The organism is Alcaligenes pakistanensis, from assembly GCF_014652815.1.
Taxonomy (GTDB): domain Bacteria; phylum Pseudomonadota; class Gammaproteobacteria; order Burkholderiales; family Burkholderiaceae_B; genus Alcaligenes; species Alcaligenes pakistanensis.
The window spans coordinates 79,429-310,114 of record NZ_BMZN01000003.1 but is presented as its reverse complement, the minus strand read 5'-3'; the positions used below and the strand labels follow the sequence as shown (position 1 = coordinate 310,114).

206 protein-coding genes, 2 tRNA genes and 1 riboswitch (1 of these 209 cut by a window edge) are annotated in these 230,686 nt (G+C 55.9%); of the genes, 119 read left to right on the top strand and 89 right to left on the bottom strand.

Annotated elements, in window-relative coordinates; all coding sequences use genetic code 11:
* The 5 genes from IE156_RS10720 to IE156_RS10700 all read right to left on the bottom strand — a co-directional run.
* Positions 1-547, bottom strand: partial view of a TolC family outer membrane protein gene (locus IE156_RS10720; RefSeq protein WP_189392527.1) — the start only. The gene continues 776 nt to the left of window position 1, outside the view; the window shows 547 of its 1,323 coding nt (coding positions 1-547); it begins with the start codon at positions 545-547; the stop codon falls past the left edge of the window.
* Positions 548-562: 15 nt separating this feature from the next.
* Positions 563-1,243, bottom strand: coding sequence for a protein-L-isoaspartate O-methyltransferase family protein (locus IE156_RS10715; RefSeq protein WP_189392526.1), 681 nt, complete (start codon positions 1,241-1,243; stop codon positions 563-565).
* Positions 1,244-1,317: 74 nt separating this feature from the next.
* Positions 1,318-2,013: a 5'-methylthioadenosine/adenosylhomocysteine nucleosidase gene (locus IE156_RS10710; protein WP_189392525.1), complete on the bottom strand. Its 696-nt coding sequence runs from the start codon at positions 2,011-2,013 to the stop codon at positions 1,318-1,320.
* A gap of 40 nt (positions 2,014-2,053) precedes the next feature.
* On the bottom strand, positions 2,054-2,872 hold the full coding sequence (thiD, locus tag IE156_RS10705; RefSeq protein WP_189392524.1) for a bifunctional hydroxymethylpyrimidine kinase/phosphomethylpyrimidine kinase: 819 nt from the start codon (positions 2,870-2,872) through the stop codon (positions 2,054-2,056).
* A 7-nt stretch (positions 2,873-2,879) separates the two neighbouring features.
* Positions 2,880-3,686 carry a thiazole synthase gene (locus tag IE156_RS10700; protein WP_189392919.1) on the bottom strand — a complete coding sequence of 269 codons (807 nt, stop codon included), beginning with the start codon at positions 3,684-3,686 and terminating at the stop codon, positions 2,880-2,882.
* Positions 3,687-4,367: 681 nt separating this feature from the next.
* Between IE156_RS10700 and IE156_RS10695 the strand changes: the two genes are divergently transcribed.
* The 11 genes from IE156_RS10695 (at position 4,368) to IE156_RS10645 (ending at position 15,080) form a co-directional block, all read left to right on the top strand.
* A complete protein-coding gene (locus tag IE156_RS10695; RefSeq protein ID WP_189392523.1) occupies positions 4,368-4,715 on the top strand; it encodes a hypothetical protein in 348 nt (115 codons plus the stop codon).
* On the top strand, positions 4,687-5,166 hold the full coding sequence (locus IE156_RS10690) for a hypothetical protein (RefSeq protein WP_229841228.1): 480 nt from the start codon (positions 4,687-4,689) through the stop codon (positions 5,164-5,166). The genes IE156_RS10695 and IE156_RS10690 overlap by 29 nt, the downstream gene beginning before the upstream one ends.
* Positions 5,163-6,101: a CorA family divalent cation transporter gene (locus IE156_RS10685; RefSeq protein ID WP_189392522.1), complete on the top strand. Its 939-nt coding sequence runs from the start codon at positions 5,163-5,165 to the stop codon at positions 6,099-6,101. Before IE156_RS10690 ends, IE156_RS10685 begins: the two co-directional genes overlap by 4 nt.
* A 64-nt stretch (positions 6,102-6,165) precedes the next feature.
* Positions 6,166-6,465, top strand: coding sequence for a hypothetical protein (locus IE156_RS10680; RefSeq protein ID WP_189392521.1), 300 nt, complete (start codon positions 6,166-6,168; stop codon positions 6,463-6,465).
* 3 nt (positions 6,466-6,468) lie between these two features.
* On the top strand, positions 6,469-7,422 hold the full coding sequence (locus IE156_RS10675) for a magnesium transporter CorA family protein (RefSeq protein WP_189392520.1): 954 nt from the start codon (positions 6,469-6,471) through the stop codon (positions 7,420-7,422).
* A complete protein-coding gene (locus tag IE156_RS10670) occupies positions 7,419-8,321 on the top strand; it encodes a CorA family divalent cation transporter (RefSeq protein ID WP_189392519.1) in 903 nt (300 codons plus the stop codon). The genes IE156_RS10675 and IE156_RS10670 overlap by 4 nt, the downstream gene beginning before the upstream one ends.
* Before the next feature lie 79 nt (positions 8,322-8,400).
* Positions 8,401-10,116 carry a porin gene (locus tag IE156_RS10665; RefSeq protein WP_189392518.1) on the top strand — a complete coding sequence of 572 codons (1,716 nt, stop codon included), beginning with the start codon at positions 8,401-8,403 and terminating at the stop codon, positions 10,114-10,116.
* Between the two features lie 389 nt (positions 10,117-10,505).
* Positions 10,506-10,823, top strand: coding sequence for a hypothetical protein (locus IE156_RS10660; protein WP_189392517.1), 318 nt, complete (start codon positions 10,506-10,508; stop codon positions 10,821-10,823).
* Between the two features lie 257 nt (positions 10,824-11,080).
* Positions 11,081-11,608, top strand: a complete 528-nt coding sequence (locus tag IE156_RS10655) for a sigma-70 family RNA polymerase sigma factor (RefSeq protein WP_229841227.1) — start codon at positions 11,081-11,083, stop codon at positions 11,606-11,608.
* A gap of 8 nt (positions 11,609-11,616) precedes the next feature.
* Positions 11,617-12,594 carry a FecR family protein gene (locus tag IE156_RS10650; protein ID WP_189392516.1) on the top strand — a complete coding sequence of 326 codons (978 nt, stop codon included), beginning with the start codon at positions 11,617-11,619 and terminating at the stop codon, positions 12,592-12,594.
* A gap of 62 nt (positions 12,595-12,656) precedes the next feature.
* Complete coding sequence (locus IE156_RS10645) at positions 12,657-15,080, top strand: TonB-dependent siderophore receptor (protein WP_229841226.1); 2,424 nt, start codon at positions 12,657-12,659, stop codon at positions 15,078-15,080.
* A gap of 18 nt (positions 15,081-15,098) precedes the next feature.
* On the opposite strand, the gene IE156_RS10640 is transcribed toward IE156_RS10645, so the two are convergent.
* Positions 15,099-16,019: an ABC transporter substrate-binding protein gene (locus tag IE156_RS10640; protein WP_229841225.1), complete on the bottom strand. Its 921-nt coding sequence runs from the start codon at positions 16,017-16,019 to the stop codon at positions 15,099-15,101.
* Positions 16,020-16,197: 178 nt separating this feature from the next.
* On the bottom strand, positions 16,198-18,045 hold the full coding sequence (locus tag IE156_RS10635; protein WP_189392515.1) for a TonB-dependent receptor domain-containing protein: 1,848 nt from the start codon (positions 18,043-18,045) through the stop codon (positions 16,198-16,200).
* 69 nt (positions 18,046-18,114) lie between these two features.
* Positions 18,115-18,280, bottom strand: a riboswitch (cobalamin riboswitch).
* A 142-nt stretch (positions 18,281-18,422) separates the two neighbouring features.
* Between IE156_RS10635 and metH the strand changes: the two genes are divergently transcribed.
* Both metH and IE156_RS10625 read left to right on the top strand, forming a co-directional pair.
* Positions 18,423-22,196: a methionine synthase gene (gene metH, locus IE156_RS10630; protein ID WP_189392514.1), complete on the top strand. Its 3,774-nt coding sequence runs from the start codon at positions 18,423-18,425 to the stop codon at positions 22,194-22,196.
* A 1-nt stretch (position 22,197) separates the two neighbouring features.
* Positions 22,198-23,049 carry a helix-turn-helix transcriptional regulator gene (locus tag IE156_RS10625; RefSeq protein WP_189392513.1) on the top strand — a complete coding sequence of 284 codons (852 nt, stop codon included), beginning with the start codon at positions 22,198-22,200 and terminating at the stop codon, positions 23,047-23,049.
* Between the two features lie 91 nt (positions 23,050-23,140).
* Here IE156_RS10625 and IE156_RS10620 read toward each other — a convergent pair whose 3' ends face one another.
* Positions 23,141-24,601 (bottom strand): DHA2 family efflux MFS transporter permease subunit, encoded by a 1,461-nt coding sequence (locus IE156_RS10620; protein WP_229841218.1) that lies wholly within the window; start codon positions 24,599-24,601, stop codon positions 23,141-23,143.
* Between the two features lie 76 nt (positions 24,602-24,677).
* Between IE156_RS10620 and IE156_RS10615 the strand changes: the two genes are divergently transcribed.
* The 4 genes from IE156_RS10615 to IE156_RS10600 all read left to right on the top strand — a co-directional run bounded on the left by IE156_RS10615 (position 24,678) and on the right by IE156_RS10600 (position 27,571).
* Positions 24,678-24,869, top strand: coding sequence for a DUF3460 family protein (locus tag IE156_RS10615; protein WP_189392512.1), 192 nt, complete (start codon positions 24,678-24,680; stop codon positions 24,867-24,869).
* Between the two features lie 45 nt (positions 24,870-24,914).
* The gene (locus tag IE156_RS10610; protein WP_189392913.1) at positions 24,915-25,757 is read left to right on the top strand and encodes a segregation and condensation protein A; all 843 of its coding nucleotides are present in this window, start codon (positions 24,915-24,917) and stop codon (positions 25,755-25,757) included.
* 11 nt (positions 25,758-25,768) lie between these two features.
* A complete protein-coding gene (panC, locus tag IE156_RS10605) occupies positions 25,769-26,617 on the top strand; it encodes a pantoate--beta-alanine ligase (protein ID WP_189392511.1) in 849 nt (282 codons plus the stop codon).
* A gap of 678 nt (positions 26,618-27,295) precedes the next feature.
* Positions 27,296-27,571, top strand: a complete 276-nt coding sequence (locus IE156_RS10600; RefSeq protein ID WP_189392510.1) for a response regulator transcription factor — start codon at positions 27,296-27,298, stop codon at positions 27,569-27,571.
* Position 27,572: 1 nt separating this feature from the next.
* Here the strand turns inward: IE156_RS10600 and IE156_RS10595 are convergent, their stop codons facing one another.
* Positions 27,573-28,211 carry a hypothetical protein gene (locus tag IE156_RS10595; protein ID WP_189392509.1) on the bottom strand — a complete coding sequence of 213 codons (639 nt, stop codon included), beginning with the start codon at positions 28,209-28,211 and terminating at the stop codon, positions 27,573-27,575.
* A 136-nt stretch (positions 28,212-28,347) separates the two neighbouring features.
* On the opposite strand from IE156_RS10595, the gene coaE reads away from it, so the two are divergent.
* The 6 genes from coaE (at position 28,348) to IE156_RS10565 (ending at position 38,952) form a co-directional block, all read left to right on the top strand.
* Positions 28,348-28,950, top strand: a complete 603-nt coding sequence (gene coaE / locus IE156_RS10590) for a dephospho-CoA kinase (protein WP_189392508.1) — start codon at positions 28,348-28,350, stop codon at positions 28,948-28,950.
* Positions 28,951-29,000: 50 nt separating this feature from the next.
* Positions 29,001-29,756, top strand: a complete 756-nt coding sequence (gene zapD, locus IE156_RS10585) for a cell division protein ZapD (RefSeq protein WP_268248108.1) — start codon at positions 29,001-29,003, stop codon at positions 29,754-29,756.
* A 353-nt stretch (positions 29,757-30,109) separates the two neighbouring features.
* Complete coding sequence (locus IE156_RS10580) at positions 30,110-31,249, top strand: efflux RND transporter periplasmic adaptor subunit (protein WP_229841217.1); 1,140 nt, start codon at positions 30,110-30,112, stop codon at positions 31,247-31,249.
* A 3-nt stretch (positions 31,250-31,252) separates the two neighbouring features.
* Positions 31,253-34,339 carry a multidrug efflux RND transporter permease subunit gene (locus IE156_RS10575; protein ID WP_308430474.1) on the top strand — a complete coding sequence of 1,029 codons (3,087 nt, stop codon included), beginning with the start codon at positions 31,253-31,255 and terminating at the stop codon, positions 34,337-34,339.
* Positions 34,336-37,440: an efflux RND transporter permease subunit gene (locus IE156_RS10570; protein WP_189392505.1), complete on the top strand. Its 3,105-nt coding sequence runs from the start codon at positions 34,336-34,338 to the stop codon at positions 37,438-37,440. Before IE156_RS10575 ends, IE156_RS10570 begins: the two co-directional genes overlap by 4 nt.
* 6 nt (positions 37,441-37,446) lie before the next feature.
* A complete protein-coding gene (locus IE156_RS10565; protein ID WP_189392504.1) occupies positions 37,447-38,952 on the top strand; it encodes an efflux transporter outer membrane subunit in 1,506 nt (501 codons plus the stop codon).
* 165 nt (positions 38,953-39,117) lie between these two features.
* Here IE156_RS10565 and IE156_RS10560 read toward each other — a convergent pair whose 3' ends face one another.
* The 3 genes from IE156_RS10560 to IE156_RS10550 are packed head-to-tail and all read right to left on the bottom strand — an operon-like array spanning position 39,118 to position 41,700.
* Positions 39,118-39,843, bottom strand: a complete 726-nt coding sequence (locus IE156_RS10560; protein ID WP_189392503.1) for a spermine/spermidine synthase domain-containing protein — start codon at positions 39,841-39,843, stop codon at positions 39,118-39,120.
* Complete coding sequence (locus IE156_RS10555) at positions 39,840-40,841, bottom strand: Nudix family hydrolase (protein WP_189392502.1); 1,002 nt, start codon at positions 40,839-40,841, stop codon at positions 39,840-39,842. Before IE156_RS10555 ends, IE156_RS10560 begins: the two co-directional genes overlap by 4 nt.
* Positions 40,834-41,700 carry an ATP-binding protein gene (locus IE156_RS10550; protein WP_189392501.1) on the bottom strand — a complete coding sequence of 289 codons (867 nt, stop codon included), beginning with the start codon at positions 41,698-41,700 and terminating at the stop codon, positions 40,834-40,836. The genes IE156_RS10555 and IE156_RS10550 overlap by 8 nt, the downstream gene beginning before the upstream one ends.
* 173 nt (positions 41,701-41,873) lie before the next feature.
* Here IE156_RS10550 and ispB point away from each other — a divergent pair, with 173 nt between their 5' ends.
* The 3 genes from ispB (at position 41,874) to IE156_RS10535 (ending at position 45,356) form a co-directional block, all read left to right on the top strand.
* Positions 41,874-42,839 carry an octaprenyl diphosphate synthase gene (gene ispB / locus IE156_RS10545; protein ID WP_189392500.1) on the top strand — a complete coding sequence of 322 codons (966 nt, stop codon included), beginning with the start codon at positions 41,874-41,876 and terminating at the stop codon, positions 42,837-42,839.
* A 255-nt stretch (positions 42,840-43,094) separates the two neighbouring features.
* A complete protein-coding gene (gene gltS, locus IE156_RS10540; RefSeq protein ID WP_189392499.1) occupies positions 43,095-44,315 on the top strand; it encodes a sodium/glutamate symporter in 1,221 nt (406 codons plus the stop codon).
* 237 nt (positions 44,316-44,552) lie between these two features.
* Positions 44,553-45,356 (top strand): formylglycine-generating enzyme family protein, encoded by an 804-nt coding sequence (locus IE156_RS10535; protein WP_189392498.1) that lies wholly within the window; start codon positions 44,553-44,555, stop codon positions 45,354-45,356.
* Between the two features lie 8 nt (positions 45,357-45,364).
* Here the strand turns inward: IE156_RS10535 and IE156_RS10530 are convergent, their stop codons facing one another.
* Both IE156_RS10530 and norR read right to left on the bottom strand, forming a co-directional pair.
* Positions 45,365-46,063 (bottom strand): Crp/Fnr family transcriptional regulator, encoded by a 699-nt coding sequence (locus IE156_RS10530; protein WP_189392497.1) that lies wholly within the window; start codon positions 46,061-46,063, stop codon positions 45,365-45,367.
* Positions 46,056-47,597 (bottom strand): nitric oxide reductase transcriptional regulator NorR, encoded by a 1,542-nt coding sequence (gene norR, locus IE156_RS10525; RefSeq protein WP_189392496.1) that lies wholly within the window; start codon positions 47,595-47,597, stop codon positions 46,056-46,058. The genes IE156_RS10530 and norR overlap by 8 nt, the downstream gene beginning before the upstream one ends.
* 287 nt (positions 47,598-47,884) lie before the next feature.
* Between norR and IE156_RS10520 the strand changes: the two genes are divergently transcribed.
* The 4 genes from IE156_RS10520 to IE156_RS10505 all read left to right on the top strand — a co-directional run bounded on the left by IE156_RS10520 (position 47,885) and on the right by IE156_RS10505 (position 52,319).
* Positions 47,885-48,166, top strand: coding sequence for a hypothetical protein (locus tag IE156_RS10520; protein ID WP_189392495.1), 282 nt, complete (start codon positions 47,885-47,887; stop codon positions 48,164-48,166).
* A complete protein-coding gene (locus tag IE156_RS10515) occupies positions 48,159-50,438 on the top strand; it encodes a nitric-oxide reductase large subunit (protein ID WP_189392494.1) in 2,280 nt (759 codons plus the stop codon). The genes IE156_RS10520 and IE156_RS10515 overlap by 8 nt, the downstream gene beginning before the upstream one ends.
* Positions 50,439-50,644: 206 nt before the next feature.
* Entirely contained in the window at positions 50,645-51,790 is a 1,146-nt protein-coding gene (gene nirK, locus IE156_RS10510; RefSeq protein ID WP_189392493.1) for a copper-containing nitrite reductase, read from the top strand.
* Between the two features lie 199 nt (positions 51,791-51,989).
* Entirely contained in the window at positions 51,990-52,319 is a 330-nt protein-coding gene (locus IE156_RS10505; protein ID WP_189392492.1) for a c-type cytochrome, read from the top strand.
* A gap of 24 nt (positions 52,320-52,343) precedes the next feature.
* Here IE156_RS10505 and IE156_RS10500 read toward each other — a convergent pair whose 3' ends face one another.
* From IE156_RS10500 to IE156_RS10490, 3 genes are all read right to left on the bottom strand, one after another.
* Positions 52,344-53,138, bottom strand: a complete 795-nt coding sequence (locus IE156_RS10500; RefSeq protein ID WP_189392491.1) for an exodeoxyribonuclease III — start codon at positions 53,136-53,138, stop codon at positions 52,344-52,346.
* A 72-nt stretch (positions 53,139-53,210) separates the two neighbouring features.
* A complete protein-coding gene (locus tag IE156_RS10495; protein ID WP_189392490.1) occupies positions 53,211-54,020 on the bottom strand; it encodes a DODA-type extradiol aromatic ring-opening family dioxygenase in 810 nt (269 codons plus the stop codon).
* Between the two features lie 57 nt (positions 54,021-54,077).
* Positions 54,078-54,479 carry a DoxX family protein gene (locus tag IE156_RS10490; RefSeq protein WP_189392489.1) on the bottom strand — a complete coding sequence of 134 codons (402 nt, stop codon included), beginning with the start codon at positions 54,477-54,479 and terminating at the stop codon, positions 54,078-54,080.
* 219 nt (positions 54,480-54,698) lie between these two features.
* Here IE156_RS10490 and IE156_RS10485 point away from each other — a divergent pair, with 219 nt between their 5' ends.
* Together IE156_RS10485 and pyrE are read left to right on the top strand one after the other, a co-directional pair.
* Positions 54,699-55,589 carry a LysR family transcriptional regulator gene (locus IE156_RS10485; protein ID WP_189392488.1) on the top strand — a complete coding sequence of 297 codons (891 nt, stop codon included), beginning with the start codon at positions 54,699-54,701 and terminating at the stop codon, positions 55,587-55,589.
* 53 nt (positions 55,590-55,642) lie between these two features.
* Complete coding sequence (gene pyrE, locus IE156_RS10480; protein WP_189392487.1) at positions 55,643-56,317, top strand: orotate phosphoribosyltransferase; 675 nt, start codon at positions 55,643-55,645, stop codon at positions 56,315-56,317.
* A 79-nt stretch (positions 56,318-56,396) separates the two neighbouring features.
* Here the strand turns inward: pyrE and gatB are convergent, their stop codons facing one another.
* From gatB to gatC, 3 genes are read right to left on the bottom strand one after another with little or no spacing between them, the layout of a single operon-like run.
* On the bottom strand, positions 56,397-57,854 hold the full coding sequence (gene gatB, locus IE156_RS10475) for an Asp-tRNA(Asn)/Glu-tRNA(Gln) amidotransferase subunit GatB (RefSeq protein WP_189392486.1): 1,458 nt from the start codon (positions 57,852-57,854) through the stop codon (positions 56,397-56,399).
* Positions 57,854-59,374 (bottom strand): Asp-tRNA(Asn)/Glu-tRNA(Gln) amidotransferase subunit GatA, encoded by a 1,521-nt coding sequence (gene gatA, locus IE156_RS10470; RefSeq protein ID WP_189392485.1) that lies wholly within the window; start codon positions 59,372-59,374, stop codon positions 57,854-57,856. Before gatA ends, gatB begins: the two co-directional genes overlap by 1 nt.
* Before the next feature lie 9 nt (positions 59,375-59,383).
* Positions 59,384-59,692: an Asp-tRNA(Asn)/Glu-tRNA(Gln) amidotransferase subunit GatC gene (gene gatC / locus IE156_RS10465; RefSeq protein ID WP_189392484.1), complete on the bottom strand. Its 309-nt coding sequence runs from the start codon at positions 59,690-59,692 to the stop codon at positions 59,384-59,386.
* Between the two features lie 271 nt (positions 59,693-59,963).
* Between gatC and IE156_RS10460 the strand changes: the two genes are divergently transcribed.
* The 5 genes from IE156_RS10460 (at position 59,964) to rodA (ending at position 65,529) form a co-directional block, all read left to right on the top strand.
* Entirely contained in the window at positions 59,964-61,007 is a 1,044-nt protein-coding gene (locus IE156_RS10460; RefSeq protein WP_189392483.1) for a rod shape-determining protein, read from the top strand.
* A gap of 62 nt (positions 61,008-61,069) precedes the next feature.
* Positions 61,070-61,951: a rod shape-determining protein MreC gene (mreC, locus tag IE156_RS10455; RefSeq protein ID WP_189392482.1), complete on the top strand. Its 882-nt coding sequence runs from the start codon at positions 61,070-61,072 to the stop codon at positions 61,949-61,951.
* Positions 61,935-62,516 (top strand): rod shape-determining protein MreD, encoded by a 582-nt coding sequence (gene mreD, locus IE156_RS10450; protein ID WP_189392481.1) that lies wholly within the window; start codon positions 61,935-61,937, stop codon positions 62,514-62,516. The genes mreC and mreD overlap by 17 nt, the downstream gene beginning before the upstream one ends.
* A gap of 14 nt (positions 62,517-62,530) precedes the next feature.
* Positions 62,531-64,390, top strand: a complete 1,860-nt coding sequence (gene mrdA / locus IE156_RS10445; RefSeq protein ID WP_189392480.1) for a penicillin-binding protein 2 — start codon at positions 62,531-62,533, stop codon at positions 64,388-64,390.
* Positions 64,387-65,529 carry a rod shape-determining protein RodA gene (rodA, locus tag IE156_RS10440; protein ID WP_189392479.1) on the top strand — a complete coding sequence of 381 codons (1,143 nt, stop codon included), beginning with the start codon at positions 64,387-64,389 and terminating at the stop codon, positions 65,527-65,529. Before mrdA ends, rodA begins: the two co-directional genes overlap by 4 nt.
* A gap of 51 nt (positions 65,530-65,580) precedes the next feature.
* Here the strand turns inward: rodA and mutY are convergent, their stop codons facing one another.
* Genes mutY through IE156_RS10425 form a run of 3 tightly spaced genes read right to left on the bottom strand, consistent with a single transcriptional unit; the run spans position 65,581 to position 68,248 of the window.
* Positions 65,581-66,672, bottom strand: coding sequence for an A/G-specific adenine glycosylase (gene mutY / locus IE156_RS10435; RefSeq protein ID WP_189392478.1), 1,092 nt, complete (start codon positions 66,670-66,672; stop codon positions 65,581-65,583).
* Positions 66,672-67,580: a cell division protein FtsX gene (locus IE156_RS10430; protein ID WP_189392477.1), complete on the bottom strand. Its 909-nt coding sequence runs from the start codon at positions 67,578-67,580 to the stop codon at positions 66,672-66,674. Before IE156_RS10430 ends, mutY begins: the two co-directional genes overlap by 1 nt.
* Complete coding sequence (locus IE156_RS10425; RefSeq protein ID WP_189392476.1) at positions 67,577-68,248, bottom strand: cell division ATP-binding protein FtsE; 672 nt, start codon at positions 68,246-68,248, stop codon at positions 67,577-67,579. The genes IE156_RS10430 and IE156_RS10425 overlap by 4 nt, the downstream gene beginning before the upstream one ends.
* 220 nt (positions 68,249-68,468) lie before the next feature.
* Here IE156_RS10425 and IE156_RS10420 point away from each other — a divergent pair, with 220 nt between their 5' ends.
* From IE156_RS10420 to IE156_RS18640, 6 genes are all read left to right on the top strand, one after another.
* Complete coding sequence (locus tag IE156_RS10420; protein WP_189392475.1) at positions 68,469-69,485, top strand: amino acid ABC transporter substrate-binding protein; 1,017 nt, start codon at positions 68,469-68,471, stop codon at positions 69,483-69,485.
* Between the two features lie 98 nt (positions 69,486-69,583).
* Positions 69,584-70,768: an amino acid ABC transporter permease gene (locus IE156_RS10415; protein WP_189392474.1), complete on the top strand. Its 1,185-nt coding sequence runs from the start codon at positions 69,584-69,586 to the stop codon at positions 70,766-70,768.
* The gene (locus IE156_RS10410; RefSeq protein ID WP_189392473.1) at positions 70,769-71,863 is read left to right on the top strand and encodes an amino acid ABC transporter permease; all 1,095 of its coding nucleotides are present in this window, start codon (positions 70,769-70,771) and stop codon (positions 71,861-71,863) included.
* A gap of 60 nt (positions 71,864-71,923) precedes the next feature.
* Positions 71,924-72,661, top strand: a complete 738-nt coding sequence (locus IE156_RS10405; RefSeq protein ID WP_189392472.1) for an amino acid ABC transporter ATP-binding protein — start codon at positions 71,924-71,926, stop codon at positions 72,659-72,661.
* A 69-nt stretch (positions 72,662-72,730) separates the two neighbouring features.
* Positions 72,731-73,720, top strand: coding sequence for a Bug family tripartite tricarboxylate transporter substrate binding protein (locus IE156_RS10400; protein ID WP_189392471.1), 990 nt, complete (start codon positions 72,731-72,733; stop codon positions 73,718-73,720).
* Positions 73,721-73,901: 181 nt separating this feature from the next.
* On the top strand, positions 73,902-74,564 hold the full coding sequence (locus IE156_RS18640; protein WP_472238527.1) for a YiaD family glycine zipper/OmpA-like lipoprotein: 663 nt from the start codon (positions 73,902-73,904) through the stop codon (positions 74,562-74,564).
* A gap of 447 nt (positions 74,565-75,011) precedes the next feature.
* Here the strand turns inward: IE156_RS18640 and thiC are convergent, their stop codons facing one another.
* The 3 genes from thiC to IE156_RS10380 form a co-directional block, all read right to left on the bottom strand.
* A complete protein-coding gene (gene thiC / locus IE156_RS10390; RefSeq protein ID WP_189392470.1) occupies positions 75,012-76,928 on the bottom strand; it encodes a phosphomethylpyrimidine synthase ThiC in 1,917 nt (638 codons plus the stop codon).
* Between the two features lie 189 nt (positions 76,929-77,117).
* The gene (locus tag IE156_RS10385; RefSeq protein WP_189392469.1) at positions 77,118-77,495 is read right to left on the bottom strand and encodes a helix-turn-helix domain-containing protein; all 378 of its coding nucleotides are present in this window, start codon (positions 77,493-77,495) and stop codon (positions 77,118-77,120) included.
* A gap of 203 nt (positions 77,496-77,698) precedes the next feature.
* Complete coding sequence (locus IE156_RS10380) at positions 77,699-78,073, bottom strand: helix-turn-helix domain-containing protein (protein WP_189392468.1); 375 nt, start codon at positions 78,071-78,073, stop codon at positions 77,699-77,701.
* A gap of 112 nt (positions 78,074-78,185) precedes the next feature.
* On the opposite strand from IE156_RS10380, the gene IE156_RS10375 reads away from it, so the two are divergent.
* Positions 78,186-78,962 carry a response regulator transcription factor gene (locus tag IE156_RS10375; RefSeq protein WP_189392467.1) on the top strand — a complete coding sequence of 259 codons (777 nt, stop codon included), beginning with the start codon at positions 78,186-78,188 and terminating at the stop codon, positions 78,960-78,962.
* A 73-nt stretch (positions 78,963-79,035) separates the two neighbouring features.
* Here the strand turns inward: IE156_RS10375 and IE156_RS10370 are convergent, their stop codons facing one another.
* The 5 genes from IE156_RS10370 to rplU all read right to left on the bottom strand — a co-directional run bounded on the left by IE156_RS10370 (position 79,036) and on the right by rplU (position 83,708).
* A complete protein-coding gene (locus IE156_RS10370; protein ID WP_189392466.1) occupies positions 79,036-80,289 on the bottom strand; it encodes a D-amino acid dehydrogenase in 1,254 nt (417 codons plus the stop codon).
* A 129-nt stretch (positions 80,290-80,418) separates the two neighbouring features.
* Positions 80,419-81,576, bottom strand: a complete 1,158-nt coding sequence (gene proB / locus IE156_RS10365; RefSeq protein ID WP_189392465.1) for a glutamate 5-kinase — start codon at positions 81,574-81,576, stop codon at positions 80,419-80,421.
* Positions 81,577-81,707: 131 nt separating this feature from the next.
* Positions 81,708-82,796 (bottom strand): GTPase ObgE, encoded by a 1,089-nt coding sequence (obgE, locus tag IE156_RS10360; RefSeq protein WP_189392464.1) that lies wholly within the window; start codon positions 82,794-82,796, stop codon positions 81,708-81,710.
* A 286-nt stretch (positions 82,797-83,082) separates the two neighbouring features.
* Positions 83,083-83,343, bottom strand: a complete 261-nt coding sequence (gene rpmA / locus IE156_RS10355; protein ID WP_009460566.1) for a 50S ribosomal protein L27 — start codon at positions 83,341-83,343, stop codon at positions 83,083-83,085.
* Positions 83,344-83,396: 53 nt separating this feature from the next.
* Positions 83,397-83,708, bottom strand: a complete 312-nt coding sequence (gene rplU, locus IE156_RS10350; RefSeq protein ID WP_189392463.1) for a 50S ribosomal protein L21 — start codon at positions 83,706-83,708, stop codon at positions 83,397-83,399.
* 394 nt (positions 83,709-84,102) lie between these two features.
* Here rplU and IE156_RS10345 point away from each other — a divergent pair, with 394 nt between their 5' ends.
* The gene (locus IE156_RS10345) at positions 84,103-84,306 is read left to right on the top strand and encodes a CsbD family protein (RefSeq protein ID WP_189392462.1); all 204 of its coding nucleotides are present in this window, start codon (positions 84,103-84,105) and stop codon (positions 84,304-84,306) included.
* A 107-nt stretch (positions 84,307-84,413) separates the two neighbouring features.
* A complete protein-coding gene (locus tag IE156_RS10340) occupies positions 84,414-84,575 on the top strand; it encodes a DUF1328 domain-containing protein (protein WP_189392461.1) in 162 nt (53 codons plus the stop codon).
* 70 nt (positions 84,576-84,645) lie between these two features.
* Here IE156_RS10340 and argJ read toward each other — a convergent pair whose 3' ends face one another.
* Complete coding sequence (argJ, locus tag IE156_RS10335; RefSeq protein ID WP_189392460.1) at positions 84,646-85,872, bottom strand: bifunctional glutamate N-acetyltransferase/amino-acid acetyltransferase ArgJ; 1,227 nt, start codon at positions 85,870-85,872, stop codon at positions 84,646-84,648.
* Positions 85,873-85,966: 94 nt separating this feature from the next.
* The gene (locus IE156_RS10330; protein ID WP_189392459.1) at positions 85,967-86,497 is read right to left on the bottom strand and encodes a MarR family winged helix-turn-helix transcriptional regulator; all 531 of its coding nucleotides are present in this window, start codon (positions 86,495-86,497) and stop codon (positions 85,967-85,969) included.
* 733 nt (positions 86,498-87,230) lie between these two features.
* On the opposite strand from IE156_RS10330, the gene IE156_RS10325 reads away from it, so the two are divergent.
* On the top strand, positions 87,231-88,880 hold the full coding sequence (locus IE156_RS10325; protein WP_189392458.1) for an AMP-binding protein: 1,650 nt from the start codon (positions 87,231-87,233) through the stop codon (positions 88,878-88,880).
* Between the two features lie 55 nt (positions 88,881-88,935).
* On the opposite strand, the gene hemL is transcribed toward IE156_RS10325, so the two are convergent.
* The 3 genes from hemL to thiD (IE156_RS10310) all read right to left on the bottom strand — a co-directional run bounded on the left by hemL (position 88,936) and on the right by thiD (IE156_RS10310) (position 91,752).
* Positions 88,936-90,219: a glutamate-1-semialdehyde 2,1-aminomutase gene (gene hemL, locus IE156_RS10320; protein ID WP_189392457.1), complete on the bottom strand. Its 1,284-nt coding sequence runs from the start codon at positions 90,217-90,219 to the stop codon at positions 88,936-88,938.
* 62 nt (positions 90,220-90,281) lie between these two features.
* A complete protein-coding gene (thiE, locus tag IE156_RS10315; RefSeq protein WP_189392456.1) occupies positions 90,282-90,950 on the bottom strand; it encodes a thiamine phosphate synthase in 669 nt (222 codons plus the stop codon).
* Complete coding sequence (gene thiD / locus IE156_RS10310; RefSeq protein WP_229841209.1) at positions 90,943-91,752, bottom strand: bifunctional hydroxymethylpyrimidine kinase/phosphomethylpyrimidine kinase; 810 nt, start codon at positions 91,750-91,752, stop codon at positions 90,943-90,945. Before thiD (IE156_RS10310) ends, thiE begins: the two co-directional genes overlap by 8 nt.
* Positions 91,753-91,892: 140 nt before the next feature.
* Here thiD (IE156_RS10310) and IE156_RS10305 point away from each other — a divergent pair, with 140 nt between their 5' ends.
* From IE156_RS10305 to IE156_RS10290, 4 genes are read left to right on the top strand one after another with little or no spacing between them, the layout of a single operon-like run.
* Entirely contained in the window at positions 91,893-92,057 is a 165-nt protein-coding gene (locus IE156_RS10305) for a rubredoxin (RefSeq protein WP_189392454.1), read from the top strand.
* 43 nt (positions 92,058-92,100) lie between these two features.
* Positions 92,101-92,691: a YqgE/AlgH family protein gene (locus IE156_RS10300; RefSeq protein WP_189392453.1), complete on the top strand. Its 591-nt coding sequence runs from the start codon at positions 92,101-92,103 to the stop codon at positions 92,689-92,691.
* A complete protein-coding gene (gene ruvX / locus IE156_RS10295; RefSeq protein ID WP_189392452.1) occupies positions 92,684-93,115 on the top strand; it encodes a Holliday junction resolvase RuvX in 432 nt (143 codons plus the stop codon). The genes IE156_RS10300 and ruvX overlap by 8 nt, the downstream gene beginning before the upstream one ends.
* Before the next feature lie 26 nt (positions 93,116-93,141).
* Complete coding sequence (locus IE156_RS10290) at positions 93,142-93,903, top strand: lysophospholipid acyltransferase family protein (RefSeq protein ID WP_373296527.1); 762 nt, start codon at positions 93,142-93,144, stop codon at positions 93,901-93,903.
* 4 nt (positions 93,904-93,907) lie between these two features.
* Here IE156_RS10290 and IE156_RS10285 read toward each other — a convergent pair whose 3' ends face one another.
* From IE156_RS10285 to mpl, 8 genes are all read right to left on the bottom strand, one after another.
* Positions 93,908-94,744: a symmetrical bis(5'-nucleosyl)-tetraphosphatase gene (locus IE156_RS10285; protein ID WP_189392450.1), complete on the bottom strand. Its 837-nt coding sequence runs from the start codon at positions 94,742-94,744 to the stop codon at positions 93,908-93,910.
* Between the two features lie 3 nt (positions 94,745-94,747).
* Complete coding sequence (lptG, locus tag IE156_RS10280) at positions 94,748-95,908, bottom strand: LPS export ABC transporter permease LptG (RefSeq protein WP_189392449.1); 1,161 nt, start codon at positions 95,906-95,908, stop codon at positions 94,748-94,750.
* 53 nt (positions 95,909-95,961) lie between these two features.
* The gene (gene mtgA / locus IE156_RS10275) at positions 95,962-96,681 is read right to left on the bottom strand and encodes a monofunctional biosynthetic peptidoglycan transglycosylase (protein WP_189392448.1); all 720 of its coding nucleotides are present in this window, start codon (positions 96,679-96,681) and stop codon (positions 95,962-95,964) included.
* Position 96,682: 1 nt separating this feature from the next.
* Positions 96,683-97,534, bottom strand: coding sequence for a shikimate dehydrogenase (aroE, locus tag IE156_RS10270; protein ID WP_189392447.1), 852 nt, complete (start codon positions 97,532-97,534; stop codon positions 96,683-96,685).
* A gap of 106 nt (positions 97,535-97,640) precedes the next feature.
* Complete coding sequence (locus IE156_RS10265) at positions 97,641-98,510, bottom strand: TonB family protein (protein WP_189392446.1); 870 nt, start codon at positions 98,508-98,510, stop codon at positions 97,641-97,643.
* Positions 98,511-98,515: 5 nt separating this feature from the next.
* Positions 98,516-100,405, bottom strand: coding sequence for a ribonuclease catalytic domain-containing protein (locus tag IE156_RS10260; protein WP_189392445.1), 1,890 nt, complete (start codon positions 100,403-100,405; stop codon positions 98,516-98,518).
* Positions 100,406-100,446: 41 nt separating this feature from the next.
* Positions 100,447-101,034 carry a YqiA/YcfP family alpha/beta fold hydrolase gene (locus IE156_RS10255; protein WP_189392444.1) on the bottom strand — a complete coding sequence of 196 codons (588 nt, stop codon included), beginning with the start codon at positions 101,032-101,034 and terminating at the stop codon, positions 100,447-100,449.
* Between the two features lie 28 nt (positions 101,035-101,062).
* Complete coding sequence (mpl, locus tag IE156_RS10250) at positions 101,063-102,427, bottom strand: UDP-N-acetylmuramate:L-alanyl-gamma-D-glutamyl-meso-diaminopimelate ligase (protein WP_189392443.1); 1,365 nt, start codon at positions 102,425-102,427, stop codon at positions 101,063-101,065.
* Between the two features lie 108 nt (positions 102,428-102,535).
* Here mpl and IE156_RS10245 point away from each other — a divergent pair, with 108 nt between their 5' ends.
* From IE156_RS10245 to IE156_RS10210, 8 genes are all read left to right on the top strand, one after another.
* Entirely contained in the window at positions 102,536-103,033 is a 498-nt protein-coding gene (locus IE156_RS10245; protein ID WP_189392442.1) for a TlpA family protein disulfide reductase, read from the top strand.
* A 161-nt stretch (positions 103,034-103,194) separates the two neighbouring features.
* A complete protein-coding gene (gene aroQ, locus IE156_RS10240; protein WP_189392441.1) occupies positions 103,195-103,629 on the top strand; it encodes a type II 3-dehydroquinate dehydratase in 435 nt (144 codons plus the stop codon).
* Between the two features lie 85 nt (positions 103,630-103,714).
* Entirely contained in the window at positions 103,715-104,161 is a 447-nt protein-coding gene (gene accB / locus IE156_RS10235) for an acetyl-CoA carboxylase biotin carboxyl carrier protein (protein ID WP_189392440.1), read from the top strand.
* A gap of 4 nt (positions 104,162-104,165) precedes the next feature.
* The gene (gene accC / locus IE156_RS10230) at positions 104,166-105,515 is read left to right on the top strand and encodes an acetyl-CoA carboxylase biotin carboxylase subunit (protein WP_189392439.1); all 1,350 of its coding nucleotides are present in this window, start codon (positions 104,166-104,168) and stop codon (positions 105,513-105,515) included.
* A 95-nt stretch (positions 105,516-105,610) separates the two neighbouring features.
* Positions 105,611-106,531: a 50S ribosomal protein L11 methyltransferase gene (prmA, locus tag IE156_RS10225; protein ID WP_189392438.1), complete on the top strand. Its 921-nt coding sequence runs from the start codon at positions 105,611-105,613 to the stop codon at positions 106,529-106,531.
* A 24-nt stretch (positions 106,532-106,555) separates the two neighbouring features.
* Entirely contained in the window at positions 106,556-107,827 is a 1,272-nt protein-coding gene (locus IE156_RS10220; protein WP_189392910.1) for a zinc-ribbon and DUF3426 domain-containing protein, read from the top strand.
* Positions 107,828-107,835: 8 nt separating this feature from the next.
* Positions 107,836-108,777 carry a carbohydrate kinase family protein gene (locus IE156_RS10215; protein ID WP_189392437.1) on the top strand — a complete coding sequence of 314 codons (942 nt, stop codon included), beginning with the start codon at positions 107,836-107,838 and terminating at the stop codon, positions 108,775-108,777.
* Positions 108,778-108,834: 57 nt separating this feature from the next.
* Positions 108,835-109,326, top strand: coding sequence for an outer membrane lipoprotein (locus tag IE156_RS10210; RefSeq protein ID WP_189392436.1), 492 nt, complete (start codon positions 108,835-108,837; stop codon positions 109,324-109,326).
* A 55-nt stretch (positions 109,327-109,381) separates the two neighbouring features.
* Here the strand turns inward: IE156_RS10210 and ada are convergent, their stop codons facing one another.
* From ada to IE156_RS10190, 4 genes are all read right to left on the bottom strand, one after another.
* Positions 109,382-111,112, bottom strand: coding sequence for a bifunctional DNA-binding transcriptional regulator/O6-methylguanine-DNA methyltransferase Ada (gene ada / locus IE156_RS18535; RefSeq protein WP_189392435.1), 1,731 nt, complete (start codon positions 111,110-111,112; stop codon positions 109,382-109,384).
* A gap of 167 nt (positions 111,113-111,279) precedes the next feature.
* On the bottom strand, positions 111,280-111,843 hold the full coding sequence (locus tag IE156_RS10200; RefSeq protein WP_189392434.1) for a YggT family protein: 564 nt from the start codon (positions 111,841-111,843) through the stop codon (positions 111,280-111,282).
* A 115-nt stretch (positions 111,844-111,958) separates the two neighbouring features.
* Positions 111,959-112,903 (bottom strand): histone, encoded by a 945-nt coding sequence (locus IE156_RS10195; protein WP_229841207.1) that lies wholly within the window; start codon positions 112,901-112,903, stop codon positions 111,959-111,961.
* 461 nt (positions 112,904-113,364) lie between these two features.
* On the bottom strand, positions 113,365-116,823 hold the full coding sequence (locus IE156_RS10190) for an indolepyruvate ferredoxin oxidoreductase family protein (RefSeq protein WP_189392432.1): 3,459 nt from the start codon (positions 116,821-116,823) through the stop codon (positions 113,365-113,367).
* Between the two features lie 112 nt (positions 116,824-116,935).
* Between IE156_RS10190 and IE156_RS10185 the strand changes: the two genes are divergently transcribed.
* The 3 genes from IE156_RS10185 (at position 116,936) to IE156_RS10175 (ending at position 118,630) form a co-directional block, all read left to right on the top strand.
* Entirely contained in the window at positions 116,936-117,394 is a 459-nt protein-coding gene (locus IE156_RS10185; protein ID WP_009460635.1) for an Lrp/AsnC family transcriptional regulator, read from the top strand.
* A gap of 99 nt (positions 117,395-117,493) precedes the next feature.
* Complete coding sequence (locus IE156_RS10180) at positions 117,494-118,006, top strand: hypothetical protein (RefSeq protein WP_189392431.1); 513 nt, start codon at positions 117,494-117,496, stop codon at positions 118,004-118,006.
* A gap of 75 nt (positions 118,007-118,081) precedes the next feature.
* Entirely contained in the window at positions 118,082-118,630 is a 549-nt protein-coding gene (locus IE156_RS10175; RefSeq protein ID WP_189392430.1) for a YaeQ family protein, read from the top strand.
* A 125-nt stretch (positions 118,631-118,755) separates the two neighbouring features.
* Here the strand turns inward: IE156_RS10175 and gltX are convergent, their stop codons facing one another.
* The 5 genes from gltX to IE156_RS10150 form a co-directional block, all read right to left on the bottom strand.
* Complete coding sequence (gene gltX / locus IE156_RS10170; RefSeq protein ID WP_189392429.1) at positions 118,756-120,165, bottom strand: glutamate--tRNA ligase; 1,410 nt, start codon at positions 120,163-120,165, stop codon at positions 118,756-118,758.
* Positions 120,166-120,269: 104 nt separating this feature from the next.
* Positions 120,270-120,911 (bottom strand): response regulator transcription factor, encoded by a 642-nt coding sequence (locus tag IE156_RS10165; RefSeq protein ID WP_189392428.1) that lies wholly within the window; start codon positions 120,909-120,911, stop codon positions 120,270-120,272.
* Positions 120,908-121,987, bottom strand: coding sequence for a sensor histidine kinase (locus tag IE156_RS10160; RefSeq protein ID WP_229841206.1), 1,080 nt, complete (start codon positions 121,985-121,987; stop codon positions 120,908-120,910). Before IE156_RS10160 ends, IE156_RS10165 begins: the two co-directional genes overlap by 4 nt.
* A 133-nt stretch (positions 121,988-122,120) precedes the next feature.
* Entirely contained in the window at positions 122,121-124,823 is a 2,703-nt protein-coding gene (gene mgtA, locus IE156_RS10155; RefSeq protein ID WP_189392427.1) for a magnesium-translocating P-type ATPase, read from the bottom strand.
* 135 nt (positions 124,824-124,958) lie between these two features.
* The gene (locus IE156_RS10150; protein WP_189392426.1) at positions 124,959-125,174 is read right to left on the bottom strand and encodes a hypothetical protein; all 216 of its coding nucleotides are present in this window, start codon (positions 125,172-125,174) and stop codon (positions 124,959-124,961) included.
* Positions 125,175-125,564: 390 nt separating this feature from the next.
* Here IE156_RS10150 and IE156_RS10145 point away from each other — a divergent pair, with 390 nt between their 5' ends.
* Together IE156_RS10145 and IE156_RS10140 are read left to right on the top strand one after the other, a co-directional pair.
* Positions 125,565-128,036 carry a bifunctional acetate--CoA ligase family protein/GNAT family N-acetyltransferase gene (locus IE156_RS10145; protein WP_189392425.1) on the top strand — a complete coding sequence of 824 codons (2,472 nt, stop codon included), beginning with the start codon at positions 125,565-125,567 and terminating at the stop codon, positions 128,034-128,036.
* A 208-nt stretch (positions 128,037-128,244) separates the two neighbouring features.
* Positions 128,245-130,320 (top strand): CocE/NonD family hydrolase, encoded by a 2,076-nt coding sequence (locus IE156_RS10140; RefSeq protein ID WP_189392424.1) that lies wholly within the window; start codon positions 128,245-128,247, stop codon positions 130,318-130,320.
* Positions 130,321-130,406: 86 nt separating this feature from the next.
* On the opposite strand, the gene IE156_RS10135 is transcribed toward IE156_RS10140, so the two are convergent.
* Together IE156_RS10135 and yjgA are read right to left on the bottom strand one after the other, a co-directional pair.
* On the bottom strand, positions 130,407-131,075 hold the full coding sequence (locus IE156_RS10135; RefSeq protein WP_189392423.1) for an alpha/beta hydrolase: 669 nt from the start codon (positions 131,073-131,075) through the stop codon (positions 130,407-130,409).
* Entirely contained in the window at positions 131,072-131,626 is a 555-nt protein-coding gene (gene yjgA / locus IE156_RS10130; RefSeq protein WP_189392422.1) for a ribosome biogenesis factor YjgA, read from the bottom strand. Before yjgA ends, IE156_RS10135 begins: the two co-directional genes overlap by 4 nt.
* Positions 131,627-131,693: 67 nt before the next feature.
* On the opposite strand from yjgA, the gene pmbA reads away from it, so the two are divergent.
* From pmbA to erpA, 7 genes are all read left to right on the top strand, one after another.
* Entirely contained in the window at positions 131,694-133,061 is a 1,368-nt protein-coding gene (pmbA, locus tag IE156_RS10125; RefSeq protein WP_189392421.1) for a metalloprotease PmbA, read from the top strand.
* Positions 133,062-133,273: 212 nt separating this feature from the next.
* The gene (locus tag IE156_RS10120) at positions 133,274-134,377 is read left to right on the top strand and encodes a TRAP transporter substrate-binding protein (RefSeq protein ID WP_189392420.1); all 1,104 of its coding nucleotides are present in this window, start codon (positions 133,274-133,276) and stop codon (positions 134,375-134,377) included.
* Between the two features lie 420 nt (positions 134,378-134,797).
* Positions 134,798-135,226: a 50S ribosomal protein L13 gene (rplM, locus tag IE156_RS10115; protein ID WP_094197715.1), complete on the top strand. Its 429-nt coding sequence runs from the start codon at positions 134,798-134,800 to the stop codon at positions 135,224-135,226.
* Positions 135,227-135,235: 9 nt separating this feature from the next.
* The gene (gene rpsI, locus IE156_RS10110) at positions 135,236-135,628 is read left to right on the top strand and encodes a 30S ribosomal protein S9 (RefSeq protein WP_189392419.1); all 393 of its coding nucleotides are present in this window, start codon (positions 135,236-135,238) and stop codon (positions 135,626-135,628) included.
* Between the two features lie 159 nt (positions 135,629-135,787).
* Positions 135,788-136,852 carry an N-acetyl-gamma-glutamyl-phosphate reductase gene (gene argC, locus IE156_RS10105; protein WP_189392418.1) on the top strand — a complete coding sequence of 355 codons (1,065 nt, stop codon included), beginning with the start codon at positions 135,788-135,790 and terminating at the stop codon, positions 136,850-136,852.
* A gap of 35 nt (positions 136,853-136,887) precedes the next feature.
* Positions 136,888-137,625 (top strand): DUF6776 family protein, encoded by a 738-nt coding sequence (locus tag IE156_RS10100; RefSeq protein ID WP_189392417.1) that lies wholly within the window; start codon positions 136,888-136,890, stop codon positions 137,623-137,625.
* Between the two features lie 82 nt (positions 137,626-137,707).
* Positions 137,708-138,076 carry an iron-sulfur cluster insertion protein ErpA gene (gene erpA, locus IE156_RS10095; RefSeq protein WP_189392416.1) on the top strand — a complete coding sequence of 123 codons (369 nt, stop codon included), beginning with the start codon at positions 137,708-137,710 and terminating at the stop codon, positions 138,074-138,076.
* Between the two features lie 302 nt (positions 138,077-138,378).
* Here erpA and IE156_RS10090 read toward each other — a convergent pair whose 3' ends face one another.
* Both IE156_RS10090 and IE156_RS10085 read right to left on the bottom strand, forming a co-directional pair.
* Positions 138,379-139,476 (bottom strand): anhydro-N-acetylmuramic acid kinase, encoded by a 1,098-nt coding sequence (locus IE156_RS10090; RefSeq protein ID WP_189392415.1) that lies wholly within the window; start codon positions 139,474-139,476, stop codon positions 138,379-138,381.
* A 4-nt stretch (positions 139,477-139,480) separates the two neighbouring features.
* Positions 139,481-140,848 (bottom strand): M23 family metallopeptidase, encoded by a 1,368-nt coding sequence (locus IE156_RS10085; RefSeq protein WP_189392414.1) that lies wholly within the window; start codon positions 140,846-140,848, stop codon positions 139,481-139,483.
* Between the two features lie 242 nt (positions 140,849-141,090).
* On the opposite strand from IE156_RS10085, the gene tyrS reads away from it, so the two are divergent.
* The 6 genes from tyrS to IE156_RS10055 all read left to right on the top strand — a co-directional run bounded on the left by tyrS (position 141,091) and on the right by IE156_RS10055 (position 146,295).
* Positions 141,091-142,317, top strand: a complete 1,227-nt coding sequence (tyrS, locus tag IE156_RS10080; protein ID WP_189392413.1) for a tyrosine--tRNA ligase — start codon at positions 141,091-141,093, stop codon at positions 142,315-142,317.
* 19 nt (positions 142,318-142,336) lie between these two features.
* A complete protein-coding gene (locus tag IE156_RS10075; RefSeq protein ID WP_189392412.1) occupies positions 142,337-142,972 on the top strand; it encodes a YbhB/YbcL family Raf kinase inhibitor-like protein in 636 nt (211 codons plus the stop codon).
* 183 nt (positions 142,973-143,155) lie between these two features.
* Positions 143,156-144,403, top strand: coding sequence for a serine hydroxymethyltransferase (glyA, locus tag IE156_RS10070; RefSeq protein WP_189392411.1), 1,248 nt, complete (start codon positions 143,156-143,158; stop codon positions 144,401-144,403).
* 36 nt (positions 144,404-144,439) lie between these two features.
* Entirely contained in the window at positions 144,440-144,901 is a 462-nt protein-coding gene (gene nrdR / locus IE156_RS10065) for a transcriptional regulator NrdR (RefSeq protein ID WP_189392410.1), read from the top strand.
* A gap of 5 nt (positions 144,902-144,906) precedes the next feature.
* A complete protein-coding gene (ribD, locus tag IE156_RS10060) occupies positions 144,907-146,055 on the top strand; it encodes a bifunctional diaminohydroxyphosphoribosylaminopyrimidine deaminase/5-amino-6-(5-phosphoribosylamino)uracil reductase RibD (RefSeq protein WP_189392409.1) in 1,149 nt (382 codons plus the stop codon).
* A gap of 149 nt (positions 146,056-146,204) precedes the next feature.
* A tRNA-Ser gene (locus IE156_RS10055) sits at positions 146,205-146,295 on the top strand.
* Between the two features lie 102 nt (positions 146,296-146,397).
* Here IE156_RS10055 and IE156_RS10050 read toward each other — a convergent pair.
* The 8 genes from IE156_RS10050 to IE156_RS10015 all read right to left on the bottom strand — a co-directional run bounded on the left by IE156_RS10050 (position 146,398) and on the right by IE156_RS10015 (position 153,055).
* Positions 146,398-146,808: a YgiW/YdeI family stress tolerance OB fold protein gene (locus tag IE156_RS10050; RefSeq protein WP_189392408.1), complete on the bottom strand. Its 411-nt coding sequence runs from the start codon at positions 146,806-146,808 to the stop codon at positions 146,398-146,400.
* Positions 146,809-146,896: 88 nt separating this feature from the next.
* Positions 146,897-148,288 carry an ATP-binding protein gene (locus IE156_RS10045; protein ID WP_189392407.1) on the bottom strand — a complete coding sequence of 464 codons (1,392 nt, stop codon included), beginning with the start codon at positions 148,286-148,288 and terminating at the stop codon, positions 146,897-146,899.
* The gene (locus IE156_RS10040) at positions 148,285-148,953 is read right to left on the bottom strand and encodes a response regulator transcription factor (RefSeq protein WP_189392406.1); all 669 of its coding nucleotides are present in this window, start codon (positions 148,951-148,953) and stop codon (positions 148,285-148,287) included. The genes IE156_RS10045 and IE156_RS10040 overlap by 4 nt, the downstream gene beginning before the upstream one ends.
* A gap of 149 nt (positions 148,954-149,102) precedes the next feature.
* Complete coding sequence (gene arsH, locus IE156_RS10035) at positions 149,103-149,837, bottom strand: arsenical resistance protein ArsH (protein WP_189392405.1); 735 nt, start codon at positions 149,835-149,837, stop codon at positions 149,103-149,105.
* Complete coding sequence (gene arsC, locus IE156_RS10030) at positions 149,806-150,237, bottom strand: arsenate reductase (glutaredoxin) (RefSeq protein ID WP_189392404.1); 432 nt, start codon at positions 150,235-150,237, stop codon at positions 149,806-149,808. The genes arsH and arsC overlap by 32 nt, the downstream gene beginning before the upstream one ends.
* Positions 150,238-150,261: 24 nt before the next feature.
* Positions 150,262-151,551 carry an arsenic transporter gene (locus tag IE156_RS10025; RefSeq protein ID WP_189392403.1) on the bottom strand — a complete coding sequence of 430 codons (1,290 nt, stop codon included), beginning with the start codon at positions 151,549-151,551 and terminating at the stop codon, positions 150,262-150,264.
* Positions 151,552-151,648: 97 nt separating this feature from the next.
* On the bottom strand, positions 151,649-151,972 hold the full coding sequence (locus IE156_RS10020; RefSeq protein WP_189392402.1) for an ArsR/SmtB family transcription factor: 324 nt from the start codon (positions 151,970-151,972) through the stop codon (positions 151,649-151,651).
* Between the two features lie 225 nt (positions 151,973-152,197).
* Positions 152,198-153,055 (bottom strand): LysR substrate-binding domain-containing protein, encoded by an 858-nt coding sequence (locus tag IE156_RS10015; RefSeq protein WP_189392401.1) that lies wholly within the window; start codon positions 153,053-153,055, stop codon positions 152,198-152,200.
* A gap of 314 nt (positions 153,056-153,369) precedes the next feature.
* Between IE156_RS10015 and IE156_RS10010 the strand changes: the two genes are divergently transcribed.
* Positions 153,370-153,987, top strand: coding sequence for a LysE family translocator (locus IE156_RS10010; protein WP_189392400.1), 618 nt, complete (start codon positions 153,370-153,372; stop codon positions 153,985-153,987).
* A 542-nt stretch (positions 153,988-154,529) separates the two neighbouring features.
* Positions 154,530-154,943 carry a hypothetical protein gene (locus IE156_RS10005; protein WP_189392399.1) on the top strand — a complete coding sequence of 138 codons (414 nt, stop codon included), beginning with the start codon at positions 154,530-154,532 and terminating at the stop codon, positions 154,941-154,943.
* Positions 154,944-155,173: 230 nt separating this feature from the next.
* On the opposite strand, the gene IE156_RS10000 is transcribed toward IE156_RS10005, so the two are convergent.
* Positions 155,174-156,823, bottom strand: coding sequence for a long-chain-fatty-acid--CoA ligase (locus IE156_RS10000; protein ID WP_189392398.1), 1,650 nt, complete (start codon positions 156,821-156,823; stop codon positions 155,174-155,176).
* A 142-nt stretch (positions 156,824-156,965) separates the two neighbouring features.
* On the bottom strand, positions 156,966-157,850 hold the full coding sequence (locus IE156_RS09995; protein ID WP_189392397.1) for a LysR substrate-binding domain-containing protein: 885 nt from the start codon (positions 157,848-157,850) through the stop codon (positions 156,966-156,968).
* 152 nt (positions 157,851-158,002) lie between these two features.
* Here IE156_RS09995 and phnD point away from each other — a divergent pair, with 152 nt between their 5' ends.
* The 5 genes from phnD (at position 158,003) to phnX (ending at position 162,518) form a co-directional block, all read left to right on the top strand.
* A complete protein-coding gene (phnD, locus tag IE156_RS09990) occupies positions 158,003-158,854 on the top strand; it encodes a phosphonate ABC transporter substrate-binding protein (protein ID WP_189392908.1) in 852 nt (283 codons plus the stop codon).
* Positions 158,851-159,672 (top strand): phosphonate ABC transporter ATP-binding protein, encoded by an 822-nt coding sequence (gene phnC, locus IE156_RS09985; RefSeq protein ID WP_189392396.1) that lies wholly within the window; start codon positions 158,851-158,853, stop codon positions 159,670-159,672. The genes phnD and phnC overlap by 4 nt, the downstream gene beginning before the upstream one ends.
* 59 nt (positions 159,673-159,731) lie before the next feature.
* Complete coding sequence (gene phnE, locus IE156_RS09980) at positions 159,732-160,490, top strand: phosphonate ABC transporter, permease protein PhnE (RefSeq protein WP_229841270.1); 759 nt, start codon at positions 159,732-159,734, stop codon at positions 160,488-160,490.
* Between the two features lie 26 nt (positions 160,491-160,516).
* Positions 160,517-161,629: an iron-containing alcohol dehydrogenase PsrA gene (psrA, locus tag IE156_RS09975; RefSeq protein ID WP_189392394.1), complete on the top strand. Its 1,113-nt coding sequence runs from the start codon at positions 160,517-160,519 to the stop codon at positions 161,627-161,629.
* A gap of 79 nt (positions 161,630-161,708) precedes the next feature.
* Positions 161,709-162,518 (top strand): phosphonoacetaldehyde hydrolase, encoded by an 810-nt coding sequence (gene phnX, locus IE156_RS09970; RefSeq protein WP_229841201.1) that lies wholly within the window; start codon positions 161,709-161,711, stop codon positions 162,516-162,518.
* Between the two features lie 60 nt (positions 162,519-162,578).
* Here phnX and IE156_RS09965 read toward each other — a convergent pair whose 3' ends face one another.
* The 5 genes from IE156_RS09965 to IE156_RS09945 form a co-directional block, all read right to left on the bottom strand.
* Positions 162,579-163,469 (bottom strand): LysR substrate-binding domain-containing protein, encoded by an 891-nt coding sequence (locus tag IE156_RS09965; RefSeq protein ID WP_189392392.1) that lies wholly within the window; start codon positions 163,467-163,469, stop codon positions 162,579-162,581.
* 58 nt (positions 163,470-163,527) lie between these two features.
* Positions 163,528-165,675 carry a phosphocholine-specific phospholipase C gene (locus IE156_RS09960; protein WP_189392391.1) on the bottom strand — a complete coding sequence of 716 codons (2,148 nt, stop codon included), beginning with the start codon at positions 165,673-165,675 and terminating at the stop codon, positions 163,528-163,530.
* 72 nt (positions 165,676-165,747) lie between these two features.
* Positions 165,748-165,990 carry a hypothetical protein gene (locus IE156_RS09955; RefSeq protein WP_189392390.1) on the bottom strand — a complete coding sequence of 81 codons (243 nt, stop codon included), beginning with the start codon at positions 165,988-165,990 and terminating at the stop codon, positions 165,748-165,750.
* A gap of 11 nt (positions 165,991-166,001) precedes the next feature.
* The gene (locus IE156_RS09950) at positions 166,002-168,263 is read right to left on the bottom strand and encodes an alkaline phosphatase family protein (protein ID WP_189392389.1); all 2,262 of its coding nucleotides are present in this window, start codon (positions 168,261-168,263) and stop codon (positions 166,002-166,004) included.
* 81 nt (positions 168,264-168,344) lie between these two features.
* On the bottom strand, positions 168,345-169,292 hold the full coding sequence (locus tag IE156_RS09945; protein WP_189392388.1) for a LysR family transcriptional regulator: 948 nt from the start codon (positions 169,290-169,292) through the stop codon (positions 168,345-168,347).
* Positions 169,293-169,479: 187 nt separating this feature from the next.
* Here IE156_RS09945 and IE156_RS09940 point away from each other — a divergent pair, with 187 nt between their 5' ends.
* From IE156_RS09940 to IE156_RS09930, 3 genes are all read left to right on the top strand, one after another.
* Positions 169,480-170,580, top strand: a complete 1,101-nt coding sequence (locus IE156_RS09940; RefSeq protein ID WP_189392387.1) for an alkene reductase — start codon at positions 169,480-169,482, stop codon at positions 170,578-170,580.
* A 41-nt stretch (positions 170,581-170,621) separates the two neighbouring features.
* Positions 170,622-171,644, top strand: coding sequence for a zinc-binding alcohol dehydrogenase family protein (locus tag IE156_RS09935; protein WP_189392386.1), 1,023 nt, complete (start codon positions 170,622-170,624; stop codon positions 171,642-171,644).
* A 193-nt stretch (positions 171,645-171,837) separates the two neighbouring features.
* Entirely contained in the window at positions 171,838-175,164 is a 3,327-nt protein-coding gene (locus tag IE156_RS09930) for an autotransporter outer membrane beta-barrel domain-containing protein (protein ID WP_189392385.1), read from the top strand.
* A 152-nt stretch (positions 175,165-175,316) separates the two neighbouring features.
* On the opposite strand, the gene IE156_RS09925 is transcribed toward IE156_RS09930, so the two are convergent.
* On the bottom strand, positions 175,317-175,844 hold the full coding sequence (locus IE156_RS09925) for a DUF2478 domain-containing protein (protein WP_189392384.1): 528 nt from the start codon (positions 175,842-175,844) through the stop codon (positions 175,317-175,319).
* A gap of 287 nt (positions 175,845-176,131) precedes the next feature.
* Here IE156_RS09925 and IE156_RS09920 point away from each other — a divergent pair, with 287 nt between their 5' ends.
* Positions 176,132-176,881 (top strand): IclR family transcriptional regulator, encoded by a 750-nt coding sequence (locus IE156_RS09920; RefSeq protein ID WP_189392383.1) that lies wholly within the window; start codon positions 176,132-176,134, stop codon positions 176,879-176,881.
* A gap of 112 nt (positions 176,882-176,993) precedes the next feature.
* Here IE156_RS09920 and IE156_RS09915 read toward each other — a convergent pair whose 3' ends face one another.
* From IE156_RS09915 to acuI, 3 genes are read right to left on the bottom strand one after another with little or no spacing between them, the layout of a single operon-like run.
* The gene (locus IE156_RS09915; protein WP_189392382.1) at positions 176,994-177,746 is read right to left on the bottom strand and encodes an enoyl-CoA hydratase/isomerase family protein; all 753 of its coding nucleotides are present in this window, start codon (positions 177,744-177,746) and stop codon (positions 176,994-176,996) included.
* The gene (locus IE156_RS09910; protein WP_189392381.1) at positions 177,743-178,894 is read right to left on the bottom strand and encodes a CaiB/BaiF CoA transferase family protein; all 1,152 of its coding nucleotides are present in this window, start codon (positions 178,892-178,894) and stop codon (positions 177,743-177,745) included. The genes IE156_RS09915 and IE156_RS09910 overlap by 4 nt, the downstream gene beginning before the upstream one ends.
* Positions 178,895-178,939: 45 nt before the next feature.
* On the bottom strand, positions 178,940-179,926 hold the full coding sequence (gene acuI / locus IE156_RS09905; RefSeq protein ID WP_189392380.1) for an acrylyl-CoA reductase (NADPH): 987 nt from the start codon (positions 179,924-179,926) through the stop codon (positions 178,940-178,942).
* 341 nt (positions 179,927-180,267) lie between these two features.
* Between acuI and IE156_RS09900 the strand changes: the two genes are divergently transcribed.
* From IE156_RS09900 to IE156_RS09885, 4 genes are read left to right on the top strand one after another with little or no spacing between them, the layout of a single operon-like run.
* Positions 180,268-181,266 carry a Bug family tripartite tricarboxylate transporter substrate binding protein gene (locus tag IE156_RS09900; protein ID WP_189392379.1) on the top strand — a complete coding sequence of 333 codons (999 nt, stop codon included), beginning with the start codon at positions 180,268-180,270 and terminating at the stop codon, positions 181,264-181,266.
* Between the two features lie 34 nt (positions 181,267-181,300).
* Positions 181,301-183,403: an acetate--CoA ligase family protein gene (locus IE156_RS09895; RefSeq protein ID WP_189392378.1), complete on the top strand. Its 2,103-nt coding sequence runs from the start codon at positions 181,301-181,303 to the stop codon at positions 183,401-183,403.
* Between the two features lie 43 nt (positions 183,404-183,446).
* Entirely contained in the window at positions 183,447-184,199 is a 753-nt protein-coding gene (locus tag IE156_RS09890) for an enoyl-CoA hydratase/isomerase family protein (protein WP_189392377.1), read from the top strand.
* A gap of 55 nt (positions 184,200-184,254) precedes the next feature.
* On the top strand, positions 184,255-184,821 hold the full coding sequence (locus IE156_RS09885; protein WP_189392376.1) for a cysteine dioxygenase family protein: 567 nt from the start codon (positions 184,255-184,257) through the stop codon (positions 184,819-184,821).
* Between the two features lie 21 nt (positions 184,822-184,842).
* Here the strand turns inward: IE156_RS09885 and IE156_RS09880 are convergent, their stop codons facing one another.
* Positions 184,843-185,328 (bottom strand): YbaK/EbsC family protein, encoded by a 486-nt coding sequence (locus IE156_RS09880; protein WP_189392375.1) that lies wholly within the window; start codon positions 185,326-185,328, stop codon positions 184,843-184,845.
* A gap of 116 nt (positions 185,329-185,444) precedes the next feature.
* Here IE156_RS09880 and IE156_RS09875 point away from each other — a divergent pair, with 116 nt between their 5' ends.
* A complete protein-coding gene (locus tag IE156_RS09875; RefSeq protein ID WP_189392374.1) occupies positions 185,445-185,864 on the top strand; it encodes a DUF411 domain-containing protein in 420 nt (139 codons plus the stop codon).
* Between the two features lie 116 nt (positions 185,865-185,980).
* The gene (locus IE156_RS09870; RefSeq protein ID WP_189392373.1) at positions 185,981-186,364 is read left to right on the top strand and encodes a DUF4168 domain-containing protein; all 384 of its coding nucleotides are present in this window, start codon (positions 185,981-185,983) and stop codon (positions 186,362-186,364) included.
* Positions 186,365-186,492: 128 nt separating this feature from the next.
* Here IE156_RS09870 and IE156_RS09865 read toward each other — a convergent pair whose 3' ends face one another.
* Positions 186,493-187,608 carry a metal-dependent hydrolase gene (locus tag IE156_RS09865; protein WP_189392372.1) on the bottom strand — a complete coding sequence of 372 codons (1,116 nt, stop codon included), beginning with the start codon at positions 187,606-187,608 and terminating at the stop codon, positions 186,493-186,495.
* A 213-nt stretch (positions 187,609-187,821) separates the two neighbouring features.
* On the opposite strand from IE156_RS09865, the gene trhO reads away from it, so the two are divergent.
* Positions 187,822-188,829 (top strand): oxygen-dependent tRNA uridine(34) hydroxylase TrhO, encoded by a 1,008-nt coding sequence (gene trhO / locus IE156_RS09860; protein WP_189392371.1) that lies wholly within the window; start codon positions 187,822-187,824, stop codon positions 188,827-188,829.
* Between the two features lie 148 nt (positions 188,830-188,977).
* Complete coding sequence (locus IE156_RS09855) at positions 188,978-189,661, top strand: glutathione S-transferase (protein ID WP_189392370.1); 684 nt, start codon at positions 188,978-188,980, stop codon at positions 189,659-189,661.
* Positions 189,662-189,934: 273 nt separating this feature from the next.
* Here the strand turns inward: IE156_RS09855 and IE156_RS09850 are convergent, their stop codons facing one another.
* Positions 189,935-191,326 carry a dicarboxylate/amino acid:cation symporter gene (locus IE156_RS09850; protein WP_189392369.1) on the bottom strand — a complete coding sequence of 464 codons (1,392 nt, stop codon included), beginning with the start codon at positions 191,324-191,326 and terminating at the stop codon, positions 189,935-189,937.
* Between the two features lie 266 nt (positions 191,327-191,592).
* Here IE156_RS09850 and IE156_RS18490 point away from each other — a divergent pair, with 266 nt between their 5' ends.
* Complete coding sequence (locus IE156_RS18490; protein WP_268248107.1) at positions 191,593-193,449, top strand: sensor histidine kinase; 1,857 nt, start codon at positions 191,593-191,595, stop codon at positions 193,447-193,449.
* Between the two features lie 2 nt (positions 193,450-193,451).
* Positions 193,452-194,792 (top strand): sigma-54-dependent transcriptional regulator, encoded by a 1,341-nt coding sequence (locus tag IE156_RS09840; RefSeq protein ID WP_189392367.1) that lies wholly within the window; start codon positions 193,452-193,454, stop codon positions 194,790-194,792.
* An 82-nt stretch (positions 194,793-194,874) separates the two neighbouring features.
* Here the strand turns inward: IE156_RS09840 and fabI are convergent, their stop codons facing one another.
* Genes fabI through gloB form a run of 3 tightly spaced genes read right to left on the bottom strand, consistent with a single transcriptional unit; the run spans position 194,875 to position 197,923 of the window.
* Entirely contained in the window at positions 194,875-195,660 is a 786-nt protein-coding gene (gene fabI, locus IE156_RS09835; RefSeq protein WP_189392366.1) for an enoyl-ACP reductase FabI, read from the bottom strand.
* Positions 195,661-195,693: 33 nt separating this feature from the next.
* Positions 195,694-197,103, bottom strand: coding sequence for a transglycosylase SLT domain-containing protein (locus IE156_RS09830; RefSeq protein WP_189392365.1), 1,410 nt, complete (start codon positions 197,101-197,103; stop codon positions 195,694-195,696).
* Between the two features lie 10 nt (positions 197,104-197,113).
* A complete protein-coding gene (gene gloB, locus IE156_RS09825; RefSeq protein WP_373296526.1) occupies positions 197,114-197,923 on the bottom strand; it encodes a hydroxyacylglutathione hydrolase in 810 nt (269 codons plus the stop codon).
* A gap of 23 nt (positions 197,924-197,946) precedes the next feature.
* Between gloB and IE156_RS09820 the strand changes: the two genes are divergently transcribed.
* From IE156_RS09820 to IE156_RS09775, 10 genes are all read left to right on the top strand, one after another.
* Entirely contained in the window at positions 197,947-198,708 is a 762-nt protein-coding gene (locus IE156_RS09820) for a class I SAM-dependent methyltransferase (protein WP_189392363.1), read from the top strand.
* On the top strand, positions 198,705-199,157 hold the full coding sequence (gene rnhA, locus IE156_RS09815; RefSeq protein ID WP_189392362.1) for a ribonuclease HI: 453 nt from the start codon (positions 198,705-198,707) through the stop codon (positions 199,155-199,157). Before IE156_RS09820 ends, rnhA begins: the two co-directional genes overlap by 4 nt.
* A gap of 70 nt (positions 199,158-199,227) precedes the next feature.
* On the top strand, positions 199,228-200,274 hold the full coding sequence (locus tag IE156_RS09810; RefSeq protein WP_189392361.1) for an efflux RND transporter periplasmic adaptor subunit: 1,047 nt from the start codon (positions 199,228-199,230) through the stop codon (positions 200,272-200,274).
* Positions 200,275-200,283: 9 nt separating this feature from the next.
* Positions 200,284-203,361: an efflux RND transporter permease subunit gene (locus tag IE156_RS09805; RefSeq protein WP_189392360.1), complete on the top strand. Its 3,078-nt coding sequence runs from the start codon at positions 200,284-200,286 to the stop codon at positions 203,359-203,361.
* Positions 203,362-203,451: 90 nt separating this feature from the next.
* Positions 203,452-204,180: a DNA polymerase III subunit epsilon gene (gene dnaQ / locus IE156_RS09800; RefSeq protein WP_189392359.1), complete on the top strand. Its 729-nt coding sequence runs from the start codon at positions 203,452-203,454 to the stop codon at positions 204,178-204,180.
* Positions 204,181-204,359: 179 nt separating this feature from the next.
* The gene (locus IE156_RS09795) at positions 204,360-205,322 is read left to right on the top strand and encodes a Bug family tripartite tricarboxylate transporter substrate binding protein (RefSeq protein ID WP_189392358.1); all 963 of its coding nucleotides are present in this window, start codon (positions 204,360-204,362) and stop codon (positions 205,320-205,322) included.
* Between the two features lie 76 nt (positions 205,323-205,398).
* Complete coding sequence (locus IE156_RS09790; protein WP_189392357.1) at positions 205,399-206,661, top strand: acyl-CoA dehydrogenase family protein; 1,263 nt, start codon at positions 205,399-205,401, stop codon at positions 206,659-206,661.
* A gap of 76 nt (positions 206,662-206,737) precedes the next feature.
* A complete protein-coding gene (locus IE156_RS09785) occupies positions 206,738-208,027 on the top strand; it encodes a CaiB/BaiF CoA transferase family protein (protein ID WP_189392356.1) in 1,290 nt (429 codons plus the stop codon).
* An 89-nt stretch (positions 208,028-208,116) separates the two neighbouring features.
* A complete protein-coding gene (locus IE156_RS09780) occupies positions 208,117-208,764 on the top strand; it encodes an IclR family transcriptional regulator (protein WP_229841199.1) in 648 nt (215 codons plus the stop codon).
* Positions 208,765-208,832: 68 nt separating this feature from the next.
* Positions 208,833-208,907 (top strand) — tRNA-Val (locus tag IE156_RS09775).
* A 28-nt stretch (positions 208,908-208,935) separates the two neighbouring features.
* On the opposite strand, the gene IE156_RS09770 is transcribed toward IE156_RS09775, so the two are convergent.
* Positions 208,936-209,916, bottom strand: coding sequence for a Bug family tripartite tricarboxylate transporter substrate binding protein (locus IE156_RS09770; protein WP_189392355.1), 981 nt, complete (start codon positions 209,914-209,916; stop codon positions 208,936-208,938).
* A gap of 29 nt (positions 209,917-209,945) precedes the next feature.
* The gene (locus IE156_RS09765; protein WP_189392354.1) at positions 209,946-211,433 is read right to left on the bottom strand and encodes a chlorohydrolase family protein; all 1,488 of its coding nucleotides are present in this window, start codon (positions 211,431-211,433) and stop codon (positions 209,946-209,948) included.
* A gap of 117 nt (positions 211,434-211,550) precedes the next feature.
* Between IE156_RS09765 and IE156_RS09760 the strand changes: the two genes are divergently transcribed.
* Positions 211,551-212,462 carry a LysR family transcriptional regulator gene (locus IE156_RS09760; RefSeq protein ID WP_189392353.1) on the top strand — a complete coding sequence of 304 codons (912 nt, stop codon included), beginning with the start codon at positions 211,551-211,553 and terminating at the stop codon, positions 212,460-212,462.
* 7 nt (positions 212,463-212,469) lie between these two features.
* On the opposite strand, the gene IE156_RS09755 is transcribed toward IE156_RS09760, so the two are convergent.
* Positions 212,470-213,783 carry a short-chain fatty acid transporter gene (locus IE156_RS09755; protein ID WP_189392352.1) on the bottom strand — a complete coding sequence of 438 codons (1,314 nt, stop codon included), beginning with the start codon at positions 213,781-213,783 and terminating at the stop codon, positions 212,470-212,472.
* Between the two features lie 363 nt (positions 213,784-214,146).
* Between IE156_RS09755 and IE156_RS09750 the strand changes: the two genes are divergently transcribed.
* The 4 genes from IE156_RS09750 to IE156_RS09735 are packed head-to-tail and all read left to right on the top strand — an operon-like array spanning position 214,147 to position 219,093.
* The gene (locus IE156_RS09750; protein ID WP_229841198.1) at positions 214,147-216,198 is read left to right on the top strand and encodes a TonB-dependent receptor plug domain-containing protein; all 2,052 of its coding nucleotides are present in this window, start codon (positions 214,147-214,149) and stop codon (positions 216,196-216,198) included.
* Positions 216,199-216,236: 38 nt separating this feature from the next.
* Complete coding sequence (locus tag IE156_RS09745; protein ID WP_189392351.1) at positions 216,237-217,316, top strand: ABC transporter substrate-binding protein; 1,080 nt, start codon at positions 216,237-216,239, stop codon at positions 217,314-217,316.
* Positions 217,313-218,329, top strand: coding sequence for a FecCD family ABC transporter permease (locus IE156_RS09740; RefSeq protein ID WP_189392350.1), 1,017 nt, complete (start codon positions 217,313-217,315; stop codon positions 218,327-218,329). The genes IE156_RS09745 and IE156_RS09740 overlap by 4 nt, the downstream gene beginning before the upstream one ends.
* On the top strand, positions 218,326-219,093 hold the full coding sequence (locus tag IE156_RS09735) for an ABC transporter ATP-binding protein (RefSeq protein ID WP_189392349.1): 768 nt from the start codon (positions 218,326-218,328) through the stop codon (positions 219,091-219,093). The genes IE156_RS09740 and IE156_RS09735 overlap by 4 nt, the downstream gene beginning before the upstream one ends.
* A gap of 17 nt (positions 219,094-219,110) precedes the next feature.
* Here the strand turns inward: IE156_RS09735 and IE156_RS09730 are convergent, their stop codons facing one another.
* Entirely contained in the window at positions 219,111-219,671 is a 561-nt protein-coding gene (locus IE156_RS09730; RefSeq protein ID WP_189392348.1) for a MarR family winged helix-turn-helix transcriptional regulator, read from the bottom strand.
* A 290-nt stretch (positions 219,672-219,961) separates the two neighbouring features.
* Here IE156_RS09730 and IE156_RS09725 point away from each other — a divergent pair, with 290 nt between their 5' ends.
* The 4 genes from IE156_RS09725 to IE156_RS09710 all read left to right on the top strand — a co-directional run bounded on the left by IE156_RS09725 (position 219,962) and on the right by IE156_RS09710 (position 223,504).
* Positions 219,962-220,933, top strand: coding sequence for an amidohydrolase family protein (locus tag IE156_RS09725; RefSeq protein ID WP_189392347.1), 972 nt, complete (start codon positions 219,962-219,964; stop codon positions 220,931-220,933).
* Between the two features lie 2 nt (positions 220,934-220,935).
* Positions 220,936-221,760, top strand: a complete 825-nt coding sequence (locus IE156_RS09720; protein ID WP_189392346.1) for an alpha/beta fold hydrolase — start codon at positions 220,936-220,938, stop codon at positions 221,758-221,760.
* Positions 221,761-221,841: 81 nt separating this feature from the next.
* Positions 221,842-222,894 carry a 2,5-dihydroxypyridine 5,6-dioxygenase NicX family protein gene (locus tag IE156_RS09715; RefSeq protein ID WP_189392345.1) on the top strand — a complete coding sequence of 351 codons (1,053 nt, stop codon included), beginning with the start codon at positions 221,842-221,844 and terminating at the stop codon, positions 222,892-222,894.
* A gap of 34 nt (positions 222,895-222,928) precedes the next feature.
* On the top strand, positions 222,929-223,504 hold the full coding sequence (locus IE156_RS09710) for an N-carbamoylsarcosine amidohydrolase (RefSeq protein ID WP_373296525.1): 576 nt from the start codon (positions 222,929-222,931) through the stop codon (positions 223,502-223,504).
* Positions 223,505-223,723: 219 nt separating this feature from the next.
* Here IE156_RS09710 and IE156_RS09705 read toward each other — a convergent pair whose 3' ends face one another.
* Positions 223,724-227,026 carry an autotransporter outer membrane beta-barrel domain-containing protein gene (locus tag IE156_RS09705; protein ID WP_189392343.1) on the bottom strand — a complete coding sequence of 1,101 codons (3,303 nt, stop codon included), beginning with the start codon at positions 227,024-227,026 and terminating at the stop codon, positions 223,724-223,726.
* A gap of 676 nt (positions 227,027-227,702) precedes the next feature.
* Here IE156_RS09705 and IE156_RS09700 point away from each other — a divergent pair.
* Positions 227,703-228,305 carry a nucleotidyltransferase family protein gene (locus IE156_RS09700; protein ID WP_189392342.1) on the top strand — a complete coding sequence of 201 codons (603 nt, stop codon included), beginning with the start codon at positions 227,703-227,705 and terminating at the stop codon, positions 228,303-228,305.
* 6 nt (positions 228,306-228,311) lie between these two features.
* Here the strand turns inward: IE156_RS09700 and IE156_RS09695 are convergent, their stop codons facing one another.
* Both IE156_RS09695 and IE156_RS09690 read right to left on the bottom strand, forming a co-directional pair.
* Positions 228,312-229,052 carry a flagellar brake protein gene (locus tag IE156_RS09695; RefSeq protein ID WP_189392341.1) on the bottom strand — a complete coding sequence of 247 codons (741 nt, stop codon included), beginning with the start codon at positions 229,050-229,052 and terminating at the stop codon, positions 228,312-228,314.
* A gap of 113 nt (positions 229,053-229,165) precedes the next feature.
* The gene (locus IE156_RS09690) at positions 229,166-230,086 is read right to left on the bottom strand and encodes a delta(1)-pyrroline-2-carboxylate reductase family protein (protein WP_189392340.1); all 921 of its coding nucleotides are present in this window, start codon (positions 230,084-230,086) and stop codon (positions 229,166-229,168) included.
* Between the two features lie 223 nt (positions 230,087-230,309).
* Here IE156_RS09690 and IE156_RS09685 point away from each other — a divergent pair.
* The coding region (locus tag IE156_RS09685) for a YidB family protein (protein ID WP_189392339.1) at positions 230,310-230,686 on the top strand (377 nt) is incomplete at its 3' end.

Genomic DNA, 230,686 nt, shown 5'->3' with positions numbered 1-230,686 from the left:
GCGACTTGGCTTCGTAGGTGTCGGTAATCGTGGTGCCGCCCAGCTGAAAGTTCTGGTCGGCTGCACGCAATTGTTCGTCAATCGCGGCTTGCTGGGCTTTCAGGGTGGACAGTGTGTCCTGAGCCGCGAGCACATCAAAATAGCTTTGGCTGACGCGTAGCATCAGATCCTGCCGGTCCAGCGTGAGCTGAATATCGGCACCCTGCGCCAATAGCTGAGCACGCTCGTAACGGGCCCAGGCATTGCGGTTGTAAACGGGTTGGCTTAACGTCAAAGTCCAGGCGGCACGGTCGCTGGACTGCTGATTGGACAGCTTGCTGGTTTGACGGCGCTCTTGCAGTTCGGTAGTACCGATAGCGCTTATTTGCGGCAGCAACTGCGCCCGGCTTTGGGGCACTTGTTCCTGATCTGCCTGATGGGCAGCCTGGGCAGCGCCGAATTGCGGTTCATGTGCCAAGGCCTGGTTCCAGGCCTGCAGCAAATCTTGCGACTGAGCCGTGCTGCTTAAAGCAAGCAGCGAGAGCAGCGCCAGACGCAAGGAAGTCATAAACCGCATAGATGTTTAAAAACGGAATTGAGAGACGGCTGTGCCGCGCAATGGTTTGATCCAGGTGTCGAACAGGGGCGTGGTCTCAAAGCTGGCAGCGCTGGTGCGCGTAATACGCACGGCGGTCATGACCGGGTTTTGACCGACCACTACCACCAGACGGCCCCCAATACAGAGCTGGTACTTCAGGGCATCAGGGATGGTGGGCACGGAACCGGTCACCAAAATGGCGTCGTATTCGGTGGTACCCCAGCCTGCGTGGGCATCGCCCACTTCAACTTTGACGTTGCGCACATTGTTGCGCTGCAGGTTTTCCTGGGCAAAAGCGGCCAGTTTGCTGTCAATTTCGATAGATGTGACTTGTTGGGCCAGATGACCCAGCAACGCGGCCTGATAGCCCGAGCCGGTACCAATTTCCAGGACGCCGTCGCTAGGTTGCAGCAGCAGCTCTTGAGCCAGACGAGCCTCAACTTTGGGCGAGAGCATGGTCTCGTGCGTGTTCACGGCATTGATGATCAGTGGCAGCTCGGTGTCCGAAAAGGCCGACGAGCGCAACGACGAGGGAACAAAGCGTTCACGCTGGACCGCGACCAAGGCTTGCAGCACGTTTTCGTCGGAGACGTTCCAGGGGCGGATTTGTTGTTCCACCATGTAGTAACGGGCACGTTCGAGTTCAGACAGCGCGATATGGTTCATAGCTTCCAGAAAACTAAAGGCTTGGCAAAGAGCCGATTATAAGCCAGCGCATCAACAAAGAGGCGCGCTTGGACTTAGCAGGACGGCACCATCGCGTGTAGCAAGGTGCTGGCGTTATTGACGGCGATGGGCAAAAAGGTATCAAAATCCATGTGTGCGTCGTGGTTGGCATTGTCTGAAATACTGCGTATGCAGACAAACGGCACGGTATTGAGATAGCACACCTGGGCAATGGCGCCACTTTCCATTTCGCAGGCTAAGGCGGTAAAGGTGGCGCTTAACCACTGTATTTTATCGTTACAAGCGATAAATTGGTCGCCGGTAACAATTCGGCCGGTATGGACCTGATGGCCTTCGATCTGCTGAGCCGCCGTTTGGGCAATGGCCAGCAAGGCCGGATCAGCCGGAAAGTCAAAGGTGTCCAGACGGAAAACCTGGCCGGGCGGTAAGCCCAGGGCCTTGAGTTCCACATCATGCTGGACCAGCGTGTCGGCAATGACAATATCGCCGGGACGGATGCTGGGTTCGACTGCTCCGGCAATACCAATATTGATGACGCTGCCTACGGAAAATTCCGAGATCAGCATCTGGGTGCAGGCGGCGGCATTGACCTTGCCCACGCCGCAGACCACCGCAACCACCGCTTTACCCAGATAGGTGCCGCAGTGAAAATCCATGCCAGCGCGCTGGGTAGTCTGGGGCTCTTGCAAGCGCTCCAGCACAATCTCCAGCTCTTCGCGCATGGCGACAATAATTCCAAGTGTAGGCATAAGACTGGGGCCTTTATCCGGCCCGATCAAACGGCTCGTATCAAGACGATGGCCACAGTTTATAGAAGTGATGCACGGGGCCGTGTCCGCTACCCACTGTCAGCTCGTCGGAACGGGCTATGGCTTCGTATAGGTATTTTTTGGCGGCCAGGGCGGCATCGGGCACATTGTCGTATTGAGGCAGCAAAGCAGCCAGTGCAGCCGACAAGGTGCAGCCGGTGCCATGTGTATTGGCAGTATCAATACGCTTGGCTGGCATTTCGATCATCTTGTCGCCATCGTGCAGCAAGTCGATGCAGTCCGAACCGGGCAGGTGGCCGCCTTTCAGGAATACCCAGCGCTGATCGTTGTGATTCATCAGGCGACGCAGACGCTCGGCTGCCTGGCGCATTTCCTTGACCGTTTCTACTGGGCGGGCATCTAGCAAGACACCGGCCTCGGGCAGATTGGGCGTGATCATGGTGCATTGGGGCACCAGTTGCTCACGCAAAGCATGAACGGCAGACTTTTCCAGCAGATGGTCACCACTTTTGGCGATCATGACTGGGTCCAGCACCAGGTGCTTGGGTTTGAAATGAGCCATGCGTTCAGCCACCACGGTCGTGACCGCCTCCTGGCCCAACATGCCGATCTTGACGCCATCAATGCGCACATCGGCAAACAGGGTATCAATTTGCTGGCGCACAAAGTCGGCAGGAACCGGGCTGATGCCGGTGACACCTTGGGTGTTTTGTGCCGTCAACGCGGCAATGACAGCGGTGGCATAAGCACCCAGGGCGCTCATGGCTTTGACGTCAGCCAGAATACCGGCGCCGCCGGAGGGGTCAACTCCGGCAATGGTCAGCGTGTTGGGAATCATGTCTCGTTCAGGTACGGGAGTGAATCAGCCCTTCAGTGGGCGAACTGGGGTCGGCATCGTAGTATTTGCGGGGTACGCGGCCAGCCAGATAGGCTTGACGACCAGCTTGTACCGCCAGGTTCATGGCACTGGCCATCAGCACGGGCTGACGGGCACCGGCGATTGCGGTGTTCATCAGCACGCCATCGCAACCTAGTTCCATGGCAATGGCTGCATCCGAAGCGGTACCAACACCGGCATCCACCAGTACAGGCACTTTACTTTGGTCAATGATCAGACGCAGGTTCCAAGGGTTGATGATGCCCATGCCAGAACCGATCAGGGAGGCCAAAGGCATGATGGCCACACAGCCCATCTCTTCGAGCATACGGGCCTGGATAGGATCGTCGGCGCAATACACCATGACATCAAAACCCTCATCCACCAGAGTTTTGGCCGCTTTCAGGGTTTCGGGCATATTGGGGAACAGGTTGCCGGAGTCGCCCAGCACTTCCAGTTTGACCAGCTTGTGGCCGTCCAGCAGCTCGCGTGCCAGGCGTAAGGTGCGCACCGCGTCGTCAGCGGTGTAGCAGCCCGCCGTATTGGGCAGCAGCGTGTATTTGGAAGGCGGCAGGTAATCGAGCAGATTGGGCTCATTGGCGTTTTGGCCGATATTGGTGCGGCGAATAGCCACAGTCACAATCTCAGCGCCACTAGCCTCAATGGCCTGACGGGTTTCGTCAAAATCTTTGTATTTTCCGGTGCCTACCAATAGCCGGGATTGGTAGCTGGTGCCGGCCAGAATAAAGGGGTCGTTGTTCACTGTTTGGGTCATGGTGGTGCTACGTAACACATCCGCGTCTGGGGCGGATAAAGAGTTGGTTTTTTGCTGGGCAAACACTGCAAGAATAATCCATTTGGCCGGTACTCGCAGGAAAACCCGTATGGCAGCTTGGCCGGGCAGGGCTTTGATCCAGGCAGAGCAGGGCGGGAGCCTGAGGTGCAGGGCCAAATCAAGGGTGTAAGAAGCGTATGTATACCTTGGCATATGCACCTTATGTTTAAGGTCATGCCCAGGGCCCTAATGCCTGCTGGCCCTGTCACCGCTCCGATGCGAGAATTCTGTTGTTCCCCAAGAACGAGACTTGTCTTGGGAAATCCGTAGATTTCATGCGCGCTTTCTGTTTCATCGGTCGGACTCAAACCCCAGGTACTTAGTATCTGCAGCCTGAGTCCGATTGGCTAAGGTTCAAGGCCTGATTGCCAGAAGCAGATTGGACGTTCATGGCTGATGCCGGGGCCCATTCAGGACCGCTGCGCAGACAGCCGATATTTTTAATTGTTAGAGGAGCACGTTCTTGGGCCCTGACCCTGAATCTGAAAGACGCACGCCAGCGTCCTGCCCAGCGTTTCATGTCCGCATGAAGCCCCACTGCGAATTGAGCACCGGCTCCAGGTTCCTCACGGTCTAAAACGTGTGGGGTACTTCTGTGGCCGCGTGCCTCAGGAGAATCTCATGCTGTTTTCTTACTCCCGTCCCCACGATGGCCTGCAACGCGCTTTGCGTTTGGCTGTCGCTACTTACCGTCCGGTGGCCGTGTGTGACTTGTTAGCTTCGCACGGCACCTTGGCCTTTGCCAAAGCCTTGCCCAATCTCTCGGCTCGTGTCCGTGCCGATGTCCTGGCCATGCTTCCCGAGTCCGATCGCAACCAAGTTCATACGGCAATGAACACGGGTGTCCGTGTGGGCCATTTGGGTCGCCGCCAGAACTACGCTCCCACTCCCAGTCTGTTCACCTTGTTCCCGCATCGCTACGGCACGCAGGACTGGTTGCGTGAATATCGCCAGCCCCAGCGCTCCTGAGCGCCGGACGCTGACGCCTTTTCTGTTCAACCCCACCACAACTAGCCAGCCCATGCGGGGGTCGTATCGTCATGGGCGACTGGTTTGGTTCTTATCAACCCAAAAGAGTGCTATGCCGCAAACCATTCCCTCTTCCTTGAGCAGCAAACCCTATCAAGACAACTCGCTTGCCGCCCAGGTCTGGACCCGTTCGGCGCGTCGCCCACCCGCCGCACCTTTAAAGGGCCGCAAGCGCTGGTCCCGCTACGAGCGTTTGTCTTTTTCCATGCTGCTCTCTTCGTGGGGCATTTTGATTGTGGTGGTGAGCTGGCTGTTTTTCAGCAACTCGCACCTGGAAACCCGGACCAGTTCCACCTCCGGCTCGCATTCCAGCTTTTACATGGGGACTTCGGCGCAGTCGGCCGATGAAGCCACTCCCCAAGAGACTCGTTCTGATGGAGATCAACAATGACGGACCACGGTAAAACGCCGCCGCTTTTTGGCAATGACGGCCAGCCGAACAACTGGATGCGTGTCAGCATTCACGCCGCCGAGCAAATCAGTGGCTTACGCAAAAAGCTGGGAGTGGAAATTCCGCAGACCTTGCAAAACAGCCCGACTCAGGAAGGGTCATTCAGCTTTGTGCCTGTGACCTTTTTGAGTGTAGAAAAAGGCCAGAAAAAAGCCAGCCGTGTGGTGTTCATCCTAAGCCGCCAAACCTTGGTGTCGATTGAACCTGATCCTAGCCCCCGGCCGCTGGCACAGGCGCTACAGCGCTTGCAGCGCGATGGCCGCGAGAACGATGCTTTTGAAAGCTTCGCCGTCATTTTGCAGTCCATCAACGATGCGGCTGATGAGCTGCTGGATTCCTTAAGCCACGACTTGGGCAAGGTGCTGACCCAGACCAATGCCGTGCTTAACAGTTTGGAAACCAAGGACCGGGATTTCGGGGTGAGCGATGTGGTGTCCACCCAGATGGACCTGAGCGAAGTGGAAGAGCTGCTGTCTGACTGTTTGGAAAGCCAGCTGCAATTGGCCATGGCTGCCCGTCATGCTCTGGCGCGTTTGCCCGCTGATCAGGAAAAGCTCAAGCCCGTGTTTCATACCTTGATCGAGGATATCGAGGCGGTGGAAAAGCAGGTGAATTTCATACACGACCGCGTCCGCCTTTTGCAGACTACCAACAATATGGCGCTGAACGTGAAGCAGAACCAGATTGTGAAAGTGTTCTCGGTGGTGACTGCCGTATTCCTGCCCGCCATGCTGATTTCCACCTACTACAGCATGAACTTTGCCTATATGCCGATTCTGCAATGGGAGCACGCGGAAATGGTGGGGATTATTTCCACCGCCTTGTTCTCCATGCTGCCACTGATCTATGTGAAACACCGGGGCTGGCTGCGCTAGAACGCACCTGGGCGAGCATCGTGCTCGCTGCCTCTGACAATTAAATGAATGGGAAGAATTTCGTATGTTGAACACATTGAAAAGCAGCACCGAGGTGGCAACGGCAGGTTCGGACAAGCTGCGTGGCCTGGTCTGGAATGAAGACTTGAGCTTGCAGTCGGACTCCAATGCAGCGGTGCAGCAGCGTCGTCAGGCCATTGATCGGGCCCGTGCCAGTCGCCCACGTACCGCACATATCGAACGTGAAATCATGATTGCGGTGGTGGTGCTGTACATCCTGATTCTGGGCAGTTTTGCGGGTCTGCATTTGTATGGTCATTACATGGTTTCCCCGGAAGCCGAACAGGTACAAAGCGAGGACTAAGCCATGACTGATAAAAAACAGGGGGGCGCGGTGGTGTCCAGCCTGAGCGACAAGCGCGGGCAGAAAACCGCCTGGCTGCAACTGTCGGCCAGCCGTCACGACGAACTGGCCGCATCGCAAAGCAAGCTGGGCCTGGATCTGACGATTCAACGGGGCCGGGCGGCGGCAGAAGAAGCCGGCTTTATCCTGATTCCCGTGGAAATGGTGATACGCCAAGGCCAGCAGTACCGCGAAACCAGCCTCTTGTTTGCACTGGGCAAAGATCGTTTGATCAGTGTTGAGCAGGACGTGCAGGTGGATACGCTGGCGCGCGTTAGTCAGCAATTGAATGCCTTGGTGGATGCGGGGCAAGCAATACCTAGCCCAGCCTCAATTTTGTTCATGATTTTGCAAGCGCTGAACGATCAGGCTCGTGCCACGATTTCTGATGTTGCCTCGCGTCTGGATGAGCGTAGCGATACGGTGGCGGCGGCCAGTGGTGGCTTTGATACCTCGGGGCGTCAGGCGGGGGTGGCCGATATTGCCAGTACCGCTATCGGTCTGGGTGAAGCCGAAGAGCTGGTAGCCAAAACCGTGGAAGGGCAGTTGATGCTGGCACGGGCTGGCCGTTGGCTGCGTCGTACTCCCGGTGGCGAAAGTGCCGAGAATCTGTCCATGTTGCTTTCGGACATTCACAGCTTGCGTCGTTATGCCCGTTTCCAGCACGACAAAATTCGCAACCTGCAGCAGTCCTTGATGACCACGCTGGATTTGAAGCAAAACCAGGTCATCAAAGTTTTTACGGTGGTGACGGCCGTGTTCTTGCCGCCCACCTTGATTGCTGCTTTCTACGGACAGAACTTTGCGAATATGCCCGAGCTGGAAATTGTGGGTGGCGAGTGGCTGGTGATGGGAATGACCGCTATTTTTGCCCTGGCTCCTTTGGCGTATGTGAAGCGTAAAGGGTGGATGCGATGACGGCCCGTTTCAAGGATATGGCTTCCTGGCGGCGTTTGCAGGCTAACGACCGTCAGGCACTGGAGGACTTGGGCAAGCTGTATCGGGTGGATCTGGTACCGCAAACCCAGGCCAGTTTGGGTATGAGTACGCGGATTCGCTGTGTGCGCCTGAAGGATGACCAGGTGCAGGTGTCCGATCTGATCTGGTGCCTGGGGGACGATACCCAAGCGTTGTACACCGTGGAAACCGGCCATCGCCTGCTGCGTCCGGGCCAAGCGCTGGAACGCTTGAGCGCCCAGGAAATGTCCTTGAGTAGTTCGCACGCTTTGGCCTTGACACTGCTCTATCAATTGTTGGCACAAACGTCCCAGGTGCTGGACCGTATTGATCAAGGTTTGAGCGTCTCTACCTTGTCCCTACGCGGCTTTCTGTCCAATGTAGGCACGGATTACTCGCGGGGTGCCGAAGACATGATTGATCTGGACAGCCATATGGCGACCTTGCACAAGCCCCTGTCCTACGTCATGCATTCGATTGATGATCTGGAGCAGGCGGCACAACGCTTGCGTCGCTTGGTCTACCAGTCACAAAGCATGGCCTTAAGCCGGGTGGACGAACTGATTGCCGCCATTGAAGGCATGCAGCGCCGTGCGCACTTTGCCATCGAGCGCCAGCGTTTCCACTGGCGTGCAGCCGGTGAATCCGTAGCCATGAGCGACCTGAACGTGACCAAAGTCTTTACGGTGTTGTGGGCCTTGCTGGTGCCCGGCACCGCCCTGATCAACTGGTACGGCCAGAACTTCCATGTCATGCCCGAGTTATCTTGGGAAGGCACGATGTGGGTGCAGTTGGTCACTGTTCTGGCTTTGACGGCGGTGCCGATATGGACAATCAAAAAATCGGGCGCATTGCGTTGAGAGAGAACGCTGTGTGTTGGCCAGGTAGTGCAACACGCAGGCTGTTTGTTGAAGAATTCATTGAGCGATAGAGGTACCCATGAACGCAAGCCAGTTTTTCCATCCCGATCATGCCAGCGTGGCACATCAAAGCCCGGTGCGTCTGGTGCGTCGAGCTCACTGTGCACTGAGCTACTACGCCACCCGCAATGTGCCACAGGTACTGCAAGCCTTAAATACCCAGCGCCATGGGCTGGCTTTTGATGAAGTGCTGCGCCGTTTGATTCAGAACGGCCCTAATCAACCCCGAGCTCTGCGCTCCAGCCCCAGCGATCTGGTCCAGTTGACCCAGACCTTGAGAAGACAAACGTGTCAGGTGCGCCGCGATTTGACTATGTACGATCTGGCGCGCGACCACCAATCCCGTGTACCAGCCCGTATGCTGGTGCCGGGCGATATGGTGCTCTTGTCGGCGGGCGATTATGTGCCCGCTGATTTGCGCCTGATTAACCAGGATCATCTGATTTTGAATCGCGCTATTTTGCAATCCGCTCCTGATACCTGCGCCATGGGCGATCGGGTTGTAGCAGGGACCGCACAAGGTGTTGTTGTGGCAACCGGCAATAAAACCTTGCTGGGAATCTTGTTGCGTGAGCCAGCCCCTGTCGCTTCCGGCTGGCGTCGTGTGTTGGAGTTCAGTCCCTTTCAATTGAGTAAAACGGCTGCTTGGGCGGCCGGTGTGGCGGTGCTTGGTATGGTTGGCTTATTGATGCCCAGCCACAGTCATGCCGAAACGTCGGTACAGCTGTACGGCACCTTGGATGCGGGTTTGGGCTGGACGCGCATTAGCGGTGAGGGCTCACAGCGCGAGGTATTAAGCGGTGGGCAGACCGACTCTTTATGGGGTATTCGCGGTCAGGAAGATTTAGGTGATGGCCTTCGTGCCACCTTCAACCTGGAAAGCGGTATTGATCTGGCTACCGGCAAGGCCGAGGAGTCCGACCGCCTGTTCAACTACCAAGCCTGGTTAGGGCTGGGCAGTGACCATTGGGGCGAGCTGCGCTTTGGACGGCAGTACACCGTCGGTCAGGAGTTTGTTTCTGCCGTAGAAGTAGGCTCCTGGAAGGACTTTGGGATGGGAGCCTTGATGCGCGCTTCGGACAACTACCAGATTTCCAATCAGTTCAGCTGGCGCAGTCCGGAATGGGAGGGCGTGCAGCTAGGAGCCAGTTATAGCGCCGACGTGGGCGAACAAGGTTTGGGCGGTGCACGCAGCAAACTCTATAGCGTAGCCCTGCGGTATGAGGAAGGCCCCTGGTTGCTGGGTGCCAGCTATGAAAGCTTGAGCCGGGTAGAGTCCAATCGTCCCTCCGCCTGGCAGTTAGGGGCCAGTTATGACTTTGATGTGGTCCGTGTTGCCGCAGGCTGGAGCCGTCAGAGTAATGGTTTTGTGGGTTTGAATGGCGATGATGGTCCAGCGCATCTGGAAGACAAAGGCCTGGAAGGTTTGGGCCCTGTCGAGTTCATTCAAGGTGGCCGTCTGGATACCTGGTATGTAGGAACTGCCATTCCCGTCGGTAAGGGCGAGTTTCAGCTGCAGTGGTCCTTGGGCCGTCCGAATTGGACCTGGGAGGACACTGACGAGCGGGCGCGTCGTATTCAGGTGATGTCCGTGGGTTATGTACATGCCTTGTCGCCCCGTACCAGCGTCTATGCTTTTGCTGCCCAAGGGCGTCGCTTTGATATGGAAACGGCGGCTAGTGCCAGCGAGCCGCGTAGCAGTCGTGTTGCCTTTGGTCTGACGCACCATTTTTAAATAAAGCGCTGCTTTTCTGCACTTGGGCTGGCTGCGCATCATGCCTTCGTGCAGGGCGCAAACAAGGGGATAGGTTCCTTGGGATGAACGACCCATTGACCTATCCTTAAGTATAAATTTGATGTCGATAAGGTGATGGAAGGTGTGCCAATGCCTGGCAGACAAGCCCTTACCCAGATGCGAAAATATCGTTGGTGCAAAAACCGTTGCACCCTCTTTTTTAACTACTCACGTTTAAAAGTAAATGGACCCTGATCCTTCTTTATGGCTTCGTTCCTGTAAAGGGCAAGCCTCCTTAATGACCAGTCAATTGGACGCTGGACCACAAAGCGGGCTCCTCTAAAGAGGTAAGCACTCTTTCTGGGCCCCCGTGTCCGAAGGAGAATGCTATGTTCCGCCTCAACCTGTTCCGTTCCGCACCACACAACAACGCTTTGCAAGAATCTCTGCGTCAGGCCGCTTCCCGCCAGCGTCAGGGCTACCTGCTGGAGCTGCTGCATACCCACGGTGCCCGCGAGTACGCTTACGCACTGAATGACCTGTCCGGTCGCACCATTGAAAATGCGCTGTCCACGCTGCCTACTATCGAGCGTAGCCAAGTGCTCAAGCATCTGTCCCGTCGTGCCAAAGCCCGCCTGAACGATGCGGAAGGCTTTCGTAGCCAACCCACCCATGCGGTTCTGACCCTGCCTTCTTTCATGATGTAAGGGCCTTCTTGCAGCGGCGTGCATGCTGCTGTCACTATCACTGCATGAATGTCATCACAGGCACAGCTTTTCTGCTGTGCCTGCTTATCTTGATTCCAATCTGAATCTATCCCCGCTTATAAGGATTGCTAGCCCTTGCTGGGCTAAGTGTCGTTTTGTGAAGCTATCTGTCGTGGCGAGACGACGCTTGCCGCAGGTACATTCAGCCTCCCCACATTTTCATGTCATAATTTTGGAATGAGAATGATTATTGATTAGTGTCTTTTGGGTATATGGACTCTTCGGCAGCACCCTTCGCGATGGGAGGTTTCTATCAGGATCACCGTGGCTGGTTGCTACGGTGGCTGCGTGCGCGCTTGCATTGCAGCTCTACGGCTGAAGATCTGGTTCAAGACACCTTCGTTCGTCTGCTGCTGGCTCCTGCAGCGCTGACGACGATGCGCCATCCCCGCGCGTTTCTGGCAACAACCGCTAGACGGCTGTTGATTGATCGCAGTCGGCGGCTGGCCGTAGAACAAACGTATTTAGAGGCTCTGGCCGCGACTGTGGGCGAAGGGGCTCAGGCGCCCTCGGCGGAGCAGTGTGCACAAACCCTGGAAGCGCTGGCCTTATTGGCCCAAGCCTTGGATGAGTTGCCCGCTCGAGCTCGCATGGCGTTTTTAAGTTGCTATCTGGATGGTGAAACCCAGGCTGTCGTGGCCCAGCGCTTGGGCGTTAGCGAACGTACAGTTCGCAACGATCTGGTGCAGGCCCTGCTTCATATCCAGGCTTTGGTTCCGGCTTAATTACTCCCATGCCTACCGACAAAATAGAGCAGCAGGCCGCTCAATGGGTCGTGCTCTTGTCAGACCCAGGACAGTTCACCGAACAGGCCCAGGCTGAGTTCATAGCTTGGCGTGCTCAAGATCCGCGTCACGAGGCAGCGGCCGCACGCATGGAAGGGGTGCTGGGGACGGTGAAAAACCTGGCAGCTCAGGCTAATGCAGCACCCGGGCGCTGTGCTTTGGAGGCCGGGCTGTCCGCAAGACGCACACTCTTAAGTAACTGGCGGCAGGGCATACGGCTCTTGCTCTGGGCAATGGTGTTTATCTTGCCGATTCTGGCTTTTGTACTGCCTTGGTCGAATCAGTCTGTGCACACTGCTGCCGGCCAGTGGCGCACGGTGGTGCTGGAAGATGGCTCCCATCTAGAACTGGCTGGCGCATCCCACGTGAAGATTCTGTATAGCGAACACTACCGGGACATTGAGTTGCTGGCAGGGCAGGTGCGTGTGGTGGTTGCCAAACAGCCTGACCGTCCTTTGCGTGTCCTTAGCCGACAGGCCGTATCCCAGGCCCTGGGAACCGAGTTCATTGTGCAAGAGCAGCCTCAGGGCACCGTCTTGACGGTACTGTCTTCACGCGTGCTGACGTACTCACGCGCTCAGGGGCCTCAGCAGGGGCGTGAGTTGGCAGCGGGTGATCAAGTTCAGATTGATGCACAAGGCTTGGGGGTGAATCGCCAGACCGATGTGAACAGTACCAAACGTAATTGGGATGAACGGCAGCTGGTTCTGGAACATGTTCCTTTGGCGCAGGCGCTGGAGCAAATCACCCGTCAATATCCCGGCAAGACACAGATCAATATCCAAGGTATGGAAGGTCGGGTAGTTAGCGCCGTTTTGCCTGCGGATCAGCCCCTGTCGGCTTTGGCCTTGTTAGCGGATCTGTATCCTGGCCTGCAGGTGCAGGATAGCCGTAGCGAAGGGCTGAGGATTAAATTCAGGTTTTGATTGCCGCTTTTTCGGGCTCGTGCGTCTTCATGGGGTAGACCTTGCCAAGAAGGAGAGATTTCATGGTCCCGAAGAATGCGCCGCCTTTGGCGCTTGTGAAGACGTCGTTTATGCCCACCACATACCGCCGCCTGCTCGGCCTGGCTGTTATGGGTGCACTGATGCTGAATGCGGCCCCGGTGTCGGCCCAGACCACGCAAGCTTATTCTCTGGAAGCCGGTGATCTGGCCAGCCGTTTGAGCCAGTTTGCTCAGCAGGCCGGTGTAGCGCTGGTGATGGATCCTTCCCGACTACAAGGTCTGAGCGCACCGCGTTTGCAGGGCCAGTATTCGGTGCAGGACGGTTTTTCCGCTTTGTTGGCCGGGCAGCCGTTCCAGGTGCAAAGCCGGGATCAGGGCTATGTGCTCGTCTCCTTGTCGAAGGATGAGCCCTTGGCCGATGAGGTGGGTGTGCAATCTCTGTCTCGCATTGAAGTGCGCCGTAATGCCCTGGGCGATATTACAGAAGGCTCAGGCACGTATGCGGCAGGCACAATTGCGACCGCCACCCGTTTGCGCCTGACTCCACGCCAGACTCCGCAAGCCATCAGCGTGACTACACGTAAGAAGATGGACGACTTCAACCTGACCAGTATTGACGATGTGGTGCGTCACACGCCTGGGGTCAGCATCATTACCTACGACAGCGAACGCACGGCCTACGAGGCGCGTGGCTTCGACATCAAGAACTTCCAGTACGACGGCATTCCCACTTTGCGGGATTCGCCCTATTCAGCCGGTAACACGCTGAGCGATATGGCGATTTACGACCGAGTTGAAGTGCTGAAAGGTGCCTCCGGCCTGCTGACTGGCAGTGGGAACCCTGGCGCGACCATCAATATGATCCGTAAAAAACCCACGGAAGAGTTTCAAGGACACGCTGTTGCCGGCGCAGGCACCTGGGACAACTACCGGGGTGAAGTGGATTTCTCGGGCCCCTTGAATGAAACGGGCTCCATACGTGGCCGCATGGTGGGGGCCTATCAGGACAAGAAAAGCCAGCTGGATCATTACCAGCGTCAGACCTTGGTGCTCTACGGTATTGTGGAAGCCGACCTGACGCCGGATACCCGCCTGACCTTGGGGGCGGACCTGCAGGATAACGACCCCAAAGGCTCGACCTGGGGCGGCATCCCAATTTATGACGCGCAGGGTAATTTCAATGATATGGACCGTTCTTTTAATAACGGTGCACGTTGGAGTCGATGGAATCAGTACACCCGCTCTGCTTTCGCTACTCTGGAACACGAGTTCGATAACGGCTGGATGGCCAAGGTGCAGCTGAATCATCTGATCAATGGCTATGACTCTGAACTGGCCGCTGTAGCGGGTGGTAACCCAGACCCATTGACCGGCAAAGGGACCTCCTTATGGTCAGGTCGCTACGTGGGTAAAACAGTATCCAATACCGCGGATTTCTACGCGACTGGCCCTTTTGAGCTGTTTGGGCGTGAGCATGAGCTGGTTGTTGGGGGCGGGGTGTCCCGCCGTCGCTGGACCAATTCGTCGTATGGCGAAACCAGCAATACGGACGTCCCCAATTACTACGAATGGGATGGTCGCTGGCCGCGCATGAACTGGGAGCACCTGGGTGATGACCGCGAGGTGACACGGGAAAATGGTGTGTACGTCAGCACCCGCCTGAACCTGCGCGACGACCTCAAGCTGCTGTTGGGCACACGTTACGCCAACTACAACAAGCTGGAGATGCGTGAAAATGGCGTGTGGGTGCCATATGTAGGCGCGGTCTATGACCTGAACGATAACTTCTCGGTTTACGCCAGCTACACTAATATCTTCCAGCCCCAAGACCTACAGGATGAGAGCGGCCGTACGCTGGACCCCTTGCGAGGCGATAACTACGAGGTGGGTGTTAAAGGTGAGTTCCTGGGAGGCCGTCTGACATCCAGTCTGGCTTACTTCCAACTGCGTCAGGATAACTTCGGCAAAGAAACAGGGGGACGTACTCCGTCTGGCGGCTTTGCTTACGAGGCGACTCAAGGTGTACGTACCCACGGGATGGAGCTAGAGGTGGCGGGTCAACTGACCCCGCAATGGCAAATGCACGCAGGCTACGCCTACAAACTGTCGCGCCGCGATGGTGAGAAGGTGTCCACCTTATCACCCGAGCACCAGTTCAATATCTACACCACCTATGACTTTCAGGGTGATCTGAATGGTCTGACGCTGGGCGGTGGCGCACGCTGGCAAAGCAAGACCTGGGGCGATGTCAGCCGACCCGGCTCTTCGGGCAAAGTGCAGCACACGGTCTCGGGATATTGGCTGGTGGATGCCATGGCGCGTTATCGTTTCAACAAGAATTTGTCGGCGACCTTTACCGTCAATAACCTGTTTGATAAGCGCTACTACTCCATGTTCTCCTGGTACAGCACCTACACCTGGGGCGAACCGCGCAACATGATGCTGGCGGTAAGGTATCAGTTCTAAATCCCGATTCAGGGCCGTTTAGGAAACCTGGGCTCGATAGCGATCCAGCTGTTCGCAGAGTTCGCGAGTTGCCTCTATCAGCCTGGGACCGGGGCGGTACAGCGCATCGGGGTTCAAGTTCAGCAAAGCATGGGGGCTTAGGCCCAGGTGCTTTTCCCAGAACAGATGGCGGGCACGTAATTGGGCCGGATCGCGGTACGCCATGATGACGACCTGGGGGCGCTTGTGCAGCACATCTTCCAGACTGATAGTGGGGGCGACCGCAGCGTGGCGGGCGTAGATGTTTTGTGCCTTACAGGTGCTCAGGACATCTTGAATTAAAGGATCACGCGCCAAGGTGTACAGGGGCTCGGCGCCTATCTCCAGAAATACGCTGACAGTCTCACCCAAACGGCTGTTCTGGCGCAGGGCAGCAATCTGATTGTCCAGTAACTCTGCTATCGGTACGGCCACATCAGACGTGTCCAGGCTGTCTCCTGCCAGACGGACAAAGGCAGGAATATCGTCCAGTTTCTGAGGGGCCGCAAAGATCAGGCTGATATGGGTTTGCTGCAGCTGACGCTGCAATTCAGGTCCAATCTGATTCGCTTGCCAAACCCAGACTTGGTCGGGTTTCAGCTCCAGTAGCTTTTCGGGGTTCACGCGTAAGGCATCACCAACACGAGGCAGATCCTTGGCAGCGGGGGGATAGTCGCTGGAACTGTCCACGGCGATCAGATGATCCTGGGCACCGGCAGCGAACAGAATTTCAGTGATGTGCGGGGCCAGACTGATGGCGCGGGGCGGGATGGTGGCTGGTGTGGGTGTTGCTTGCAGCCCCTCTGGCGCACTTTGAGATGCTGGTGTTGTTTGTGTGTTTTGCTGCGCCTGCGTTATGGGCTGTGATTGCGCCTGGGTTTGTCGTTGGCTCTGCTCCTGCGCGTGTGCAAGTATGGGCAATCCTAAAACCAAGAGTAACAGGCAGAGCACGCTCCATAAGCACAACCCGCCCAAGGCCGGGCGCTCTGGATGCTGAAGACGATACGTCGCAGGCAAAGGGGACATCATGCGCCTTTAAGTAAATGGCGCGGCTCTTGAACAGAACCGCGCCAGAATCAAGCAAAGCTGATTTTACTGCTTACATGCGCCAGGCAAAGTTCAGGAACAAGCTGGAGCCTGTATTGTTGTAACCACGGGCCAGGGTGTAGTCCTTGTCCAGTACGTTGTTCCAGCGCAGTTGAGCCTCCAGGCTGGACGTCAGCGGATAGCTGGCGGTCAGGTTCAACAGGCCGTAGCTGCCCAGGCGTTGTTCATTCTTGGCATCTTCAAAGCGATGGGATGCAAACTGGTATTCAGCACCCGTTTTCAGCGCACCAAACTGATGTTCCACAGCCACTTTGTAGTTTTGCTTGGCACGACGTATCAATTGCTTGTCGGTGTTTTTATCCTTTGGGTTAGCAAAGTCGGCACTGGCAGTTAGCGTGGTGTCGCCCAGTTGCTTCATGGCCGTCAAGGTCAGACCTGTGATACGCGCTTTCTCGGTATTGGTCGTCGTGCATTCAAAGCTGGCGTCACACGCGTACGGGTTGATCATGTCGCGAATACGGTTCTGGTAGACCACCAGACCCAGCTCGCTTGTCTCGTCCGTGTAGCGGATATGACCTTCCACGTTGCGGGATTTCTCAGGGTTCAGATCAGGGTTGCCCTGGAAGCCCCAGCTATAGGGCGAATACAGGTCGGCAAAAGTCGGTGCCCGAAAGCCCGTATTGGCAGCGACACCCACCGTCCAGTTTTGAGTGATGTCCAGGTCGTAGCCCAGGCCACCCGTCACTTTATTGCCGTAACCGCTGATATTGTCGTTACGTACGCTGGCTTGCAGGTGGTGCTGCTCGTTGAGGTCGCCACGGTAGATCAGGGCGAAGGCATTGGTATTGCGCTTATCGTCCGTGTGCACGGTGGTGTGCGTCATGCGCTCTTCCAGACGCTCGGCCAACAAGGACACCGTATGGCCTTGGGCAAACGTCAGGTCGTTTTGCCAGCTGTATTGACGCTGCAAGGTGGAGTAGCGAGCGTTAAAGGCGCGGTTTTCTACCGTTTCTTTGCTCAGCGAAGCATTCAGGCGGCTGGTCCACAGTTCAGACAGTTTATTGGTACTGGTCAGGCCATAGGCCTGCTGACGTGTCTGGGTGCTGGGGCCACGCAGATTTGAGGCACCATTGTCAAATTGGCCGTCGATATAGCTGTTTATGGCGCTTAGGCCCAGGTGTTGCCCTTGTGCCCATTCATAACCCAGTGAGCCGTTGAGACCATGCTGGGTATAGCCGTCTTTATCAGGGTTATAGGAACCCGAAAGAGGATTGGTGGCATTGAAGCCATCGCTGCTGCCGTAGCTAGAGGCCAGGCTGTAGTCCCAACCTTGGGCGGCACCCGAAAAACCAGCACTGGTCTTGAAAGTATCTTGCGAACCCAAACCGATATTGCCCCAAGCGCTCAAGGCACGTTCACCGCCACCTTTTTTGGTGATGATATTCACCACACCACCAATCGCGTCGGAGCCGTACAGGCTGCTGCCCGCGCCGCGCACAATTTCAATGCGCTCGATCAGGGCGGGATCAATGGCTTGCCAGTTTACCGAACCACTGGTGGAGCTGTTGATACGCATGCCGTCGATCATGACGCGAGTGTGCTGCGGGTTAGTGCCGCGCAGGTAAACGCCTGTTGTCGTTTGTGGGCCACCGTTGCTGTAGATCTCGATACCAGGCTGCCGTTGCAAAATTTCAGCCACGCTGCTTTGACCCGCTTTTTGCAGGGTTTCCTGATTAATCACGGTAACGTCACCCACCACATTTTTCAGTGGCTGCGCCATGCGGCTGGGGGTCACAACAATTTGATCCAACTTGGCGATAGGGGCAGTTTGGGCCGTGGCGATGAAAGGCAGGGCGCCCGCCAGGGCGACCATCAAAGGTCTGATGGACAGTAGAGTCATGGAGATTCCTGTGTGGTGTGCGTCCCCGCACACCGATAAGCGAATCCGCCCGTGATCGGACGGCAATGAATTCAGGTCGAGAAGCAGGCTGGTGTCGGGCTTTGCGCGAAGCGCAGGTACCGTTGCGGGGGCAGCACGTTTGGCTGTTCGGGTTTGAACAGATCACGTTTCCCATTTGACTTTCCCAGGCCCAACTGTGCGTGGACCGGAAAGCACCTCTTTCCGAGCGGAAAATGTTACATGCCGCTGGGGCAAAGGTTAAGTGTTTAGGGCGGATTTCCTGTACAAAGCGCTACAATTGTGGCGCCAATCCACCATTCTCGCGGCTGTTGCCGCCAGATGCCGTCAACGTCCCGTTTCGTGTTACGGAGCTTTTAGTGTCCTATCCTGCTTTGCCTTACCCGATCTCTGCCTACACCCGTGGTGCGGAATTTGCTCGCCGCCTGGGTCAGCAAATTCTGATTCTGGACGGTGCGATGGGCACCATGATTCAACGCTACAAGCTGGGTGAAGCCGATTTCCGGGGTGAGCGTTTTGCGGATCATCACAAGGATGTGAAGGGCAATAACGAATTGCTGTCGTTGGTGCGTCCGGACGTTATCCGTGAAATCCACGAGCAATACCTGGCCGCTGGGGCGGATGCCATCAGCACCAACACCTTTGGGGCGACGGATATTGCCCAGGGTGACTACGATTTGCTGGGTATCAGCTACGAACTGAACTTGGCGTCTGCCCGTCTGGCCTGTCAGGCGCGAGACGCCTTCAGCACACCCGAATGGCCCCGTTTCGTGGTGGGGGCGTTGGGGCCGCAGCCCAAAACAGCGTCTATTTCACCGGATGTGAATGACCCGGCTGCTCGTAACGTCACGTTTGAACAGTTGCGCGTGGCCTATACCGAACAGGCGCATGCTTTGCTGGATGGGGGCGTGGATATTCTGTTGATCGAAACCGTATTCGATACGCTTAATGCCAAAGCAGCGGTATTCGCATTGGAATCGGTTTTTGACGAGCGTGGCGAGCGTGTGCCCGTCATGGTGTCGGGTACGGTCACCGATGCTTCCGGTCGAATTCTGTCCGGCCAGACCGTGGAAGCCTTCTGGAACTCCATGCGTCATGCTCGTCCGATCACGATTGGCCTGAACTGCGCTTTGGGCGCTGCTTTGATGCGCCCCTATGTGGCCGAGCTCTCCAAACTGTGCGATACCTATGTCTGTGTCTACCCCAACGCAGGTTTGCCCAATCCCATGGCCGAGACCGGCTTTGATGAAACCCCCGCCGATACCTCCAGCCTGTTGCAGGAATTTACGCAAGCTGGTTTGGTCAATATGGTGGGCGGCTGCTGTGGCACGACGCCTGACCACATTGCGGCCATTGCCGAGCTATGCCGCAAACTGCCTGCCCGTGTCGTCCCCGAGATTCCAGTCAAAACCCGTTTGTCGGGCTTGGAGCCATTGAATATCGACGAAGACACCCTGTTTGTGAACGTGGGTGAACGCACCAACGTTACGGGCAGTAAAGCCTTTTTGCGCTTGATCCAGCAGGAAAATTACGAAGAAGCCTTGTCGGTGGCCCGTCAGCAAGTGGAAAACGGTGCGCAGATCATCGACATCAATATGGATGAGGGCATGCTGGATTCAGCCGCCTGTATGCACCGCTTCCTGAACATGATCGCCTCTGAACCGGACATTGCCCGCGTACCCATCATGATCGACAGTTCCAAGTGGGATGTCATCGAAACGGGTTTGCGTTGCGTGCAAGGCAAGGCCATCGTCAACTCTATTTCCATGAAGGAAGGTATTGAGCCTTTCCTGGAACACGCCCGCCTGTGCCGTAAATACGGTGCGGCCGTGGTGGTGATGGCCTTTGATGAACAAGGTCAGGCTGATAGTTACGAGCGCCGGGTAGAGATTTGCGAGCGCGCCTACCGCCTGTTGGTAGACGAAGTAGGCTTCCCGCCTGAAGACATTATTTTTGACCCTAACGTGTTTGCCGTGGCAACCGGCATGGACGAGCACGCCACTTACGGTCTGGACTTCATCCGTGGCGCAGGCTGGATTCACAAGAATCTGCCGCATGCCCGTTTGTCGGGTGGTATTTCCAACGTCAGCTTCTCCTTCCGTGGCAATGAGGCCATGCGCGAGGCCATTCACACCGTCTTCCTGTACTACGCCATCCAGGAAGGCTTGACCATGGGTATTGTGAATGCCGGTCAGTTGGGTGTGTACGCCAATATCGAGCCGCATTTGCGCGATTTGATTGAAGACGTGGTCCTGAACCGGGCCGAGCCCAAGGGTAAAACCGATCCGGCTGACGAGCGCACGCCGACTGAGCGTCTGGTTGAAATGGCCGAGAGCGTGAAAGGCTCCGGGGCCAAGAAAGAGGAAGACCTGGGCTGGCGTGAAACCACGGTCGAGCAGCGTCTGATTCACTCTTTGGTTCACGGTATTACTGGCTTTATTGTTGAAGACACTGAAGAAGTTCGGCAGAAAATTGATGCCCAGGGTGGACGCCCCATCAGCGTGATTGAAGGTCCCTTGATGGACGGCATGAACGTAGTGGGCGATCTGTTTGGTCAGGGCAAGATGTTCCTGCCGCAAGTGGTGAAGTCTGCTCGCGTGATGAAACAGGCCGTGGCCCACTTGATTCCCTTCATCGAAGAAGAAAAGCGCCAGATTGAGGCGGCGGGTGGCGATGTACGCTCCAAAGGCCGCATGGTCATTGCCACGGTAAAAGGTGACGTACACGACATCGGCAAAAACATTGTGTCCGTGGTGATGCAGTGCAATAACTTTGAAGTGGTCAATATGGGCGTGATGGTGCCGTGTGCCGAGATTCTGGCCAAGGCCAAGGAAGTGAACGCCGATATTGTGGGCTTGTCTGGTTTGATCACACCCAGCCTGGAAGAAATGGCTTATGTAGCCTCGGAAATGCAGCGCGATCCGTACTTCCGCGAGCGCAATATCCCCTTGATGATTGGTGGCGCAACCACCAGCCGAGTGCATACCGCCGTTAAAATCGCTCCGCATTATGACGGCCCGGTTATTTACACACCGGATGCCAGTCGTTGTGTAGGGGTGGCGACCCAATTGATGTCGGACAATGTTGAGGGTTTTCTAAGCGAAGTGCGCGAAGAGTACGAACAGGTGCGCCAGCGCCATGCCAATCGTAAAGCCACACCACTGATTTCCCTGGAAAAGGCCCGTCAAGATAAGCCCGCCATCGACTGGTCCACTTACGTGCCACCACGTCCCAAGTTTATTGGTCGCCGTACCTTCAAGAACTACGATTTGGCAGACATCGCTCAGTTTATTGACTGGACACCGTTCTTCCAGACCTGGAGCCTGTTTGGTAAATACCCAGCCATTCTGGAAGACAAGGTCGTCGGCGAACAGGCCACGACTTTGTTTGCCGAAGGGCAGGCCATGTTGAAGAAGGTTATCGAAGGGCGTTGGTTGACGGCTAATGGCGTTATTGGCTTTTATCCGGCCAATACCGTCAACGGCGAAGACATCGAGGTCTACTCAGACGAATCACGCAGCGAAGTCTTGTTCACCTGGCGCAACCTGCGTCAACAAGGCGTTAAACGTGAAGGGGTGGACAGCAAGAGCTTGGCCGACTACATCGCTCCCAAAGAAAGTGGCGTGGCCGATTACATCGGCATGTTTGCGGTGACGGGCGGGATTGGCGTAGACAAATTGTCCGAGCGCTTCCAGGCCGCAGGCGATGATTACTCAGACTTGATGATCAAAGCACTAGGGGACCGTTTCGCAGAAGGTTTTGCAGAGTGTTTGCACGCCCGCGTTCGTACAGACTTGTGGGGCTATGTAACCGACGAGCGTTTGTCCAACGAAGAGCTGATCGACGAGAAATACCAAGGTATTCGCCCTGCGCCCGGCTACCCGGCTTGTCCGGAGCACGTGGTCAAACACGACATGTTCCGTGTCTTGCAGTGTGAAGACATTGATATGTTCATCACCGACAGCTACGCCATGATTCCGGCCTCCAGCGTCTCGGGTTTCTACCTCAGTCACCCGCAGTCCAAGTACTTCAACGTAGGCAATATCGGCGAGGATCAATTGCAGGACTACATCCAACGCAGCGGCCGCACGGAAGAAGACGTACGGCGCACCTTGTCGGGCGTCTTGGCTTGATATGAGTACAAGCGGGCAGACAGGAACTCACCCAGGGGGCGCCGAGAGCGCCTCTCAAACCCGGCGTCAGGCTTTAGGACGTTTCCTGCGTCATGCGCGGGAGCGTATCCGGCCTGTAGATCTGGGTTTGGCCCCTGGCGTGCGTCGACGCACCCCTGGCCTGCGCCGTGAAGAAGTTGCCCAGCTGTGCGACATCAGCACCACCTGGTACACCTGGATCGAGCAGGGGCGCGATGTCACCGTCTCCCCAACAGTATGTGCTCGCCTGGCCACCGTCCTGAAGCTGGCCCGAGCCGAGCGTCACTACCTGTTTGAACTGGCAGACTGCGCTGACCCCGAGCATTGGCAGGGCGATATCCAGCCCTTGCCCCAAGGTTTGAGTGCATGCGTGGACAGCATCCTGGCTCCGGCCTATATCCTGGATCGAAGCTGGAACGTCCTGGCGCGCAACGAAGCCTTGCTGAGTCTGTTTGATGGCTGGCCGGATCGCAGCGAGCAGCCCAACCTGTTGCGCTACATTTTCCTGGACCCAGCTGCCCGAGATCTGGTCGTGGATTGGGAACAGCGCGCCAGCCGCGTTGTGGCAGAGTTCCGGGCCGATGTAGGCGCCCATGCGGATGAGCCTGATCTGCAGGCATTGATTCAGGAATTAAGTCAGCACAGCCAGGTCTTTGCGTTTTGGTGGGGAAGACAGACGGTGGTGGAGCGGGAGGGGGGCTTGCGGGATTTTCGGCATCCCAAGGAAGGCGTCAGGCGCTTTCAGCAATTTACCTTCCGTCTGGCGATACGACCTGATTGCAAGTTAGTTATGCTTTTGAACGATCAGCTGCCACCGCAGGATGCGGTGGCTTAAGAAAGCTTGGTTTGTGGATGATGTTTTAGTCGTACTGGGTTGAACACCAAATCTCATTGTCTGCCTTGCTGGCAGACTTTATTGGGCGATGTCAGCGCGTGGCTTTTCGGGTTTTGCTTGGAGCCTGCTGTAACGATTCACCATCACTCGCTGATAAGCGGGCAAACGAGAAACTGGATATCGCCGTAATCGCACCCAAAATCAGAAAGGCCCAGATCGTATCTTGTGTTGCCACGCTGGTTGCGCCGCGCAGGGACATGCTGACATTCAAGCTGACTGCCGCACATGCCACCCCTAAACTAATGGCCAGTTGCTGAGCCATGGCGGCAAAGCTGCTGGCCTGGCTCATGGCCTCGGACTCCAGGTCTGCATAGGTCAGGGCATTGACTGCCGTGAACTGCAGGGAGCGGAAGAAACCGCCGGCAGTCAGCACAGCCATCATCAGCCACATGGGGGTGGTGACCTGGAACATAGCGCACAGGGCGATGAACAAGCCCGTCAGCCAAGCGTTGACGATCAAAACTTTGCGAAAACCGTAACGCCGGATAATGGGCGGGGCCACCAATTTCATGCCCAGGGCACCAATGGCGCCTGTAAAGGTGATCAGGCCGGCGGCCAAAGCACTCATGCCAAAGTTGGTTTGCAGCATGATCGCTAACAGGAAAGGTGCGGCCCCCAGAGAAAAGCGGCACAAATTACCACCTAACACTGAAATGGCGAAGGTTTTGGTACGCAGCAAGGACAAATCAATAATGGGGTAGGCCACCTGGCGGGCGTGCCAGATGTACCACAAACCCGCCATCAGGCCTGCCAGGGTCAGCCAGCCCAAGTTGGCCCAACTTATGGTGCCGTGGCCTATGTTCTCGAAACTGGTGACCAGGGTGGCCAGACAGACAGCACTTAACAAAAAGCCCAGCCAGTCCAAAGGGGGGCGCTCTGTGGGGTAGTCCTCGCGTATATAGCGCAGCACCAAGGCGATGCCCAGTATGCCTACAGGGATATTGATCAGGAAAATCCAGTGCCAGCTGGCATACGTGACTAAAAAACCACCCACGGGAGGGCCGATGATGGGGCCCAGTAAAGCGGGGAGTGTTAGCACTGCCATGGCACTTAAAAGCTGATCTTTAGGGACGCGCCGCAGCAAAATGATGCGTCCCACCGGCACCATCATGGCTCCCGCCATGCCTTGTATCACGCGGGAAATGACTAGTTGGGGTAGGGTCTGGGACAGGGCGCATGCAACAGAACTGGCGGTAAAGAGTAGAATGGCGGCCAGGAACACTTTGCGCGCACCAAATCGGTCTGCAGCCCATCCACTGATCGGAACGAATACGGCCACGGCCAGCAGGTAGCTGGTAATGATGGTATTCATGCGAATGACGCTGGTATCCAGTGATAGCGCCATGGTGGGCAGGGCAGTGGCAACAACCGTAGAGTCCAGCATTTGCATAAATAATGCACACCCCACAATGTAGGGAATAATGCGTATGGCTCGACGCTCTTGAGGGGACATGGTCGCCGGTTTGGCGGCTTCGGTCTGTTCAGATGCCATGCGGCGAACTCTCTGGTGTGCGGTGCAGTAAACTCAAACTTTTCTGTTATCCAATTTATTTAGGCGTACAGGTATTATGGCAAAGAATTTCGAATCCGAAATTACCCAGTTTCTTAAACAGTATAAAGATCAGAATGCGGATACCGAAGCACGGCAGCGTGAAGGCCGCTATCGTCTGTGGGACAAGCAGGTTGATCAGGAACTGCAAGATGGTTACAAGGCGGCTCGCACGCCTCAAAAACCCTACGTGTACTACGAAAATAACTAAATCTGTACACCTGAGCCTGTGACTGAGATTGCACAGCACGCTGTTGTGGATACGCCAGCTCCTCAGCCCGAGGATGTGCTGGCGCGTCTTTATGGTGAGCCGCTGTTTGCGATCCCTCAGGATCTGTATATCCCTCCCGATGCGCTTGAAGTTTTTCTGGATGCCTTTGAGGGCCCGCTGGATCTGTTGCTGTATTTGATTCGCAAGCAAAATTTCAATGTGCTGGATATTCCGATGGCCCAGGTCACGGGGCAGTATCTGGCGTATGTGGAACAGATTCGGACTACTAATCTAGAGTTGGCGGGCGAGTACCTTTTGATGGCGGCTCTGCTGATCGAGATTAAATCGCGCATGCTGTTGCCGGTGCGTCGTGCAGATACGGGCGAGGAAGTCGATGACCCGCGCGCGGAGTTGGTGCGTCGTCTGCTGGAGTACGAACGCATGAAGGATGGTGCACGTCGTCTGGACGAGCTGCCTTTGATGGGGCGCGATTATCTGCTGGCCAATGCCCAGGCTGAACTGGTGATCGAGGCTATCCCGCCTGAGGTGAATGCAGATGATTTGCGCGAGGCTTGGCTGGGTATCTTGAAGCGGGCCAAGCTCAATGCCAGCCACAAGATTACGCGTGAGCAGTTGTCGGTACGCGATCACATGAGCCAGATTTTGCGACGTTTGCAGCATGTGCGCTTTATGGAGTTCACGGAGCTGTTCAATGAACGTCTGGATCAAGGTGATTCAGCGGCGGTGCTTGTCGTGCATTTTCTGGCCATGCTGGAATTGGCACGAGAGTCACTGCTTGAAATTACACAGGCTGAGCCCTACGCTCCTATTTATTTGCGCCTGACTTATATTCGAGCGCAGGCCGATGGGCCTGATCTTATTCCGTAGCGGAGAATTTTTTGAAAGTCGTTCATAACATCCAAGAACTGCGCGATCAGCTCCAGGGCCAGACACGCGTGGCATTTGTACCAACCATGGGGAATTTGCATCGAGCCCATCTGGACTTGATGAAGCTGGCTCGTCAGCATGGCGATCCGGTGGTGGCCAGTATTTTTGTGAATCGTCTGCAGTTTGGCCCTAACGAGGATTTTGATCGTTATCCACGTACTTTGCAGGATGATGCGGCAAAGATGGAGCAAGAGCGCGATGTGTATGTCTTGTTTGCTCCCTCGGAGCGCGAGATGTATCCCGAGCCACAGAGTTTCCGTGTCAGCCCGCCGGATCATTTGGGTCGTATTCTGGAAGGTCACTTCCGTCCCGACTTTTTTGAGGGTGTGTGTACGGTGGTGCTCAAGCTGTTTTCCTGTGTGCAGCCTAAGGTTGCGGTGTTCGGGAAGAAGGATTATCAGCAGTTGATGGTGGTGCGTCAGATGGTGCGCCAGTTTCAGTTGCCGGTGGAAGTTTTGGCGCATGAGACGGTGCGTGAAGAGGACGGTTTAGCTATGTCTTCGCGGAATCGTTATTTGAGCCCCGAAGAACGGGCTCAGGCACCGCAGATTTATTATGCGCTGCAAGAGATGAATGAGCGCTTGCAAGAAGGTCAAAGCCGCGAGGAGATTGAGGCTTATGCGACTAAGAAAATGAGCGATCTGGGCTGGAAGGTGGACTATATGGCGTTGCGCCGTCAATCGGATTTGCTGGAACCGACTGAGGAACAGATTCAGGCTGGGGAGCCTTTGGTGGCTTTGGCAGCTGCTAAGTTGGGCGCGACCCGTTTGATCGATAATCTGGAAATGGTTAAAGCCTGATTTCTGGTGTGATTTGGTGAGAAAAGCACAGTTTTTACTGTGCTTTTTTTATGTCTGGGTGGAGGGGGTGTTGTCTGTCTGTTTGTTTTTTCTGGATCTGGGCGCTTGAATCCCAGCGATGGACTCGGTAATACGCCACTCTGGCGCGCTGCTCGGGTGGCCGGCTGAGCACTTGCCGGTGCTGTGCCCCGGTGCCCTTGTCGGGAGATAGCGTAGGGCGCATCCTGAACTCACCCGGTACTTGGTCCCCCGGACCAAGTACAAGCGTCGGGCTCAAACAGCAGGATGCTTGCATCCCTCCGTTATCTCCCGCCCGCGGCAAGTACTCTGAATCGCCCAGCCACCCGAGCAGCGCGCCAGAGTGACTCATAGCCATGTGATGCCATGGTTGATGGTTTTTTGTGAATCGGGTTTTGAATGTGAGGCCGGTCGGCTCCGGGTTTGATCGAGGTTGTTGTTGTTCGCGGTGGTGGCGTCTGTCTCTGTCGTCAATTTGGCGGGTGAAATGGCTGTTTTTTTGGGTGTCAAAAACAGAATTCCTATATTAGTCCCGTGACAAAAACATCCTGCCTAAGTTAACAGTCCTGCGGTCTCTGCCTAAAATGACAAACTCTGTCTATGGTTAACTCTTCACATCGCAGGCGGCCTGTTCGCCTGGTACTGTTACATGAGACTGACATGGTATTGAATGGTCACCTTCCCGCCTCTGTGCTTTTTGAAAGCCTGACTCCTCGCGAGCGCGATGTGTTGTCTTATATCGCTTGTGGCAAAGCGAATAAGGTCATTGCGGCTGAATTGGAGATTTCCCAGCGTACGGTGGAGGCGCATCGGGCACGTGTGTTTCAGAAGCTACGCGTGCGTAATGCTGTTGAACTGGCTCGCTTTGTGTTCAGCGAGCCAGGTTTGCGTGATGTACTGCCGCCCAGTTTGTTGGGTGGGCTGTTTGTACCTTAGCTTAGCGGCAGGCCGGAGTTGCTTGTCCGTCCAGCTCGCTGACCGGGTCGATGTCGGCTTGACGGGTTAGGTGGCTTTCCAGGGTGGGCCGCTGCTGGTTGAAAGTGTGGATGCGCAAGACGTTGTTGTTCACAAAGCTCAGGTCAGCCAGGGTGGCGTCGTTATTGGTCAACAGGGCAATGCGGGTGGGTTGGGTGCCGATGGGTACCCAGCAACCACTCATGCGATGTTCTTCGCCAGCAGCCAGCGGCGAGGCGCGCAGGCGCCATTGGCCGGCGGGTGCCAGGGTGACGCTGATTTTATAGGGCTCGCAAGCACCGCCTTGAGGAGGGCAGGACAAGGTGCCCAGAAAGGTTTTGGGCTCGGCCAGTTCGGCAACGTTGCGGTCTGCCAGTGCAGCAGGCTGTTCGGCACGTGCGGGTGTGATGGCGTGCAGGCCTTCCTGGTTGCCAAAGCCCAGATTGATTTGCGATGGGGCACGGGCAGTGCCGCTGCCTTGCGCTTGGCGCAGGGCGTCTTTCTGCGTGGAATCACGCCCCTCGTTGGGGGTTGGCTGAACGGGTGCCTGGGCACAAGCGGCCAGCAAAACAAGTGACAGCAGACTAAGAGTGCGCAGAGGGGAAATCGTGGTGAAAGACATGGCGAGCTTCCGTGGACTGGTGATAGCTGTGAATTCTACGCTAGACCAGAGGCGGCAGGACAATATCAGGTCTATCCCAGGGTAGGAGGATTGGCGCGGGTACGTTACAGTTTTGTTTTTTATCCGTGGATTGCGCATGCTGACGATTGGGCTGACCGGTGGAATTGGTTCGGGCAAAAGCAAAGTGGCTGATTTTTTTGCCTCTTGGGGAGCGGCCGTGGTGGACACGGATGTGATCGCACATGAGCTGACTGCCCCGGGTGGCTTGGCTATTGAGCCTATTCGCGACGCGTTTGGTGCGCAGGCACTGGCTGCGGATGGAGCTATGGATCGGGACTGGATGCGCGCCTGCGTGTTTGCAGACCCCAAGGCCCGCCATCGTCTGGAAGCGATCATTCACCCCCTGATTTGGAACGTAACAAAAGCACAGACCTTAGAAGCGCAAGGATGTTATCTTGTTGTGGTTGTACCCTTGCTGGTGGAGTCAGGACGATGGCGCGACCGTGTGGACCGGATCTGCGTTGTAGATTGTGATGAAGCGACCCAGATCGCGCGTGTTCAGCAACGCAGCGGGCTGGCAGTGGCCACAATTGAACGTATCATGGCGGCACAGGCGCAGCGTCAGCAGCGCTTGGCCGTGGCCGATGATGTTGTTCTGAATGATGGGCAGACTACCTTGCCCCTGTTGCAAGAACGAGCGCGGATCGTGCACCAGAACTGGTGTACTTTGACCGCCTGACAGCGCGACGTGTCTGACCCCCAGTCGACAAATAAAGGTTTATTAAACGCGTGACTCTATACGAATACCCCTGCAATGAGCGTGTCCGGGCTTTACTGAGAGTCGAATACTTGTTCGATAGGCTGTTTCATTTTTCAGCCAACCAGGATGCGTACTCGCATCAGATTGCTGTAGCGACCCTATTTGATTTGCTGGATATCGCAGATCGAACTGACTTGCGTTCTGCTGTCTTACAGGACCTGGAGCGCCAACGTGTGGCGCTGGCTGCGTTGCGCGAGCATCCTGGCGTTCAGTTGCAGGCAGTGGACCAGATGATCGAGCAGATTGTGCGCGCTGCCGCTGACTTGTCGGGCCAAGGGCGCGTGGGACAAGGCTTGCGTGACAATGAATGGCTGACCAGCTTGCGGGGTAGGGTGGCGGTGCCTGGTGGTACCTCCCAGGTGGACATGCCGTCGTATTATTCTTGGCAACAACGTTCTGACGCTGACCGTGCGCAGGATTTGCGCCGCTGGTCTGAGTCCTTTCTACCTCTGTATCAGGGCTTGGCCCTGATCCTGCGCCTGCTGCGCCAGTCTGGCGATTTGGCCGATCAGTTGGCTCGCGACGGTTCCTATCAAGAAATGCTGGCAGGCAAGACCTTCCAGTTGCTGCGGGTGTGGGTGGATGCCGGTGCGTGTATCTACCCGGAAATGAGCGCTAACCGCTATGTCATCTGGATACGCTTTGTGCAGCAGGACAATCAATTGAAACCGCAGCCCGTTACTGTGGATATTCCCTTTCGGCTGGCTCGTTGCAACTTCGGCTGATAAGGCTGTTCATATAAGGTTCAGACAGCCACTTTTATACTTGCTGTGCCAGCTTGGTCTAGCGTGTGCTGCGGTTTTGTCAGCACTTGTCGCTTCTTTATCGTTTGACAACCTGTGCGGTTCTATTTTGGCTGCATAATGCGTGTCGCCGCCGCGATAGGTAGTGCTTAAACGCTTATTTAGACCGTGCGTAGAGACAATTAAGTTTTAGCCGGGGAGTATTCATGTCGGAGTTGAACGCAGGCAGGGGTCGGCGGTCCCGATCTTTCTATGTCTGGGTGATGGTAGGACTGCTGCTTACGGCAGGCCTCGTTTATTACGCCCTGTCTTCCCCCACGCCAACGGCCAGCCCTATGCGCGGACCACGCGGCATGATGGGGGCGACGAAAGTCCCGGTTCAGGTGGCCACGGTGCAACAAGGTTTGATTGATCAAACCTTGAATGCCATTGCCACGGTTAAACCCTTGCAGACGGTTGCGATTCGCGGCGAAGTCGATGGTGTGCTGGAACGAGTCCATTTCAAGGACGGTCAGCGCGTTAAAGCGGGCGACTTGCTGGCTGAGATTGATCCGCGCACCTATCAGGTGCAATTGGATCAGGCACGCGGGCAATTAGCGCAGAATCAGGCCCAGTTGAAAGGGGCGCAGCAGGAGCTGGCGCGTCACCGTGTGCTGTTCCAGCAGAACTCAATTGCTCGCCAAGCCTTGGAGACCAAGGAAACAGCGGTTCAGCAATTGCAAGCTCAGATTAAAGCCAATCAAGCTGAAGTTGCCCGTGCACAGGTACAGCTGGACCGTACTCGTATCACCGCACCTTTGGATGGTCGCTTGGGGTTGCGCAAGCTGGATCAGGGCAACCTGGTGTCTGCGGCAAATACGGATGGGATAGTCATCATTACCCAGGTCGACCCGATCGGTGTGGAGTTCTCCCTGCCGCAAAACCAATTGAGCAATTTGCTGGGAGCCATGCGGCAGAACGAGTCGCCTTTGCGTGTGTCGCTAATCGACAGCACAGGCCAGCTTTTGTCGGATAAGGGGCGTTTGCAGGCTCTGGATAACCAGATTGATATCGGCACCGGTACCTTAAAGGTGAAGGCTGAATTCGATAATGCGGACGAAACTTTGTTTGCCAATCAGTTCGTGAATTCACGCGTTTTTTTGGGTCAGGAGCAAGGCTTGCTGATTCCGTCACATGCTGTACAACGCGGTTCGGTGGGCACTTATGTGTACACCCTGGATACCGAGGACAAGGTTCATATTCAGGTAGTGGAACTGGGTACCGCCACGCTGGAATCCACACTGATTAAAACCGGCCTGAAAGAGGGCGATCGTGTGGTGGTGGAAGGCACAGACCGTTTGCGTGAAGGCTCGGAGGTAGAGGTGATGCAGAAAGACGGCCAGGCCCAGGAAAAAGTGGCCACGCCGGATGCTGCCAAGCCAGAACCGGGCAAGCGCACGGGTGAGGGCCGCCGTCCACGTCCTGCAAGCGAGTAAGCCGTGAGCATGTCGCGCCTTTTTATCCTGCGCCCGGTGGCTACCACCCTGGCGATGGTAGCTTTGCTGGTGTCCGGTTTGCTGGCCTACCGCATGTTGCCTGTAGCGGCTTTGCCGCAGGTGGACTACCCCACGATTCAGGTCGTGACTTTGTATCCTGGTGCCAGCCCTGATGTGGTGGCGGCCTTGATTACATCGCCGCTGGAGCGGCGCTTTGGCAGTATGTCCGGCCTGTCACAGATGATTTCGTCCAGCTCGGGCGGGGCATCGCGTATTACGCTGCAGTTTGATTTGGGTCTGCCGCTGGATGTGGCCGAGCAAGAGGTGCAGGCGGCGATTAATGCGGCCTCCAGTATGCTGCCCAATGATTTACCTGCGCCGCCTATCTATAACAAGGTCAACCCGGCTGATACCCCCGTCATCTCCCTGGCGGTCACTTCTCCGAATATGCCCTTGCACGAGGTGCGCGACCTGATTGATGTGCGTGTGGCGCAGAAACTCTCGCAAGTGACGGGCGTGGGTCTGGTCAGTATTGCCGGGGGCCAGGAGCCTGCGGTGCGTATCCAGGCCAATCCCAATGCCTTGGCCGTGCGTAATCTGACTTTGAGTCACCTGCGGCAAGCCGTTGTAGCCGCCAACGTGAACCAGCCTAAAGGGAATCTGGACGGGCCACAGCGCTCTACCAGCATCAGCGCCAACGAGCAGTTGAAAACGGTCGAGGATTACGAGAATCTGATCGTCAGCTACAAGGACGGTGCAGCCGTGCGCCTGGGTGAGCTGGCAACCGTAGTGCGCGATGCACAGGATGTGCGCCAAGCCGCCTGGATGGGCACCGTACCCGCCATCCTGCTTAATATCCAGCGCCAGCCAGGGGCTAACGTTATCGATGTGGTGGACCAGATCCAAAATCTGCTGCCCGAGATTCGTCGTTCCTTACCGGTGGGGGTGGATGTTGAAGTTGCCACCGACCGTACCCAGACGATCCGGGACTCGGTCGATCATGTACAAAAGGAAATGCTGCTGGCTATTGTGCTGGTGGTGCTGGTGACCTTCGTATTTCTGCGTACCTGGACGGCCACCCTGATCCCCAGCATCGTGGTGCCCATTTCCTTGATCGCCACCTTCGCCATCATGCTGATGTGGGGTTTCAGCATTAATAACCTGACCTTGATGGCCCTGACAGTGGCCACTGGCTTTGTGGTTGACGATGCGATTGTGATGATTGAAAACATCGCCCGCTACATTGAAAAAGGCGAGTCCGCCTTGCAGGCCTCATTGAAGGGCGCGGCGCAGATTGGTTTCACTTTGCTGTCGCTCACGATCTCCCTGATCGCCGTGCTGATTCCTTTGCTGTTCATGAGCGATGTGATTGGACGTTTGTTCCGCGAATTCGCCATCACCCTGGCCGTTGCCATTTTGCTGTCCCTGTTTATCTCGCTGACGCTCACCCCCATGATGTGCGCGCGCATGCTTAAGCCTGAAAGTGAGCGCAAGCATGGTCGTTTCACCACCTGGCTGGGCGATCAGATGGATCGCATTATTGCCGCCTACGATCGCGGTCTGATTGTGGTGCTGCGCCATCAGACTTTGACTTTATGGGTCGCGCTGGGAACGGTGGTCCTGACGGGGCTGTTGTATGTCATGGTCCCCAAAGGTTTTTTCCCCCAGCAAGATACCGGCCTGATTCAAGCCATTACCCAAGGGCCGCAAACCGCTTCATTCCGTGCGATGGGGAATTTGCAGCAGCAAGCGGTGGCGATTGTGCTGGAAGACCCGGATGTTGAAACCGTTACCTCTTTTATTGGCGTGGACGGCACCAATGCCACGCTGAATAATGGTCGCCTGCAAATTGCCTTGAAACCCATCGGCTCGGGGCGGGCAGGGGCCAATGAAATTATGTCCAGGCTGGACGAACGCCTGAAGGACATTCCAGGCCTGTCCGTGTACCAGCAGTCCATTCAGGAACTGACGGTAGATGACCAGATCAGCCGCAATGTGTACCAGATGGCCTTGTCTGATCCGGAGACAGATGTACTGGTCACCTGGATGCCGCGCTGGCTGGATGCGGTCAATACCTTGCCGCAGATTAAAGATGCTTCCATGAGCCTGCAAAACGATGGTTTGCAAGTGCTATTGGATATTGATCGGGACGCAGCGGCACGTGTCGGTGTCACCAAAGCCAATATTGACGATGCGCTTTACGATGCCTTCGGTCAGCGTTTGATCTCCACCATTTACACTCAGTCCGCCCAGTATCGCGTGGTGCTGGAGGTGCAGGATGCCTATCGCCAGGGCCCGCAAGATCTTGAAAATATCCATGTGATGACGGCCGCAGGTACGCCTGTGCCGATTACCTCACTGGCACGTATTCAGCTGGTACCGACAACGCTCTCGGTGGAGCGGCTAGGGCAGTTTCCGTCTGTGAACGTCTCGTTTGACTTGGCCGATGGTTATTCCCTGTCGGACGCGATTGAGGCCATTGAAACGGTACCGGACCAGATCGGCATGCCCACGTCGGTCGATACCCGTTATCTGGGGGCTGCCAAGGCCTTCCATGCCTCCTTGTCCAGCACGCTGTGGTTGATGCTGGCGGCCGTGCTGACCATGTACATTGTGTTGGGCATTTTGTACGAAAGCTATATTCACCCCGTCACGATTCTGTCTACGTTACCCTCGGCCGCGATCGGAGCATTAGTGGCGCTGTTAGTGGCCGGGCGAGATCTGGATATGGTGGGGGTGATCGGGATCATCCTATTGATCGGCATTGTGAAAAAGAATGCCATCATGATGATCGACTTCGCCCTTGAAGCGCAGCGCGAACAAGGCATGAGCCCGCAAGAGGCGATTCATCAAGCGGCGTTGCTGCGTTTCCGGCCTATCCTGATGACGACTTTGGCGGCCTTGTTCAGTGCCATTCCATTGATGCTGGCCACCGGCTCTGGCGCAGAGTTACGCCAACCTTTGGGTCTGGTCATGGTGGGTGGACTGCTGGCCAGTCAGGTACTGACCCTGTTCACGACACCCGTGATCTATCTGTTTTTTGATCGCTTCACCCGTCGTGGCGCCAAGTCGGTGCGTGAGTCGTCATGAAACGTTTGTTAGGGTTGTTTATCTACCGGCCAGTGGGCTCCAGCCTGCTGGCGCTGGCTATGGTTCTGGTGGGCGCTTTAGCCATGCGTCTCTTGCCCGTGGCGTCTTTGCCGGAAATGGATTTCCCGGTGATCGCGATCTCGGCCAACTTGCCCGGTGCCAGCCCTGAAACGATGGCCTCCAGCGTGGCAACCCCACTGGAACAGGCCTTAGGCTCTATTGCAGGCGTGTCCGAGATGAGCTCTCGCAGCAGCGAGGGCTCCACGCAGATCATGCTGGTCTTTGAACTGGACCGAAACATTGAAGGGGCGGCCCGCGATGTACAGGCGGCCATCAATCAGGCCCGGCCCATGTTGCCCTCGGGTATGTCCAGTGTGCCCACCTATGAAAAGGTCAACCCTTCGTCCATGCCCATCATGGTGCTGGCGTTGACCTCGCAGACAGCCAATAAGGCCCAGCTCTTTGATATGGCCAGCGGCATTGTGCAGCAAAAACTGGCACAGATTCCGGGTGTGGGCTCGGTAGATGTCGGCGGCGGCTCCTTGCCAGCGGTTCGAGTGGGCTTGAATCCCAAGGCCTTGGCCTCCGCGGGGATTGCGCTGGACGATGTGCGTTCAGTCATCAACAACGCCAATACGTTGCGGCCGAATGGTTATCTGGAAAGCGAACAGGGCCAATGGCAGATCAACTCAGGCAAGCAATACAATCAGGCCCAGTTTTTTGATCCTCTGGTGCTCAAGAACGAGAACGGGCAGATTATTCGTTTGGGTGATGTCGCCAAGGTCGAGGATTCAGTCGAGAATATTCACAGCCTGGGCTATTGGAATAACCAGGAAGCGGTCTTGCTGATTGTGCGTCGCCAGGCGGGCGCCAATATCATCGAAACCGTGAATACCATCCGTGACCGCCTGCCCAATATTGAAGAAATGCTGCCTAGCCAGGCGCAACTGACGGTGGCGCAGGATCGCACGCCCAGCATCCGGGCAACCCTGGAGGAGGCTCAGCTGACTTTGGTGATTGCCGTGGCGCTGGTCGTCCTGGTGGTCTTGCTGTTCCTGCGTAATTGGCGTGCTGCTCTGATTCCGGCCATTGCCGTACCCGCGTCCTTGATCAGCACGTTTGCCTTCATGCATTTGTTTGGCTTTACGCTGAACACTATTTCCTTGATGGCCTTGATTGTGGCTACAGGCTTTGTGGTGGACGATGCGATAGTGGTGCTGGAGAGCATCATGCGCTATCTGGAAAAAGGCATGTCTCCCATGCGGGCGGCCTTGCGAGGCACGCGTGAAGTGGGCTTTACCGTCACCGCCATGAGTTTGTCGCTGGTGGCTGTGTTCATCCCCTTGTGGCTGATCGGGGGGTTGGCAGGACGTTTGTTCATGGAGTTTGCCGTCACCTTGTGTACCGCCGTGATGGTGTCCCTGGTGATCTCTTTAATGTTGACCCCCATGATGTCGGCACGACTGCTGCGTCCAGGGCCGCAGGAAAGTGAATCCGCAAATCCTGTTAGCCGCTTCCTGGGCTGGATCGGGCACCTGAGTTGGCAGGCGTATCGCCGTTCTTTGCAGTGGGCCCTGAAGCACCATCGCCTGATGCTGTTTTCCCTGTTCGCCACGATTGGCTTGAATGTGTACCTGTACACCGTAGTGCCCAAAGGGCTGTTTCCACAGCAGGATACAGGTCAGTTAATGGGTTTTTTCCGGGTTGATAGGGGCACGTCGTTCCAGTCCATGGTGCCCAAGCTGGAATATTTCCGCTCTATCCTGAATCAAGATCCCGATATCCGCTCGGTCGCCGTATTTGCCGGTGGACGCAGTGGCAGTACCTCGTCCTTTATCTTGGTAGAACTTAAGCCCCTGGATGAGCGCAAGGCCAGCACAGTGGATATCGTCAATCGTTTGCGCGATCCCCTGTCCACCACGCCGGGCGCACGCATGTTCATGGTGCCGCAACAAGATATTCCGGTCGGTGGCGGGGGCGGCGGGCGTAGTGGCTCTTACGATTACTCCTTGCTGGGCAGCGATCTGGAACTCCTGAAAACCTGGTTGCCTAAGGTTCAGCAGGCCATGTCCGAATTGCCGGAGCTGGTGGATGTGGACACGGGCACCGACGATAAAGCGGGTTTGGTGCAGCTGGAGATTGATCGCGATATGGCGACCCGTCTTGGCATTGATATGTCTATGGTGGCCGGCACCTTGAACAACTCCTTCTCCCAACGTCAGGTGTCTACGATTTTTGGTCGTCTGAACCAGTATTACGTGGTTATGGAAGTCGAGCCGCGTTTTGCGCAGGATCTGGAGTCCTTGAAGGAAATTGAGGTAGTGGCCGCAGATGGTAAGCGCGTTCCTCTGTCGGCGTTTACCCGTTTCAGTACCGGCACCGCTCCACGTAGCATTAACCATATGGGTCTGTTGGTGGCCGAGTCCGTGTCCTTCGGTTTGGCTGAAGGGGTCACGCTAAGCCAGGCAACAACGGCTATTGAGCAGGCCATGGCCCGTATCCAGCTGCCCACACGTGAAATTCAGGCCGGTTTTGAAGGGAATACAGCGCAAATGCTTGACGCGCTGGCCAAGCAACCCATGATGTTCCTGGCCGCGTTGGTGGCGCTGTATATCGTTTTGGGGATGCTATACGAGAGCTATATGCATCCGCTCACTATCTTGTCGACCTTGCCCTCTGCCGGGATTGGCGCATTGCTGGCTCTGATGATGACCAGTGGCGAATTCAACCTGATTGCCATGATCGGGGTGTTTTTACTGATTGGTATCGTCAAGAAGAACGCCATCATGATGGTGGACTACGCCCTGCAAATGGAGCGCGAGCGCGGCATGGATTCGCGTGAGGCCATTTACGAGGCCTGCCTGGTGCGTTTCCGCCCCATCATGATGACGACCTTGTCCGCTATTTTTGGCGCGCTCCCTTTGATTCTGGCCTCCGGACCCGGCGTGGAAATGCGCCAACCTTTGGGGGTCACCATTGTGGGTGGTTTGGTGCTCAGTCAAATCCTGACCTTGTACACCACGCCGGTGGTTTATCTTTATCTGGATCGTTTGCGACATCGCTTCATGCGCCGCAAGAACCGGACAACTTTGAATACATAAGCTGATATGCCTATTTCTAACGCCATGATTTTTCCGCGCTTCGCACTGGCAGGGATGGTGCTGGCCTTGTCCGCGTGTGCTGTCGGCCCTGATTATCAACGGCCCGATGCGCCGGTTGGCGAGCATTTCCGGGAAGCGGTGCGTTCCACCGCCTGGAAGGAAGCGGAGCCGGCAGACTTGAAGGATCGCGGGCCGTGGTGGGAAAGCTTGAACGATGGCGTGCTCAATACCTTGATGCAGAGCCTGAACGAGCAGAACTTCACCTTGCAGCAGGCACAGGCGCGGGTCCGTCAGGCGCAGGCAACTTTGTCTGGCACCAGTGCAACGCAATTCCCGCAGGTGGGCAGTTCAGTGGGCAGCACGCGGCGGGGCAGTGGCTCGGGCGACACCAGCCAAAGCAGTAGCGCTTATGACGCCAGCATTACCGTTAATTGGGAAGTGGATTTGTGGGGGCGGATTCGCCGTCAAGTTGAAGCCGGTGATGCTGGCCTGCAAGCCAGCGCCGCCGATATGGCCGCCACACGCTTGAGTCTGCAGTCACAATTGGCCCAAGCTTATTTGCAGTATCGCAGTGTGGAGTCCAGCGAACGAGTGCTGGACCAAACGGTTGCGGCTTACGAGCGTTCCTTGCAGATCAACCAGAATCGCCTGGATGCTGGTTTTTCTGCGCCGGGAGATGTGGCGGCGGCCTTGAGTCAGCTAGAAGGGGCGCGCACCCAGCGCTTGGCTCTGAATCGTGAAAAAGCGACTTATCAGCATGCCATGGCCGTGTTAGTGGGGCGTGCTCCGTCACAGTTCGAGGTAGTGCCGCACGCGCCTTGGCCCGTCACCCCGGATACGCCGGTGGGCCTGCCATCCAGCTTGCTGGAACGTCGTCCGGATGTAGCCCGTGCCGAGCGTCGTATGGCGCAGGCCAATGCCCAGATTGGCGTTGCCAAAGCGGCCTGGTTTCCCAGCTTGAACTTGAAAGCCAGTGGCGGCTTTAGCAGTAGCGATTTAAGTGAATGGCTCACAGCACCAGCGCGTGTCTGGTCCTTGGGCCCTGCGTTTGCCCTGACCTTGCTGGATTTTGGTGCGCGACGTGCTCAGGTGGAGCAGGCAGAGGCCAGCTATGACGAGCAATTGGCGGCCTACCGCCAGACTGTGCTGGATGCGCTGAAAGAGGTGGAGGATGCCTTGTCCGAGCGCCAGGGTCTGGAACTGGAGCAGGCCAGCCAAGCACGTGCTCTGGCTGCTGCGCGGGAGTCCTTGCAATTGACGCGCAATCAATTTGATGCCGGTTTGGTGGACTTTCTGAGTCTGGCGCAAACCCAGGCCACCGCCTTGTCGGCTGAACGACAGGCATTGGATCTGGAGTCTCAACGCCTGAGGGCGGCCGTCAAGCTGATGGTGGCGTTAGGCGGCGGCTGGGATGCACAAACCGGGCTGACTCCCGAGGAAGTCACAAAAGCGGGGATGAGACCAAATACAGAGGAGTCTGCTCCTGCCGCGCTCAGTCCTGTTGTGGAATGAGGCGTTAGACCGGCGCCGCTTGCCTCGCCCCAGTATGCGATATTGATCTGTATTTGGGTATAGCGGGGCTTACCGTGTAGCCGCTTTACAAGCAAATAAGTACCCCCAGAGCTGGATAGCAATCCAGTTATGGGGGTACTGTTTTTTGAGCGTGATGTTCTACGGTTAGTCCTGGTCCATCCAGGCATAAAGGCCATCAACCCATTCTTCGCTGTCAGCCAGGCCTAGGGTGGCTTGAATCTGCTCGGCGCGCTCGTACAAATCATCAAAATCAATTTTTGGCGGATTCACAAACGCCAGTGCGACCAGATTGCCGTCGTGCGTTTCGGGTAACCAAACCACGGCTGCAAAACTTTCTTGCAGCGCATGTAGATTACGGGCATGTACCAGTTCAGAACCCAGCAGATTCACCGTCAGCAAGCCTTGCGGGCCTAGCGCTTGTCGGCAAGCCTGATAAAAGGCCTGGCTTTCCAGGGCCGGGTGTTCCGCTTGATCGGTATAGACATCAATTTGCAGCACATCCAGTTCGCCATCTATGGCGGCCAGATAGTCCAGCGCATCGACTGTGTGTACGCTCAGGCGCTCGTCATCGGGCGGCAGATTAAAGAGCAGTCGGCTGGCTTGCACAACCTCGGGGTTGATCTCCACCGCATCGATGCGTGTCGTGGGAAAGTGCTGGTAGCAAAAACGCGTCAAGCTGCCTGCGCCCAAACCCAGTTGGGCAATGCGTTGTGGTTCGTTCTGGAACAAGGTCCAGATCATCATTTGCCGGATGTAATGTAGCTCCAGCTGGTCGGGAGCATCCAGGCGCATAGCGCCCTGCACCCAGGGCGAGCCCAGGTGCAGGTAGCGTACGCCTTCGTGTTCCGAAATAGTGGCGTGTGGCGTCATGCCGGGTCGCTGTCCAGCATGTGGCGTATGCCGGCAATACCGTGTGCACCATGTTCGCGGGCATCGGCCAAGGTGTGGGCTGATTGTCCGCCAATCGCAAAAACGGGAAGGCCAGCTTGTTCCGCCAGCTTGGCAAAACGGGCCCAGCCCATACCGGGATCGCCGGGATGGGAAGCGGTTTCCAGGACATGGCCCAGAACCAGGAAGTCTGCCCGGATTTTGTGGGCAACTTCAATATCATTGTCATTGTGGGTAGACATGCCGATCAAGCCTTTGCTGATCACGGGAAAGGCGGTCAGGGTGTCGTGGCATTGCTCGGACAGGGCCAGTGCGTCACTGGCGCGCAAATGCACGCCGTCGGCGTGGTCCCACCAACTTTCAGGGTGCAGGCTATTGACCAGGCAGCGCGCTTGGTAGCGCTGGCACAGGTTCACCACTTGCAGGAACGCTTGGTGCAGATGAAATTCGGCATCGGGCCGAGCAGCCCAGGCTGGTTCACGAAACTGGACTAATGCCGGGCCTTGTTGCAGGGCATGCTCCAGTTGTTCCAGATAGGCGGGTAAGCGGGTCGGCTCTTCGATGTGGGTAATCAGGTAGCGTTCAGGCAGTTGCAGCCATTTCAGAGGTGGTTCTGTGGCGGGCAGGACAGGGCCGACTTCCAAGGGGCCAGTGGGGTTCACCCAGGCAAGCTCTTGGCCTTCCAGGCATTGTGGTTCGCCGTCCCATTCTCGCACCAGGCAGAAAGAGAGTTTGACGAAATTCTTGGGGTATTCGTGTGTATAGGTGACCCAGGGATGTGCATGGGTGGTTTCAATGCCGAGTTCTTCGCGCAGTTCCCGTATCAGCGCCTGTATAACGCTCTCGCCCGCTTCAATCTTGCCGCCTGGTAGTTCCCACCAGCCTGGCCAGGGTTTATCGGCTGGGCGTTTTCCCAGTAGCACTTGGCCGTGTTGGTTCAGTAAAACGCCAACGGCCACTTCCAGCGTGGGTTTAGACATGTCTAGCGGTCCAGTCTCTAGCAAATTGACGTGCTACCCGGCCCGAGCGCGAACCGCGTTCCAGTGCCCATTGCAAGGCTTCCATGCGCGAGCTCTCAATGTGTTCTGCCGGGCAACCCGAAGCGCCAAGCCAGTAATACACAATGTCCAGGTAGTCGTCTTGTTTAAAGGGGTAAAACGACAACCATAGTCCAAAGCGCTCGGACAGGGATACCTTTTCTTCGACCGCTTCACCGGGGTGAATCTCGCCGTCCGCGGACGTGGAGGTACTCAGGTTTTCCTTCATGTACTCGGGCATCAGATGACGTCGGTTGGACGTGGCGTAGATCAGTACATTGTCACCGGGGGAGGCCAGGGAGCCGTCCAGTACGGATTTGAGTGCCTTGTAGCCTGCTTCGCCTTCTTCAAAAGACAGGTCGTCGCTGAAGATGATGAAGTGTTCCGGGCGGCCGCTGATCAGGTCAATGATCGTGCCCAGATCGCCTAGGTCGGACTTGTCTACTTCAATCAGGCGCAGGCCCTGATCGGCAAATTTGGCCAGCATGGCTTTGACCAGAGAGCTTTTGCCTGTACCGCGAGCGCCCGTCATCAAAACGTTATTAGCGGGTTTGCCAGCCAGGAAATGGCGGGTGTTGCGCTCAATAATGCCTTTCTGGCGTTCGATGTGGTGCAGGTCTTCGGTTTGGATGGAGGCAATATGCTGAACGCCTTCCAGCCAGCCGCGAGAGCCGTTGGTACGCCAGCGAAAAGCAATAGCATCCCAATTAATGGGGGGTGGAGCAGGGGGCAACCAGGCTTCTAATTGAGCAAGAACACGCTCGGCCCGGCTGATCAGGGTACTAAGGTCTTGCGAACTCAAGACAGTCTCCGTTTCAGGTTGAAATGCTTATTATCGCTAATTTGACATCTTTTTCTGTGATCACTGTTGCGCATGACGAGTAACAATGGGCCCAAAGCGATTCAAAATCGTATAATCATCAAGTTACGATTGGCCGGTATCGGCCCCCTCCCTTACTCGTGCGGAATTCTGTTTTGAACCTGTCCACCCTGATTGAACCTATTGCCGACGACATGAAGGCTCTTGATGTCGTCATTCGTGAGCGCTTGAATTCGGATGTGGTGCTGATACGCACAATCGGCGAATACATCGTTAGTGCGGGTGGCAAGCGCATGCGTCCTGCGCTGCTGCTGCTGGTAGCCCGTGCCTTGGCCTATCAGGGAAACACGCATCATCTGCTGGCTGGCGTGGTGGAGTTCATCCACACCGCCACCTTGCTGCACGACGATGTGGTTGATGAGTCCGATATGCGTCGTGGCCGTAACACGGCCAATGCGGTTTACGGCAATGCCGCCAGCGTACTGGTAGGCGACTATCTGTATTCGCGCTCTTTCGAGATGATGGTGCAGTCCAATTCCATGCCCTCTATGGCTGTGCTGTCGGCTGCCACCACGGTGATCGCTGAAGGCGAGGTTTTGCAGCTGCTGAATGTACACGACCCGGACGTTTCGCTGGAGCGTTACCTGCAAGTGGTGCGCTACAAAACTGCCAAGCTGTTTGAGGCGGCTGCCCAGGTGGGCGCGATTGTGGCGGGTGCCAATGCTGAAATGGAAGAAGCCATGGCAGCCTATGGCCGTCACTTGGGTACTGCCTTCCAATTGGTGGACGATGTACTCGATTACACCGGCGATGCCCAGGCTCTAGGCAAGAACGTGGGCGACGACCTGCGCGAAGGTAAACCCACCATGCCACTGATCCGTGTCATGGAAGTAGGAACACCGGAGCAGGTCCAACTGATCAAGTCGGCGATTGAAACCGGTGATGCGGATTTTGCGGCGGTGGCTCAGGCTATCGAGCAAACCGATGCGCTTGCCTACACGCGCGACGCGGCACATGCAGAAGCGCAGCTGGCGGTAGAAGCCTTGGCAGCGGTGCCAGACAGCGAGTACAAGCAGGTTTTGCTGGATTTGTGTGCATTCTCGATACAACGAGATCGTTAAGCGCCATACGAAACCAAGCCCGCCGTCAGGCGGGTTTTTTTGTAATAAGAACCCGAAAGTTACGTGTTTTCGCGTGTTCAGGCAGCGGCTCATGTTATTTTTCAAGCCCATTACAATGATTTCCGTGCGAGCCCTTGTCGACTCAGACTTGCTCGTGCCAGATTGATACGCGCTCTGAAGGATTTGGCTTTCACCTGTGCCATGCAGCAGACAGAGGCGTTGCCTTATCCAAAAGATGTAAGGAAATACGGATAGATGAATATTCAACTCGATATTGCACAGACGGTCGGGATGGCCGCTGTTTTTTTAGTGCTAGGGGAATACATAAAAAATCGCGTGGCTATTTTGGCCCGCTATTTCATTCCCAGTCCCATTATCGGTGGTCTGGTCTTTTCTCTGATCGCGCTGATTGGCTACCAAACGGGCGCTTTTACCTTTGAGTTCAATGACGATATACGTCATTTCCTGCTGATGGCTTTTTTCACCACCATTGGTTTTTCAGCTAGTTTTGAGCTGTTGAAAAAAGGTGGTGTCGCGGTCGCCCTGTTTTTAGGCTGTGCGGTAGGGTTGATCGTTTTGCAAAACGTACTGGGCGTGTCCCTTGCTGTGCTCCTGGATGCCAATCCCTTGTTGGGGCTGGCGGCAGGCTCGGTATCCATGACAGGTGGGCACGGCACCTCGGGTGCGTTTGGTCCTTTGCTGGAAAAAGCGGGTGCTGTGGGGGCCTTGCCTGCCGCTATCGCTGCCTCGACTTGGGGCTTGGTGATGGGGTGTGTCATCGGTGGCCCATTGGGCAAGCGCTTGATGCGAAAACACAATATCTCGGGGCCTGAGCCACACCGCCGTCATCGTCGTCAACACGAAGGCAAGGATGCGCCCACAAAAATCGTGACAGAAACGACCCAGGTGGAAGAGGGTGGTTTCGATATGCCGGTGTATGCGGTCATTCTGCTTTGTGTGGCCATTGGTATTGGTAGCGTCATTATTGATTTCCTGGCTAGCTACAAAATCGTTTTGCCCGAGTATCTGGGTTCGATGCTGATTGCAGCGGCTATTCGCAATATCATCGACTGGCGTCACTATCGTTTACCAGAAAAAGAGTTTGAGACTATCGGTAATGTCTCACTGGCCTTTTTCCTGGTCCTGTCCCTGATGGTCATGAAGCTGTGGCAATTGGCCGAAGTAGCTGGCCCTCTCTTGGTGATCCTGATTGCACAAACGGTATTGATGTTCTTTTTTGCCACCTACGTCACGTTCAAGGTCATGGGTAAAGACTATGACGCAGTGGTGATGTCGGCTGGGCACTGCGGCTTTGGTATGGGTGCCACGCCTAACGCCATGGCTAATATGCAGGCTTTCACCGAGGATAACGGTCCTTCCCGCAAGGCCTTCTTTGTGATTCCCTTGGTGGGTTCTTTGTTTATCGATTTCTTCAATGCCGTCATCATTACTGGCTTCTTGAAGGTCTTAAGCTAAATAGCCGCAACCCAGGCACGGTGATGTAGAACCTTGCCTGATTTGCCTAGCTCCCTAGGTCTGGATTTTCATCCATGCCGATTGGGAGCTATTTTTTTGTGCCTGGATTTTTACTTGCGCTTTATTCACACTTCCAGCCTTTAAATTTATGGATGTGTTCTATCGCGTGTTTGCCTTGGCGCAAGGACACTACGCTCGGGCTGCGCTTCAATTGTGATTGTCTCTAGGGAGTGCACAATGCGAAGCCATGTAGTGGGATCAGTGCTGTTAGTGGCCATTCTGGCCGGATGTTCGGCTGGAGAGTCCAGCACTCAAGCCGGTTTGCCAGAACTGGTCGAAGTAGCTGGTCCGGCGCGTGATGTCATGCAGGCAGGGGAGTTCTTGCTGGATGGCCGCCTGATTGCTTCTGACACCGTGACATATGCTCCCTCGCCCATGCTCAAAGCCATGAAGTATCAGGTCAGTCAGTATGAGTACGACCAATGTGTCCGTGCTGAACGTTGCAAGGCGGCCGATGCCGTCGGGCAGGGACAAGCCAAGAATATGCCGGTGGTCGGTGTTAGCTGGCAGGACGGGCAGGACTATGCCGCCTGGCTTAGCGAGCGCACGGGCAAGAAGTTTCGTTTGCCGGACTATCTGGAGTGGAGCTATTTTGCGGACCTGAAAGTGCCGGAATCTGCTCAGACTGGGTTAGATGAAAACGAGCAGGCGGCACTGTGGCTACAGGAATATCAGGACAGCTATAGGCGCAAGCAGGAGCAGGAAGTGCCATTGGCCCCTTTAGGCCAAGGCGTGGCAAATGCTTATGGGGTTTTTGATGCTGCCGGGCAGGTAGCCGAATGGACCAACACCTGCCACGTTCGGGTGCACCGTATCAGTATGCCGCCTGCTGAATCACGCCTGGAAAACTGCGGCGTCCGTACCTTGGGCGGGGAGCATATTGCGGTGATGCCCGACTTTATCCGTGATCCTAAAACAGGCGCGTGTTCGGTTGGTGTACCACCGCGGTATCTGGGTTTGCGTCTGGTGACTGAAGACTAAAACGGTGTTTAGCCGCGCTCCAGGATGGTGTGTGCAAACTTATCCAGATCAGCAATCGTAATTTGCTTACGGCCTGCCAGAATCAGGCCTTGGTGATCCCAACTGCTAACCACCCGACTGGCCGTGTACAAGGTTGTACCGGCCAGATCCGCCAGGTCTTGCCGGGTCACAGGAATACTTAAAGAAGTGCCTTGGGCACCGCTTTGCCCCACTTGACGAATCAAGCGCAGCAAGCTGTGAGCCAGTCGCTGCTCCACTTCCAGGCTATGAATTTCCAACAGGCGGTCATCGGCATCGCTCAGGCGACGCGCTACCGTGTCTTGGGCGCTGCTAAGCAGGCAGGGAAAGCGTTGCGTCAGGCTGTCCCAGGATTTCTCCGGCCAGGCCAACGCAGCACTGGTGGTCACGCTGATCGCGGTGGCCGGGTAGTTACGCCGGCGTAAGGCAGGGGCAATGCCAATAACATCACCCGGCAAGGCAAAACGCACCAGTAATTGGGAGCCGTTGGGCATCGTACGCACCACTTTGATCAGACCCTGCAGCAGGACGTAAAAATGGTCACTACTTTGCTCTTGCCGAAAGACCTGGCTGTCCTTGTCGTAGTGCATCAGGCGTCCCTCTTGCCAGAGCTCATTGATGCTGGTCGCATCCAGAGCAGAGAACACGGGCAGGCTGGCTAACAAGGAGGGGTAGGAGATGTCAGTCATCACTTAAGCTTTCTGAGCGGGTTTTAAGCCCTAGTTTGCTGGCCAGCTTGTGCAGATTGCTGGGGTCTATGCCTAGCTGTCGGGCAGCCTGGCTCCAGTTACCCTCGGTCTGTTCTAGGGCGTGCCGAATCAGCTGACTTTGCAACTGTTCAACGGACTGGCGCAAGGACTGGCTGGGTACCCCTACTGCCAAGCTGGTCCTTGTAACTGGCTGCTGAGGCGATGGTAACAAGTTGAGATTATCGGCGCTAAGAGTAAATATTTGGTTACGATCTGGCGTATCGACCAGCAGGCGGATGGTTGCGCGGCTAATTAAATGCTCCAATTCGCGGACGTTACCAGGCCAATGATAAGCCAGTAAAGCAGCTTCCGCGTCGTGGGCGAGACGAATTCCGCGCAATCCCAAACGAGAACGGTTAGTTTCCAAAAAATGGCCTGCCAGCAGCAGGATGTCCTGATGGCGCTCGCGCAAGGCCGGGATGGTCAAGGGAAAAACCGACAGTCGGTGGAACAAGTCTGCTCGGAAACCGCCTTGTGCAATTTGCTGCGTCAGGTCCCGGTTGGTGGCAGCGACCAGGCGCACATTCAGCCTGATGGGATGGTCGGCGCCCAGGCGCTGGATCTCACCATTTTGCAAGGTACGCAATAACTTGGCCTGAATGGTTAAAGACAACTCACCAATTTCGTCCAGAAACAGCGTGCCACCCTGGGCCGCTTCAAAACGTCCGGCGCGGTGTTCGTGAGCGCCCGAAAATGCCCCTTTGACGTGACCAAACAGCTCGCTTTCAGCCAAAGACTCAGGCAGGGCGGCACAGTTTACGTAGATCAGTGGCTTGCTGTGCCGCGGCGAGCGCTGGTGCAGGCGTTGCGCAAACAACTCTTTGCCCACGCCAGTCTCGCCCAGCAACAAAACCGGCAGTTCAGATGTGGCCACAGTATCCAGAAGCTGAATCACTTCCAGCAAGGACTTGCTGTTGCCGATAATGGAGGCCGAGTTGCTGCGCGACAAATAGTCGGGCGGCAAGGTGGACAACAAGCGCAGGCTGCGGTTTTCTTCTTCCATTTCACTGATGCGGATGGCACTTTCCAGAATCAGGCACCAGTGTTTCAACTCGACCAGCATGGAGGCTGAAAACGTCCCTGGCCGTAACGCATCCAGGGTCAGTATTCCCCAAGGTGTACCTTGCACCTGCAAGGTAATCCCGACACAGTCATGTACGGGCAGGGGTTGGCCCAGCTTGTCATCCAGCAGGCCATCGTAGGGGTCGGGCAGGCCACAGTTGGGCTCAAAGCGAGTCAAGTTGGCCGAGCTCAGAATCCGAGCCAGCCGAGGGTGATCGGCAATCACAAAGTGACGCCCCAGTGTGTCGTTACCCAGACCGCTGGCCGCCACGATGCGCAGCACGGTGTCGTCCAGTTTGAGTAGGCCAGCAGCATCACAGCCAAAGTGGCGGGCCAGCAAATGCACCATGCGTTGCAGACGCAGTGGCCCCGGAATCTCAGTAGCGAGATCGGCAATCAAGAGATCGAGCATGGGTGGAAAATACCCTTATGGTGAAAAGTACCCAGTTTTGTCGGGGTAGTTTATACCTAGCTTCCCCGCAAACCATTGATCTATGTCGTCTGGGACTTGGCACGGTCTTTGCTTTATAGGTTTTGTCATACATTTTTAAGGACTATGACATGACCCCCGATTTAGCAGAGCATCGCTACCAGGCTTGTACCCCGATCCGTCCACGGCAATGTGGCCCGGACGATTCAAATAGGCCAATTTTTTATATTCATGGATTACACAGTGGGTCGTCGCAGGCTCAGCATGCCGTGTTGGACTCAACCTTTCTGGCTCGCTTGCAAGGACCCATCAGCTCGGCTGTGGCTACCTTGCTCAAGCAGATTCGTATCCGGATGCAATCGTCCAGTAGTCAGGGGCTAGCATTCGGCCCTAGCGCTGCTCGTATCGCACAGCAAACCTCTTTTTCAAGCAGTCACTCATCGCGATGGGGCCGTACCCAAACAGGTTTTGACCAGGAGTCTGGACAGTACCAGGACCTGTTTGGATTGGGTCGTTTGATTCATCAGCGAGACGGAGAACAAAATGCGTAGCTACAAAAAACTATGGTGGTCCCTGGTGGCAGTCACCATAGTGACGTTTGCCATTCTGGGCTGGACCGGTGTGGAGGTGTATCGTCAGGCACCCCCTATGCCTGTTCAGGTGGTGACACCGGATGGCCGTGAGTTCACCTCACAGGAACAGATTCATCGCGGCCAGTCTGCCTGGCAAAGTACAGGCGGTATGCAGCTAGGCTCGATCTGGGGCCATGGCGCTTATCAGGCCCCTGACTGGAGCGCGGACTGGTTGCACCGCGAGGCACTGGCTTGGCTGGACCTGGCTGCCGAGCAAGCTCATTCCCTGAAGTACGAGCAGCTAAGCTCCAGCCAGCAGGCCACATTGCGGCAGGAGCTGCAGGACGAATATCGTCCCAATCGTATTGATGAAGCAACGGGCGTGCTGCAGATCAGCGAACGCCGTGCCCAGGCGATTGATACAACGGCCAAGTACTACATTGATTTGTTCGGCGATGCTCCCGAGCTGAAGTCCAGTCGCGAAAGCTTTGCCATGAAGGACAACACCCTGCCAGAGTTGCAGCGCCGTCAGGACATGACACGCTTCTTTTTCTGGCTGTCCTGGGCAACTGTGACCGAGCGTCCTGGCACTACTGTCAGCTATACCAATAACTGGCCCCATGAGCCTCTGGTGGATAACCATCCTTCCACGGCCAATATTGTGTGGTCTATTGTCAGTATTGTTCTGCTTTTGGCCGGTATCGGTTTGCTGGTCTGGATCTGGGCGTTTACACACAAGGACGAGCAGGCGCCTGTCGCTCCGGCTACTGACCCGGTGTTGGCATTTCGCCTAACACCTTCCCAGCGCGCACTGAAAAAATATGCCTTTTTGACGGTCGCCCTGTTTGTTATCCAGGTCTTCTTGGGAGGCTTTACCGCGCACTATACCGTTGAAGGCCAGATGTTCTATGGCATCGACGTCTCACAGTGGTTCCCGTATTCCCTGACCCGTACCTGGCACATTCAGGCGGCTTTGCTGTGGATTGCCAGCGGCTTTTTAACAGCCGGTCTGTTCTTGGTGCCATTAATTAATGGCGGTGAAGACCCCAAGTTCCAGCGTCTGGGTGTGGATGTCCTGTTTGGCGCCCTGGTTGTCTTGTTCATTGGCTCTTTTGCCGGTAACTTCCTGGCTATCAAACACATCTTGCCGCCTGAACTGAACTTCTGGTTCGGTCATCAAGGCTATGAGTATCTGGATCTGGGCCGTTTCTGGCAGATCGTGAAGTTCATTGGTCTGGCATTTTGGCTGTTGCTGATGCTGCGTGGCATGTGGCCTGCCTTGCGTCGCGACAAGGGTGACAACCACCTCTTGATCTTGTTGACCATCTCTACCGTCGCTATTGGCCTGTTCTACGGCACCGGCCTGTTCTATGGCGAACACACCAATATCACCATCATGGAGTACTGGCGCTGGTGGGTGGTTCACCTGTGGGTTGAGGGCTTCTTCGAGGTCTTTGCCACCGTTGCCATGGGCTTTATCTTCCTGACCTTGGGTCTGGTGTCCAAGCGCAGTGCCACGATCGCCGGTCTGGCTGCAGCCTCCCTGTTCCTGGTAGGCGGTGTGCCGGGTACCTTGCATCATCTGTATTTCTCGGGGACGACCACTCCTATCATGGCAATTGGTGCTTCCTTCAGTGCTTTGGAAGTGGTGCCTTTGATCATGCTGGGCTACGAAGCCTTCCATAACTGGAAGATGCAAAAGCAAGCCAGCTGGATGAGTGATCTGCGTTGGCCCGTCATGTTCTTCGTGGCGGTGGCGTTCTGGAACATGTTGGGTGCCGGTGTGTTTGGCTTCCTGATTAACCCACCTATCTCGCTTTACTACATTCAAGGTCTGAACACGACACCATTGCATGCACACGCTGCCTTGTTCGGGGTGTATGGCTTCCTGTCACTGGGCTTTGTCTTGCTGGTGGTGCGTTACATCGCGCCAGAGGTACGCTACAACGACCGCCTGATGAGCTGGGGGTTCTGGACACTGAATATTGGTCTGGTCCTGATGATGTTCGTCAGCCTGTTGCCCGCCGGTATTATTCAGGCCTGGGCCAGCATCTCTGAGGGCATGTGGTACGCCCGTAGTGAAGAGTTCATGCAACAGCCTATCCTGCAGTCTTTGCGCTGGTGGCGTACGTTGGGTGACACGGTGTTTATTGCCGGTGCCCTGATCGTATTCCAGCAAGTTTGGGTACGTATCACAGCAGGACGCCGGAGCTCTTCGGCCAATGCTGCAGGTGCAGTAAAAACATCGTGATGCTTTTTCAGGACGGTCTCTTTTTTCTGTGAGATTCCGTCTATCAAAAAAACCGCCTTCGGGCGGTTTTTTTTGTTGCTTATACGAGATGCTTGCGCTGCAGCAAAGAGTGCTTAGTCAGATTGCGGTCCAATACATTCAGTAACTGTTAGATCTGAAAAACATTTAATCAGCAGGCATCACGCCTGGATCAAACCGGAGGTAGTATGGAACGTCGTCATTTCTTGAAAAGTGCTGGCCTAGGTGTCGCCGCAGGAACGACTTTGCTGGCGGCTCAAGTACAAGCCCGCGAGACGGCTGCACCACAAAAGAACGCGCCCTGGATGGCTGCGCGTACAGAAGCCCAGATCGCCAAGCTGGAGCGGGTCAAGGTGGATCTGGTTGCGCCTCCTATGGTCCACAAGCACGAGCAAAAAGTCGGTCCCGCGCCACGTGTGGTGGAGTTCCGCATGAGCATCACCGAAAAAGAAATCGTGGTCGATCGCGATGGCACAACCATGCACGCCATGATGTTTGACGGTTCCATGCCCGGCCCCACCATGGTGGTTCATGAAGGGGACTACCTGGAGCTGACTCTGGTCAACCCAGCCACTAACACCATGCCGCACAACATCGACTTTCACGCCTCGACTGGCGCGCTGGGCGGTGCCAAGCTGACCAACGTGAACCCCGGTGAACAAGCCACGCTGCGCTTTAAGGCTGACCGTACTGGCACGTTCATCTACCACTGCGCACCTGAAGGTTCGGTAGCCTGGCACGTGGTTCAGGGCATGCACGGTACCGTCATGGTGCTGCCACGCGATGGCCTGAAAGACTCGGCGGGCAATTCTTTGCATTATGACCGTGTCTACACCATTGGCGAATTTGACCTCTACATCCCCCGTGATGAAAAGGGCAACTTCAAAAAGTACGGTTCTTCGGCCGAAAGCTACGGCGATACCCTGGAAGCCATGCGTGGTCTGATCCCCAGCCACGTGGTGTTCAACGGTAAAGTCGGTTCCTTGATGGGCGACGGTGCCATGAAAGCCAATGTGGGTGAAACCGTGTTGTTCATTCACTCGCAGGCCAACCGCGATACCCGTCCTCACCTGATCGGTGGTCACGGCGATTGGGTGTGGGAACTGGGTAAATTTGATGACCCACCAGCCAAGAACCTGGAAACCTGGTTCATTCGTGGCGGCTCGGCTGGCGTAGCACTCTACACCTTCAAGCAGCCTGGTGTGTACGCCTACGTGAACCACAACCTGATCGAGGCCATGGAACTGGGCGCAGCGGGTCACGTCCTGGTCGAAGGCGACTGGAACGACGACTTGATGAAGCAAGTCAGCCCTCCCGGCCCTATCAAGGGCTAAATCAGGGGCATAGGTCCAGCGTGCGGAATTGATCTTAAAGTGACGTCGTCAATTCCGCCCAGGGCTCAAGGCAGTGTTTGGGCAGTAAGGAAGTTAATGAAGAAGCAGGGGGTTTGGGCCATGAAAGCCGGGCCTCTTGTTTGGAAAACGCAGTATCAGCCGGGCATACGTTTATGCCGACTGTTTAAAGGGTAAACCCATGAGAACCTATACCCCCGCCACCATGATGTACTCCGCAATGGCCGCTTTGCTCTTGTTGGCTGCCACACCTGCTGCACACGCCGACTCGGAAGAAGCCCTCAAGCTGTACAAGTCCTCGTGTATGGTCTGTCACGCATCAGGTATGGCCAATGCCCCCCGTCTGGGCGATAAGGCTCGTTGGGAGCCCCTGATTGCACAAGGCGAGGATGCTTTGATGGAAGTGGTTATCAAGGGCAAGGGCGCCATGCCACCGCGTGGTGCAGCGCCTAAGGCCACTGATGATCAATTGCGCAGCGTTGTGCGCTACATGATTGAAAAGGCCAGCTAAGCCGCTGACCTTTTCAGGCTGGGCTTACAAGTTCCAGTCGTAATCAACTGTCAGTGGTGCGTGGTCGCTGAAGCGCTCTTCTTTATAGACCGTGGCACTACGCGCTTTAGCAGCAATACCAGGGGTGGCAATTTGATAATCAATGCGCCACCCCACATTTTTGGCCCAAGCCTGACCACGGTTGCTCCACCAGGTGTAGCACTCGTCCGTGGTATCAGGATGCAGGCTGCGATACACGTCTACCCAGGACAGCTCGCTGAGCACTTTCGTCATCCAGGCGCGTTCTTCAGGCAGAAAACCGCTGTTTTTCAGGTTGCCTTTCCAGTTCTTCAAGTCTGCTTCGTGGTGCGCAATATTCCAGTCACCACAAATAATGAACTCGCGGCCGGTATCGCGGTGTTCCTGCATCAGGCCGCCAATCCACTGTTCAAAATGATCCAGAAAGCGGTATTTGGCCGTTTGACGCTCGTCGCCGGACGAACCCGAGGGCAGGTAGGCGCTGATGACACTGAGCTTGTCCCAATCGGCGCGGATGATGCGGCCTTCAGCATCAAACTCTTCGCAGGCCATGCCTTCGGCCACGGATTCGGCTTTGTGGTTCAAATACAGACCCACGCCGCTATAACCTTTTTTCTGTGCATGGTGAAAATGCCCGTGATACTGACCGGGGTGGGTCAGATCAGGCGTCAGATCATGCTCGCTGATCTTGATTTCCTGCATACAGACAATATGGGGTTTTTGGGCTTCGAGCCAGGCGGGCAGGCCTTTACGAAAGGCGGCACGAATACCGTTGACGTTTAACGAGGTGACGCGTAACACGTGGCAATTCTCCTTATAGCGTCAGCACTTTAACCCGTAATCTGCTTCGATGTCAGTGCTCGTCAGGGCTTGTTACGTGGCCGAGCCAAAACGGTAGCTGGACACGGTTAAACCGCCAAAGGCCTGGGTTTCATGGTGAAAGCGATGGGCAACATCACCACGGGCTGCACCAGCTGCCACCATGACAGGAACCAGGTGATCTTCCCGTGGATGAGCAATGCGGGCAGCAGGGGCTTGCTCCCAAGCCATCAAGGCCTGGCGGCGGGCATCAGGATCGTCCTGGCTCAGGCTTTCGTGCAACCAGGCATCAAACTGAGCTGAGGGTTCAACCCCGCCAGCACCCATATTGCGTAAGTTGTGATAGCTCAGGCCACTGCCAATAATCAGTACATCCTGGTCACGCAAGGGGGCCAGTGCCTGCCCCATGGCGTAGTGCAGGGCGGGATCGTAATTAGCGTGAATGGACAGTTGCACCATAGGGACCGTGGCTTGTGGATAAATCACGTAAGCGGGCACAAATGCACCGTGGTCAAAACCGCGTTGTGCATCCAGTTGCGTAGGCAGACCTGCGTTTTCCAGCAATTCACTGACCTGTTGGGCCAGGGCCGGATCGCCAGGGGCAGGGTAATGAATTTCGTAAGTGTGCGAGGGAAAACCGTAATAGTCGTACACCATCTTCGGCTGCGGAGCGGAGGCGATCAGTAAATGAGCCTGTTCTGCTTCCCAATGGGCGGAGACCATCAAAATCGCTTTGGGCGTACGGCCCAATTGGCGCGGAATATCCTGCAAGGCAGCACGCAGTGGTGCATACATGGTTTGCGCTTCAGGCATCCAGGGCCAGGGTCCGCCACCGTGCGAGATGAAGTAGGTGGGCATAGTCATGATGATCTCCTGCCCCTGCCCTGATAGGGGCAGGGAGTAAAGGGTTGAACGGGCGGCTTAGGCTTTGCCGCGACCTGCGTCTACGCTCCAAGGGCCAGGGCCAGCGGCGGCCAGGTACAGGAAAATAAAGCAGAACAGCACAGCCGCTTCACCACTATTGAGGATAGGCGTTGCAAAGGTGCTGGCGCTGGCATGGCCAATAAAGTAGGCGAACGCGCACAGGCCAGATGCAATAAAGGCGGCAAAACGCGAGAACAGACCAATCAGCAACAAGGCTCCCAGGATCAGCTCCAGGACGCCCGCAACGCCGTACATCGACGCAATCTGCAGGTTGGCGAACATCTCTACTTTGGGGAAACCCAGGATTTTGGCAGTACCGTGTGTCAGCAAAAGATAGCCCGCGACGATGCGCAGCAGACTAAGCAAGCGAGGAGTCCAGCTAGAGGTAAGGGCGCTCATGTATTTTCCTTTGGAAAGTTGACAGTATCGGTAAACAAAGCGGTATGGCTGGTGTGATGACAGAGAGTCTGTGTAAGACATGAGGCACGTCAGCCTTGTTCTGGTCCCGCCCATCCAAGGCCCAGACAGGCACCGGCTTACCGCTCTTTGAAGATTAATCAATTACTATCAGGAAATAAACAGCCCTATTTTCATTAGTTACTTTCTTATTAGGAAAGCATGGATACGATTCAGAGTTTGCGGGTGTTCCGGGAGATCGTGGCGGCAGGCAGCTTTGCGGCGGCTGCGCAACGTCTGGATATGTCAGCGCCTATGGTCAGCAAACATCTGGCCAATCTGGAAAAACAGCTGGGTGCCCGCTTGCTTCATCGCAGCAGCCGCCGTTTGAGCCTGACAGAGTTGGGGCAGACCTACTTTGATTACTGCTTACAGGCGCTCGATACCTTGGAGCGGGGCCAGCAGGCTTTGTCGGGTTCTGAGCATCAGCCGCAAGGGGTTTTGCGGGTGACAGCGCCCGTCTGGTTCGCGAATCGTAAAGTGGCGCAGTTGTTGCTGGATTACCAAATGCGATTTCCCGAGGTCACGCTGGATATGAGCCTGAGCAATCACAAAGTGGATTTGGTAGCGGAAGGCTTTGACTTGGCCTTGCGCGTGATGCGTGAGCCTGCGCCACACCAGATTGCGCGGCTTATTTGTCCCACACCGTTTCATCTGGTGGCCAGCCCGGAGTTTGTGGCTAAACATGGCTTGCCGCGTAATTGTGCGGAGGTGATGCGACTGCCCGCCATCAGCCCCAGTTATCTGCAGCAACCGAGTTTTGAGTTTTTGGGGCCGGAGGGGCCGGAGTCCCTGCGCCTGAATCCGTTGATGCGTTCGGACAACACGAATTTGACTTACTACAGTGCGTTGGGCGGCGCTGGTCTGGCTTATCTGCCCGAGTGGCTGGTAATGGATGATCTGAACAGTGGTCGGCTGCTGCGTCTGTTGCCAAACTACACCGAAGAGCTGCAGCAACTGCACGCTGTCTATGCCAGCCGTCGCTATTTGACGCCTAAAGTACGCAGTTTTATCGACTTCTTATTGGAAGAACTGGCGGTTCCTGGCAAGTGATGGGCCACAACACGCTAAAATGCTTTTCGTCTCTCTCTTTTTCATACTCTGTCATGTCGGCTAATAACGATAATCGTCGCAATTTTGTGCGCTTCTCCCTGGAACAGGGGGTGCTGCGCTTTGGTGAGTTCAAGGTCAAGTCTGGCCGTTTGAGCCCCTACTTTTTTAATGCCGGCCTGTTCAATACAGGACGCAGCGTGGGTCAGCTGGCCCGTTTCTACGCTCAGGCTCTGCTGGATTCGGGCGTGTCTTTTGACATGCTGTTCGGTCCTGCCTACAAAGGTATTCCTTTGGCAGCGGCAACATCGATTGCGCTGGCCGAGCATCCTAAAATTGGTGATCGTGACGTGCCTTTTGCGTTCAACCGCAAAGAAGCCAAAGACCACGGCGAAGGCGGCACTCTGGTGGGCGCTCCCTTGCAAGGTAAGGTCGTGATTATTGATGACGTGATTACTGCCGGTACGTCCGTGCGTGAATCCATGCAAATCATCAAGGCTGCAGGTGCAGAACCTGCTGCGGTGCTGATTGCTCTGGATCGTATGGAACGTGCGGGTAATGACCAGGAACTGTCTGCTCATTCTGCGGTGCAGGAAGTCGAGCAGGCTTATGGTATTCCTGTGATCAGCATTGCATCCTTGGCGGACATCATGGCCGTGCTGGCCGATGATACGACTTTGGACGCCCATGCGCCCCAGGTCAAAGCCTACCGAGATCGCTACGGCGTCTGATCAGTAGCGTTTTGAGCAGTAAAAAAAACACCAGGCTTTGGCCTGGTGTTTTTTTATCCGCTACGCGCAGAACCGGACTTTAGGCATCCAGTTTTTGCTTGAGCATATCGTTGATCTGCTGCGGATTGGCCTTGCCTTTGGCAACCTTCATGACCTGACCAACCAAAGCGTTAAAAGCTTTTGGCTTGCCCGCACGGTGCTGTTCGACAATGCTGGGGTTGGCGGCCAGAACTTCGTCCACCATGGCGCCAATGGCACCGGCATCGTTGATTTGTTTCAAACCACGGGCGTCGATGATGGCATCGACATCGCCGTTCAGCTCGCCATCCCACTGGGCCGCAAATACATCACGGGCAATCTTGTTGGAGATGGTGCCGTCTGCAATACGGGCAATCAGCTGCGCCAATTGTGCGGGGCTGACCTTGGAGTGCTCGATAGTCAGCTCTTCACGGTTCAAGGCAGCCGACAACTCGCCTAGAACCCAGTTGGCGGCCAGTTTGGCATTCGCGCTGGAACCCGCTTGCAAGATGGCTTCAAAGAAGTTCGAGGTAGCACGGTCTACGGTCAGTTGCGACGCATCGTAGCGGCTCAGCTCAAATTCCTGCTCGAAACGAGCCAGTTTTTGTGCGGGCAGCTCGGGCATGTCCTGACGAACCTGCTCGATCCATTCTTCGCTGATCAGCAGCGGTGGCAGATCGGGGTCGGGGAAGTAACGGTAATCGTGCGCATCTTCTTTGCTGCGCATGCTACGCGTTTCATCACGGTCCGAGTCGTATAGGCGGGTTTCCTGAACAACCTTGCCACCATCTTCAATCAGTTCGATCTGACGGCGCACTTCGTACTGAATGGCGCGTTCCAGAAAGCGGAAGGAGTTGATGTTCTTCAGTTCGCAGCGGGTGCCCAGTTCTTTCTGGCCTTTGGGACGCACCGAGACGTTGGCGTCCACGCGGAACGAGCCTTCCTGCATATTGCCGTCACAAATACCCAGCCAGACGACCAGACTGTGCAAGGCACGTGCGTAGCCTACAGCTTCAGCGGCCGAGCGCATTTCGGGTTCGGACACGATTTCCAGCAGCGGAGTACCCGCGCGGTTCAGGTCGATCCCGGTGCTGGATTCGCCGTATGGACCACGGAAGTTTTCGTGCAGGGATTTACCGGCATCTTCTTCCAAGTGGGCACGAGTCAGATTGATGGTTTTTTCTTCTTCGCCCAGCATGAAGCTGACGGTGCCGCCGCTGATGACCGGAATTTCCATTTGGCTGATCTGGTAGTTCTTGGGCAGATCAGGGTAGAAATAGTTTTTGCGCTCAAACACGGAGCGGGGGGCAATATGGCCACCCACCGCCAGACCCAGGCGGATAGCCCGTTCGGCTGCGCCACGGTTAAAGACAGGCAGTGCACCGGGCAGGGCCATGTCCACTTCGTTGGCTTGCGTATTAGGCAAAGCGCCAAAGCGGGTGCTGCTGCTGGAGAAGATTTTGGATTCGGTCGAGAGCTGGGTATGGGTTTCCAGCCCGATCACAATTTCCCATTCCATTATTGTTGTCCTGGTTGACGTTGATGCCAGTCGGTGACTTGCTGGAAGCGGTCGGCAAAGGCCAGCAATTGGCCTTCGCGGAAGTAGTTGCCAATAATCTGCAGGCCGATGGGCAAGGGGCGCTCATCGTTGCTGAAACCGCAGGGGATGGACATGGCGGGCAGGCCAGCCAGGCTGACGCCCAGGGTGTAGATATCGCCCAGCCAATCGGTAGTGGGGTCTTCAATGGTGGTGCCCAGCTTGCGGCCCAAGGCCGGGGTGACGGGGCCCAGGATCAGATCGCACTGCTCAAAGACTTTCTGGAAGTCGTCCACAATCATGCGGCGCACGCGTTGGGCTTGCAGGTAGTAGGCGTCGTAGTAGCCGTGGGAAAGCACATAGGTGCCCACCAGGATTCGACGTACCACTTCAGGGCCAAAGCCTTCGGAGCGCGAACGGGAAATCATGCTGCTCAGGTCGGTGTACTGATTGGCGCGGTGGCCAAAGCGTACGCCGTCAAAGCGCGACAGGTTGGTCGAGGCTTCGGCTGGGCTGATGACGTAATAAGTAGGAACGGACAGCTCGGTCAAAGGCAGTTGCACGGTGACGCGCTCTGCACCCAGGCTTTCGTAGGTTTTCAGTGCCGCTTCAATGGCATCCGCCACCACGGGGTCCAGACCAGAGCCAAAGAACTGGGCGGGGACACCAATGCGCAAACCCTTCAACGGCTGGCTGCCTTGGGCCTCTTGCTGAGACTGTTGCTGTTCAAACTGCTGACGAATACGGGCGCCTGTATTGGGCTGGTCGTCGCAAAATTCCAAGCTGGTGGCATCTTGCGGGTCAAAACCACACATGGTTTCAAGCAGATCCAGCAGATCGCGGGCATTGCGGGCAATCGGGCCGGCCTGATCCAGGCTGGAGCCGTAAGCAATAATGCCAAAGCGCGAAATAGTGCCGTAGGTAGGTTTAATGCCGCTGACGCCACACAGGGCGGCAGGTTGGCGAATCGAACCCCCGGTATCGGTTGCGGTTGCACCAGCAACCAGGCCAGCGGCAACAGCGGCGGCAGAGCCACCCGAAGAGCCACCGGGAACCATGGAATGGTCCCAAGGATTACGCACGGGTCCAAAGACCGAGCTTTCGTTGCGCGAGCCCATGGCGAACTCGTCGCAGTTGAGCTTGCCCAGCGAAACGGCACCGGCCGTTTGCAGCTTGGTAACGACCGTGGCGTTAAAGGGGCTGACATAGCCTTCCAGCATTTTGCTGCAGGCGGTGGTCTGCCAATCCTTAGTAACGAACAAATCTTTGTGGGCAATCGGGATGCCGGTCAAGGGACCGGTCTTGCCTTGGGCGATCAGGGCATCGGCGGCGTCGGCCTGGGCCAGGGTCAAGGCGGCGTCCTGCTGCACAAAGGCATTAAGCTCTTTTTGGCGGGCGCTATTGTCCAAGGCTTGTTGGGCCAGCTCGCGGGCACTGACGGTTTTGTTGTGCAGAGCTTGGCGCAGCGCTGCGATTGTCGCGAATTCAGGGGTAAAAGACATGGTTTTGCTTTATTCGATGACCGTGGGCACCAGAAACAGGCCATCCTGCTCGGCGGGGGCGTTGCGCATCATGGTCTCGCGGCTTTCTACTGTGCCGGAGGGCAATGCCTTGTCCTCGCGCAGGCGAAGACTGATCTGCTGGCGCGCGGACAAAGGGTGGGCCATAGGCTCAACGCCTTGAGTATCAACGGTTTGCAAGGTCTGGATCAGGCCCAGGATGCGCGTTAAATCGTGCTCGACCTGCAAGGCTTGTTCGGCAGAAAGATCAAGGCGCGCCAGTTGCGCAATACGGGCAACATCCTGTTCAGTGATAGACATGTGGGTGGGTACTGGAAAATGAGTAATAAAAAAATGCGGAAATCCGTCAGTTAAGGACAGTTTGGCACTTTTACAGCAAACGCGGGGGTTACAGAACTTAACTGACCATTAAAACAGTCCTAATGTAGAGCAATTATAAGTTATCATTGACCGTTTCCTTTCCAGGTATTTTTGAATTCGTTGCCTGGTTCTTGTGCCTGTCGTTTTACGCTTGAGTTCCGCGCCGAATTTACCTGCCTTTTTCCCCAAACACTTTACACTTTGCGCGCCCATGTTCGGATTCCTACGCAGTTACTTTTCCAGCGATATGGCAATCGACCTCGGTACGGCCAATACCCTTATCTATGTACGCGGCAAGGGTATCGTACTGGATGAACCGTCCGTTGTAGCCATCCGCCACGAAGGTGGACCTAATGGTAAAAAAATCATTCAGGCCGTCGGGCAGGAGGCCAAGCAGATGCTGGGTCGGGTGCCTGGCAATATCGAAGCCATCCGACCCATGAAGGATGGTGTGATTGCGGACTTTACTGTTACCGAGCAGATGCTCAAGCAGTTCATCCGCATGGTGCATCCACGCAGCATGTTTGCCCCCAGCCCACGCATTATTGTGTGTGTGCCTTGCGGCTCGACTCAGGTGGAGCGTCGCGCTATCAAAGAATCAGCATTGGGCGCCGGTGCCAGCAAGGTCTACCTGATTGAAGAGCCCATGGCGGCCGCAATCGGTGCGGGTCTGGCCGTATCCGATGCCAGCGGTTCCATGGTGGTCGATATTGGCGGTGGTACGACGGAAGTGGCGGTGATCTCTTTGGGCGGGATGGTCTATAAAGGATCGGTTCGCGTCGGCGGCGATAAATTCGATGAAGCCATTATTAATTACATCCGTCGCAATTACGGGATGCTAATTGGTGAACCCACGGCTGAGTTGATCAAAAAACAGATCGGTTCTGCATTCCCTGGCACTGAAATTCGCGAGATTGAAGTCAAGGGTCGCAATTTGTCCGAAGGGGTGCCACGCAGTTTCACCGTTTCGTCCAACGAGATTCTGGAATCGCTGACAGACCCCTTGAATCAGATCGTCTCTGCCGTTAAAACCGCTCTGGAACAAACTCCCCCTGAACTGGGTGCAGATATCACCGACAAGGGCATTGTCCTGACCGGCGGTGGTGCTCTGGTACATGATCTGGATCGTCTGCTGCAGGAAGAAACCGGTTTGCCCGTCGTGGTAGCCGAGGATCCCTTGACCTGCGTGGTACGAGGTTGCGGCGAGGCTCTGGAACATCTGGAGCGTCTGGAGTCTGTATTTATTTACGATTGATCTTTGCTTGACCCCCACGGCAGTGCTCTGCTTGTGGGGGCAAGTGATCGAGTGCTTGATTAATGCGAGAACAAGGCTCCATCCGGCTATTTAGGCGAGGCTCATCCGCTGAGCTGCGTCTGGCCGCTCTTTTGGTGCTGGCAGTCGCCTTGTTGATTACTGACTCTCGCTATGCGGTGCTCGAGCCGGTGCGTCAGGCTGTGGCTGCCGTGCTGTATCCCTTTCAGCGCGTCATGCTGGCTCCGCGCGATCTGGTCACCTACTTTAGTAGCTGGACCGACGCCGCCTCTACCGCCCGATCTGAAAAAGAAGCCTTGCAGCGCCAGCGTATCGAGCTGGCGCAATTATCGACCCATGCAGCCCAGCTTTCTGCCGAAAATGAGCAGTTGCGCCGTTTGTTGCAAGTGGCTGATACCGTCACCCAGCCGTCTGTCGCCGTAGAAGTTCTTTATGAACCCCCAAATGGCTACGCCCGTCACCTGATTTTCAATAAAGGCTCGGCCAGTGGCATTCGTGCCGGCATGCCGGTGATTGATGAAGGCGGTGTGGTTGGGCAAGTGGTGCGTGTCACGCGTTTTACCTCTGAAGCTGCCCTGATTACCGACGATAAAGTCTCGGTGCCGGTACAGGTATTGCGCAATGGCCTGCGTTTGATCGCTTTTGGCGGTAATCCTGGTGGCAAGGTGGAAGTCCGTTATCTGACGGGTGATGTAGACCTGGAGCCGGACGACACCTTGATTACCAGTGGCATTGGCGGTTTGTTCCCTGCCGGCTTACCCGTCGGTACTGTCAACAGTATTGAACGTGATGACGCCTCGGGTTTTGCGCTGGCTTTGGTGACCCCTTTGTCCCATCCCGAGCGTTACCGCCATTTTCTGATTTTGCTGGTGCCCGAGAGCGAACGCTCTCTTGAAGAGGACGAGGCCAATGATGCGACGCGCTGAGTCCCAGAATACTTCTAGCCGTACAAGCAAGACGTCTTCGCTGAGTAGCTTGCAGCCTATCGACAGCAGCCCATTTTCGCGCGCCTCCAGCCCCTGGTTGGTATGGGGCTCGATTCTGCTGATGTGGCTAAGCTCCATGCTGCCCTGGCGCCTGCTGCCCTTTGCCCCCGATATGCTGATGCTGGTGCTGGCCTTTTGGGCGGTACACGAGCCGCGTCGGGTGCCTATGTCACTGGCCTTTGTGTTGGGTATTTTGCTTGATGTCCATGATGGCAGCCTGCTGGGTGAACACGCTTTGGCCTATGTGCTGGTGGTGTACGGTGCCTTGTCGCTCCGTAAGCGCATATTGAATTTTGGGATGTGGACCCACTGCCTGCACATGGCGGTGGTCATGTTGCTGGCTCAGTTGATCGTGCGAGTGCTGCATGCCTGGCTGGTGGGTGAATGGTCTGGTTGGGAGTGGGCCGGTGGCGCTCTGCTGACCGCCGCCTTGTGGCCGCTGGCCGATAGTGTGCTGTTCTTGCCGCAGCGACGTCTGGACGAGTCCGACTCCGGTTCGTCCTGATCGGTAGGGCGGCCATGTTTGAATTCAAAAAAACCTCGCATCAGTTACGTCAGCGCATGTTGTTTCGTGCCCTGGTGGCGGCCGTTCTGGCCTGCGTACTGTTAGGGGTGCTGGGCGTGCGCTTGTGGTATTTACAAGTGGTGCGCTACGAAGGCTTTGCCGCCCGAGCCGATCAAAACCGTATTGCTGTTATTCCGATTACCCCTAGACGGGGTGAGATCCTGGACCGTAATGGCGAAGTCCTGGCACGTAATTACCGGGACTACACCTTGTCTGCCATCCCCGCCAACTTGGCTGCGCCTCTGGACGATGTGTTGGACCGGGTCGGGGAGCTGGTAGAGCTCAGCCCTCGTGATCGGCGTCGGTTCAAGCAGAGCGTGGCGCAAAACAGCCGATATGCCGAAACCCTGCTGCGCAATAACCTGAGCGATGAAGAAGCCGCCTGGTTCTCTGCTCATGCCTTTAAATTTCCAGGTGTGACCTTGCAGGCCCGCTGGGTGCGCGAATATCCTCAAGGCGAGGCTGCGGCCCATGTGCTGGGCTACGTAGGCCGTATTTCCGAGGGGGACCAGCAGCGTCTGGAAGAAACCGGGCAAACCGGTAACTACCGTGGTACGCAGGTTATCGGTAAAAAAGGAATTGAAAAGACCTGGGAAAAGACATTGCATGGCCGGACCGGCATCGAGGAAGTCGAAGTGGCTGCTTCGGGCCGTCCGGTACGTACGCTTAGCCGAGTAGACCCAGTGCCCGGTGCCAGCCTGCGCCTGTCGCTGGATATTGGCTTGCAGAAAATGGCCGAGGCCATGTTCGCCGGGCGACGCGGTGCTTTGGTGGCGATTGAGCCCAGCACAGGCGAAGTGCTGGCCTTTGTGTCAGCCCCGTCTTTTGATCCGAACTTATTTATTGACGGTATTGACGTGGAAAACTGGCGCAAGCTGAACGATTCGCCAGATCATCCCCTGATTAATCGCCCTATGTATGGCACGTACCCTATCGGCTCTACTTACAAACCCTTTGTGGCTTTGGCCGCATTGGAGCTGGGTAAGCGCCGGGCAACGGATCGTATTTCTGACCCCGGCTATTTTGAGTTCGGGGGCCAGCGCTTCCGCAACGCGGGTGGGGCGGTATACGGGTCTACCGATATGCACCGTGCCCTGGTTGTGTCTTCGGATACTTATTTCTATTCGTTGGGCCCGGAAATCGGCGTTGATAATCTGCACGACTTCATGAAGCAGTTTGGTTTTGGCCAACATACAGGCATTGATCTGGATGGTGAGCGCCAAGGCATTTTGCCTTCTACCGAATGGAAGCGTCAGGCCTACCGCAAACCGGCTCAGCAGCGCTGGTATGCCGGTGAAAGTATTTCGGTAGCGGTTGGGCAAGGCTATAACTCCTTTACCGTGCTGCAACTGGCGCATGCCACCGCCGTGCTGGCCAGTAATGGGATTGTGCGTCCCCCGCATCTGGTTACTCAGACCTTGAGCCCCCACGATCCGGAAATTGAGCAGCCGGTGCGCATTGATGCCACCTTGATTCCCTTGAAGCAGGCCAACCTGGATGTGATCAAACGTGCGTTGGTGGACGTGGTGCGCCTGGGTACTGCACGTCGGGCGTTTGCTGGTGCAGCGTATCAAGCGGCAGGTAAGACCGGGACAGCGCAGGTGTTTAGCTTGCGCGGGGCCAAGTACAACGCCAATGCCATTGACGAGCGTTTGCGCGATCATGCTTTGTTTATGTCTTACGCTCCGGCAGAGAACCCCAAGATTGCAGTGGCGCTGATTGTAGAGAATGCCGGTTGGGGTGGTTCGGTGGCGGCACCTATTGTGCGCAAGGTTTTTGATTATTGGCTGGTAGAGCGGGGGCAGATGCAATGAGGCGGCTTTTGCAACTGGGCCTGAGAGCCATTACCGCCTTTGATTGGCCCTTGCTGCTCTTGCTGGTGCTGATGGCCGCGCTGGGTATGACAGTCATGCATTCGGCTGTAGGCGGGACAGATTGGCGTTTTGCGGACCAGGTCCGTAATTTTCTGCTGGCATTTGGAGTGATGTGGCTGGCGGCTTTGATTCCGCCTGCCATGTGGATGAAGCTCGCCCCGGTGGTGTATTCAATCGGCGTAGTGTTGCTTTTGGGCGTGGAGTTCTTTGGCGAAACCAGCAAGGGCGCTACACGCTGGCTGGATCTGGGCGTGGCCCGTATTCAGCCCTCGGAAATGCTTAAGATTTCGGTGCCTTTGATGCTGGCTTGGTACTTTCATCGTTACCAGCGGGCCAAGATGAGTTTGCTGGACTTTATGGTGGCGGGCATCTTGCTGATGATCCCGTTCTTGCTGATTGTGCGTCAGCCCGACTTGGGTACAGCCTTGCTGGTGTTCGCGGCTGGTTTCTGCGTTATTTACTTTGCAGGCCTGTCTTTCAAGCTGATTGTGCCGATTGTGGTCGTGCTGGTCGTGGGTATCAGCGCCTTGTTGTACTACGAAGACTATATCTGCGTACCAGACATGGATTGGGTCGTGCTGCATGACTATCAAAAACACCGGGTGTGTACGCTGCTTAATCCTGGCAGTGATCGCCTAGGCAGAGGCTTTCACACCATCCAGTCCATGATTGCAATTGGTTCGGGTGGTGTTTATGGCAAAGGCTACATGATGGGGACACAGTCTCATCTGGACTTTGTGCCTGAACGCACAACAGACTTTATTTTCGCCGTCTTTGCAGAAGAGTTTGGCTTGTATGGCGGCATCATGCTGCTGGTGCTCTATGCCTTGTTGATCCTGCGCGGCTTGTCGATTGCTGCCGTGGCACACACGCAATTTAGCCGCTTGCTGGCCGGCTCCATGTCCATGATGCTGTTCGTTTATGTGTTCGTGAACATCGGCATGGTGGCGGGGATTTTGCCTGTGGTGGGCGTGCCCCTGCCGTTCCTGAGCTATGGCGGTACTGCATTGATGACTCTGGGAGTCGCGTGCGGGATGTTGATGAGCATCAGCAACGATAAACCGGCACGGCCTACTTAATAAGCCAGCTTTCTATACGGTAATCCCCCCACGACTGCGCTGGGGGGCCTATCACCCTAATATCAACTGTTCGCTGTCTTTGCTCTGGTACAGGCCCAGCAGCAACTTGCGTATGGGCGCCGGCAAAGCGGTCTGTTCCAGCGCTTCATGATCCTGCCATTGCTGGCCAGCAGTTGGCTCGGCTAAGTCAAACTCGTCGACTTGCAGCAGCCAAGGCGTGATGTGCAGCTTGAAGTGCGAAAACACGTGCTGAAATGAAGCCAATGAAATAGCTTCTTCGCGGGACCAATGCAAGGCAGCGGTTTGAAGGCTCATGGCATCGTCGTACTGAGGCAAGGTCAGCAGCCCCCCCCAAATGCCTTTATCCGGACGCTGCTCCAGCAATACCTGGCCGTTCAATTCCAGAATCAGCACGTGCGCATAGCGTTCATCCTGGCGGAGGCGCTCTTTGGGGCTGGGCAGCTCAGACTGCGCCTGATGCGTGTGGGCGTAGCAGTCGCTTTGCAGGGGACAGAGACTACAGGTGGGTTTGCTGCGAGTACAGCACTGCGAGCCCAGATCCATCAGCCCTTGAGTGTAGGTGGCCATGTTCAGGTCGGCAGGAGCTAAAGCCACTACTTCCTCGGCCTGCGCCCACAGTGCATTTTCCACCGCCTTTTTTTGCGTAGGTCCGTACACCCCAAAATAGCGGGTAAAAACGCGTTTGACGTTGCCGTCCATGATGGGGCTGCGCTCCCCAAAACAGAAGGCGGCGATGGCACAGGCTGTGGAGCGGCCTATGCCGGGTAGAGTCGCTAAATCGACCGCTTGGCGAGGGAAACTGCCACCCCATTGTTCCATGACCTCACGGGCGCAGCGGTGCAGGTTACGGGCACGGGCGTAGTAGCCCAGCCCCGCCCAATAGGGCATTACTTCGTCTTGTTCGGCAGCGGCCAGGTCCTTGACGGTGGGGAAGCGTTCCAGAAAACGCTCGTAATATCCCAGTACAGTCGCGACTTGGGTTTGTTGCAGCATGATTTCCGAGAGCCAGACACGATAGGGGTCTTGCGTGTTCTGCCAAGGAAGGTGGTGGCGGCCGGACGTTTTTTGCCAGGCCACCACTTTTTCGGCCAGATTGTTGGGGCAGGGTACAGGAAGCGACATCAGTATTGAGTACTACGGGTAACAGACCAGCGAGCTGCCAGTGCGCCCAAAATAGCGACCAGAATGGCGGCTGTCAGTAAGAGAGAGAATTCTGGCAGGCTCAGCGTCAATTGGACGCCGTAGCTTTGGGCCAGACTGGATAAAGCTTTGTTCAGGGGAGTCAGGGCCAATAAGGCCAAGCCGCAGGCCAGGGCGCTGGCAAGCAGGCCAGTCAGCGCGCCCATATACAGAAAGGGGCGGCGTACAAAGGCCTCGGTAGCACCGACCAGACGGGCTACCGCAATTTCCTCACGCTGGTTCAGGGCTTGCAGACGGACCGTATTGAATACGGTCGCAATCACCACTACGCCCACGCCCGCCATCAAAATCCATAAGCCAATGCGGATGAAGCTCAAGATGGCAGCCAGACGTTGCACCCATTCGCTGTCCAGCAGCACGCTGTCCACGCCGTCACGGGTTTGCAAGGTCTTGGCCAGGGAGTCGGCCCGCGTTACCAGATCCGGGGTTTCATGCAGGGTCAGCACAATCGCGTGCGGCAAGGGGTTACTGGGCAAAGCCCCCAACGCATCCGTCCAGCTGGGATTGCTTTGCAGCTGTTTCAGCGCCTGTTCTTTGCTGACCAGTCGGACATTGGCCAGCTCGGCCTGAAACTCTTTCCCAACTGCCTGGCTGAAGGCTTGGGCCTGTTCCAGCGTGCTGTTCTGTTTCATGAACACGGTCATTTCGGGTGAGGTGGGAATCTCGCGCACCACGGGCTGGGCGGCCAGCAAGATACTGGCTCCCAAAACCGGTACGGCCAAGGTCAGGGCAATGACCAGCAGATTGGACAGGGACGAGAAGGGCTGCACTTTCAGGCGGCGCAAGGCGACCAGAAAGGCATATTGGTGATGACGCAGCCAGGTTCTCATGCCTGCACTCCTGGGTGATCGGAAAAGCGGCCGTCTTGAATCAGCAGTGTTCTACGGGCATAGCGAGACATTAAATTCAGATCGTGCGAGGCAATCAGCGTAGTCACCCCCACCCGGTTAAAGTCCATTAATACATCCATGATGCGTTTGGCGTTATCGGCGTCCAGATTGGCGGTGGGCTCGTCCGCAATCAAAATGGCAGGGCGATTCACAATGGCTCGGGCAATAGCCAGCCGTTGTTGTTCCCCACCGGACATTTCCACAGGTTTTAAATCCTCTTTGCCGCGCAAGCCTACTTTTTCCATGGCAGCACGGGCACGTGCGTGGGCGGTACTGGGTTCCAGACCCACCACAGCCAAGGGTAAGAGCACATTGTCCAGTGCGCTTCGGTCTTGCAGCAAGTGCGTATCTTGCAGCACAACGCCGACAGCACGCCGCAGATACGGCCGAGCGCGGGCCGGGAGCTTGTCTAGCCGGTGTCCATTAACCTGCACCGAGCCGCGGCTAGGCAGTTCCAGACCGCCGATCAGGCGCAGCAGGGTGGATTTACCGGCTCCGGACGGGCCAGACACAAAAATAAATTCGCCGTCATCAATGCGAAAATTAATGTCGGCAAGAATATTTTTACTGCGGCCATACGATTTGAAAACGTGTTGAAACTCGATCATCGCGACGCACAATTAAAGAGGAATCTGCTTGGAAAACCCCTATGGAATTACCGTAGGGGCTGGCATGAAAATGTCGGCGTAGGTAAAAGTAAATGTCAGACTGTTAGAGGGAAACCCCCGATTTTTGTTTCTACAGACTGGCTCTACGATTGGACACCACAGCTTAGCTGCAATTGTAATCTGCATCCATTTACCAAAAGTAAACAGGAGGTGATATTCCATGACCTTAGTGAAAACCATTGCATGTAGTGTTGCGTTGATGGCGTTTGCCGCCAATGTACACGCAGGTGAAACGCTGGACTCAGTCAAGAAAAAGGGCTTTGTTCAGTGTGGCGTTTCAACCGGTATCGCAGGATTCTCGCTGGCAGACAGTAAGGGCGTCTGGTCAGGCATTGACGTTGACATGTGCAGTGCCATCGCCGCCGCTGTTTTTGGTGATGCCAAGAAATTCAAAGTTACGCCTTTGACCACCCAGCAACGCTTCACCGCCTTGCAATCGGGCGAGGTCGATGTCCTGACTCGTAATACAACCGCTACGATTTCGCGTGACACGACCTTGGGTTTGGTCAGCACTGGCGTTAACTACTATGACAGCCAGGGTGTGATGGTTAAAAAGACCTTGGGAGTCAAAAGCGCCAAAGAGCTGGATGGGGCTGCTGTATGCGTACAGCCAGGCACCACGACCGAGCTGAACCTGGCTGACTGGTTCCGTGGCCAAGGCATTAAATTCAACCCTGTGGTGATTAACAACCCTGAAGAGGCCATGCGTTCCTTCACGTCGGGTCGTTGCGATGGCTTTACCAGCGATAAGTCGCAGCTGGCTGCCATGCGTGCTGCCCAGACCACGCCGGATGAATTCGATATTTTGCCGGAGGATTTCTCCAAAGAGCCTTTAGGCCCATTCGTGCGTCAGGGTGATGATGACTGGTTCACCTTGGTACGTTGGACACTGAATGCGATGCTGGAAGCCGAAGAATATGGCATTACCAGCGCTAACGTAGATGAAAAGACCAAGAGCGATAATCCCAATATTCAGCGTATTTTGGGTGTGTCCGGCGAACTGGGCAAAGGTCTGAAGCTGGATAACAAGTGGGCCTACAACATAATTAAACAGGTCGGCAATTACGGCGAAAGCTTCGAGCGTAATCTGGGTAAATCCACTGCATTGAAGCTGGATCGCGGTTTGAATGCACAATGGCGTGACGGTGGGGTGATGTACGGCTGGCCAGTGCGTTAAGATTTCGATCTTCACTGTTTGTTGTTGCGTCTGGCTTCGGCCAGACGCGCGCCACCTCGCAGGGCTACGCGTAGTGCTGCAACCACGGGTTTTACGCTATGGCACAAAATACACCTGCCGCGCCAGCCCCTAAACGGCGCTTGTCCTGGAATGATCCGTTTACACGCGGCATTATTTATCAGGTGCTGATTTTGGGCGTGCTGGGTTTTTGCGTTTGGTATCTGGTCTCCAATACCTTGCACAATCTGGCGGTACGCAATATTTCCACGGGTTTTGATTTCCTCAATCGTGAGGCAGGTTTTGCCATTGGCGAATCGGCCGTGGCTTACACGCCTGCCGATACCTATGGGCGAGCCATTCTGGTTGGCCTGGTCAATACCTTGAAAGTAGCGGTTATCGGCATTATTGCCGCAACCGTGTTTGGCACGATTCTGGGCATTGCACGCTTGTCCAAGAACTGGCTGATTTCCCGGCTGGCTGGTTTTTACGTGGAAGTGATGCGTAATGTGCCACTGCTGCTGCAATTATTCTTCTGGTATGCCCTGATTACCGAAACCTTGCCGGGACCTCGGCAGGCCTTAAATCCGGTCGGCGGCGTCTTTCTGTCCAATCGCGGCCTGAAACTGCCCACCTTGCAGGGTGATGGCATGGACTGGATCTTTATCGGTCTGGGCGTGGCCGTGGTGCTATGGGTCTTGATGGCGCACTGGGCGCGTCGTCGTCTGGAAAAAACAGGCCGTCCTTTCCCCACAATTCGCTTTGGCTTGCTCTTGTTGATCCTGATGCCGGCATTGGCCTTGGTCCTTAGCCCCGCGCCGCTGGCCCTGGATGTACCACGTCTGCAAGGCTTCAACTTTGTTGGTGGTTTGACCTTATCGCCCGAGTTCGCGGCGCTTCTGGCTGGCCTGATCACCTATACCTCGGCCTTTGTGGCTGAAGTGGTGCGCTCCGGTATTCAGGCAGTGGGCAAAGGGCAATGGGAAGCAGCTCAGGCCTTGGGTTTGTCTCGTGGTCGCATGATGCGTCTGGTGGTCTTGCCTCAGGCCTTGCGGGTGATCGTGCCCCCCATGACCAGCCAGTATCTGAATCTGACCAAAAACAGTTCATTGGCTGTCGCCATTGGCTATCCCGATATTGTGTCTGTGGTGAACACCACCTTGAACCAGACGGGGCAGGCGATTGAAGGCATTTTGATCATCATGGCGGCGTATCTGACGGTCAGCCTGTCGATCTCGGTCTTTATGAACTGGTACAACAATCGTATCGCCTTGGTGGAGCGCTAAATGAGTCTTACGCCTACATCCACCGTAACCGGGCCACCACCGCTACAGCGGGGTACCTTGGGCTGGCTGCGCCAGAATTTGTTTTCCTCCCCCTTAAATGCCATTTTGACGGTCTTGTCGGCTTGGCTGCTCTTGATGACCGTGCCTGCCGTCCTGGACTGGCTGTTCATCAAGGCCAATTTCGACGCGCAAACCGCGCAGGACTGTCGTGCCAGTGCAGGCGCTTGCTGGGCGTTTATCCGTGAAAAGCATCGCCTGATCCTGTTTGGTATCTATCCCTACGACGAGCAGTGGCGGCCCTTGCTGGCCTCGGTGCTGCTGACTCTGCTGATTGTTTGCAGCTGCATACGCTGGTTCTGGAAGCCTTGGCTGCCTTTGTTGTGGCTGGTCGGCCTGACTGTTGTGGGCATCTTTATGTGGGGTGGCCTGTTTGGCCTGAGCTATGTGGAAAACAGCCTGTGGGGTGGTTTACCACTGACCTTGATTCTGGCTACCTTCGGCATTGCTTTCGCTTTCCCATTGGGTTTATTGCTGGCTTTGGGACGTACCTCGCGTCTGCCCGCTGTCAAAGCGGTGTGCGTGGTCTACATCGAGCTGATTCGTGGCGTACCGCTGATCAGCCTGCTGTTCATGTCCTCGGTGATGCTGCCTTTGTTCATGCCCGAGGGCTTTAACATCGACAAGCTGCTGCGTGCCCAGATCGCCATTATTCTGTTTGCCGCTGCCTACATTGCGGAAACCGTGCGTGGCGGACTGCAAGCTATTCCCAAAGGGCAGTACGAGGGGGCGCAGTCACTGGGTCTGAGCTACTGGCGCACCATGCGTCAGATTATCCTGCCACAGGCGCTTAAGATCGTGATTCCTCCTCTGGTAGGCATCTTTATCTCCCTGTTCAAAGACACCTCCCTGGTCGTTATTATCGGTATCTTCGATTTGACCCAGGCGGCCAAAGTGGCCCTGGCCGATGCGGCCTGGCGTGGGTTCAGCCGGGAAGCCTATCTGTTCATCGCACTTATTTATTTTGTGTTCTGCTACTCCATCTCTCGCTACAGTCGTGCTCTGGAGCGACGCTTGGAAACGGGGTATGAACGCTGACACAGGTAGTAAAGCGTTTGGGGCGACCCGACGCTTTGCTGGCTAGACAAGGAGTTTTGCATGGCAGACGCCATTATTCAGCTAAAGAACGTCAATAAATGGTATGGGCAGTTTCATGTGCTGCGTAACATCAATCTGGATGTGGCCTCGGGCGAGCGCATCGTTATTTGCGGGCCATCGGGCTCGGGCAAGTCCACCCTGATTCGTTGCATCAACCGTTTGGAAGAGCATCAACAGGGGCAGATTATTGTGGCTGGCGAAGAGCTGACCAACGATGTACGCCAGGTAGAAGCCATCCGACGCGATGTCGGTATGGTGTTCCAGCATTTCAATTTGTTCCCACACCTCACTGTGTTGGAGAACCTGACCTTGGGGCCTATGTGGGTGCGTCGTAAAACCAAGGCTCAAGCGCAGGAACTGGCCATGCAGTACTTGGAGCGGGTTCGTATTCCTGAACAGGCGGATAAGTATCCCGGACAGCTTTCCGGCGGTCAGCAGCAGCGCGTGGCCATTGCACGTTCCTTGTGCATGGAGCCTAAAATCATGCTGTTTGACGAGCCAACCTCGGCTCTGGACCCGGAAATGGTCAAAGAGGTGCTGGAAGTGATGGTTGAGTTGGCCCATACCGGCATGACCATGCTGTGCGTGACCCATGAGATGGGTTTTGCGCGTAAAGTGGCTGATCGGGTCATCTTTATGGATCAGGGTGAAATCATCGAGCAAAATACGCCTGATGAGTTCTTTGACTCGCCACGCAGTGAAAGAACGCGCGAGTTCTTAAGCCAGATCATTCATTAAGATCAAGGGCTGCTCTTGATGGGCTGCCTCGTGCAGCCCATATGCATTTTAATTTCAAGGAAAAAAGTGATGTTTCGTGTCTGTAAGTGGCTGCTGGCTGTCTCTGGTGTTGCGGCTGTTGTAGCTGCGCCTGCTGTGATGGCAGAGGATTCTTACCCCTCCAAACCTATTCAGTTCGTGGTGCCTTACCCTCCGGGTGGTCCTCTGGATAGCATGGCTCGCTTGCTGGCTGAACGCGTCAAAGGTGATCTGGGCACGGTGGTGGTGGAGAATAAATCCGGTGCGGGTGGCAATATCGGCGCCAGTATCGTGGCCAAGGCAGCGCCAGACGGTTACACCCTGATGATGGGTGCGGTAGCGATTAACTCTATCAATCCTTGGTTGTACAAGACGGTACCTTTTGATCCGATCAAGAGTTTTGAGCCTATCGCTTTGGTCGCTTCGGTGCCCAACATCCTGATCGTGAACAAAGACTTTGCCGAGCAAAACAAGATTGCTACGGTCCAGGACCTGGTCAGCTACGCCAAAGAGCACCCTGGTCAGATGAACTTTGCATCGGGCGGTAACGGTAGCGCTGGGCACCTGGCGGGTGAAGTGCTGAACACTCGCGCCGAGATCAACTCTGTGCACGTACCTTATGCTGGTGCCAACCCTGCCAAGACGGCTTTGCTGGCTGGCCAAGTGCATTTCATGTTTGATAACCTGGCCTCCGCTGCGCCTTTGATCAAGGCGGATACTGTTAAAGCCTTGGCGGTGACGACTCTGGAGCGCTCCAGCTTTTTGCCTGAAGTGCCCACCATGGAGCAAGCCGGTGTGAAACCTTTTGATCTGGGCACCTGGTTTGGTGTGTTTGCTACTGGCGGCACTCCGCAGCCTGTTTTGGACAAGCTGCATGCCGCTTATGCCAAGGCTTTGATGGACCCTGCCGTGCGTGAAGCGTTGGCGACTATGGGCTCTGATGTGCAGCCGGGCACCATGGTGGAATTCAGCGAGCTTGTCAGCAAGGACCTTAAGAAGTACAAAGAAGTCGTTGCCGACTCGGGTGCCGAGTTGTTCTGATGTTTCAAGGGCTTAGCATTGGTTGCAATGAGTGACTGAAGTCTGGATGGTTACTCGTAAGATTAAGAATTGTTAAAGAAGGCAGTGAAGTCTGTTTTGAGGTACCTGCTTTGGACGCCGCTTGCTAGTATTAGGGCGTTCAACCAGTCCTGGTACTTAATTTGAGATTACGGAGCCAATAATGACAATTTCCATTCGTTCTGCAAAATTAGCAGCGTGCGCTGGTGCTTTTTCCCTGTTGGCCGCTTGCGGCACTATGGACAATATGGGCACGGGCGGTCGTACCGCCGTCGGTGCTGGTGGTGGTGCCGCTTTGGGGGCGGGTATTGGTGCTTTGATTGGCGACAGCAGTAAGGCGGCCATGATCGGTGCTGGTATTGGTGCCTTGGCTGGCGGTATTGCTGCTTATAACTGGTCTGGCATCAAGAAGGATGTTCAGCAGTCCGGCGCAACCAGTCTGGGTGTGGATGTGACTGAAATGGCTGATGGCAGCTTGCGGGTCAACATTCCAAGCAGTGTGTCTTTTGACACGGGGCGTTATCAGCTGAAGCCTGCGTTGCTGCCTGTTCTGGATAGCGTGGCTCGTGCGATGAATCAGCATCCTGAGCTGCGCGCCAAGTCTATCGGCCATACCGATAGCACGGGTTCGGCACAGACTAATCAGACTTTGTCGGTTAACCGAGCAAGCGCTGTGACCAATTATCTGAATCAGCAGGGTGTGGGGCAGGGGCGTTTGATGGTTGAAGGCCGCGGTGCAAGTGCTCCGATTGGCGATAATGCGACGGCAGAAGGCCGTGCCATGAACCGTCGAGTGGAGTTGTATTTGTACGCTCCGCAGAAGTAAGTCTCTGCTGGCCGCCTTAGCGCGTGCTGACAAGAAGCCCGGTTTTCTAACCGGGCTTTTTTTGTGCTTGATCGGTGAGTAATAGCACGGTTTTAAGGCAGTATCCTCTGCTTGCTGCCTGTTGTTAGCCGTGAGCTGCCGATTGGCGCTTATCTGTTGTCGTTGATGGCATTACCGTTTCTTGAGAGTCAGGGCTGATTATTGAATGAAGTCCAAGGACTCATACCGCGGCTATTCAGTAAGTTAGGCTTAACTGGCGTCTCCTGCAACGATCTCTTTCGCCTACAAACGCGACTTCTTCTTTACTTGAGCCACTACATTTCAAAAAGGGAAAAGCCCTAAGCAGACATACAGTCCACTCAGGGCTTTTCATCTATCAAAGCCGATACCAAGCTGTAAGCGGGTAGGCAAGCATCAGGCCTGAACTACGTTTGCCTTAAACAGGCATCAAGCATCCTGATACAGCTTGCTCCCTTGCTGAACAAACTGTACCGACATCTCCTTCATTCCCAAATCAACAGCAGATTGCTCATCCAGGCCGTTGGCCTTGGCATAGTCCCGTACATCCTGCGAGATCTTCATGCTGCAGAACTTGGGCCCACACATCGAGCAGAAGTGCGCCACTTTCATGGAGTCCTTGGGCAAAGTCTCATCGTGGAACTCACGCGCCGTATCCGGGTCCAGACCCAGATTGAACTGATCATCCCAGCGGAACTCAAAGCGGGCCTTGGATAAAGCATTGTCCCGGAATGCCGCCGAAGGATGGCCCTTGGCCAGATCAGCCGCATGGGCCGCGATCTTGTACGTAATGATGCCGTCCTTCACATCCTTCTTGTTCGGCAAGCCCAGATGCTCCTTGGGCGTCACATAGCACAGCATGGCCGTGCCTTGCCAGGCAATCATTGCCGCACCCAAACCGGAAGTGATGTGGTCGTAGCCCGGTGCAATATCGGTCGCCAAAGGCCCCAGGGTATAAAAAGGGGCCTCATGACAGTGCTCCAGCTGCAATTGCATATTCTCTGGAATTAAATGCAAAGGCACATGACCAGGACCTTCAATCATGACCTGAACATCATGCTTCCAGGCTACCTGGGTCAACTCACCCAAGGTGCGCAACTCCGCGAACTGAGCCTGATCATTCGCATCGTAGCCCGAGCCAGGACGTAGACCGTCACCCAGTGAAAATGCCACGTCGTACTGCTTCATGATCTCGCAGATGTCTTCGAAACGCTCGTACAAGAAGCTTTCGCGGTGATGCGCCAGACACCATTTGGCCATGATGGAACCACCACGCGACACAATACCTGTCATGCGGCTGGCCGTCATTGGCACAAAGGGCAAACGCACGCCCGCGTGAATCGTGAAGTAATCCACACCTTGCTCCGCTTGCTCGATCAGGGTGTCACGGAAAATATCCCAGGTCAGGTCTTCGGCAATGCCGCCTACCTTTTCCAGCGCCTGGTAAATAGGCACCGTACCGACAGGAACTGGTGAGTTACGAATGATCCATTCGCGCGTCTCGTGAATGTTCTTGCCCGTAGACAAATCCATGATGGTGTCCGCGCCCCAGCGGATCGCCCAGGTCATTTTCTCGACCTCTTCACCAATCGTGGAACCCAGGGCGGAGTTACCGATATTAGCGTTGATCTTCACCAGGAAATTACGGCCAATAATCATGGGCTCCGTTTCCGGATGGTTGATATTGGCGGGCAAAATGGCCCGGCCACGCGCAATTTCGTCCCGGACAAACTCGGGAGTGACCGTGGTCGGTAAGCTGGCACCGAAGCTTTGACCAGGGTGTACCTTAGTCATGCGACGAGCCATCTCTTCACCTTGCGGTCCGCTTGCGCGCAAACTCTCAATGTATTGCTCACGTCGCAGATTTTCCCGAATCGCTACAAACTCCATTTCGGGTGTGATGATGCCGCGTCGCGCATAATGCATTTGAGTGACATTCGCGCCAGAAATGCTGCGTCGGGGCTGGCGCTTGAGTTCAAAGCGCAGCGTGTCCAGTTCTGGATCGGCCTGGCGCACCTGACCGTATTGGCTGTTAAGTCCTGCCATTAACTCTGTGTCGCCGCGCTCGGCGACCCAGGCTTGGCGTAGCGGTGGCAGGCCTTTGCGGATATCGATCTGCACCGTGGGGTCTGTGTAAGGCCCGCTAGTGTCATACACGCTTAAAGAAGGGTTCGGCTCGGCGCCGAATTGGCTGGGAGTATCAGCCAGGGAAATTTCCCGAAAAGGCACACGTAGATCAGGCCGTGAGCCAGTTTGGTAGGTTTTTCGGGAGTTGGGTAAGGGCTGGATCGCAGCCGGGTCTACGCTGGCCGCTGTGGCCGTAAAAGAAGGGGTTTTGCTTGTCATTGCAGCTCCAAAAGATGGTGGAGCCGATATAGGAAGAAGTACCGGGCAGGCATTGCACCTGTGGCACACGCTCCCAGCATCGGCATTATCCGTACTGGTACGAGGGTGTGTCTCAACCCGCCAATTGGCGAGTACCCCTGCGTGCTGACAAGTATAGGTATCTTGGAGCGTCTTGTGGACGTATAAGGCTTATTTTCTTTTCATGCCATTAAGCAAGTGCCGGATGGTTTGATCCAGGTGATCACGTTCTTTTGCAGGCAAAGCCACGATTTCGTCCACGGAGAAACGGCTGAATGGCCAGCTCACAATGGGTGGGCCTTCGCCGGAGTCTTGCAGTGTCAAGGCATGGGCCGAGCTCAACTCCATAGTGCCCAGTCCATTCTTGAGCCATTGGGCACTGATATTCAGGGCTTTTGCCAGGTCCAGAATCTCGCGCGCGTCACGTCGCGTACCGCTCTCGTAATTAGAGATGGCGCTTTGACTGAGATTGCATAAGCGTGCAAGTTCGGCTTGGGAAAAGCCGCGTTGCAGGCGGGCGTGGCGTAGGCGATCAGAGAAGTGTTTCACACTACAGATTGTTCATGGAACGACCTGCACGATGGTTTTGAAGAAAAACCCCGTATGTGATAAAACGGTTAAGCTCAAATAGATAGTAGGACTTGGGGGAAGGGCTTTGTGGTAGCGCGGGCAGGACCGGGATCGGTGTAGGGTGTATGCCATACAGAGACAAGCGGCGATGCGCCTGGTAAACAGGCGGAAAGCAGCGGAATTTAGCGTTTTCTCATGCCGTCCAGCAAGTGACGGATAGTGCGATCCAGCAAATCACGTTCACCATCTGCCAAAGCAACCACTTCATCCACGGAGAAGAGACGGAAGGGCCAAGAGACAATCGGAGGGCCTTCCTGGGGTTCGGACAAGGTATAGCCGTCATCCATGAATTCCATCTTGCCTGTGCCTTTGCGCAACCAAAGAGCGCTGACATTCAAGGCTCTAGCCAGTTCCAGAATTTCACGGGCATCCCGACGAGTGCCATTTTCGTAATTGGAAATTGCGCTTTGACTCAATCCGCATAGACGTGCCAAACCAGCCTGAGAAAGACCGCGGTGTTGACGTGCATGGAGAAGGCGTTCGGAAAAGTGTTTCACACAACAGATTGTTGATGCAAAGTCAATCACGATGGTTTTAATTAAAAATCACAGTCGTGATTTATACTGTCCGACAGAGTCATCAGATGTCATTATAGTTAAGGTATCAACTATGTCGGTTGCAAATGAAATTGCTGGCGGTCCTGTTGTGCTGTACTTGGCCAGTGCTATCCCTGATCGAAGCCTGTTGGAACAAAAAATTCAGGCGCTGGCAGAGCGTGGTTATCGTCTTATTTTCTGCCCGGATGCGACGGCCTTACTGCAGTTGGCCCAGACACGGGGCCGTTATGCGGGCTCGATATGTATCGCTTGGCTGGGTGGCACCTTGGCCGAGATCTGCTCGGCTGCTGTGCGCCTGCGTATCCTGTGTCCCCAAATCGGAATCCTGATGCAGTCCGATGCGACAGATTCAGCCATGCTCCAGGCTTTGCATAGCGGAGGGGATCAGTTTTGCCCCAAAGATGCCTCTTTGGAGCTGCTAGCAGCCAGTTTGCATAGCTTGCGACGTCGCCTGATGCATATGCCCGTGATTCCTGAGCCTTCCTTGACACAGGAGTGGGTGCTGGATCAGGAGGGCTGGACGCTGATCTCGCCTATAGGCATCTCGTTCAGCCTAACCAGCACAGAGCGTGCTTTTATTGTGCGCTTGCTGCAACAGGAAGATAAACGGGCCAGCCACTACGAGCTGATGCGTGCTGTCGCCAGCAAGACGGATGTAATTAGTAATCCACCCGGTGCCCTGCATATCAATCGTCTAGGCGTTCTGGTCAGCCGTATGCGGCGCAAATTCATGCAGGGTGGGACAGCTTTGCCCATCCGCTCTATCCACAACTGGGGCTACACCTTTGCCGCTAATTGCCAGCTACTGGCAGAGCCCATGCGTTACTAGGACAGGGCAATTAAAAAGGCTCTGCCAGTATTAACTGAGCAGAGCCTTTTTCTATGTTGCAGCGGCTTGAGGTTTAGTAATAGCGCTGCACCGACAAGTCGTCTGCACGGATGGCGGGCTCTTTGTTGCTGATCAGATCAGCCAGCAGTTGCGCGCTACCGGTGGCCAAGGTCCAGCCTAAGGTCCCGTGTCCGGTATTCAGGAATAGGTTGGAGTAACGGCTGCGGCCCACAATCGGGGTGCTGTCCGGTGTCTTGGGACGCAGGCCTGTCCAGAAATGCAGATCTGCATCGCTTTGGTAGCTGCCAGGGAACAGATCGTTCAAGACCATCAGCAACGTTTGTTCGCGGCGCGGATTCAGGTGCTTGCTAAAGCCCACCACCTCAGCCATACCACCGACTCGAATACGCTTGTCAAAACGGGTCAGGGCTATCTTGTAGCTTTCGTCCAGCAAGGTGGAGTGGGGCGCTCTGGATTCGTCGGCAATCGTAGCCGTGATGGAGTATCCCTTAAGGGGATAGACCGGGATGGCTTGCAGGTCTTTCATCAGGCCCGTGGACCAGGAACCCAGTGCCACGACATAGGCGTCCGCCGTCAGCAAGCCGTCGGAGGACTGCACGCCACTGATTTCATTGCCGCTGCTGTGAATACGCTGAATATTCTGATTCCAACGGAATTCCACGCCTTCCTGTTCAGCCAGCTCGGTCAGGCGACGGGTGAACATTTGGCAGTCGCCGGTTTCGTCTTCGGGGAAACGCAGCCCACCGCTCAATTTGTGCTCGACATGACGCAGGGCGGGCTCGATCGTATGCAGTTCAGACGCGGCCAGTAGCTCATAGGGCACGCCGGCTTCTTTCAGCACCTCGATATCTGCCGCAATGCCATCCAGTTGCTTTTGGGTGCGGAATACTTGCAAGGTGCCTTGGGAACGATGTTCGAACTGGATATCCGTCTGGGCGCGCAGCTCGGCCATGCAATGGCGGCTGTATTCAGCCAGCCTCACCATACGTTCTTTATTGACGGCATAGCGATCCGCTGTGCAGTTGCGCCACATGGCCAGCAGCCACTTAATTTGGCTCAGTGTGCCGTCGGGGCGAATGGTCAGGGGAGGGTGCTTGTCGAACATCCACTTAATGGCCTTGCGCGGGATACCCGGCGCAGCCCACGGGCAGGCATAACCAAAGGAGAGCTGACCGGCGTTGGCAAAACTGGTTTCCAGAGCAGGCCCAGACATGCGGTCAACGACCGTTACGTTATGTCCTTGGCGAGCAAGATAATAAGCGCTGGTTACACCTTCTACTCCAGCACCTAGCACGAGGATCTTCATACGGTTCCTTGGGAGCATCACCCGAGAGGGAGAGTGTTGCGTTCAGGCGCGGCAAGACCGCGCGTTCTGTCGCAATTCGATACGTTTTATCCGTCTATTTCAACAGGCGGGCAGGGTGGGGGTCAAGGATTAGTCCTGATCCGGTACGCTACGCGGAAACACCATATTGTTGCGGTGGATCAGCTCCGTATCATGCTCGCTGCCCAAGAGCTCGTTAATCAAGTGACTGGGCTGGCCCATGATGCGGCGGGTATCGTCAGAGGAGTAGTTGATCAGGCCACGGGCATATTCCACGCCGTGTTTGTCTACGCAGGCAACCACATCGCCACGGTCGAACTCGCCTTCCACATGCGTGACACCCACAGGCAGCAGGCTTTTATGCCCGTCTACCAGGGCGCGCACCGCACCGTCGTCCAGGGACACACGACCACGCACGCGCAGTTGGTCTACCAGCCAGCGTTGACGGGCCGAGCGCACGGGCAGGGTGGCACGCAGTTCAGTCCCAATGCGCTCGCCTTTCGCAAGGCGCGAAAGCACTTGCTGTTCCCGGCCGGAAGCAATGATCGTGTGGCCACCACTTTGGGCAGCCCGCTTGGCTGCCAGGATCTTTGTGATCATGCCGCCTGTACCGATATTGCTGCCTGAACCCCCCGCCATGGCTTCCAGGGTTGGGTCGCCCGCTTGCCCCAGCGAGATGAACTGTGCATCGGGATTGCTGCGCGGGTCGGCGCTGTACAAGCCTGCCTGGTCGGTCAGGATGATCAGGGTTTCGGCTTCGATCAAGTTGGTGACCAAAGCACCCAGAGTGTCATTGTCACCAACCCGAATTTCGTCGGTTACGACCGTGTCGTTTTCGTTCACGATAGGCACTACACCCAGGTCCAGCAGGGTGTTGATAGTGCCGCGTGCATTCAGGTAGCGATGGCGGTCTGCCAGGTCTTCGTGGGTCAGCAAAATTTGGGCAGTGCGCACGCCGTGGCGAGCAAAAGCCACTTCATAAGCCTGAATCAGTCCCATCTGGCCTACGGCTGCGGCAGCCTGTAACTCATTCATGGCCTTCGGTCGGCGCGGCCAGCCCAAGCGGGCCATGCCCTCGGCAATGGCGCCGCTGGATACCAGCACCAGTTGCTTGCCTTGGGCATGCAGTTGAGCAATCTGGGTGGCCCATTGCTCCACGGCATCCAGGTCAATCCCTTTGCCCTCGTTGGTGACCAGGGAAGAACCTACTTTAATAACCAGTCGGCGCGATTGCGCGACGGCCGATTCAGAATGAGAAGAGTGCTGCATGACGAGTCAGAAATCCATCGCTTGGCGTGTAAATAGAGAAAATGCCAGGAGTAGAGCGGCAGGTACACCGCGTCTTCCGGGCATTTTAGGGTTCAGTCATAGGGCCGGAGCCCTAGACCTGTGTAGCACGATCAGTCTGGAGCAAACCTTTCGTCGTAAATATGGGTGCCGTCGGCAATATCTTGTTCGATATGTTCTTTGCGGCTTTCTTCGTCCAGCCAGGATTGCAAGTGGTAGACCAGATCTTGAGTGCCAACGCCAGTCAGGGCAGAGATACCAAAGACAGGGCCGTCCCAATTCAGCTCTTTAAGCAGCTGGGCTTTCAGTTCTTCCGGGTCAGACACCATATCCAGCTTGTTCAGAACCAGCCAACGGGGCTTGGCGTACAGCTCTTCACTGTACAAGCGTAGCTCTTCAACAATAGCGCGTGCTTCCGTGGCCACTTTGGTGACAATGTCTTCGTCCGGGTCCAGGCTGGAAACGTCCAGCAGGTGCAGCAAAATACGGGTACGGGTCAGGTGGCGCAGGAACAAATGGCCCAAACCGGCACCTTCAGAAGCGCCTTCGATCAAGCCAGGGATGTCAGCAACGACAAAACTGTGTGATTCGGAGGAGCGCACCACACCCAGATTAGGGTGCAAGGTGGTGAAGGGGTAGTCCGCAATGCGAGGCTTGGCGTTCGAGATACGGGTGATCAGGGTAGATTTACCGGCATTGGGCATGCCCAGCAGACCCACATCGGCCAGTACCTTCAGTTCCAGGCGCAATTTGCGCTGCTCGCCTTCCTTACCGTAGGTAAATTGGCGGGGAGCCCGGTTCACACTGGATTTGAAGTGCAGATTGCCCAGACCACCAGGGCCACCTTGCGCCAGCGTGATTTTCTCGCCGTGGCGCTTCATGTCAAACAGCTGCTCGCCGGTTTCTGCGTCGAAAATCATGGTGCCTACGGGCACGCGCAAGGTGATGTCCTCGCCACCTGCGCCGTACTGGTCGGAGCCACGGCCGTTTTCGCCGTTGCGAGCGCGGTGCAGGCGGGCGTAGCGGTAGTCGATCAAGGTGTTGACGTTACGGTCGGCTTCGGCATAAATGCTGCCACCGCGTCCGCCGTCGCCGCCGTTAGGGCCACCTTTTTCAATAAATTTTTCTCGGCGAAAACTGGCAGCGCCGTTTCCACCTTTGCCTGCAACCACTTCAATGGTCGCTTCGTCTACGAATTTCATGGTGATGAGTGCTGTATAGGTCCAGGGGCCGCAGAACAGTATTTGCTGCTGGTCTGGGAGCAGACCATTTTAAACAAAAACCCCAATTGCTTAGTGTATAGGAGATTGGCTTATCTGCCGGTATGTGCCGCAATAGTGGCCGATTTTTAATTCTCTTGCTGTGGCCGTAGGGAGACTGGCTAAGCCGGGTGTGCAGGTTTGCAGATGGCACGCAGGCCATACATAAAAAAAGCCCTGCCTTATGGGGGCAGGGCTTTTCGTAGCGACTACGTTTTGATTGAAGGGCTTATTCGCCAGCAACAACCGAAACAGTACGCTTGTTCAATGCACCGGTGATGGAAAATTTAACTTTGCCATCGACCAGGGAGAACAGGGTGTGGTCTTTACCAATGCCCACGTTCACGCCGGGGTGAAACTGAGTGCCGCGCTGACGAACAATAATGCCGCCAGCCGAAATTACCTGACCGCCGTAGACTTTAACGCCCAGACGTTTGGCCTGTGAGTCACGGCCGTTCCGCGTAGAGCCGCCGCCTTTCTTCTGTGCCATTTCTTTAGCTCCTAAATGAAGAAAATACCAAATTCGCTTTCAAACACAACAACTTAGGAGTTGATGGTGTCGATGCGGATTTCGGTGTAGTTTTGACGATGGCCTTGCGTTTTGCGGTAGTGCTTGCGACGGCGCATTTTGAACACAATGATTTTGTCGTGACGGCCTTGCGCAAGAACAGTTGCCTTGACCACAGCACCAGCGACGAAAGGAGCACCAATTTGCAGTGCTTCACCTTCGCCGACGGACAGAACCTGGTCAAGTGAAATTTCTTGCCCAATGTCTGCCGGTATCTGTTCTATTTTGAGTTTTTGGCCAGCAGTAATGCGATATTGCTTACCGCCGGTTTTTATAACCGCGTACATAGGGAATCCCTTAAGAGAATCAAACAGGCATTGATCAATGGCACGATAAGTACCCCGCTCAATACCATCTAGCGTAAAAAAATCTTGACACGCAAAATGCCAAGCAAAAAATAATAGGATAAAAAGGCTTTGCTGTCAATGGCTTGGGGCTGTGCTTGTCAGTATTTTGCATCCAATCCTTTCGCCTCGCTAAGGGGGCAGAATGCTTGTCAGGGACGCAGTGCTGCACAAGGCGGGCAGCAGGGGAGAATTTGGCTAAGTCGGCCACCGGCCCCAAATGCTTACACTTTTCCTCAATCTGTGGCCTTTGGCTGGCCGTGTATCCGCTAGGGTAGAGCTGTTGCGTTCACAGAGCGTAAGTCATTTATTTTTCGAACCTACTAAGGGGAAGCGTATGAATAAGGACACGATCGAAGGCAAATGGAAGCAGTTGGCTGGCAAGGCTCGTACCGTCTGGGGTGAAATTACCGATGATGATTGGGCCAAGGTCAAAGGCGATGCCACGCAATTAGCGGGCCTGGTGCAGGAGCGTTATGGCCGCACCCGTGAAGAGGCGGAGCGAGAAGTGAAGGACTTCTACGATAAGTACGACCGTTAGTGAAGCGGGAACCGGTTTTTGTCTGATACCCATTTTTTGAGCCGTCTCTGAAACGGCCCAGCAGACAAAGCGTTGATCCTGTACGTACTGATGATGAGGAGAATCGTATGCTTTACTACGCCGTAATCTTTTTTGTTGTAGCCATCGTGGCGGCTGTGCTTGGTTTTGGCGGTATTGCCGCTGGCGCTGCCTCGATCGCCAAGATTTTGTTTGTGGTGTTCTTGATTCTGGCGGTGCTCTCGCTGGTCAAGGGCATGGGTAAGAAATAGAACAGGCCCGCTCGGGGCGGGCCTGTCTAAATAGCGAAGCCGTCTCCACCTGAAAGTGGAGGCGGTTTTTTTATGAGCGGTAGTCTGCGTTGATCGTGACGTACTCGTGCGAGAAGTCGCAGGTGTATACCGTTTCGCTGAGCTGGCCGCGGCCAAGCGAAACACGCACCACGATTTCCGCTTCCTGCATGACGCGCTGGCCGTCCTCTTCCTGGTAGTCAGGGTTGCGGCCGCCATCTACGGCGACCAGCACATCACCCAGCCACAAACGCAGCTTGGTAACGTCCAGGTCCGTAATGCCGGCATAGCCGATCGCGCACAGAATGCGGCCCAGATTGGGGTCGGATGCAAAGAAGGCGGTCTTCACCAATGGCGAATGGGCAATGGCATAAGCCACTTTCAAGGCTTCTTCGCTGGAACCTGCATCATCAACCTGGATGGTCATGAATTTGGTGGCGCCTTCCGCGTCACGCACAATTTTCTGAGCCAGCTCACGCGAGGCGTCGACCAGGGCATCGAGCAGGGTGTTGTAGTTAGGGTCGGCAATAGACTCAACGGTGACACCACTTTGGCCGGTGGCCATGATGATGAAGGAATCGTTGGTAGAGGTATCGCCATCCACCGTAATACGGTTGAACGAGCGATCTGCAGCCAGACGGCACATATCGCGCAGCAGCTCGGGCGCAATTCCGGCATCGGTGGCCAGGTAGCCCAGCATAGTGGCCATATTGGGGCGAATCATGCCCGCGCCTTTGCTGATACCTGTCAGGGTGACTGTTTTACCGGACAGCTGGATCTGACGAGACACGATTTTTGGCTGCGTGTCGGTGGTCATGATGCTGTGGGCCGCATTGAACCAGTTGTTATCGGACAGATCGTTGACCGCTGCTGGCAAGGCGCCCAGCAGGCGATCCATAGGCAGAGGTTCCAGAATTACACCGGTCGAGAAAGGCAGAACTTGCTGGGGCAGGATGTTCAGCAGACGAGCGGCTTCTTTGCAGGTTTGCTGGGCTTTTTCTAGACCCACCTGGCCTGTACCAGCGTTGGCATTGCCGGTATTGATGACCAGGGCACGAATACCGTCGTGGGTTGCCAGGTGCGCTTCGCACACTTGCACAGGAGCGGCGCGGAACCGGTTGGTGGTGAACACGCCCGCCACGCTAGTGCCTGGGGCCAGTTCAAACACGGTCAGGTCACGTCGGTTAGCCTTGCGGATACCGGCTTCGGTAATACCGATTTTGACACCGGCAACGGGGTGAATATCAGATTCAGAGGGGATGAATAGATTGACGGCCATGACGCGATCCGGAAAACAATGTTAAAGGCGGCTCAAAGCAGTAATGATACTTGCTTTGAGCCGCCTTGAGCATAGCTTTGGTCGCGTGGCGTTTTTAGCTCTGGCGGGCTGCCAGTGCAACGTTGTTGCGTGTGATCAGCTTGAGCTCGCCCAGCGCTTCAAACAGGCTGGAGCGGGCCTTTTCGGACAGGTTGGCAAACATCTCTTGCAGCCACTGTTCGTGGGATGCGGCCATTTTCTTGAACTGGCGCTTGCCTTTGGGAGTCAGGCGGATCAGAGAGCTGCGACGGTCGGTCAGCACTTTGATGCGCTCTACCAGGCCTTCTTTCTCCAGCTGGTCGGTAATACCGGTGATATTGCCGTTGGTGACCATCAGGTGGCGGGACAGCTCGCTCATTTTCATGCCGGCGGGCTGGCGCTGCAATTGAGCCATCAGGTCAAAGCGGGGCAGGGTTGTAGTGTGTTCGACGCGCAGACGGCTGCGAATTTCGCCTTCAACCAGATTGGTGCAGGCCATCAGGCGTAACCACAGTCGGGTGTCGAAGTGGTCGTCGCTGTGAGCACGGCTTTCCAAGTCGGGAGCGGCATCGGCGACGGCGGAAGCGGGGATATCGTTCATGATCATAGATAGCTTGCCTTAATGGTGCATGTCCAAAATATTTAGCTTTGAAGGACGCAGACCGCAGCCATGAGCAAGCTGGGTGAGCTTGGGAGGTATCTTAGGGGCTGTATCGATATTTGACATTGCGACAGATCAAAGTAAATTCGTTTTTAAGCTTAAATTAATCAACTTGCTAGAAAGCGTCGGCAAAGGTGTCAAGGCATTAGGTAAAGAAATGCAAACCCTTGTCTACTATTTACTTTCACGGCTACCGCTTTGAATAATGATTCACCGACGCTCTAGCTTGGAAGCGATGCGATAAGCTGGCTAAATTCAAGTGATTATTTAGTTGAAGTATAAGGCATTTGCCTACGTGTCGACGGTTTGATGAATCACTTTCCTGCTTTTACAGATACTTTTTTTTGTTTCAAAAATAATGTCTGTGCTAATTTTTCTTAATTGAAAATAATGCATGTGGCGGATCGATTTATTTCTTATATCCTGACATTTCTTATTCGGTTTTGCGATTCGTGCGCCGGGGATCCTTGGCAGCTTAAGCTCTTGTAGGATACCCCCTGAAACAGCTGATGATGATGCGCTACTGCGGATAACCCGTAGTCGTCAGTGCTGATGTTGGGGCGTTTTTTTTGCTAACATCCTTTAGAACTAAACAATATAGACCTTGCCAATTTGGTCGGCGCCTTTGTCGGAGCAGGGTCTACGCCTGAGTAGGGCGTAATCTACGCAGGAGATACGGATGGAACGTTCAGCGCACCTTGATACCTTTGCTCGCGACAATCTGCCACCTCTGGAATGGTGGCCAGAAATGCTTTTGGAAGGAAATCCGGATGTGGACTATCCCGCTCGCCTGAATTGCGCTGTGGCGCTGTTGGGGGAGCAGGTAGCAGCGGGGCATGGTGATCGAGTGGCGTTGCAGTGGGCAGAGGGTGATGAGAATCGCAGCCTGACCTATAAACAGCTGGACGTGCTGACCAACCGTATTGCGCATGTTTTGACACAGGACCTCAAGCTGGAGCCTGGTAACCGGGTGTTGTTGCGCGGTCCCAATAATCCCATGATGGCTGCGTGCTGGCTGGCCAGCATCAAGGCTGGTCTGGTGACGGTGCCAACCATGCCTTTGCTGCGTGCGGTGGAGCTAAAGACGATTCTGGACAAGGCTGAGATCCACGCGGCTTTGTGTGATGAGCGCCTGCGCGAAGAGCTGGAGCATTGCATGGATTCCGCGCATGACTCCTATACGCCGGTATTAAAGCAGTTGTTGTGCTTTAACGATGGGAGTGCTCAAGGTCTGGAGGCTTTGCTGGCTGACAAACCCGAAGACTTTCAGGCTTGCGATACGGCGGCTGATGATATTTGTTTGATCGCTTTCACCAGCGGTACGACTGGCCAGCCCAAGGGCTGCATGCACTTTCATCGTGATGTGCTGGTCATGTGTGACACGTTCTCCCGTCATGTGCTGCGTTTGACGCCAGATGATGTGGTCTGCGGGACGCCTCCCTTGGCTTTCACGTTTGGTTTGGGCGGTTTGCTGTGCTTCCCGCTGCGTGCAGGTGCCTCTACGGTGTTACTGGAGCGTCTGACACCCTCCGATTTGTTGGGCATGATTGACCGCTTCAAGGTCACCATGAGTTTTACCGCACCGACTTTCTATCGTCAGATGGCAGGTTTGGTGGACCGTTATTCTCTGGCGAGCTTGCGCGCTACTGTGTCGGCAGGCGAAGCCTTGCCGGATGCGACCCGTCAGCTGTGGAAGCAGGCCAGCGGTATTGAGATGACCGATGGCATTGGTGGCACCGAGATGATTCACGTTTATGTGTCCAGCCCGCCTGAAAAGGTGCGTGCGGGTGCGATTGGTCAGGTGGTGCCCGGTTATGTCGCCACGATTCTGGACGATGACTTGAATCCGGTGCCGGTGGGTACCGTAGGTCGTTTGGCGGTCAAGGGGCCGACGGGCTGCAAGTATTTGAATGACGAGCGTCAGAAGCAGTTTGTTCAGGGTGGTTGGAATTTCCCTGGCGACACGTTCAAGATGGATGAGGACGGCTATCTCTACTATCAGGCACGTAATGACGACATGATTGTTTCGTCGGGCTACAACATTGCAGGTCCTGAGGTTGAGGGAACCTTGCTCAAACATGAGGCCGTGGCTGAGTGCGGCGTGGTCGGTGCGGCGGATGAGGAACGCGGCCAGATTGTGCAGGCGTTTATTGTGCTCAAGCCTGGGTTTGTGGGTAACGACGAGTTAAAGAAGAAGCTGCAGGATTTTGTGAAAGAGAATGCGGCACCTTATAAGTATCCGCGAGCGATTGAGTTCGTGAATGCTTTGCCACGTACGGAGACAGGCAAGCTGCAGCGCTTTGTGCTGCGACAGATGGCGCAGGACTGATTCTGTAGACGATAAAAAAGCGGGCATATAGCCCGCTTTTTTGTGTCCAGCGTGTTTAGTTTTTGAAAGTAGCAAAAACTTCACGTGCCGCCTGGACAGTCGCATTGGTGACGTCCGGTGTGTGTTGCACCGATACGAAACCAGCTTCAAAGGCCGAAGGAGCGAAGTACACGCCTTTATCCAGCATGGCGTGGAAGAATTGTTTGAAGCGCTCGATGTCACCTGCAGACACCTCGGCTAGCGACGTGGGAACCTGTTCGCTGAAGTAGATGCCGAACAGGCCGCCTTGGTGGTCGGCGGTGAAGGGAATACCGGCTTCTTGTGCCGCGGCCTTCAGGCCCTGGATCAGGTTGGCGGTGTTGTTGGTCAGGGTGTCGTAGAAACCGGGTTGAGCCAGCTTCTTCAAGGTGGCCAGACCAGCGGCAACGGCCACGGGGTTACCGGACAGGGTACCTGCCTGGTAAACACCGCCTACCGGTGCAACGCATTGCATGATGTCGCGACGGCCACCGAAGGCGCCGACGGGCATACCGCCACCAATGACTTTGGCCAGCGTGGTCAGGTCAGGGCGGATGTTGCTCAAGCCTTGTACGCCTTGTGGGCCGACACGGAAGCCGGTCATGACTTCATCAAAAATCAGCACGGCACCGTATTCGGTACAAAGCTCGCGCAAGCCTTCCAGGAAACCGGGGGCAGGGCGTACCAGGTTCATATTGCCTGCGAAGGGCTCAACGATCACGCAAGCGATTTCATCGCCTTTTTGCTTGAAGGCATCGCGTACGGCATCCAGCTTGTTGTAGTCCAGCACCAAAGTGTGGGCGACGAATTCGGCAGGCACACCAGCGGAGGTGGGGTTGCCGAAGGTCAACAGGCCCGAACCGGCTTTGACCAACAGGCTGTCGGCGTGGCCGTGGTAGCAGCCTTCAAATTTGATGATGGTGTTGCGGCCGGTAAAGCCACGGGCCAGTCGGATGGCGCTCATGGTGGCTTCGGTGCCGGAGCTGACCAGACGTACTTGCTCCATGGAGGGCAGCATCTTGGTCAGGGTTTCGGCCAGAACGACTTCGCCTTCGGTAGGCGCACCGTAGGACAGGCCGTGTACGGCCGCCTCTTGTACGGCTTTGATCACGTCCGGATCGGAGTGGCCCAGAATGGCTGGACCCCAGGAGCCCACGTAGTCCGTGTATTGCTGGCCGTCGGCATCCCAGATGTAGGGGCCTTGGGCGCGTTCGATGAAGCAAGGTGTACCGCCTACGGAACCGAAGGCGCGGACGGGCGAGTTAACGCCGCCGGGGATGACTTTGCAGGCACGTTCAAAAAGTTCGGAGTTACGGGACATGAGGCAAAAATCCAGACGTGAAAAGGTCAAGGCCAGGCTTGGGCTTGGGGCGCAAAGCGCGACTAGGCCTGGGCGTGAAAGTAATCGGTAAAGCGTTGCGCCGTGGCGCGTATGTCGCTGGTCTCAAATAGGCTGCTGATAACGGCCACGCTATCAACACCTGCTTCCAGCAGTTCGGGCATTTTCTCGGGCGTGATGCCGCCAATGGCAACCACGGCAGCCCGGCGTCCTTCGCTTTGCTGTTCCTGGCAAAGCTGATGGGCTAGGCGCAAGGTGTTCAGTTCGGCAGGTGGCGCTTCGGGCTTGACGCTGGAGGGGTACATGGCACCAAAGGCAATGTAGTCTGCATCGTCAGCCAGGGCTTGGCGAGCCAGATCCAGGCTGTTGTAGCAGGAGCGGCCCAGCAGGGCCTGTGCTCCCAGCGCCTGACGGGCCTGGACCAGTTCTCCATCGCTTTTGCCCAGGTGTGCGCCTTGCACATCAAACTCTAGGGCCCAGCTCCAGTGGTCGTTGACCAGCAGGGGCAAGTCCAAAGACAGGCACAGCTTGATCAACGCTTTGAGCTGTTGCTGACGGATTGGTTCCGGGCCGTGCTTGCGACGAAACTGCAGTACCTGCAACCCCCCTTCGTGAGCGGCGCGCACGGCGTCCAGCAAGCGAGGGGTGTCGTCCCATTCAGGAGTAATGCCGTATAAACCGGCAGGAAAGCGCAGGGTGGTGGCGTCAGTCATGGTGGGGAGCAACAGGGTTGAACAGGCGGTGGCCCATACCGGGCTGGAAGGTGTTGCTGGCACGTTCCTGTAGATGCAGCAAAGCTGATTCTACCGCGTTATCCAGCTCGTGGCCTTGAGCCAGAAAGCTCAGGCAAGCGGTAGCCAGCAAACTATCTGTGTCTTGTTGGCGTACGCCACCATCCAGCGGCAAGCTGTAGTCCAGCCGGCCATGATGGCCTTGGAATCGGGCATGCCATTGGCCTGCGGGGCCGGGTATGCCGCTGACCAGCACGGCATTGGCGCCGTTGTTCAGCAAGGTTTCAACCGCGTCAGGAGTATCGCCCAGCAGTTCGTCGGCTTGCCAGCGCTCCAGGCTGGGATGGTCGATCAATAATAAAGAACTGAGTGGCAGCAGCAGGCGTAAACTGGCATCCAGGGCGTCGTCAGCATCCAGCTCGTCCAGACCCGTAGGCATGGCACTTAAATGCAGCACCAAGGGTAGTTCAGGGTAGTCGGAGCAAAGCTCGGCCACCATGCTGGCAATTTCCGGGCTGTAGACAGGGCCGCACTTGATGGCCTGAATGTTCATGTCTTCCAGTAAACAGCGTGCCTGGTCGTCGGCAATGTCTTCAGCCAGGGTCTGGATATTTTCTTGTTGGGCCGTATCGCGTACGAGCAGGGCGGTGGGCACACTGACAATGTGGCAGCCCAAGCGAGCGCCAGTCAGCGTGTCCGCAGGCAGATGAGCACCCCCACTGGGGTCGTAGGGAGCCAGCACGAGAGCCAGGGCGGGACTTGAATTTTTGATTTCAGCAGCCATCTTGTCTTGGATACACATGCAGGGCCAGCAAGGCACTGGATGTCACGGGTTGAGTAATTTAGTAATATGAACCCCATTTTAATGGATTGCCCCGATTTGCACGCGGATCGGACTATGTTTACAAATACAGTAGGAATACTATGCGTACGTGGATGTGCCTGATTTGCGGCTGGATTTATGATGAAGAGACGGGTGTACCTGAAGAAGGTATTGCTCCGGGCACACTTTGGGAAGATGTCCCGCCAAACTGGGTCTGTCCCGAATGCGGCGCTCGTAAGGAAGACTTTGAAATGATCCAAGTGTGATCATCTCAAGTTCCAAGGTGGTTTGTTTTGACGGGAGGTGTGTATGAGTACCACTAGCCATTCCCCGCTAATCCAAGAAAGCGCTGACTTAACGCACCACCTGTTACTTGCCATGCCCGGTGTGGTATCGGGCAGCTTGGCCGACACGGTGATTTATGTCTGTGAACATAATGAACAAGGTGCCTTGGGCTTGGTCATTAATCGACCAACGGATCTAAGCCTGGTTGAATTGCTGTCTCGTATCGAGGTTGACGTGGAGAACCGGGCTGATCTGGCCTCGACTTCTGTATATTTTGGCGGGCCTGTGCAAATGGACCGCGGCTTTGTTCTCCATGATTCCGATAAAGCCTATACCTCCAGTCTGGAGGTGGGCGATCTGACCCTGACCACGTCTCGCGATGTCTTGCAGGATGTCGCACAAGGCCAGGGGCCAGTGCATATGCTGGTGACCTTGGGCTACGCCGGTTGGGGTGCCGGTCAGCTGGAAAGTGAAATGGCCGACAATGCTTGGCTGAGCATTAAAGCCACCCATGAAATCTTGTTCTCTACGCCAGTCGGTGAGCGTTACGATCGCGCACTGGCGTTGCTGGGAATCAGTCCTTTTACCCTGACAGGTGCTGCGGGCCATGCCTGAACACGAAACACCGTCTACGGTCAGCTCGGCGCAAACCCTGCTGGCTTTTGACTATGGCTTAAAAAAAATCGGTGTGGCTCTGGGTAATACCTTGACGCGCCAAGCCCGCCCTTATACGATTTTGCGGCCCGTCACACGGGAGCAGCGCTTTGCGGCGATTGAGGCCTTGCTGGCTGAATGGCAGCCAGATCGCGTCGTGGTTGGTTTGCCTTTGACCCTGGATGGCGGCGAGCAGTATGCTTCGCTGCGGTGTCGGCGTTTTGCCAACCAACTGCACGGTCGCTACGGCGTTGCAGTAGACCTGGTCGATGAGCGGGGCTCCAGCATGGAGGCTCAAGAGTTGCTGGGCAATAATGACGATGATGATGCCGTGGCAGCCTGCGTGATCTTGCAGCGTTATCTGGATAGCCTGCCACCGGCCTGAGCCCTCTACAAGGTTGCAGCCTTTTGATTAGTTTATTTCGTTTTAGTTGGCGCGCTGTCGCCCTGATTGTGTGGATAGTGATCGGCCTGTTCAGTGTCGGTCTTGTGTTCCCGGTATTGCGCCCAGGCGGACGTCGCATCATGGTGCTACTGATGTCTCGCCTATTGATGCGTATCTGTGGCGTGCGCGTCATCGAGCATGGTCAGGCGGTCCAGGATCGCGCCGTGCTGTACGTATCCAACCATGTATCCTGGTTGGATATTTTTGTCATCAACAGCGTGCGCTGCACCTCTTTCATTGCAAAAAGCGATATTCGACGCTGGCCTGTGATTGGCTGGTTGGTTGCGGGGGCAGGGACGGTCTTTATCGAGCGCGGCCAGCGACGCGCCATCCAGATTGTCAGCCAGCAAATGGCCACCTGTTTTGAGCGTGGTGATGCCGTGGGATTGTTCCCCGAGGGCACAACTTCCACGGGTTTGGATGTCCGCCCTTTCCATGCCAGCCTGTTTGAAGCCGCCATTACCCTGAGTGTAGACATCCAGCCTATGGCCTTGGTGTTTGAGCAAGCAGGGCAACGCAGCGAGCGTTTTGCCTTTGTGGGTGAGCAGTCGCTGGTGGCGAATATTTGGGTCTTGTTAAGTGCCCGAAACGTGTCCGTACATTGCCACTTCCTGGATTTGATACCGGCTCAGTCCTGTAGCGAATGGGGCCGTTCGCAAACGGCACAACGTGCCCGAGAGCAAGTCCGTGCCGTTATTTGCCCCGACGCGGCTGTTTCCGAGCCTTGATGGCTTAAGCGGGTTTTTTGCTTTCAGGGCAGTGAATCTGAACCAGATGCCGGTCTTGCAGACGGATAGCACTTAATTGGCGGCCCCAGACACAACCGGTATCCAGGCTGATCACGGTGGGCGTGTTCAGCAAACCCAGCGTAGACCAATGACCAAAAATAATAGGCACCTGGGCACAGGCACGATCAGGTAGTTCATACCAGGCCAGCAAACCGGATTCGGTATCAGGTGCGCCTTTGTGCTTGAAGTCCATGCGGCCATCAGCATCACACATGCGCATGCGGGTCAGGGTGCTGACAATGGCGCGTAGTCGATCGTAGCCACTGAGCTCGGCATCCCAGCGATCCGGGTGGTTGCCAAACAGTTCGATGATATTGTCTTTCCAGTTATCAGCGCGTAGCAGGGCTTCCAGCTCCTGGGCATAACCCAGTGTTTGCTCCGGGCTCCAGTCGGGATGCACACCCGCATGCACCATCAAATGACCATGCTCGTAGTGAGCCAGCGGCTGGTGTCGTAACCAGTCCAGCAGTTCTTGTGCATCCGGGGCGGCCAGTAGTTCTTGCAACGTGTCTTGCTTGCCGGATTTGCGCACACCGGCGGCAACGGCCAGACAATGGATATCGTGATTACCCAGCACACAGACGGCGCGTTCACCCAGAGACCGGATCAAACGCAAGGAGCCCAGCGAATCGGGGCCACGGTTGACCAAATCCCCGGCAAACCAGAAGCGGGCCCGACTGTCGCCTGCAACATCAGGATGGCTGAGTAGGCTGTTCAGGGGGCTGCAGCAGCCTTGAATATCCCCGATGGCCCAAATGGCGGGAGAGGTAGCTAAGGACATGGTTTAGTTGGTGACGCTGGAGTGACGACGACGCCGGTTATGCCGGTTTTCCATCATGATAAGAGCACTTAAGGCCATGGCCATGGCAATCAGATTTGGAACGAGTGCTGTAACCCACGGTGCCAGATTGCTGAGCATGGCCACGTTCAAGGCCAACTGGTTAATCATGAAAAAGCCTACGCCCAGCAAGATGCCGGTAAAGACCTTAGTCCCTACGCCACCATGGCGGGTTTGCATGAAGCCGATAGGCGCGGCAATGGTAATCATGACCAGCAAGGTAAAGGGGTAGGCGACTTTGCGCCACAGGGCCACAACCTGACGCTTGGTTTGCAGCTTGTTGCCATCCAGATAGCCGATGTAATCCTTCAAATCCCAAATAGACATACGCTCGGGAGTGACTACGCGAGCAATCAGGCGGTCTGGTGTCAGCGTGGTGGTTAGCGTTAAATTCGGGCGTTTTTCAAGTCGTACCAAAGGCTGAGCGGGGGCTTTGTCTTGTGCCAGCGTTTCGTGAGACTGCTCATCCAGATGGGTTTCCGTCACATCCTGCAAATCCAGCTCGTTCTTGTGGAACTGCCCGGACGGTGCTTGCATCATCGAGTTCAGGCGCTGGCCATCCGAGAAGTCGAATACGCTGACATCGCTGACGTTGCCATTGCCTTGTAAGTGGGCAATATTGATGATGCGCACCCCGCCATCGGGCGTGCTCTCTTTGAACCAATAGCCGCTTTCCAGCCGTCCGCCACCGGAGCGGCCCAGCAAGGCCATGCCTTGTTCACTGGATTTGATTTCAGCCATGGGGGTGACGTATTCAGACAAGACGAACGCACCGGCTACCAAAGGCAGGGTAATGGTCCAGAGCATCAGCATCATGTGCAGGCCGCTGACGCCCGATGCCCGCAAAATGACTAGCTCGTTGCGCTGGGCCAGGCTGGCCAGGGCCAGGGTGGCACCAATCAGCAGACCAATAGGCAGCAGGTCGTACAAACGCGTAGGCAGTTCCAGCGCCTGGATATAAAACAGATTGGCCAGAGTGAATTTGGAACCGACTTTATCCAGTTCTTCGATCAGGGCGAAAAATGTGAACAGGCCAAGTAAAGCAATCAGCACCACGGCGCTGGAGCGGTAGATTTCGGAGGCGAGATAGCGGCGAGCGGTGCGCATGAAAATAGGGCCCAGGAAAGACGTGGCTAGCTTAACAAAAATGCGGATTGCAGTCAGGGAATGACGACTTGTCGCATACGTTGACTGATGGTGCGCGTGCGCGATTGCAAATAGGGGCTGTTACGATTTTTGTCGTAGTAGGCTGGGTTGGGCAACATGCCCGCCAACCGGGCTGCCTGCATGGCGCTGAGCTGGGCTGCGTCCACTTTGAAGTAGTGCCGTGAAGCCGCCTGGGCACCAAAGACCCCTTGCCCCCATTGGGCCACGTTCAGGTACAGCTCCAGGATACGCTCCTTGCTCATGACTGTTTCAATCATATAGGTCAGAATCAATTCCTGACCTTTGCGCAAATAGCTGCGTGATTCCGAGAGAAACAGGTTCTTGGCCAATTGCTGGGAAATGGTGGAACCGCCCCGACGGCGGCCAGAGCCTTTTTCCGATTGGCGGCGGTTGTACTCCCAGGCTTTGCGAATAGCATCCCATTCGACACCAGAATGGTTCATGAAGTTCGAGTCTTCCGACGCAATGACGGCACGTTTCAGGTTGGCGTTGATCTTGTCGTAGGGAACCCATTGATAGCGTAGTTCCGCGTCGGAATCCGCACTGCGCAACTGGCCCTGCTCTGCCGACATGAAGGTGGTCATGCGGGGAGGCACCACGCTATACCAGAGCACCATTAAGAACAAGGCGATCTGATAGAGCAAGACACCGGCGGCCACGGCCAGGATAGCCAGGCCAGCCAGTTTCCAGGGGTGGGCCAGAAGACGACGCACGTCAGTTTTGTCCGATTGCCTGGCGCAGCGCAGCCAGTACGGGTTCTACATCGGGCTGGACACCGTGCCAGATCTGAAAGCTGGCGGCGGCTTGGCCGACCAGCATGCCCAAACCATCTTTGCTGTGGGTAGCACCGGCTTGCTCCGCTGCCTGCATAAAGGCGGTGGGTTCGCTGGCGTAGAACATATCGTAGGCCAAGGAGTTGCTGCGGTAGCGCGCATCCGGTAGTTCAGGCAGGTTCTGGTTCAGACTGGCCGACGTGGCATTGATCACAATGTCCCAGTCGCCACAGTGGTCGTCCAGCCCGCCGGCGCTGAGGCGGCGCGAGGCATCCGGGTCCAGGGCGACGACTTGCTCTCGTATTTCGTAAGCTTTACTGCTGGTGCGGTTAATGATGTGCAGCAGCTCGCAACCCGCTTCCAGCAAGGGGAAAACAACCCCGCGTGAGGCGCCACCGGCACCAATCAGCAAGATGCGTTTGCCTTCCGGATTATGGCCGACACGCAGCAAGTCCGAGCACAGGCCCACGCCATCGGTATTGCAGCCATGGATTTGGCCGTCCTGCAGCCACAGCGTATTGACTGCCCCGGCCATATGAGCACGGCGGCTTAGACGCGGGCTGGCCAAATCATAGGCTTGCTCTTTAAACGGCAACGTCACGTTCAAGCCGCTGCCTTGCCGGAAGAACTCGTCCACGGTGGCTGCAAAGCCGTCCAGCGGGGCCAGAATGCGCTCATAGCTCAGCGCCAGATCGAATTGGCTGGCGAACTGTGTATGGATCTGGGGCGAGCGGCTGTGCTCGATAGGGTGACCAATAACGCCGTAGCGCTTGGCGGGAGTCGTGTCGGGCATGGTTTAGCGATGCGTATCTTGTTATGAGGTGTCAGCACCAAGGCTGAAAGGTCGTATTTTACCCTAGGGTCTGCGTTCGCTTGTGCTTGTTCAGGACAATACGGTCTTACTGTGGGTCCGAGCTGTGCATGCTGAGCTTGTCATGCGTGAAACTCCAGGTGCGGGTGATGACAAGGACATCGGAACCGGGGGCCATTTGCTCGGGCAGGGGCGCGAAGGGAGCCGCCAGCTCCACAATACGGCGGGCAGCCAGATTCAAGGCTGCCTCTTCTGCGGGCTGGGTAATCTGGGCGCGCAAAAGGCTGCCATCGCGTCGGATATAGACCGTCATCTGAAGCTGGCCATAGAGCTGTTCGCCCGACTGACGTGGGTAATGACGTGTGCCAGTTTGCTCAATTTTTTGACGCCATTGATCCAGGTATTGGGCTTGATCGCTGGCCTGGGCGCTGGGGCCTAGATAGTGATAGCGGGGCTGGCGTTGTTGCTCGCGAATCTGTTCACGCAAAATGGCCAGTTGGCTATTGTGAACTTGCGGGTCCAGATCGTGATCGTCCGGGCCAGGCTCGATGGACGCGCCAATATATTCGGGACTGGGGGTGGAGGGAGGCGCTTTGTCTTTGCTTTCCAACTCGCCCAGTAGACGTTGTTGCTCGGCCTCCAGACTTTGCTGGCGCGCTCGCAAGGCTTCCAGCACCAACTGATTAGGCAGGTTGGGGTCTGTCAGGGGCAGCGGGTTGCTGGCTTGCCCTTGCTGGTGTTCGCCCCCACCGTCCAGATTGAGCTGGGCCAACAGTTGGGGATGCAAGGGCACCGAGTCGGTACTGAAATTGACCAGTGCCACGTCCAGGTTATTGGCCGGGGCTGGCGAGGGCGTGCGAGCAGGCCAGAAGATCAGTACCAGGTGTATCAGCGCAGATAGGGCGACCGCCAGCCATAGATAGTCTTTAGGCGCGGGGCGGCGGTCGGGTCTGGACATGATGCTTAGTCGGCGGTGGCGACCGAGCGCAAACGAGCTTCTACTGTCAAAGCCAACTCATCAAAAGACAGCAGGTCCAGGGTCACTTCCTGGCCACGCTCCAGAGCAGGCAGACCGGGCACATGAAGAACCAGAGGCGCATTGGTCAAACGCACCAGATCTTCTTTGATGAAGCTGGCCTGTACTTGCTTGATGTCGTTTTGTTGCAGCCAGCGCAGGCACCAGAAACGTTCCAGCGAGGACTGGTAATCCGCCCACTGGGTGTATTGCGACTCAAAGGCACCAATAATGGCGTACAGATCGGCATCCTTGGGCTGGAAGGGGGCAACCAGACGGGCCGAAATGCCATGTTCGGCAGCGGCCAGAATCTGTCCTTGATTGATCAAGTCCACATAGCGGCGCAACGGTGAGGTGGACCAGATGTATTGCGGCACCCCAATGGAGTCATGTGGGCCGGGTGTAGTGGACATGCGGGTGCGCATGAACTGCTGGGAGCGGTAAATACCGGGCACATTGTGCTCGGCCAGCAAACCGCCCCATAGCTGATTGGCCAGAATCATGTATTCGGCAATCAGCAGGCTTAAGGGAGCGTTTCGCACCCGTGGCACCAGACGAATGATGGAATCCGGGTCGTCATGTGGGCCGTCCAGCTCAAAACTGTATTCCACGCGGTTATTGTTTTCCGGCTTGCCGCGTACGGCTTCACGCTGGGCCGACAACTGACGCGAGAAAGCCCAGAGAGGGCGCAGCCATTCTGCGTAGGGTAGTTCAGCCGTGTCGTCGTTCAGTGCTTCTTCGCTGATCAGGGGGTCCAGCTCATGCTGGCGCAGATTGCCAGCGACGGTAATACGCTCCAGACGGGTCTGGTGCGACAGAATTTCGCCTGTATTGATATCGGCATCAATATACAAAGACAGGGTGGGGCGGCTTTTGCCTTGATCCAGCGAAAAATGTGCAATCAACTCGGGCGGCAGCATGGGGATCTTGTAGCCCGGCGTGTAGACCGTTGCCATGCGATTGCGGGCAATCTGGTCTACCTCGTTGCCACGGGCCATCGCCAGAGAGGGGACGGCAATGTGTACGCCGACACGCAGGCGACCCGGCTCGGGGTGTTGAACCGACAAGGCATCGTCGATTTCAATGGTGTTGGCATCGTCCACCGAGTAAGCAGTAACGTCGGCTTCCGGCAGATCCTGGCCCCAGTTTTGCAGAGTCGTGGCAGGAAAGCCCGTGCCTTTAGGGAAATGAGCAGCCAGGAAGCGATGCTGATGCAAAGTCAGCGGGTTGGACCAGGCGCCCAGCGAGAGCAGCAGTTTTTCAGTGCTGACGCTCAATTCCTTTTGGGCCTGATCAAAGGCTTTCCATTCCAGCGTGTTCTTGTCGGGCTGGGTCAGGAAGGTACCGGCTTTCTCGGCGACTTCGGGCGGCAATTCGCCCTTGATCATTTGCTCAGCCCAGGCCTGAACTTGCTCTTGCTGCAGCCGTTTCTTTTCAATCGCAGCCAGGGCTGCTTGCAAAATGTCCGGGGGGGCGGGGCGATACAGACCCTTGCCACGGCGGTGGAAGTAAGCGGGCGAGCTGTGCAGCGCAAAAATAGTGCCGGTTTTTTCAACGGCACTGGGCGCGTGGCCAAAATACTCCTGGGCCAGGCTGGCAGCTTCAAACTCTTCCTGAGGCGCACATTCCCATAGAAAGTCGATGTCCAGGGATTCGGCCAGCGCTTGCGCTTTCTCCAGCAGCTCTGCAGGAGCAGGTTGCTCAAAGCTAAACAGAACGCTGTTTTTCTTTATTTTGCTGCGTTTGCCAGACGCGGATTCCACCTGCATGGTGGTATCGCTGTCAGAAAATATTTTTTCTGCTTTGAAATTACCGCTGTCTTCAAAAAGGACGTACATGATTTTCCATCTGGATGGCGTGGGCCATCCGGTAAATATATTTAAGGTTGTGGCAAGGCAAAGCGCAAAATATCGTCGATCCAGGGATCAAAGTCAGACAGCCCATGATCACCTCCTTCCAGAATGTGCCCTTGGCTACCCTTGTACCAGTCGGCCATTTCGCGCCAGTTCAGCACCTCATCGCCTTTGGCCGCCAGCAGGTAAAAGCGCTGGGGATCGACCGGGCGAGGCACGTGAATGTCGTTAAGCTCATCCACATAGTCAGGCAGAAAGTGAAACGGGTCCGGCGAGTGATAACAGACGTGCTCGCCCACTTGCGTAGCCAGATCCCGGCCTGCGTAGACGACCGGGTTCAGTAAGACGGCACGGCTGTGATAGAACTGGGCCAGGTGGCTGGCATAGTAACCGCCCAGCGAGGAACCCATCACGCATAATTGCTCTGGCACCATACCTGCTTGCATTTCCGTATCCACAATCCGTTTGCACATGGCAATGGCTTGGGCTGGGCTGGCGGGTAGCTGGGGGCAACGCCACAGATGCAATAAGCCTCTGTCCTGCAAGGTTTGTTTCAGGCGCTGCGCTTTAAAGGACGAAGGCGAGGAACGAAAGCCGTGTAGATAGAGGATCATGGGGGCACCTGCTATATATATAAGAGGGTCAGCTTGACAGTTGATCCAGCAGGCGCTGATGAATGCCGCCAAAACTGCCGTTACTCATCACGACAATGGCATCGCCGGGCTGGCTGGCCTGAATAATGGCCTGCACCATTTTATCCAAATCATTCCAGGCTGTGGCGCGATCACCCAAAGGGGCCAGTACTTGGGCCGCATCCCAGCCCAGTGCGTGCTTGCCCTGGGTTTCGCCATAGCAGAACACCAGATCCGCCTCTTGTAGCGAGCCGGGCAGGCGGGCGGCCATGGCACCCAGTTTCATAGTGTTGGAGCGCGGCTCCAGCACGGCCAGAATTCGGGTGGCCTTGCCAGTCTGGCTGCGCAATCCGGCCAGTGTGGTGGCGATAGCTGTGGGGTGATGGGCAAAATCGTCGTAGACGGTAACGTCATTGACCACACCGCGTACTTCCATACGGCGTTTGATGCCTGCAAATTGGCTGAGCGCGGCGCAAGCCTGTTCGGGTTTCACCCCTACGTGATGCGCTGCGGCGATAGAGGCCAGGGCATTGAGGCGATTGTGTTCGCCAGTCAGTGTCCATTGCACGACACCTTGGGGCTGTCCTTTGAAGCACACCTCGAAGGAGGTGGGGCTCAGGGCTTTGCTGTCCCAATCGCCTTCGGGGCCAAACTGTTCGACAGGCGTCCAGCAACCTCGCGCCAGGGTTTCATCCAGGCTGGCGGTATGGGTGGGCGTCAGAATCAGTCCGGTGGAGGGGATAGTACGCACCAGATGGTGAAATTGGGTCTGGATAGCGTGCAGATCGGGGAAGATGTCGGCGTGATCGTATTCCAGATTGTTCAAAATGGCCGTGCGCGGGCGGTAGTGGACAAATTTGGAGCGTTTGTCGAAAAAGGCGGTGTCGTATTCGTCGGCCTCAATCACAAACAATGATTGCTCTGGATTGAAGCGGGCTGAAACGCCCAGGCCAGGAGCCACGCCACCAATCAGGAAGTTGGGCGATAGATCGGCCTGTTCCAGAATCCAGCCCAGCATGGAGCTGGTGGAGGTTTTGCCATGGGTGCCAGCCACCGCCAGCACATGCTGCTTGTGCAGAATGTTTTCACCCAGCCATTGGGGGCCGGAGGTATAAGGCAAACCCTGATCCAGAATGGCTTCCATCAGAGGATTTCCGCGCGTAACCACATTACCCACTATATAGAGATCAGGGGCCAGACCGGTTTGTTCTGCGCCAAAGCCTTCGATCAGGGCGATGCCTTGTTCTTCCAGTTGCGTGCTCATGGGCGGATAGACCCCCGCATCGCAACCGGTGACGGTATGGCCTGCCGAACGGGCAATCAGGGCCAGACCGCCCATGAATGTGCCGCAAATTCCTAGTATATGTATGTGCATGACAATCCTCCGGCCTGTATTCTAGACGACTGTTTGATCTGATGCGTGAGCTTTGGTGAGGGCCGGTGCTATCATCCCCTGGTGATATTTTTTCAAGTGTGAGCCAGTATGCGTCGGCGTTTTTTTCTCCAGAAATCCTTACTGTGTGCCAGTCTCTTGGCTTTGCATCCTGCCCCTTGGGCCAGCTTGTTGCCATCGGATCCTTTTCTGGCTCAAAGCTTCAAGAATCTGCAGGGCGAAGATCGCTCCTTGTCTACTTATATAGGCAAGCCTTTGGTGATTAACTTCTGGGCTACCTGGTGCGCACCCTGCGTGAAGGAAATGCCAGACCTGCAAGCCCTGCATGAACGCTACCCCGACGTCAGCTTTGTGGGTATCGCCGTGGACTCGTTGGACAATGTGCAGGAGTTCCTGGAGCGCGTTCCTGTCAGTTACGACATTCTCCTGGCAGGCTCGGGCGGGCTCAAACAAATGCGCAGCGTGGGCAATAAAAAGGGTGGTTTGCCCTTTACCGTCGTGTTTGGAAGCAATGGCCGGGTCAACGAACGCATTTTGGGCCAGATAGATCCCCAAAAATTGGACGAAGTTATTAAGTCTCAACGCTAACTGGCCGACTTTTTCGCTTAATTTCGTCAAATTACGGGTCTGTTGCAGCCCTGTTTAAAACGGGATGGGACGATTGCTAACTGTTTGTAAGCCAAGCAGGTTTATGGACAAATGACGTTATTTAGCGTAAAAAGGCGGTCTGTCTTGACGAAAAATCCGCTATGGCGAAACATGTTCTGGTCCTTAACGGGCCCAACCTTAACCTGCTGGGAACACGAGAACCCGATGTCTATGGGCATCAGACTCTCGATGACATTAACAGTGGATTACAGGTGCTGGCCGACCAGCATGGCGCGCAGTGTCATTTTTTTCAAAGCAATCACGAAGGCGGGCTCGTCGATCGAATTCACCAAGCCCGTGCCGAGGGCGTCGAGTTCATCCTGATCAATGCTGGAGCTTATACGCACACCAGCGTGGCGATACGGGATGCACTTGCCGGTGTCGGTATTCCGTTTATTGAAGTCCATCTGTCCAATGTTCACCGTCGTGAGCCGTTCCGTCACCACTCCTATCTGTCTGACACCGCCAGCGGTGTCATTGTGGGGCTGGGGGCGTACGGCTATGAAGCCGCTCTGCGGTTTGCTTTGAATAGTTAGGCGGCTCGTTTCGTTTTTTTGACCAATATTTTTTAATGCCGTCCTGACCCAGTCAGTGGCTAGTGCGGCGTTGCGGGAAGTACGCATGGATCTTAGAAAACTCAAAACCCTGATCGATCTGGTCGCCGAGTCCGGCATTGCTGAACTGGAAATCACTGAAGGTGATGACAAGGTTCGCATTGTTAAATTTTCGCAAAGCTCGGCAGCTCCTGTGGTCTATGCTCCCGAGGCTCCTGTAGCCCAGGTTGTTGCTCCCGGTGCTGGCGCTGCTGCTCCTGTTGCACCTGCTGTGCCCGAGGGCCACGCAGTCAAGTCCCCGATGGTCGGCACTTTCTACCGCGCTCCCAGCCCAGGCGCTGCTCCCTTTGTTGAAGTTGGCCAAACGGTCAAGGAAGGCGAGCCCCTGTGTATCATCGAGGCGATGAAGCTGCTCAACGAGATCGAGGCCGACAAGTCCGGCGTCATCAAGGAAATCCTGATTGAAAACGGCGGGCCGGTAGAATACGGTCAGACTCTGTTCGTCATCGGTTGATGATATGTTTGAAAAAGTCCTAATCGCCAATCGGGGCGAAATTGCCTTGCGTATCCAGCGCGCTTGCCGCGAGATGGGTATCAAGACAGTCGTCGTTTATTCTGAAGCTGATCGTGGTGCCAAGTACGTGCGCCTGGCAGACGAGGCCGTGTGTATCGGTCCCGCCCAGGCCCGTGACAGCTACCTGAGCATGCCTGCGATTATTTCGGCCGCAGAAGTCACTGATGCTGAAGCCATTCATCCTGGCTACGGCTTCATGGCTGAAAATGCAGACTTTGCCGATCGTGTCGAAAAGAGCGGTTTTGTCTTTATCGGCCCACGTCCTGAGAACATCCGCACGATGGGCGATAAGGTTATGGCCAAAAAAGCCATGATCGAGGCCGGCGTGCCTGTGGTTCCTGGTTCGGACGGCGCTTTGCCAGACGATCCGGCGGAAATCATTCGCATTGGACGTGAAGTTGGCTACCCGGTCATCATTAAGGCCTCTGGCGGTGGTGGTGGTCGAGGCATGCGCGTGGTCTACACCGAAGCAGCCTTGTTGACGGCCGTTGCCACGACCAAGACCGAAGCGGCTGCTGCGTTCAATAATCCCGAGGTGTACATGGAAAAGTACCTCGAGAATCCACGCCATATCGAAATTCAGGTATTGGCCGATGGTGAACGCAATGCAATCTGGTTGGGCGAGCGCGATTGCTCCATGCAGCGTCGTCACCAGAAAGTCATTGAAGAAGCACCCGCTCCTGGGATTGCTCGCCGCCTGATCGAACGTATTGGTGAGCGTTGTGCTGACGCTTGCCGTCGCATGCGCTATCGCGGTGCCGGTACTTTCGAGTTCCTGTACGAAAATGGCGAGTTCTTCTTTATCGAGATGAACACCCGTATTCAGGTCGAGCACACCATCACTGAAATGATCACCGGCATTGATCTGGTTCAAGAGCAGATCAAAGTGGCGGCAGGCGAGAAGTTCGTCCTGCGTCAGCGTGACATTGAATTTGAAGGCCACTCGATCGAGTGCCGTATTAATGCGGAAGATCCGTTCAACTTCGTACCAAGCCCAGGTCTGATTACCAAGTGGCACACTCCCGGTGGCCCTGGCGTGCGTATCGACTCGCACGTATTCACCGGCTACACCGTGCCTCCGTATTACGACTCCATGATTGCCAAGCTGATTACCTACGGTAAAACGCGCGAGCAAGCCATTGCCCGTATGGACATTGCCTTGTCCGAAATGGTGGTGGAAGGAATCAAGACGAACGTGGATCTGCACCGGGAATTGATGAAGGACGCCAGCTTCAAGGCAGGCGGCACCAGCATTCATTACCTGGAACAAAAACTGGCCCAACGTAACAAGTAAGGCCAGCGACAGGTCAGGCCAGGGGCCTGGCCTGATTGCAATGATGATTATGCAAAACAGGGGCTCGCCCCTGTTTTGCTTTATGGAAACTATGTATGCGTGAACTCTTACTGAGCTGCCAGGAGCACGAAGCCGAGCGCTTGTCCGATGCCTTGCTGGAGGCCGGTGCCTTGTCGGTATCGGTGGAAGATGCTGACGGTGATACCGAGCAGGAAAAGCCTCTGTTTGGCGAACCCGGCATCGAGCCCGATGTGCTGGCCTGGGATCGTAATTGGGTTGTGGCTTTGCTGCCCGAGGACCTGGAGCCTGAAGAGTTGTTGCAACCGCTCTTTGATGCGGGTGTTTTGACGCCTGAGCAAGCGCAATGGAGCGTGCGCGACGTACCCGATCAGGATTGGGTGCGTTTGACGCAGTCGCAGTTTGGCCCCATTCCAGTGGGCGATCGTATTTTGATCGTTCCCAGCTGGCACAAGGACGACGAGGATCTGCCCCTTGCGCAGGAAGGCGATGATGGCCTGGTTCGCATCGAACTGGACCCCGGTCTGGCCTTTGGTACGGGCAGCCATCCTACTACCCATTTGTGTCTGGATTGGTTGGCGCACCATGTGCAGCCCGGCCAGACCGTGCTGGACTATGGTTGCGGCTCTGGCATTTTGGCTATTGCCGCCCGCAAACTGGGTGCAGGCACCACGGTTGGTGTGGATATTGACGAGCAGGCCGTCATTGCTACGCGCTACAATGCGCAAGTCAATCAGGTCGAGGTTGAGGGCTTGCTGCCCGATGCCATGCCCGCCGGGCAAACAGATCTGGTAGTTGCCAATATTCTGGCCAATCCCCTGCGTATGCTGGCCCCTATGCTAGCCAACCGCGTTAAACCGGGTGGGCATCTGATTCTGTCCGGTATCTATGACTGGCAAGCCGAGGAAATGATCGAGGTGTATGCCGCGTATCTACCCTTGTCGGTCTGGCAGATGCGTGATGGCTGGGTGTGTCTGGCTGGTCAACGCCCGTTCTAAGACGGCAGAACTTAAGGTGAGTTCATGGAGCTAAAGACTCGCTGCCCCCGTTGCGGGACATCGTTTGCAGCCAGCGTGGAAGTGCTGCAACGCCGCCGGGGCTATATACGCTGCATTCAATGTGCGCATATCTTTGATGGCTTTGAAGAAGTCATCGATGAGCAAGCCCCTGAGCCTTCCTATGTGGCCCCTCCTGCGCCGGTTCAGGTCGAGCCTAGCCTAGAGTTGAAGCCACCGGCTTCGACACGGCAGGAGCAGGCATATACAGTGGATCTGCAGGCTCCCATACCAGGACCTCGTTTTGTGGAGCATTCCCGTCACGCCCCGCCGCGTGATGAAGGCACGGCCCATGAATCTTTGCAGGTTCGCAAATTTCCAGACTCCATTTTGGTGCACGCACCTGTCACGCCGGCAGAGTCCGCTGTGGCACCGACAGAGCCTTCTGTCCCGCCCGTAGTAGAGCCTTCCGTGACGCTGGTAGAGCCCTCAGTCACAGCCGCAGAACCTTCTGTCATCCGTGCACGTTCCCGGCCAGAGCCTCTGCCTAAGGATGATCAAGATACACCCTTTTTTGTCTCTGCCAGCTCTGCCGCTGGACCAGAGGGCGATCACCATATTGGTCAGGCATCCTGGTCGACTGCTGAGCCCGAGTTCAGTGTGGGCGATCGCGCCAGTACCTTGCGCGCGTCTTTCCCGTCTCGTCAGGCCGATGGCACCCATGATCAAGATAGCGATTCGCCCGAGCAAGACTGGGTGATTGATCCCAATCCCGCCTTGCAGCGGGAAACACGTTACGAGGGTGAGGCTAGTCTGGCCCAGCGCGTTGGCTCTTTGTTCTGGACCAGCTTGTGTGTATTGGGCGCGCTGCTGTTCGTGGCGCAGTTGTTATATGTGTACCGTGTGCAAATTGTCAGTCAGGTACCCATGTTGCGCCCGGTGTTCGAGCGCACGTGCCAGACCTTGTCCTGCAAAGTGCCTTACGAGCGACGCCTGGACCAGATTCGTGTCCAGGCCTCCGCCTTGCACAAGGCACCCAATCAGCCTGAGCAGTCCACGCTGGGTTTTACGCTGCGCAACGAGTTTGAGCGGCCCCAGGAATGGCCCACTTTGGTTCTTGATTTAAAAGATTTTTCCGGGGCTTTGATTGCCCGACGCAATATTACGCCGGACCAGTATTTGGCTCCCGAGCGACGAGAGCCTGCCTTTGCAGCGCGCAGTGAACTCATGGTGCGCTTGCCCCTGAATACCGGGCAGCTTCAAGTTAATGGCTACCAGATTAGCCCTTTTTTTCCATAAGGTAATTTATGACCGAGCGAGTGCTTGTATGTGGTTCGATCGCGTTTGATACGATCGCGGTTTTCGAGGGTTACTTCAAAGATCACATCTTGCCCGATAGCATTAAAACCCTGAGCGTTTCCTTCTTTGTGCCCAGCTTGCGCAAGGAATGGGGCGGTTGTGCGGGGAATATCGCCTACACGCTAAATATGCTGGGTGGCCAGCCCGTGCCTGTGGGCGCGGTGGGCAGCGACGGTGTGGATTATGTGCAGCACATGCAAGAGCAGGGTATTGATACCAGCATGGTGCGTGTGATGCCTGAAATGTTTACCCCGCAGTGTTTCATCACTACAGACTTGGCTGCCAGCCAGATTACGTCTTTTCACCCCGGTGCGATGGTGAACTCGGCCAAAATCGATGTGACCGGCCAAGAAGCAGCGTGGGGGATTGTGGCTCCGGACTCGAAAGACGGGATGTTTGCCCATGCCCGCCGTCTGCATGCGCAAGGCACCCCCTTTATTTTTGACCTGGGCCAAGCCATGCCTTTGTACACAGGCGAGGACCTGCTGGAGATGCTGCAACTGTGTCAAGTTCTTACGGCTAATGAGTACGAAGCCGAAGTTATTGAGCAGCGTACGGGCAAGAGCATGGATGAGATTGCACAGGGCTTGCAAGCGGCTGTGGTGACGCGTGGCGAGCATGGCAGCACGCTTTATCACAATGGTCAGAAAATCGACATTGCACCGGTTGTGGTCGAAAAAGTAGTGGATCCTACGGGTTGCGGCGATGCGCATCGGGCTGGCTTGTTATATGGCCTTACAAAAGGCTGGAGCTGGGAAGAGGCTTGTGGCTTGGGCAACTTGATGGGCAGTATTAAAATCGAGAGCGATGGCCCGCAAAATCATGAATTTAAACGGTCAGACATTTCGGCCATGCTAAAACAGCATTATGGTATTGAGCGCAGCCTCTAAGACGGCACTCAGCAATTTTCTATGATTCGGCCAGGTACGTTTTTCGGAGTAAACCGTATGTACGTTTCTTTTTTTGATCGTCCCAAAGTACGTCTGCTGGTCGTGGCGAGCCTGGCAGCGCCGGTACTTTTCTTGGCGGGTTGTGCCAATAAATCGGCATCCAGCTCGGTATATAACTACGGTCAGGCCCAGCGCGAGCAAATCGTGCGTTTGGGCACTGTGGCTGCCGTGCGTACGGTAACTATTCAGGATGACCAATCGTCGGGCGTCGGCACCTTGGGTGGCGCGGCTCTGGGTGGTGTGGCTGCCAGCACTATTGGTGGCGGTCGCGGCAGCATTCTGGCCAGTATTGGTGGTGCCTTGCTGGGCGGTATTGTCGGTAATGCGGTTGAAAACCGCATGGGCAAAACCCAGGGTCTGGAAATCACGGTTCAGCTGGATAATGGCGAGACTCGTGTTGTGGCCCAGGAAGCGGATGTCCCCGTTTCCGTTGGTCAGCGTGTACGCATGCTAAGTGGCAATGGCCCAACCCGTGTGGTGCCTATGTAAACAAAGCCTTCAGGCTTTGATGATAAAAAATCCCGGCTTGATAGCCGGGATTTTTTTATGCAGGTTTGTTGTGGCTGGCGGCCTTGGAACGTTCCCGCTCCAGCAAGGTTTTCTTGCGCTCCAGGCCCCAGCGATAACCGGCCAGATCACCGCTTTGGCGTACGACCCGATGGCAGGGGATGGCAATGGCCAGAGTATTGCTGGCGCAAGCCCGTGCTACTGCACGCGCACCATTGGGCATGCCTAAACGCTCGGCCAGTTCGGTGTAGCTCCATGTCTGGCCGACAGGAATATGGCGCAGCAGCTCCCAGACTCGTTGTTGAAAGGCCGTACCCTGGATATCCAAGGGCAGACTCAAACCGACAGCAGGCTCTTCAACCATCGCCACGACTTGTGCTACCCGTTGGTTGAACTGTGGATCTGCGCCAATCAATTCAGCCGCCTTGAAGCGATCCTGCAATTGCTCCAGCAGGCTCTTGGGGTCATCACCCAAGGAAATGGCGCAAATACCGCGATCACTTTCAGCAACCAGTAGCGCGCCCAGACTGCATTGCGCAATTGCGAAACGAATAATGCGGCCTTGGCCCTGTTTTCTGAATGTCTTGGCAGGCATGCCCAACATGGTGTGGGATTCGTCGTAGAACTGGCTGTGGGTACCGTAGCCCGCCTCGTAAATCGCGTCGGTAATGCTTTGCCCGGCTTTATCCAGTTCTTGACGCAGGCGCTGACTGCGATGCGCCTTGGCATAAGCGTGCGGTGTCAGCCCGGTCTGGGCTTTGAAAATACGATGGAAATGATACGGGCTCATCCCCAGGGAGTCAGCCAGCTCTTCCAGTTTAGGAGCGGGGTTTTGTGTTTCGATCAGACGGCAGGCTTGGACGATCAAATCGTGACGCTGCTCAGACTGCTGCTGACGATCCGCATGCTTGTGACGGCTGGCCCTGAAACCAGCTTGTTCGGCTTGCTCGGCGGTGTCGAAATAGCGCACATGCTCTTTGTTCGGACGTCGTGATGCGGCGCTGGGCCGGGCATAAGTACCGGTGCTGGGGACGGCATACACAAAATGGCTATCCGCCTGTTTGTCCCGCTCCACAATGGCTTGCCAGCGTTGTGCATCTGTTCGGTAGGGAGCAGGTGTTGCCGCCTGTCGTGGCATGCGCCACAAGTACCAGGACGCCACGCTGCGATATGGCGCCCATGCTTGGCCCAGCTCTCGCAAGACACGTGCGCTGGGGGCTTTGTCCAGACGCTTCAAGTTCCGATAGCCTTCACGTACACCAAAGTCATCGGCCGGCAGAATGTCTTCGTGTTCCAGCGTGTACATCATCATCATTTCCACGGTCCAGCGGCCTATGCCGCGCAGCGTGGTCAGTCGCTTGATCAGTTTTTCGTCTGGCATGTTCAATGCTGTGGCCTGATCGGGAATGATGCCGTCCAAGCGTGCCTGGGCGAGTCCCAGAATACTGGTGGCTTTGGCACCGGACAAGCCGCAAGCACGTAAGGTTTCATAAGGGGTGGCCAGCACTTCCTCAGGGCTGGGGCAGTGACCGTGCGGGTAGATATTGATCAGACGCTGCAAGATGCGTTCAGCAGCACGAGTGTGTAATTGTTGATACACCACGGAGCGGATCAGGGCCTCATAGGGGTCACGCTCTGGCCGGGGCTGATGCACGCAAGGGCCAACGAGCTTGATCAGTGCATGCCAGTCTTCATCGAGCGCAGCCAGGAATTGTTCTGCCTGATGGTAGCGGCTGGTCGGGTCCTGTTTGGTGTGAAGGCGAGTCATAGAAGTAGCCTGCAGATTGGTGATGAGGCCAGTATAAAGTCCCCATTTGGGCAAGACATCCTGATTCTTGCTCTTGAATTCGAGCCTCTACAAGTAGTCAGAATTCTGGATCAAAAAAAAGCCTGAGCGCGATGCTCAGGCTTTTTCAAGCAGGCACTGTCCAGTGTTTAGATGGGTACCAGACTAAAAGCCGTGCGGGTGATGACCATATTCAGAACCTGGGTCAGGAGCAACAAGACCAGAGGCGACAGATCCAGGCCACCCAAATCGGGCAAGACGCGGCGGATCGGGTCCAGCAGGGGAGCCGTAATGGAGCGCAACAAAGGCATGCTGGGCGATTGTGGCTGAATCCAGGACAGCAGGGCTTGCAACAGCACGACCCAAAAGACCAGGCTCAGGGTCCAGCGCAGCACGGTAAAGACAGCGGCCAGCAAGAACATGGGTAGGTTGGACAGCATCGTTACCGACCCGGTCAGCACCATGGCGCTAAGAACCAGGTAGATCAGGGCGCTGAGCCAGGCACCGGCCAAGGAGGTCCAGTCCCAACGATTGCCGCTTTTGATCACACGTCGCAAGGGCATGATCAGCCAGTCCGTTACTTTGAACATGGCTTGCGAATAAGGATTGAAAGGATGAATTCTGAGCGCATACACCCAGGCACGCAGTAGCAAAATCGTGCCCAGCAGCGATAGAACAATATGGATTAGGAAGAGGGCGACTTCACTGAACATAGTTGCTTGGTATGAGTTGAGGGGAGAGGGAATTGTCGCATGCAAGTGCTACAAAACCAAAGAGCCACCCTGATCAGGGTGGCTCTTGGAGGAAAAATAAACAAGCAGCGTGCGATTAAGGACGCTTGCCAGTCGGGAAGGGCCAGGAGCCAGCGGGGTTAAGGTCTTCGCGGCGTTCCTCGGTAGCGGCCGCAGCCGTTTTAGTGGCCTTGCGAGCGGCTGTTTTATTGCCGACTTTAGGCGCTGCTTCTGCGTTGGAACTGGTCTTTGGTGTCTTGGTTTCTGCGGTCACGGATTTAACTTCTTTCTTCTTTGGAGCTACGGGTTTCTTGGCACTGGTGGCAGGACTGGCTTTTTTAGCCGCTGTCTTTACGGCTGCCTTGGTGCTGGTTTTGGTGGCAGGTTTAGCTGCCGCTTTGCTTGGCGTGGCTTTTTTGGCCACAGGTTTGCTTGCTTTGGTGCTGGTCGCTTTTTTAGCGGCAGCAGTGGCAGGCTTTTTGGCAGCGGCTGTTTTAGTGCTGGCCGTTTTAGGCGCAGCTACTTTTTTGGCCACTGTTTTCTTGGCGACTGCTTTTTTAGCGACGACTTTTTTGGCGGGTGCCTGTTTGGCAACTGCCTGTTTGGTAACTGCCTTTTTAGCAACCGCTTTTTTGGCCACAGCCTTTTTAGCCACTACCTTTTTGGCGACCACTTTTTTAGCAACAGTCTTTTTGGCTGCCGCTTTTTTAGCTACCGTTTTGACCGCTGTGGTCTTGGTCGTCGCAGTTTTTACTGCAGTGGTTTTTGCTGGAGTGGCTTTCTTGACCGCTGCTTTTTTCGCTACCGTTTTTTTGGCGGCGGCGCTGGCCGTAGACTTGGCAGGGGCTTTTACAGCAGCCTTGCTGGTCTTGGTGGCAGTGGTTTTAGCGGGGGACTTTGTGGCAGCGGGTTTGCTGCTGGGACTGGTCTTGGTAGCAGTCGCTTTGACTGGAGCTGCGGCTGTTTTGGCTGGCGTTGCTTTTTTAGGGCTGACGGTTTTGCTGCTTGCTGCTTTTGCTGCGCCTTTCTTGGCTGTTGCCATGATCATGCTCCTCGAGAACAAGTCTTTAGTTTGTCCACACCCATTTGACCTGGCCTGGAAAACTGCAATGGCCTTTTTCAAATGACGCAGGCGTTTAAGGTAGATACCTTATACGCTTAGAAGTCTAACGTAAGCCTCTAGACAGTCAAGCATTAATCATAGCTTGTGGCTTATGGATTTGCGAATAGATGCTGGCTGTCTCCAATAAGTTGCGTTCTGAGCATCAGTCGCAGATTGAGAGCCGTGTCCAAGTTCCTGATTTTTGACGATTTGCGAGATGATTGGCGTTGGAGTATCGACGTTTTAAAACACAGCTTGGATGCCAGAAAAGGATCGCTGGCTAGTCGATCTTTAAGAAGAAAATGCCCTCTGTTTTTCACACCTAGGCAGGCAAAAAAAAGCCCTGCATAAGCAGGGCTGAAAGGGCAGGTTAAGGGGTAGGCAATACGGGCTGGAAAACCTTATGCAGGTAGAGCCTGAGCGGGCAGGCCCGTATCTTTTAGCTGTTGCGACAGCTCGCTAAAACGGGCTTCGTATTGCTTGGCCGATTCCATTTTGACCGGACCGAAGCCACGCAATTGTTGTGGCAGTTCTGCCAGTTCCAACGCCGTTGCATAGCTGGCCTGATCCAGATTCCTGCTCAAGTTATTGAGCAGGTTCTGGTAGTCGCGCCAGAAGCGACGCTCCATACGACGCTCATGCGTGTAGCCAAATGGATCCAGCGGCGTATTGCGCAAGCCTTTACCTTTGGCCATCCAGCGCAACAAGGTGGCTGTGCGTGGACCCAGGGTGATTTTGCGAGGGCGGCCGGTAGCTGGGTCACGACGAGACAGTAGGGGCGGTGCAAAGTGAAAGCGCAAAGAGAAGTCACCTTCAAATTGCTGTTCCAGATCTTGGCGGAAAGCGGGGGAGCTGAACAGGCGAGCCACTTCATACTCATCCTTGTAAGCCATCAGTTTGTACAAGCTGCGTGCGGCTTTTTCAGTCAAGGTAGGGCGCTGACCAGGACGTAGTTTTTGCTCGGCGGCATGCAGGGCATTGATGGTGCTGGTAAAGCGTTGTGCGTACGCTGCGTTCTGATATTGCTCCAGGCTGCTGGTGCAACGCTGCATGATTTGTTCCAGTGTTTCACGACGCTGTAAGGTCACGACTTGTGCGGCTGGAGCCAAGAGGCTGGTCAAGGCTTTTTGATCGTGTCCCAAGACCCGACCCAAATGGAAGGCATCCAGGTTGGCTTGGATGGCAACGCCGTTCAGGCGGATGGCCTGTTCGATAGCGGCGCTGCTCACCGGCATGGAGCCTTGTTGCCAGGCCATACCCATCAAGAGCATATTGGACAGCAGGCTATCGCCGAACAACAAAGTGGCGGCCTGGTGGGCATTGAAGGAGCGCACTTGATTCTCACCGGCAGTGGCTTTCAATTGACTCAGCAAGTGCTGAGCATCCAAAGGTGCGTCCGGGTTGCGGGTGAACTCCGCGGTGGGGGCCAAGTATTCGTTGATGATGGCGTGGGTGTGGCCGGGGCGCAGGCAAGACAGTGCATTGGGGTGGGCTGCTGCCACCACGTCACACAAAATAGCCAAATCGGCTTGGCCCGGATCAACACGCACCGCACCGGTTGTTTCTTTATTGGCAGACAGGCGAATGTGGCTGATGACCGTACCGCCTTTTTGCGCCAGACCCGTCATATCCAGCACGGAGCTGGAGCGACCTTCCAGGTGCACGGCCATGGACAGTACGGCACCGATGGTAATCACCCCAGTACCACCGACACCGGCCACAATCACATTGCAGTCCTGGGCTTGAATGGCAGGCTGGGGCAGCGCATCCAGCTTGGCCAGTAATTGAGCTTTCATGTCGGCCTGACCATTCTGGTCGCCACGGCGCAAGGCTCCGCCCATCACTGACACAAAGCTGGGGCAGAAGCCTTCCACGCAGGAGTAATCCTTATTGCAGCTGGACTGGTCAATCTGACGTTTACGGCCTTCAGGAGTTTCAGCAGGAACCAGCGACAGACAGTTTGATTGCACACCGCAGTCACCACAGCCTTCACAGACAGCCTTATTGATGAAGAGGCGGCGAGCTGGATCGGGGTACTCGTTCTTTTTACGACGACGGCGCTTTTCAGCGGCACAGGTCTGGTCGTGAATCAGAATGGTCACGCCAGAGATTTCGCGTAGCTCGCGCTGCAAGCGGTCTAATTCCCGGCGGTGGTAGACGTTCACTCCAGCAGGCAAGCTGATGCTGCGATAGCGCTCGGGTTCATCGGTGGTGATGACGACGCGACGCACACCTTCGCCTATGGTTTGCTGGCAAATACGCGGCACGGAAATGGGGCCATCAACCGGTTGGCCGCCAGTCATGGCTACCGCGTCGTTGAACAGAATCTTGTAGGTAATGTTGGCACCCGCAGCAATGGCCTGACGAATCGCCAGATAGCCGGAGTGAAAGTAGGTGCCTTCACCCATATTCTGGAACATATGGCCCGCTTGAATAAACGGTGACAAACCTACCCAATCAGTTCCTTCACCACCCATTTGCGTCAGGCCACGAGTCTTGCGGTCCATCCAGGTCGCCATATAGTGGCAACCCACACCGGCCATTGCCTGGCTGCCTTCAGGCACTTTGGTGGAGGTGTTGTGCGGACAGCCCGAACAGAAATAGGGACGACGGGTCAGGCCATTGGTATCAATGGGCGCCAGGTTTTGCACTGAACAGGCCGGCAATTGCACATTGGCATGGTGACCCAGCCAGCGGCGCAGGCCCACGGCCACACGGGCTGGGCTAAGTTGGCCATCTGCAGGAATCAGGACTTCGTTTTCGATATCGCGCTTACCCGACACAGTCGGGCGCTGGGCACGGTTAAAGAGCAGGTTCTTTAACTGGTCTTCAATGATGGGGCCTTTTTCTTCAATGACCAATACATGGTCTAGGCCTTCAATAAAGTCGTTCAGCGATTGTGGGTTAACAGGCCAGCTCAAACCGATCTTTAGATGGCGGATAGCGGGCAGATCATTCAGGCCGCTTAGCTGTTCCAGCGCATCCAAGGTATCCAGTGTGGCCTTGCCGGTGGAGACGATACCGATGCGAGCTTCAGGTGCGGCTTCCAGCACGCGATCCAGGCTGTATTTATGAGCGAACTCACGCACGCTGTCCAGGCGGGCATCCAAAGTACCTTCCATAGAAGGGGTCAGGAATTTGCTGGGATCGTAGGGGTGCTTGCCACCTTGTTTGTCGGCCAGGGCAGGGGCCAGATCCTCCAAAGGCTCAATCTCAAAAGAGCGGCCGCTTTCCACGGTTTCGGTAATGGCTTTGAAGGCGACCCAGGAGCCGGAGTAACGCGACAGGGCCCAGGCCCAAACACCAAAGCGTTCGTATTCTTCGACCGAACAGGGATTGACCACCGGGATACCCCAGGCGATCAGGGATTGCTCGCTGGCATGGGGAATAGATGAGGACGAGGCCACATGGTCATCACCCACAATCATCAAGACGCCGCCGTGCTGGGAGGCGCCGGCGGCATGGCCGTGGTGCAAGGCGTCGCCCGCGCGGTCTACACCGGGGCCTTTGCCGTACCACATGGAAAACACACCATCGACCGTGCGATCGGCACGCTCACCGGCCTGCTGCGTACCCATGATCATGGAGGCGGCGAGATCTTCGTTAATGGCAGGTTGAAAACGAACCTTGGCCTGGTCCAGATGTTTCTGGGCCTTCCACATAATCATGTCCACGCCACCCAGGGGCGAGCCACGGTAGCCAGAGACAAAACCGGCTGTGTTCAAACCCTGCTCTTTATCCAGGCGAGCCTGGGTCAGCAGCATGCGCACCAGGGCCTGAGTGCCAGTTAAAAAGATGCGTCCTGACTGTGCGGTCAGGTTGTCGCTGAGCTTGTATTGAGTGTCGACGGACTGCGTCATGATGAAACCTCCAGATAGGGTTCATGATAGAGAGTCTGTCCTCGCATTTTTTTGCGTTATAGTTGCGGATATTCCCTATTCTTTGAAATGTTCATTTCGTAAATATTCAAATATGGATAAAACTGACTTAAAAATCCTGGACGCCTTGCAGTTGGATGGCCGGGCCTCGGCCCAGCAGGTCTCCGAGCAGGTGGGTTTGTCCACGGCACCAGTCTGGCGACGTATTAAAAATCTGGAAAAAAACAAGGTGATCCAGGGCTATTATGCGCGTGTGGATCGTCGCCAGGTGGGCCTGCAAAGTTGCATGTTTACCCAGATCAGTCTGGACCGGCACTCGGGTGAAATTGTTGATAACTTCATCCGCGCGGTACGCGATGCACCCGAAATTCTGGAATGTCATGCAGTTACTGGCGATGCGGATTTTCTGCTGAAAATCATGGTGCCCAGTGCCGAGTCCTACGACGATTTCCTGCACCGCTTCTTATTTAATATGCCGGGTGTGCGCCAAACTCGCACTATTGTGGCCATGCGTGAAATCAAGAACGTAACGCGTTTGCCCCTGCCACTTTGAAGCATCTTGTTATGGGGTAAAACAAGCGCCTTCAGGTAGAATAATCAGGATTCTGTGGCCTGTAGTGGGTCGGTATGTAAGCATGAAGGACGGTTTTTTATGACGAAGGCGAATATCTTGCGGCGCACTTCCTGGGTTGCTGTGCTGGCTACGGTTTTTTTAAGCGCCTGCGCGGTTAAATCGCCAGCGCCAGAACCTGCCAAGCCGGTTGCTGTTACCAAGCCGGTGCACCCTGCGTGCCAGCCTGCTGCTGCCGGAGATGATCTGGCAGGTAACTGGTTGAGCAAGCACAGGCAAAAAGGCGTGGTGGGCGAGCTGCGTACCTTGTTTACTTTGCAGACTGATGGTTCGATGGCATACACCGAACAGGTCAAACGTCCTAATAAGCCCTCGCAGGGTTTGAATGAAAGCGGTTGCTGGGTACGTAAAGGCAATGATGTGCGCATCAGCACACAAGAATCCAATGGGGTCACCACCGAACCGGGCGATCCTATCTACGAAAACCACTACAACATCGTCAGCCTGACAGCCCGTAATCTGGTGCTGCGTGACCAAAGTGGGACGACGTACCGCCTGACTAGAATGTCGCCTGGTTACCGCCTGCCATTCTGATTTTGCTCGCTTGAATAATTCCTGGCCGTCCTGGGGGCGGCCAGTTTTTTGTCTGTTTCTTTTGCTGGACGCTCCATGGCTTTGCGCGCGACGATTTATAAAGTTGAATTAAATGTGGCCGATAACGATCGGGCCTATTACGGCAGTCATACCTTGACGCTGGCCCGCCATCCTTCGGAGACCGAAGAGCGTCTGATGGCCCGCCTACTGGCTTATGGTTTGTATGTGCAGTCTGACGAAGGTTTGAGTTTCTCGCGCGGCCTGAGCGACTCGGACGAGCCTGCTCTGTGGGAGCATGACTTGGGCGGCAATCTGATGCATTGGTTGGAAGTAGGCCTGCCTGATGACCGACGCTTGATCAAAGCCAGCGGACGGGCTGAAAAAGTGACGGTGCTGGCCTATGGCCGCAACGTGTCAGTCTGGTGGAGTGGCATCAAAGACAAGATCAGTCGTGCTCGTAACGTGCAAGTCTATGCGTTGGATGTGGCCGGTACCGATGCCTTAGCCGCCTTGGCCGAACGAGGCCTGACGATTAATTTGAATGTTCAGGACGGCACCGTGTGGGCCAGCACGGATAAAGGCGAAGCCACCATTGAAATCAGCCACCTGAATGCTGCTGCTTGATATGGGCCAGCAGTTCGGTACGAAATAAGTTTGTCTTCAAGTCACAACGATCACGCCGAAATTACGAACCCGAAAGCAAAAAGGGCATCCCATTAGAGATGCCCTTTTTGCTTTAGTTATACCTCTTACAGTCCAGCCAAACGCCCCAACACCTTATCGCGTCCAACCAAAGCCAGCACCGCATCCACCGCAGGCGTTTGCTTCTGCCCCGTCACCGCCACCCGCAAAGGGATAGCCAGCTTAGGCATCTTCACCTCGTGATCCGCCAACACCTGCTTGATCAAAGCCGCCAGATTCTCCGTATTCCACTGCGGCAAACTAACCGCCTTGCCAGCAAAATCCCGCAACAAAACACGCGCTTCCGGAGTCAAAACCTCGGCCATCAACTCATCACTGGCAGGTTCAAAAGGACGGCAGAACAACAAAGCACCCTCAGCCAGCTGGTTCAAGGTCTCCGCACGATCCTTCAATAAACCCATAATGCCAGGCACATCCTGACCATCCGTCTTGCCACCCAAAGCCTCAATACGCGGAGCCACACGCTCGGCCAAATCCGCATTGTCGCTGGCCTTGATGTAATGCGCATTCACCCAGTTCAACTTCTTGGGATCCCACTGCGAAGCCGATTTGCTCAGACTGCGCGTATCAAACCACTCGACCAACTGCTCGCGGGTGAAAAGCTCATCATCCCCATGACTCCAGCCTAAACGAGCCAGATAATTAATCATGGCCTCAGGCAGATAACCATCCTTGTCGTAATCCATAATGCTGACCGCACCATGGCGCTTGGACAGCTTCTCGCCATCAGGCCCCAGAATCATGGGCACATGACCATACTCAGGCAACGTCGCACCCAAAGCCTGCAAAATCACAATTTGACGAGGCGTGTTGTTCACGTGATCATCACCGCGAATCACATGAGTGATCGCCATGTCCCAATCGTCCACCACCACGCAAAAGTTGTACGTAGGCGTGCCATCAGGACGGGCGATGACCAAGTCATCCAGCTCGGTGTTATCAAAACTGATGCGACCCTTGACCATATCGTCCCAGCTAGTTGCGCCGGACTGCGGGCTCTTGAAACGTACCACCGGTTTACGATCAGCTGGAATAGCAGGCAACTCCTTGCCCGCCTCAGGACGCCAGGTGCCGTCATAACGAGGCTTCAAACCCTGGGCACGAGCCGTCTCGCGCATGGCTTCCACTTCCTCGGGACTGCTGTAGCAGTAATACGCATGGCCGTCTTTGAGCAACTGGGCGATGACCTCGCGGTAACGATCCATACGCTGCATCTGGTAGAACGGACCTTCATCCGCATCCAGACCCAACCACTGCATACCGTCCAGAATGCCCTGCACCGCCTCGGGGGTGGAGCGCTCCAGATCCGTGTCTTCAATACGCAGCACAAAAGTGCCTTGATGATGGCGGGCAAAGGCCCAGGAAAACAGCGCCGTGCGTGCGCCGCCCAGGTGCAGATAACCAGTGGGCGAAGGGGCAAAACGGGTGCGGATGACGTTGGAAGTAGACGTGCTCATAACTTGTGTGTGGCCTTGACCTTGGGGAAGCCCGGATACGGGACCGAATCTGCGTATTTTAACTCAGCGCGCCAACTAAGAAAGAATGGCCGCGCAGAAGTGTCCTAATGGCCGGTTTCAGTATCCAACTGATCGAATAGACGCACCAGCTCCGCCAAAGAACCTGCCTGCATTTTTTGCATCACGCGGGCCCGTCGAACCTTGACGGTGACTTCCTTCACATCCAGCTCGGCGGCAATCTGCTTGTTCAGCAAACCTTGCACGACACGCACAAACACATCACGCTCGCCCGCGTTCAGGCTGTCCCAGCGCTGCTGCAAGGTCAGCCGGGTCTTGGCGTCCTCCTTGCGTAGCGCATCGGCTGCCAGGGCAGACTGTACTGCATCAATCAGCGCCTGATCTACAAAGGGTTTGGTTAAAAAGTCCCAGGCTCCATGCTTGATGGCCTTGACCGCCATATGAATATCGCCGTGCCCGGTAATAAAAATGACAGGCATATGCAGCCCGCGCGACTCCATCTGCAAATGAAAGTCCGTGCCGCTTTGCTCGGGCATACGCACATCCAGCACCAGACAGGCCGGGGCGTCGGATAAAGGATGCGCCAGAAAATCCCGCGTGGATGCAAAGCTCAGGGCATTCAAACCCACGCTGGCCAGCAAATCGTCCAGAGCGGCGCGAATCGAGGGGTCGTCATCAATGATATAGACCGTGGGCGTGTTCAGAGAGGAATCCAAAGTATCTGTCATGGCGCCAAAGGTAAGGTGAAATGAAAGGCCGCCCCGCCGTCGGTTTGGTCAGTGGCCCAGATATGCCCGTTATTGGCATCAATAATGGTGCGGCTGATAGTCAGACCCAGTCCCAGCCCGGCGGCTTTGGTCGTCCAGAAGGTATCGAACAACTGGGATAGCTGCGTGCCCGACAGGCCTGGGCCATTGTCCTTGATGGAAAACAGGACCTTGTTAGCCTGTGGCTTATCGCCCGGTAACAGGCTGGTCTCGATGCTGATCTGTGCTGCATGGTAATCCGAGGGCGGTGATAAAGCCTCGATCGCATTGAGCAGCAAGTTAGCCATGACTTGTTGAATCTGAACCCGGTCCGCATAGACCTGAGGCAGCTCGGACTGCAAGGCCAGACGCAGATCAATATGATTGCGCTGCATCTCGCCACCAGACAGGTTCAGCAGCTCCGTCAAAGCCTGGCTCAGGTCAAAGGCACTGCTGGTGGGCGCTTCGTTACGGGTAATACTGCGCACCCGGTCCAGCACATCTTTAGCGCGTTGGGCATCGTACACAATCCGTTGTGCTGCCGCCTGCGCCTTTTCCACATTCGGAGGCGAGGCCTCCAGCCAGCGCTGGCAAGCTCCCGCGCTAGTGTTGATGGCCGCCAAGGGCTGGCTGACTTCGTGTGCAATGGAAGTGCTGAGTTGACCCAAGGTCGTCAAACGAGACAGGCGCAGCAGATGCTCGCGCGTTTCATGAGCAGCCGCCTGCACGGATTTCAATTTCAGGCCCAGGTAGGAGGTGATGGCAATGGCAATAATGCTGATGCCGGTGTTCACCAGGCCGACATCGTAATCACCCGAGCGCGTCAAAATGAAGCTGACGACGGTGAGCACCATACTGATTGCTGTCAGGGCAATAACCTGTCGGGCAGACAAAAAACGAATCGCTATCAGCAGCAGCGGTGTATGAAATACGGCGGCGGCGATGGCGTAATTAGTGACGGTGTCGGCAATAAATACCAGAGCCATCAAGATACAAATGCCGGTCAAGGCCAAGGCTCGGTACGTTTTGCTCGATAAGAAGCGAACGGGTGATTTCATGTCTTTAGCGGATGGGCCAGGCAGCAGGATCGTGCCTTCAGTGTGGCCATCATATACCTGGCCCCTTTTGCTGATAATGAGCGCCGAGGCGTCGACCCTGGAAAGTTTTTTCTGGGTTCGACGCCTCATCAACTTAGAACCACTGGCCAAAGCGGCGGATGTACAGCATTTTCATACCCTGTGCGACCAGGCAGTAGGCCAGCAAGGTACCCACCAACCAGGGGAAGTATTCCCAAGGCAGGGGCTGCAACCCAACCATGGCACCCACGCCGGAGAAGGGCAGATAAATGCCAACAGCGGCGATCAGCAGAGTCATCAACATGACGGGCAAAGCAGCTGTGCTTTGGATGAAGGGGATTTTTTGCGTACGCAGCATGTGAACCACTAGGGTCTGCGAGAGCAAGCCTTCAATAAACCAGCCGGACTGGAACAGCGATTGCAGTTCAGGCGTATTGGCGCCAAATACGTACCACATCAAGACAAAGGTACTGATGTCGAAAATGGAGGAGGTCGGTCCAATCCAGATCATGAAGCGGCCAATATTCTTGGCATCCCATTTACGGGGTTTGCGCAAAAAGTCCTTGTCCATACGATCCCAAGGCAAGGCCAGCTGGGAGATATCGTAGAGCAGGTTCTGAATCAGCAAGTGGATCGCCAACATGGGCAGGAAGGGGATGAAAGCACTGGCCACCAGCACCGAGAACACATTGCCAAAGTTAGAGCTGGCCGTCATGTTCAGGTACTTGATGATATTGCCAAAGGTCTCGCGACCTTTGATAACGCCTTCTTCCAGCACCAGAAGGTTTTTTTCCAGCAGGATGATGTCAGCGGATTCCTTGGCAATGTCGGTGCCACTGTCTACGGAGATACCGACATCGGCATCGCGCAGGGCGGGGGCATCGTTAATGCCATCCCCCAGAAAGCCGACCGTGTGGCCATTGGCCTGCAGGGCTTTCAGGACACGCGATTTTTGCAAAGGGGTGAGCTTGGCAAACACTGAGTGACGCTCGACGGCGCAACGCAGGTCAGGTTCTGGCATCACTTCAATCTCGGGCCCCAGTAAGGGCTTGCCGGGTTCCAAACCCACGTCACGGCAGATCTTGGCTGTGATGATTTCGTTATCGCCGGTCAGCACTTTGACGGTTACGCCGTGTTCAGTCAGGGCGGCAATGGCTTGGGCAGCACTTTCCTTGGGTGGGTCCAGGAAAGTCAGCAAGCCTTGCACGGTCATCTCGCGCTCGTCCTGGGTCTCATAACGGCTCTTGGCGTGTTCTACGGCGATAGCGCGAGTGGCAATCAGCAGAACACGGAAACCATCCGAGTTATAGCGGTAGGCCATTTTCATTAGTCGGGCGCGCTGCTCGGTGTCCAGCAGCAAACGTTGATCGCCGTCTTGAACGTGTGTGGCGATGCTGAGCATTTCCTCCACAGCGCCTTTGCAGACCATCAGTTGTTCGCCCTGCGTGTCTTGCACCACGACCGACAGGCGACGACGGATGAAATCAAAAGGCAGCTCGTCAATCTTGCGGTAGGAGCCAATGGCCTGGCGGGCAGACGGTGTTTTTTCAGCAAAACGCAGTACAGCCTGGTCCATCAGGTTTTTGACACCGCTTTGATGCAGACTGTTGAGTAATGCCAGTTCCAGAATACGTGGGCTGTTGCGATCATCCAGGCCCAGGTGATGTTCCAGAATAATGCGGTCTTGCGTCAGGGTGCCGGTCTTGTCGGTACAAAGCACGTCCATCGCACCAAAGTTCTGGATCGCATTCAGGCGTTTGACCACGACCTTGTTCTTGGCCATGGCAACGGCGCCCTTGGCCAGGTTCGATGACACAATCATGGGCAACATTTCGGGGGTCAAACCCACAGCCACGGCCAGGGCGAACAGGAATGCTTCTGACCAGTCGCCCTTGGAAAAACCGTTGATCAGCAACACGATAGGCACCATGACCAGCATGAAGCGAATCAGCAACCAGCTAACGCTGTTTACGCCACGGTCAAAAGCGGTTTCAGCGCGAGAACCGACAATGGCTTTGGCCAGAGAACCAAAATAGGTTTTGGCACCGGTAGACACGACGAGAGCCGTAGCTGTACCACTGACGACGTTGGTGCCCATAAAGCACATATTGTTTTGCTCCAGTAAGCCGGTTTGGGCGCTGGAGGCCGACACACTTTTACTGCTGACGGCGCTAAATACATCGTACTTTTCAACGGGCAGGGCCTCGCCGGTCAGGGCGGCCTGGCTGACAAACAAGTCCCGGGACTCGATCAGGCGCAGATCAGCCGGGATCATGTCGCCTGCGGACAAGCGAACAATATCGCCGGGCACGATCTGGCTCATGGGGATTTCGCGCATGACGGTGGAACTGGACACGGTGGAGCGTCGCAGCACGCTGGCCGTTGTGCGCACCATGGCTTTCAAGGCTTGGGCGGCTTTGCCGGAGCGGTATTCCTGCCAGAAACGTAGCAGGCCGCTGAGCGTGACCATAATCACAATAATCAGCACGCCGGTGTAGTCGGTTTCCTCCCCGGCACGCAGGGGCAAAATAATGTCGGTTACTGCGCTGACGGCAGCCAGCACCATCAGCACGGCAATAAAGGGGTTTTTGAAGGCCAGGGCCAATTGGATCAAGGCGTGGGCCGGCTTGTCCCGAGCGACCTCGTTAGGGCCGTACTCGGTCAGGCGGCTCAAGGCTTCGGCGTCGGTTAGGCCGTTCAGATTGGCTTGTGCGGCGGCCAAAGAGGCCTCTTGGCTGAGCCCCGATTCGGTGGCCGTGCGCAGCTTGGCGTCGTGGTCCACAGCGCGTAGTGGTGGACGTTGTTGTTGAATGCTCATGAAATACTCCTGGTGTACAGGCGTGACAATGCCGGGCCGACGCTAAAGGCCGGACACGGTAAGTCCTGCCAACCGTTTCAGGGTCGGCAAACTGAAAATAAGAACAAGCGGATTTAGGGGGCGAAGGCTAAACGCTTAGTGGCTGGGAAGCGTGCTGCGCCACAGTCGGGGTAAGGGTGGTTTGTCGCTGTCTGCAATCCAGTGGCTTTCTGGTTTGCGACTGGCCGTATTGATGCGCCAGGCGAGAGCAGGGCGGCGGCCCACGGTACGCGTGGTGGGGCAAGGTGTGGCAAGAGGCGATCCGCAAGGCGCAAAGGCCTGGATCGGTCCAGTATGAGTAAGGCGGTGCATGGGTGACTCCTGGTCGTGCTGCGCAAACCACTTCAGCAGACAACCCGGTGGGTCAGTGGTGGCTGAGTGACCTGTGCAGCATCTTTCTTCGACTATCGTCGCTGGACATAGTGTTTTTTCCTGTCAGAGAGAACGAAAGGTCCTGCTTTCCGAACGGATGTTATTTTACGATCTGCAAACCGCTTTGCGACTGGCTTTGAAGCATTTTTGAGCAGGCATTAGCGTATGCTTTTTATACGAAAGTATATGAATGGCCCGTAGCAGGGTAAAACCCGGACCTATGACGCAAGACAGATATAGCCAGCCAAGTCCCTTTTATTTGTAGGCGGCTGTGCTTAAGATGGGAGAGTTCATTATTTTGGTGTGTGGTCTTCTTATGGCGGAACAATCATGGCAGCCCTAAGGCATCGTCTGACAGCATTGTTTGAGCCCCGCTCGGTGCTGGTCGTGTCCACATTACCCTTGCCCCTGATCAAGGAAATGCCCGCCCGGCTGGCGGGACGGATTACGCAGGCGCGCATTACGGCCACCCAGGTTCTGGTGCCGGAGCGTCTGGATGGTTTGACAGATACACAGCGCCTGGACTTGGCGCTGGTTTGTATTGAGCCGGTGCGCTTGCCGCAGGCGCTCGATGCCATTCGAGTACACAAGCCACGCGTCGTTCTGCTCTTGTCCTCCAATCTGGCGTCCCGTGATCCCATGGAAGACATGGTTTATGCACGCTCCTGGGCACGTATCAATGATTGTGTGGTGTTAGGCCCCCGTGCTTTTGGTGTGCAGCGGCCTTATTTAGGGATCAATCTAAGCCACGAGCCACAGATGGCTTTGGCGGGCCGGGTTGCCCTGGTGTCCCAATCGCGTTCGATTACTTCGGCGCTGATGGATTGGGCTGAGGATGTCAGCCTGGGGTTCTCTGCCATTGTGTCGGTGGGTGACGAGGCGGTGATTGATGTACCCGAGGTGCTGGAATACCTGGCCATGGACCCGCGCACCGACAGTATTGCGCTGTATCTGGAACATACACCGGCATCGCGCCGTTTCACCAGTGCCTTGCATGCGGTGGCTGCCGTCAAACCTGTGGTGGTGTTGAAGGTAGGCGGCCAACGTCAGCAAGGGGAAGCCCACGAGGCGGTATTTAACGCTTTGATGCGGCGCGTGGGGGCGGTGCGGATCCGTTATTTTGTGCAGCTGTTCTCGGCGCTGAAAGTATTGGTTTATACCCGTCGCCCCAAAGGACGACGCATTGCCTTGTTCTCCAATGGCAACGGGGCGGCGCAGATGGCCCTGGATGTGTTGGGCTCGGATGCGGCGGTGACATGTCCCGAATTATCGGCATCGACTCAACGTGCGCTGGATAATTTGCTGGCCCCTGGCGATCAGGTGCAAAACCCGGTGGTCACCTATGTGCCGCTAACCCCCATGCGTATCGACTCGGTCATCTCCACCTTGCTGGATGATAAGGATATTGATGGGGTGCTGGTTTTGTTGACTCCCGATCCCTTGGCTGATATGCCTGCCGTATCGCGTGAACTGGCCATGTTGTCGGCCAGCGCCCGCAAGCCGATTATTACATGTCTGATTGGCGATGCGGATATGCGGCCCTTGCGCCATTTACTGGACGGCGTAGGCACACCGGCTTTCCGGACGCCGGATACGGCCGCCAATGCCTTTGATCTGCTGGCGCGCTATCACTACAACCAGCACTTGTCGCAGCAAACCTTGCCGCCTTTGCCATTGGGTACCTTGCCCGAAGTGGAGCCTGCCCGCGAACTGGTGCGTCAGATCCAAAGCGAACGACGCGAGGCCAGCGAACAGGAGTGTCGCGATCTGCTGCGCTACTTCCATGTGCCCGTGGTGGATTTGCGTATTACCCACGATCAGGGGCAGCCTGATCCGGATGTCCCGGCTATGGGTCTGCGTTTCGAGACAGACGACAAGCTGGGCCCTTACGCCGTGTTTGGTGGTGCAGACCATGCAGACTGGCTGTCGTCGACCTATCCGGCGGTGGAGTTGCCACCGCTGAACCGCTATTTGGCACGTCAGCTGGTAGAGCGTAGCCCGCTGTGGCGCAAGAGCTTGTCCGCGCAGTTGACTCCCTTGGTGTTGACGCAGCTTTTGCAGGTGCTGGAGCGCTTGTCGGATTTGATGAGTGAGCTGCCCGGCGTGAGTCGTGTGGTGCTGGACCCGATCATGGCGGGTGAGAACAGCCTGTACATCAAGAGTATTTCCATATCCCTGAGCAAGCAGTCCATGCTGGTACTGCCTGAGACCGCGGGCTATCGCCACATGGCGATTCACCCTTACCCGCGTCACCTGATTGAGCGGCGTCAGTTCAGTGACGATCAACGCTGGACCTTGCGACCTATCCGTCCAGAAGATGCCGAAGCACTGCAAGCCTTTATGCGCGGCCTGTCGGATGAAAGCCGCTATATGCGTTTCGTGTCCATGCTGCGCGAACTGACCCCACGCATGTTGTCTCGCTATACCCGTATCGACTACGACCGGGAGCTGGCGCTGATCGCGACGGTGCGTTCACCCAATCCAGACAACCGAAACCATCCGCGAGACGAGATTATTGGTTTTGCTCACTATCTGCGTAATGGTGATGGCCGGGGGGCTGAGTATGCCTTGGTGATTGGGGATGCCTGGCAGCGGCGTGGTCTGGGAGTCACCTTGATGCAGGCGTTGATCCAGGCGGCAGCGGAGCAGGGCCTGACGTATATAGATGGCTATGTGCTGGCTTCCAATGCGCCCATGCAGGCTTTGATGAAGCGTCTGGGCTTTCAGAACGATGCCGACCCCGAAGACCCCAGCATGCGCCGTGTCTGGCTGGATCTGGGCGAGACGCGCCGTTCTGACTAAACGCTGGCAGGAGCTGCAGCTAAGCGCTCTTCTGCCAGCAGTATTGCGTTTAATCTTCCCTTTCCGGTGCCGTAATCCATAGACGCCGGGCCGCTAAGATGAGCTCGTCACCGTGGATCACGATAGAGCTGACTCCGCGTCTTTGCAGGTTCATAAGCTTGGCGCGGGCTCAAAGAGTGGCGTCTGGCACTAAAGATCAGGGGAAGAAATGAGGCGTTTGATTGTGGTCATCCTGAAACGGCTGACAATGAGCCTATTTTTACTTGGTGGCTTGGCCGCCTGCTCCGTGTATGAAGCGTCGCCTCAGGACAATGAGCTCTACGAGTTTTCTCTGGAAAATGACACGTTGCAGATGAAAGACGGCGTGCGTTTGGCGGTGACCTACTACCGGCCAGCAGCAAAAAAACCGGGGGAGACATTTCCAGTCATTATGGAAATGTTGCCGTATCGCAAAGATGATTTTTTTGCGCTGGGCGACTACGAATATGGCTCCTATTTTGCCAAGCGCGGCTATGTGCTCGCACGGGTGGATGTACGTGGCACCGGGGGCAGTGATGGCCCAGTCCCTGAAAGCGAGTATTCGGCCGCTGAAATCGATGATGCCGAAGAGCTGATCGCACAGCTGTCCCGGAAAAGTTGGTCCAATGGCAAGGTTGGCATGTACGGACTATCCTGGAGCGCCTTCAATTCCTTGATGACCGCTCACAGAAAGCCTGCGGCACTGAAAGCCATTATTGCGGCGCACGGCTCGACAGACCTGTTCTACAACGATGTCCACTATATAGATGGTGCTTTGCACATAGACTCCTATGCGCATCAGATTGATACCGACAATTCAATGCCGCAGAGTCCTGACTATCGGATTGATGAAACCTACTTTCAGAATCGATTTGACCGTGAGCCGTGGATTTTTACCTGGCTGCGTCAACAGCAAGACGGTGAGTTTTGGCGTAAAGAATCAGTGGCGTTCAAAGAGCCCCTGGAGGTTCCGGCCTATTTGATCGGTGGTTTGCTGGATGGCTATCGTGATTTTGCCGTGGATGTCAGCCAGACTGCCAAGGCCCCCGTTATTGTGGAAATTGGTCCTTGGAACCATGCCTGGCCCGAGTACGGTGTGCCCGGCCCGAATTACGAATGGCGTCAAAAAGCGCTGCGTTGGTGGGATTATTGGTTAAAGGGTATCGAAAATGGAGTGTTAGAAGATCCTCGCCGCATGGCATTCATGCGGACTGGACATGCTCCGGCGACTGACCTGGAAACCGTGCCGGGCTACTGGCGTTGTGATGCCCAATGGCCGTTGGAGGGCAGTTCCACACAGCGCCTTTATCCACGTGCCGGGAAATATCTGGGGGAAGCGGGGCCGGCTCAGGAAATGGCTCAGACCTTGCCTTATCGGGCAGGTACCGGCTTGGCGGCCGGTGGCTGGTGGGGAGAGCAGACCGGCGATATGAGTGCGGACGATGCGCACAGCCTGGTTTATGATTCGGCCCCCTTGAGCGCAGCGATAGAAATTATGGGTATGCCGCAGCTAAACCTGCGCGTAGCGGCAGACGCACCGTTTTATCAGTGGAGCGTGCGCCTGGAAGACGTGGCCCCGGATGGCAAGGTGTCCTTGGTGAGTGGGGCAACCATTAACCCTGCGCAACGCTTCTCAAGGCTTGAACCTGCTGCTTTGGTGCCGGACCAGGAAACCTCCTTGGCAACAGCGATTCACTTTACAACGTGGCGCTTCAAGCCTGGCCACCGTATTCGTCTGGCTGTCTCGAATGCTCAGTTTCCCATGATCTGGCCCAGCCCTACGCCGGGCAGTACCCGTCTTTTTCCCGGTGAGGACACATGGCTGGACTTGCCTGTGGTGCCTGTACAAGAGCAAGGTACGCAAGCCTGCGTTCTGCCGCCACCACAAGCCAGTGATCAAGCCCCCTTTGGTCGGCAAATCGAGAATAATGGTCCGGTTTTCAATAGTGTGCGCAATGAGCAAACCGGAGACTCGACCTTTACAACGGTCAGCGATATTAGCTGGATGTTAAATGACAATATCTACAAGTCCAGTGAGTCGTATCGCTGGGATGTCAATGATGCGCAACCGGCTAAAGCCAGCTATCAGGGTGAGCGCCGCAACGTCTTTACCATCAAGGGCAGGGAGATAGACTTGGCGACGACGGCGCGAATCGAGTCTGACGCCTCTTACTTTTATGTCACTTTCACCAAGGTTTTGCGGGAAAATGGCCTTGTCGTCCGGGAAAAGACATGGACTGACCGCATTGCACGGGTCTATCAATAAGACCTGCTCAAGTTAAAAAAACGCCACTGATATTCAGTGGCGTTTTTCTTTTGGTCGGGTTGGGGAGCCCGTTGCAGGAGCAGCGCTTACTTCAGCACTTGCTTCAAGAATTGGCCAACGGCCGTGATTTCTTCCGGACAGACCGCGTGGGGCATGGGATACACATTCCATTGCACCTGATAGCCCATGGCTTTCAGTTGTTGGCGGCTGGCCTCGGCACGGGTGATAGGCACCACCGGGTCCATGCTGCCGTGCGCCATGAAAATAGGCGTGTCCTGGTTGGCGGGGTGGCGCTCGGCAGCGACGGCAGCGGCCAAAGGCAGATACCCAGACAGACAGAGCATGCCTGCCAGACGTTCGGGCAAACGCAGGCCGGTCTGCAAGGTCATGGCGCAGCCTTGTGAAAAGCCGGCCAGCACAATGTTTTCAGTCGGAATGCCGCGAGCGTTTTCGCGGGCGATCAGATTCTGCACGTTGATTTGGGATTGGCGCAGGCCGCTTTCGTCCTCGTGGCGGACCAGGTCAGCAACATAAATGTCGTACCAGGAGCGCATGGCCATGCCGCCGTTGATCGTGACGGGCTGAATCGGGGCATGTGGGAAGATGAAGCGGATAGCGGGGGCATTTTGCAGGCCCAATTCCGGCACTATCGGGGCAAAATCGTGACCGTCGGCACCTAAGCCATGCAGCCAGATAACGGCATGCTGAGGGTTGGCACCGGTTTCAATCTCAATCGACTCAAGCAGAGGGTTCATGGGGACTCCGAAAGATCTACCAAGGTCTTGATGTACTGGTACAAGGCACGGTAATGCTTGCGTTGGGGGTCTTGGCCCTGTTCCAGTGTGGAATTTTTTTCCGATTCTTTGCGCGCAGCCCGGATCAAGGTGCGCAATTGCTGGATATCGGCACCGGAAAATTCATTCATGAATTCGGTCAAAGCGTCGTCATTGCGCAACAACAGGTCGCGCAAAGCCTCCAGCCTGTGCATGGCACGGGTGTCTTCCTTGGAGCCGTTTTCCCAGACATCCAGTTGCTTCAGGATCGGTTCGGGGTCCACATTGCGCATCAGTTTGCCCACATAGTGGATCTGACGGCGACGGCCTTCGCGCGCCGTTGGGCTGATGCGTTTGGCAGCCTTGATGGCAGCCATCAGGGACTCGTCTAGATTTAGCTGTTTGAGTCTGTCGTCAGAGACCTCAATCAGGCGTTTACCCAGATCCAGTAAAGCGTGCATTTCGCGCTTAACCTGTGATTTGCTGGGGCGGTCGTAACCGTTTTCATCGATTTCAGTGCGTGGGCGGGACATAAGAAGTGAAATAGCAAAGATTGTCGCCAATTGGCTATGATAACCGCCTAACCCTCAAAGAGTAGCAATGAGTCATCCAACTATTTCCCAATTGTCGATCAGTGCCAATCAGTTCCAGTTTTGCGAATTGGTGGATGAAGCGCTGCGACATGCCAAAAAACTGGGCGCCAGTGATGCTGCCGTCGATATTTCTGAGAACAAAGGTTTGGCGGTGTCCGTGCGCCAGCTGGAACTGGAAACGGTAGAGCAGACGCAAGACCGCTCCTTGGGTGTGACGGTGTTCGCCGGCCAGCGCAGTGGTTCGGCATCGACCTCGGACTTTTCGGTCAAGGCCTTGCGTGAAACGGTAGAAGCTGCCTGGCATATTGCCCGCTACACCGCTGAAGATCCCTATGCCGGCCTGCCTGAAAAAGACATGCTGGCCCAAAGCTATCCCGATCTGCATTTGCACCACCCCTGGATGCTGGATGCGGATCAGGCCGCCAAGCTGGCGATCCGTGCCGAACAGGCCGCGCTGGAGTTGAGCCCGCTGATCACCAATTCCGAAGGCGCATCGGTCGATACGCTGGAAGGGCACTTTGTGATGGGGAATAGTCGCGGTTTCCTGGGGGGCTACCCCTATAGCCGCCACTCGCTGAGCGTCAGTCCCATTGCGGGCAAGGGCGACAATATGCACCGCGATTACTGGTACAGCAGCTCGCGCGATCCTTCTCGTTTGGCCAGTCCAGAGTCGGTAGGTCGTTATTCCGCTGAGCGTACCTTGTCGCGTCTGTCGGCACGCCGTATTCCTACAGGCCGTTACCCTGTTTTGTTCGAGGCGCCTTTGGCCGTGGGCTTGATCGGTGCCTTGGTTCAGGCTACCAGTGGCTCGGCCTTGTATCGTAAAACCACGTTCTTGCTGGATTCGCTGGGCAAATCCGTCATGGCCAAGCACATTGATGTGCTCGAGCGCCCACACCTGGCTGCTGCAATGGGCAGTGCCCCATTTGATTCTGAAGGGGTACGTACCTGCGATCGTGATGTGGTTCGGGGCGGGGAACTGAAGGGTTATTTTCTGTCTTCCTATGCAGGTCGCAAGCTGGGTGTGCCTTCCACAGGTAATGCCGGCGGCTCGCATAACCTGCTGCTTAGCTCGCGTCTGACTCGTCCCGAGGACGATCTGGATGCCATGCTGAAGAAAATGGGCCGTGGCCTGCTGGTCACTGAGCTGATCGGCCAAGGGATTAACTACCTGACCGGCGACTACTCGCGGGGTGCTTTCGGTTACTGGGTGGAAAACGGCCGTATTCAGCATGCGGTGGAGGAAATCACCATCGCCGGTAATTTGGCCGAGATGTTTGCGCAGATTGTGGCCGTAGGGGCGGATACTTTTGCGGCAGGTTCCAAGCGCACGGGTTCCATCCTGATCGAGCAGATGTCGGTAGCCGGTTCCTGATCATCCAGCCATGAAAAAACAAATCAGCCCGCAAGGGCTGTTTTGTTTTGGGCGTTGGGGGAAATGCTGCAGATCAAGGACCAGACAATATAGGGCCAGATTTGCGGGATAATCCGGGCTTTCCCCGGCCCCCTTTCGCGGCGCGCCAGTGTACTATCCATAGCATAAAAATATTTCCCAATTATCGTCGAATACCCACAAGGAGGTTATTCATGCAGCGTCGCTCGTTTCTGAAAAAGGCAGGTCTTGGCGCCGTAGCCAGCACTGCCGCTATTGCTGCTCCTGCTATTGCCCAAAGCAATCCCAAGGTTAATTGGAAGCTGACATCGACTTACGGCCCCTCTACCCCGGCCCTGTTTTCGACCGCTCAGGCGTTTTGCAAGATGGTGGAAGAAGCCTCGGATGGCAACTTCAATATCCGTCTGTACCCTGCTGGTGAAATCGTCCCCGGTTTTGGTGTAATGGATGCGGTTAGCAACGGCACGGTGGAGTGCGGTCAGACAGCCTCTTATTACTATTACGGTAAAGACCCTTCGTTCAGTTTTGACACGGCGGTGCCATTTGGCCTGAACGCTCGTCAAATGAATGCCTGGATGCAGGAAGGCAACGGCACCACGCTGCTGCGCGAATTGTTCGCTACTCGTAATATTGTCAACTTTGCTTTCGGTAACACCGGCACCCAGATGGGGGGTTGGTACCGCAAGGAAATCAATTCCCTGGAAGACCTGAAAGGTCTGAAAATGCGCACGGCTGGTTTTGCCGGTGAAGTGCTGGCCCGCATGGGCGTAGTGCCTCAGCAAGTGCCTCCTGGCGATATTTATCCTTCGCTGGAAAAAGGCACGCTGGACGCCGTGGAATTCGTGGGTCCTGTCGACGACGAAAAACTGGGTTTCCAGAAAGTGGCCAAGTACTACTACTATCCCGGTTGGTGGGAAGGTTCGGCCCAGGTGTCGCTGTACGTGAATGATGCCGCTTTCAAAGCCTTGCCCAAGCAATATCAGTCCCTGATTGAAATTGCCTCGCGTGCAGCCGGCGAACGCATGATTTCCCAGTACGACGCCCAAAGCCCAGCCGCTTTGCGTCGCCTGATCGCCAGCGGTGCGGTGTTGAAAGCTTTCCCGCGCGACGTGATGGACGAGTCCTTCAAGACTTCCAATATCCTGTACAAGGAATTCTGCGACAAGGATCCTATGTTCAAGAAGATTCACGACGACTACATGGGCTTCCGTGATGCGATCGTGCCTTGGTTCCGTGTTGCTGAAGGCTCCTACGACAACTACCTGGGCATTGCTCTGGCAAACCAGAAAAAAGGCTGATCCCGCAGCGTAGTCCGGACAGCGTGATCTGTTCCGGATGCTCGACCAGTCTTATCAACCCCTGTTTCTCCTTTGCGGAAAAGCAGGGGTTTTTTATTGGCGCTGTATTTTTTGGTGCACACTTGGCAGGCCCAGGAATGGCGCGAATTACGCGATACGGTCGAGGCGAGTCCAGGGCAGGCAACGTCCATTATTGGCGATACGGGGCCACAGGGATGTGGCGAAAAGCCCTTGTTTTTATACAAAACTCTAGTGTTATCCACTATTTATGCTATTATGGCGAGCTATTTGGCAGAAATGCACGGGCGGAATATAACGTCTTGGCAGGGCTGAATGGAGCTGCCCAACTTGTAAAGATGGGCGGATTGTATGGGCCAAGCATGTTGCTTTGACCCAGAATTTTAATATTTAGGAACCATCATGAAGACCTTCGTGGCCAAGCCGCTTGAAGTCAAACGTGACTGGTTTGTGATTGACGCTAAAGGCAAAGTCCTTGGTCGTGTGGCCAGCGAAGTCGCACGCCGTTTGCGTGGCAAGCACAAACCCGAATACACCCCTCACGTTGATACTGGCGATTACATCATTATCATTAACGCTGCTGACATTGCCGTTACCGGTAACAAAGCGCAGGATAAGAAGTACTATCGTCACTCGAATTACCCAGGCGGTATTTACGAAACCAACTTCCAAACCATGCAAGAGCGCTTCCCTGGCCGTGCCGTTGAAAAGGCCGTCAAGGGTATGTTGCCTAAAGGCCCTCTGGGCTACGCCATGGCCAAGAAACTGAAGGTTTACGCTGGTGCCGAGCATCCTCATAGTGCTCAACAGCCTAAAACTCTGGACATCTAAGGATAGGTCATGATCGGTAACTGGAATTACGGTACGGGCCGTCGCAAGACCTCCGTTGCTCGTGTCTTCATCAAGAAGGGTTCGGGCCAAATCGTAGTCAACGGCAAGCCTGTTGACGAATACTTTGCTCGCGAAACGGGTCGCATGATTGTGCGTCAGCCTTTGGTGCTGACCAACCATGTTGAATCGTTCGACATCAAGATCAACGTGCATGGCGGCGGCGAAAGCGGCCAAGCCGGTGCTGCCCGTCACGGCATCACCCGCGCTTTGATCGACTACGATGCAACACTGAAGACAGAGCTGAAGCAAGCTGGCTTGGTAACGCGTGACGCTCGTGCTGTTGAGCGTAAGAAAGTCGGTCTGCACAAAGCACGTCGCCGCAAACAGTTCAGCAAGCGTTAATTCGCCTCGCGACCTGTTTATGGTGCTCAAAAACCCCGGACTTGTCCGGGGTTTTTGTTTGCTGGCTACATTTGTCCTGCTTTGCTCGGTCTGGTGCTTGAGAACAGGCGGGACTACGTTAAGATAGAATTTTTGCTTGTCTCTCTTTCAGGAAAGTTCATGGCTACACATAGCGATACCCGGATCAAGGTAGGGATTGTCGGCGGTACAGGTTACACCGGGGTCGAGTTGCTGCGTCTGTTAAGTCAGCACCCCCAAGTAGAGTTGGTCGCCATTACCTCGCGTAAAGAGGACGGCGTGCCGGTGTCGGATATGTATCCGAACTTGCGTGGTCATGTGAATCTGAAATTTTCTACGCCTGAAACCGCCAATCTGGAACAGTGCGATGTGGTGTTTTTTGCCACCCCGCATGGCGTCGCCATGAGCCAGGTAGAGCGCCTGCTGGAAGCGGGTGTGCGGGTTATTGACCTGGCCGCCGACTTCCGCCTGCAAGATACGGCCGTGTTCCAGAAGTGGTACAAGATGGAGCACAGCTGCCCGGAAATCCTGAGCGAATCGGCTTATGGTCTGCCCGAACTACTTCGCGACAAGATTGCCCAGGCCAAGGTTATTGGTAACCCAGGCTGCTATCCCACTACGGTATTGCTGGGTTTGGCTCCCTTGCTGGAAGGCGGCAAGGCACTGGTTGATACCCAACATTTGATTGCAGACTGCAAATCGGGTGTTTCCGGTGCGGGTAAAGGTGCCTCGGTTCCGAATCTATTTGCCGAAGCCAGCGATAACTTCAAGGCCTATGGCGTGTCGGGTCACCGTCACCATCCAGAAATTGTAGAACAGTTGCAGCGTTTGGCCGGTGGCCCAGTCAACCTGACTTTCGTGCCCCATCTAGTGCCTATGATTCGCGGCATGTTTTCTACGATTTATGCGCGCATCAAGCCTGAAGCCATGGATACCGATTTCCAAGCTTTGTACGAACAGCGTTACGCACAAGAAACCTTTGTGGATGTGCTGCCCGCCGGTACTTTGCCTGAAACTCGCTCGGTTCGCGCCTCGAACCAGCTGCGTATTGCGGTGCAGCGTCCAGGTAATGGTGATCAACTGATCATTCTGGTGGTGCAGGACAACCTGGTTAAGGGCGCTTCGGGCCAGGCTGTGCAAAATATGAACATCTTGTTCGGCCTGCCAGAACAAACAGGTTTGAACCACGTTGCTATTTTGCCTTAAGGGGAACTTGGCCTTGGTGAGCAGGTCAAATGTTTATGGCTAAATCACCGCAAACCACTTCTCATACTGTTGCTCCTTCCCGTTCGCGGGGCGGGGCAACTACAATTGGGCTGGCTGTATTGCTAGGGGTGCTATTAGGTGGCGGTGGCCTTTGGCTCTACCGCAGCCTGACGCAGCCCGCCGATCAGTCCGAGCAAATTCAGCTGGCTATGCAGAATTTGAAGGGTAGCCAGCAATCCTTGCAGCAGATACAAAGCGAGTTTGAGGTTCTGCGCGGGCAATTGGTTCTGGAGGAGAGCACTCGCAAGGGTTTGGAAAAATCCCTGTTAGCCACCCAGACCGAGCTGGCCCAGACGCGCGAGCAACTGGCCTTTTACGAGCAACTGCTCCCGCCCGGCCCCAGCGGTTCGGTCACTGTCCGGGCCTTGGACATTAGTAAACGGGGCGATTTGCTGGAGTACAAGGTGTTGCTGCAACGTAACGCCCCAGAAGGAAAGGCTTTTTCCGGTCGCCTTCAGTTTCAGCTGACTGGGCGGCAAGACGGAAAAACCGTTAAAATCGATCTATCACCAAGTTCTGGACCAGACTCTGTACTAGCTGAATCGTCCCTAGAGCAGATTGATCCGTTAATCTTGAACTTCAATCAGTTTCAGCGAGCCATGGGTTGGCTTGCCTTACCGCAGGGATTCGAGCCTACGGCCTTGACCCTGAATGTCCTGGAAGGAAACGTCATACGCGCCTCCCGCCAGGAAAAAATCGCCCAGCCAGACTGAGCTCACCCGACCCACGGGTGGTCATGTGCAAGGCGATCACATGATAATTATTCATGCCGGCGGGGGCCGGCAGGAGAACCACATGAGCACTCTTACCGAATCCGTTGATCTGCAAGCCCCTCCATCACCCCTGATCTTTAGCGATTCAGCGGTTGAGAAGGTCCGTGAACTCTTGATCGAAGAGGGTAGCCCCGAACTGAAGCTGCGCGTCTTCGTCCAAGGCGGTGGCTGTTCCGGCTTCCAGTACGGCTTCACATTTGACGAACTGGTTAACGACGACGACACCATTATTGATAAAGGCGGCGTGCAATTGTTGGTTGACGCCATGAGCTTCCAATATCTGGTGGGTGCGGAAATCGATTACAAAGACGACCTGGATGGCGCTCAGTTCGTTATTCGTAATCCTAATGCCACGACTACATGCGGCTGCGGCTCTTCCTTTACGATGTAAGAAGGCAAGGCCGGCGCTGATTGTTCAGCGTTGCTGGTTTTAGCAGGTTTGTACAAAAACACCCTAGGCTCTGGATGCAGAGCCTAGGGTGTTTTTTATGGGCCTTTATTGAGGCTCAAGAAGCTCGGGTACAAAACCATGATTCACAGGAGTGCTGCTGAATGCATCGGGTTGGGTGTGTAGGACATCAAGCAGAGGGGCAAGGGAGCCTTGTGAGATTTGACTCTGTTGGCTGTGGCCCTGGCCGACGGATGATAATTCCATAGGACCTTAAGCTGACTTGGCTAAGCTAAAGACAGCTTTTAAGCCGGATAACAAGCACCCAGTACTGTCGCACGTCGTGCGCCTGTGACCGCAGGCAGTCCGGCAGGAATACGTTCGATATGGGCGTAAGCCAGCCAGGCAAAGGCCAGGGCTTCTATGGATTGCGGATCCATGCCTAGCTCGGCACTGGAGCGGATAGGCATTGGGACCAGATCGCCCAGGCGTTTCAGCATGGCTGGATTGGCTGCGCCACCGCCACACACAATCAACTCCTGAATCTGAGCTGTGTAAGGTTTGATGGCCTGTGCAACGCTATGTACGGTCAGATCCATCAGAGTAGACTGCACAATGGCAGGGTCAAGCGCCCCGTTCGGGGCCACGTGATCCAGATGCTGCTGCAACCAAGCCAGATTGAACAGATCCCGACCTGTAGATTTAGGTGCAGGCAGAGCAAACCAGGGTTCGCTTAACAGACTGTCGAGCAAGGCAGGATCAGACGCGGCGCTATTGGCCCATCGCCCGTTCTTGTCATATGACTGGCCCTGATGCTTATGCACCCAGGCATCCAGCAGCATATTCGCCGGGCCGGTATCAAAGCCAAAAACATCCTGTCCAGGAAGCAGTAGGGAAATATTGGCAATCCCACCCAGGTTCAGAATGACACGTCCATGTTCGTGGCGGAACAGGGCTTCATGAACAATAGGTACTAAAGGCGCACCTTGGCCACCCGCTGCGATATCCCGGCTACGGAAATCCGCAATCACATCCACCCCGCAGCGTTCGGCCAGCAGGGCAGGCGCATTTAATTGCAGGGTGTAGCCCTGGTCAGGTGCATGACGGATAGTCTGACCGTGTACGCCGATCGCACGGAGCAGATCTTTTTCCGGGCCTTGAGTCCAGGGCAGACAGGCTTGAGCGTAGAGTTCGGTCAACTGCAGGGCAGCGATACTGGCGCGGGCCAGCTCATTGTGCCCAGGCTGCTGCAAAGCCAGCAGCTCGTCTCGCAGGGCGGCGGGCATAGGCAGACTATGGGTTTTGTGTATCTGTGCCCCCTGTGGGCCGAAGGAAGCCAGCACGGCATCTACACCGTCCATGCTGGTACCAGACATCAGTCCGATAAACAGGGGGGCTTGCATAGGCTTAGCGACTGGCCAGCTTCACCGGTTCAGCGTCCGTGTGCAGCAAGGCGAAGCTGTTCTGGTAGGAAGCCAAGGTTTTCTGGAACTGCTTGCGTTGTGGGGCATCCAGTACGCGAGCAACGGGCAAGTCTACCGACAAGGGGTCAACCGCTTTTTGAGCAATGCGGAATTCGTAGTGCAGATGTGGGCCAGTAGCCCAGCCGGTCGAGCCTACATAACCAATCAACTGACCTTGCTCGACGCGATCACCTTTACGCAGGCCGGCAGCGAAGCGGCTCTGGTGGGCGTACAGCGTAGTGAATTGACCGTGATGCTTCAGGATGATGGTGTTGCCGTAACCGTTCTGACGGCCAACGAACTCAACCGTGCCGTCCGCTGTGGCGTGGATTGGGGTGCCGGAGGGGGCTGCGTAGTCCACACCTTTGTGATCACGCCAGCCGCCATGCACAGGATGGCGGCGACCACCAAAAGTGGAGCTGATTCGGGAGAACTTCAGTGCGGTGCGCAGGAATGCGCCTTTCAGGCTTTGCCCGCTGAAGTCGTAATAACCACCGGAGCCATTTTCAGGCTGGAACCAGGCGGCTTCGTGTGCCTTGCCCTGATTGATGAACTCCACCGCCAGCAAGCGACCGGAACCTACGTCCTGGCCTTCATGGCCATAGGATTCGTACACCACACGGAAGCTGTCGCCTTTGCGCAGGTCTTTCAGAAAGTCGATCTTGCTGCCCATCACATCAGCCATTTGCAAGGTGATGTTTTCGGGGACACCGGCTTGTTCACTGGCACCAAACAGCGAGCTGTTGATCGTGGCCTGGGCTACGCGCACCTGGGTTTGGGTCAGGTCGGTTTGTTCCAGGGCGATAAAGCCATTGTCGCCGTCAGGACGTACTTCCAGCCAACGGGCCAGGCCCTGGCCGGATTGTTCGGAATAAGGAGTGTGACGGTAGCGCAGCCACAGCAAATTACCATTGGCATCCAGTGCGGTTTGCACGGTACGGCCAGGGTACAGCTTGTAAATCGAGCGCGCTTGTTTGTCGTGGGTCAGAAACTGCAGCAGACCGTCTTCGCTGACCTGCATGCGTTGCAGCAGGGCGGACAGGGTGTCGCCACGGCGGATGCGCGTTTCGGTAATGTAGGCTTGTTGCTCTTGGGCCTGAAGCACGGTCAGGTCGGCAGGCAGAGTCAGGGCGGTACGGGCTTGGTAGATCAGGGGCTCGGGGCTGCTGGGCATCACCACGGCCAATGCGCCAGCGGCGACAAAAGAGCCAAGACCAAGTGTGATCAAACCGGCGCGGATAAAAAGGGCTCGGGCGGACCGAGGCTGCTGGATGTCGAGGTGGGAGGAGGAGCGTTTCCCTTTGCTGAACATAAAGCCAGAACCTTGTTGGACGTACAGTTCACCGTCCACCCGGCTGGCAGGCAGAGGTCAGTTGTACTGGGCGGACAGAACATTCCAGCCCTGGCAATCTGACCTGCGCGGGAATGATAAAATAATTGGGTTTACGAAACCTTGCTCAATTCTTAAGCACGTCTCACAATAGCAGGCTATCCTAGCGCATTAGGCTTAGTTTTTCGAGCATTTTTACTCATTAGTTTGTCACCAGATTTGTTATGTCATCCCCCTCAGAGCCCCTTTCTCCAGAAGTCCTGGCTGATTTAGCCATTGTCAAACGTGGTTGCGACGAATTGCTTGTCGAATCCGAGTTTGCCCGCAAACTGGCGCGCAGCCATGCCACAGGACAGCCCTTGCGAATTAAGCTGGGTCTGGACCCTACGGCTCCCGATATTCATCTGGGGCACACGGTGGTGCTGAACAAGATGCGCCAGCTGCAGGATCTGGGGCATACCGTCATCTTTTTGATTGGCGACTTCACCTCGACCATTGGCGATCCTAGCGGCCGCAACACCACTCGCCCGCCTTTGACGCCCGAACAGGTCATTGCCAACGCCAAGACGTATTACGAGCAGGCTTCGTTGGTTCTGGACCCTGAGCGTACGGAAGTTCGCTACAACTCGGAGTGGTGCGACAAGCTCGGTTCGCGTGGCATGATTCAGTTGGCTTCGCGCTATACCGTTGCCCGCATGATGGAGCGTGATGATTTCACAAAACGCTTCAAAGCGAATCAACCTATTTCAGTGCACGAGTTTCTGTATCCCTTATTGCAGGGCTACGATTCCGTTCAATTGAAAGCCGATGTGGAATTGGGTGGGACTGACCAGAAATTCAATTTGCTGGTGGGTCGCGAATTGCAAAAAGAATATGGTCAGGAACAGCAATGTATTTTGACCATGCCATTGCTGGTGGGTTTGGACGGCGTAGAGAAAATGTCCAAGTCCAAGGGCAATTACATTGGTATCAGTGAAACGCCGGACTCCATGTTCGGCAAGTTGATGTCCATCTCCGACACCTTGATGTGGCGTTACTTCGAGCTGCTGTCTTTCCGTAGCCTGGAAGACATCGCCGGTCTGCAGAAACAGATTGAAGAAGGCCGTAACCCGCGCGAGGTTAAAGTGGAGCTGGCACAGGAAATCGTCACACGTTTCCATAATGCCCAAGCGGCTGAACATGCGCTGGAAACATTCGATGCCCGTTTCCGTCGTGGCGAAATGCCCGAGGACATGCCTGAAATTACGATTGCCGGGCAATTGGCCTTGCTGCGCGTGTTGCGCGAAGCGGGTCTGGTGGCCTCGGGTAACGAAGCCCAGCGCAACGTAGAGCAGGGCGGCGTGCGTATCGATGGTGAACGCGTGGACGATAAAGGTTTGCAACTGGAGCCGGGCAGCTATGTGCTGCAAGTGGGCAAGCGCAAGTTTGCGCGAGTCACTTTGACCGGCTGATTGATTGTGGAGGTCTGCAATGAAACTGCGTAGTGATTCTTTTCAAGATCAGAGCGTGATTCCCGAGCGTCTGGCATTTTGCCGCTATGACGCGCAATCGAGAGTCGCCTTGGCCGGTAACGCCAATCCGCATCTGGAATGGTCCGATGTTCCCGAGCAGACCCAATCCTTTGTGGTTATTTGCCACGACCCCGACGTCCCCAGTAAACCGGACGATGTGAACCACGACGGGCGCGAGGTACCGGCAGATCTACCACGGGTGGATTTTTTCCATTGGGTCTTGATTAACGTTTCGCCCGAATTGCGCAGCCTGGCTGAAGGCTCTTACTCCAAGGGCATCACCCCACGCGGTAAAGCCGGTCCCTTGGCTCTGGACGATACCCGCCAGGGCGTGAACGACTTTACCAACTGGTTTGCCAGCGACCGCGACATGAACGGTGATTACTTCGGCTACGACGGCCCGTGCCCACCGTGGAACGATGCTTTGCCGCACCGTTATGTCTTTACGGTCTACGCCCTGGATATTGCTGAGTTGCCCCTGGAAGGGCGCTTCACTGGTCAGGACGTATTGCGTGCGATGGAAGGTCATATTTTGGGACGTGCCGCCTTAACTGGCGTGTACACCTTGAATCCCCGCTTGATTCAGCAATCCTGACTCCCTTAGGCGGACTGCTTGAGTTTTTTTCATATTCTCTTGAGTCCGCCTGCCGCCGCCTTACTTATTTCCACATTTTTTGGGGTTTCTGCCACCAGAGGCGTTTGTCTCGGTGGTTTCCCGTGCTTCCGCGCTAAAATACTGCTTTCTTAGTTTGCTACCACTTTATCCTTAGGAACCCTCATGTTTGACCGTTCTGCGACTCTTGACAAAGTTGACCCCGATCTTTGGGCTGCGATTCAAAACGAAGATGTGCGCCAGGAGCAGCACATCGAGCTGATCGCCTCGGAAAACTACACCAGCCCCGCCGTGATGCAGGCCCAGGGCACACAACTGACCAATAAATACGCGGAAGGTTATCCTGGCAAGCGCTACTACGGTGGTTGCGAGTTCGTGGACGTGGTCGAGCAACTGGCTATTGACCGCCTGAAAGAGCTGTTTGGTGCTGAAGCCGCCAACGTGCAGCCTAACTCCGGTTCGCAAGCCAACCAGGGCGTGTACATGGCTGTGCTCAAACCCGGTGATACCGTCCTGGGTATGAGCTTGGCTGAAGGCGGTCACTTGACGCACGGTTCGCCCGTGAACGCGTCGGGCAAGCTGTACAACTTCGTGTCCTACGGTCTGGACGAAAACGAAGAACTGGACTACGACCAGTTGGAGCGTTTGGCCAAAGAGCACAAACCTAAGTTGATCGTGGGTGGTGCTTCGGCTTACGCCCTGCGTATCGACTTTGAACGCATGGCTCGTATCGCTCATGAAAACGGTGCCCTGTTCATGGTAGACATCGCTCACTACGCCGGTCTGGTTGCTGGTGGCGCCTACCCCAACCCTGTACCTCACGCTGACTTTGTGACGTCGACGACGCACAAGTCCCTGCGCGGCCCTCGTGGCGGCGTCATCATGATGAAGGCCGAGCACGAAAAAGCCATTAACTCGGCTATTTTCCCCGGCATCCAAGGCGGCCCACTGATCCACGTGATCGCTGGTAAAGCTGTTGCGTTCAAAGAAGCATTGGCTCCTGAGTTCAAGGACTACGCTGCTCAAGTCGTGAAAAACGCTGATGTGCTGGCCCGTACGCTGGTTGAGCGTGGTCTGCGCATCGTGTCTGGCCGTACAGAAAGCCACGTCATGCTGGTGGATCTGCGTCCTAAGGGCATCACCGGTAAAGTGGCCGAAGAAGCGCTGGGCAAAGCCCACATCACGGTCAACAAGAACGCCATCCCTAACGATCCAGAAAAGCCTTTCGTTACCAGCGGCGTGCGTTTGGGTACTCCTGCCATGACCACTCGCGGTTTTAAAGAAGCCGAAGCGGAATTGACGGCGCACCTGATTGCTGATGTACTGGACAATCCTCACGATGAAGCCGTTTTGGCGGACGTTCGTCGCCGTGTACACGAGCTGACTGCTAAGTTGCCTGTGTACTCCAAGTAATCCAGCCGGAGCGGGCCGCAAGGCCCGCGATCTTGAATGAAGTGTCCGTTCTGCCACCATGCCGATACCCAGGTGATCGATTCTCGAATCACCGAAGAAGGCGACGCCATTCGGCGACGTCGTAAATGCTCGGCCTGTGAACGGCGCTTCACGACCTACGAGCGTGCAGAACTGAGCTTGCCCGTTGTGGCCAAGCGCAATGGCACGCGTATGGAATTTGACCCCGCACGACTGCGGGCGAGCATGGGTGTGGCGCTACGCAAGCGTTCTATCCCTATGGCTCAAGTCGATGCCGCTGTACAGCGTATCGAAGAAAAACTTCAACTGACTGGCGAACGTGAAGTCTCTTCCGAGACCATCGGCGAGCTGGTTATGGCAGAGCTCAAACAGCTGGATCAGGTGGCGTATGTGCGCTTTGCCTCGGTCTACAAGAGCTTTAAAGACATCCGCGAGTTCGTGCAGGCGATCGATGAAATGAACGATCCTGACCACGGCTAAGGCTTATGGTCGAGCAAGAAGACGTCATCTGGATGCGGCAAGCCTTGGAGCTGGCCGAGAAATCCCTTTATATCAGCGCCCCCAATCCGCGAGTGGCTTGCCTGATCGTGCGCGACGGCCAATTGCTGGCCTCGGGTTCGACCCAGCAAGCGGGTGGCCCACATGCAGAAGTCATGGCCTTGCAGCAAGCGCGTGAACGTGGCGTGAACGTGGCAGGAGCCACCTTTTACGTCACCCTGGAGCCATGCAGCCACCACGGGCGTACGCCACCTTGTGCTGATGCGCTGGTCAAGGCCGGTGCTGGGCGAGTGGTGTTTTCCATGTATGACCCCAACCCCTTGGTAGCAGGACGTGGAGCCACACGTTTGCGTCAGGCGGGAATTACAGTGGACGGCCCTTTATGCGTAGAGCAGGCACTGGCGATCAATGCTGGTTTCTTTGCCCGTATGACGCGATCACGCCCCTGGCTGTGGATGAAAATGGCGGCCTCTTTGGATGGCCGCAGCGCATTACCGGATGGGCGTTCGCAATGGATTACCGGGCCACAGGCGCGCGATGATGGCCATCATTGGCGCGCGCGCAGCTGCGTCGTATTGACGGGCATCGGAACCGTAAATGCCGACAATCCCCTGATGAACGTACGAGCCGTATCTACGCCGCGGCCACCGATCAAGGCGGTGCTGGATACGCATCTGCGTCTGGACCCTAAGGCAGCTTTGCTGGATGGCACGCAATGCTGGGTGTTTACGCATCGTCGCGATCCGGAGCGCGAAGCTCAATTGGCGGACCGCAATGCCCTAGTTATTCCCATGCCCTTGCACGAAGGCCAGGTGGATGTCCGAGCGGTACTGGACTGGATGGCAGAGCAGCAGGTCAATGAAATCCATGCGGAAGCAGGGGCACGCCTTTCCGGTGCTTTGATTGATGCGGGTGTAGTGGATCAACTGCTGATGTATCTGGCCCCTAAAATTCTGGGCCAGGGGCGTGGTGTAGCGGATATTACCGCCTTGTCCGGACTAGATGATGTTGAACCCTTTGAGTTCACTGATGTGCGTTTATTCGGTGCCGACCTGCGAGTTCTGGCGCGCCAGCGTGACCATTGGGACGCCTTGTTGCAGGCAGTGGGCGGGGCTTCTCCTTCGGACTTTGAGTAAGCGGTATACGCGGTCATCCCGAAGTTGAGGCGACAGGCTCTACATTTAGCCAACGAAAAAATTTGAACACTTGCGTTACAAGGATAAGTCCTGCTATTATTATGGACTTGGCATTAGCAGCTTCAAATTGCTTGCCAAACGAACAATTAGGACAGGTGGCCGAGCGGTTGAAGGCGCACGCCTGGAAAGCGTGTATACGTTTATAGCGTATCGGGGGTTCGAATCCCCCTCTGTCCGCCAAGAATTCAGTACCCGAAAACCCGCCCTGCGCAAGCTAGGCGGGTTTTTTGTTGTCTGCGATGGCTTGGGCTTGCCTGAGGGGTAACGCAGGCCGTGCAGCATTTAAGGAATCAGACTCAGGCGGTCGACCTCGAATTCAGTTTTGCGTAAACCCTTGTCAAATTCGCCAGTCAGTTCTACTTTCTGTTCGGCGTTAATGGTCTGGCCAGCTGGAAAATCTTCGTTGTCGATCTCTACCGTGATGCGGCCTGTGGCATCCTCAAAAATGTAGCGTTCGTCGCCCTCAAACGATACCAAACGACCTTGCAAACGAGCGATCTGATCATCGCGGCCGGTGTCCAGTAGCTGTTTGACGGTGATGAGCTGTACGTTGCTCGGGCCAGAGTAGGAGCCCGGAGCACTGGCGGCTTGTGGGGCATTGTTGGGGCCGGTGTAGCTAGTGGGTTGTGCGATGGCGACGGTGGTGCCAAGAGCAAGTAGGGCGGCGGCGAAGGTGGGGAAAGTGAATCTCATGGGTGGGTTTCCTGTAGCGGGTGAATGTTCCGCCGATTGCGGAATGGTTTTATTAGAACCCCCGAACCTGAAGGCAATCTGAAGACACTCAGTTTGCTGGAAAATCCAGTGCCACTCCCAGGCCCTGACCCTCTAGCCCATCTTCAAAAGACAACTTGGCATCATGCAAGGCGGCAATACGCGCCACGATGGACAAACCCAGGCCGTTGCCTGGCTGCCCGGTGCCAAGTACGCGAAAGAATTTCTCTCCCAAACGAGTCCGTTGGTCGGGAGACACACCAGGCCCATTGTCACGGACAACAAGACGCACACCACCGTCGGACCTGCGTGTGGTTTCGATTCGTACCCGGGCCCCTGCTCCGCCGTAGAGCACGGCATTGCCAATCAGGTTGCGTAAAGCACTGCTTAACAACACAGGGGCAGCCTGCAGCATTGTCACTGCTAACGTTCGCTCAATAGTCACTGGTAGAGCGGGAGGCGATGGACTCAAACTGTCCAGAATCTGATTCAGATCTACGGTTTCACGTTTCAGGGGCTCGGCCTGCGGCTCTAGTCTCGTTAAGGCCAGCAGGCTTTCTACCAGGGTAGTGCAACGGTCCAGGTCAGTGCGCAACTGCTGCAGATGAGGGTCCGGCAGTTGAAGCTCGCGTTCGATCAACTGAACTCGCATGCGCAGGCCAGCCAGTGGAGTGCGTAGCTCGTGCGCCGCATCGGAGGTAAATTGCCGCTCACTCTCAAGCGCTGCAGATAGACGAGCCATTAGGGCATTAAGTGCGTCCAGTATGGGTTGCAGCTCGCGTGGCGGGTTTCCGCCTTGCACGGGCGTGAGGTCATCGGGTGATTTGGAGTTGATGTGTCTGGCAGTGTCCTCCAGAGGGCGCATCAGGCGTCGTATCAATAACCAGCTTAATAGGCCCAACAAAGTGAGCAAACCCAATGCGGGCCAGATCAGGTTCTCGGCCATGTCCTCCAGCAGTTCCAGCCGCTCCTTCATGGGCTGAGCGACTTGCGCAGTCACCCCTTCTGGCCCTGGGCGGACATACACCCGCCAGAGCTCATCGTCGACCCATACCGTGCTGGTGACTTCGCGTCTGGCTTGGGGCAAAAAGGCTGTCTTTGGGGTGTCGTCACCACGCAGCAGGACCCGGCCGTCCGCTGCCACCAACTGGTAATACATACGTAGCTTGAGTGCATCACCACGGTTCAGGAGTGCGCCGGGTGTACTGGGAGTAGCCTGCGCCCCTTGCGGGTCCAGTAACAACACCAAGCGCGCCCCTTCTTCCAGGGCATCATCAAGAACTTCGCTGGTGGCATGCCAGGCAACACCGACCACGATGGACAGGCTGACCAGCCACAGGCTGATGCTGGTTCCCATGACGATCAGCAGCAGGCGTCGTCGCAAAGACCAGCCGTCTGGACGTAAAACCGGGGTTTTGGGTCTAGAGCGTCGACGAAGCAGTTTCTGGATCAGGCGTTTCATGTTGGCGCCAGCCCGTAGCCTTGATTACGTACAGTGACGATGAAGTCACTACCTAGTTTCTTACGCAGATTGTAGATGTGTACTTCGATAGCGTTGCTTTCTACTTCTTCGCTCCAGCCATAGAGAGCTTCTTCAAGCTGGGCGCGACTTAAAATATGGGAGGGATGGTGCATCAGGGCCTGCAGGACGGCGAATTCGCGCGCGGTTACGGCCACGGGCTTGTCGTTTAACGTGACGCGTTTGGCTGTCGGGTCGATGGTGACGGCACCATGACGCCATTCGGGGGTGGTTTGCGCAGCGCTGCGGCGTAAGGCTGCCCGTACTCGTGCGGATAGCTCTTCAAGATCAAACGGTTTGACTAGATAGTCGTCTGCCCCCAGATCCAGGCCTTGTACTCGGTCAGCCAAGGTATCACGGGCGGTGATCACAATGGCTGGAACCTGTGCATGAGACCCATCGGCCCCCCGCAAGCGACGCAGAACGGCATCGCCGTCCAGTCCGGGCAGGCCCCGATCCAGCAATATGCATTGATAGGTATGAGTCGCTAAGGCTGTCGCAACTTGATCGCCGCGTTGTAGCCAGTCCACGGCATAGCCGTCCAGATGCAGCCATGACTGCAAGGAACTGCCTAGCGAGGGATCGTCTTCGATTAAGAGAATACGCATGTGCACAGCCTGGCAGGGAAAGATGAAGGGAAACTGATGCTAGTGTGATGCATGGGTCAAAGCAGCCGCAAGCACGTCAGTTGTTTGTATCGTTGCTGCGTGTTTTTGAAAAGCACGGCGACTATGCGTCTCCCTCCCTGATTGACGCACTAGATACTTCGCTGACTCACCCGCTTTGATAGCTCCTGCGTTGTTTCCTTGCGTTCGCTATATCTATCCACCAGATACTCCGCGCATTCACGCGTCAGTAAGGTGAGTTTAACTAGCTCTTCCATCACATCTACCATGCGATCGTAGTAGGACGAGGGTTTCATGCGGCCTTCTTCGTCAAATTCCAGAAAGGCTTTGGCAACGGAAGATTGGTTGGGGATGGTGATCAGGCGCATCCAGCGACCCAGCACGCGCATCTGGTTCAAGGCGTTAAAGGATTGGGATCCACCGGAAACTTGCATGACAGCCAGGGTTTTGCCTTGTGTGGGGCGTACGGCACCAATGCTTAAAGGAATCCAGTCGATTTGTGCTTTCAGGACGCTGCTCATGGCGCCGTGTCGCTCGGGCGATGTCCAGACCATGCCTTCAGCCCACTGCACTAGTTGACGGAGCTCCTGCACTTTGGGGTGGTCTTCTGTTGCTCCATCGGGCAAGGGCAGGTCATGGGGATCGAATACCCTGGTTTCTGCACCCATTGCTTCCAGCAATCGCGCTGCTTCTTGTGTCAAAAAACGGCTGTAGGAGCGCTCCCGCAAGGAGCCGTACAACAACAAGACGCGGGGTGGATGTGAAGCCCTTTTTGGAGGTAGCACCTCTGTCAGATATGGAGTTCTAAAAGCGTTTTCGTCCAGATTGGGTAGGTCAGCCTTGTTCAATTCTTTGTCCTTTTGCATCAATGACAGCCTCGCCGTCCTCTTTCCGGAATGCACCTTGTTGCGGCTGGGGCAGTATCTCCATTACCTCTTCAGAGGGGCGGCATAAGCGTGTGCCTAGTGGGGTAACAACGATGGGGCGGTTGATCAGAATCGGGTGTTTCAGCATGAAATCAATCAGTTGCTCGTCACGCCATTTCGGGTCGTCTAATTGCAGCGCGTCGTAGGGTGTCTCTTTTTGTCGCAGGACTTCCCGTACGCTCAGGCCGCAGTCAGCAATCAACCGAAGCAGGGTGGCTCGGTCTGGCGGCGTTTGCAGGTACTCGATGATGGTGGGCTCTTGACCACTGTTGCGTATCAGGCCCAGCGTATTGCGGGACGTGCCGCAGGCCGGGTTGTGATAAATGGTGATGGCTGTCATGGCGTCGTGCTCTTTATCAGGAAATCAGTTTGTAATACCCAGACGTAAGGCCAGGGCCGCCAGGGTGATCAGCAGTACGGGCGTGGTCAGGACAACACCTACTTTGAAGTAGTAGCCCCAGCTGATTTTTGTGCCTTTCTGGCTCAGTACGTGCAACCACAGCAAGGTGGCCAGACTGCCTATGGGCGTGAATTTAGGCCCCAGGTCGCTGCCGATGACATTGGCGTAGATCATGGCTTCCTTGACCACCCCTTGGGCGCTGGATGAGTCGATGGACAGGGCTGTGACCAATACCGTAGGCATATTGTTCATGACCGAGGACAGCAGGGCGGACACGATGCCTGTGCCCATCGCCGCAGCCCAGACGCCTGCCTGAGAAAAACTGTTCAGTAGTTCAGCCAGATAGCTGGTTAGTCCGGCATTGCGTAGGCCGTAGACCACCAGATACATCCCTAAGGAAAACACCACGATTTGCCAGGGCGCATTGCGCAGTACTTTTTTGGTACTGATGGCGCTGCCACGGGCGGCGACGGCCAGTAAGATCACGGCCCCTGCCGTGGCAACGGCGCTGACCGGTATACCCAAAGGTTCCAGGGCGAAAAATCCTATTAGCAGCAAGGCCAGGACAAACCAGGCCGCGCGGAAGGTCGCCGGGTCCCTGATGGCTTCGCTGGGCTGTTTCAGTTGTTCAAGCCGGTACTGTGCCGGGATGTCGCGACGGAAAAATAGCATCAGCATGGCTAGGCTGGCCAACACGGACACGATATTGACGGGCACCATGATGGCGGCGTAATCAGCAAAGCCCAGTTTGAAATAGTCGGCAGAGACGATATTCACCAGGTTGGAGACGAGCAGTGGCAGGCTGGCTGTATCTGCAATAAACCCGGCGGCCATGACAAAGGCCAAGGTAGATGCGGGCGAGAAGCCCAGCGCAAGCAGCATGGCCATGACGATCGGAGTCAGGATCAGCGCAGCGCCATCATTGGCAAACAGGGCTGAAACGGCAGCCCCCAGAATCACGATGAAGGCAAAGAGTTTGCGGCCGCTGCCGGCCCCCCACCGCGCAACGTGAAGTGCAGCCCATTCAAAAAAACCGGCCTCATCCAGCACCAGACTGATGATGATAATGGCGATAAAAGTAGCCGTGGCGTTCCAGACGATGCCCCACACCACTGCCAGATCCGCCCATTGCACAACGCCCAGAAGCAGGGCGGCGGCGGCCCCCAGACTGGCACTCCAACCTATGCCCAGGCCCTTGGGCTGCCAGATCACCAGCGTCAAAGTAGCAATGAAGATGAATACGGCAGTGAACATGACAGGCAATTCCGGGGAGCGCGTTGGAGTTAAGGATGAGAGGGGCTTTAAGCCCTGAGCCAGATACTGAAAGAGCTACACCCTGGCGGGCCACGAATTAGCGCGGCGGGCAGGGAAGGGCGCTTGGGGTACAGGCCTGTCCCTGGCAGCAGTTCTCGGTCAGGTAAGCGAGTAGATCGTTCATGGCCGGGAAGGTCGCGCTGTAGAGCAGGTTGCGGCCTTGCCGTTCCGCGTGGATCAGCTGTGCGTTGCTCAATTCCTTTAAATGAAAGGAAAGAGCGGTTGGCGCGATGCCCAACTGTTCTGCCAGGGCACCGGGCGTCAGCCCGTCAGGGCCTGCCACGACCAGAGCGCGGAACACCTGTAAGCGGGCTTCGTGGGCCAGAGCGGCCAGAGAGCGGATAACTTGAGATTCGTCCATGAGCAGATAATACAATAATTCAAGGATTGTTGAATAGTGGAGGGACGTTCTGAATGATTGGGGTAAGCAAGAGAGGACAATAGGCCTTGTGTGCAGACCCTTAATCCTCGTAAATGCCTCTGCGCAAGAGATGGTGGGGAACGTGACCCCACCGGGGCGGTGGTGTTCCGGGGAGTATCAGGTGCATCGCTTTGAGTGGTTTGATACTGGGAATCCTGTCTGACGTCAGCCAGCCAACTGATCGCCAAGCCAATCTGCAAAAGTCTGGGCGCGTGGGTTTTGATCCAGAGATTGGGGCGATAACAAGTAATAAGCCGAGCCGTCTTTACTAAAGCCGTGCGGGGCAACTAGCTGACCGCTGCGCAGTTCTTCGCCCACCATCAGTTTGGACACAATGCTGATGCCCTGGCCCGACAGGGCGGCCTGGATGCATAGGTAAAAGTGTTCCAGTTCCAGCTTGCTTCCTTGCCGCAATGCTTGCCCAGTCAGTCGTGCCCACGTTGCCCAGGCTTTGGGGCGGGAGCTGCTATGCAGTCTGACTTGCTGGGACGCCTCTGTGTTTCGCAGATAATCGGGCCGACAGACGGGGCCTATCATCTCATCGCATAGTTTCAGGCCAAACACCGAATCCGCCCAATGAAAGTCGTCGCGGCGTATGGCCAGATCGATACCTGTTTTGGAAAAGTTCACTGGCCCGCCCGCAGTCATCAAATGTACGGTGATGTTGGGGTGCGAGGCGTGGAAATCTCCCAAGCGCGGGATCAGCCATTTCATGGCGATGGTCGGTTCGCAAGAAACGGTCAGGGCATGTTCACGCTGAGTCTGCTGCAGTTGGTGTACGACATCCTCCAGACGTTCGAACATAGGGGCGGTGACATGCAAAAGCTGGCGGCCTGCAGGGGTCAAAAATACAGCGCGGTTGCGCCGCTCAAACAGTTCCACCCCCAAGGACTCTTCCAAAGCCCGAATCTGACGGCTGACTGCCCCGTGAGTGACGTGCAGCAAATGAGCAGCCTGTACAAAACTGCCTGCCTGGGCCGCAGTATCGAAGTAACGAAAGGCCGTAAGGCTGGGGATGTGCATGGTCGATGAAAACTCACAGAAAAGAAACTGGATTTATCGTTTTTAAATTAGCACAGGATTATCAATAATGAAATGATCCAAAAGGGTGTTGAGTTTGAAAAATGATGTGCAAAGGCAAGGACTTGGGCTTGTCCTGATAAATGATAAATCCTTTGCTCTGGAATAACGCGGCAAGGTGCGCTCCCATAAACAGGGGAAGGACGTTTTGTCTTAGAGATAGGTATGGGTTTCTTGCCGGAAAATTTCATTAACAATCAGCTCTTGAACTCAGTGCCCCATGTTTTCGACTACTACACATCAAGGTTGTTTTAAAAATGCATGAACTCTTGGCGTTTGCCACTATCACGATCTTAGCGGTGATCAGCCCTGGGCCTGATTTTGCGATGGTCACGCGCAATGGCTACGCGTTTGGCCGCAAGATCGGACTGATTTCTGCCTTGGGAATTGCAGCCGGGGTGCAGGTCCATGTGGTCTACACCGTGTTGGGGGTAGCGATTCTGATTACTCAATCGCCCGGCTTGTTTTTGCTGATGAAAATTGCCGGGGCTGTCTACCTGATGTATCTGGGCTTTATGTCGTTTCGCAACCGCAGGCCTGTGAATACTGATGGGGGGCCAGACTATATGCCGACAGCTTGGCAGGCTTTTGGGATGGGGTTTTTGACCAATGCCCTGAACCCGAAAACCATGCTCTTTGTGGTGGCGACGTTTACCCAGCTGGTCCAGCCTGACGCACCGCTTTGGCTGAATTTTGCCTATGGGTTTTTTATGTCTTTTGCCCACTGGGTCTGGTTCAGTGTTGTGGCGATTGTGTTTTCAAACCCCCGACTGCGGGCAGCCTTGCTGTCCCGACAGCTGTTGCTTGATCGGGTGATTGGGCTTGCCTTGTTTGGTTTAGGGGCGTCTCTCCTGTTCGGCAAGGCGCTGGTGTAGAAGGGGGGAAGTATTTCCGGCGAGATTCGTCCAGGCAGTAAAGAGGGGGTGTTAAGTTGCCATACCGTTTATATTTCTAATAAAAGTTTTTATTTTTATTTTCTGATTGAGTTTTTAATTTATTTTTATTAATTATTTATACGTTTGTTAATAATGGAAATTTAAATTTATAAAAAATAATATAAATTAAAAATTAACAATCAAATAAGTTATTTTTTTATTTATGGATAAATAAATGGGTATGCTTTGCAAGCCTAAGTAATAGGTTCCGATACTACTTGTAGATAGGGAGACAAGAATGGCTTGCAATCATCCTCTCGCAAGAGCTGCATCAGGTTCCTGCTTGGCACTTATCGCATCTGTCGCGCTGTACAGCAGCGCCATGGCCCAGGCGGCGGATCCCAAGCTGGATACCAGCCAGCTTTATGCCGATGTGCATTTCCACGCCTCCAACTATGCGATGCAAGGGATTTCTTTAAAAGAATATGCACAGCGCTATATGAACGCAGACCACCAGCGATCACATCACGAGTGTCAAACGTGTGCTGGATGCCTGCCCGAACTGGTCTACCGATATCTCTTGGGGTCTGGTGCAGGACTATATGCTCAATCCAGAGCCGGGTATGTCTACCCAGCAAGCATGGCTGGCTTTTTTCAAGGAATATCAGAACCGGATTTTGTGGGGTTCGGACGTGGTCATTTTTACGCGTAACCGTTTTGAATCCGACCCACCTACGTCGGTACAACCGGGCGGCGTCATGAGCCCGGATCAGTATCATGCCGATCTGTCCAAGATGAAGGGTTTTCTGGACGAGTTGCCAGTGGCAATTGGCAACAAGATTCGCTATGAAAACTATGTGCGCTTGTTTAACCGCGCCCGCTTTTCCGTGCGTGCTTGGGAACGCGAGAACGCCGATCAAAGCATTTGGGATATTGCTACGCCCGCTCATCCTTGATGAGGGGCACGTTTAGTTTGAAAGCAACTCAGTCATAGAGGGTGCTGGGCTTGTAAGCCCGAACTTTCTTCAACCGTCTTTGTGCTTTCAGCGTGATCCACAGAAATGCTTCCCTCAATGAACTGCCCCCCGAAAGCTGGATATCAATCCCAGCCCTCGGGGGGCAGTTCTACGCTTGGCTTAAGGAACCGGCTTAAAAGTTTTAATCCAGCGATTCCGTGTCTCTTTTGTTAGCCAGTATTTTTACTTTCAGCCGCCAGCCTGTCCAAATCTTCCTGGATCAGTTTGCGAATGGCCGTTTTCAGCAGCTTGCCGGTTGCCGTGTGGGGGAGTTCTTCCACCACGATCAAATCGTCCGGAATACTCCATTTGGATACTTGTTCGCTGAACAAATCGATCATGTCCTGCTTGGTGAAGCTTGCGTCCTCTTGCAACTGCACCACCAGAACGGGGCGCTCGCCCCAGCGCTCGTCGGGTTTGGCAACGACGGCGGCTTCTTTAATGGCCGGATGCGCCTGGGCAATGTTTTCCAGTTCAATGGAACTGATCCATTCCCCACCGGACTTCACTACGTCTTTAGTCCGATCCACGATCTGGATAAAGCCATCGGGGTCAATCGTGACCACATCACCGGTATTGAACCAACCGTCCTGGGTATGGGCGGACGTATCGTCGCTATTGAAGTAAGAGCCCGCAATCCAGGGGCCGCGCACCATCATGGCTCCAAACATCTTGCCATCGCGGGTAATAGGTTCGCCATTGTCACCATCGACACGAAACTCCACCCCAAACAGCGGGCGTCCCTGCTTGGCCAGCAGTTTGAGCTTCTCGTTCTCGGGCAAGGATTCGTGTTTGGGCAGCAAGGCGGCAGCCAGGCCAACCGGGCTGGTTTCGGTCATGCCCCAGGCGTGGCGCACTTTAACTCCCAGCTTATGGAAGCGGCTGATCATGACCGGCGGTGCGGACGAGCCGCCAATCACCAGACGTTGCAATGTGCTGAATGTCTTGTTGTTGGCCTGCATCCAGTCCAACAGCCCTAGCCAGACGGTGGGCACGCCAGCCGTCATGGTGACGCCTTCATTTTCAAACAAGGTGTGCAGGCTGGCACCGTCCAGCTTCGGCCCCGGCAACACCAGCTTGGCTCCTACCATCAAGGCCGCGTAGGGCAGGCCCCAGGCGTTGACGTGGAACATGGGCACGATAGGGGTGATGGTGTCGGAGGCAGACAGGCTTAAGGCATCGGGCATGCTCAAGGCAAAGGCATGCAAGATGGTGGAGCGGTGACTGTAGAGCACGCCTTTGGGATTACCGGTGGTGCCTGAGGTGTAGCACAGGCCCGAGGCGGTATTTTCATCAAAGTCCGGCCAGTCGAAATGCTCGGACTCGCTGGCAATCAGGGTTTCGTAGCACAGCAGATTGGGCAGCAGATCGGACTGAGGCATGTGCTCCTCATCCGTCAGGATGACCACGGCTTTGAGCTTGGAGAGCTGATCGGCCAGGGCTTCCAGAATGGGTACAAAGCTAAGGTCGGCAAACAGCACGCTGTCGTTGGCATGCTCAATGATGTAGCCAATTTGATCCTGGAACAGACGTGGGTTGATGGTGTGACACACCAGCCCTGAGCCCGACACGCCGTAATACAGTTCCAGGTGGCGGTAGCCGTTCCAGGCTAGGGTTCCCACCCGGTCGCCGTGGTGCAGCCCCATTTTCTTGAGCGCATTGGCCAATTGCTGGCTGCGCTTGGACATGTCGGTATAGGTGTATCGGTGAAGATGGCCTTCGACAGTTTGCGAGACGATTTCTCGGTCTGCGTGGTAGTTCGCTGCGTGACGCAGTATGGATGACACTAGCAGTGGGGTATTCATCATCATGCCAAGCATGGTCTTCGTCCTCCCTGGGAGTAAATCAAACAGAACTGACGGGCCTTAATACCGGTATACGGGGATGCAGCGAATGGATGAATGTACACCACTGACTGTCGTGGCCTCTGCATGCACAGTAGCCTAAAACTCACAAATGAGTCTATGTGGTCGTATGTATTTCCTTGCGCAAAGCTAAGGCTTCTGTGAAAAACTGTCCGATCATTCGGCTCTCCCGGCGTTCTGCCAAACAGTAAAGATAAGTGTCCGTACGAACAGGATCTCCCTGGATGCGCACAGATTTGAAACGGTGGTCGGGAATGAACTCGGCCTCGGAGACCGTACCCACGCCCAGACCACGGGCCACGGCCTCGCGCAGAGCCTCCCGGCTGCCAATTTCCATGACGGCACGAGGCCGTATATTTTCTTTGTCCAGTGCCGCTTCCAGGCAGGCGCGGGTGGTCGAGCCCGACTCCCGTTGCAGCAGCGGAGCATCGTGCAGGGCAGACAGCGGCACACTGTCATGACGGGCCAACGGGTGTGACAGCGGTGCAAACAAGATGACGGCGTGGTTAGCGTAATGCTCGGCATGAAAAGCCGGGTCTTCGCAGGCCCCTGCCAGCACAGCGATATCCGTGGCGTAGTTGGCCAGATCGGCCAGCACCTGTGCCGAGTTCCCCATATGGATAGAGATATCCACGCCCGGAAACAGCTTGTGATAAGCCTCCACCATTTCAATTACATGAAACGGCCCCACAGCGCCGATACGTAAACGCCCCACATGCAGCTTGCCGCTGTCATGCAGCAGATTAAAGGCATCAATTTCCAGAGCTCCCAATTGTTGGGCGACCGGCAGCAAAGCCAGCCCGACCTGGGTCAGTTCAATGCCGCGTCCTCGGCGATGAAAAAGCTCTACATCGTGTTGTTGCTCCAGGCCCTGTACCTGTTTGGTGACGGTGGGTTGGGCCAGACCCAGGGCGCGGGCCCCGGCGCTGAAACTGCCATTTCGGGCAACGGCAAGGAAAGCCCTTAGGCGTGCGGCGGACATATAGACTCCATCTATAGATGACTGATGTTTTCAATCCTAAATCGATAATATGAAGGCAATGTGACCTTCTTAAGATATCGGCATTCCTCCTCCAACCTTTAAGGACGACTGCCGTGAACAAGAACGTACTTCAGACTGCCCGCCGCTCTTTCATCGCGGCGACGGCCGCCACTGTTATCTTTTCCGTGTTTGGCACTGCCGCTCACGCAGCCCAGGACACCCTGACCATTGGCTTGATCCCGGCTGAGGATTCGCAAGCCATGATCGAATCCAGCAAACAGGTGATCGAGCAGCTTGAGCGTGAATCCGGTATGAAGGTGGAACCCTTTGTGGCCACCGACTACAACGGCATCATTGAAGCCCTGCGTGCTAAGAAACTAGACGTGGCGTATCTGGGCCCGTTCTCTTACGTGCTGGCCAGTTCAGTGGCAGATGTGGAAGCCTTTGCCGTGGCCGTGACTAAAAAGACCGGTAAAAGCGCTTATAAAAGCCTGATCGTGGTGCGTACGGACAGCGGCATCGACAATGTGGATCAGCTAAAAGACCGCACGTTCGCCTTTGTGGATCCCAGCTCGACCTCGGGCCATCTGTTCCCTAAAGCTGGTCTGGAAAATGACGGCTACAAACTGGATGAGCTGTTTTCCCGCGTGGTGTTCTCTGGCTCGCACGACGCCAGCCTCTTGGCGGTAGCCAATAAAAAGGTGGACGCTGCCGCGGTGGCTGACCGCATTTACGCCAGTGCGATCGCCAAAGGCCAATTGGCCGAGGGGGATTTGAAAGTAGTCTGGTCCTCCAACGATATTCCCGAGTCGCCTATGGTGTGGCGCAAGGATCTGGACCCCAGCGTGAAAGAGAAAGTCGCCAAGGCGCTGGCCAATATCAAAGATGTACCTTGGGGTGACCAGGGCATGCTCAACGGCTTTCAGCCGACCAGCGATGCCGCCTACAACGTAGTGCGTGACACCGCTAAAGTGCTGAACCTGGATCTGCGGAGCATGAAATGATCCGTTTGCGTGGCCTGAACAAGTGCTATGGCAGCAATAAGGTGCTTTGCGGTGTGGATATGGATGCTTCAGCCGGCGAGTTTCTGGTTGTGCTGGGCCAATCCGGCGCGGGCAAGTCCACCTTGTTGCGTTGTATGAACCGGCTGGCCGAGGCGGATACGGGCGAGATGTCCGTGGCGGGTATCAATGCCATGTCGGCACAAGATACGCGGGCTTTGCGACGCCAGGTTGCCATGATTTTTCAGCATCACGATGTGGTGCCGCGCCTGTCAGTGCTGCGCAATGTGTTGACGGGGCGTTTGGGTGCGGTCCCGGTGTGGAGTTCCATTCTGCAATTGTTTAGCCGTGCCGATATCGCCCTTGCCAAAGACTGCCTGGAGCGTGTGGGCCTTAGTCATAAAGCGCAGGCTCGCACGGACTCATTGTCGGGCGGACAGCGTCAGCGGGTGGGTATTGCCCGTGCGCTGGCGCAGCGCCCCCGCATTATTTTGGCGGACGAGCCGGTAGCCAGTCTGGACCCTAAAACTGCTCGTCTGGTGATGCGCTATTTGCACGATGCCAGTCGGGAGCTGGGCATTACGGTGGTCTGTAACCTGCATCAGGTCGATTACGCCCGTGAGTTTGCAGATCGCATCGTGGGCCTGGCGCATGGTCGGGTGGTGTATGACGGCGCTCCGGATCAGATGACAGAAGATGATCTGACGCGTATCTACCCCGGTCCTGAACCTGGGCAAAGCAGTGCGCAGTCTCAGCAAAGCGGTGGCGATGCGGCTTCAATCCTGGCTGAACCACTGGCAATTGCCACCAAGGGAGCTTGATCATGGATAAGAAATATTCCTGGGTCATGGACACGCCCACCAGCTTCAAAGGCTGGGTTATGACGGCCCTGATGGTGTCCGCGATTATGGTGGCTTTGCAGTGGAGTGCCGAAGGCGCGCAATTAAGCGCCGCCGAGTTCGCTGCCGGTCTACCGCAGATTGCAGACTTTCTGAGCCGCACTTTCCCGCCGGACTGGAGCATTCTGGGCAATTTGATGGCCCCAGCGATCGAGACGATCCAGATTGCAATCTGGGGCACGGTGCTGGGCGTGATCGGCGCGGTGCCAGTCTCTTTTCTGGCAGCCCGTAACTTGAAAGTGAACCGTTATCTGTACGGTTTTACCCGCCAAAGCCTGAACGTTATCCGCAGTATCAACGAGCTGATTCTGGCCCTGGTGTTTGTCGCGGCAGTGGGGCTGGGACCGTTTCCCGGCGTCTTGGCTCTGGCTGTGCATGGCGTTGGGATGCTGGGCAAGTTTTTTGCCGAAAGCATTGAAGAAATCGATCAAGGTCCCTTGGACGCGCTGCGCGCTACGGGTGCCCGTCCCTTGCAGGTCATTGTGTTCGGTGTGTTGCCACAGGTGATTACCGCCTGGATTGCCGTGATTCTGTATCGCTTCGAGGTCAATCTGCGTTCTGCCACCGTGCTGGGCATGGTGGGGGCCGGTGGTCTGGGCTTTGAACTGGTCAGCAGCCTGAAACTGTTCAAATACCAGGAAACGGCGACCTGCATTGTGGTCATCACCGTGATGGTGGTGGTGGCAGACCTGATTTCCAACCGCCTGCGCGAGGCTATTCGCCACAACGGGCGCGACTGATTGCAGTTTTTTTATTCGAGATTGTTATGTGGCATTTTTTCAATCCAGTTCAGATAGATGCAGGGCCAGGCGCTTTTGATGGCCTGCCTGAGCTTGTGGGAAACCGGCGCGCAATTTTGATCGCCTTTCCTGAAGCACGTGAGCTGGGGCTTTGTGATCGTGTGCAAGCCTTGTTGGGCGAGCAATTGCTGGCGATTGAAACTGATATCCAGCCCAACCCGGACGTGTCCTGGTTGTCTCCCCTGTATGAACGCTTGTGGCGTGATCATCCCGACGCGGAATGCATCATTGCCCTGGGCGGCGGAAGCGTCATTGATTGTGCCAAAGCCATGTTGACCAGCACGCCCTCGGGCACGTTTGCTGAACTGCTGGATTGCCTGTCGGGCAAGGCCAGCCTGAGCCAGCCTCCAGGGCGGGTGCGTAGCCTGATTGCCGTGCCCACCACGGCAGGAACAGGTAGCGAAGTCACCCCCTGGGCAACGATTTGGGATAAGGGGCAGGGGCGTAAATATTCCTTGCACCTGCCCTGGACCTGGCCTCAGGCCGCCATTATTGATCCGGCTCTGATGTGCAGCCTGCCTGCCGCGGCCACCTTGGCCAGCGGCCTGGACGCCTTGTCCCACGCGCTGGAGTCTTTGTGGAACATCAACCGCAATCCGGTGTCCGCCAGCCTGGCGGTCTCGGCAGCACGCCAGATCATCCGTCATTTGCCTTTACTGATGCAGGATCTGTCCAGCCTGGAACTGCGTGCCGAATTGGCGGTGGCCGCGGCTATGGCCGGGCTGGCGTTTTCCAATACTAAAACGGCGCTGGCGCATTCCCTGTCGTATGACCTGACCTTGGAGCAAGGCTTGCCGCACGGCATTGCCTGCTCCTTTAGCTTGCCGCATGTAATGCAAATGGCCTTGGGACAGGATGCGCAGCTGGACCAGCTGCTTTTATCTATTTTCGAGGTGCAGGACAGCGCGCAAGCGGTTGCCGCCTTGAGCCAGTTTCTGGATCAACTGGGGGTCAGTACCGATCCGGCCGCTTACGGTGTCTCGCCCGAGCAATGGCAGCAGCGTATTGCCCAGGCCCTGCAAGGCCCTCGTGGACGTAATTTTATTGGTGCACATGCTATGGATGCAGTGCAGGTGTGAGTCCGGTTTTGCCCCGGCTCGGTTTTAGAACGGAAGCTTTTACACAATGACTCAGAATTTCAAGGCTCTGGACACGCTTATGTCGGACAAGGTCGAAGCCGTTATTTTTGACTGGGCAGGTACGCTGGTCGATTTCAGCTCTTTGGCACCGACACAGATTTTTGTGGATGCCTTTGCGACCTTTGGCATTCACATCAGCCTGGAGCAGGCACGTGGCCCCATGGGACTGTCCAAGCGAGATCATATCCGCACGCTCTTGGCGACCGACTCCATTCAGGGGCAGTGGCTTGCCCAGTTTGAGCGTGGATCGACAGATGCGGACATTGACGCTATTTACGAGCGTTTCATGCCCATGCAAATTGAAAAGGTAGCGGAATATTCGGCACCGATCGAAGGGGCGGCTGCCGTATTGGAGCAGTTGCGTGCCAAGGGCATCAAAGTGGGTTCTTGCTCGGGCTATCCACGCCAGGTTCTGGATGTCTTGTTGCCTGTAGCGGCCAGTCAGGGCATTGCTCCAGACTGCATCATTGCCGGTGACGAGATGCCTGCAGGTGGCCGACCTGGTCCTTACATGGCCTTGGCTAACGTCCTGGCTCTGGGGGTCGGTGATGTGCGCCGTTGCATCAAAGTGGACGATACCGTGCCAGGCATTGAAGAAGGTCGCCGTGCAGGCATGTGGACGGTGGGCTTGAGCCTGTCAGGTAATGAAGTGGGGCTGTCTTTGGCAGAACTGGAAACAACCGACCCGGCCGAGGTGCAAGTACGAGTGGAGCGCGCCAGCGAGCATTTGCGTCAGTCGGGCGCTCATTATGTGATTGAAACGGTTGCAGATCTGCCGGCCATTATTCAGGACATTCAGGCACGTTTGGCACAGGGCGAAACACCCTGATTCTGTGGGGGCGTTGAATCAGGTCTGATGAGCAAGGCGGGGCGTTAAGCCCCGCCTTTTTTATGTCGTGTCGCTGCTGGTCAAGGCGCTTTGGTGATGGGCGATAGCCTCAAAGAAAGCGGCCACCAGGCGCGACTCACGGCGCTCATGCAGACAACAGACATGGATTTGCGTCCAGACCGGCTCGTTCTGGATTCGGACCACACGTAAACGGGGATCAGGAACATATTCGGATTCAGATACCGTGCCTACGCCTAGCCCTCGTGCTACGGATTCGCGCAGGGCTTCCCGGCTGCCGATCTCCATGGCCACATCCACTTTGATCTTATGTTCATGCAAGGCATCTTCCAGCGCTTTGCGGGTGGTGGAGCCTTCTTCTCGCATCAGCAAGGGTTCGCCAGCTAGCTCATCTAGCGCGATGCTTTCGCGCCGGGCAAAGCGATGGTCGTGGCGCACAAAGGCAATGACGGGGTAGCGCGCATAGGGCTGCATATAGTAGCGGCGCTGGGGCTGACAACTGGCCACCACGCCTACGTCGCAAACGTATTTGTCCAGATCGTCCAGCACCAGCTCGGAGTTTCCCAGTTTTACGGACAGCTTGATGCGCGGGTAGACCGCGTGAAAGGACTCAATCAGTTCGGTGACGTGGTAGGGGCTGACGGCACCCAGCTTCAAGGTGCCGTAGTGCAGCTTGCCGCTGCCATCCAGCATGTGGCGCATGTCCGATTCCAGTGAAATCATGCGCCGGGCCATGGGCAGCATTTCCAGCCCCAGGGTGGACAGGTCCACACGTCGGCCTCGGCGATGAAAGAGCTCGGCCCCGTATTCGCGTTCAATCATCTGTATTTGTGAACTGAGCGTGGTGTGGCTCATGTTCAAGGCCCGCGCGGCGGCTGAAAAGCCGCCGTGCTGGGCCACCATGACGAAGGCCCGAATTTGGTTGAGCGTCATCGTGTTTCTCTAACTGTTTTTCCGAGACTGGCGGCCCTATCTTGCCTGAGTAATATGACTAGCGTGCGACACCCATGGCTGGATCGCTGATGCCATCAAGACCGGTTTCCAGGCGGCCCGCAAAACGACGCTCAAAGTGATCACCCAGAGTGGCAGTGAAGTCATACCAGTTGGCCGAGGCCTGCAGCGACCAGCGTGCATCAATTTGCATGCCGGGGTCCACGGTATAGACCCAGGGGCCATCCTCCCGGTAGGCATTGGCCACCACCGTTACGGTAGCTGGCTCGGTGCCCATATTCATGATGGTCAGTGCCACGCTATTGGCCTTGGGCTCGTAGCACACGCGCACTTCGGGTTTAGGGCCTTGACGCAGCTCGTTGATATTGCCTTTGAAATGACGGTGGTAGCCATTGGGGCCCAAGACCCACAGGCTGTATTTGCCATTTTGGTCAGCACTCACCGTCCAGGCGTCCGAGATCACCTTGTCCGCTTCCACGGTAAAGCGACGCGGAAAGTCGGACAGGTGCAGCTCGTCGTACACATGGAAAACAGTGCCTTGCGTGCCGGTATTGCTGAAGGTCAGCCAGACTTTGTCTTTATCCAAATCGACATTGGCGCTGGTATGCAATTGGTAAGGAAGGGCGCGTGAAGGGCGCAGCATAAAAGCCTGCTCAGGCATGGCCTCGGAGCCTACTGGCGGCATGGGCACCTTGCCCGCCTGAGCTTGCTGGGCCAGTGTGGCATCGGCCTGATCGCGGCTAGGGGCGGGGACCAGGGCGGGCTTGTTGGCATTGGGGGATTTGAAGTCAAAGCAGGAGCGCATATCGCCAAAGACGGCACGCCGCCAGGGGCTGATGTTGGGCTCTTGCACGCCAAAGCGTTGTTCCAGAAAACGCAGCACGGAGGTGTGATCGAACTGTTGGGAGTTGACCCAGCCGCCCACGCTCCAAGGGGAAATAATCAAGGTCGGCAAACGCGGACCTGCCCCAAAAGGGCGGCCATCGGGCGTTAGTTGGCGCGAATCGCCGTCGGGAGCGGGCATGGTGTAGTACTCATGGGAGACATCAACCGTGGATTTGCCCTCCAGCGAACCATCGCGGTTGCGCCATGGCGGGGCTGGTGGGGGCATATGGTCAAAGAAGCAGTCGTTTTCATCGTAGTTCACGATCAGAACGGTCTTGCTCCAGATCTCCGGCTTGGCCGTCAGGATGTTCAGCAAGCGTTCCAGATACCAAGCACCCTGGCCGGGGACGCCCATGCTGGGGTGTTCGCTGTAGGGGCCGGGAGCCACAATCCAGCTGACCTGGGGCAAGGCCCCCATCTCGATATCATCGGCAATGGCTTGCAGAAAACCGCCATCGGGCATGGTGTTGCCAAAGCCTTTGTACAAGGGCGACAGAGCTTCGATTTGTGGCGAATAGGTGACCGAAGGTGAACCCATTGAAGCCAGCTCTTCATTGACCTTGCGGTAGGAGGCGAAAGCCACCAGCTGGTTGTTGTTGCTGTTATTGCCGGGGCGGTTATAGACCTTCCAGCGTACCCCTGCTTCTTGCAAACGCTCGGGGTAGGTGGTCCAGTCCAGTCCGTCGGCGGAGGGACCCAGGCCGCCCCAGTTGGAGTTGGTGACGCATGCGCGACCCTTCACGTTGGCCCCGTTGCTGCCGCTCCACAAGAACATGCGATTGGTAAACGTGCCGGTGTTGATGGAGGTGTGATAGGCATCGCAGACCGTAAAGGCATTGGCCAAAGACCAATGGAAGGACAGGTCAGATTCTTTCAGATAACCCATGGCCACATTGGTGTATTTGGCTTTGGGCCAGGAGGCCATGCGCCCGCCATCCCAGGCTTCTTGCTGGTCGTTCCAGTCGTGTGCGCCGCCTACGCGCAAGGCGTTGCCTTTGGTGGCGTCCAGATAATAGGGTTGCACAGTGCCACTGGTGCCTTGCTGACGCCAGACTGATTCGCCCGAAGCCATAGGGATGGTAAAGCGGTCGCTAAAACCGCGCACGCCGGGCAGGGTGCCGTAGTAGTGATCAAAAGAGCGGTTTTCCTGCATCAGGATAATGACGTGCTCCACGTCATTGATGGTCCCGGTGGCATTGTTGGCCGGGATGGCCAGCGCCTTTTGAATCGCAGGGGGAAACGGGCCCAATGCAGCGGCACTGGCTGCCAGTCGCAGAAAATTACGACGATTGATGTGAGTCATGGAAAAGCCTTGTCGATAAAGAGTCGGAACAGGGCCAGGCGTGGCTTTAGCCACCGCCTGGCCGCTACGCGCTTAAGGGGCGCAGTCCAGTTGCGAGTTGGGTGTGGGCTGCTTGTCCGTGCCTTGCTCGCCCAGGGAGCCTGTGGCCGGGGGCGTCACAATAGGGACTTGCTCGCTGCCGGAGCCCGAGTTACCGCTTGATGGGGGGACATCGTCACTGCTGCTTGAATCACTGCAGGCGCTCAGCAGCAGGGCGGTGGCTCCTGCCAGCAATACAGTACGCAGCGAGCTCCCAATAAGGTTCAAAGAGTTCATCGTGGGCTCGCTTATTGGGTGGATAGGCTGGACAGTGGCTTGTTAGACCAGTAAATCGATTGCAGCTCCTCATCGGTCAGCACTCGGTTCCACATGGCCAGATCACCAAACATTTGCTGGGTAGCGGGGGCTACCGAGCATTTGCCCGCGGTGTAGGGTGGCGTTACTGAGCCATTGCATTTGTTCATCAGGAATGTGCCGGTGCCATCGTCGCCAATACCCCACTGCGGGAAGGGAGAGAGCTTGGACAGGTCAACAGCGCCTGTGGATTTGCCTGCGGCAACCTGGGTGGTCTGGCCGATGACCGGATCAAAGATCTGCATATTCATCTTTTTAGCGATGCCATCCACCGCAAAGGCGATGTAGACCCAGCGTCCCACTGGAATCTGAGTGTAGGGATTGGTGGGGCCATCGGCACGAACACCGCCCGAACCAATATTGAAGGCCACGCCGCACTGGTTCTTGGTGGAGCTGTTGAACAGGCCAATGGCCACACCGGCATTGCCACCGCTGACATAGTTCTTGTTGGACAAGATCGTGACGTTATTGCGGTCAATGCACTGCGGTACCTGATACCAGAAACCAATCGTGAACTGCGGGCTGCTGCCGGTGGAGATGTCAAAGCCTTGGGCCGGCGTCATGCGGTAGCCTTCCAGCCCTTCCACGGTGACATGGTTGGTATCGACCAGCAGACCATGCGTACCGCTAAAGGGGCCAGGCACGACCACGCCAGCCGCGGGGGGGAGATCTGCGGAGGCGGGGGCCATGCTGCTATTACCTTGAGCATCGACAGGTGGCAGGGTTGCGCTGAAGGGGTAGTAAGAGAGCAGGCCGTTGCGCAAGGTGGTGGCCAGGGGAACCGGTGGCAAATAGGCTACGGGCGGGCTGATCAGATTGCGCCATGCAGCCTGTTCGCCCGAACCGGCTTGCACGGTGTAATCGAACTGGTACGTACCCTTGGCAGTGAGGTCTGTCGTCAGCTGATTGTCGGTATAGCTTTGAGTCCCCGCGGGTAAGCGAGAGGCAATGAGCTGGCCGTCCCGCAAAATATCAATCGCGGTATCTGCCGGGCCCTTCCAGTCCAGCTTGATCGCGACCGAGGACGAGTTGTTGTCTACAACCGTGGCGTTCAGACTGGATACGGCTTGCGGGCCTATCAGACTGCTGCCATCCAGCTTGTAATCTGCCGCCTGGGGCAGCGTATCCAGATAGCGCATGACGGTGGGCGCAACATCCACCAGGCTGTTGTATTGATATAGCTCTGGCAGGGTTTGGGGCAGGCTGGCCCCTATGCCTTGCTCGCCCGTGTTCAGGCTTTGGTTGATAGCCAGAAAAGTGGCCGCCTGGGGCAGTAGCGGCAAGCCATTGTCTTGCCCATGTTCGCTCAGGCCGTGATTGCCCGTCACGATAATCAGCCATGCGCGCTCTTGCTGCTTGGCAGTGGCGTCAATCAGGCTGCCGATTTCTTTATCCAGCTTGCTCAGGGTGGCGCTGTAGTCCGGCGATCCCACACCAAAATCCAGGGCTGCATCTTTGGCCGAGCGGTACTGCACCAGCACTTTGCGGTAGTCCCCTTCAATCATTTTCAGGGCTTGAGTGGACACGCAGGACAGGGTGACAGTTTGCGAGGAACAGTCGGCCAGTTCGTGCAGGCGTTCTGCATCGTGATCTGCCTTGAGCAAGTGGGCCAAACGGCTAGAGGCGACTGCTGCGGCATTCTGTCCGGGCTGCGTGGAGTGAAACAGGCTGTTTTGACGCAATACCTGATCCGGAGCGGTAGATACTACGCCGTGGCGATGCGCCCAGGTGCCGGTCAAGAGGCTGGCCCAACCAGGCATATCCAGATTGGCTTGCTGGCTGGGGGTACCCACGACACCACCGCTATAGGCCAGTTGCACATTCAGTTTGGCCAGACTGGGCAAAGTGCCAGCCGCAATGCCTTGCTGGACCGCGCTGTAAGTGGCTCCGTCCAGATCAATAATCAGGGCGTGGCGGCTGGTGGGCGTCTCCGGTTTTTCCGGGTTGGTGGGGGTTTCCGGGTCCGTGCCTGTGGCTGGGCCTGAGCCGGTGTCGGAGCCACCACAAGCGGCCAGGGCGGCAGACAACGTGGCGACTGCTACGGCCTTTAGCAAGCCGCTTTTACCGGTGCCATTTCGGCCATGGCGGGGGGCGTGTATTGTACCCGCCAGATCGGCATCCAGATTCAGGTGTTCAGTGGGGTAAGGAAAGCCGGGCCGCTGGGTGGCGGAGCGGGCCGTGTGTGCGTGTCTCATGATTCGATTGCCTTGTCGCTGACGTTAAGAAAGGATCGATCGAATTAGAGCAAGGCAGCATGACGGCCTTGGGTCGATATCCTAGACGTTCATCGTCGTTGCTGCGTATTGGTTCGGCAGATGGTGCTGGCGCTCCCATTGCTCCAGGCGCTGGACAATGAATTGGTGCAGCTGGCGCAAGAGGGGGGTGATTTGCTGACGGCCCGCCGCCAGCAAATAAAGGGGGGAGCTTTCGCATATCCAGTCCTGGCAAATGGGCAACAAGCGCCCGTTCGCCAGATCATCAACCACATCAAAATAGGCCTTATAGGCAATGCCTTTGCCCAGCAGGGCCCAGCGCCGCACGACATCCCCATCGTTGGACACATTGACGGCTCGCACCCGCACCACTGTGGCCGGCTCATTGGCCCCTTCAAACTTCCAGCGGTCATGAACCTCACCCCCCAACATAAAGCACAGGCAGTCATGCTCCTGTAATTCGGAAGGGGAGGCAGGAGTCCCGCGCAGTTCCAGGTACGCAGGAGATGCGCACAGAATCCGGCGGTGTTGAGGGGCAATGGGCAGCGCTACCAGATTGGAGTCCGCCGGCTGGCCGTAGCGAAAGGCGGCATCAATGGGTTCGCTATACACATTGGCGATGCGATCGGACAAATGCAGGCGGATATCAAGGCCCCGATTCAAGTCCTGAAATTCGTTGAGTAAGGGCAAGAGCACATTGCGCCCCAAATCTGAAGGGGCGGCCAGCTTGAGCTGACCACGCGATCCTGGCCTGCCGCTGGCCAAATGCAGGCTGGCTTGCTGCAAGGCGGACAAGGCGGGCCGACACTGCGCCAGAAAAACCTCGCCTTCGGAGGTCAGCCGCAGATGGCGGGTAGATCGTAGAAACAGTTGGACACCAATCTCGGCTTCCAAGCGCTTCAAGGCCGCGCTGGCGACAGCCGGGCTAATACCCAGGGCCCGTGCTGTGGCGGACAGGCTGTTGCTGTCAGCAGTACGAACGAAAATTTCCAGATCTTGCAGCGCTTTCATGGGCAGCCTTGATGAGCTAAGTACAGCGTGGGAATAGTTCGCCTGAAAACCGGGTAAGCAGGCAAATTATTGTGCCACTTTCAACTATTTTTTGAAAATAGCTTCAAGCATTCGCCTGTTTTTCTGATGTGCCCGCGCGAGCATACTGTGATCTCCCTTTTAATCTTGTTGATGAGGCATACGAATCATGGGCTTAGCTGCACCTACCTTATTTTCTTCTTTACGCCTGGGCAGCCTGCGACTGCCTAACCGGATCGTGATGGCTCCCATGACACGTAGCCGTAGCGATCAGCCCGGTGATATTCCGAATGCCTTGATGGCTAGGTATTACGCCCAACGAGCCAGCGCGGGCTTGTTGATTACTGAAGCCACCCAGATTTCCCGGCAGGGGCAGGGTTACAGCTATACCCCAGGGATCTACACCCAGGAACAGGTCGAAGGCTGGCGTCTGGTCACGGATGCCGTGCATCAGGCAGGCGGCCGAATCATTTTGCAACTGTGGCACGTGGGCCGGATGTCTCATGCCAGCTTTCATGCAGATGGGCAGACAGTCGCTCCTTCTGCTTTGTCGCCTCAGGCCCAGGTCTGGGTGGTGGGGCAGGATGGCGTGGGAAGAATGGTCGACTGCCCGGTGCCGCGAGAGCTGAGCACCCAGGATATTGCCGACGTGATCGAGGACTATCGCCTTGCTGCCGCCCGCGCCATGCAAGCTGGTTTTGACGGGGTGGAAATCCATGGGGCAAATGGCTATCTGATTGACCAATTCCTTCGCACCACATCCAACCATCGCCTTGATGAGTACGGTGGCAGCATGGAAAATCGTGTCCGTTTTGCGCAGGAGGTAGTTGCCGCCGTAGTGGGTGAAGTGGGAGCGAACCGCACAGGAATTCGTCTGGCGCCGTTCATTACCCAACGCGCCATGAACTGCCCGGAAATCATCCCGACGATCTTGCATCTGTCCTCCAGTCTGGATAAGACAGGGCTGGCCTATATCCATCTATCGGAAGCCGATTGGGATGAGGCCCCGTTGATTCCTGAGCAATTTCGTCATGATCTGCGTGACTGCTTTTCTGGCCGGATTATGGTGGCGGGGAAATACGATGCGGCAAGAGCCGAACAGATTCTGAGCGCGGGGCTGGCTGATCTGGTGGCATTTGGCCGTCCCTTTATTGCCAACCCGGACCTGCCTGCGCGCATAAGGGAGCAGAGCCCCTTGGCCGCTTTTGATCCCCACACCCTGTTTGGGGGTGATGCACACGGTTATTCCGATTATCCCGTCATGTCGTAAACCGGATTTAGGCTGGTTCAGCATTTTTTCAAGGAAAAAAGATGAAAGCGATTGCATACAAAGTTCCTCAGGCCATTGAGCAGCCCGATTCACTGCTGGATATTGAGTTGTCTGATCCGGTCGCCACGGGGCGTGATCTGCTCGTGCAGATCAAGGCGGTGTCAGTTAATCCAGTCGATACCAAAGTCAGACAAGGAGCTAAACCAGCGGACGGCCAGGAGTACAAAATATTGGGCTGGGACGCCAGCGGCATTGTGCAGGCGGTCGGGCCCGAGGTCAGCTTGTTCAAGCCGGGTGATCGCGTCTGGTATGCCGGTTCCATCGCGCGTCAGGGCACCAATAGCCAATTGCATCTGGTCGATGAGCGTATCGTGGCTCTGGCTCCCAAGTCGCTGGATTTTGCTGCCGCTGCCGCTTTGCCTTTGACCACCATTACCGCCTGGGAAATGCTGTTTGATCGATTGGGAATCGCGCTCGGCAAGGCTCCTACGGGGAAAAGCCTGCTGATCGTGGGGGCGTCTGGCGGCGTGGGTTCCATCTTGACGCAATTGGCGTCGCGTCTGACCTCCTTGACGGTAATCGGCACGGCATCGCGTCCGGAAACCCAAGCCTGGGTGCGGGAGCTGGGTGCGCATCATGTTATCGATCACAGTAAGCCTTTGGCTGCCGAGTTAGAGCGCCTGGGCTACCCGCAGGTTGACTATGTGGTCAGCCTGACGCATACCGATCAGCACTTTGAACAGATCGTGCAAGCGATTGCACCGCAGGGCAAATTTGGCTTGATTGATGACCCCGCCAGCCTGGATATAGGTCTGTTGAAGCGTAAATCTGTCTCCTTGCATTGGGAGTTCATGTTTACCCGCTCCCTGTTCGAGACGCACGATATGCTGGCCCAGCACCGCTTGTTAAGCGAGGTGGCCGAGCTGATCGATGCCGGTTTGATTCGTACTACCTTGAGCAAGCGCTTTGGCACCATCAACGCCAGCAATCTGAAACAAGCCCACGCCTTGATCGAGTCGGGCAAGACACGAGGAAAATTAGTGCTGGAAGGCTGGGACGAATAAAGCGGCCGCTGGGGATGAGTGGGTCAAGCTGCTGGCAGCACTGCGTTGCCAGATGCCGCCTGCGCGTTTTTCGTTGTATAGATTAAACGTATCCTGTGCGCTATTTTGGATTACTGTGCTCGCTTGGAGGCTGTCCCTGGGGCGTTTACTACAAGGGCCGTCTTGTTACTCCCCAAACCCGGAATCCAAACTCATGTCGGCAACTTTTAAAACCCTGCTCAGTGCTGGTGTCTTGCTGTTGGCTTCAGCCGGCGCCCAAGCGTATCAGGCCGAGACGATCTACAACAAGAAAGGGGAAGCGGTATTTGAGCTGCGCATTTTCGGTACGCAGGATGAGTCTTACTCAAGGGATGATCCGCTCAATGGGCCACGGTCCGTTTTTGATCTGGACGACAATGCCCAGCTTAAAATTCGAGGCGCGCTAAGTCGCTGGGCCGAGATCCTGTCTTTGAAGCCGGGGTATGTACCAGCCATTATTAATGTTGGCACAGTGGGCAATCCGGACGCCCGGGCAGGGACCACCGTGACGCTTGACCCGGACTCAGCAGGCTCGCTTTACCTGCTTCTTCCCCAAGCGGCCTTGCTCAACAAGCTGGACAGCGACCAGCTCAAACTCCCTCTTGCCGAGGTTGTGGTGGGGACTATCAATTTTGAGACTGCCGCGCTTCGCCCCAGTCAGCTTCCCTTGAGTGATCAGGCAGATTACTCGGCGGTCATGTTCCATGAGATTGGCCATACGCTGGGGATGATTGGTGTTGCAGAAGATGAATGGGGACGAGGGTCGGGTACGCCTTACATACGGCCGTTTCTGACCTCCTGGGCGCAGGGTTTGCGCGACGATAATGGTAATGCCGCCCGACCAGGGCAGGCGGTGCTGTGTTCTATGTGCAATAACGCTTACGATCCAGATGCGTTTGATCTGCGTAAGGACCAGGGCTATTTCACGGGCCAGCATGTGCAGGAAGTGATGGACGGTGCCATGCCTGGTATACCGGTGCGGATTTTGGGTTATGTGGGTCAGCAGCCATTTGGGGTGGATACCGATTACATGGGGCATTCGGAGCTGCGTAACAGCTTGATGAGTCACCAGTCTTATCGCAATTACACCAATATGATGGAAGCGGAGCTGGCATCCTTGCAGGATATGGGCTTGCAGATCGACCGGCGCAATTTCTATGGCTATTCTGTCTACGGCGATGGGCTCACATTGACGAGCAAAAATGGTTTTTTTGCTCGAAACAGCGAAGGAACTGCTTACCTGCCGGGCCAGTACAACCAGGCGACTCAAGGCGTGGGGCTGCATATTTATGGTGAACGCAATACCCTGACGCAGGCGGCTGATGTGTTAAGTGCGGGCCCAGGCGGGGTTGGTGTGCGCGTGGATGGTAGCGAGAACACGCTTATCATCCCCGAAAGTACCCGTATTCATGCACAAGGCTGGTATGGCCGGGGTCTGCAGTTCAGCTACGGCCGCGAACATACAATTGTGCAGCGGGGTGAAGTACGCGCTGAGGGCGAAGACGGCGTCGCTGCCTTGTTCGACTTCGGCAATAACGTAATGGGCAATTTTGAGGATGGTATTGAGGGCGGGGAGTATCGTGGCTCCTGGCTCTTGAATGACCGGGGTACCCTGATTCCCGCCGATAGCTTACCTTTGGCTTTGCAGGGCGCGCTAATCAAGGACTACCATTTAGCCGGTCTTTTGTCGGGCAATAAAGCCGCTATCCAGATTTCCAAAAATGCCCAGGTTGAGAATATCAACATCATGCAAGGTGCCCGGATTCAGGGCGATATCCTGTCTGACTATTCCACTCGTCAAAGCAATGGCGAGTTGTTTGTCACCCATGTGAATTTTGGGCAAAAAGCAGATGAGCAAGGGCGAGCCACGCTACAGGCTGATCCAGATTTCCGTCTGCGTTATGACGGCAATATTCAGGGTGTAGACAACTTGGCCGTGGTGATTGCGGGTGGCGAAAGCTCGCTGAATGGTCAGCACCAACTGCATGGCCTGCGTGTGGATGCAGGCGCCACGTTGAGCGGCAATAGTCGCTACGCCATTAACTCGGAAGGTAAATTCAGTAACCACGGCACCTTGAGTCCGGGCAACTCCTTTGGTCAGATGACGATTCAGGGGGATTTTGTTCAGGCCCCTGAAGGCCGCATTTTGATCGAGGCGGACACTCGCCAGCATGATCGTATTGAGGTTCAAGGTCTGGCTCAATTGGCGGGCGAATTGAAGCTGCAATTGCAGCCTGACTGGTACGCGGATGGCTGGTCCTTGAGCCAGAACACGGTCTTTCAGGCTACCCAGACCCAGGGTGGTTTTGATCTGCTAACAGCCAGCCTGAGTTCACCCAGCCTGAGCGTGCACGCGAATAATGGTGGCTGGTCGGTGAGCCGCCAGGCGGCGGCTTACTCGCCCTACGCGGGCAATCCTAATGCAGGTGCCGTAGGCCGCAGTCTGGAGCAGGCTTCCACTGACAGTCAGCGCCCCTTGGCCTCTATCTACCAGGCTTTGGACTTCTCCAGCGCGGATGGCAGCGAGATTGGTGACGCACTCAATCAGTTAAGTGCCGGTGCTTATGGTGCTCAGTTGGCTGCCAGCGTGCGTCGAGAGCAATTGGTGTCCGAGCAACTGCGTCAGCGCCCTGGTTTGGGCAAGGATGGCTGGCAGACTTTCATCCAGCCTTTTGGTGGTCGTTATCACTGGCAGTTAAGCAGTAATGATGTAGACCATCGCAGCCAGACTTACGGTGTTGTGTTCGGTGCTGAACACCGCGCTGCAGGTAGCGACTGGAGCTTGGGTGCCCATGCGACTGCCAATGAGCAAAGCTTGAATATAGATGCCCCTTATCAGGCCAAAAGCACGCTGACCGGACTGGGAGCCGGTGTGCATGCTTTGTACCGCGCTGATGCTCGTGAAGGTTGGAAAGGTCTGGCGCAAGTCCGCATGGGCTTGGAGCAGGGCAAATTGAACCGACGCATTGCGTTTTCTGATTATCAGGCCAACCCCAAGTCTGATTGGACCGGCCATACCTTCGCAGCGGGTGTTCAGACGGCCTATAACTGGCCCTTGGGCGAGGCAGGCAGCATAGGCCCGGTTCTGGCCTTGGATTATTTGCGTTACAGCCGTCCCGGTTTAGGTGAAGAGGGGGACGCAGGCAGCCGCTTGCAGTTGGATTCGACCCGCGCCCATTCCTTGCAAGCGTCGCTGGGCTTGGCCCTTACCCAGGCTTGGGAGTTGAAGCAGGGCCGTCGCTTGCAGGCTGAAGTTTCCGCCTCGTGGGAACAGGCCTTGTTGGGACGCAAGCAGACGCAGTACGCACAGTTTGAGGCGTCGCCGCAGACAGGTTTTGATGGCCGCTATGCTCGTATCGACAGCCATGCGTTGGCTTTACGGGCGGGCTTGACGCTGCAAAGCTCCGAGCGTTTGCGCCTTGGGGTGTCGGCGGGCACCCGTTTGCTGGGTAACAGCCGGGCAGATATCTCGGGTAATGTGTCGCTGAACTGGGCGTTTTAACGTGCAGTCCCAGCGTATTCTGCAGACATTAAGACTGTATGCCTGCTGCCCATCGTTCATGGCGTATTGTTTGCGGCAACGCTATAGGAGATGGGCGGATCTGGCTTGATTGTTCAGTCCGTGAGCTTAAGAAATAAGGGCCGGTGGCCGAGTCAGGCTGCCTGACGGCTGCTCTCGAACCAGTCCCACAAGGCTTGGCGTTCGGGTGCCAGCTCAACGGCCAGCCCGCCGGTAAATTCACGCCATGCTGGCAGGTACGTGTGGGCCACAACGGTCAGCACCGGGTAGCCTTGGTCGATCAAGGCCATGATTTCGTTATTAAAGCCCTGGCCGTCCGCTTCCATAATTCCAAAGCGATTCACGATCACCAGATCGGCGGGGCTTTCCAGTGCCTGCCGCAGCACTTCGCTGGCCTCCATCAAGGCACCAATATCCAGGCAACAGGCGGTGGACTCTGAACCCAGGTTTTGGGTGATGGGATAGAGCGTGCCCTTGTCCAGATCCTGCACGGTGCGCAGGCTATGGTCTTCCTTCTGGATTTCCGGGCCTTGCACCAGACCACAGACGCGGTAGTTTTTTGCACGCAATTCCTGCACGAATTCCAGCAGCAAGGCGTCGGCGCTGCCTTTGCCTGCATGCACAATGGCCGCAAGGGCAATGGGCGAAGAAGTGGTGTCCATCGGGAAAGCGCTCCGGGCTGTTGTTCTGTTTGTCGATGAAAGACCCTTTGTACACGCTTTCGGCGCTGGCTGGAAAGCGGAAAATCCCAGTGTGTTGAGCCAGTGTTGGGCATTGTGAAGCGGTGGGCCTGTTGGTAATGGTTCAAGTCTGTAAGGCTGTGTTGTTTTAAGCCCGTGTAAAGCGTTGCGAAAGCCGCTTGTCGCGTTGCTCTAAGGGCTTGTCTGTATGGCCCGTTCCGGTTCCATGAGACAATTCATGCACTTTTAGTGATTGATGGGATATTCGATTGGACAAGACTTTTGTTAAGGGCCTGGTGCTCCTGGAAGCCCTGGCCAAGCACGAACGAGGCTCGGGCGTGACTGAGCTGGCCAATCAACTGATGCTCAATAAAAGCAATGTGCATCGTCTGTTGCAGGCCTTGGTTCATCAGGGCTTTGCGCGTAAAAACGAAGATACCGGACGTTATGAGCTGACCATGAAGCTCTGGGAGTTGGGCTCGGGCCTGGCTAACCGCCTGGACGTGCGGGTGGAGGCCTTGCCTTTCATGAAAGAGCTGGCCGAGCAAACTCAGGAAACCGTGCATTTGTCGTTGCTCGATGGGGTAGAGGTGCTGTATATCGAAAAGATTGACAGCCCTCAGCCCGTGCGTGCCTACACCACCGTGGGTGGCCGTTCACCCGCGCAGTGTGTGGCAACCGGCAAGGCTTTGCTGGCCGGGGCCAGTGAAGACACCTTGAACCTGATCAAGAACCGTCTCAAACCCTATACGCCTCGTAGTCTGGTGAAGTTTGGCGATTTGCGTCGTGAACTGGAACAGGTGCGTGAACAGGGTTATGCCATTAATCGTGGTGAGTGGCGTGAGCAGGTTGTCGGCGCTGCCGCCCCCATTTACGACAGTCGTGGAATGGTCGTGGCTGCTTTGGGGATTTCCGGGCCTGCCGAGCGTCTGGAAGAGGTCCGATTGATCCAGGCCGGAAAAATCTTGATGACGGCAGCCGCACAGATCTCGCGCCGTTTGGGCTATAGCGGTCGCTAAACCGCTATAGCGTGTGGGCTCTGGGTTGGCGTAAAGAGCCCGGATTTGAACTGCTGCCTCAGCTTGGATGTTTCTCCAATTGGTTTGAGCAGTTCAATTCAGGCAAGAGGGTTCAAGACTTGGCGGCCTGTCGAAAGGCCGCAATTCTTTCCTTGATACCGGGTGCGGAAGCAGAACGCACCAGGGCCGCAATGTCACGGTCAGCCTGTTCAGGGCAGCTAGTCAGTTGATGTAGATAAGTTCGACTTGTACTGTCCAACAGACTGGCCGTTTGGGCAGCTTGCTCGATCACAGCAGACCATTGTTCAGGCTCCTGCACAGACTCAATAAACCCCAGTTGCTCCGCTTTGGCAGTGTCAAACACGAGGCTGCCTGCCAGAAGCTGATGCGCCTGCTGGCCGCCGATCAAGGCCGACAGCCTGCCGGTTCCCAGTGCCAGACCAAACTGTAGTCCGGGCATGCGAAAGCGGGCATCGGCACTGGCGACACGCTGACGGCAGACAGCAATCAAATCCACCCCAGCTCCGAAGTTTTGCCCATGTGCCAAAGCCAGGGTGGCGCAGGATGTTTGCGCCAGCATCTGCAAAAGGGTTTCAATGCGGATAAAGCGCAGCACCAGATCCCCCTCGCTGTGCTGCTCGTAGTCGCTAAAGTCAAAACCGGCACTGAAATTGCGGCCTTCGCCGCGCAGAATCAGTAAATCGGCCTGAGCCTGTTCCGCGGCCTGCACGGCCGCGATCAAGGCTTCCACCAAATCGGCTGACAAGGCATTGCGCTTGTCAGGCCGGTTCAGTGTCAGGGTCCAGACTTTGCCCGCGCAGTCCACATTCAGGCTGGGATTGCTACTGCGATAGGGCAGGGTCATGGGGTGACTCCATGCAAAATGCTGTCGTTATGCTCGCCCAAGGCCGGTGGTGCCAGACGGACAGGCAAACCGACACCGTTGATCCGTAAAGGCGAGACAAAGGTGCGAGTGTTGGTATCCGTGCCGGGCAAGCGAATGTTTTGTACCCATTCCATATGTTCGACTTGCGGGTCGCGTAGAACGTCGGAGTAGCGGTTAATGGGGCTGCACGGCACGCCTTGCGCACGGAACTTTGCCAGCCAATGCTCGGAGTCGTGCTGTGCAAAAATGGCTTCCAGCAATTCAAGCAAGGCGTCTTGATGTTTGGCGCGCAAGGTGGTGCTGGTAAAGCGCTCGTCTTCCTTCAGATCCGGGCGTTCGACCACCTGACAGACGGAACGCCACAGGGCATCGTTGCCAGCTGCCATGGCGAAGTAGCCGCCTTTGCATTGGAAGGCTTGATAGGGCGCATTGCGGGGGTGGGCGGAACCCAGCTTGTCCGGGTCGCGGCCACTGCCAAAGTATTCCGAGGTTTGCAGGGCGGCGATCGCCAAGGTGGTACCCAGCATAGGTACGTCGATATGGGCACCTTGACCCGTATCGCGGGCTTTCGGTAAAGCGGCACTGATAGCAAACGCCGCGTATAGCCCGGCCGCAAAATCAGCCAGTGGCACCCCGCATTTAACAGGGGCACCGCCTGCTTCGCCAGTCACACTCATGACCCCGCTCATGGCCTGGATGGTCAGATCAAAACCACCTTCCTGCGAGCGCGGGCCGCTTTGCCCATAGGCGGAAATCGAGCAGTAAAGCAGCCTGGGGTTCAGCTCTTTCAGGCTGTCATAGTCCAGGCCCAAGCGCTGCATGACACCGGGCCGATTATTCTCCAGCAAGACATCTGCATCCAGCACCAGTTGACGGGCTTTAGCGACGTCTTCCGGGTTCTTCAGGTCCAGTGTGACCGAGCGTTTATTGCGGTTCAGCGAGGCAAAGTTCTCGCTATAGCCTTGATTAATAGGCGGCCAGCTCCGTAGGGTGTCCCCCCCGTTGGGGTGTTCAATTTTGATGACGTCGGCCCCCATATCGGCCAACAACATACCGCAGTAGGGGCCAGCGGCCACATTGCAAAACTCCAGTATCCGAACCCCGTTCAGGGGCAATGTCGTATCCATGAATCCGCTCCAGAGCGTGATAGGTAAATGGGGGCCGACAGGGCCTTAAGCGTTCACATCAACCACGATGCGGCCGCGCACTTTGCCTTCCAGCAAGTGACCCGCTTGTTCGATGGCTTGCGACAGGGTGATGGTGCTGGCACCGATGCGCTCCAGCGCGTCGATAGACAGATGCTTGGCCAGCAAGTCCCAGGCCGCCAGGCGCTCGGGCTTGGGGCAATGAACGCTGTCCACGCCAATCAACTGCACGCCGCGCAAGATGAAGGGCGCAACCGAAGCCGGGAAATCCATGCCTTGGGCCAGACCGCAAGCAGCCACTGCGCCCAGGTATTGGGTGCCTGCCACGACATTGGCCAGCGTGTGGCTGCCGACACTGTCGATGGCACCGGCCCAGCGCTCTTTGGCCAGCGGCTTGCCCGGTTCGCTCAAGGTGTTGCGGTCCACAATTTCGTGGGCTCCCAGCGCCTTCAGATAGCTTTCTTCCTGGGGGCGGCCGGTGCTGGCCATCACGGTGTAGCCCAGCGCATGCAGCAAGGCCACGCTGACACTGCCTACGCCACCAGCGGCACCTGTCACCAGAATGGGGCCTTTGTCCGGCGTCACACCCTGACGCTGCAAGGCGCGTACGCACAGGGCAGCGGTGTAGCCAGCGGTGCCGATCATCATGGCTTGCTGGGTGGAGAAGGCTTCAGGCAGGGGAATCAGCCAATCGCCTTTAACGCGGGCTTGTTGTGCCAGCCCGCCCCAATGGACTTCGCCCAGGCCCCAGCCATTGAGCACCACCTTCTGGCCAGACTTGAAATTCGGGTCGCTGCTGTCGGTCACCGTGCCCGCGAAATCAATGCCGGGCACCATGGGGAACTGGCGCACGACGGGAGATTTACCGGTCATGGCCAGGCCGTCTTTGAAGTTCAGGGTGGAGTAGTCGATGCGCACCGTGACTTGGCCTTCGGGCAGGGCGGACTCGTCCAAGGATTGCAGGCTGGCTTGGTATTGGCCGTCGGTTTTGTCGATGACGATAGCTGAGAACATGAGTGAATTCCTTCGATCAGTTAAAAGGTTGTGTTCTGATATTTGGAACAGCGTTCTTAAAAATGACATAAAAAAGCCATAGTTTCATTTTATCCAGAACCTCGTTGCGGTCAAGCCCAATGCGTCATCCTGATGGGACTGGGGAAATCCCGAGGGGGTTTAATAGTTGACACCTGAAATCAAATCTCCCTATATTTGAACCGTTGTCCTAAGTTGCTTGTGTTGTTGCTGTCTGTTGTATTCAAGCCGTTCTAACGGCATTTTTAATATCAAAAACAAGAACAGCGTTCTATATATTGGAACACTAAGAGGGTTTCACCCTCACACAGGAGGCAAGGATCATGTTCAGTTCTTTTTTTTCGGGGCCCAGGTTTTTACGTGCATTGCTGGTATCAGGCTTGGCGGCAGTCAGCAGTTTTTCGGTTCCGGCGGCCAGTGCGGCCGATAGCTATCCCAGCCGTGAAGTGACCTTTGTAGTTCCCTATCCCCCAGGCGGTAACAGCGACAATCTGGCGCGTCTGTTTGCCGATCGTCTACGCATCAAGCTAGGCGTTCCCATCGTGATTGAAAACCGGCCCGGTGGCACCACCTCGCTGGGCACGTCCATCGTGGGGCGTGCCAAACCCGATGGCTATACCTTGTTGCTGGCCACCAGCACGGCCTTTACCGTACTGCCCTATATCCGCGATGTGCCCTATGACCCGATCAAAGGTTTCGATTTTGTAGGCAGTCTGGCGGGTTATCTGCCCATCATGACGGTACGCAATGACTTGCCCGTCTCCAATCTGAAAGAGTTTGTGGAGCTGGCCCGCAAAGAACCGGGCACCTTGACCTTTGGCTCTGCCGGTATCGCCTCCGGTGGCCATCTGGCGGGCGAGATTTTGAAAAGTGCCGAGAAACTGGACATTCTGCACGTCCCGTTCAAAGGATCTGCAGACACCATGACAGCCTTGATGGGTAATCACATCGACTTCTTTATTGATGGTGTGGGGCTGGAGCTGGTGAAAAGCGGCAAGGCCAAGGCCCTGGTGACCTTTGCCAGTGTGCGCCACCCCGAGTTGCCTGATGTGCCCACTCCGCTAGAAGAAGGCTTTGATCTGACTTTGCCTTTCGAGGGTTTCTGGGGCTTGGCAGTACCTGCGGGCACCCCTGACGCGGTGATGCAGAAACTGGCCAAGGCGACTGAAGAAATTCTGGCTGAACCCCAAACCCAGGAGCGTTTCCACCGCATCAGTGTCAGCGCCAGCTGGAAAGATGGCGACGCCTACGCCAAAGATCTGGAACAGAGTCGAGCCTATTACCGCGAGCTGCTCAAGACCATCAAGATGAGCGATGACTAAACGCTCACAACATTACCGACAGGAGACAAACGTGATGGAAACCGTCACTTGCGCCAGCACGCTGGACGCTTTACTGGACCCGGCATCAATTGCCTTGGTGGGTGCCTCGGAAGATCAGTCCAAGTTTGGAGGGCGACTGTTTCGCATGCTGCTCAAGCACGGTTATGGGGGCAAGGTCTTGCCTATTAATCCAAGTCGCAGCAGCCTGTTTGGCTTGCCTGCCGTGCCTAGTCTGGCAACGCTGGACAGCGTCCCGGATCTGGCCGTGTTTACCGTAGGGGCTGATACCGTTCTGGAGCAGGCGCAGATTGCGGCCCAAATGGGAGTTAGGGGCTTGCTGGTGATTTCAGCGGGTTTTGCTGACGCGGGTGAGCGCGGACTAGAGCGCGAGCAAGCCTTGCTGCGCATCTGCCGTGATTCGGGCATGCGCCTGATCGGGCCTAATTGCCTGGGCATGATCAGCCCCAGCCGCAAGTTGGTGCTGTGTTCTTCGCCGGTGCTGGATCGGGACAGCCTGCCGGAGCGACCTATTGGTTTCGTCAGCCAAAGCGGTGCCTTGATGACCACCTACTTTGACCGGGCCTGGGCCATGGGCGGTGGCTTTACCTATGGATTCTCGGTAGGCAATCAGGCAGATCTGGATCTGTGCGACTTTGTGGATTTTTTGATTGACGATCCCCAGACCCGCGTGATCTGCACTTATATAGAAGGCATTAAAGATGCACAGGCCTTGCGCCGTACCGCACGTCGAGCACAGGCGGCGGGCAAGCCCTGGCTGGCGGTAAAAGCAGGGCGCTCCAGCGCGGGTAAGGCGGCGGCCTTCTCGCATACGGCTAGCGTGGCAGGCGACCACGATGTCTTTGCCAGCGTGTGCCGTGATGAAGGCATCAGCCTGATGGACGATATGGGCGCCATGCTCTTGTTGGCGAACAGCATGGTGCGCTTTACCAGCAACAAGATTTCCAATGTGGCGATTGTGACGCCTTCGGGTGGTGGTGGGGCCTTGGCAGCAGATGCACTGGCCGAGCATGGGGTGGGTTTATCTACTTTTTCTGCCTCGACCCAAACTGCGCTGGCTAAACACTACCCAGCAGGGCAGGCCGATAACCCAGTGGATTTGGGCGCACGGTTAACCCAGGGCTCCACCGAAGTTGCTCACGCGACCTTGGATGCCCTGATGCAGGACCCGCAAAGCGATGCAGTATTAATTACCGCGTCCATGTGCCCGCAGGAATGGATGGCAGCCTTGATTCAGAAAATTATTAAACCGGAGCCGCATTGGGCCAAACCGGTGATGGTGGCTTTTGATGCAGGCGATACCTCCGGGCCCTTGCGGCAAACCCTGGCACAGCACGGTCATGCTTATGCCAGCTCCAGCCTGGAAGCGGCCCTGGCTTTGTCGGCCTGGAAGCGTCATGGGCAGTTTGTAGCGCGTCAGCCTGCCCTGCGTCCCAGCGCTTGTCAGGCCCCTACTGTGATGCCGCGCGGTGTCTTGAACGAGGACCAGTCCAAGCGCCTGCTGGCGCATTACGGCCTGCCGGTGAATTTGGGCCAAGTATGCGAAGACGTGGAGCAAGCTGTTGCTCAGGCGGAACAGATTGGCTATCCGCTGGTGATGAAAATTGTCTCCCCCGACATCGTGCACAAGACAGAAGCCGGTGGAGTGGCGCTGGACGTGAGCGATGAGGCCACTTTGCGGCGTGACTTCGCCCGCCTCTACGCGAATGCAAAAGCCTATAAAGCCGATGCCCGTCTGGACGGTGTGCTGGTGCAAGCCATGGCCAAAGGCGATGTGGAGTTGCTGATTGGCGCGCGTCAGGATGCGCAGTTTGGCCCGGTGTTGGTATTTGGCGCGGGCGGCATCTTGGTGGAACTGTTGTCGGACCGGGTCATTGCCGCAGCACCGTTAACCTTAGCCGATGCAGACCGACTCTTGTCCACGTTGACGATTGACCGTCTCTTGAAGGGCTACCGGGGGCGCATGCTGGATCGGGCCGGTGTGCTGGATGCCATTGTGCGTGTCAGCTTTCTGGCCCATGACTTGCGCGATACCTCGTTTGAACTCGATATCAATCCCTTGATTGTGGCCTCTACTCGTTGCCACGCCGTCGATGCACGCCTGTCCATTGGCGAATAGATCGAATACCTATTCTTTTAAAAATACCCAGGAGGAACAAACCATGTCCGATTACCAATGCATTCTTGTAGAAAACCACGATGACGGTGTATCGATCTTTACGATCAACCGCCCTGATCGCCGCAACGCGCTCAGCGCCACGGTGGTTAAGGAATTACAGCAGGCTTTTCTGGCCTTTGATGAAGATCCCAGCCGCCGGGTAGCCGTGCTGACTGGGGCAGGCAACGATGCGTTTTCGGCCGGTGCGGATGTGAATGAGTGGCCTGAATTATGGCGTGCCATCCCCACGGTGGGCTTTGAAACTGACAAACCCATTATTGCGGCCGTCAGCGGCTGGTGCGTGGGCGGGGCCTTGGTCATGGCCATGATGACGGACCTGCTGGTGGCCTCCGAAAGCGCCAAGTTCTCCTACCCGGAAGCCAAGCTGGGCTTTACTGGTGGCATTATCTCCGGCCTGGCCTCGCGTATTCCGCACCATGCCGCGATGGAAGTGATCTTGCTGTGCCGCACGCTGGAAGCACGCCGTGCCTACGATCTGGGTTTTGCCAATGAAATCGTGCCAGTGGGCGAACAGGTGCAGGCAGCGGTGCGCATGGCGCAGGATCTGGCCAAGATGTCGCCGCGTGTTTTGCAGACGCTCAAGCGCTTTATTAATAATGAAGTGCTGACACGTGGCCCGTCCGAGCAGATGGCGCGCACCATGCGACAACTGAAAGATATCGAGGATAGTTATGATGCCAAGGAAGGCATGACGGCTTTCAAAGAAAAGCGTGCCCCGGTCTATCTGAACAAATAAAAACTGATTCACGAATTGGGCCGCAAGGCCCAGTCAACTATGGAGACATTCCCTTATGCACCCCCGTTTTAAGCGCTTTATCCAAGGGATGAATGAATTGACGGCTCGCCCCGCAGTGGGCGAAGCGGATATTTTGCGGGATGGCCGTACTTTGTTGGGTGAACTGGTCGCCCAGGATGACTGGCTGGCCGCGGAATATACCCAGCCCCATCCGCAGTTTTATCAGCAGTATTTGCTGTACTGCTGTCCGCAGGAACGTTTTTCCGTGGTCAGCTTTGTGTGGGGGCCGGGCCAAAAGACGCCTATTCATGACCACACCGTGTGGGGGTTGATCGGCATGCTGCGGGGTGCCGAGCGCTCCCGACCTTTTGATCGTGATCCCCAGACCGGGCAGATGACCGAAGAAGAAACACAGACGCTGGAGCCGGGCGTAGTGGAAGTGGTATCACCCACGGTGGGTGATATACACGAGGTCTCCAATGTCTACGACGACCAGGTCTCCATCAGCATTCATGTCTATGGGGCAGACATCGGCAAGGTACGTCGTCATGTGTTTGATGCGCAAACGGGGCAGGCCAAAGAGTTTGTGTCTGGCTATGCCAATCGCCCTGTGCAAGTCTGAATCAAGAAAGAGGGCTTTCGCTCAGGAAGCCTGCTCAGCCGTCACGGGCGGCTGAGTCACATCAATCCATTGCGCGCGGGTCAGATCGGCCAGGCGCTGCGGAGTGATACGCACCGCAGAATTAATAGAGCCTGCTGCAGGCAAGACGGTGTCGTAGTCCTGCAAGGACAAATCGCAGTAGATCTCCAAGGGAGTGGCCAGACCAAAGGGGCAGACGCCCCCAACAGGGTGGCCCGTCAAGGTTTCGGTGCTTTCCAGGTCCAGCATTTTTACGCGCGTACCAAAGGCGGTGCGCAGCTTCTTGTTGTCCAGACGGGCATCACCCCGTGCGACTAAGAGCACCACTTTATCGCCCACTTTCAAACTCAGTGTTTTGGCAATTTGCCCAGGCTCAACCTGATGGACTTGTGCAGCCAGCACGACGGTTGCTGTGCTTTCGGTGGTTTCAATCACCTGAATATCAGCTGCGTGTTCGTTAAAAAACTGTTTGACGGAATCAAGACTCATGATGGATCGGACTAATTAGTGTGTTTTGTTAAACTTTTTTGCTAGTGCCAAGTCTTAGTCAAGTGCATGAGTGTGTCAACCAGAGCGCCGTGGCGCTGCAAAACAGGAATGTAATTGTGATTAAACCTTTATTGTTGACGGCCAGCTTGATGGCCTTCAGTTCCATAGCTCTGGCAGAGGGTCCTGCTATTACGATGTATCAGGATCCTAACTGTGGCTGTTGTGAAGGGTGGGCGCAGCACATGCGTGATGAGGGCTTTGAGGTAAAAGAGGTCAAAGTCGTGAAGATTCAAGATGTGAAGCGGCTCTTGAGGGTGCCGGAGAACCTGGAGTCTTGTCACACGGCGATGGTTGAAAAAACTGGGCAACTGATTGAAGGTCATGTGCCAGCCAAGGTCGTGAGACGCATGATGGAAGATAGAAGTGTGGCAGGCGTTGCCGCCCCTGGCATGCCTGCTAATTCACCCGGAATGGGCCAGTTGGACGGCAATTTGGTTACGGTGGACTTTAATGGACGTCCTTACTCGCGCGACTGAAGTCAGTAAGAAAACGGGTGGCATGCAGATACACGAAACTACATTGAGAAACTTGTAAGCTGCAGCCGCTCTTGTCATGATGACCGTTCATTGACTCTGTTTAGGAGGTTTCATCCATGCAGCCCTCAGTTAAAGCTTTTCTTGCTGCTACCGCAGTCGCATTTGGCTTGTTCAGTCCTTTTGCGATGGCCCAGGGCAATGCGGCTCCGACCAATTCGGCAGCCCCTGCGGCTACCCAGGTCGTTCAACCTACGGATTCTCAACTGGAGCAATATGCGCGTACCTATAAAAAGGTAGCCCAGACCGCTTCGGAATATCAGCCACGTCTGGATGCGGCCAAAAGTGATGCGGAGCGTCAGACCATTGTTCAGGAAGCCGATCAGCGTCTGGTGGGCGTAGTAACGTCCAACGGGATGGATCTGGCGGACTACAACGGTATCAGTTTGGCCATTCAGCAGGACCCGGCTTTGCGTCAGCGCGTCGAAGGAATGCTGAAGTAAGTGTTGTGATCCTCGGGTTTGACAGAGCACCGGGTGTCATTTTGTAGTGACCGTAGTGGGTAAATTTAAACCCTGGGCTTCACAGTCCAGGGTTTTTTTGTACCTCTTCTTTTGATCCGGGCTTAGCCTTAGGAGCCGGGTTGGCCCAGCTCTTGAAAGTCGGGGCTGGCGCGCGGAATCGGGACACCGGCCCCAACGCGTTTGGCCCACTCTTGCAGCGGCAAGGGCGGGACAGGCTCCCAAATACGGCGCAGGACGGGTTTGAGCAAAGCCATATTGTGGCCGCTGGCCCATTGATACGGGATGATGGGCAGCCAGGTGTCGTCGGCAATGCGCTCGGCCACGACAAAGCGGAACGTGTATTGGCCAGGGCCCAGGCTCATGCGTACATCGCTGACAACCAACAGATCGTCGATGATGTCGTAGCGTACCCAATCATCTGAAAACCAGCGAAGTTGCTCCAGCTGCTTCAAGGGTGGAAACAGCTGGGTGTAATCGCTATTGAGCGGCAGACACAGGGATTCGTACTGATGACCAGCGGGCGCACGCAAGCGATCCAGCAGCCCCACAATGACTTCGCACTCCCGGTCCTGGATATCACGCACCAGTACACGCCAAAGCAGAATATTCAAGGGTTGGGCGGCAGAATAAACCCGCTTGATTTCTACTTGCTGAGCGCTTAGCTGAGTGGTGGCCTGTTGCTCTGCCCAGAACTTGGCACCGACCGAGGCGGCCAGATACAGGCTGCTAAGCAGCAAGGCCCAGTTGCAGGCTCGCAGCGTTGCAGGAGCTGCTCCCCTTGCCAAGCCGATCAGCGTGGCGATCAGCAGGGGCAGGGTATAGAGCGGGTCAATAATGAAAATACTGGACCAGGTTGCCGGTGTGGCAGCTAGCGGCCAGAGCAGTTGCGTGCCGTAACTGGTGAACGCGTCCAGCAAGGGATGGGTAATCAGGGCCAGCCATACGGCCAGCCCCACCCGGCCTGCCGAGGCGCGAGCGTGTGGAAAGAGCAACCGCCACAGAATCGTGACCAGTATGCCCAGGGCACTCAGGACAAATAAAGAGTGTGAGAAACCCCGGTGGCTGACCATAGACGTAATGGGGTCTCCATAGCGAATGAAGACATCCAGATCAGGCAGGGTGGCGATGATGGCACCGGACAGGACCGCCTTGCGACCATACTGCCGCCCAAGGAGTGAACCGCAGATACTGGCACCCAGGACTGCTTGTGTTACGGAATCCATAGCTCTCGTGCAAAGAAAACAGGTGGCCGTGGCCAGATGCGGCCTGACGGCTTTAGCGTTATGATTTTAAAGTTGAATCCCCAGGTCACCCTATTTTTTTTGACAGGCGTCAAAGGTCTGTGGGATATCAGTCGCGTATAGTGTACGACGGCCTACGCTGTCCTACCGCCTGTGGGCTGCGCCACCGCTTCTATCCAGAGAATTCGTTTATCTATGTCTACCTACCTGATCGCGGCTTTATATAAGTTCGTGGAATTGCCCGACTTCGTCCAACTGCGCGACCCCTTGTTTGCTTTTTGCGAACAGCACGAGGTCAAAGGCACTTTGCTGCTGGCGCGCGAAGGGATTAACGGCACCATTGCTGGCCCGCAGGAGGGTGTCCGAGCCGTCTTGGCGCATCTGAATGCCGATCCGCGCATCGCCGGTCTGGTACATAAAGAGTCCTACGCCGACAAGGCGCCGTTTTACCGGCTCAAGGTGAAGCTGAAAAAAGAGATCGTTACGCTGGGCGTGCCGGATCTGAAAACCGCTGAGATGGTGGGCGAGTACGTGCGTCCCGAAGACTGGAACGCCTTGATCAGCGATCCGAACGTGGTGGTGGTGGATACCCGCAACGACTACGAGGTGGGTATTGGTACGTTCAACCGCGCCATCAACCCTAAAACCCAGAGCTTTACCGAGTTCCCGCAATGGGTGGCCGAACAGTCCAAGGAAGGCGGTGTTTTGCACGGCAAACCGCGTGTCGCCATGTTCTGTACGGGCGGTATCCGGTGCGAGAAATCCACGGCCTTCATGCGCTCGCAAGGGTTTGATGAGGTCTATCATCTGCAAGGCGGTATTCTGAAATACCTGGAAGAAATTCCGGCTGAAGAAAGCCTGTGGGATGGTGACTGCTTTGTGTTCGACGAGCGCGTCTCGGTGCGTCACGGCCTGGAACCCGGCGATTACGATTTCTGCCGTGCTTGCCGCATGCCGATCAGCGAGGAAGAAAAGACCTCGCCACAATTTGAGGAAGGCGTCAGTTGCCCTTACTGCCATGGTCACAGTTCGCCCGAACAGGTCGAGCGTTTCCGCGAGCGTCAAAAACAGGTTGCCCTGGCTCGTGAGCGTGAAGAGCGTCATATAGGCGTCAGCATGGACGAGCTGTCCGAGCGCCGTGACGCCGCCCGTCGTAAGGTGGAAGAGCAGCGTTTGCTGGCTCAGCAGGCCAAAGACGCCTAGCCCTGATCAGGTAGCTGTGTTAACTCTAGTAGCTTGATTCTGGCACTGCGTCGTTTATAGTCCGCCCTTCTCCAGTAGAAGGGCGTTTTGTATAGGCGCCAGCGCTTTAAGTCCGTGCCTGTGGCGCGGCTTTTTAACGGTATCGAGCATGTCCCTATCTGATCTGCCTATTTTGTATTCCTTTCGCCGCTGCCCCTATGCCATGCGGGCACGTCTGGCGATAGCCGCCAGCGGCGTCAGCTGTCAATTACGTGAAGTGGTGCTGCGCGACAAGCCCGAAGCCCTGCGTCTGGCCTCGCCCAAAGCGACGGTCCCCGTGTTGGTCTTACCTGATGGCAAGGTCATAGAAGAAAGCCTGGACATCATGCACTGGGCTTTGGCTATTCAAGATCCCAAACAGTATTTGCGGCCCGAGCACGGTGATGTGGGGCAAATGATGGCCTTGATCGCCGCCAACGATGGGCTCTTCAAAAAGAACCTGGATTGCTATAAATACCCAGATCGCCATACCGAGGACGAGCAGTTTACGGACGCGGCCAGTTTTTCGGCCTTGCATCGCGCTCAGGCTAGTGAACAATTGATGGGCCTGAATGCCCGGATTGCGGAGCATGGCTACTTGATGGGGCAGCGTCCTTGTCTGGCAGATTTGGCCATTGCGCCCTTTGTGCGGCAATTCGCACAGGTGGATAGAGCCTGGTTTGATGCGCAGCCTTGGTCGGTTTTGTCGAGCTGGTTGGTGAGCTTTCAGTCCAGCCCTTTATTCCTGGGTGTGATGGACAAATATCCTGCCTGGACGCCGGAAAGCGAGATTGTGCGTTTTCCTTCCGCCTGACTGATTGACTCACTAAGCCATCAGCGAAGTGGCTGCTTGGATGTGTGAGAGCTATTGAACGAATGATTGAATGCCTGATCAAGTCGGTGGCTGCTTCTTTCAGGTTTTCAAGATTAGACAGTCAAGGAAAAAGATAGGGTAGGCAAAGTGGAGTTGTTGCAGCAGAAAAAACAAGCAGACAGAATCAAGCAGACAGAATCAAGCAGACAGAATCAAGCAGACAAAAAAAGGCCGGTTTTCAATTGAAAATCGGCCTTTTTACATGGAAGAAAATCAGGCTGCGACGCTGGCCCGAGGTTCGACGCTTTCTTGTGCGGGAATCCCCACCTCGCCGTGCTGATGCAGCGTGATGCTGGTATCCAAAGGAGGTAGTTCACCGTTCATGGCACTGTTCAACTGATCATTGTCCAGCTCGCCTTCCCAGCGGGCCACCACAATCGTGGCAACGGCATTGCCCACCAGATTGGTCAGTGCGCGGCACTCGGACATGAAGCGGTCAATACCCAGAATCAAGGTCATGCCGGCAATGGGTACTGCGGGAACGACCGACAACGTGGCGGCCAGGGTAATGAAACCAGCACCTGTCACCCCGGCAGCACCTTTGGAACTGAGCATGGCGACCAGCAACAAGAGAATCTGTTGCTGCAGCGTTAGCGGGATATCGCAAGCCTGGGCAATGAACAGGGCAGCCATCGTCATGTAGATATTGGTGCCGTCCAGATTGAAGGAGTAGCCGGTAGGTACCACTAGACCCACAACGGATTTGGCACAGCCTGCGCGCTCCATCTTTTGCATCAGGGTAGGCAGGGCGGCTTCCGAGGAGCTGGTACCGAGCACCAGCAGCAATTCTTCGCGGATGTAGCGAATCAGCTTGGTGATGGCAAAGCCGTTGTAGCGGGCAACGGCACCTAGAATGATCAGCACAAACAGCACCGAGGTGAGGTAGAAGGTCACGACCAGCAGGGCCAGGCTGGAAACAGACTCAATGCCGTATTTACCAATGGTAAAGGAGATAGCACCGAAGGCCCCCACAGGAGCGGCTTTCATCAAGATGGCGACCAGCTTGAATACAGGGGCCATCAGGGCTTGTAGAAATTTGAGTACAGGCTTGCCATGATCACCCACAGCGGCCAGCGCAATACCGAACAAGACCGCGACAAACAGCACCTGCAGGATGTCGCCGCCAGTAAAGGGGCTGATCAGGGTGTTGGGGATAATGTTCATCAAAAAGCCCGTCAGCGTGCTGTCGTGGGCTTGCTGGACGTAGCCTTGAATCGCACTGGGGTCCAGGGTGGCCGGATCAATGTGCATGCCGTGGCCGGGCTGTACAACATTGCTGACCACCATGCCCACAATCAGAGCCAGTGTGGAGAAGGTCAAAAAGTAAATCATGGCCTTGCCCACCACACGGCCTACTTTTTGCAGATCGGTCATGGCGGCAATGCCGGTGGCTACCGTCAAGAAAATAACGGGCGCAATAATCATTTTGACCAGCTTGATGAAAGCATCGCCCAAGGGCTTCATGCTCTCGCCCAGCGAGGGGTAAAAGTGCCCCAACAAAATCCCGATAGTGATGGCGATGATGACTTGTACGTACAAAATCCGATACCACTTGATTTTGACGATCTGCGGTACCGAGCGGTCTCCTGTGCTTATATCCATCATGGTGTCGTCTCCGTGACTTGATGTGGCCGACCTTTGAGTCGGCTGTAGCCTGCTTAGAATTTTGTATAGCAGGCGGTTTAAGCGCGCCGGAGTACCTGCCCCGGCCCATAAGCTCATTACTAAAGCAACATCCGTGCCAATCTGAGCTGCATGAGGAAACGAGCAAATAAGCGGCTTGCGAGCAGGGGACTTACCCACTTGCTGTTGATGTGTGCGAAAATCCGCACATACGTGACTATTTTTTGGCGAAATTTCGCACAAGCTTCATGAATTCCAATCCCGTTTCTTCAAGTTTGCGGCGACGCTTCAGGCTTGAGTGGTTATTGCTGCTGACGCTGGCTCTGGTCTTGGGGGTATTTGCCTTCTGGCGCTCGGCAGATTTGGGCACGGCCCGTTTGCTGACGCAAAGCGAGCAGCGGCTGGATTCTTTGATGCGCGGCAATGCCGGCTGGATCAGGACCATTCGCGACAAATTCAGCACCCTGTCTTTTGCGTTGGCCCAGGACGAGGCGCTGCGCCAATACCTGATGGGCAATCCTGCCTATGGAGATGCCGAGGCGCTGAATCGTAAATTCCAGCAGTTGGCCGAGGACACGGGCGCTCCTGTCCTGTATCTGCTGGATATTCACTCGCAGACCCTGGTTTCCAGTAACTGGCAGGAACCCGACAGTTTTGTGGGCAATCACTACGGCTTTCGGCCTTACTTCACCAAGGCATTGGAGCAAGGGCACGCCGAATACTTTGCATTGGGAACATCCAGTGGCAAGGCGGGGCTATATATCTCCCGCATGGTGCAGGATCAGGAAGGTAAGGCCGTGGGTGTGGTGGTGATCAAGCTGGTGTTTGATCTGCTGGAAAAAGAGTGGGCAGGCTATGGCGATCGTATGTTTGTGACCGATCCGCATGGGGTGATTCTGCTTAGCGGTGAAGCGGACTGGCGTTTGCATAGCGTGAATCATGCCGCCTCAGAGAAATTGATGTCCGTGCGGGCCAGCCAGCAGTTTGGTGACGAGCCTTTGGAGCCAGTGGGGCTGACTATGTCGGACGCCGGGCCAGGAGCCTCTTTCTGGAAGCTGGGGCAGGAGCGCTTCTTGCATGTGCAGCAGCCTGTTGCAGGCAGCGATTGGACCTTGCATGCCATGGCACCCATGAAAGAGGCTCTGCGGACCCAGGCATTTCAGTCCCGCTTGATGGTGATGGGGTTGCTGTGCGCCGCCCTGGTGCTGACGGCCTTGGGGTTGCAGCGCAATCAGCAGCGGCGTGAATCCCAGGCGCGTCAGGAATTATTACGGGATGCCCTGGAGGAAGCGGTGGAGTCCCGTACGGCTCAGCTGCAAGTGGCTCGCCGCCGCCTGGAGCAGGAGATGCAGGCCTTGCAGGAGGCCCGTTCGCGGGCACGCGATCTGCGCGAGCAATTGGAACAGGCAGAAAAATTGTCTTTTCTGGGGCAGGTGACGGCCGGGGTGGCGCACGAGATCAATCAGCCCGTGGCCGCCATTGAGCTCTATGCCGACAATACCTTGCGCTTTCTGGAGCAGGGGCAGGTAGAGACTGCCCGTCAGAACCTATCCCGCATTCAGGCACTGACCCAGCGCATAGGCAGCATTACTTCCCAGCTTTGCCATTACGCACGCAAACCGCAAGAGCAAGAAGGCCCGGTGCGGGTGCAGGCGGCGCTCGATAGTGCCTGGCAATTGCTGGAGCACAGGGCGCGGGCCCAAGGCGTGGTCCTGGAACGGGAGGATCTGAGCGAGCCCGTACAGGTTTGGGCTTTGCCAGTGCGTCTGGAACAAGTCCTGGTGAATTTATTGCGTAATGCGCTGGATGCGCTGGAAGGCCGCGAGCAGGGGCGCATTCGTATGGAAGTGATGACTGACGGTCAGCATGTGCGCATCGTGGTGTCCGATAACGGTCCTGGTTTAAGCCCGGAAATCCGCCAGCGTTTGTTTACTCCCTTTAGTTCCAGCCGCCGCCAAGGCGTGGGCTTGGGACTGGTGATTTCGTACGATATTGTGGCGGCCCTGGGTGGCCGCTTGGAAGAAGGGCCATCACGTCTGGGCGGTGCTACGTTTCATATCGTGCTGCGCAATGCCGATAGCGCACTGGACAAGGAAGAGAGATAAGCATGGAAGTGGCATTTGTAGATGATGATGCGGACCTGCGTGCCGCTGTGGTGCAAAGTCTGGAGCTGGCTGGCCTGAAAGTATTGGCCTGTGCTAGCGGTCAGGAAGCCTTGAGCCGCTTGCCCAAGGACTATTCTGGTGTGGTCGTAACGGACATCCGCATGCCGGGCATGGATGGCTTGGCGCTGATGCGTGCGCTGCATGCTCGCGATCCTGAGCAACCCGTTGTTTTGATTACTGGCCATGGCGATATTGATATGGCTGTGCAAGCCATGCACGACGGCGCCTTTGATTTTCTGAGCAAGCCCTATCAGGCCGAACGCTTGCTGACGGTGATACGCCATGCCGCCATGCAGCGCAGCCTGGTCTTGCAGAACCGGGCCCTGCGCGAAGAGCTGGACGAGGATGGCCAAGGCCCGGCGTTGCTGGGCAATTCAGAAGTCATGATTAATCTGCGCGCTACCTTGCGGCATCTGGCCCAGTCAGATGTGGATGTGCTGGTGGAAGGGGAAACCGGCACCGGTAAGGAAGTGGTGGCCATGTTGCTACACCGCTGGAGCGCACGTGCCCAGCACCGTTTTGTAGCGCTCAATTGTGGCGCTTTGCCCGAAACTATTATTGAAAGCGAGCTGTTCGGCCATGAGCCGGGTGCTTTTACGGGCGCGCAGCGGCGGCGTGTCGGCAGTGTGGAGCATGCGCATCAGGGCACGCTGTTCTTGGACGAGATCGAGAGCATGCCCATGATTGCGCAGGTGCGTTTGCTGCGGGTGCTGGAAACACGCTGCGTGACCCCTTTGGGCTCGAATGAAGAGCATCCGGTCAATATTCGGGTGGTGGCGGCCAGCAAGGTGGATTTGGCGGATCCGGCCCAGCGTGCGAATTTCCGCGCCGATCTGTACTACAGGCTGAATGTGGTGACGCTGCGTTTACCGCCCTTAAAAGAGCGTAAAGAAGATATTCCCATGCTGTTCGCGCACTTTGCAGCCCTGGCCGCCAAGAAGTACGGCATGCCGCAAAAAATGCCGGATGCGCGCAGCCTGACCTATATGCAGACCCATCACTGGCCGGGCAATGTGCGCGAGTTGGCGCATTTTGCCCAACGCGAGGTCTTGGGAGTGCCGCACCTGGATATCAAGGATCTGGACGTAGAGGATTTGAGCTTGCCCGCGCGTATTGAGCAGTTTGAGTCGCAGCAAATACGTCAGGCCTTGGCTCGGCATCGGGGCGATATCAAGGCCACCTTGCAAGATCTGCGTATTCCGCGCAAAACCTTCTACGATAAGCTGCAACGCCACGGTATTTTGCGTAGTGACTTTGTGGAAGAGGGGGCGCAGGCAGATTGATGGGGCTGTGCCTTAAAGCATCTGTCAAAGAAATAAAAATAGCGGCCTGGGCCGCTATTTTTTGTACTGCCTAAGCCTGAGCTTATTCCTGCATGCCGGGGACGATGCAGTTAAAGCCGGCGTCAACGTGCGTGATTTCGCCCGTGATACCGCTAGCCAATTCGGACATCAGGAAGGACGCCACATTACCCACTTCTTCAATGGTGACGTTGCGCTGCAAAGGCGCGTGCGTTTCAACGAAGCGCAAGATCGTGGAGAAGTCCTTGATGCCGCTGGCCGCCAGCGTCTTGATGGGGCCAGCCGAGATGGCGTTGGCACGAATGCCGTGTTCGCCCAAGGCCACTGCCAGGTACCGCACAGACGCTTCCAGAGCTGCTTTGGCCACACCCATGGTGTTGTAGTTGGGGATCGCTTTTTCAGCGCCCAAATACGTCAAGGTCAGCACGGAGCTTTTACGGCCTTTAAGCAAAGGCAGCGCCGCTTTGGCCAGTGCCGGAAAGCTGTAGGCAGAAATGTCGTGAGCGATGCGGAACGATTCGCGCGACAAACCGTCCAGGAAATTACCGGCGATGGATTCACGTGGGGCAAAACCAATCGAGTGCACCAGACCGTCCAGGCCGTCCCAGCGCTCGCCCAAAGAGGCGATGGCTTGTTCGATTTGATCGTCTTCGGATACGTCACAGGGCAGCACGATGTCGGTGCCCAATTCCTTGGCAAAACCTTCAACGCGTTCCTTGAAGCGCTCGCCCACATAAGTCAGGGCAATCTCAGCACCTTGTTGGCGACATGCTTGCGCGATCCCGTAGGCAATAGAGCGGTTCGAGATGACGCCTGTGACCAGGATGCGTTTTCCTTGCAGGAAACCCATGCTGAAAATCCTTTATGTAATTAGTGGGTGGACTTAGCCACGAATATTGGAACCGGGAACACGCAAGCGTGTACCCCTGGAAAGAGAGCTGCCTTTAAGATTGTTCAGGCGTCGCAATTCAGCCACCGAAGTGTCGTACCGTCTGGCCAAGGCGTAGAGTGTATCGCCCTGTCTGACTGTATGGGTACGGACATTGGCGTTGCGGCGTAAAACAACGGTATCGTTTTTGCGGTTGACGCTGGCCGTTTGGGTGCGCGCCCGGCGGGTGCTCTGGGCAACGGGGGCGGCAGGCGTGCTGGTCAAGGAGGCCAGTTGCAGGCTGCCTTCACCCAGGGTGGAGCTCGGTACCAGCAAGGTCTGGGCGACAGCCTTGGTGCTCTTGCTGCCCAAGCCATTAATGGAGCGCAGCTGCGATACGGTAATGCCATGGCGCTGGGCAATGGACAAATAGCTCTCGCCGCGTTTGGATTGGTAGGCTTTCCAGTTGCTGAGCTTGCCTTGGTAGGCGGCCAAATTGGCGTTGAAAATATCAACTTTATTGGCCGGCAGCAGCAAGGTGCTGCGATCGGCTGGAATCGTGGGGCGGTTGTGGGCGGCATTCAAAGCCTTGAATTCGTCCACGGAAATTTCAGCCAGTTCAGCAGCCAGGGCCACGTCTATGTCTTTGGTCTTGCGCACGGCCGTAAAGTACGGCGTGTTGCTGACCGCAGGTAAAGTGATGCCGTAACGCTCGGGGTTGGCCACGATATTCTTGATCGCTTGCAGTTTAGGGACGTAATTGCGCGTTTCGTCCGGCATCTTCAGTGATAAATAGTCAATACCAAGGTCTGCTTGTTCGTTACGTTCCATGGCACGGCGCACCGAGCCTTCCCCCCAGTTGTAGGAGGCCAGGGCCAAATACCAGTCGCCTTGAAATTCGTACAAGTAAGATAGATAGTCCAGCGCCGCGCGGGTGGACTCGACAGGGTCACGGCGCTGGTCTACCCACCAGTTCTGTTCCAGCTTGTACTGCGTGCCGGTGCTGGGGATGAACTGCCACAAGCCTGATGCGTGCGAGCGCGAATAGGCCACCGGGTTGTAGGCACTTTCCACAAAAGGCAGCAGGGCCAATTCTGAAGGCAGTCCACGTGAGTCCAGCTCGTCCATGATGTGGTACAGATAGCGCGATGCGCGCTGGCTCATGGTGCGGATGGATTCTGGGTGCGACGCGTAGTAATTAGTCCAGTAATCGACCAGATCGGTATGCAGGTTGGGAATGGAGAATCCGCGGCGCATCCGGTCCCAGGCGTCTTTGGGCGGGTGGGTCAGATCAATAGTGCGAGACGTATCGGCTGCAATGCTGGTAGTGGTTTTGGCGGCTTTTTGCGGACTGACCTTGGGGCCTGTGGCGCAGCCGGCCAGCACGAAAGCGCATAGCAGCGCGAAAAGTCTCAGTAGGTTCATTGCGGAATCTTCAGAAATTGTTTTTCCAGTCGCGCAGGCTGGCAAATACCTCGACAGGGCTGTTCAGGGACCGGGCGGCATAGTGCTCGGCAGCCTGGCTAACAGCAGTCGTCTCGCAACGCAGAAATGGATTGGTAGCCAATTCTGTTTTCAAGGTAGAAGGTACCGTAGGCAGGTCTTGCTGGCGTTTTAGCTTATCCTGTTCCCAACGCTCTTGCAGTTGGGGATTGTCCGGCTCTACCTGCAAAGCCCAGCGTAAATTGGATAAGGTGTACTCATGCGCACAGCAGATCAGGGTGTCAGACGGCAGCTTTGCCAACTTGCCCAGGGAATCCGTCATTTGTGCCGGGGTGCCTTCAAAAAGGCGTCCGCAACCAGCAGCAAACAAGGTATCACCACAGAAAACAAAGGGCTGTTTTACCTCATTTTGACCAAAGTACGCAACGTGTCCGGCGGTATGGCCCGGGATATCCAGTACGTCCAGAGTCAGTTCCAGTGTGGGTAATTCGACTTTGTCAGACTGGCCAACACGCACGTCACAGGCGGGCAGACGCTCGTGGGCCGGGCCCCACACGCGGGCCGGGTGCTGGGCCAGGATATCAAGGACACCACCAACATGGTCACCATGATGGTGTGTCAGTAAAATAGCATCCAGTTGTAAGGACTCGCGTGCCAGCCAATCCAGAACCGGGGCGGCTTGGCCAGGATCCACAACCAGAGCATGACCATTACGTGCCAAAGCCCAGATGTAGTTATCGTTCAGGGCGGGTAGTGGAATCAGGCGAACATCGCTTGGCGCAGGCCAGGTAAATGTATTCATCATGGTAGAGGGAGAGAGCGCCAGTGGAGCAGACTTTGAATGATCAATTTGCCCAGTGGTTGGAAACCGTACCGGGGCGATATGTGCGAGCCTGGGAACAAGCCCGGGTCGATGCCGAGGTGGTCAACGCCTTCGGGTATCATGCCATACAAATTGGATTGCCGCATTGGGACCTGCTGGCGCATAGCCGGGTCTCCTGCAAGGTATGTACGGCCCAGACTGGCGTGCTGCCGGCCAGCCAGAAAAATCTGGTTTACGCCGAGCCCGAGCATCTGCCCTTTGATACACAAAGCATCGATCTTTTAATCTTGCCTCATACGCTGGAAAGCGCCATCGATCCTCACCAGGTCTTGCGTGAGGCCGAGCGCGTGCTGGTGCCCGAAGGGCGCATTATCCTGACAGGCTTTAACCCCTTGAGCCTATGGGGTGTCCATGACTGGATTCCGGGCCTGGAACGGGGGACGCCAACCTTGCCGGGCGATGTGTTGTCTGCCTTGCGTTTGCGCGACTGGTTAAAGCTTTTGTCCTTCGATGTGCAAAGCACGCAAATGGGCTGTTATGCGCCCTTGTGCCGTCAGCAGGTCTGGCTGGATCGCTGGGCCTGGATGGAGCAAAGTGGCGCACGCTGGTGGAGCTTTGCGGGGGCCGTCTATATGATTAGCGCGGTCAAGCGTACCCCCGGCTTGCGCATGGTGGGTCCGAAGTGGAAGAAAAACCGTCGGCGACTGCGTCGGCCTATCGTGGTAGCAGGACGTGCTGCCGATGAAGGAATTACCAAGACATGACTGAAGTTGTAGATATTTGGACCGATGGTGCCTGCAAAGGCAATCCGGGTTTAGGTGGTTGGGGGGCGTTGCTGTGTCACGGCGGACGTGAAAAAACCATTTGTGGTGGTGAACCCGACACCACGAATAACCGTATGGAACTGATGGCCGTGATCGAGGCTCTAAAAGCCTTGAAACGTCCCTGCCAAGTGCGCGTGCATACCGATTCGCAATACGTGCAAAAAGGTATGAATGAATGGCTGCCCGGCTGGAAAGCACGCGGTTGGCGCACGGCAGACAAGAAACCCGTCAAGAATGCCGACCTGTGGCAGGAGCTGGAAAAGCTGGCTGCCCAACATGAATTAAGCTGGTTATGGGTGCGTGGTCATGCGGGCGATCCCGGCAATGAACGGGCTGATGAGCTGGCTAATCAAGGGGTGGAAATAGCCCGGCAGTTACAAGCCGGCTGATAGTACTATAGCCACTCGTCATATTTTGTCAGACAGCTTTACCGGCCTGGCCGGTCAGGATAAGCCGCCCATGATTTCCACGCTGCGCCACACACTTCTTACTTTATTCATCGTGCTGTTTGCAGGTAGTGCGCCAAGTTGGGCGCAGTCCGACATAACACGGGTAGAAGTGTTGCCAGTGCGACAAAGTGAATTGATTCGGGATGTGGCAGCGGTAGGAACCTTGGTCGCCCGCGAGTCCGTGATGCTGCGTCCAGAAGTCAGTGGTCGCATTTCCGCCATCAGCTTTGAAGAAGGGCGACCTGTCAAAAAAGGCCAGCTTTTAATTCAGCTGGACCCGGCGATGGCGCAGGCACAGCTGAATCAGGCCCAGGCCAATTTGAATCTGGCCGGTAGCCAACACAAGCGCTCGTCGGAGTTGAGCCGTCAGGGCTTTATCAGCCAGCAGGCTAAAGATGAATCAGGCAGCCGTTTGGCTGTGCAACAGGCCGAAGTGCAGTTGGCGCGCGTGCAGCTGGATAAAACCCGCATTCGCGCTCCTTTTGACGGCGTCACCGGACTACGTAATGTGTCGGTGGGCGATTATGTCGGGCCGGGCACCGACCTGGTGCAGTTGGAAGACGTCTCCACCCTGAACGTAGATTTCCGTATTCCCGAACAGTATCTGGGTGCTGTGCGTACAGGTATGCCGGTAGAACTGCGCTTTGATGCCTTTCTGGGTGAGACGCGCAAAGGGACGGTGCTGGCGGTTAGCCCGACCGTAGATGCCGCTGGCCGCTCTATATTGCTGCGCGCCCAAGTGCCCAATGAAGACGGTGCGTTGCGCCCCGGTCTGTTCAGTCGGGTGCGCTTGGAGCTGTCGCGTTATCAGGCCTTGATGGTGCCTGAAACCGCCCTGGCCCCGTCGGGCCAGGATCAATACATCTATATCGTTAAAGACGGTCGGGCAGAGCGCCGTCAGGTACAGATTGGTGTGCGTGAGCAAGGTTGGGTACAAGTTACTGGCGATCTGAAGGCCGGGGACAATGTGCTGGTGGCCGGACTGCAAAAAGTCCGTGACGGTGTGCCCGTCGATATTCAGGAAGTGATCGACGTTCAAACCCAGCCGCAGCAATAGGACAGAATCATGGTGCTTTCTGATTTATGTATCCGTCGCCCGGTTTTTGCCACGGTTCTGTCTTTGGTGATTGTGCTGGTCGGTTTCATTTCCTATGAACGCCTGACCGTTCGCGAATATCCCGCGATTGATGAGCCGGTGGTGTCCGTCATCACCAACTATAAAGGGGCCTCACCGGAGGTGATCGAGTCCCAGGTCACCAAGCCCTTGGAAGACCAGTTGTCCGGTATTGAAGGCGTCAATGTGATGACTTCGCGCAGCCGTTCCGAGCGCAGCCTGATCAATATTAAATTCAATCTGGACCGTGCCCCGGATGCAGCGGCCGCTGACGTACGTGACAAGGTCTCGCGAGCCCGGCGCTTTCTGCCCGACGAGGTGGACGAACCTATTATCAATAAGGTGGAGGCGGACTCCACCCCGATTATCTATGTAGGGGTGGACACTGGCGACTACAGCATGCTGGAGGCCTCAGACTACATCAACCGCTATATCAAGACGCGCTTGTCCGTCTTGCCCGGCGCGGCGGAAGTGCGTGTATTCGGCGAGCGCTTGCCCGCTATGCGTATCGACCTGGACCGTACCCGCCTGGGGGCGTATCAGCTTACCGTGCAGGATGTGGAAGATGCGCTGCGCAAACAGAACGTGCTGATTCCAGCGGGCCGGATAGAGTCTGACGCCCGCGAGTTCTCTGTGGTGTCCTCGACCGATCTGGAAACACCTGAGGAGTTTCGCAACATCATCATCAGTCAGGTGGCTGGTTATCCGGTGCGTATCTCCGACATTGCTGATGTGCGTATCGGGCCAGCTGAAGAGCGGGTCCTGGCCCGTTTCAACGGTCAAAACAGCCTGAATATTGGTGTAACTAAACAGTCCACCGCCAACCCGCTGGATCTGTCCAAGTCCGTGCGTGCCGAAGTCGAGCGCATCAACGAGAGCTTGCCGGGCAATATGAAGCTGGCCGTCTCTTACGACAGCTCTATCTTCATTCAGAAATCCATTGACTCGGTGTACACCACCATTGCTGAAGCGATCCTGCTGGTGGTGCTGGTGATTGTGTTTTTCCTGCGCAGCTTCCGCGCCAGCCTGATCCCCATTGTGACGATCCCGATCTCCCTGATCGGTGCGTTCGCCATCATGTATATGCTGGGCTTTTCCATCAATACCTTGACCTTGCTGGCTATGGTGCTGGCCATTGGTTTGGTGGTGGATGATGCGATTGTGGTGCTGGAGAACGTGTACCGCCATATAGAAGAAGGCAAGACGGCCATGCAGGCGGCTTTTTTGGGCGTACGTGAAATTGCCTTTGCCGTTATTGCTATGACCTTGACGCTGGTGGCGGTGTACGCGCCACTGGCTTTTGCCACGGGCCGTACCGGACGACTATTTATTGAGTTTGCGTTGACCTTGGCTGCCGCCGTGCTGGTGTCCGGTTTTGTGGCGCTGACCCTGACTCCCATGATGTGCTCGCGCATGTTGCGCCCGCATGGAGCGAAAGTGGGCCGTGTCAGCCAGGGTATTGAAAACTTTCTGGTGTGGCTGACGCGTGGCTATCGCCGCGTGTTGATCCGTGCCTTGCGCTGGCGCTTTCTGGTTCTGCTGATTGGGGTGGCGGTAGCCGCCTCCAGTGGGCTGCTGTTTACTGTGATCAAAAGCGAGCTGGCTCCCATCGAGGATCGCGGGGTGATCTTCGGGATCGTGAACTCGCCCGAAGGGGCAACGCTGGACTACACCTTGCACAATGTGGAACGGGTCGAAGAGCTGTATCGTGGCATACCAGAGACAGAAGGCTACCAGTCTGTGATTGGTTTCCCGACCGTGACGGATTCCTTTGCGATTCTGCGTCTGAAACCTTGGGAAGAGCGCACGCGTAATCAGCAATCTATTGCGCGTGAATTGCAGCCGCATTTCTCGGCTATCCCCGGTGCACGCGCTTTCCCCACCAACCCGCCGTCCCTGGGCCAGCGGGCTACGTCCAAGCCAGTGGAGTTTGTGATCATGAGTCAGGCTCCGTATCCGGAGCTGGCCAAGATCGTGGACGATTTCCTGACCGAGCTGAAAGACTATCCGGGCTTGTTGAACGTGGATACCGACTTACGGTTGAATACGCCGGAAATCCGTATTGATGTAGACCGTGACAAGCTGGCCGACACCGGTGTCTCAGTAGAAGCCGTAGGCCGTACCTTGGAATCTATGCTGGGTGGTCGTCAGGTGACGCGTTACAAGAGCGACGGCGAGCAATACGACGTGATTGTGCAGGTGGACAAGCAGGCCCGTTCCAGCCCGCAAAACATTCTGGATATTTACGTGCGCACCCAAGACGGTGGCATGGTGCAGGCCTCCAACTTCCTGAAAGTACGGGAAAGCGTGTCGCCGCAATCCTTGAACCACTTCAACCGCTTGCGGGCGGTCATTGTGGAAGCCTCGGTGGCGCCCGGCTATGCGCTGGGCGAGGTGCTGGAACACATGAACGAGGTGGCGCGCAGAACGTTGCCTGAAACTGTGCAGACGGATCTGGATGGCCAGTCGCGCGAGTTCCGGGACTCCTCAGGCAGTATCTATCTGGTTTTCCTGATGGCTCTGGCCTTTATTTATCTGGTGCTGGCCGCGCAGTTTGAAAGCTGGCGCAATCCGCTCATCATCATGTTGTCCGTGCCTTTGTCCATGACGGGGGCGTTACTGGCTTTGTGGTTATCAGGTGGGACCTTGTCGATTTATAGTCAGATCGGTTTGATTACCCTGGTCGGCCTGATTACCAAGCACGGTATTTTGATTGTGGAATTTGCCACCCAGCAACGCGAAGCTGGAGCCAGTTTGTACAATGCCGTGGTACGCGCTTGCGAGATGCGCTTGCGTCCCATTTTGATGACGACGGGTGCCATGGTGCTGGGCGTCTTGCCACTGGCTTACGCATCGGGGGCGGGGGCAGAATCCCGTCAGCAAATTGGTTGGGTGCTGGTGGGCGGTTTGTCCCTGGGCACCTTGCTGACCTTGTTTGTGGTGCCGGTGGCCTATACCTTGATTGCCGGTAAAAAGGTGGGACAAGACAAGCAACTGGAACTGATTGATAAGCCCGAGGCGTCTGTCTAAACGGCGGGTCCGCTGTCTCCAGGGTGGCTGGCAATAATGCTGCTGTCGTGTTGAAGGCCGTGGCCTTGATTGAATTTGTAGGGAAAGAGAATGCGTCAAATTATTCTGGATACTGAAACCACCGGTCTGGAGCCGCGCGAGGGGCACCGGATTGTCGAGGTGGGCGGGGTCGAGCTGTTCAACCGTAAATTGACGGGCCGCCATCTGCATCTGTATCTGAACCCCGATCGGGATTCAGATCCCGAGGCTTTGGCCATTCATGGCTTGACCACCGAATTTCTGTCCAAACATCCGCGCTTCAAGGATGTGGTGGATCAGGTACTGGATTTTGTGGAAGGTGCAGAAGTCATCATCCATAACGCATCCTTTGATACGCGTTTCCTGGATTCAGAGCTGCAGAAAGTAGGCAAGAAACCGTTCTCCACCTACTGCGACACCATTACCGACTCCTTGCTGGTTGCGCGAGAACTGCATCCTGGCAAGCGCAACTCCCTGGATGCCTTGTGCGAACGCTACGGCATTTCCAACTCTCACCGCACCTTGCACGGCGCTTTGCTGGACTCGGAATTGCTGGCCGATGTCTGGCTAGCCATGACGCGTGGCCAGGACGGCTTGCTGATGGACTTTGATGAGTCTGACGGGCAGGGCGGGGACGGCAGTGATTTGAGCCTGGGTAAGTTTGATACCCGTGTGCTGAAAGTTCTGCGTGCCTCAGAAGCGGATCAGGCTGAGCACGAAAAATACATGGACGTGCTGGAAAAACAGAATAAAAAACCTCCGTTGTGGCGGGAGATGCTGACGGTTGACGCCCCGGAATGAAAACCGGAGGTACTACATAAAAAAGCGATGCTTAGGCATCGCTTTTTTTTATCTACCGATTGGAGAGTAGACAAGCTTATTTTTTTACCCCATACTTAAATTGTCCACTTAAAGAACATTGAGTTCACTAAGTGAACATATAAAGATAATACTTACCGTGGTACTTCAGGAGATCAAACATGAAGTATGGGTTGTTAAATATAGGGTTTATGGCTGTTTTGGCCGCTGCACCAGTGGCTCAGGCGCAAACATGGCCTACGAAGGCATTGGTTTGGGTCGTGCCTTATCCCGCAGGCGGGTCTACCGATATCTTGGCGCGTGTTGTCGCTCCCCGCTTGGGCGAGCGATTGGGGCAGTCAGTGGTGATTGAAAACCGTACGGGAGCGGGCGGTGTGGTGGGAACGGCATATGGAGCACGCCAGCCCGGCGACGGGTACACCCTGATTATGGGGAATATCGGCCCGATCGCCGTCAGTCCCAGTTTGTATAAAGATCTGACATATGACCCGCTTAAGGACCTTAGGCCGGTGCGCATCATGATGGGGATTCCTAATGTGATGACTGTGCATCCCAATGCGGGCCTGGACACCTTAGAAAAAATAAGCAAGGAAGGGCAACGCGACCCCATCCCTTACGGAACACCAGGAGCGACAACGTCCCCACATCTCGCAGGCGAGTTATTTGCTTTGTCTGTTGGGACTCGTTTGATGCATGTGCCATACAAAGGCAGTGCGCCTGCGATCACCGATCTGATCGCAGGCCATGTCCCCATGATGTTTGATAATTTGCCTGCCTCTTTGCCCCATATAAAGAGCGGAAAAATTAAAGCCTTAGCTGTCACTACCAAGGATCGGGTCCCTGAGCTGCCAGATGTCCCCACCATGCAGGAGTTGGGTGTGAAGGGCTACGAGGTAACTGGTTGGACAGGGGTGTTTGTCCCCGCTGCTACACCTGAGGACCGAGTTCAGCGTCTTTATAAAGAGTTGGACGCTGTCATGAGCGATCCACAAGTACAAAAGCAAATTGCTGAGCTTGGTGGGCAGAACTTGTCGGGTACCCCCGAGGACTTCAAGACCTTCGTGGCCAGTGAACAAGAAAAATGGCGTCGTGTGACTGCCGAAGCTGGAATCGTCTTGCAGTGAATCTATTTGTCCCTGGCGTGCCCGGATTTTCTTTTACGGCGGGGCACAAGGGGATTTTCTATTTAAGGAGAGAGACATGTCGAATAAAGTTGAGCTGGGTGCGCTCGCACGAACCAAACAAGATTTGCTGGGCTACGCACGGCAAGCGAACTGCCGACCCTTGGCGATGCGTTTACTTGAGGAGGCGATCGATTTTATCGATCAGGAGTGCGAGCCTCGTAGTGAGGAGGTGGAGCGAACCAATCGTATCCCGGATGATCTGCTCGCACGAATGCGAGAAATGGGGCACTTCGGTTTTACTATGCCCACGTCTTACGGTGGACATGGTTTGACCAGCCTTGAGTATTTGTTTATCTGCATGGCTTACGGCCGTACTGCTGTGGCATTTCCTCTCATGATGAACATTAATAATGGGCTGGGCACTCGTGGGATTTTGTATCACGGCACTCCCATGCAGCATGATAAGTATTTGCGTGGTCTGGCTTCTGGAGAGTTGATTGCTGCTTTTTGTCTGACCGAACCTGCGGCGGGTTCGGATGCGGCTGGAATCCAGACACGAGCGCAGCTGCGTGATGGGAAATGGGTCATTAATGGCAAAAAACATTTCATCACTAATGCGCCAATTGCTGATTTTTTCATTGTTTTTGCGATCACTGATGAAAGCAAAGGGGTGCATGGCGGCATCACTTCGTTCTTAGTTGATAAGGACAATCCGGGTTTAAGTCATGGAGAGGAACAGTTATTCATGGGAGCCGCAGGCTCGCCTACCGGGGAGCTTTTCTTTAAGGATTGTGAGGTGTCGCCCGATATGGTGTGCGGTGAAGTTGGCTTTGGTTTTTCAATCGCTTTGCAATCCATTGACTACTCTCGTTTGACGATCGGTGCCCGTCATACACATAGCGCCGAGTTGCTATTGGCAATGAGTGTGGACTGGGCGCGTGAGCGACGCACCTTTGGCAAGGCCTTAAAAGAGCATCAAGCCATCCAGTTCATGATTGCGGATATGGCAACAGAGGTTCATCTAGGACGCTTATTGGCTTTGGACACGGCCAAACGCTACGACAAGGGCGAGAACGCGAATATGGAATGCTCCATGGTGAAGCTCTATTGCATGGAGATGGCTAATCGTGTGGCAGATCAGGCGCTACAAATTCATGGCGGTTATGGCTACTCCAAGAAGTTACCGATCGAACGTTTCTATCGTGATCTGCGTGGCCCACGCATTTGGGATGGCAGCATGGAAATGCAGCGTCATGTAATTGCCAAGAAGATGCTTAAAGGTTATGGCACAGAGGTTGCTGCCGCACCGCGGCCGTTGATGGAGGAGTTCGCTCGCTAAGGTCATTTATCTGGCGCTTTGCGAAGCGCCAGATCTTTCTGGCCAACTGTGGAGTCAGCGACTGAAGGGAATTCCTATGTTTTCAAGTGCGCATATAGAGAGCTTGCCGGTTCAGACAGGGCGGGGGACGGGGCCTGCCCCGTTACAGGGAGTGTTGATTGCAGACTTTACTCACTACATAGCGGGTGCGTATGCCTCTATGATGCTTGCCGATTTGGGGGCAACGGTCATTAAGATTGAACCGCCAGGCAAAGGAGATGATTTTCGCTACTACCCTCCTCATGCGGATGGTTTTGGGCAGGATGGTGCGGCCTATCTTTGGGCCAATCGTAATAAGCTCAGTTGTGCAGTAGATTTAAAACACCCGCAAGGCAAGCAGTGGGTATTGGATTTATTAGCGCAAGCGGATGTGCTGATAGAGAATTACTCGACAGGTGTCATGGATAAATTGGGCTTGGGCTATGAGGCGTTGCAGCCTGTGCGGCCTAATCTGGTTTATTGCTCTGTTTCGGCCTATGGCCGTCAAGGCAGTCAGGCGCACCGCTCTGGTTTTGACTCTGTGATTCAAGGGGAGTCAGGCTTTGCCTCTCAAAATGGCTATGCTGACCGGCCGGGCGTACGAGCGGCATCTCCGGTCATGGATATAGCAACAGCCATGATGGCTTCCAATGCGGTTTTGGCTGCCTTGCTGCATCGTAGCCATACCGGGCAAGGCCAGTATGTTGAGGTGGCAATGTGTGATGTGGCCGCCGGGATGACAGGCTACGCAGCGATGCAGACCTTGTGTACGGGATTGGAGCCGATGCGACATGGAAATGTCAGCCCGGACACCTCGCCCACAGGTGTGTTTTCCTGTGCAGATGGCGAGTTCTTTCTGCATTGCGGCAATACGGCGATATTTCAGCGCTTATTCGAGCAGGTTGTACAGCGGCCGGATATTGCATTTGATCCCGCGTATCAGCACTCGGCAGGACGGCGGCAAGGTAGAGAGCATCTAACGAATGTCTTGCAGACTCTATTTCAAGCGCAGCCCTGGTCCTTATGGCAACAGCGCTTAGCCAGTGCGGGGGTGCCCGCTGGCTTGATACAGACAGTTGGCGCTGCCTTGCACAGCCCTTTGATGATGGAGCGCGGCATGGTTGGGAGACTGGCGCATCCCACCTTGGGATGGGTGCCTAATGTGGCTTCCCCTTGGCGTTTTGCTGAGTCACCCGTAGTCCAAGCCGTAGCTGCTCCTTTGTTGGGCCAGCACACTCGGCAGGTCAGTCTGGACGTTCTGGCCTGGCCGTCCGAGCGTTTGAATGCAGCTTTAGAGCAAGGGGCTTTACAAGCAGGTGTAATCCCCGAATGTGTGCACAAGGAGTGAAGTCGATTACTTGGGCTTCATACCGGACATGAAAGCGCTTATAGTCACAGGCGTATCTGTGTCATGTCCTGTGTTCCGAGGTTGTCCCCTTGAAGACTAATCGTTCCATCCAGCGTTGCTTTCATATTTTGCAGTCTTTTCGTTTGAACGGTCGGCCGACTTTAGCTGAGCTGGTCAAGGCGACAGATCTGCCGCATCCGACTTTATTGCGTTTCCTGACTACCTTGGAAGAGGATGGTTATGTGGCGCGCGACGATAAGCGCTGGAGGCTGACGAGCAAAGTACTTGAAATTGGTTTCGCCGCCTTGGAAAGCTTGGGCATTAATCAATTTGTGCAGGAGAGCTTGCAACAACTGGCAGAAAAGTATTCGGGTGCTGCGAACATTGGTGAGCGGGACGAGCAAGGAGTACTGATCATTGCCCGCGCAACAGCGCCCCAAGAGCGCCGCCGATTAGTGGTACGTAATGTGCGTGTAGGGTCTGTGCTTTCAGGTGACAGCGCTCTGGCTCATGCCTTGACGCTAGAACCAGGACAGTGGGCAGAGCGACATTACCCCGAGTTGGACCAGTTCTCTGTAGCGGTTCCCATCCCTGAAACGTCGGGCCGGTGGGTGTCCTTGGGGGTGTCAGCACCACGAGCTGAAATGAGTGATGAGCGAGTACTCCAGGAGCTGGTGGCAGAGCTCCAGGAGAAAGCGACTCGCATGGGTAAGATATTAGGTTACGGGCCTGTCTGAGCATTGACAGGACAAGTCGGTAGATCTTATACTTATGGTCTTCGCAGCGTGCAGCTCTTTCACGCTTCGGGCGGTTAACTCAGTGGTAGAGTGCCACCTTCACACGGTGGAAGTCACAAGTTCGAACCTTGTACCGCCCACCATCCCTCGCTTCACATTCCCCCCCTCTTATTAGTCCAAGACCAAGTTCAGGTCGGCAATGATGCGCCCATAGTGTTCGTAATCGTTGCGAATAGTGGTGGCCAGTTCTTGGGGCGTGCTGCCTATTCCCAGGGTGCCTGAACTAGCCAGAACTTGTTTTAAGTCCGTCGTGTCCATCACGTGGCGGATATCGCGTGCAATTTTTTCGCGTATGGCGATCGGTGTGCTGGCGGGGGCCATGAAACCGGACCATGAAATAAAGTCGCCATAGTCTTGGCCCGTGGACTCCGTCAAGGTAGGTACTTCTGGCAGTAAGGGGCTGCGTTGTTGGGCCGCAATGCCTAGCAAGGACACTGTTTTGCCTTGAATAAAGCCCAGGGCACTGGGTAGCTGGGCAAACATCAGATCTACATGCCCGCCCGCAACATCGGTGATGGCAGCCGATACGCTGTTGTAAGGGATATGGGTCAAGGTGAGGTCGTATTTACGGGCAAAGACCTCTGCCGCCAGATGGGCTTGGCTACCCACACCCGGGGAGCCATACGTTAGCGTCTGCTCAGATTTTTTTGCCAGTGCCAATAAATCGGCGGTGGTTTTCACCCCCAAGGCTGGATTGACGATCAGCACGTTGGGCACAGAGCCTACTTGGCTCACCGGGTCCAAATCTCGCAGTACATCAAAAGGGCGTTTTTTGTAGAGATGGGGGTTTACTGCCAAATCTGACACAGGCACGGAAACCAGTGTGTAGCCATCCGCTTTGGATTTGACGACGCTCATGATCCCGATAGTGCCAATGCCGCCAGGCTTGTTCTCGACGATAACGGTCTGCCCCCAAAGCTGGGTCAGCCTGTCACTCACTGCACGGGCCAGAATGTCGGCGCTGCCACCAGCACCGTAGGGAACAATAATGCGGACTGGGCCTTGTGGGAAATCAGCCTCTTGTGCCTGTGTCAGCGGCACGGCGCTCAGCAGGGCGGCACTGATCAAGATACGAGTTATTTTTCTAATCATGGTTTGTCTCCTGGGGGAGTGGGTTTTTTTTATGTGTGTGTACAACGACTGATAGGGCACATCTCCTGGGCTGTGCGTTTAAGCGGGTCCCAGTCTTGAAGGCTAGGCCAGATATCCTCGGCAAATTCTTGTACCTGACGACGCAAGGCGGCTAAATCCACCCCTGGAATAACGCCATCTTGCATGCTGATTCTGCCGTTGCAGATGACCGTATCGACGTCGTCACCGATGCCGCACTCCACCATGCTGCGGATCGGGTCCCAGATGGGGCCATAGCGCAGCACGTCGCCGCGTCCAATGCGTACCAGCGACATATCGGCACGGGCATTGACTGCTAATCGACCCAAATCTTCTCGCCCCAAAGAGTGGGCGGCGGCCAGTGTGGCGGCTTCAAAGACGTCTGCCGCGCTGGCGGTGCTCAGGTCGTGACTCATGACTTTGCCGTGATAAGAGGCGGTGCGCATGTTCATGAACATGTCACGCGGATAGGTGTCGCTGCCAATGGTGATGTTCACCCCCGCCTTGCGATAGGCTTTCCAGTTATCCAGTGTGCGCGCGCGGCGAACGATATTGATGGGACAGTGCGAAATAGACACGTTTTTGCGACCCATCAGCCCTAAGTCATCCCCCCCTGAGTAGTTCATCTTGGGGTGATTGGAGATCAGGTTGGCATGGCCGATGTTCAGGGTCGGACGCAGCATGCCAACATGGTCCAGCAGTTCGATGGGGGTCATGCCATGCTCGCGCACAGTCTCCATAAATTCGATGACGTTGTAGCCAGCGTGTGTCGCCATGGGCAGTTGGAACTCATCGGCGGCGCTGACTGTTTGACGAAGTAGTTCCAAACTACAGTTTTCGATTTCGCGGGGTACCAGGATACCGTGCACCAGATCAGACTCATGGGCCTGAGCACGGTGAATAAATGCCAGGGCATCCTGAAATAGTTGCTGGCCTTTATCGGGGTAAGCGATGCGTTCCAGCTGGCCCTTGTCGTCCGACTGCCAGCGCCCACTGTCATAGCCTGGCCCCAGGTATCCACGGATACCGAGCGCCTCGCATTGCGCCCACAATGCTTCTTGCACCAGCACATGACCGCCCAGCTCGACAAAGGTCGTGACACCGTTACGCAGCAGCTCGGCAGCGGTGAAGGCAGCATGCAGCGTGATGCCGGGATCCTGGGCGGCTTGTTCTTTGTCCAGATAGTTGGGATAGCCGCGTATCTGGGTGCCTTTACGCGCAATGGTGACGTCCATATAGGGCTGACCAAACAGGGCGGGGCGGCCACCGTCGGCCAATAGCTTGTGCAGCGCGCGGTGTCCGGAATGGACATGGGTATCGATAAAACCGGGTGCCAAGACACTGTCGGGGGCGTCTATAACACGGTCCGTGGGTCCCTCGTAATTGGCCCCGACGTAGATGATGCGCTCGCCTTCGTAGACCAGTTGGCCGTGGTCAATAACGCAATGGCGTCCGTCTTGAAATGCAATCAGCCATCGTGCCTTAATCAGTGTTTTCATGTTCTCTCCTGTGGTGCAAACGTGCGCTACCAGTGTCGGAGAGCGGGTAAGAGCAGGCAATTCCGTATTGGAATGATTGATTAGGCCGAAATGGAAAGATTCGGCCAGGAGGGGGGAATGAGGAATCTGGACCTGGATCAGCTGCGCATTTTTCTGGCGGTGTTTCGAGAGTGCAATGTCAGTCGGGCGGCCCTGAGCCTGGACTCTAATCAGTCCACCGTTAGCAAGGAGCTCTCCAAGCTGCGGCTGTATTTCGATGATGCTTTGTTTTTGCGCACAGCCCAAGGGGTCGAGCCTACCCATAAAGCACGTGCCTTGGCGCCGCGTATTGAACAGGCGTTGGCCTTGCTGGATGACTTGGTGCAGACAGACAGCAAGCAATTTGAACCGGCTCGTCTGGCGGTTCGTTTCCGGATTGCAACGACCGAATATCTGTCATACCTCTTGATGCCCGCCTTGACGGCCCATTTGCAGCTCAAAGCGCCTTTGAGCAGTCTGGAAGTCATGGATATGGCTGACTTGGGCGCGGATGATTGGCTGTTAGGTGGGCGGGTAGACCTGGTGCTTTCCTCGTTCGCGGCGGTGACGTACCCCTTATTTCGTCAAGAGCTATTCCAGGATCGGTATGTGGTCTTGATGCGCGCCTGTGGCCGTGATGCCGAGCAGATGAGCTTGGACGAGTTCTGTCAGCGACGCCATATCGGCGTGCCGGGTCACAATGGCAGTCGGGAGCGCCGCTTGGCGGATGCCTTGCAAATGCGTCAGTTAGAAAGAAAGGTGCAGGCCAGCATGCCTCATTTTCTAGCGGTACCGGCATTGCTGGAGCGCACCGATTTGATTATCAGCGTGGCCGAGCGCATGGCCCGCCTGTTAAGTGCCGGCCATGCGCTGGATATATTGCAGCACCCACTCGATTTAGAGCCGTTTTGTATTTATCAGATCTGGCATGAGCGCACACGCGCCAGTGGCGCGTATGCATGGTTTCGGGAACAGCTGCGCCAAGTGTGTGAGGAGCTGGACGCGGGGTAGGAGCCGTTTACAACCAGGTCAAGCCAATCGAAATAACAATGCCCGAGACGATCAGTTGGATCAGACAAAAGCCCATGATGTCTTTGGCTTTCAGGCCGGCAATTGCCAACACCGGCAAGGCCCAGAAAGGTTGCAGCATATTGGTCCAGGAATCACCCCAGGCAACTGCCATGGCGGTGCGGGCCATATCGGCGTCAAGGGCTTGGGTGGCCGCAATGACCACGGGGCTTTGCACGGCCCATTGCCCACCACCGGAAGGAACAAAGATATTGACCAGGCCGGCGCTCATGAAAGTCCAGAAAGGCAGGGTGGTGGCGGTAGCAAACGACACCATCCACTCGGACAGGCTGGCCGCCAGACCAGAGTCAATCATGATGGCCATGATGCCCGCGTAGAAGGGAAACTGGATCACAATCCCGGCACCACCACGAATAGCTTCATCCAGGCTTTTCAGCAGGCGACGTGGGGTGCCATGCAGCAAGATAGCCAGAATCAGGAAGGTGAAATTGATGACGTTCAGATTCAGGGTGGCACCGCGCAGCACGTAGTAATCAAACAAATAAGCCAGGCCGGCCAGACCGATGATCCAAGAGATCAGACGGCTGTTTTCCAGACGGTCGGCTGGACGGTCTGTGGTTTGGTTAAGGTCGTCGGGGCTTTCTTCCAGTAGTTTGGGGTCTACATAAATACTTTCTTTTTCGCTAGGCAACATCAAGCGGTTAATGATGGGCACCAGGACAAACAAGGTAATCACAATGGCCAGGTTGAAGAAGGCAAAGATGGTGTCAGAGGTGCTGATAATGCCAATCTTGTCTTCGGAAAAGTGGCCCGAGGTTGCAATGGTCAGCGGAACCGAACCGGCTAGCCCGCCGTGCCAGACCAGAAAGCCGGAATAGGCACTGGCGACCAGCAAGCGGTAGTCCACCCGTACTTGGCGGGCCAGCTCTTTGGCGAACAAGGCACCCACCACCAGACCAAAGCCCCAATTGATCCAGCTGGCGGCCAAGGAAACCAGCGTGACCAGAATAATGGCCGAGCCAGCAGAGCGAGCCAGAGAGGCCAGACCGCGCAACCAGCTTTTTACCAAGGGGGTGCTGGCCAGCATATGGCCGGTTAACAGCACCAGCAGCATTTGCATGGCAAAAGTCAGCAGACCCCAAAAACCATTGCCCCAGTACTGGACAATTTCCATGGGAGATCGTTGTTCAAATGCCATTGCCGAGACACCGGCAATCAGCGTGAGCAGAATGACGAAGATATATGGGTCGGGCAGATAGCGTTCAACCAGGCGGACCGAGCCGCGCGTCATGGCTTTAAACATAGATTCTCCTTTTGTGGACTTGCGCCAGTATTTGCGCTGGTCCTGATGTTATGGGATGGCATTTTGGTGCCAATTGGTAGGGGCACCTGCCTGAGTACATTGGGATGGCAATGCTCAGTACAGCCGTATTGTTGGCGAGACGCCGCAGATTGGGAAGACGGGAAAACCTGAGTCTCAAAGTTTCTGGCTAGTTGTAGTTCTTCGCTATATGCTCTACTATATAGCGGTGTTTTCGAAAGAACCATCACTCATCGCTCGATGATGGGTTCTATTTACGGGCCCTTTTGGGCCCGTTTTTTTTTGCTGTGTTTTTGTGTCGTCGTTGTTCATAAATCAATTAGAAAGATTACTGAGGGAAGTGGAATGAGACATCAGTCCAGACGCGCTATTGCTGCGCGTCACAATAAAAAAACCGTCTGTTTTGTACCGCGTGTATTGGTCTTGAGCATGATGGGAGCCTTGGCATCAGGCCAGGCGTATGCCCAGGAAGATAACGATCGCGTTTTCCAGTTAGGCAAGGTGGTGGTGCAGTCCAATCTGGAGCGCGATGCGCCGTTGGGGGAGAGCGCTGTCAGCCAGGAGAAAATGCAGGCTTTTGATTTGCGTGATGTGGGTGCCGCAGTCAGTGTGCAGCCCGGCGTGAGCGTATCCGCAGGTGGGGCTAGAAATGAACAAATGGTCTATGTGCGCGGTTTCGATTCGCGTCAGGTGCCTTTGTTTCTGGATGGTATTCCCCAGTACGTGCCGTACGACGGTTATGTGGATTTCACCCGTTTCACCACCATGGACCTGAGCGAAATTCGCGTGGCCAAGGGCGCAGCTTCCTTACTGTATGGCCCCAACATCATGGGGGGGGCGATCAATCTGGTCAGCCGTAAACCGGTCAAGGAATTTGAGGGCGAATTCCGCGCTGGCTATGCCACGGGCGATCAGCGCTATAGCGCTTTAAACGTCGGCACCAATCAGGGCAACTGGTACTTGCAAGCAGGCCTGTCCTGGTCGGGTGAGCGTACCTTCCCGCTGGGCCGTGGCTTTGAAGATCAAAAACCGCGTCCTACCGATACGGGCGATACGCGCAGCAACGCTTCGCAACGAGATAAGAAAGCCTCCTTCAAACTGGGCATTACGCCAAATGCGACAGATGAATACGTGATCGGGTATGTGAACCAGAAAGGCCAGAAAGACAATCCGGTTTACACCGGCGTCAATGATGCCAAGCTGGGTCAACGGTACTGGCGCTGGCCCTACTGGGACAAGGAAAGCCTGTACTTCCTGAGCTCTACCCAGCTGGGTGAGAACAACACCCTCAAGACCCGTGTCTACGAGGACAAGTACAGCAACGGTCTGGATATGTATAGCGACGGCCAGTACGCCACGCTGACAGGCCCGACCAGCGAGTACTCGGACCGCACGCGGGGCGCAGCGCTGGAGTGGGTGAACAGCAGCCTGGATAATCACGAACTGCACTTTGCTTTGCACTACAAGGAAGATACGCACCGTGATCCTAAGCCCGCTGGCACGGAACACTACAAAGACGTGACCACCTCCTTGGCTTTTGAAGACCGCATTGCTCTGGGGGATCTGTGGCAGCTGCGTGTCGGTGCCAGCCACGAACGTCGTAAAGCCAAAGAAGCACACAATTTTGAAACCGGCGATACCGATGCCACCAACGGCTTGCTGGAGCTAGGCTACGACTGGAGTGAGGCCATGCAGGTCTACGGTAGCGTGGCTTATAAAACCCGCTTCCCCACGATTAAGGATCGCTACTCCAGCCGCATGGGTTACGCCCAGCCCAATCCAGATCTGAAACCCGAGCATGCCATTCACTACGAGCTGGGTCTGCGTGGTCAGCCATGGGAAGGTGCTCAGCTGGAATCGGCGTTGTTCCTGAGCCAGGTGCGCGACATGATTCAAAGCACCGTCATCCAGGCTCCGGGCTGCGACAAGTACCGTCCTGTGGGCTTTTGTGATCAAGCCACCAACGTTGGCAAAGCTCGCCAAATGGGCGTAGAGCTGTCCTTGCAGCAGCAATTTTCGGCTCAGTGGACCGGGGGCTTGGCCTACACCTATTTGAATCGTCGTAACCAGTCCGACCCCGACGTCAAATTGGTGGATACGCCCGCTCACCGTTTGTTCGCGCACCTTAGCTGGAAACCATCGGCGCAGTGGGAGGTAATGGGTTCGGTGGAAACCGAAAGTGGCCGTTACTACTCCTATGCCAATAGCAAGGGTGATCAGATTTACGAAAAAACCCCGGGCTTTGCTTTACTGGGCTTGAAGGGGATCTGGCGTCCGAATTCCGACATCACCCTGGAAGCCGGTGTTCGTAACCTGGGCGACAAGTTGTACCAATATAAAGAAGGCTACCCTATGCCTGGCCGCGTCTGGTTTGTGGGCGGAAGCTATCGTTTCTAATGCGGTATTGTGATCTGTAGTGAAAGGGGAAGGGCGGGATGAAGCGTCGTGATGTATTGCGTGCCTTGGCGGCACTGCCGATTTTGGCGCCTCATGCCCGTTTGTTGGCCCAGTCGGAGCAGGTTGGGGCCAGCGCTGCTATTAATCTGCACCTCAGCGTGGCGGGCAAGCTGCCTGATCCGGCACAGGTACGCCGGGTGGTGGCCGCAGGCCCGCCTGCTTCTGTGCTGGCGTATTGCATAGCCCCCCATACCCTTTTGGGGTGGCCGTTTCAGTTGGCTCCTGCTGCGCAGGAGTTGATGGTCCAGGCAGGTTTCTCTTTGCCGTATCTGGGTCGTCTGGCAGGCCGGGGCAGTACCTTGTCCTTGGAAAGCTTGCTGGCTTTGAAGCCCGATATGGTTCTGGATATAGGCGATGTGAATCCCTATTACGAGTCTGCGGCCAAGGCCGTTCAGGAGCAAACGGGTGTGCCGTATGTGTTGATGGACGGTCGCTTAAATGACAGCCCGGCGCAGTTGCGTCAGGCGGGACATCTGCTGGGGCAGGTCGACCGTGGCCAGCAGTTGGCCCAGCATGCACAAGTGATTTTGGATCAAGCCCATCAGGCTGCTCGACCCCGTGCCAAAGGTTTGAAAGCCTATCTGGCGCGTGGCAATGATGGTTTGGAAACCGGTATGGGCCAGTCCATTCATACCGAGGTGCTGCGCTTATGTGGTTTAACGGTCATGGGCGATGCACAAAACGATAATCGTCTGGGCCGTATTTCTTACGAACAATTATTGGCCTGGGACCCGGACATTCTGTTTGCCCAGGATGATGCTTTCTTTGAGCTGGCGCGTACCCAAGCCCCTTGGAACCAGCTCAAGGCGCTGCGGGAAGGGCGTTTGTACCGCGTCCCGGCATTACCCTTTGGCTGGCTGGATGGCCCGCCGGGAATCAATCGGCTGGCCGGTGTGATTTGGCTTAGTGCCTTGCTGGAAGGCAGTGACGCTATGCCGCGCATGTTGTTAGAGCTGCAGGACTTTTACTCGGTGTTTTACGGCATGTCGCTGGATAGCGAACAAATCAAGCGATTGGTACAAGGGCTGGACCCGCTGGGCTCCCAGCAAAGCTCATGAAGACCGGATTGCCCTACGGGCTACTGCTGCTTGTTTTGGGGCTGATTCTGGCTGTGTTGGTGGTGTTTGCCTTGGGACAGGGTGCCTACCCCTTGTCAGGACCCGATGTGCTGCGGGCCTTGGCTGCCGGCTTTTCAAGTGATCCGGAAGCGGCACATACTCAGGCGGTACGTGTCGTCTGGGACTTGCGTTTGCCGCGTATTGCAGCGGCTCTGTTGGTGGGGGCGGCCTTGTCTACGGCAGGCGCGGCGTATCAAACCATGTTTCGCAATCCCCTGGTGTCCCCCGATATTTTGGGCGTATCCTCGGGGGCGGGGCTGGGTGCGATTCTGGCTATTTATTTGAACCTCTCCATGTTCGGCGTGCAGATGGCCGCCTTTGTGGGGGGCTTGCTGGCGGTGGGCATTGTCTTGAGCCTGGCGCGTATGCTGCGCCATCATCCGCCTATCTTGATTCTGGTCTTGGCGGGGATGGCGGTGGGTACCTTGCTGGGCGCGGCTTTATCGCTGGTCAAAATTCTGGCTGATCCCTATTCGCAATTACCCTCCATGACCTTCTGGCTGCTGGGCGGCTTAAGTGCTGTGCGCTCTTACGAAGTCTGGCCTGCTGCGATGATCGTGCTGGTGTGCATTATTCCGGTCTGCCTGCTGCGCTGGCGTATCAATGTGCTGGCTTTGCAGGATGACGAGGCCCGCTCCCTGGGCATGCCTGTGTCTGCTTTGCGTTGCCTCTTGATCGTCTGCGCCACCTTGATGACGGCGGTGTGTGTGGCCCTGGCAGGCATCATTGGCTGGGTGGGTCTGTTGATTCCGCATGTAGCACGCTTATTGGTTGGCCCGGATTTCTCGCGTCTCTTGCCGGTTTGTCTACTGGTGGGGGCGGCCTTTCTTTTATTGACGGATACCTTGGCGCGCAGCATCGGCACGCTGGAATTGCCTTTGGGTGTGCTCACCGCCCTGGTCGGTGCGCCCGGTTTTCTATTGTTGCTGGCTCGTGGTGCGAGGCAACGATGATCGGACAAGGTTTGGAAGCTCTGGATCTGGCCGTAGGCTATGGGCGCAAGCAGGTGGCCAGCGATTTGAATCTGCATGTGCAAACCGGACAGGTGGTGTGTTTGCTTGGGCCTAATGGCAGTGGCAAGTCCACCTTGCTGCGCACCTTGCTGGGTCTGCAGCCGCCTTTGAGTGGGCAGGTTAGGGTGCAGGGCAAGCCTCTGGAACAATGGAGCCGTCGCGCCCTGGCGCGGCAATTGGCCTATGTGCCGCAAGCCCAGGATTCAGCCTTTGCGTTCACGGTAGAGCAATGGGTGCTGCTGGGCTGCGCGAGTGAGCTTGCCTGGTATACCCAACCGCGTGCAGCAGATCGTCAATGGGTGGGAGCTTGTCTGGCTCGTCTGGGCATAGGGCATTTGGCACCAAAGCGGATTGATCAGATCAGTGGCGGAGAGCGTCAGCTATGTGTGATCGCGCGTGCTTTGGCACAGCGGTCGCAGTTTCTGATCATGGATGAGCCGGCATCCAGCCTTGATTTTGCCAATCAGCTGCGGGTGCTGGATCAAGTCTCGCACTTGCGCCAAGAGGGTTTGGGCGTGCTCTTGTGTACTCATCAACCCGAGCATGCTGCTCGCGTGGCGGACTGGGTGATTCTGTATCGGGATGGGGGAATCCTGGCGCAGGGCCAGCCCCGTGACATGCTAAGTCAGGCCCGTTTGCGCCAGCTTTACCAGCTGCCAGCGCATGCCTTTGAACTACCTGATTGGTACGCACAAGGGGCGTAACACCCCTTGCGGATTGCCTACATATTCTTCAGTGCGGCACGACCGTATTGATTGTTGTGCTCAACAATCTGGGTCAGCATGGCCATGAAGGTTTGGCGCTGTTTGGCCGTCAATGGGTCCAACAGGCGGTCCTGTGCCTGGTTCATGCCCGTGCTTATCTCTTGCATGGCGGCCAGGCCTGCCTCGGTAATGAAAGTCTGGCGCGAGCGTCGGTCATCGGGGTTAACACGTCGTCCCAGCAGCCCTTTTTCTTCCAGGCGGCGAATGACGTCGGCCGACGTCGTGCGGTCCAGCCCCAGTTCATAGCCAATGGTGGTTTGGTCCAGCCAGGGTGAACCCATCAGCACGAATAACACCCCATGCTGTACAGGGGTGATATCGCTTTTGCATTCCTCGTAGAACATCGCGTAGTGAATCTGGTTCAGACGCCGGACCAGAAAGCCGGGCCGTGACCACAGCTTGCGTCGGAACTGCTCGGCATCATCATTTTCTACCGGGCCTAAGATTTTGGTTTCGTCGGATTCCAATCGTTCTTCTTGCTTTAACTCGGCGTGATTCTTCATGGATAAGTCAGTCATCAATAGAGTGTCTGCCAGTCATTTTCCTGCAAGGTAAAAGACTGGAAGCGGGACGACCTGCGAAGAGTACGGCAGCAAGGTCGGCGTCTACAAGGAAGGCAGGGCTGCGCTAGCGCGAACAGAGGCCTCGATTTCTGATTTGTAATCATTTCTACAGGCTCTGTCCACGCCCCAAAGTATATGTGATTTCCCGACTTGCTGAAAACAAAAATAATCAGCATACTGATAGATATTGTTGGGTAGTCCAACAGATGATTTTATGTAAATCAATGGTTTAGGGGGAATTTACGGTGAAACGTATTAAAAAAATAGCACTGGAGGAGCACTTCAACGCCGTTGGCTTTGAGGATTATTCCAAGGCCTTTGTCAAACATATTGACAGTACCGACGCGCGCGAGCTGATGGCCCGTTTGCATGACTTCGATGCCCAGCGTCTGGAGGTTATGGACCGTGCCGGGATTGAGTACGTGGTGCTCTCGCAAACAGGTCCGGGCGTGCAGGTAGAAAAGGATGTGTCGGTTGCCATCGAGCGCGCACGTCAGAACAATGATTTCCTGGCGCAGCAAATTTCGCACCATCCAGATCGTCTGGGCGGCTTTGCTACTTTGCCCATGCAAGACCCGGCTGCTGCCGCGCAAGAGCTGACACGTGCGGTACAGGATTTGGGTTTGAAAGGTGCTCTGGTCAACGGTCACACGCATGGCGTGTACTACGATGGCCGCGAATATGATGCCTTCTGGGAAACCGTACAGAAGCTGGATGTGCCGTTTTATCTGCATCCTTTTGATGCTTACGAAATGCCACATGCTTATTCGGGTCACCCAGAGCTGATGGGCGCAACCTGGGGCTGGGGTGTAGAGACTGGCACCCATGCGCTGCGCATGTTGTTTGGTGGTGTGTTTGACCGTTGCCCGGAGGTGAAACTGATTCTGGGGCATATGGGTGAAGGTCTGCCATTCCAGCGCTGGCGTTATGACAGCCGTTTCGCGGTGTACCCGCACGGCGTCACTTTGAAGCGCAAGCCGTCCGAATACATCGGCAGCAATATTTTGATCACTACCTCCGGCGTCTGTTCCGCCCCGACCTTGATGGGTGCCATTGGTGAAATGGGTGCCGAGGCGGTGCTGTTCTCCGTGGACTACCCTTACGAATCCACCGAGCTGGCCGCTGACTTCATCGAAGCAGCCCCGATGGATGACAAGACCCGCGATCTGGTTTGCTACGGCAATGCAGCTCGTTTGTTCAAGCTGGACCGGAGCTAAGCATGAGCACTTTTCTGTATGGCGCTCATGTCCATGCCAATGGCATTCGTCAACATTATCTGCGTTTCGGTGGTTCCGTCGGCGGACGCGATCAGCGTCCAGCGGTCATCATCGTTCCTGGTATCACCAGCCCGGCCGTGACCTGGGGCTTTGTGGGTGAGCAGTTCGGCAAGCACTTCGATACCTATATTCAGGACGTGCGTGGTCGTGGTTTGAGCGAAGCGGCGGAAGGCATGGACTACAGCTTGGACGCCCAGGCCGATGACTTGATCGCTTTGGCTCAAGCGCTGGGTCTGACAGACTACATCGTGGTTGGTCACTCGATGGGCGCACGTATTGGTTTGCGTGCAGCGCATAAGAACAGCGATGGCCTGAACCGTCTGGTGATGGTTGATCCTCCTGTTTCTGGCCCAGATCGCCGTGCCTACCCGTCCAAGTTGCCTTGGTATGTGGATTCCATGGCCATGGCTCGTAAAGGCTGCTCCGCAGAAGACATGCGTGCCTTCTGCCCGACCTGGACCCAAGAGCAGTTGCAATTGCGTGCTCAGTGGCTGCACACCTGCCACGAGCCTGCGATTCTGGCCAGTTTTGAAGGCTTCCACACCGATGATGTGCATGTTGATTTCCCGCATCTGAAAGTCCCCGCTTTGCTGATGACGGCCGAGCGTGGCGATGTGGTGCGTGATGAAGACGTGGCCGAGATTCAGCAACTGGCCTCAGGCGTTCAGCACGTACGTGTGCCCAATGCCGGTCACATGATTCCTTGGGACAACGAGGCAGGCTTCTACGAAGCCTTCGGTGACTTCCTGGGGCAACGTTTGGTGTGATGTTGATGGGGCCGCCTGGGCGGCCCCGTCGTGATAAGGCATGTCGGTTTGAAGCCGAGGTGTCTCACAAGGAGAGACTAAATGGCAGTTAGTGATTACCAACTTATCGAAGCGTGGCAAGAGGTACTGCGCTTGTCCAAGCTGCAAGCAGGTCAGACGGTGACCTTGCTGACCAGCTCCACGACGAATCAGCAAACCATGCAGTGTGCACAGATTGCGGCGCAGTCCATGGGCGCGATTGTGAATCGCCTGGACCTGTTGCCCGTTAATGCTGAAAAAGCCTTGAGTCGCGACTCGTTGGCCTATCTGGGTACTACGCCTTTGACAGGTAACGAAGCAGCGATTGCAGCTCTGAAGGCCAGCGATCTGGTCTTGGATTTGATGACCTTGTTGTTCTCGCCCGAGCAGATCGATATTCTGAAGTCGGGTACCAAGATTCTGCTGGCGGTAGAGCCACCAGAAATTCTGGTGCGTACTGTGCCGACCGAAGCAGATCGTGCTCGCGTGACCGCGGCGGCAGCCTTGATCAAAGCCGCCAAGGAAATGAGCATTACCTCGGCAGCCGGTACAGATTTGCGCTGCCCGTTGGGTGAGTTCCCTGCCATTCGCGAGTACGGCTTCGTGGATGAGCCCGGTCGTTGGGACCACTGGCCTAGCGGTTTTGTGCTGACTTGGCCCAATGAGCTGGGTACCAACGGCACCATCGTGATCGATAAGGGCGATATCCTTTTGCCGCAGAAAAAGTATTCCTCCGAGCAAATTATTTTGACGGTGGAAAACGGCTACGCCACGAAGATTGAAGGCGGTATCGAGGCGCAATTATTGGACGAATACATGAAGTCCTTTAATGACCCCGAAGGCTACGCCATTTCGCACATCGGTTGGGGTTTGCAGCCACGTTGCCATTGGTCCACGCTGGGTCTGTATTCGCGTGAGAACACCATTGGCATGGACGCGCGTGCGTTCGAGGGTAACTTCCTGTTCTCCTTGGGCCCGAACAATGAAGCGGGTGGCAAGCGCACAACAGCCTGCCATATTGATATTCCTTTGCGCCATTGCACGGTCAGCCTGGACGGTCGTGCGGTCGTGCGTGATGGCAAAGTACTGGACGGAGGCGTGGGTGAGTACGAATGAAGGAGCGGTGTACGCTCAACAAGGTTTTGGTTCGATGCTGGAGCCCAAAGCTCCTTTCGGTCTGCTGATTATTGATTTGGTTAATGGCTTTGCCGATCCAGCGGTATTTGGTGGAGGCAATATTCCAGAGGCCATCGAGAATACGCAGAAGTTGCTGGCAACGGCGCGTGAGCAAGGTTGGCCTGTGGCTCACACTCGCATCGTGTATGCGGATGATGGCGCGGATAACAATATCTTCAGCATTAAAGTGCCCGGCATGTTGGGCTTGACCGAAGACGCGCACAACAGCCATATCGTGCCTGAACTGGCACCTGCCCCTGGTGAGTTTGTGGTTCGCAAGAATGTGCCCTCGGCCTTCTTCGGCACACCTTTGGCGGCATGGTTGACTCAACGTGGTGTGCAAACGCTGCTGGTCGCCGGTGCCGTCACCAGTGGCTGCGTACGCTCCAGCGTGGTCGATGCGATGCAACTGGGCTTTCGTCCCTTGGTGGTCTCTGATTGCGTGGGTGACCGTGCTATTGGCCCGCATGACGCCAACCTGTTCGACATGCGTCAGAAGTACGCCACCGTGGCAACGCGTGAAGAGGCGATGACGTTGTTGGGACTGTGACCGAGTATCGATAGTCTGCCGCTTGGGGGCAGGCTGTCGGACCTGTGCCCCTGGGAGTCGGCTGACTCTCGGGGTTTTTTTTTGGCTTTGCGTGGCCCTACAAGAACACAAGCAGCATTAGTGAAAGCGCAAATGGTATTGGGAGAACACTTTGTACATATGCATCAGTGTCTCCCACCGTTTCAAGCAACAATCACGCTTCCTGGCAAGCGTCTATTCTTAAAACGCCCAGCGCAGATTCACCTGCCCTTGCAGCGATGAATATCCGCCCCCAAACTGTGAACTGATGCCGGTGCCAATCGACAGGTGCTCACTGCGTTGCCAGGTCAGGCCTGCTCGCAGGTTCATCGTGTCGCGGGGAAGCACGCTATTACGGGTATTAAACGTGGTATCCGTGGACGTAATCGCGAAACGGGCTGTTTGAGTCAGGTCGCGGTTCAACCATTCGTGATTCCAGCCCATGTCGACATTCACGGCCAAGTTGCTGCCATCATCCAGGGCGCGATTCCAGGTGGCTGTCAGGCCAAGGCTGGAGCGCAAGGCGTCTACGCGCTTGCTGTCCAGATGAAGGCGTGTTGCCGCATTGCCCGATTCGTCGATGTAGGGGCGGGACACCGAGGCATAGTTCATGCTGACAAAGGGGCCCACCGAAAATGATGGGTTGAGCTCCCAAAGGTAGCCTGTGCCAGCATCAAGCGACAGATTGCGTGCGGTCCAGTCAGACGAGTGGCTCGCTTGGTAGTCCCCGATAGCAATCTGCCTACGCATATCGGCTTGCTCCAGGCCCAGACGTAGCCCGCTGAAAGCAAAAAGGCCTTCCCTTGCTCCAGGACGGTATTGCAGATGGGCAGCAAGGCCAAATGCGGTGGCTTTGCTCTTGCCAGAGTAAGGGGCATCCGGCTTGACCGACAGGTCTGAGATATCAAGTTGGGCTCCCACGGCAAAGTCGGGTGCCGACTCCAGAGCGCGTCCGGCCCCAACGATCAGGCCATAGCTGTTGGCATCGTAGCCAAGCATGGAGCCACGCGTGTTTTGATCGACGTTGGCGCCAAATACCAAGGCGTAGCCCTGCCATTCCGTGCCGGGCCGCAGCAGGCTTTGGCTCATGCCTTGGCGGGCGGTTTGCATGATTGAACGCTCATGCATCAGGGAAGCGGCCATTGCAGCACTGTAGCCAGCCGGTGAAATCTGGTCCAGGGCGGTGGGTATTTGTGAGCCGTCCGTGGCCGAGAAGTCGAGTGCCTGGAATAGCGCTTGTGCGGATGTGGGTCCAGCGGCAGCCAGCTTGAATAAGGCGTTTCCGGCCTCTCGCTGGTTGGCATCGTTGCCATACTGGCTGTAGGCATTGTCGGCGCGGCTGGCAGACAGTCGGTAGCGCTCACTGCCCAAGGGAGCAGCGTCAAACTGCAAGGTGGGCGATACATGAGCGATCTGGGTGGTGCTGAAATTGCCGCTTTGGCTGGACGCTTCCACCAAAGGGCCTGTGTCGACCGACCAGGAGTTTTGATACCAGTCAGCCAAAGGTTCCAGTTTTAGTGTGCCGTTCAGGTCAGCATGGCCGCTGACGGCAAGCACGTCGTGGCTACCTTTGCCGTCAAATTCAGCGACTAGGCGTCCCGTTGCTGTTTGTTGAAAGTCTCCGTTCACGCTGATGCGTCCGGCTGAGTTGCCGGGTGTCAAGGTGCCAGCGTTAATCAGGGCGCTGCCGCTGGCCAGATCGAAGCTGGCATTGCCACCCAACGTTGCTGCTTCCTGGACGGTGGCACTGTGGACCTGCAAGGTACCGTTCAATTGCGTTGTGCCACCGTCAAACGACAGGGCCAGATTGTCTTTGCCTGTGATGTTCCCGGCGTAGCTGAGGTGAAATGTTGCATCGGGCTGATCGATGCTGCGGCCCAGGCTGTCGGCAGCCTGGCCGAAAGAGAGTGTGGTCAGGCGTAGCTGATTATTGTCGTCGCGTTGCGCATAGCGCGAAATAATGTCGCCTTCTATCTGGGCACCTTGCATCAGGTTGATGCGCTCTACGTAGGCGTTATCAGAAATCAGGATGGCCGCTTCTTTGCCTGCGACTCGCCCGCTAATGTCGGCCTGTTGAACCAATGGGCCGTCCAGTTCCGGGAGCAGGGCTTGATTGACACCCTCGATGCTGCGTATGTAGGAGCCGCGACGCTCGGTATGGTCGCCTAGGGCATTGGTGCCAAAATCAAAACGCAGGCCCACACCCTGAGGGCCGGTAGCCTGGATGTCGCCGCGATGAACCAGTGTGTGTCCACGGCCGTAGGCAAATTGAACGCCTTGTCCGTTCAAGCCATCCGCGTAGATTTTGACGCTTGGATCGATGACTAGGGTGTTGTTTTCGCCATCCACCCGTATACCTGCTCCGCCGGATCCTGCTGCCAGCAGGTCAGCGGCTTGCCGGATCTGGTTGTTGCTACCGTAGATATGCAGTCCCAAGCCCAGTGTCGCCTGGTTGTATTGACCCGGGAGGTACTGGGTGCCAGCGGCATTGCGCCCAAAGAAGCCTTGTGTATTCACCAGATCAAGGCCATCGCCGTAGATTGAGCGCCCGAAGAAATTGGCTCGGTCAATGGTGTAACCTAGGTCTTGTAGTACTGCCAGCTCAGCTTCCATGAAGCCTGAGTAGTTGCGGTAGTTCTGGTGGCTCATGACGCTGTTGCGAAGTTCGATATGGCTCATGTGGTTATTGTCCACGTCCCCATCGTCATCCAGCATTTTGACAGGTACACCACGCAGGCCTCCTGCCAGTACTTGTTCGATGTTGGGGCCAAGCAGGAATCCCTGGTCCTGGCGCAAATCGAATGAATCGGGGTCGTAGAAGTTGCCACAACCGTCGCACACAATCTGCTGATCCGGGCGTGCCGGGTTGCCGTTGTCGTCTCTGAGCAGTTGCGACCAGCTGTTCAAGTGGCTTTCGAAATATAGTTGCGTGCCATTGAATAAGTCCCTGTCTTCCACGCTGCTCGCAATGCCCAGCCCGTGGGCAATTTCGTGGACGGCCGTCAGAAGTACGCTGTCTTTACCGGTAAGCGGCGTTTGCGTAAACGCGGGGTTTGTTGCGTAGTTGTCTTGGCCCAGGCCAAAAAAACCATGTCCACCGAACTGCAGCGTCCCTGTTGCAGGCGACAGGCCGAAGATGTTTTGCTGCATCTGTGTGAGTGCGCTTTGGCCGTCATTGGCGGTGGGTGAGCCCCCGTAGGCATTGCCTGGGTCATTAATCGTGCCGATATTGACGATGGTTGCTGGGTTGTCGCCTTGAGGCTGTAGTATTTCAGCCCAATAGCTTATGCCTTCAAGCAGCTGTTCTTTATAGGCTTGGCGGCCGTTCCAGCTCCAGAAGGACGTGCCGCTGTCGTCGTCGAATACACCATCACCCATGTCAAAAAAACGCGCGATGAACACGGTGCGTCCCGATGCGTCTGTTACGGCTCTATCTTCCAGGGCGTGAGCAGATAGTGGTGCAATGGCCAGCGCCAGCGCAGCATAAAGTTTTGTTAGTTTCATTGTTGAGCAGGTGGTGAATGCGCGGAATATTGTTTGCACTTAATGGCCCCTGAAAGGGAGGAAGCAGTTTGATTAGAGTAAGGCGTTCGTTGTTGCTGCGTCGGGGGGGGCTAGCGCAGGGAGATTTCCTTAGCCTGCGTCGGTGGAATATAGCAGATGGTCTTGAAAAGACACCGATGGTTTTAAACCTTTACCTTTCTTCTTTAAACGGGGTCAGAACACTTGGAGTATTTTTGGGAATGGATGGGGGGAGTTGGTTTTCTCTGGGTGTGCCGTCTGGGCTTTGTGTGAGGCGGGATGGTTCTCTTGTGAGGCCCGTGTTCGGCTTGTCTTGGCGGGGCCCTTGCCCACGCTGCGCGTGGGTCCCCTTGTCAGTACGTCGTGGCGGGCGGGTCGTGAACTCGGAGCGCGATTTGTCCCCCGGACAAACCGCAAGCGCGCTCCTCAAACAGCATGACCCTTGCATCCCGCCTCGACGTACTGCCTGCGGCCAGAACCCTGAGTCGCCCGCCAAGCCGCACACGGGCCTCACAAGAAAACAAGTGGCACTGTTTAAAGCCCAAACGCCACTTGCTCTTCCCACTAAGCTTGTACCCCTCATCCCCTTCCTTTAGTCTAATAAGCGAAACAGCAAACCATATTCGACCAGACACTACATAGCTCACAAGGAGCCAGGATGGCAGGGCAGCAGCATGTATCAGGGGTGACGGGCATTATTCTGGCAGCAGGCTTGGGCCGACGCTTCGATCCGACTGGTCAACAGTTGAAGCTATTGGCCAAGACAGCAGATGGTAAAACAATGGTGCGCCATGTCTGTGAAACCGCATTGTCAGTGCTGGATGAGGTGCTGCTTGTTTGTGATGTTCATGAACAGCTCTTGCGCCAAGAGCTAAAAGACTTGCCGATCAAGTTCGTTCAGGCTTCAGAAGCCATCCGCGGCATGGGTGTTAGTTTGAAAGCCGGGATACAGGCTTGCAGTCCCCAATACGGCTACGTCGTGTTGCTGGCAGATATGCCTTGGGTGCGGCCGAGTACGGTAGCCGCGGTGGCTCAAGCGGTGCAAGATGGGGCGGGGATTGTACGGCCGGTTTTAAACGGCCAGCCCGGCAATCCGAGCGGCTTTGGCCTGGAGTGGCGTGAGCCGCTTTTAGAACTGCCAGATGAACAGGGTGCGCGCGGCTTATTGCAAGCCAACAGAGATCAGACCCTGTTCGTGCCTTTAGTGGATGAAGGAATTTTGCGCGATGTGGACATCCCAAGCGATTTGGGGATGTCCTGAAACACCTTAACCGTGTCCGCGCTGCTTGGCGATCTGCTGCCGCTCCAGACGACTGATGTAGTGCTGAATCGCCATCTGCGTGGAAGCAGACAGATCAATAAACGTACAGCCCAAACGTTGAATCTGCTTGCCATTGGCGAGCTGCTGCATCTCAGTACGCGCCACTTGCAGAGCAACCACAAAAGAGCCGGCTTGCGGCAGTTCCAGCAAGGACTCGGTTTTATGCGTGCCTATGACTTCTGCCAAGCTCTGGGACTCGTCCACCAAAGATAGACCGCCGCCGCTGATATCGTGCAGCAGAAAACTCTTGGATTCATTATTCAGACGCAAAATCACCATGGCCGGTTCGCTGACGGGCACATTAACGCGGAAGAATTCGCGCCGCTGTAAACGTCGAATAGACTCCGGAATAGGGATCGCCAGAGCCGGCTGCCCTTCGTAGGACACCACTTCGGGAGCAGGGCCCTGGAAGGTTACCTTGATCTTGTCCAGCGAGGTCTCGAAACTGGTGTGTTCGGACTGCAGCAGATTGCGGGTTTTTTCTTCTTTGTTGGCGGTATCAATTACCACGACATTGTTGTCCAGATCAATGTCCAAAATGGTGGTGACAATCCGGTCATTGCCCTGGTTGGCTTCCATGTGCAATAACAGGCCTCCTTTTTCGATAGCCCGTAAAACACGCAGAATTTCAAATTTGGACTGGATCTGATACGGATCGTCTTCGGTAGGAGGAAGAGGAGAAGTCATGGGTAGCGCGGCAAAAAAGAGATCAGTAAGTGACTGTAAGGAATCGTACGCGCCAGAGTAACACTCTGGACGCGATTTGGAATGCCCAAGCTATTAGTTAGCGAGCTAAGTATTTAGGCCTGATCTAGACAGTGCAAAGCACAACGTGCAGCAGCCAAATCCCAGGCAGCCGAGCCTACAGATTTAAAGAATAAAGGCTTGTCTTTAGGGGCTGGTGTACGCAGTACCTGGTGAATACTGTGGACTTGCTCCCAGTCCACCCCGGCCTGAATCAGATCTCCTGCTTCTTGGCGGGCACCGACGACATCATCCGCATACAGACGGCTGGCCAACAGGGTGTGAGCCTCGAACTCGGCCATATCCGGCTTGAAGGCACCCAGGCCAATCAATAGTCGATCAAGGCGGGCTGCTTCGTGATAAACGGGGGTCAGGCTGGAGGTCAATGCAATCAGCACATCTGTTTTTTCCGGCACAGTAGCCGCAGCCTGCACTCTGTCTCCAAATTGGGCTTGCAGCGATTTCGCCACAGACTGGGCGCGTTCTATATTGCGGCCGGTCAGTGTGACGCGCGCTTTGGGGTAGAGCGTCATGATGGCATCACAATGCGCCAGGGCTTGACGTCCATAACCCAGCAAGGTGATGTGCTCTGGCCCTTGTGCCCACAAGGCCTGAATGCCCAACATAGACACAGCGGCGGTGCGGCGCTCGGATAAGGTGGGAGCATCCATAAGCAGCAAAGGCAGGCCGTTGCTGGCGTCATACACGCTGACCAGTCCCTGGATAATCCCATGCCCCTGTTGCAGATTGTCTGGCATGACATTGGCCAGTTTATGAACGCCTATATCGTGCGAGACGGCAGGCATGGATAGCATTTGCCCCGTTTTTGGATAGTCCAGAACTTGACGGGTAGGAGCGACGATAGTGCCAGCTGCATATTGAGCCACCGCTTTTCCAAGTTGGGCGACCAACTCGGGGTAAGGCAAAACGCGAACGGTGTCTTCTACGGACAGAACAGTAAAGGAAGTTTGCGTCATTCCAGGGTCTCCATTGAGTCGGTCTGCTTGTCGGGACATAGGGCCGGGCTATCGGTAAACCAGTGTAGCGTAGGCGTCGTCCAGGGCAATAGGGCCTTTCCGGGGGGGACCTATTGACCCACCTTGACAATTAATCCACCCCGGCTAGCGGGCTGTCACGGCATAATGAGGCCTGATATCAGCACTTGCCCACGCGCGGTGCCGTGCATTGGGGAGAAAAATAATGAGTTTGCTTAATTCTGTTGTATCCGCCTTGTCGTCTAGCGATGCCAAATCCAAGGAGCAGGGCGCTTTGTTGCCTGCTCTGATTCAAGTCGTCAGCAGCTACCCAGGTGGCTTGAGTGGCTTGATCGAGCGTTTCCGCACTGGCGGCTTTGGGGATGTGGTGTCGTCCTGGATCTCGCAGGGCAGCAATCAGGAAATTGGTCAGCAGGACTTGTTGGGCGTGATGGGGCAGCCTGCTATCAAGCAATTGGTGGATCTGTCGGGTTTGAATCAGCAAAGCGTATTGGATAACTTGAAGATCATGCTGCCATCGCTGATCAACCAAGCCAGCCCGAATGGGCAGTTTGATCCCTCCCATATTGCTGATGCCAGCAG

Coding starts and splice junctions, on each gene's coding strand:
- IE156_RS09735 (WP_189392349.1), top strand. CDS start 218,326: ATGATCGGACAAGGTTTGGAAGCTCTGGATCTGGCCGTAGGCTATGGG.
- IE156_RS10180 (WP_189392431.1), top strand. CDS start 117,494: ATGACGAAGGCGAATATCTTGCGGCGCACTTCCTGGGTTGCTGTGCTG.
- mgtA (WP_189392427.1), bottom strand. CDS start 124,823: ATGAGCATTCAACAACAACGTCCACCACTACGCGCTGTGGACCACGAC.
- mutY (WP_189392478.1), bottom strand. CDS start 66,672: ATGTCGCTTCCTGTACCCTGCCCCAACAATCTGGCCGAAAAAGTGGTG.
- IE156_RS10495 (WP_189392490.1), bottom strand. CDS start 54,020: ATGACTATGCCCACCTACTTCATCTCGCACGGTGGCGGACCCTGGCCC.
- IE156_RS09715 (WP_189392345.1), top strand. CDS start 221,842: ATGGCAGTTAGTGATTACCAACTTATCGAAGCGTGGCAAGAGGTACTG.
- IE156_RS09995 (WP_189392397.1), bottom strand. CDS start 157,850: ATGTCCGCCGCACGCCTAAGGGCTTTCCTTGCCGTTGCCCGAAATGGC.
- IE156_RS09805 (WP_189392360.1), top strand. CDS start 200,284: ATGGTGCTTTCTGATTTATGTATCCGTCGCCCGGTTTTTGCCACGGTT.
- aroQ (WP_189392441.1), top strand. CDS start 103,195: ATGGCGAAACATGTTCTGGTCCTTAACGGGCCCAACCTTAACCTGCTG.
- ribD (WP_189392409.1), top strand. CDS start 144,907: ATGGTCGAGCAAGAAGACGTCATCTGGATGCGGCAAGCCTTGGAGCTG.
- IE156_RS09840 (WP_189392367.1), top strand. CDS start 193,452: ATGGAAGTGGCATTTGTAGATGATGATGCGGACCTGCGTGCCGCTGTG.
- IE156_RS10645 (WP_229841226.1), top strand. CDS start 12,657: ATGGTCCCGAAGAATGCGCCGCCTTTGGCGCTTGTGAAGACGTCGTTT.
- IE156_RS10375 (WP_189392467.1), top strand. CDS start 78,186: ATGTCGGTTGCAAATGAAATTGCTGGCGGTCCTGTTGTGCTGTACTTG.
- phnE (WP_229841270.1), top strand. CDS start 159,732: ATGACGGCCCTGATGGTGTCCGCGATTATGGTGGCTTTGCAGTGGAGT.
- rplU (WP_189392463.1), bottom strand. CDS start 83,708: ATGTACGCGGTTATAAAAACCGGCGGTAAGCAATATCGCATTACTGCT.
- IE156_RS10040 (WP_189392406.1), bottom strand. CDS start 148,953: ATGCGTATTCTCTTAATCGAAGACGATCCCTCGCTAGGCAGTTCCTTG.
- IE156_RS10625 (WP_189392513.1), top strand. CDS start 22,198: ATGAGTACAAGCGGGCAGACAGGAACTCACCCAGGGGGCGCCGAGAGC.
- IE156_RS10050 (WP_189392408.1), bottom strand. CDS start 146,808: ATGAGATTCACTTTCCCCACCTTCGCCGCCGCCCTACTTGCTCTTGGC.
- IE156_RS10300 (WP_189392453.1), top strand. CDS start 92,101: ATGAGTACCACTAGCCATTCCCCGCTAATCCAAGAAAGCGCTGACTTA.
- IE156_RS10255 (WP_189392444.1), bottom strand. CDS start 101,034: ATGATCCTCTATCTACACGGCTTTCGTTCCTCGCCTTCGTCCTTTAAA.
- rnhA (WP_189392362.1), top strand. CDS start 198,705: ATGACTGAAGTTGTAGATATTTGGACCGATGGTGCCTGCAAAGGCAAT.
- fabI (WP_189392366.1), bottom strand. CDS start 195,660: ATGGGTTTCCTGCAAGGAAAACGCATCCTGGTCACAGGCGTCATCTCG.
- IE156_RS09745 (WP_189392351.1), top strand. CDS start 216,237: ATGAAGCGTCGTGATGTATTGCGTGCCTTGGCGGCACTGCCGATTTTG.
- ruvX (WP_189392452.1), top strand. CDS start 92,684: ATGCCTGAACACGAAACACCGTCTACGGTCAGCTCGGCGCAAACCCTG.
- IE156_RS10210 (WP_189392436.1), top strand. CDS start 108,835: ATGTACGTTTCTTTTTTTGATCGTCCCAAAGTACGTCTGCTGGTCGTG.
- IE156_RS10165 (WP_189392428.1), bottom strand. CDS start 120,911: ATGACAGATACTTTGGATTCCTCTCTGAACACGCCCACGGTCTATATC.
- IE156_RS18490 (WP_268248107.1), top strand. CDS start 191,593: ATGAATTCCAATCCCGTTTCTTCAAGTTTGCGGCGACGCTTCAGGCTT.
- coaE (WP_189392508.1), top strand. CDS start 28,348: ATGCTGACGATTGGGCTGACCGGTGGAATTGGTTCGGGCAAAAGCAAA.
- IE156_RS10615 (WP_189392512.1), top strand. CDS start 24,678: ATGGCAAAGAATTTCGAATCCGAAATTACCCAGTTTCTTAAACAGTAT.
- thiD (WP_229841209.1), bottom strand. CDS start 91,752: ATGGCTGCTGAAATCAAAAATTCAAGTCCCGCCCTGGCTCTCGTGCTG.
- IE156_RS10090 (WP_189392415.1), bottom strand. CDS start 139,476: ATGCAAGCCCCCCTGTTTATCGGACTGATGTCTGGTACCAGCATGGAC.
- IE156_RS09710 (WP_373296525.1), top strand. CDS start 222,929: ATGCTGGAGCCCAAAGCTCCTTTCGGTCTGCTGATTATTGATTTGGTT.
- lptG (WP_189392449.1), bottom strand. CDS start 95,908: ATGCGCACCGCTCGCCGCTATCTCGCCTCCGAAATCTACCGCTCCAGC.
- gatB (WP_189392486.1), bottom strand. CDS start 57,854: ATGGAATGGGAAATTGTGATCGGGCTGGAAACCCATACCCAGCTCTCG.
- IE156_RS10560 (WP_189392503.1), bottom strand. CDS start 39,843: ATGACGCCACACGCCACTATTTCGGAACACGAAGGCGTACGCTACCTG.
- IE156_RS10145 (WP_189392425.1), top strand. CDS start 125,565: ATGGCAGCCCTAAGGCATCGTCTGACAGCATTGTTTGAGCCCCGCTCG.
- IE156_RS09700 (WP_189392342.1), top strand. CDS start 227,703: ATGGCAGGGCAGCAGCATGTATCAGGGGTGACGGGCATTATTCTGGCA.
- glyA (WP_189392411.1), top strand. CDS start 143,156: ATGTTTGACCGTTCTGCGACTCTTGACAAAGTTGACCCCGATCTTTGG.
- proB (WP_189392465.1), bottom strand. CDS start 81,576: ATGCAGCACTCTTCTCATTCTGAATCGGCCGTCGCGCAATCGCGCCGA.
- IE156_RS10425 (WP_189392476.1), bottom strand. CDS start 68,248: ATGATCGAGTTTCAACACGTTTTCAAATCGTATGGCCGCAGTAAAAAT.
- IE156_RS09785 (WP_189392356.1), top strand. CDS start 206,738: ATGTTTTCAAGTGCGCATATAGAGAGCTTGCCGGTTCAGACAGGGCGG.
- IE156_RS10150 (WP_189392426.1), bottom strand. CDS start 125,174: ATGCACCGCCTTACTCATACTGGACCGATCCAGGCCTTTGCGCCTTGC.
- IE156_RS10620 (WP_229841218.1), bottom strand. CDS start 24,601: ATGGCATCTGAACAGACCGAAGCCGCCAAACCGGCGACCATGTCCCCT.
- hemL (WP_189392457.1), bottom strand. CDS start 90,219: ATGTCCCGTAACTCCGAACTTTTTGAACGTGCCTGCAAAGTCATCCCC.
- erpA (WP_189392416.1), top strand. CDS start 137,708: ATGAGCACTCTTACCGAATCCGTTGATCTGCAAGCCCCTCCATCACCC.
- IE156_RS10345 (WP_189392462.1), top strand. CDS start 84,103: ATGAATAAGGACACGATCGAAGGCAAATGGAAGCAGTTGGCTGGCAAG.
- IE156_RS10220 (WP_189392910.1), top strand. CDS start 106,556: ATGGAGCTAAAGACTCGCTGCCCCCGTTGCGGGACATCGTTTGCAGCC.
- IE156_RS10285 (WP_189392450.1), bottom strand. CDS start 94,744: ATGTCCTTAGCTACCTCTCCCGCCATTTGGGCCATCGGGGATATTCAA.
- IE156_RS10405 (WP_189392472.1), top strand. CDS start 71,924: ATGGCAGACGCCATTATTCAGCTAAAGAACGTCAATAAATGGTATGGG.
- IE156_RS09755 (WP_189392352.1), bottom strand. CDS start 213,783: ATGTTTAAAGCCATGACGCGCGGCTCGGTCCGCCTGGTTGAACGCTAT.
- gatA (WP_189392485.1), bottom strand. CDS start 59,374: ATGTCTTTTACCCCTGAATTCGCGACAATCGCAGCGCTGCGCCAAGCT.
- IE156_RS09940 (WP_189392387.1), top strand. CDS start 169,480: ATGGGCTTAGCTGCACCTACCTTATTTTCTTCTTTACGCCTGGGCAGC.
- IE156_RS09950 (WP_189392389.1), bottom strand. CDS start 168,263: ATGAGACACGCACACACGGCCCGCTCCGCCACCCAGCGGCCCGGCTTT.
- pmbA (WP_189392421.1), top strand. CDS start 131,694: ATGAGTCATCCAACTATTTCCCAATTGTCGATCAGTGCCAATCAGTTC.
- IE156_RS10245 (WP_189392442.1), top strand. CDS start 102,536: ATGCGTCGGCGTTTTTTTCTCCAGAAATCCTTACTGTGTGCCAGTCTC.
- thiE (WP_189392456.1), bottom strand. CDS start 90,950: ATGACTGACGCCACCACCCTGCGCTTTCCTGCCGGTTTATACGGCATT.
- IE156_RS10020 (WP_189392402.1), bottom strand. CDS start 151,972: ATGGACGAATCTCAAGTTATCCGCTCTCTGGCCGCTCTGGCCCACGAA.
- dnaQ (WP_189392359.1), top strand. CDS start 203,452: ATGCGTCAAATTATTCTGGATACTGAAACCACCGGTCTGGAGCCGCGC.
- IE156_RS09740 (WP_189392350.1), top strand. CDS start 217,313: ATGAAGACCGGATTGCCCTACGGGCTACTGCTGCTTGTTTTGGGGCTG.
- IE156_RS09760 (WP_189392353.1), top strand. CDS start 211,551: ATGAGGAATCTGGACCTGGATCAGCTGCGCATTTTTCTGGCGGTGTTT.
- IE156_RS10535 (WP_189392498.1), top strand. CDS start 44,553: ATGCGAAGCCATGTAGTGGGATCAGTGCTGTTAGTGGCCATTCTGGCC.
- ada (WP_189392435.1), bottom strand. CDS start 111,112: ATGACTCGCCTTCACACCAAACAGGACCCGACCAGCCGCTACCATCAG.
- IE156_RS10045 (WP_189392407.1), bottom strand. CDS start 148,288: ATGAAACGCCTGATCCAGAAACTGCTTCGTCGACGCTCTAGACCCAAA.
- rodA (WP_189392479.1), top strand. CDS start 64,387: ATGAGGCGGCTTTTGCAACTGGGCCTGAGAGCCATTACCGCCTTTGAT.
- IE156_RS10680 (WP_189392521.1), top strand. CDS start 6,166: ATGTTGAACACATTGAAAAGCAGCACCGAGGTGGCAACGGCAGGTTCG.
- IE156_RS09695 (WP_189392341.1), bottom strand. CDS start 229,052: ATGACTTCTCCTCTTCCTCCTACCGAAGACGATCCGTATCAGATCCAG.
- IE156_RS09855 (WP_189392370.1), top strand. CDS start 188,978: ATGTCCCTATCTGATCTGCCTATTTTGTATTCCTTTCGCCGCTGCCCC.
- IE156_RS10635 (WP_189392515.1), bottom strand. CDS start 18,045: ATGACTCTACTGTCCATCAGACCTTTGATGGTCGCCCTGGCGGGCGCC.
- IE156_RS09960 (WP_189392391.1), bottom strand. CDS start 165,675: ATGACTCACATCAATCGTCGTAATTTTCTGCGACTGGCAGCCAGTGCC.
- IE156_RS09925 (WP_189392384.1), bottom strand. CDS start 175,844: ATGGACACCACTTCTTCGCCCATTGCCCTTGCGGCCATTGTGCATGCA.
- IE156_RS10650 (WP_189392516.1), top strand. CDS start 11,617: ATGCCTACCGACAAAATAGAGCAGCAGGCCGCTCAATGGGTCGTGCTC.
- rpmA (WP_009460566.1), bottom strand. CDS start 83,343: ATGGCACAGAAGAAAGGCGGCGGCTCTACGCGGAACGGCCGTGACTCA.
- IE156_RS10085 (WP_189392414.1), bottom strand. CDS start 140,848: ATGTTCAGCAAAGGGAAACGCTCCTCCTCCCACCTCGACATCCAGCAG.
- IE156_RS09955 (WP_189392390.1), bottom strand. CDS start 165,990: ATGAACTCTTTGAACCTTATTGGGAGCTCGCTGCGTACTGTATTGCTG.
- phnC (WP_189392396.1), top strand. CDS start 158,851: ATGATCCGTTTGCGTGGCCTGAACAAGTGCTATGGCAGCAATAAGGTG.
- IE156_RS10565 (WP_189392504.1), top strand. CDS start 37,447: ATGCCTATTTCTAACGCCATGATTTTTCCGCGCTTCGCACTGGCAGGG.
- IE156_RS10265 (WP_189392446.1), bottom strand. CDS start 98,510: ATGTCCAGACCCGACCGCCGCCCCGCGCCTAAAGACTATCTATGGCTG.
- IE156_RS10710 (WP_189392525.1), bottom strand. CDS start 2,013: ATGCCTACACTTGGAATTATTGTCGCCATGCGCGAAGAGCTGGAGATT.
- norR (WP_189392496.1), bottom strand. CDS start 47,597: ATGCTCGATCTCTTGATTGCCGATCTCGCTACTGAGATTCCGGGGCCA.
- IE156_RS10015 (WP_189392401.1), bottom strand. CDS start 153,055: ATGCACATCCCCAGCCTTACGGCCTTTCGTTACTTCGATACTGCGGCC.
- IE156_RS10460 (WP_189392483.1), top strand. CDS start 59,964: ATGTTCGGATTCCTACGCAGTTACTTTTCCAGCGATATGGCAATCGAC.
- IE156_RS09910 (WP_189392381.1), bottom strand. CDS start 178,894: ATGGATACGACATTGCCCCTGAACGGGGTTCGGATACTGGAGTTTTGC.
- IE156_RS10715 (WP_189392526.1), bottom strand. CDS start 1,243: ATGAACCATATCGCGCTGTCTGAACTCGAACGTGCCCGTTACTACATG.
- IE156_RS10000 (WP_189392398.1), bottom strand. CDS start 156,823: ATGCTTGGCATGATGATGAATACCCCACTGCTAGTGTCATCCATACTG.
- IE156_RS09830 (WP_189392365.1), bottom strand. CDS start 197,103: ATGAACCTACTGAGACTTTTCGCGCTGCTATGCGCTTTCGTGCTGGCC.
- thiD (WP_189392524.1), bottom strand. CDS start 2,872: ATGATTCCCAACACGCTGACCATTGCCGGAGTTGACCCCTCCGGCGGC.
- IE156_RS10685 (WP_189392522.1), top strand. CDS start 5,163: ATGACGGACCACGGTAAAACGCCGCCGCTTTTTGGCAATGACGGCCAG.
- IE156_RS09690 (WP_189392340.1), bottom strand. CDS start 230,086: ATGACGCAAACTTCCTTTACTGTTCTGTCCGTAGAAGACACCGTTCGC.
- mreD (WP_189392481.1), top strand. CDS start 61,935: ATGATGCGACGCGCTGAGTCCCAGAATACTTCTAGCCGTACAAGCAAG.
- IE156_RS09895 (WP_189392378.1), top strand. CDS start 181,301: ATGGAAACCGTCACTTGCGCCAGCACGCTGGACGCTTTACTGGACCCG.
- IE156_RS10670 (WP_189392519.1), top strand. CDS start 7,419: ATGACGGCCCGTTTCAAGGATATGGCTTCCTGGCGGCGTTTGCAGGCT.
- IE156_RS10580 (WP_229841217.1), top strand. CDS start 30,110: ATGCGCGGACCACGCGGCATGATGGGGGCGACGAAAGTCCCGGTTCAG.
- IE156_RS09790 (WP_189392357.1), top strand. CDS start 205,399: ATGTCGAATAAAGTTGAGCTGGGTGCGCTCGCACGAACCAAACAAGAT.
- argJ (WP_189392460.1), bottom strand. CDS start 85,872: ATGGCCGTCAATCTATTCATCCCCTCTGAATCTGATATTCACCCCGTT.
- aroE (WP_189392447.1), bottom strand. CDS start 97,534: ATGCCCGACACGACTCCCGCCAAGCGCTACGGCGTTATTGGTCACCCT.
- IE156_RS10175 (WP_189392430.1), top strand. CDS start 118,082: ATGGCTTTGCGCGCGACGATTTATAAAGTTGAATTAAATGTGGCCGAT.
- nirK (WP_189392493.1), top strand. CDS start 50,645: ATGGAACGTCGTCATTTCTTGAAAAGTGCTGGCCTAGGTGTCGCCGCA.
- IE156_RS10555 (WP_189392502.1), bottom strand. CDS start 40,841: ATGTCTAAACCCACGCTGGAAGTGGCCGTTGGCGTTTTACTGAACCAA.
- IE156_RS10370 (WP_189392466.1), bottom strand. CDS start 80,289: ATGAAGATCCTCGTGCTAGGTGCTGGAGTAGAAGGTGTAACCAGCGCT.
- arsC (WP_189392404.1), bottom strand. CDS start 150,237: ATGACAGCCATCACCATTTATCACAACCCGGCCTGCGGCACGTCCCGC.
- IE156_RS09850 (WP_189392369.1), bottom strand. CDS start 191,326: ATGATGGATATAAGCACAGGAGACCGCTCGGTACCGCAGATCGTCAAA.
- accC (WP_189392439.1), top strand. CDS start 104,166: ATGTTTGAAAAAGTCCTAATCGCCAATCGGGGCGAAATTGCCTTGCGT.
- IE156_RS10570 (WP_189392505.1), top strand. CDS start 34,336: ATGAAACGTTTGTTAGGGTTGTTTATCTACCGGCCAGTGGGCTCCAGC.
- IE156_RS10185 (WP_009460635.1), top strand. CDS start 116,936: ATGGATAAAACTGACTTAAAAATCCTGGACGCCTTGCAGTTGGATGGC.
- IE156_RS09750 (WP_229841198.1), top strand. CDS start 214,147: ATGAGACATCAGTCCAGACGCGCTATTGCTGCGCGTCACAATAAAAAA.
- trhO (WP_189392371.1), top strand. CDS start 187,822: ATGTCTACCTACCTGATCGCGGCTTTATATAAGTTCGTGGAATTGCCC.
- IE156_RS10120 (WP_189392420.1), top strand. CDS start 133,274: ATGCAGCGTCGCTCGTTTCTGAAAAAGGCAGGTCTTGGCGCCGTAGCC.
- IE156_RS09890 (WP_189392377.1), top strand. CDS start 183,447: ATGTCCGATTACCAATGCATTCTTGTAGAAAACCACGATGACGGTGTA.
- IE156_RS10340 (WP_189392461.1), top strand. CDS start 84,414: ATGCTTTACTACGCCGTAATCTTTTTTGTTGTAGCCATCGTGGCGGCT.
- mrdA (WP_189392480.1), top strand. CDS start 62,531: ATGTTTGAATTCAAAAAAACCTCGCATCAGTTACGTCAGCGCATGTTG.
- IE156_RS09765 (WP_189392354.1), bottom strand. CDS start 211,433: ATGAAAACACTGATTAAGGCACGATGGCTGATTGCATTTCAAGACGGA.
- IE156_RS10135 (WP_189392423.1), bottom strand. CDS start 131,075: ATGAACCCTCTGCTTGAGTCGATTGAGATTGAAACCGGTGCCAACCCT.
- IE156_RS10660 (WP_189392517.1), top strand. CDS start 10,506: ATGTTCCGCCTCAACCTGTTCCGTTCCGCACCACACAACAACGCTTTG.
- IE156_RS09880 (WP_189392375.1), bottom strand. CDS start 185,328: ATGAGTCTTGATTCCGTCAAACAGTTTTTTAACGAACACGCAGCTGAT.
- IE156_RS09965 (WP_189392392.1), bottom strand. CDS start 163,469: ATGACGCTCAACCAAATTCGGGCCTTCGTCATGGTGGCCCAGCACGGC.
- IE156_RS10400 (WP_189392471.1), top strand. CDS start 72,731: ATGTTTCGTGTCTGTAAGTGGCTGCTGGCTGTCTCTGGTGTTGCGGCT.
- IE156_RS10200 (WP_189392434.1), bottom strand. CDS start 111,843: ATGTTCAGTGAAGTCGCCCTCTTCCTAATCCATATTGTTCTATCGCTG.
- gloB (WP_373296526.1), bottom strand. CDS start 197,923: ATGAATACATTTACCTGGCCTGCGCCAAGCGATGTTCGCCTGATTCCA.
- IE156_RS09865 (WP_189392372.1), bottom strand. CDS start 187,608: ATGGATTCCGTAACACAAGCAGTCCTGGGTGCCAGTATCTGCGGTTCA.
- IE156_RS10665 (WP_189392518.1), top strand. CDS start 8,401: ATGAACGCAAGCCAGTTTTTCCATCCCGATCATGCCAGCGTGGCACAT.
- IE156_RS10695 (WP_189392523.1), top strand. CDS start 4,368: ATGCTGTTTTCTTACTCCCGTCCCCACGATGGCCTGCAACGCGCTTTG.
- IE156_RS10420 (WP_189392475.1), top strand. CDS start 68,469: ATGACCTTAGTGAAAACCATTGCATGTAGTGTTGCGTTGATGGCGTTT.
- acuI (WP_189392380.1), bottom strand. CDS start 179,926: ATGTTCTCAGCTATCGTCATCGACAAAACCGACGGCCAATACCAAGCC.
- IE156_RS09730 (WP_189392348.1), bottom strand. CDS start 219,671: ATGACTGACTTATCCATGAAGAATCACGCCGAGTTAAAGCAAGAAGAA.
- yjgA (WP_189392422.1), bottom strand. CDS start 131,626: ATGTCCCGCCCACGCACTGAAATCGATGAAAACGGTTACGACCGCCCC.
- gltX (WP_189392429.1), bottom strand. CDS start 120,165: ATGAGCACGTCTACTTCCAACGTCATCCGCACCCGTTTTGCCCCTTCG.
- IE156_RS09870 (WP_189392373.1), top strand. CDS start 185,981: ATGCAGCCCTCAGTTAAAGCTTTTCTTGCTGCTACCGCAGTCGCATTT.
- nrdR (WP_189392410.1), top strand. CDS start 144,440: ATGAAGTGTCCGTTCTGCCACCATGCCGATACCCAGGTGATCGATTCT.
- rpsI (WP_189392419.1), top strand. CDS start 135,236: ATGATCGGTAACTGGAATTACGGTACGGGCCGTCGCAAGACCTCCGTT.
- IE156_RS10430 (WP_189392477.1), bottom strand. CDS start 67,580: ATGAGAACCTGGCTGCGTCATCACCAATATGCCTTTCTGGTCGCCTTG.
- IE156_RS10330 (WP_189392459.1), bottom strand. CDS start 86,497: ATGATCATGAACGATATCCCCGCTTCCGCCGTCGCCGATGCCGCTCCC.
- mpl (WP_189392443.1), bottom strand. CDS start 102,427: ATGCACATACATATACTAGGAATTTGCGGCACATTCATGGGCGGTCTG.
- IE156_RS10485 (WP_189392488.1), top strand. CDS start 54,699: ATGGATACGATTCAGAGTTTGCGGGTGTTCCGGGAGATCGTGGCGGCA.
- IE156_RS10305 (WP_189392454.1), top strand. CDS start 91,893: ATGCGTACGTGGATGTGCCTGATTTGCGGCTGGATTTATGATGAAGAG.
- IE156_RS10195 (WP_229841207.1), bottom strand. CDS start 112,903: ATGGCAACAGCCAAGAAAGGCGCAGCAAAAGCAGCAAGCAGCAAAACC.
- IE156_RS09705 (WP_189392343.1), bottom strand. CDS start 227,026: ATGAAACTAACAAAACTTTATGCTGCGCTGGCGCTGGCCATTGCACCA.
- IE156_RS10530 (WP_189392497.1), bottom strand. CDS start 46,063: ATGACTGACATCTCCTACCCCTCCTTGTTAGCCAGCCTGCCCGTGTTC.
- IE156_RS10415 (WP_189392474.1), top strand. CDS start 69,584: ATGGCACAAAATACACCTGCCGCGCCAGCCCCTAAACGGCGCTTGTCC.
- phnX (WP_229841201.1), top strand. CDS start 161,709: ATGTCGGACAAGGTCGAAGCCGTTATTTTTGACTGGGCAGGTACGCTG.
- IE156_RS09900 (WP_189392379.1), top strand. CDS start 180,268: ATGTTCAGTTCTTTTTTTTCGGGGCCCAGGTTTTTACGTGCATTGCTG.
- IE156_RS10595 (WP_189392509.1), bottom strand. CDS start 28,211: ATGTCTTTCACCACGATTTCCCCTCTGCGCACTCTTAGTCTGCTGTCA.
- IE156_RS18640 (WP_472238527.1), top strand. CDS start 73,902: ATGACAATTTCCATTCGTTCTGCAAAATTAGCAGCGTGCGCTGGTGCT.
- gatC (WP_189392484.1), bottom strand. CDS start 59,692: ATGTCTATCACTGAACAGGATGTTGCCCGTATTGCGCAACTGGCGCGC.
- IE156_RS10700 (WP_189392919.1), bottom strand. CDS start 3,686: ATGACCCAAACAGTGAACAACGACCCCTTTATTCTGGCCGGCACCAGC.
- IE156_RS10675 (WP_189392520.1), top strand. CDS start 6,469: ATGACTGATAAAAAACAGGGGGGCGCGGTGGTGTCCAGCCTGAGCGAC.
- IE156_RS10325 (WP_189392458.1), top strand. CDS start 87,231: ATGGAACGTTCAGCGCACCTTGATACCTTTGCTCGCGACAATCTGCCA.
- IE156_RS10505 (WP_189392492.1), top strand. CDS start 51,990: ATGAGAACCTATACCCCCGCCACCATGATGTACTCCGCAATGGCCGCT.
- IE156_RS10215 (WP_189392437.1), top strand. CDS start 107,836: ATGACCGAGCGAGTGCTTGTATGTGGTTCGATCGCGTTTGATACGATC.
- IE156_RS10410 (WP_189392473.1), top strand. CDS start 70,769: ATGAGTCTTACGCCTACATCCACCGTAACCGGGCCACCACCGCTACAG.
- IE156_RS09795 (WP_189392358.1), top strand. CDS start 204,360: ATGAAGTATGGGTTGTTAAATATAGGGTTTATGGCTGTTTTGGCCGCT.
- arsH (WP_189392405.1), bottom strand. CDS start 149,837: ATGCAAAAGGACAAAGAATTGAACAAGGCTGACCTACCCAATCTGGAC.
- IE156_RS09770 (WP_189392355.1), bottom strand. CDS start 209,916: ATGATTAGAAAAATAACTCGTATCTTGATCAGTGCCGCCCTGCTGAGC.
- tyrS (WP_189392413.1), top strand. CDS start 141,091: ATGTCATCCCCCTCAGAGCCCCTTTCTCCAGAAGTCCTGGCTGATTTA.
- IE156_RS10600 (WP_189392510.1), top strand. CDS start 27,296: ATGGTATTGAATGGTCACCTTCCCGCCTCTGTGCTTTTTGAAAGCCTG.
- gltS (WP_189392499.1), top strand. CDS start 43,095: ATGAATATTCAACTCGATATTGCACAGACGGTCGGGATGGCCGCTGTT.
- IE156_RS09935 (WP_189392386.1), top strand. CDS start 170,622: ATGAAAGCGATTGCATACAAAGTTCCTCAGGCCATTGAGCAGCCCGAT.
- mreC (WP_189392482.1), top strand. CDS start 61,070: ATGCGAGAACAAGGCTCCATCCGGCTATTTAGGCGAGGCTCATCCGCT.
- argC (WP_189392418.1), top strand. CDS start 135,788: ATGGCTACACATAGCGATACCCGGATCAAGGTAGGGATTGTCGGCGGT.
- IE156_RS10515 (WP_189392494.1), top strand. CDS start 48,159: ATGCGTAGCTACAAAAAACTATGGTGGTCCCTGGTGGCAGTCACCATA.
- thiC (WP_189392470.1), bottom strand. CDS start 76,928: ATGACAAGCAAAACCCCTTCTTTTACGGCCACAGCGGCCAGCGTAGAC.
- prmA (WP_189392438.1), top strand. CDS start 105,611: ATGCGTGAACTCTTACTGAGCTGCCAGGAGCACGAAGCCGAGCGCTTG.
- IE156_RS10190 (WP_189392432.1), bottom strand. CDS start 116,823: ATGACGCAGTCCGTCGACACTCAATACAAGCTCAGCGACAACCTGACC.
- IE156_RS10260 (WP_189392445.1), bottom strand. CDS start 100,405: ATGTACGTCCTTTTTGAAGACAGCGGTAATTTCAAAGCAGAAAAAATA.
- IE156_RS09810 (WP_189392361.1), top strand. CDS start 199,228: ATGATTTCCACGCTGCGCCACACACTTCTTACTTTATTCATCGTGCTG.
- IE156_RS09915 (WP_189392382.1), bottom strand. CDS start 177,746: ATGACCCTGCCCTATCGCAGTAGCAATCCCAGCCTGAATGTGGACTGC.
- IE156_RS10010 (WP_189392400.1), top strand. CDS start 153,370: ATGCATGAACTCTTGGCGTTTGCCACTATCACGATCTTAGCGGTGATC.
- IE156_RS09945 (WP_189392388.1), bottom strand. CDS start 169,292: ATGAAAGCGCTGCAAGATCTGGAAATTTTCGTTCGTACTGCTGACAGC.
- IE156_RS10075 (WP_189392412.1), top strand. CDS start 142,337: ATGAAACTGCGTAGTGATTCTTTTCAAGATCAGAGCGTGATTCCCGAG.
- IE156_RS09930 (WP_189392385.1), top strand. CDS start 171,838: ATGTCGGCAACTTTTAAAACCCTGCTCAGTGCTGGTGTCTTGCTGTTG.
- accB (WP_189392440.1), top strand. CDS start 103,715: ATGGATCTTAGAAAACTCAAAACCCTGATCGATCTGGTCGCCGAGTCC.
- IE156_RS09720 (WP_189392346.1), top strand. CDS start 220,936: ATGAGCACTTTTCTGTATGGCGCTCATGTCCATGCCAATGGCATTCGT.
- rplM (WP_094197715.1), top strand. CDS start 134,798: ATGAAGACCTTCGTGGCCAAGCCGCTTGAAGTCAAACGTGACTGGTTT.
- IE156_RS10100 (WP_189392417.1), top strand. CDS start 136,888: ATGGCTAAATCACCGCAAACCACTTCTCATACTGTTGCTCCTTCCCGT.
- obgE (WP_189392464.1), bottom strand. CDS start 82,796: ATGAAATTCGTAGACGAAGCGACCATTGAAGTGGTTGCAGGCAAAGGT.
- IE156_RS09885 (WP_189392376.1), top strand. CDS start 184,255: ATGCACCCCCGTTTTAAGCGCTTTATCCAAGGGATGAATGAATTGACG.
- IE156_RS10140 (WP_189392424.1), top strand. CDS start 128,245: ATGAGGCGTTTGATTGTGGTCATCCTGAAACGGCTGACAATGAGCCTA.
- psrA (WP_189392394.1), top strand. CDS start 160,517: ATGTGGCATTTTTTCAATCCAGTTCAGATAGATGCAGGGCCAGGCGCT.
- pyrE (WP_189392487.1), top strand. CDS start 55,643: ATGTCGGCTAATAACGATAATCGTCGCAATTTTGTGCGCTTCTCCCTG.
- IE156_RS10025 (WP_189392403.1), bottom strand. CDS start 151,551: ATGTTCACTGCCGTATTCATCTTCATTGCTACTTTGACGCTGGTGATC.
- IE156_RS10160 (WP_229841206.1), bottom strand. CDS start 121,987: ATGAAATCACCCGTTCGCTTCTTATCGAGCAAAACGTACCGAGCCTTG.
- IE156_RS10490 (WP_189392489.1), bottom strand. CDS start 54,479: ATGAGCGCCCTTACCTCTAGCTGGACTCCTCGCTTGCTTAGTCTGCTG.